We start from the raw sequence: 176,185 nt of genomic DNA, 5'->3' as shown, positions 1-176,185 counted from the left end.
TCGCAGGTTCGAGTCCTGCTGCCGGAGCCAATTAAAAAGGGGCCGAACGTAATGTTCGGTCCCTTTTGCTTTTAGCACGTCACAAGATGAGGCAAGGCACCATGAAAACCGTCAAGATCGAATTGCGTGAAGTTCAGCTCGCCACCCTTTCGGGATCGACCCGCGGCTGGTTAATTGCGGGCGAAAATGACGTCATTCACGGCATGGTGCATCCGATTGATGGTGATTTGTTCACGATTTCATCAACGACAGACCCACGCATTCAGGCCTTTGGCTGGTGCCCGATGTTTGACAGTCTGGCCCATGTACAAAATGATCTTGAAATTGCGCTGGCGATGACATCTGCCGCCGAAGTCGAAGAATGGATTGAAGAATCCGAACGCTTTGACGATGAAGGTCATCACGGTCATCTCCATTGACCCCCTCACCGCTGCATCTGCGGTCACAAGCATGAAACTGCGGCATATCTGAAAAACGCCATAAAAACTTCGTCGCCTCAGTGCTTTATTGATGCACAGCAAATCAATATACTAGCCACTGACTTAACATCGCATTTGCTTCGAGCATGGTGTGCGGGGATATTCACTAAGAGTAACGCAACGCCATTGCCTAAAACCAGCCCACAGCACAACGCGGGAATTCGGCGATGAGTACAATTAATCTGGACCATCTGTTCAAACCCAAATCGGTCGCCGTGATTGGCGCCTCCAACCGCCCTCATTCTGTTGGCCATGTGCTGATGAAAAACCTGCTGGCCGGTGGATTTGATGGACCGATCATGCCTGTCAATCCCCGCAGCCAGTCGATTGGCGGTGTCCTGGCTTATCCCGATGTCAACAGCCTGCCTGTCGTACCAGAGCTTGCCGTTATCTGCGTGCCGCCGCAGGCGGTTATTCCGGTAATGAAATGCCTTGCGGAAAAAGGTTGTCTGGCAGCGATTGTTCTGACTGCGGGACTTGGTTCCGAACCGTTTGATGAGAAACGAAGCATCAAACAGGCCATGCTTGATATTGCGTCTGAAAAGAAGATGCGTCTTCTTGGCCCGAACTGCCTTGGCCTTATGGTTCCCGGTATCGGTTTGAATGCCAGCTTTAGCCACCAGAATATCGGTAGTGGCAAAATCGCATTCGTTTCGCAATCAGGTGCGCTTTGTACTGCCGTTCTTGACTGGGCATCTGCGCGCGACATCGGGTTTTCACACTTCATATCTCTTGGCGAGTGCGACGATGTCGATTTTGGTGATGTGATCGACTATCTGGGTTCGGATCCTGATACCCGTGCGATCATGCTTTACATCGAATCCATTCATGAACGCCGAAGCTTCATCTCGGCTGCCCGTGCCGCATCACGCAACAAGCCCATTCTCTGCATCAAGTCGGGGCGTTTTGCCGAAGGTGCGGCCGCGGCTGCATCACATACAGGCGCACTTGCTGGCGCAGATGACGTCTTTGACGCTGCCATCAAGCGCGCCGGGGTACTGCGTGTTTACACGGTTAGCGAAATGTTCTCGGCTGCCGAAACGCTTTCTCGCATGCGCCCGTTCCGTGGCGACAAGCTTGGCATCGTGACCAATGGCGGCGGGATCGGGGTGCTTGCGGTTGACGCTTTGATCGAACGTCAGGGTCATCTTGCCCACCTTGATCCTGAGACCATCACGGCCCTAGACAAGGTTTTGCCTGCTACATGGTCGCATGCCAACCCGGTCGACATTATCGGAGATGCCCCCGGAGAACGTTATGCCAAGGCAATTGAAACGGTTCTGACTGACAGCAATATCAACAGTCTTCTGGTCATGCATGCCCCGACCGCTATCACTGACCCTGTCGAAGTCGCGCGTTGTGTCATTGACCAGATCAAACACAGTAAGAAAAATATCCTGACCAACTGGGTTGGCGAAGCTACCGTAGCCGAAGCCCGCAACATGTTCTATGCCGCAGGCATTCCGACATATCGCACACCGGAAAACGCCGTGGCAGCCTTCCAGCACATGGTCAATTATCGCAAATTGCAAGACCTGTTGATGGAAACACCACCATCGGTCCCACGCGATTATACGCCTCAGACCGATAAGGCGCGCAGCATCATCCACACCGCCATTCATGCCGGTCGTGACATGCTAACCGAGCCTGAGGCAAAAGCCGTTCTGGAATGCTATGGCATCAATACAGTCAAAACCATTGCAGCCAGTGACATCGAAGAAGCGGTACGCACCGCCGACGATATCGGTTATCCGGTCGCGCTTAAGATTCTGTCCGACGATATCAGCCACAAGTCCGACGTTGGCGGCGTCGTCCTAAATCTTGATAGTGGCGAGGAAGTCAGGGCGGCGGCCCTGAAAATGCAGCGCACCATCGAACAAAAATTCCCCAATGCCCGTCTGCGCGGTTTTACCATTCAGGAAATGATCACCCGTGCGGGCGCACGTGAACTGATTGTCGGCATGACCACCGACCCGATCTTTGGTCCGGTGATCCTGTTTGGTCATGGGGGCGTCGAGGTCGAAGTCGTACGCGACCGTGCCATGGCCCTGCCCCCGCTGAACATGAAGCTCGCCCGTGAACTGGTTGAAGGTACACGCATTTACAAGCTACTCAAGGGCTATCGGGACGTTCCCCCAGTAAATCTTGAAGACCTTTACATGACGCTGGTTCGCCTGTCGCAGCTGGTTGTGCATCTGGGCGAAGTGGTTGAGCTTGACATGAACCCGCTTCTTGCCGACCAGCATGGTGTGATTGCCCTTGATGCGCGTATCAAGGTAACCCCAAAGGTCGTCAGCGACGATAAGCGCCTTGCCATTCATCCCTATCCAAGACACCTGAAACAGGAACTGGTGATGGATGATGGAACGACTTATCTTCTGCGCCCGATCAAGCCCGAGGACGAACCCGCGCACTATGAGTTCATGTCAAAACTGACACCCGAAGATATTCATTTCCGGTTCTTCGGTTCTGTACGTGAACTTCCACATTCTGAAATGGCCCGCCAAACCCAACTGGATTATGATCGCGACATGGCATTCCTGGCTGTGGTACCCGATGGCCCGGAACAGGGCCAGATCCACGGCATTGTTCAGGTCGTCATCGATCCCAATAACGAACATGCAGAATATGCCATCATGGTCCGGTCGGACATCAAGGGGCGCGGTCTTGGTCGTGTTCTGATGGAACAGATGATTGCCTATTGCCGTCGCAAGGGTACCGAAACCTTTATCGGTCAGGTCTTGCCTAGTAACCGCCGCATGCTAACCCTTTGCGAGAAACTTGGTTTCAGCCGCAAATACATCCCCGACGAGGATGTTTTTGAGGTCACGTTACCGCTCCAACGCGACGCTCACTAATCAGGCAATTTCCAACAAGAAAAGCCCGGCAACTGCCGGGCTTTGTCTTTGGTACTTTCGGAACGGAGCTAGGCACCATCGGCCACAAGTTTGGCACGGATATCGGCAACTGCCTTTTCGGGATCGATACCCTTTTCACGCAGGCTGTCGACGGCTTCGTTTTCGATTTTACGCAGTTCTTCAAGCGTGGTCTGCACATCTTCAAGCTGCTGCTCAAGTTCGGAGATCCGGCGGCGACCGACAAGCATCAGATGAGCCAGTTGCTCAGTCCGCGTGCGGTCGGCATCGTAGAGATCGATATATTCCTTGATGTCTTCAAGCGAGAAACCAAGACGTTTGCCACGCAGAACAAGCATCAGGCGTGCCCGGTCACGATAGTTATAAACGCGCGTTGCCCCGGCCCGCTGCGGCGCCAGAAGATTTTTGGTTTCATAGAACCGGATTGCACGCGGCGTGATATCGAACTCTTCGGCCAACTCGGTGATACTGTATAGCTTGTCGTTCATGGTTTTTCTTGTTTGATGACTGCGATGGGTCAACATCGCAACTTTCCGACATTCCAGTCAACATATTTACGCAAACGTAAACATAAAACACCTGATCACCGGGGTTACGATGACGTCGCCTGCACTTCCGGAACGGGTAAGGATCGGACATAATCGAGATCAACCGGAACATAGTCCGGTCCCTGTATCAGACATCCATCGGTAATCGCGCCCGGCCAATGTTCGGGATTGCTGCACCAGACACTGCCGTCAGGCAGAGGTACCTCCAATGGGTTGACATAGGGAATTTGGTGGCTTTCTCGAAGCTCGAACTGGCCAGCAAGACTGTTTTCAAACAGTGGACCTGTTGCGGGTCTAGGGCAACTCAGCACACCGTCGTAGGGATCAAAAATATCCGGATATGCAGGATGATTTGCCAGATCCCCTGAAAACACGACCGGCAAAGGCGGCATGGCTGAAAGGTAAAGGTCAGCATATTCGCCAAAGAACGACTGATCGAGTGGCATCATTTCATCAGGCAAGGTAACCGGGTCTGCATGTTCAATTGCGTTGCGTGCATTCACCAGACCGCGTGTTGTTCCCTTTTTGATATATTTCTGCCGCAGATAGAAACTGTTGTGAAAACAGACAGAAACATAGTCTGGCTGAGGAACGTTTCCACCCTTTCCAAGTTTGAAAACAGCACCGCCGTTATACTCGTCGCCCTCTGGCCCCGGACGGCTATCAAACCAGCAAATATTGGCAAAGTAGTACCAAAATCCACCGCGCACGCCATCTTGTGAAAACAGTTTGTGACAGTTGTAAAATCGGTTGCGACCAATCCACCAGCCAAGGGCCACGAACTCTGGCTCAATCGGATTGTCACGGATATAGCTAAACCGGTTATCCATAATACGGATGTCGCGGTTAAATGTGCCAATCGGAGCGCCAACATTGAAGCTCGATACATCCATGCGGATACCGTTATAGCAATCACGAATATCGTTTCGAGAAATCTCTACATCACCGGCGATATCATCCGCCCCAAAGAACGCACCGTTCAGATAACGGAATGGAACCTTGATGACGTTTCCCTCGTCGTCCTTGCCATCGTGAATTTCATCCCAACGGATGGCGCGCCAGATTGATGAATCCTGAACCCATCGGCATTCGGTGATTTTGATGCCATGGCAACGTTCGCCACTGGCATAAAACGCATAGGTTCCGTCTGATATATCAAGCCCCCTGAAGCTCAGGTTTCGGCTGTTTTCAATGTAAACTGCACTTGGCCAACCGCGCGTAATATTGAGGTTCTCGATGCGGATATGCTCAACATCAATCAATTGAAAAACGGCGAAACGCGCCTGCCCCGGATTGCTTGCCGAGACGCTTGGATCGGGTTTTTGCGCAGCATCAAGAACGACACCGGTTTCGCCACGAACAACGATTGGGTTCCCTTGTTCGCCGCTGTGCGGAAACGGCATGGGCCGTTTGACACGATAGGTTCCGTCGATCAGACGGATAAGCTGTCCGGGTTTGCTGTTGACGATTGCCATTTCCAGCGTTGTTGTCGGACGCATTTTTGAATCAATCCAATGGTCCTTCCCGTCGTCTGAAACGTAAACAACTTCCACTGAACCGTCCCCTTCTATCTTTGCGTCAAGGAACGATACAGCAAAATATCACGACGCCAAGCATCTGTTTTAGCGTCCTTATTCAGAAATAATCGTGATCAGATGTCCGATATCACGGGTGACATCAGGGTGATCATCGGAATTGTCGGGATTGGTGTCCGGGTCTTGGCAAGACGCGCACGCCGATCAAAGCGCCTAGACCATTTCGCTACCATCAACCGGCCATCTTGTGTGATGACTATCAATGACGAAGCGATGCTTGTGCTTCACCGGTGGATGATAGTGTCGATGACGATGTTTTTGTTTATCGCAACCATGGTCGCGGGAATGAACACCATGAAGGTTCGGATTATTTTCCTGCATCACTTGCGCGTCACTACCATGAATATGGCCATGATGCGGGTCGTCATGATCATGGGGATGCTCATGCCAGAATCCCGGATGGCTATGATCAATTTCCAGCGGGTCCTGTTTGGGCCACAACATGATCGCCGCCATCGCACCAATCAGTGCCAGTCCACCTGATGCCATAAACGCAACCGAAAGATCAGCAAGGCTGCCAAGCCACCCCACAACCCCGTAGGCAATCAACCAGCCACCATGTGACAGCGCAAAATTTGCAGCGAAAAAAGCAGACCTGTCACCCGCTCCTGCTGATCGTTGAACCAATCGTCCGCCGGGTGTCTGTGCGAATGTGGTCCCTGCCCCTGCCAGCACCCACAATGCGGCAAATGCGATGGCAGTTTGTACCCCGTTCACAATCAACATCGCCCCGATCAGCATGACCAATGCTGCGGCAAATATCCCGAACATCATCAAGCGGCGTTCACCACATGCATCAATCATTTTCGGAATGATAAAAGCCGCAATCATTGACCCACCGCCGGCACAGGCCAGAAAGACCGTGGTCAAAATGTCGGTCCCGCCAAGCACAGAACGGGTCAGGACGACTGTGTTGACGATGATCATCGCACCAACACAGGAAACAGCAAAATGCACGGCCAGAAGACCACGTAGTCGCGGTGTTTTCAAATAAGCCATCACACCAAAACGGGTATTGGCATAAACACCGCCTTCACGATCAGTCGCAGCAGCACGAGGAATTGACGTTGAGACAATCAGAATGGCTGAAAGCGCAAATGTAAGACTGTTTGCCATGAACAGGCTGTCAAACGACCAGACAAACAACAAAGCAGCTGCCAGTGCCGGGCTTATCAGGTTCTCCAGATCATAAGCCAGCCGGGCATATGAAAGACCCTTGGTGTAGGTTCTCTCGTCTTCCAGGATTTCTGGAATGATCGCCTGAAACACCGGAGTGAAAGCTGCTGACGCTGCATTCACGACAAAGACCAGAACAAAAACCTGCCATATCTGATCAACAAATGGCAGGCACAGAACAATCGTAGCACGCAGAATATCAAGCCCGACAAGCCAAGCCCGACGGGGCAGCAAATGCGCCATACCACCGGCAACGGGTGCAATCACCAGATACGCCACCATCTTCAGAACCAGAATTGAGCCAAGCACCCGGCCGGCATCCGCGCCGGCAAGGTCATAGGCCAACAGCGACAAGGCAACCGTCGTCAGACCGGTCCCGATCAGGGATGTAACCTGAGCAGAGAAGAGATGCCGAAAGGCAGCAATGGAGAACGGTGACATGGTGGGCGTTGTCCTTGGCTACATTTCAGATGGCGGGTCAAATCCGATTACAGGGCTTTGAAAACATAGCTTATACTGACTCTGCCTGTTGCCGGGCACGTTCGGAAGCCGTGCATTTCTTGGCTGGAAGCTGTTTGGCTTCGGACATTTTTCCTGCCCGCAGCTCCAGGGTGCGGGTTGCCAGTTTCCTGCGAAAATGCGGATCATGAGACACAAGGATCATCGCTTGGGGCAGCTCAAGCAGGATTTCTTCAAGCCGTTGCAGGTTTTCTTCATCAAGCGCATTTGTCGGCTCATCAAGAAGAAGAACATCAGGTTTCATTGCAAGCACCGCAGCAACAGAAACCAGCCGTTTTTCACCACCTGAGAGTTCGTGCGTGATGCGTTCACGCAAATGTTTGAGATGAAGCTGATCCAGAACATCGTCGACGATCGCCAATGCTTCTTCCCTGCTTGCACCGAGATTAAGCGGGCCGAAGGCAATATCTTCGACAACCGTTGGGCAAAACAGTTGATCATCCGGGTCCTGAACGATGAAGCCAACCCGACAACGAAGATCATGAAAATCTGCATCAGAAACGCGTTTTTGTCCGAATGCACTGATTTCTCCACCAAGCGGCTTGATCAACCCGACAAGGATACGAAGCAAGGTACTTTTCCCGGCCCCATTGGGCCCGGTGATAAACAGACGTTCATTTGCTGAAAGTGACAGGCTGACACGATCAAGAACACTATGTCCTGCCCGGTATCCATAGGAAATATCGTTTAGTTCAATAAGCAAGGACATAAATACGATCCATCAGGATAAGGGCCGCGATCATAACGAAAAAGGTTGCACCAAGGATGGCATCACGCCTGCGAAACACCAGCTGATCAATCATCGGGAAATGTCCACTAAACCCCCGGCATTTCATGGCCTCAAGCACACGTTCTGCCCGCTCAAGCGACCGAACAAGTAACATACCGAACAGGTAACCGAATGATCGATAGGTATGGAACGTGTTTCGTGCCTTGAACCCGCGCAGCTTCATCGCCATCCGCAGACGGTGATACTCATCATGCAGTACCGAAATGTAACGCACCGTGAACATCATCAGATGCACCAGTGCCGCCGGGCACCTTAACCGGTACAAGGTATGCCCCAAGGTTACAGGCGTCAGCCCCGAAAGCAGGCTAAGCATCATCAGAACAACCGCGTTTGCCCGGATCCCGATCAGGACAGCATGTAAGAGGCCTTCCTTACTGGCGTCCGCGCCCAGCATCGAAAACATCGGTGTTCCAGGCGTGGTAAACGGCAACATGACCAACATGACAATAATGAAGCCGTCCATTGCCGCCATACGCTTCAAGGTCAGTCGAAGTGGCAGATCGGTCAGCAACATTGTGGCAATGGCGATGACAAAGGCACCAAGGGCAAATTCGATCTGTTGCAAGGACACCACCATCACAGCAAACAGACAAGCAGCCACAACACGCACGCGTGGATCAAACGATCCAACAAAGGATGGTGGTTTAACCCCGCCTCCTTGCGCGCTTAACGGCTGGTCATGCCCGAATAAATGACTCATGGCTTTGACGCTTCGGCTTTCAACCGTCTGGCAGCAATGTAATATGCGATCCCGAAGAACCCGAATATATAGCCAATACCCCCAAGAACCGATTGGAGATCATTCTTCTCCTTATAGGCGGTAATTTCGCGCCGAAGGGGCCGAAGTTCATCACGAACAATGGCGGCTATGGCTTCTTCCTGTTCTCGGCTTATCGCGACATTCCCGGAACGGCTTGAACCATCCGGGCCAGCTTGTTTTATGCCGGTTTTTTCATTTGCTCGCGATTGCGCTTCGCCCGTCAGCCCGGCCTGGTCGGACAAATCAGAAATGGCAAAGCCTGCCTCGGCGATGTGCCCGGCGCCCAGATCCGCCCGAAAGACCAGATCGACCTTCTCGCTTGGCGTATAGATAAAAAATCCGTCCCCATCGGTCATGACCTGATCGATCTTATTCCCCAGATTGTCAAAGACCTCAACCACCGTATCGGCAGCCATATCTCCGTTGGAGAACCCGATTTCCCCTTCGACATTCGAACCACTTGGAAAGACAGACGCGATCACCTTATGCGCCTGAGCCCCATGCGCGCCGAACATAACCCCGGCAATAATGATCCCTGTGGCCAGCTTAGCCATTGTTGGCCTCATTTGCCTGTTCAGCAAGGATGATCGAGCTTTGCACCGCATATTCATTGGCCTGATCACCGGTCATCAGCAAGGCCGGTTTGACTTTCATGATCAGATACACGGCAGCGGCAGAAACAAAGCCTTCAACAGCCATGATCGGAATATGGGCAAAGAACACGAGTTTGGCGGCCGGAATGAACGCATCCCCGCTCAGCGTCAGGGAAATCGCCACAAACAACGTGGTCAACGAGATAGAAAGTGCCCCGGCAATGCCGCCCCAAACAGCAGCAGCCGTCGGGTTGCTGCGCGCAACGACACCACGGAACATGAATCCGGCAATCACAGCCGGGAAGGCAATATTGACCGTATTGACCCCAAGAACCGTAAGACCGCCAAATCCGAAGAAAATCGCCTGTAACAACAGCCCGACAAAAAGTGCGGGAAATGCCGTCCAACCAAGAACAAGACCGGCAAGGCCGCTCATGATCAGATGAACACTTGAGGGCCCCACCGGGACGTGAATAAGCGAGGCCACAAAAAACGTTGCCGACAGCACACCGGTTGCCGGAATTTTATCGATCGGGAGCTTGCGCAACCCAAGACCAAGTCCGGCAACCGCAAGAACCCCGCCCCCAATCAGAACTTCAGGAGCCAGTGCCCCGTCCACAATATGCATCTGTTTTTGTCCCCACGCCTATTTCACATCATAGGCACGAACCCACAGGACTGCATCCTGAGAAAGCTCTTTACCGTTGAATTCTTTATCAGGGCCACTGCCAAGTGCCGCAAATCCCCAAAACCCGGCTTTGGGAATACCGAAGGTGAAATAGCCGTTTTCATCGGTAAGCGCCACAATAGCCCCACCGGGCATTGGTTTTGCAGTTGGCTCCTTCGGTCGGCCATTTGCCATATCCGGTTCGGCAGCCATGTATTCAACTTCCACCTCGACACCGGAAACCGGCTGCCCGTCACTCAGAACACGACCACTAAAAGTCGACCCGGCGACGATGTTGGTCGGTCTGTTTAGCGGCAAAATTTCCGTTTTCAGCCCTTGTGCTTCCATCCAGTCCGTCGGAATTTCATTCCGGTTCACATAGGATTTTGTAATCTGCTGGATATAGATATCTTCGCTTTGTTCGTAATATGGCGCAGGCACAACCACCATGACGTAATCGCCACTGCGTTTGAGTGTCAGCGTGCCATCAAATGCCGCCGCCGAGTTCTCAGACCCGGTAAACGTCGTCGGAGAAAGCGTTGATTCCAAATCGATCTTTTCACCACGATGAATAACGTAGAACTCAATCGGATTGGCCATATCCATGACATGTCCGTTTTCAAACGGATGCCAGAAGATCAGCTTGACCGGAACATCACCAGCAGCGGCCTGATTGACTTCCGGAGTATATACCAACTGGAAATGGGCCTGTGCGGCCAATGGCATCAATAATATAAAACAGACGCTTGCAACAGCGCACCTGCCAACGGTCTTAAACATATAATCGTCTCTTCCACGAACGATGCATACCGGGCAACTGCCCGACACGCAGTGTTAGGATAAAGAACGATAGGATGGCTGGAAGCAAGATACCGGTTAAACAAGACCGCATTTTCCCTGCAACCTGACGCTCACCCCGGCGTCCAACAGTTCAGCACCAGACAAGCCGTGTCTGGCAGTCAAAGGCAGGTCTCCTGGCTCACGGTTTTAAAAGCATTACGCCTTCCCGGTTCTCACCAGTGGCATGTGTAATGCTCGGACCGCTTACAGTTGCGGGGGCAGCCGTGGCATTGTCGTAACGCACCACGTTCCCTTTTAAGCCAATCCCGAAGGATCAGCACCCAAGACACAGGCATAATCCATGTCGGGATCATAACTGTCAACTCTTTGCCAAACCATTGGCCCACTATCTTTCGGATAGCATAACTTGACCGGTTGTTTGCCGCTGGCAAAAATTGCTTAACACACCGTATAACCATACGAAATGCATTCTGTTTAAGGGCTAAACGACATGAAACCTGAAACTGTTCTGGACTTCTGGTTCAAGGAACTTGATCAAAAACAGTGGTTTATCAAGGATACCTCACTTGACGCCCACATTTCCGAGCGGTTTTCGGACTTCCACACTGCGGCGCATGCAGGTGAACTCTATTCCTGGCGCGCGACTGCAAATGGCCGTCTGGCCGAGATCATTGTTCTTGACCAGTTTTCGCGAAACATGTTCCGCGACCAGCCGCAATCTTTTGCATCGGATACCGTGGCCCTGATACTGGCACAGGAAGCCGTGGCAAATGGAACGGACAAGAAACTGTCCAACGCGCAAGAGCGTGCATTTCTTTACATGCCCTATATGCATTCGGAATCTGAACTGATCCACGAAATCGCACTGGAACTGTTTGCCCAACCGGGGCTTGAGCATAACTACGAGTTCGAGATCAAACACAAAAGGATCATTGACCGTTTCGGCCGTTACCCGCATCGCAACGAGATTCTCGGGCGTGTATCCACCTCCGAAGAGCTGGCATTCCTCAAAGAACCTAATTCTTCGTTCTAAAATGCAAAAAAGGGACGGCAACCCGTCCCTTTTCTTTTGATCAGATGTGATGAGCTAGCAGTCAGCTATTAGCCGACATTGCGATCGCGTTTGTCCCACCATTCCTGAACCAACCTTTCGGCTTCGTCGATATAATCTGCCTTGCCTGCCAGGAATGCCGCCATTGCAGCACTCCCCTTGATCCGTGCTTCGGCACCAGAATCTTCGACATCTCCGCGCCAGACTGAAAGGAAGTGTTTCAGGGTTACCGGACTTTGCTCGTCGAGCTCTTTTTCCGTTTTGGACAGCATCGCAGGCCATCTGACGTCGCAAAGCTCACCGTTATCTAGCATGCGCAGGTCGACATGCTTGAAAGGCGTACGTTCTGCCTCACCGCCACCGCCCTTGATCACGCCGATCCGTGGAAGTTCAAGCAACTTTCCGGTTTCACGATGCACATCAAGAAAGGCCGGATGAAATACACCTAGGAAAGCCGCACGCGCCTGTAACGGATTAAGCAACCGCAGTAATGTATTGACCGGGCTTCGCAAACCCAGCAACGACCGCAAGCCGATCAGTTCCTGCAATTTCGGATGCATGTGCCGCAATGGCAGATATGCGAACCCTTGGGCAGCGATATCTGATCTTGCTTCTTCTGCGGACATCGCGATTGGCAGTTTCAAGGCCTTGATCGCAGCTTCGGTGCCAACACCATTGACCAGATGGGAATTATATCCATGCATCAGGACCGGCACACCATTCTGCGACAACAAATGTGCCGAAAGTACAAACCAGGGCAAGCCGCGTGTACGCCCCGCCGCATAAGACGGCCAATCGAGCATCGGTCGCCCTTCTGCACCAGCGTCCTGACCATCATCAGGGTCAAGTCGGGCGGCCTTGCGGACAGCTTCGATCATGCCCGCAAGTTCATCGGGCGTTTCTGCCCGATAGCGCAGCATCAATAAGAAAGCCCCCAGTTGAATGGGTTCAACCTCGTCGCGCAGGATCATGGAAAAAGCGTCAAAAGCTTCCTCACGGGTCAGACTGCGTGAACGGCCCGGCCCCCGAAAGAATGTTCTCAAATACCCGGAAAACGGATGTGCCTCGGGCAGATGATTGTCATCCTCGAGCTGTTCAAGATGCTCGTCGGTCATTAGTTATCACCGAAATAGTTTGTGTTATTGGTCATGAACGCGGGTAAAGACCCACTCCGTCTCACTCGACAGGTCATCCTGATAGCAATAGCCATCAAGCTTGAACTTCTTCAAACCCTGCGGATTTTCCAGTCGATTGTCGATCATGTATCGTGCCATCATGCCACGGGCGCGCTTTGCTGAGAAGCCAACAACCTTGGCTGCCCCGCCTTTGACTTCTTTGAATACCGGCGTAATTACCGGGCCTTCAAGCAGTTTGGTCTTTACTGACTTGAAATATTCGCTTGAGGCCAGATTGATCAGGCTGCGATCCTTATGGCCCTGTGTAAGCTTGTTGATTTCAGTGGCGATCTTGTCACCCCAAAAAGCATAAAGGTCTTTGCCACGCGGGTTCGACAGTCGTGTGCCCATCTCAAGACGATATGGCTGCATCAGATCGCGTGGTTTGAGCAACCCGTATAATCCCGACAACATGCGAAAATGACTTTCCGCCCAGTCTATGTCGTCTGCTTTCATGGTGTCGGCATCAAGTCCGACATAGGTATCGCCACGAAAAGCATAGATTGCCGGTTTGGCATTGGTGCGATCAAAAGGCCGTGAAAAATGCTGGAAGCGCTGGTAATTCAGATCAGCAAGGTTTTCACTGATCCCCATCAGCTTCATCAAATCGCTGCGGCTTTTTTTCCGCGCAACTTCAATCAGTTCTTCAGTGTCGTCCAGAAATGCGGGTTGTGAAACAGCCATTTCAGGCACGTCTGTTTCAAAATCCAGCTTCTTGGCCGGGGACACAACAGCAAGCATCAATCTGCCTCTTCTCTTTCATCTCGGATCAATTTGTCGTAACAAGCCACAAGGCATGGACAATGTCTAGGGCCCAAGCCCATGTACAGGAGTATACGACTGTACATGGATTTGGACCCTTGGCGTTTTCCATAAACTTCTAATCTTGCAGAAAATCCGCCAGGTGCAAGCCTTGGCGGAAGAAAGGACCAGTTATGAGTGAACAAGTTCGCGCGTCGCACATTCTCCTGATGTATGCCGGTTCGGCACGTTCGAGTGCAACCCGCACCAAAGAAGAAGCATTGAACGAAATCAATGCTCTTAAGGATCAGATCGCAAACGGTTCCGATTTTGCAGAACTGGCAAAAGCCAACTCTGATTGCCCGTCCGGCCAGCAGGGCGGCGATCTCGGTTTCTTCGGCCGCGGCATGATGGTTCCGGAATTCGATGCTGCTGCATTCAGCATGGAAGTCGGCGCGACCTCTGATGTGGTTGAGACCGATTTCGGTTACCACCTTCTGCAGCGCACCGCCTGATTGCAAAGTTCGTTGCTGCGATGATCAAAGGCTGGCACCTATGTGTCAGCCTTTTTGTTTGGCACTAGAATTCGACAACAGGCGCATCAAGCTCGTACTGTCCCTTGTGGTCTTCGATCTCCAGCACCCAGACATCCCGGTCGAATTCAACCTGTTTGCGACAATATGTATCACAGTTGAATTCTGTTTCGCGTCCGCCCTCTGCCCCCCCGGCCACCATCATCCAGCCAAGCTCACCGTCAAGGGTTGTGACGCGTGAATAGACAAAACAGCCCGCATCAAACCGGTTTAACTTCAACAAGACCGCCCCTGCTTCTTCATTGCCTTTATGAGCAACCATGGCTGTGATCAGATTTGCCTGACAAATTGCAATCTGTCCGCGCACCCAAAGGCCTGCCTTTAAGCGAGGCTGCATCAAACACCTTCCCGTGTGGCGACAACATTTTCCGACATTTGCAATATCAGATTCGGATCCGGGCAAATGCTTGCCCAGATATCCCACTCGGACGGCTTTGCTGCCCCGAAATAATCCCCTTCACGTCCGAGCATGTCAAAAATCACCTGAAAATGCAGATGAGGAATCCAGTCCCCATTGATGGGAAAATCTCCGAACCGGCACAAAATCTCACCCGCAGAAAACTCCTTGCCCTTGTAAAGACCATCAAGTGAGTCCCGGCTCAGATGCCCATAAAGCGTATAGAACATCACACCTTCTTCAGGTTGATGCTGCAAGATGATCGTCGGGCCATAATCAAGATGAAGATTATTATCAGCAAAGCTGTGTACGACACCATCAAGCGGCGCAAAAACCGGCGTGCTGGCAGGCGCAAACAGATCAATGCCCAGATGCTGGCTACGGGCCTCGCCATCATTTTTGAACTGATCGGATTGATAGCATATGCGATCTTCGCGGTAGCGACCGACACCGACAGGCGCGTTTGCCTTGGCAAGCTGCTGCCACATGATTTCAGTTTGTCGTGCAGGATCGCTGGTTCCGCCAATCACCACATCCCCAGTGGCCGAGAAATCATAAACGATCTTCGCGCACGTCTTAAGGTCCCATTCCAGTACCGGGCTAAACGTATCAGCGTTTTCAACCAACCATTGCCGCAACATTTCCGCATTGGGAACAGGTTCCTGTCCTGCAGCAAGGCGATCCTGATAGTTCTGAAAACGTTTGGCGGCACGAATTGGCATACAGGCGGTCACGGTGGCAGCTCCGAAACGAAAAAAGGCAGGGAACAAAGCCCTGCCTTTTGCCTACATGATAAATTGCCTGATCGGCAAGTCTTACCAGTTGGTGACTTCGTACTCGCAAGATACGTCATCATCGTCCGTATCCGTCAACGCGACCGTAAGACGGCGCATCTGCGGGTTGAAACGCTTGATAAAGTTCAGGAGAAGCAGCGTTTCTTCGGAAAGTTCGCCCGCGTCTTCGTCATCATCGTCAAGTTCGCACAGCTCGACCAGTTCAAGGAACAGCGCACCCAGTGCACGTTTGACGTCTTCACCGCCTTTTAGGCCTCCGGTAAGTTCGCCCAACGGCTCAAGGTCAATTTCCAGCTTGCGCAGGTTCTTGCTCATCTGGTCGATAGCGTCTTCATCAAGAACCATCTCGGCCGCGATCATATGCGTGCCGACTTCGTTGATGTTCATGAAGCCTACAAATTCGAACAGATCGTCTTTGGTACGACCGTCTTCCAGCAGCTTTTCGGTGTGCGCTTCGAATTCCTCGAAGTCGATATCTTCGCCAAGATCGTTCTCAAGATCGCTCATGTCGGTCTCCAATGAAAATTTGCGCTGCTGATACTCTGGATTGCGGTAAAACTCAACCCGCACTGGCAACATGATGATCAGCTATGCAGGTTCCACATTTCGACGATATAGGCGCTTGCAAAGAAGATTGCGAAGAATAACGCAATGTCAGTAGGATATAAAACAGTTCCAAACTGCTTTGTTATGTCGTCAGTTTACGTATGGACCAAATGATGCCGGCTTTTACCGTTATTGATATCGTTGCAATTTGTTGGGCAATGTCCTGGTGGGTCGGCTATACAATTTTTGCTGATGCAGGACCGCGACGTCGCAACTCTATCTCGGCTCATATGGCGCGCAATCGCCATCGCTGGATGGAACAGATGCTTAAACGCAATCTGAGAATGGTCGACACCTCTATTGCGGGCAACCTGATTACCGGCATCAGTTTCTTTTCCTCGACCACCATTCTGGTATTGATCGGCCTTGTTGCGCTTCTTGGTTATACCGATAAGGCCATTGAAACCGTCTCCGCCCTGCCCTTTGCGGTCGAAACGACGGCCGGGGTCTGGGAATGCAAGGTGGTTTTGCTGGTCATCATCTTCATCTATGCATTCTTTAAATTCACCTGGGCATTTCGCCTGTCGAACTATTGCTCGATCCTGATTGGTGCCGCACCTGACCCTGGTGAACCTGATGCGGCACGTGCTGCGGCGCGTGCCTCGCGGATGAGCATGATGTCAGCACATAACTTCAATCGCGGTATCAGGGCCTATTTCTTTGCGCTGTCAGCCCTTGCATGGTTTTACCATCCAATCGCGTTTATCGTTTGTGCCACCTGGGTGACGCTGGTTCTCTACAATCGGGAATTCAGATCGCACGCCCTTGATATCCTGAGCGGTCATCACTGACTTCCCAGCGACACATACAAAAAGGGCCGCATTATGCGGCCCTTGGTTTTATATTCTGCAGCCCCAATCCCCTAAGCCGTCTGGGCTTTCCGACGAATTGCGTACCCAGCCACAATCAACAGAACCAGACCAACGGGCAAAGCTGCACTGTAAAGCAGCGTCACCCAACCAGAGTCGGCGTAAATCGACCCGGCCGACAGGGATGCAATCGCCACGGTGCCAAATACGGCAAACTCGTTGATCGCCTGAACGCGCGCCTGTTCGGAAGAACGATAGTTTTCCGTCAGGAATGTTGTTGCACCAACAAACATAAAGTTCCAGGCAATCCCGAGAAGCACAAGCGATACCCAGAAATTCCCGATCAGGTCCTGCCCGGACAATCCGACTGCCAGACAGACAAAGTTCAACAACGCGCCAACCTGAATGATCTTCAGCGCCCCGAACCGCTTGATCAGATTACCGGTGAAGAAGCCCGGCGCATACATCCCGACAACGTGCCACTGAATGATAAAGGCCGCATCGCCGAATGCATAATCGCAATCAAGGATCGCAAGTGGTGTGGCTGTCATCACAAAACTCATGACAGCATAGCCAAGCGCCCCGGCAATGATGGCAACGATCACAGCAGGCTGGCCCAGAACGGTCTTAAGCGGACGCGCCGGTTCTGCATGCTTGTGACCACGCATATCGGGTAGACGCAACTGTCCGATCGCAATCACCAACAGCACCTGTAACCCGATCAGGGCAACGAATGTGCCAAGAAACGGCACCGTCTCAAACCAGTTACGTGCGAAACTTGCAAGATTTGGCCCGATAAAGGCCGAAGCCAATCCGCCCAGCATCGTGTAGGAAATAGCGCGCGCACGAAATTCCGGCGGGGCTGCTTCAGCTGCCGCAAAGCGGTACTGCATGGCAATGGCATTTCCCGCACCGATGCAGGCACAGGCTACACATAGCAGCCAGAAGTTACTGTAATAAACAGCCCCCATCCCTGAAAGCGCGCCCATCATGGCGATCCCCGAGCCCATCCAGAATCCGAACTTTCGCCCGAACTTTGCCATGACCATGGCCGAGGGCGCAGTCATCGCCATCATGGCAATCATCATGAAGGCAACCGGTAGGGTGGAAAGCGATTTATCGGTTGCCAATGAATAACCAATGACAGCAGCAACCGTGAAAATCAGCGACATCGCACTGGCAGACAGCGCGACACACAAACTCAGAAACATAATGTTCCGGCGAACTTCCGGACTGGACATTTTGGGGCTCCCTTACGAGGCGTTGGTGGCGCCTTTATTTTGATCTTCCAAGATAGAACAGGTTCACCTTCACGACTGCAAGTCAGATATTGGCTTTTGTCATGTGCTTGTGCCTTGCTCTGAATGTTTCACCTGTTATATTGGCTCATCACTTGACGGGATAGTATCAATGCACGGCTTTGCCGACAAAAACTTGATCACCAATGCAATCACTGCGCGCCTTGATGGCTGCACAGTGCTTTGTGCTGTCCCGAAAATCGCTTTTTTCAAAGAGCGAACTTGACCTCATCCTGAAATTCCTTTTCTTGTGCATTTACCCCGCGTAAACATGCGGGTTCTATATGTGCATTATTGAATTATGCCCGCAGATAAAGCAGAGTTGAGCCAACCATGATTGCCCTGACCCTTCCCGATGGCGCCGTACGCGAATTTGACGGCCCGGTATCGGGTTTTGATGTCGCAAAAAGCATCAGTTCTTCGCTGGCAAAGAAATCCTTTGCCATCATCGTCAACGGTGAAGTACGCGACCTTTCGCGCGAGATTGACACTGACGCGACTATCGAAATCGTGACCAAGGGCCATGCAGAGGTTCTGCCGCTGATCCGCCACGATTGCGCCCATGTGATGGCCGAAGCTGTTCAGGAACTTTATCCTGACACGCAGGTCACCATTGGCCCGTCCATTGAAAACGGTTTTTATTACGACTTTGCACGCAGCACGCCGTTCACGCCCGACGATCTGGTCAAGATCGAAAAGCAGATGCACAAGATCATCGAACGGAACGAGCCGATTGTTCGTGAAGTCTGGGATCGCAACGAAGCGATCAAATTCTTCCTTGATAAGGGCGAGAAATACAAAGCCGAGATCATCCGTGACCTGCCGGAAACCGAAACCATTACCTGCTATCGTCAGGGAGATTTCATTGATCTTTGCCGTGGCCCGCATGCACCGTCCACGGGCAAGATTGGCAAGGCCTTCAAACTGATGAAGGTTGCCGGTGCCTATTGGCGTGGCAATTCGGACAACGAGATGCTGCAGCGTATCTATGGCACCTGCTGGGAAAGCAAGGAAGACCTTGATGCGTACCTGCACATGCTTGAAGAGGCAGAAAAGCGCGACCACCGTCGTCTTGGCCGCGAAATGGACCTCTTCCACATGCAGGAAGAAGCACAAGGGTCTGTCTTCTGGCATGACAAGGGACTGAAGCTGTATCGCAAGGTCGAAAACTATATCCGTGATCGTCTTGATAACGCCGGATATCAGGAAGTTCGTACCCCGCAGCTTGTTGATCGTGTGCTTTGGGAAAAATCCGGTCACTGGGAAAAGTTCCGCGAGAACATGTTCACCACGACCCCGGATGAAGATGATCCCGAAAAGGTTCTGGCGCTTAAGCCGATGAACTGCCCGTGTCATGTGCAGATTTTCCGTCTGGGCAGCAAATCCTATCGTGATCTGCCGCTCCGCATGGCGGAATTTGGTTGCTGTCATCGTAATGAACCGTCCGGCGGTCTGCACGGCATCATGCGTGTCCGTCAGTTCATTCAGGATGATGCGCATATCTTCTGCACCGAAGACCAGATCGTCTCGGAAACCAAGATTTTCTGTGACCTTCTGAAATCGGTTTACAAGGATTTCGGTTTTACCGACATTCTCGTCAAATTCTCCGACCGCCCGGAAGTACGCGCCGGTTCGGACGAGATTTGGGACAAGGCAGAAGCGGCCCTTCGCGAAGCCGCCGAAGAAGCCGGTCTTGCACTGGAAATCAATCCGGGTGAAGGCGCGTTCTACGGGCCGAAACTTGAGTTCGTTCTGCGCGATGCAATTGGTCGTGACTGGCAGTGCGGCACGCTGCAGGCCGATTTTGTTCTGCCGGAACGTCTTGATGCGTCCTATATGGGCGAAGATGGCGAGAAACACCGTCCGGTCATGTTGCACCGTGCAATTCTCGGTTCGCTTGAACGCTTCATCGGTATTCTGATCGAAAACTATGCCGGTCGCCTGCCCTTGTGGCTGTCTCCGGTTCATGCGGTCATCTGCTCGATCACCAATGAGGCCGACGATTACGCCCATGAGGTCAAGGCAGCTCTTGAAGCCAAAGGCCTCAGCGTCGAGCTTGACCTTCGTAACGAAAAGATCAACTACAAGGTCCGGGAACACAGCCATGCCAAGGTTCCGATGATCCTTGCCCTTGGCAAACGCGAAGCCGAAGAAAAAACCGCATCGGTTCGTCGTATCGGTTTCCAGCATCAGAAAACCTTTGGCATCAATGAACTTGCCGAGGCAATGGCTGCTGAAATCCGTGATCGCGTGATCGAAGCGGAGTTCTGATCAACTGCTTAAAACAAAAAAGCCCGCAGGCAATTGCTTGCGGGCTTTTTTGTTTGTTCAAACTGTGATCAGCGCGGTGGTAACTTAGGATCCCCTTTGGGAAGTTGTACCTTATCCGTCGTACCGGAAAGCGTTATCTTTCCAAACTGACCGCGATCAGGCCCCGCATGTTGCGCCCTTGCTTGCCCGTATGCCGCTGCAGGATGGCGGACATTTCCAAAAACTTCTGCAATGAAACGCCAGATTTTTGGTACCAGCCAGATCAGCAGCAATATGAACAACGCAAACAAGACGAAGAAGATCACGGGGTGGAAAACGACCGTGTAAAGGGCACCAAAGACGGCGACATCTTCGGTGACAGAGGCGATGCTGTTGGTAACCGGTTCAGGCGATGTGTTAATCGCGGCCCTGCTACCGGCCTTGGTGAAGTGACTGCCAGCGGCAATGGTCCCGCCAACAAGCAAACTGATCGCGGTTTGCGCTTCGTCCCCCAGTCCGGCATCGATACCGCTCATGGCTCCTGCCGCCAGCAAAGCACCGGCTGGAATCCGGATGAAGGTATGGACCGCGTCCCAAACACTATCAACGACCGGAATTTTGTCCGCGACGAACTCGATCAGATACAGAAACATTGCAAGGGCAAGTACCCACCAGCTTGCAAGAATTTGTAAATCTGGCGGCAGATCGATGAACCCGAAATTGTTCATCATGCCCAGAACAACCACCGTTCCGTAAAGATTGACCCCGCTGGCCCATGCACCGCCCATGCTCAGCGCAAGTGTTTCAATGATTCCCAACGGCACGCCCTTTCTTTGACATATTCTTCACCAACAAGTGATTACGAGAAGCTTACAGTTGTGATAAATCAAAAATTCGAAGCGTCCCAACGCACATGTAGATGCCACAAGATGATCAATGAAAGGTATGACGATGAACCGCAAGGGTAAAACCCCTAAAATGATCTCGGCTTGTGCGATGTTTGTATTGCTGGCCGGTTCGATGACCTCCACCAGTGCACTTGCAATGGGCAACTCCAACACCTGGAGCTCGGACGGGACGGATTTGTCTGCTGTTACGGAGCTTGTCGACACCGGTATGTATGACATGGCCATCGACAAGATCGAAGCGATGCTCAAAGACGATCAGGACAATGCGGACCTGTTCAATTACCTTGCTTACAGCCAGCGTAAAACCGGCGATTTTGAAAGCGCTTCGCAGAATTACGAACGTGCCTTGATGATTGATCCTGAACATGTCGGGGCACTCGAATATCAGGGTGAATTGTTCCTGCAGACCGGAAAACCTGAAATGGCGCGCGAAAATCTTGCGCGTCTCGAACAGGTTTGCGGCACAGATTGCAAAGAGTACAAAGAACTTTCCGGGAAAATCGGGAGTTAGATAACGACTGCCAGGCCCATAATCTTCCACGCAATAAAAAATATCGGCCCTATTCGTTAGAATATCTTTTTATTTTGGCTCCAAAACGTCATATGTCGCAGGAAGACGGGCGTTTTGGAGAGTGGAAGAGATATGTCAGACGCGATAATGCGCAAAAGCTACACTGTTGTATGTATCCGGTCGACGGGTCAACAAATGGACCTTGAAACGGTCGCCGATTACAACGCAGCAATGAATTCAGCCAAAGAAGCACTGGCGAATAGAAACAATACCGAAGTTCGTATTGTCGAAAGCAAATATGATCAGGCTAGCCGCAAAGACAAAAAACAGGTCATCAAAATCCTGACCGCTGAAACAGGTGGCGGAAGTGCCGGTGCAAGTCGAAATGGCCGAAAAGGTAAAGCGAACGCCGGTATGAACAGGGAAACAGCAAACAAGGCTAGCAAAAGCGTAATCAATATCGTCATTGCAATTACCGTTTTGGTTTTGTTGGCCGGCATCATGATCCCGCTGATCACACGTTGATCAAAACGGGATTTTTACCACACTGCTTTTGCCTTGATAGCTTCACCAAACCTCATATCCATCTGATTTTTCAGCCTGCTTGACAGCAACGATGGCGCTTGTAACAGTTGCGGCAAGCCCTGCTGCTGGCTATAACTGACGCTGATAATATAATCATCAGGTGAAGCGTGAAAATCAGAGCTGCGACAACCAACAAGAATGCCCGTCTGAGACGGGGCTGGTTTACAGCCGCAGCACTTTTGCCACTACTAACTGCCTGCAGCACAGATGATCTTTCAGGCTTGTGGTTCGGTGCTGGCAGCAACGAACAATCACTTGGCGCACGGCAACCTGCGAACATGGATCAAAAAGCCAGCGTCGAATTCAACCGCGCTGCATGCGGTCTTTTCTTTGCTCCGGCGACCAAAACGGATCAGCTGCAATCAACGGCAGCTGAAATTCCGCTTGACCGAACGCCGCAAGAAAACCTGATACAGGCCATCTCATTTGACATGGATGGTGACTATGCAAACGCCAGAAAGCTTTACGTATGGCTGACGGCGTCCCCCCCGGAAAACAAAGTCAATCTGGATTGCGGTCAGGGTATCAAGCTTTCGGGGAATATCAGCTCCCTCGCCCAACGCCGATTGAAGACCCTTGATGAGAGCGCGCCGCAATTTGCGCGATCTCATGAAATCGACGCCGTTGTTGCGGCCGCAACGGTTGCACCGGGCCCGGAACTTCCTGATCCGCCAAAGGTCGAGCGCAACCGTCGATTTTATGAAACCGGTGGAGTGACTGTTGCGGCCCCGGAAGACAGCACCAAGCCGATTGAACGTATGAACATGGAAGTCAGCGCAAACACGGCCCAGCTGACAAAGGTCGAACCACGCATTTCGTCTGCATCTGCGCCAGCACCGCAAACCGTCGCTGTAGCTACGCCATCAAGCACCATGTTAGCTACCTCAACAGCAGCAACGCCGCAAATGGTGCCTGTCCCTGTTTCCAAACCGGCTGAAACCGATGCCGCATCAGAGATGGTATCTGTGCCGGTACCAATGGTCGATGCACCAACCATTGCAGGAACAGCAGAAAGTGTTGAACATGACGGCGCGGTCGTTGCAACCAACTCTCGACCGATTGAGCAAGGTCAGCTTGAAGTGGTTGACCGCGAGCCATCCAGCACCATGATCGAATTGCCGATGGCGTCACAGTCGGAAGCCAAACAGGTTGTTGCCAATCAGAATACAGCATCCTCCGCGCCAAGAATTGTACCAACAGCCAAAGCAGCGCCCGTTATAACAAACGGCCCCTACTATGCAGTGCAATTGGCAGCATATCGATCACGTGGGCGGGCTGAGGACGCCTGGTCGAAATTCCAGTCATCCTCTAGAGGTGTTCTGAGTAATGCCGAACATGAAGTCGTCACCATTGCAATTGAGGGTCAGGGACTTTTCTTCAGGCTCCTGACCGGAAAATATTCCACGCAGGCGGAGGCAATATCGGCCTGCGGGCAATTAAAGTCAGTTGGTCTTGATTGCTTGATACGTCGCGTAACGCCTTGATTTAAAATTATAGTTTATCAGGACTTAACGCTCTTTTGCCCGATATCTCTTGCGGTCGCTTTACGGTTCAGGCGGGCCAGAACATCCGGGCGGGTTTTGTACCCGTGACGACGTAAAAATCCGGGCATCCGGCCCAGAAGATATTCCACTTTTTCATTGTGCCGATAGTAACGCCAGCGCACATGCTGGATCAGACGTCGCATCCGTTTTGACCCGGCGGCCAACATCGGCAGCCCCACAGCAATAAAAACCATACCGAAAAATGGCGGCGGTAACGGCAAAAACACCAAGCCGATGATCAAACAGATGGCCCCTGCCAGCATCAGCCCCATTGATTTCAAATGCCGTATTCTGCGCACAACAATCCCTTGTAATCACGAGACCAATCAACTGCCGTCTCATTATCCGATGGCACCGGTGTGGCACCAAAAGAATGTTCAAAGACATTTTATCGTCAGGGGAATTGCTATTGTGGCGTGCTGGGTTACATTGCACAGAGAATATGAAATTTCATCAGGTAAAAGACATGCTTTCCGCTCTTAAAACCGACAAGGCACAGATGCCGACAGCCGACACCGCATTACCCGGACGTGACGATGCGATTGCCGTTGCGGATCGAAATGTTGTGACCGGTAATCCGATGGTTGGCCCCTTCCCCGATAATATGGAAGTTGCCGTGTTTGGCATGGGATGCTTCTGGGGGGCTGAACGCCTGTTCTGGAAAGCAAACGGCGTCTGGAGCACTGCGGTCGGCTATGCAGGTGGTTACACTCACAACCCGACATATCGCGAAGTTTGCAGTGGAATGACCGGCCACGCCGAAGTCGTTCTGGTTGTTTTTGATCCGGCTGTCATTTCCTATCAACAGCTGTTGAAACTGTTTTGGGAAAACCATGACCCAACCCAGGGCATGCGACAGGGTAACGATATCGGAACTCAATACCGTTCGGTTATCTATGTAGGCAACGCAGAACAGAAAGCCGCGGCAACAGAATCACGCGAAAACTATCATGCCGCGCTTACCACGGCTGGCCAAGGTGACATCACCACGGATATCGCAGATGTCCCGACCTTCTACTATGCAGAAGACTTCCATCAGCAATACCTTCATAAGAACCCGGACGGATATTGCGGGCTTGGTGGCACGGGTATTTCCTGTCCCGGTATGTAATGATGATATTTAGCGGTTGTTCGACAACGCTCGGTTTGAGATCTAACTGATACAAATCAGTTACTTGTCATATCTCGTTATAGGTATATTCTTTGTCCGGAATGACAAGCGCAGGTTATACCAACAGATATGCCGGGCCCGTTTTTGAATGACCGCTATTTCATAGCACTGCACATATCCTGGTGGCTGCTCGGGATATGGTTTTGCGGTGGCCTTGAGGTTGCCGTTTCTTTGATGGATGAAAGTATCCCGCTTCCTCAGCTTTCGACGTCAATAATCTTCTTCTTATCAATTGCTGCGGTCCTGGCAGTTCTACACCTGATGGTGCGCCGAAATGCCAGCGCACGCGAACGCTTCTTTGCCCGACTGCCCGGAGTGGTTTTTCGTATAGATGAAACCGGCAAGGTCGAGTTCGCATCTGAACATGGCCTTGACTGGGCGGGCGTATCGACTTCTGACAGTTTGCCAAAACAGGTCTTTGATCCTGAAACCTTGCAGAATCTCCGCCGCGAAGCCATTGAAGCCAAGGGCACGATTCAGACACTTGAAGACACTGTCAAAGCCAACCTGGGCGAACAACGATGGGTTCGCATCCAGATGCGGGCTCTGCCTCCGTTCACCGATGACTGCCAGATTGACTGCATACTGTGGGATATTACGGAGCTTGTGCAGGAGCGCAATCGACGTCGCGAAAGCGAGGAACGCTTGCAAATCCTTGAAACGCTAAGCAATGAAGCCCTGTTCTTGCACGATGGTGGCAAGTGCGTTGATACAAACAACGCTGCCGAACGCATGTTTGGCTATACACGCAATGAACTTCTTGATCTCAGCGCATCCGATATTATTTCCAGCGAAACCCTGCCACTTGTCATGGCCAATATCAGATCAGGTTATGACAAACCGTACGAAGCCGTCGCAAAATGCAAGGACGGCACGATGTTTCCATGTGAAATCAATGGTCGGAATGTGATGGTTCAGGACAAGACACTGCGCCTCACCAGCTTCACCAATATTTCGGATCGCAAGTTTGCTGAAGAACAAATTCGTTTTCAAGCCAGTCACGACGCATTGACCTCATTGCCGAATCGCTATCTGTTCATGGACCGTCTGGGCTTCGCGATAAAACTTTCCCAACGTCGGCGCGAATGTTTTGCATTGATGTTCATTGATATCGACGCGTTCAAGGAACTCAATGATACCGGTGGCCATTCAACAGGCGACAAGGTTCTTGGCGAAATTGCATCTCGCCTGACCGGCACGCTTCGAAATGTTGATACTGTGGCACGCATTGGCGGCGATGAATTCACGATTATTCTGCCCGGAAGCGAAACTCCGGAAGACGCAGAAAAGGTCGCCCGAAAACTGCAAAACGCACTTTCAGGCACCCCGATTGATCTTGGCAATGATCGCCCGCCTTACCACGTTTCCGCATCTATCGGGATTGCTCTTTATCCCGATCATGGTGAAACCGTTGACGAGCTTCTGGTTTCTGCTGATGACGCCATGTATGCCGCAAAAAGAAGCGGAAGGAACAACTTCCGCTTTGCGACAAACAACAGATCAAGAACACGCTGAGCAACCGTCAGTCCGACCGCGATGACGATTATACGGGCATACCGCCATATTCACGGCTGAGATCGGCACAAACACGGCGGACTTTCAGGCCCAGCAATTCGATATGATCGTTCGGAATGCGTGCCGCTGGCCCAGAAAGTGAAAGTGCGGCAATCGGGCTTCCCGTTTCGTCACGTACCACACCTGCAACGCAACGCAGGCCAACAGCATGCTCTTCGTCGTCAAGGGCATAGCCACGTTGACGTGACCGTTCCAGATCCTTTTCAAGGGCACTGACTGATACGAGTGTCCGCTCTGTGATCTTAGGCAAGCCATGCTTGGTAACCACGGATTTCAGTTCTGCTTCTGGCAAAAACGCCAAAAGAGCCTTGCCAACGCCGGAACAATGCATAAGCGCACGGCGACCGGGGGTTACGAGCGCACGCATCATTTTACGGCATTCGACCTGAGACAGGAAAATCACCTCGCCGCCATCTGCAACGGCAAGGTTCACCGTTTCACCGCTATCTTCCATCAACGCACGCATATAGGGGCGTGCAATCTGGCTAAGATTGCGGTTTTTGGTAAAGGCATTACCAACACTGAAGGCCTGCACACCGACAAACCAAAGGGTTCGTTCGCCATCGAACGAAACATATCGTTCGTGCTGCATCGTGGTCAGCAATCTGTGGGCCGTCGATGGGGGTAACTTAACCTGTTGGGCAATTTCGGTCAGAGTCATGCCATCATCGCTTTCTGCAAGCGCATTGAGGATGCTTAATGCCCTGACCAGTGATTGAACCTGCTGCATGCAGATACGTCTCCCTGAACTGGCCCGTTCAAACGGACCGCTAATTCACTATTGTTGGTGAATATTATGGGATCATTCTACTGTGCGCACGGACTTTTGCCTCATCCAAACGAAAGTGGAATAAGCGACAAGATAGACCGTCGCGACAGCAAATGACACCAGCGTTCCAAAATTCAGTCCAAGCACAGGGTAACTGAGCGATACAGCAAGCGTATATATCCACAATGCCCCCATCCCGCGCGGGAAGTTCCGAACCAGCGTATGGACTGGTGCCGCACCATAACTGAAATGCAAGATAATCATTGTCGGATACAGGGCAACCGGAAAGCCTGACAGCAATCCTGACCAGCGCGGACCGATCAAGGCCGCAAGACCACTGATAACCAGGACAATCAGCGATGCCAAACCGGCCCGAAAGACGATCACCCGTTTGGTAATGCGCACCCGGTTCAGAATTTTGACATTCTCGATCTTACGAAACAGAACGAGGGCTGCAAATATTGCAAATAACAAAATGATCGCAGCCTGTGTCAGGCTCATTGAGGTCAGCTGAAACAGCCATGACACAATAAAGTAAACCACAAATGCCGCCAGTGAACTCAGCAAAATCTGCAAGATAACCGGCAAAGACACCAATCGGCGCGACGCATGAAAATATCCGTAAAGGAATGCCAGGGTCGCGATCAGGCCGGGCATGGCATAGACAGCACTTTCACTGGCAAATGCGATGCCCTGTTCTACTGCAATGAAATACAGCAAAATTGCTGTTCCAAGTGGATAGCCCGACAGAATACCCGCCGCACGGGGACCTGCGCGTTCAGCCAAAAAAGACAGTCCAAGAACCATCCCAACTGAAACACCCAGCTTTGCCAAAATCAGTTCCACGTTCGGGCACCTCGCGCACAAGTCATTTAATGACATTTTATCAACAAATTGACTTTATCGCTATATGGTTTGACGCCAAGGGGCAAGCCCAAACCACTTTACAATGGTCCAGAATAAAAGAAGGCGACCATCTGAATGATGACCGCCTTGTCATGAATTCTATTGTCCGGCCTTAACTAGTCACCAGACATCCTGTCCCGGAGATCAGCCCGCCATCTTATGTTGTTGGACCAGATCTTCTGCGCGCCGGACACTTGCATATGCAGCAGAAGCTGATTTGGATGCCGGTTTCTGGACGATCACCCCTCGCCACCCCAAACCGGCATAGGTTTCGTAACCCGGCGTCAGGGCATGAGCCACAATCGTCTGGTCCTCGATCAGGTAAGCCCCCTTTTCTTCCTTACCGTGCCGAAGCGCCATATATTCTCCGAGACGCATTGTCGGGTCAGAGGACGCGATGATCTTGCAGTCGCGGTCGACAATCATGATTGTTGTCCTCTCGCGTTCCTCGTCGGGAAGATTGATCGAGTTAACAACAGATTCCGCCTGCTCTTCCCAATCAAAGAAGATCCCCATCGCGCCGACGATCTGTCCGTCTTCTTCACCGCCTGCACGTACGGCAGTTGCATAGGTGGCGACAGACTTTCCACCAAGCGCATCAATGTTTTCGATATCTGCAACGGCATACTCACCACCATTCTGTGTTGCCATTGCCTGACGGAACCAGGCCTTGTCACTGACATCGGTGCCAATAGCGTTGTATCGATCAGGGCGTCCGTTGGCGATAACGCGTCCGTTTTTATCGGCCACCCAAAGATCAAGATAAACCGTGTAGGAATCCAGAATGACACCAAGCCGCTTGCAGGCAAACTTGCGGGCTGCCTCATCGGCCGTATAGTCGCAGCCCTGAACAACCGCACTATCGGTTGCCCACCAGCGCACATCGCAACTGCGCTCATATAGGTTACGGTCAATCAATTCGATGACATATAGTGCAAGATCAGACAGCCGTGATCCCCGAACAATCTGTGCTGTCCTGCGAAGCTCTGCTGCTTCTTGGACAAACAGTTCCTGGAGTTCATTGGCGATGGAGGTAATTTTCTGGGATATAACATTGACTTCATTGGCAACGACGGCGAACCCGCGCCCGGCGTCACCTGCGCGAGAAGCTTCGATCAAGGCATTCATCGCGAGCATCTTGGCAGTCTTGGTCACATTCTGAATTTCGTTAACTTTGGCAGTCGTTAATTCCGACATGTTTGTTGCGGCGTTCAGAATTCTCTCTGGCATATGGCTTCCCCTTGTTTTTTTGGTTCGCCATAAGCCTGTCGCCGGGATCATGATCAATCATCAGTTTTATCTAAACTACATAAGATTTCACGTTATATAAAAACACTTTATTTTCATGATATTAGCCGAAAGTTCCGAAACTTTAAAAGTTTTGTGACAATCCGGAACAAATCGGCTACGTAAAACCCCTGAATACAAAAATATAGGTTCTATTAAACCAAAACCGTTCATTTTCAGATAAATGCATAAATGCCGGTACCTTGTTTCAAGGCAGCCTGGACATATATGCCCCGACAAGACGCCGCATAAAATTCGATTCGTGCTGCCTGCCAGAGTAGGTTTCGGGATTGAATTCTCAAAAGATGCGCTTCGCTTCGCAGGAAATTTCAAACCATGGTCTTACCCGCGCTGTCGTCATCCTGCGGTAAACAGTGAAACAGCATCCCAAAGCAGCTTTACCCCTGTCATAAACAGCAGAGTATAGCAGACGCGATAGAACAAGATGACATTGACCTTGTCATGCGCCCAGAGGCCCAGCCAAGTTCCAAAAATCGCAATCGGGACAAGAACGGCAGACGTCCCGAGATTGGCTCCGCTGAATTGACCGAGAAACCAGTAAGGGATCAGTTTGACGTAATTAACGACGATGAAAAACATCACAGTCGTCCCGACAAAAACTGATTTATCCATACGCTGCGGCAACAAGAATACCGAGACCGGCGGCCCCCCGGCATGGGCTACAAAGCTGGTAAAACCTGCCAGACTTCCAAGTATCGTTCCCTTTCCCCAGGTTGGCGATTTTGGTGTAGCTCCGGCTTTATTGCCGCGCAGCCAGTGATCAAGGGTAAAAATGATAGCAATCATCGCAATGATAAGCTTCACCGCCGCGACACTCAGGTAGCTGAATGTCAGTACCCCGACAAGAATCCCTACTAGTGCGGCAGGAACGAGAATGAGCATGTTTCGTCGGTCCCATCGGGTCCGATAGGCCCAAACATTTGCAACATCCATCAGGCACAGGATGGGAAGCATGATGGCCGCGGCCGCCTGAGGCGATACCGCAAGCGCCATCAAGGGAACAGCAATCACGCCAAGTCCGCCACCAAATCCGCTTTTGGAAACGCCGGCAATCAAGACTGCCGGGATTGCGACAGCGTAAAAGAACGGATCTGTGATGAAATCCATGATGCTTTCCTGCAATGAACCGGGAATTAGCTGATGCTGGTCAAAAACGGAACCAACCAGGTTCCGCCACTTCATGCTTCAGCGTTCAAGCAAGCGTGGCATAAGTTCCACGAAGTTACAGGGGCGATGGCGAATATCAAGCTGATAGGTCAGAATTTCATCCCAGGCATCTTTACATGCGCCCGTCGATCCGGGCAGCGCAAACAGATAAGTCCCCTTACAGACCCCAGCCGTTGCACGCGACTGAACAGTTGACGTCCCGATTTTGGGAAACGAAATCCACCGAAACAGCTCGCCAAATCCGGGGATTTCCTTTTCGTAAAGAGCCCGATGGGCTTCTACAGTAACATCACGTCCTGTCACCCCTGTTCCACCTGTTGAGATAATCACATCAATCTCGGGATTTTCGCACCAAGCCAGCAACTGGCGCTGCAGAATCGTCTGATCATCTCGCAGGATCAATCGTTCGTGGACGCGGTGGCCATTGGCTTCTATTCGGCTAACAAGTAAATCACCCGAGGTATCATTTACTGCTGTGCGCGTATCACTTACTGTCAAAACAGCGATATTGATTGATACAAACGCCTTGCTTTCATCAATCCCGGCCAAGATGAGCCTCCAGCTTTTTTTTTGCGATCAAAGCAAACTAGTGCGCTGCCTTGAACGTGCAAGCATTTTCATCTGAAGATACTCCGAAGGCACAGAGAGCGAATCACGATAAAATAAAAATGCACCCATTTTTGTCATTTTATTAGCAAAACCAGTCCATATCGATCCGGGTTGAAAAGATTTTTACAAGCACCTTAAATCTTATCTTTTTACTCTATAACAATATATTGACAGAGATTCTTGATGCGACTTCAGAAGTTTTCTCGCATAATTGGTATTACCAATTATAGACATCTGAGTTACTCCGCTTGCCGACCGACTTTTTTCCCCGTAGAAAACGGTATCAAGATACCAAATTAGACAACGCGCTAATTTGAAGACACAACATCGCAGGAAACAGAGGCCCATCATGAGCGACGTGCTTTGGCAACCGACGAAAGAACGTGTTGAAAACGCAAATGTCACCAGCTTTCGCCGCTGGGTGAATGACAAATACAGCCTTGATCTCCAGAATTTCACCGCTCTGTATGACTGGTCTGTCGCCAAGATCGAGGATTTCTGGCCTGCCCTTGTCGAATACACCGAACTCAAGGCCGAGACATGGGGTGAACGCGTTCTGATTGATGGCACCAAGATGCCCGGCGCACAGTTCTTCCCTGATGCTCGACTGAATTTCGCAGAAAACCTGCTGGCTCGTGATGACAATACAGACGCCATCGTTTTCTGGGGCGAAGACAAGGTCAAATCGCGCCTGTCCTGGGCTGAACTCAACATTGCTGTTTCCCGCTTTTCGCAGGCACTACGTGCTGAAGGTGTCAAAAAGGGTGATCGTGTTTGTGGCTATATGCCCAACATGTCAGAAACGGTCATTGCAATGCTTGCTACGGCCGCGATTGGCGCAACATGGTCATCCGCGTCGCCCGATTTCGGTGTGCAGGGCGTCGTTGACCGGTTCGGTCAGATCGAACCGACCGTGATGATAACTGTCGATGGCTATCATTATAATGGCAAGCAGCATGACATCCGTGAAAAGGTTCGCGATGTCGTTGACCGCATCGACAGCCTGAAAAGGGTCGTCATTGTCAAATATGCCTTTGATGGTGCTGACAGCACGGGAATCCGCAATGCTGTGACTTATGAGGCATTCATCGCCCCGTTCGAAGGTGACAAGATCGTATTCGAACAGGTCGAGTTCAATCACCCTCTTTATGTGATGTTCTCGTCAGGCACCACCGGCAAACCGAAATGCATCGTCCACGGGACCGGTGGTACGCTGCTAAAACAGGTTTCAGAACATGTTTTGCATTGTGATGTCGCCCCCGGAGACAGGGTGTTTTATTTCACCACATGCGGCTGGATGATGTGGAACTGGTTGATGGCCGGACTGGCAGCAGGTGCGACGTTGCTGCTTTACGACGGCTCACCATTCTATCCGAGCGGCAACATTCTGTTTGATTACGCAGATGCCGAAGGCATGACCCTGTTTGGCACCTCTGCCAAATATATCGATGCCCTTGCAAAGGCGGAACTCAAGCCGCGTGAAACGCATAACCTTTCGACCGTACGTGCCATGACATCGACCGGCTCGCCGCTCGCACCTGAAAGCTTTGATTACGTTTATCGTGACATCAAGGAAGACATTCATCTCGCATCGATCTCGGGCGGGACAGATATTCTAGGCTGTTTTGTTCTGGCCTCACCTGTGCTGCCGGTAAAACGCGGCGTGATCCAGACGCGCGCCCTTGGTGTTGCCGTCGACGTATTTGATGACGAAGGCAAATCTGTTCGCAACGAGAAAGGCGAACTGGTTTGTACCAAACCCTTCCCCTCCATGCCTGTCGGGTTCTGGAATGATCCGGACGGATCGCGTTACCACGCGGCCTATTTCGACCGGTTTGAGAATATCTGGTGCCACGGGGACTATGTAGAACTTGATGACGAAGGCGGCATGGTTATTTACGGCCGCTCTGATGCAACCCTGAATCCGGGTGGTGTTCGCATCGGTACAGCAGAAATCTATCGCCAAGTCGAAAAGCTTCCGGAAATTCAGGAATCGATTGTCATAGGACAGGATTGGGATAACGACGTCAGGGTCATCCTGTTTGTTGTGCTCCGCGATAATTATGAACTGGATACGGCACTGATTGACAAGATCAAGAAGCAGATTCGTACCAACTGCACACCGCGCCATGTCCCGGCCAAGGTCATTGCCGTCGCCGACATTCCACGCACCAAGTCCGGAAAAATAACCGAGCTGGCAGTCCGCGATGTTGTCCATGGCAGACCCGTCAAAAATCAGGAAGCTCTAGCAAATCCGACCGCTCTTGAGCTGTTCTCGAACCTGAATGATCTCAAGAAATAAAACCAGCCCCCTCGGATGACAGCGTCGGAGGGGGCTTTTTCATCTCGTCTGCACGCAGAATGGAATAATTCAAACCGGAGTCACGACATCTCCGATTCCGCACTGCAATGTGCACGCATTTTGGACAGCATAAAAAAATGATCTTTTTTTAGACACTGGCATATTTCCGTCGAAAAAAGTTCGTGCATTCTCGTCCTTTTGCGAAACACCCAAAACCAGAACCGATTAAGACACTGATATAAAAACCAATTACGCTATCCATCACCTTGATGCGTTTCCATTTACAACGTTCACCTGATGGAAAAAATCGGCGATTTTCCTCAAAAAACAGCACCGGCCCGACCAGTCGAAAATTTTTCAGACTTGACACATAGCGGCCTAAAATTTCTTAATTTGGCAATCCAATCAATTTGGATTGATGGATATGCTTAATTGCGTATCCAGGGTGGCACAAAAGCTAAAAACAATGCTTTGCTAATAAGGGAGCTTTTCTATGAAAATCAAAACGATCCTCGCCGCGGGTGCAATGACTGTTGCAGCCGTCGCCGCACAGAATGCACAGGCTGGTGCCGTGCTTGACGGCGTCAAGGCGAAAGGTTTCGTTCAGTGTGGTGTGAACACCGGTCTTCCGGGTTTCTCCGCAGCAAATGCTGAAGGCAAGTGGGAAGGTATCGACGTTGATGTTTGCCGTGCGATTGCTGCCGCAGTCCTTGGCGATGCAAACAGCGTTCAGTACACCCCGCTGACCGCAGCACAGCGTTTCACGGCGCTGCAGTCCGGTGAAATCGACATCCTGTCGCGTAACACCACTGCAACCACCACGCGTGACGCGAAGCTCGGCCTGACCTTCGTCGGCATCAACTACTATGACGGTCAGGGCTTCCTGATTCCCAAAGCTCTCGGCGTGAACAGCGCTACCGAGCTTGACGGAGCAACCGTCTGCGTAGAGCCGGGCACCACCACCGAGCTGAACCTCGCTGATTACTTCCGCGCCAAAGGCATGAGCTTCGAGCCGGTCGTTATCGAAAACATCAACGAAGCAACCGCTGCCTTCTTCTCGGGCCGTTGCGACGTTTACACCACGGATGCTTCGGGTCTTGCTTCGATCCGTACCACCATGGCAGAAAACCCGGATGACTACGTCATTCTTCCGGAAATCATTTCCAAAGAGCCGCTTGGTCCGGTTGTTGCTCAGGGTGACGAGCAGTGGGCCGACATTTCTCGCTGGGCTCTGACTGCAATGGTCGAAGCTGAAGAATTCGGCGTCACCATGGCGAATGTTGACGATATGAAAGCAAACAGCACCAACCCGGGCATCCAGCGTCTGCTGGGCGTATCGCCGGGCATGGGTGAGGCTCTTGGTCTCGACGAAGAGTGGGCATACCGTATCGTCAAGAATGTTGGTAACTATGGCGAAAGCTATGAAAAGAACGTTACCGCCAAGCTTGGCCTCGAGCGTGGTCTGAACGCTCTGTGGACCGATGGTGGCCTGCAGTACGCATGGCCGGTTCGCTAATTCGTTAGCAACCGTTCCACTAAACCTACGAAGCTCCGCCCCACTGCCTGAACGCATGGGCGGAGCTTTTCGTTAGGTGCCTACTGATTTTGGATACAATCTACACCTGAGGGTCCTATGAGTAAGCCTCAACATACCCCGGGAGATGTTCGTTCCAAGAGCCTTGTCGACTATCTGAATGACGAGAACGTTCGCGCGGTGCTTTATCAAATCATCGCCATCGGTCTTATCATTCTGGCTGGCTGGTACCTGGTGTCCAACACCCTGTACAACCTTGAGCAACAAAACATCTCGACCGGTTACGGGTTCCTCGATCTTGAAGCTTCCTTCGAGATCAGTGAAAGCATGATCGAATACAGTGCCCAGAGCGACTACGCGACGGCACTGATGGTCGGTCTCCTGAACACCGTGAAAGTATCGGTTCTTGGTATCGTCCTTTGCACGATTATCGGAACCATTTTTGGCGTTGCACGCCTTTCGTCCAACTGGATCGTTCGCAAGCTGGCGACGGTATATGTTGAAACATTCCGTAACATCCCGGTTCTGCTTCAGCTGTTCTTCTGGTACGCGCTGATCCCCGGGGCATTCCCCCACCCGCGCGATGCGCTAGAGCCGCTCCCGGGTGTCCTGCTGACTTCGCGCGGCATGTATATGCCTGTGCCGGTTGCGGACAACGCATATACCCTGATGGGTGTTGCGGCGATTATCGCTCTGGTCGCTATCTATTTCATCAGGAAATGGGCTGTCAAACGCCAGGACGCGACAGGACAGACCTTCCCGATGCTCCTTGTGGGTCTTGGTATCTTTGTCGGTCTTGTGTTTCTTGCCTACCTTGCAGGCGGAGCTCCGACCGAGATGAGCATGCCGGAACTCAAGGGCTTCAACATTCGTGGTGGTTATAATATTTCGCCAGAATTTATGGCCGTTCTGATCGGCTTGACGGTTTACACGTCAACCTATGTGGCAGAAGTCGTACGCTCTGGCATTCAGGCCGTTCCAAACGGCCAGTGGGAGGCAGCGGACAGTCTTGGAATCAAGCGCTCTGTTGCCCTTCGCAAGGTTATTCTGCCGCAATCCATGCGTGTCGCCATTCCGCCACTGACAAACCAGTATCTGAACCTGACCAAAAACAGCTCGCTTGCCGTAGCTGTCGGTTACCCGGATCTGGTCTCAGTTTCCAACACAACCATGAACCAGACTGGTCAGGCAATTGAAGCGATTTCGATCTTCATGTCGATCTATCTTGGTTTGTCTTTGTTGACCTCGCTCTTTATGAACTGGTTCAACAAGAAAATGGCACTGGTGGAGAGGTAACATGTCAGAAAACGCAAAATTGCCTCCTCTTCCAACCGGGACTTTCAGCGAGCGAGCTGTTGCCTGGTCAAAGAAGAACCTTTTTGACGGATGGTTTAACACCCTTCTGACGCTGGGTGCCCTCGCCTTCATTCTTTGGCTTGTTCCGCCGCTGTTTAACTGGGCGGTTGTCAATGCAACACTGACACCAACGATCGAGGGGTGTGCAGAGGTTACCGGCGCTTGCTGGGGCTTTGTAAATGCCAACCTGCGTCTGATCCTGTTTGGCACCTATCCGTACGAAGAACAATGGCGGCCGGTACTTGCCATGATTGTTCTGATTGCAATCATTTGCGGTAGCCTGGGGGCCGTAAAATATCCCGGCCTTCGCAAATGGATTATCCCGATGTGGGTTGTCGGTGTTCCTGTTATCGGCGTCCTGATGTGGGGTGGTGTTCTTGGTCTTACCTATGTCCAGAACAGTTACTGGGGTGGCTTGCCGCTAACCCTGATCCTGTCGTCTATCGGCGTGATCTTTGCATTTCCATTGGGTTTGCTACTTGCGCTTGGCCGTCAGTCCAACATGCCCGCCATCAAGACTGTATCCGTTGTCTACATCGAAGTTATTCGCGGCGTACCGCTGATTACGGTCCTGTTTATGGCATCCGTCATGTTTCCGCTGTTTCTGCCGACGGGGGTAACCATCGACAAGCTGCTGCGTGCGCAGATCGGTATTATCCTGTTTACGGCGGCCTACCTTGCCGAGGTATTTCGTGGTGGTCTTCAGGCTGTCCCGCGCGGACAGTTCGAAGCAGGCGACAGCCTTGCACTGTCCTACTGGCAGTCCATGCGTCTGATCATCCTTCCGCAGGCATTGCGTCTGGTCATTCCGCCAACGGTGAATAGCTTCATCTCAATGTTCAAGGACACCACGCTGGTCGTGATTATCGGCCTGTTTGATTTCCTTGGAACGGTAAAGCTTGCACTTCGCAGTGATCCTGCATGGACCAAATACTACGTGGAAGGCTATGCCTTCGCCGCGGCAATATTCTTCCTGATCTGTTTCTCGATGGCGAAATACTCCGCCTATCTTGAAAAAGAGCTTCGCAAAGGCGAGCGCAGGTAAGGAACGAGGAGAAAACAATGACTGTAGCAACTGAAACCACTACCGGCGCTGTGCCTCCTCCGTCCAAGGAGGATGTCATCACCGTCAGCAAGATGAACAAATGGTATGGTAACTTCCATGTTCTGAAGGACATTGACCTGACTGTTCGCAAAGGTGAACGTATTGTCATCTGCGGCCCTTCAGGCTCTGGCAAGTCCACCCTCATTCGCACGATGAACCGCCTCGAGACCTATCAAAGCGGTGAAGTCTATGTTGACGGGATTTTGCTTGGCGATGATGTCAAAAACATTGAAGCCGTACGCCGAGAAGTTTGCATGGTGTTTCAGCACTTCAACCTTTTCCCGCACATGACTGTGCTTGAAAACCTGACTTTGGCACCGATCTGGGTTCGCAAGATGCCCAAGAAAGAAGCCAATGATCTGGCCATGCACTATCTTGAGCGTGTCAGGATTGCCGAACAGGCCCACAAATATCCGGGTCAGCTCTCCGGCGGCCAGCAGCAGCGTGTGGCAATCGCCCGCTCGCTCTGCATGCAGCCGAAAATCATGCTGTTTGATGAACCGACCTCGGCCCTTGATCCGGAAATGGTCAAGGAAGTTCTCGACGTAATGGTCGAGCTTGCCAAAGAAGGTATGACCATGCTTTGCGTAACCCATGAAATGGGCTTCGCCAAAGAGGTTGCTGATCGGGTTATCTTCATGGATGCAGGTCAGATCGTCGAAATGGCTGGTCCGCAGGAATTCTTCGACAATCCCAAAAGCGATCGTACCAAGCTGTTTCTCAGCCAGATCCTTTCGCACTAAGCGGATTTCACGAATTCAGCATATCTTGCAAAACGGCCCCGCTTGGGGCCGTTTTCATTTTTGTGAATTTGGCACTTGCCCCCTGCTCGGCAATTGCCGAAACTCAGCGCGAACTCGACCAAAAACGGAATGTAAATGACCCAAACTGCATCTTCTCAAACGGACAAGACTGCCTTTGTCAGGGTAAATAAACTCACCAAACGCTTCGGGAGAATGACTGCAGTCGACAGCGTTGACCTGAGTGTTGCCAAGGGTGAAACCATGGCAATCATCGGCCCGTCCGCTGCTGGAAAAAGCGTTCTCATGAAATGTCTGGTCGGGATTTACAGCGCAGATGAGGGTTCCATCTTTCTTGATGGTGACGATGTGAGCCGTGCAGATTCCCCTGCGCGTCCGGAGTGGGCCGCAAAAATCGGCATGCTGTTTCAGCACAATGCCCTTTTTGACAGCCTTACTGTTTGGGAAAACATCTGTTTCCGGCAAATCGAACTTGGCACCCTGAGCCGAAAGGCCGCAAAGGAACGTGCGACCGAGCTTTTGGGGCTTGTCGGTCTGGCCGAGGAAAGTGCAGACCTCACCCCTAATGATCTGTCTGGTGGCATGCAAAAGCGTGTTGGTATCGCCCGGGCAATTTCAAGCGATCCGGAGCTGCTTTTGCTCGACAATCCGACAGCGGGTCTTGATCCGGTTCTGTCGAACCATATCGAACTGATGATCTCAAAAATTGCGCAGCAACGCGGCACTACTGTCATTTCCATCACCAATGACATGCAGATCGCACGCACGCGCTATCAGAACCTGACAATGATGCATGATGGCAAGGTTTACTGGTCTGGCAAGACCAGTGACATTGATGATGCCCATAATGAACATCTGACCCAGATGCTTGATGGATCGTCACAAGGACCGATCACAATGCGTACCGGCAAGCGCGAAGATGGTGTTTACGCCTGAACGTAAACACGCTTGGCTTTCTGACTGCGCTTTAATTCGCGGTATAAACCGAAACGTCGGCTTCCCGGATCACGTCTGCCCAATTCGGCCCCGGATGACGGTCCGTGAACAATGCATCGATTTCCGACAAATGGCCCAACCGCACCATTGCCCGTCGACCAAACTTTGATGCATCGGTACACAGGAATGTCTGGCGGGCGTTGGAGATAATTGCCCGTGCCACACGGACTTCGCGGTAATCGAAATCCATCAAACTGCCATCTTCATCAACCCCGGAAATCCCGATGATTGCGTAATCAACCTTGAACTGGTTGATGAAATCAATTGTCGCTTCCCCTATGACCCCGAAGTCACGCTGGCGAACAACACCACCTGCAATAATGACCTCAAACCCCTGATTTGCGGCACAAATTTCTGCAACATGCAGGTTATTGGTAATGATCTTCAGGCTCTTATGCCCGGACAAGGCATGGGCGACTTCTTCATTCGTTGTACCGATATTGATAAAGAGCGAAGCGCCTTCCGGAATATGCTCGGCAACCAGCTTGGCGATCTCGCGCTTGCTCCCGAGATTAAGTACCTGGCGATCCTGATAGGCGGTGTTTTCGGTCGTGGAAACGCTGGCCGCCCCACCGTGATAGCGCGCAATCAGCCCCTCTTCTGCCATTTCGTTGATGTCACGACGGATGGTCTGCGGGGTAACGGAAAAATGGTCAGCAAGGGAATCAATTGTCATAAAGCTGTTGGACGCAACGAGTTCAAGTATCTCGCGACGGCGCCGATCCAGTTTTCCCATGCCGTTTTCTCCTGATTTTTCTGATTTTCATATTGGCGGGTAAATTTTCGTTACTGATCAAAATGCGTTCTATTGAACTGTTTGGCAAGAGTTGTCAGACATTTCTGGCAATTAGAAAGCAATCGGGACCAAAATCACGGCGAACAAAATAATAGCAATAAGCGCAATCACATTCATCAATGCACCGGCACGTACCATGTCTCCGATTGTCAAATATCCGCTGGCAAACACAATCGCGTTTGGAGGTGTGGCAACAGGAGACATAAATGCACAGCTTGCTGAAAGCGCTACCGGAACAGATAGAAGAACCGGATCTATCCCCTCGGCCAATGCATAGGTAGCGACAAGGGGCAGGAACGTCGCAACCGTAGCCGTGTTTGACGTCAGGTGACTGATCATAATGACAATCAGGGAAATCATTCCTATCTGGATAATAACGGGTAAATGAGGCAGAGCACCCGCCCTATTGGCCACCCAACTTGCAAGGCCCGTATCGTTGATTAACGCGCCAAGTGCCAACCCGCCTCCGACCAGTATCAGAACGCCCCAAGGCAATGCACGGGCGGCTTTCCAGCTTAAAATATACTGATTCTCGCGCGCATTTACCGGAATCGCAAATAATGCGATGGCAGCTGTTACCGCAATAGACGCATCACTTAGCAACAATGTCGGGAAAATGTTTGTGATCAGCGGCCGGACCAACCATAGAAGGGCTGTAACACAAAAAACTGTCGCAACATATTTCTCGCCGCGAGACATGGGACCAAGCGCGTCCATATCGCGTTGCAGTTCCTCGCAAACAGGTTCTGGCAAGGAATCGTCCAGTCGATAGACATAGCGGGTAAGAACCAGCCAGCACACGACTAACAGAATGCCAGCAAATGGTACGCCGATTAACATCCATTGCCCAAACCCGATCGAAACACCAAAGTTGCTATCAAGATATGCTGCCAACAATGCATTGGGTGGTGTCCCGATCAGCGTTCCAATGCCACCAATGCTGGCGCCGAATGCAATCCCGAAAAGCATTGAAAGTGCGAAGTTTCGAACTGATCGCGGTAATTTGACAGGTTCATCGCCTGCTTCAACAGCTTGAGAAGATGAGGAATCCTGAGTTTTATCGTGTTCTCGAAGCAAATTCACAAGTGAAAGCGCGATTGGCAGCATCATGGTCGCTGTTGCGGTATTGCTGACCCACATTGAAAGCACCGCCGTCGCAGCGATGACACCTCCGACCAGCGAAGATGGCTTAAAACCAACCTGCTTTAAAATCACCAGTGCGACACGTCGGTGCAAATTCCATCGTTCCATCGCAATGGCAATGACAAATCCGCCCAAAAACAAAAACAACAATGGGTTCGAGTAATGCAAAGTCACATCGTCAATTGTTGCCACCGAAAAACTCGGGGCAACAGCAACCGGAACCAATGCGGTTGCTGCTATCGGGATCGCTTCGCTCAACCACCAGATTGCCATCAATGCAGCAATTGCAGCTGTATGCCACGCAGCTGGCGCCATATCGTCCGGTGGTCCACTCAACACCATTGAAACAGCTGTCAAGATTCCGGCCCAGAACCCAAGCTGACGGCGAAGTGCACCAGGCCGTCGGGGAGATTCCGGATGTGCCCCGGTCGCAGAAATAGGCAAACGATCAAGCCATCGAAAACGGATCATCAATCAAGCTCGTGGTTGAGTCTGTGGACAGACGAGACTAATCAAGTTTTTCGATCTTAAACAACTGCTATTATATTGATTTTATTTGAATTATTCCAAAAATCAACAAAGGTATCTTTTTCCGCATGCCGGAATGGATACAACGCTTGATTATATTTTCAGACAGTCAAATCAATGGTAGCGTCACACCAAGAAACAAGACTCACAAGAAAAACCTTGGCTGCCACTCAGAGAGGAACCTTCCGTGAAACACAACCGCTACCGGGGAAACCGGTTCCATATTGTCCTCATTCAGGAAATGACACATGGACCGGTTTGATTACATCATCATTGGCGCAGGATCGGCCGGCTGTACGCTGGCAAACCGCCTGTCCGAGATGGAAGACGCAAATATTCTTCTGCTTGAAGCTGGCGGAAAAGATCGCAATCCCTGGATTCATATTCCGGTTGGCTACCTTTATTGCATTGGCAATCCCAAGGTTGACTGGTGTTTTAATACCGTCCGCGAACCGGGTTTGAACGGCCGGTCCCTTGGGTATCCGCGCGGCAAGGTTCTTGGCGGATGTTCGTCCATCAACGGCATGATCTATATGCGCGGTCAGGCCAATGACTATGATCAATGGCGCCAGTCCGGATGTACCAATTGGGGCTGGGACGATGTGCTGCCCTTCTTCAAGAAATCGGAGGACTACTATCGCGGTGCCGATGACCTGCATGGTGAAGGTGGCGAATGGCGGGTTGAACAGGCACGCGTACGCTGGGAAATCCTTGAGGCCTTTCAGGATGCTGCCGAACAGGCAGGCATTCCGAAGGTGCCGGATTTCAATCGTGGAACCAATGAAGGGTCATCCTATTTCGATGTAAACCAGAAGCGCGGCATTCGCTGGAACACATCCAAAGCATTTCTCCGCCCTGCCCTTGATCGTAAAAACCTTGAAGTTCGCACCAATGCCCATGTCCGGCGTCTGATCATTTCCGAAGGCCGGATAACCGGCGTTGAATATGAGCGCGAAGGTAATATCGAAACTGTTTATGCCAATCGTGAAACGGTGCTTTCAGCCGGTTCTGTCGGCTCCCCGCAAATTCTGGAGCTTTCCGGGATCGGACGCGGCGATGTCTTGCAGCAATATGGCATCGAACAGGTGCTTGATAACCCCCAAGTCGGCGAAAACCTTCAAGATCATTTGCAGTTGCGCTGTGCGTTCAAGGTAAGCAACATTCGCACCCTGAATGAAAAGGCAACCAGTCTGTTGGGCAAAGCCAGCATTGCTCTGGAATACCTGTTTAATCAGTCAGGCCCGATGTCCATGGCACCAAGTCAGCTGGGGATTTTCACCCGGTCTGATGCATCGTTTGAAACGCCGAACCTTCAATATCACGTCCAACCACTGTCACTTGAGAAATTTGGCGAGCCCGTCCACCCCTTCCCGGCTTTCACGGCAAGTGTCTGTAACCTGCGCCCGCAAAGCCGCGGTAGCATTCACATTACCAGCCCGGATCACACGCAACAGCCTGCGATTTCCCCGAACTATCTGTCAGCAGATGCAGATAAAAAGGTGGCAGCAGATTCAATTCGTCTGACGCGCAAGATCGCAGGCCAACCGGCCCTTGCTGCCTATGCGCCGGAAGAATTCAAACCTGGCCCATCCTATGACAGCGAAGAAGATTTGATCCGTGCGGCTGGCGATATCGGAACCACGATCTTCCACCCGGTCGGCACCTGCAGAATGGGGGCAGATGCGGCATCTGTGGTTGATCCAGAATTGCGACTGCGCGGTCTGGATGGTTTGCGCATTGCCGACGCGTCCATCATGCCGACCATTGTGTCAGGCAACACAAACTCGCCAACGATCATGATTGCGGAAAAAGCGGCTTCCATGATCAAGGCTGCTGCTCGCTAGAAGAAAGAAAGGCCGGGAAATTTCCCAGCCTTTCTTTTAACCCGATATCAAAGGATCACCCCTTTACACCGGCAACGATGCGTTCGCGCACAGCGGGTTCGGAGCCTGTTGGCGCGACCTCGCCCTCACCGATAACGATTGCTTCGCGCAGAAGGGCCGTCGCTTCTTCCAGCTGGGCCTGATCACGGGTATGGGCAATGCAAAGCGGTGTTTCAGCCGAAACCGGTTGCCCGACCTTGATAAAATCGGTGAAGCCGACTGCAAAATCGATCTTCTGATCAGCGCGCGTACGCCCACCTTTAAGGGCAACCAGAGCCAAGCCGACCTTGCGCGCATCCATCGAAACAACCCGACCAGTTTTGGCAGCCGTCACCGCATTGATCATTGGTGCTGCTTCAAGATAATTCGTGTTGTTTTCGACAAAGTCGGCCGGTCCGCCAAGGCTTGCGACCATTTTTGCAAAGACTTCTGCAGCCTTGCCGCTTTCAAGCGCAAGCGTTGCCTGACGAAGCCCGTCAGCCACATCGATAGCAACACCACTAACTGCAAGCATTTCTGCGGCAAGTGCCATTGTCACATCATAAACACGCTGTTCCTGATGTTTTCCGGTCAGGAAATCGATCGCTTCACGCATCTCAAGGGCATTGCCGACTGTATCGCCCAACACCTGCTCCATATCTGTCAGCAGGGCTACTGTCGGAACACCATTGCGCGTTGCCACTTCCGTAATACTTTGCGCCAGTTCGCGCGCACGATCATATTCGTTCATGAAGGCGCCCGAACCGAACTTGACGTCCATGACAAGTGAATCAAGGCCAGCCGCCAGCTTCTTGGAAAGGATCGATGCGGTAATCAGCGGTATGCTTTCGACCGTCGCTGTTACGTCGCGAATGCCATAGAACCGTTTGTCTGCCGGCGCAAGATCAGAGGTTTGCCCGATAATCGCGCAGCCAACTTCGCGGGTAACCTTGGCAAATTCTTCAAGTGTCGGCGTCGTGCGATAACCCGGGATCGAATCAAATTTATCAAGCGTTCCGCCTGTGTGGCCTAGGCCCCGTCCGGAAATCATTGGAACGAATGCGCCACACGCACCGACAATCGGACCAAGCATCAGACTGACCTTGTCACCGACGCCACCCGTGGAATGTTTGTCAACAACCGGCCCGTCAAGGCCAAGTGCCTTCCAATCAAGAACTGTACCACTGTCGCGCATATTACGAGTCAGCGCAGCCCGTTCGTCCATGGTCATTCCGTTAAAGAAAACGGCCATCGCAAGGGCAGCAACCTGCCCCTCGCTGATACTGTCATCAGTGATGCCTTTGACGAAAAACGCTATTTCAGCGTCTGTCAGAACTTCGCCTTCACGTTTGCGGCGAATGATTTCCTGCGGCAGCATTTGCTGTCTCCTGCACGCTTGTCGTTATGGGGTACCAAAACCGAAATTGAAAATCGGCTTTATGCAGAACCCGAGAAATACTGCAACAGGATCTTGATAAGATTGGAAGCACCTTCCTTGGACATATCAAGGGTCTGTTCATGGCTAAGCGGTGTTGGGCTCATGCCAGCAGCAAGGTTCGTGACATTTGAAATTGCCGCCACCTTGAAACCAAGACGACGGGCAAGGATATTTTCGGGTACGGTCGACATACCAACAGCGTCCGCCCCCAGAACCTTGAGTGCGCGAATTTCCGCAGGCGTCTCGAAGCTTGGCCCCGTGCACCAGCAATAAGTGCCTTCAAACAATTTAATACCAAGCTTTGCTGCGGTATCGTGCAACCCCGAACCGATTTCCGGATCATAGGGCATATCCATGCCAACGAACCTGTCATTGCCATGATAACCAATCAGCGGATTTGGCCCGAACAGGCTGATATGATCGGTAATCAGCATCAGGCTTCCCGGAACGGCTTCGGGGATCAATGACCCTGCCGCATTGGTCAGGATAAGTTTCTCGGCCCCAAGTTCACGCAGCGTTTCAAGCGGCTCCGCCATCAGGTCAGAGCGGCCATGCTCATAGAAATGCGCCCGCCCCTGCATCACAGCAACCGAAACACCACCGATCCGTCCCAGCACAAGTGTCCCGCCATGTCCAACAACAGTCGGACGTGGAAAGCCCGGCAGCTCCGCGTAGGAAATGCTAATGGCGTCACTTACCGCATCAACAACCCCGCCCAGACCACTGCCAAGAACCAGGGCAACCTCGGCCTTGAAACCCGGTGCCTTCGACGCAATGACGTCCAACGCAGCTTTTACATTGCTCATTTCAAATTCTCCGGTCCAAAGGAATGGGGAATAAGCTCTTCGCGTGTAAGAGTCAGTAGTGTCTTGCCAGCATCATTGATAATGAAAATGGTCGCATCACTGCCGGTAAACTCCCGGATCTTTTGTCGGCAACCACCACACGGCGTGCACGCCACATCGCCAAGACCGACAACGACTATCTCGTCGAACTTGGTTTCCCCCGAAAGAACCATGGCCGAAATCGCCCCCGCTTCGGCACAGACGCCTTCGGGATAGGCTGCGTTTTCAACGTTACAGCCTGCAATCACATTGCCCTCTGCCGTGCGCAAGGCAGCACCGACATGAAACCTGGAATATGGCGCATAAGCCTTGTCGCGTGCAGCCAGTGCTGCATCAATCAAGTCGCGCGGTGCCTGTTTCAGATCACCCATCTTCGTAATCCTGTCTCATAGTTTATGCGTGCCCCGATCCGGACACGCTATTCATCTGACATGTGGTAATGAAACGGCCTTTTGCCGTCATTAATCGCAAGAAGAAATGTCCGGTCGCGCATTTTACCCTGCAACCGGACGTCACTAAACTTAGCGTTCTTTCACATATGGACGGCCAAGAGCCTTGGGCGGAATTGCACGCCCGATAAAGCCCGCCAGCAAAATAACCGTCAGAACATATGGCAATGCCTGTACCAGCTGGACCGGCACTTCACCGATACCTGGCAAGACAACCCCCTGCAAACGGGTGGCTGCAGCATCAAGGAAGCCAAACAGCAGACACGCCGCCAATGCCGGGAACGGACGCCACTTACCAAACACCATCGCGGCAAGCGCAATATAACCCTTGCCGGCCGTCATATCCTGCAAGAAGGACGCCCCTTGCGCCGTCGAGAGATAGGCACCGGACATACCAACAAGAACACCACTGCAAATGACGGCACGATAGCGCATGGCGACAACGCCGATACCAGCAGTATCGACTGCGCCCGGGTTCTCACCCACAGCACGCAGGCGCAAGCCAAATCGCGTGCGATACATCACCCACCAGGCAGCCGGAACAGCAAGAAACGCGATATAGACAAGGATATTGTGGCCACTCAGAAGTTCGAAATAGATCGGGCCGATGATTGGCACGTCCTTCACTGCTTCGGCACCGGGCAAGGTAATTGGCTGAAAACGAGCAGCCTTGTCGAGTGCCGGAGTTTTGCCCCCCTGTGCAAACAGGGCAATACCGACAAGTGCCGTCAGGCCCGACATCAGAATATTGATCGCCATACCCGAGACAACCTGATTGCCTTTATGCGTGATGCAGGCAAAGCCGTGAAGCAAAGACAAGGCAATCGTTGTTGCGATTGCCGCCAAAAGGCCAATCCACGGGTCATTCATATAAAAGGCAACTGCCGCCGCAGAAAACGCACCGCCCAGCATCATGCCTTCAAGGGCAAGGTTGATCGTACCCGACCGTTCTGAAAACATGCCTGCAAGGGCCGCAAGAATAAGAGGCGTCGAGGTTCGCAAGGTTGCATCAAGCAACAGAATGACGAGTTCAAAATTTTCCATCACGCTGCCTCCTGCGCGTCACGCCGCAAACGCCACGCGGTGTACATCTTGGTGACGCGCGGACGGAACATATGCTCCATGGCACCGGTAAACAGGATCACAAGACCTTGAATAACCACAACCATGTCATTGGAGATGGTCGGAATTTCAAAGGAAAGTTCCGCCCCACCCTGATAAAGCATCCCGAACAGCAAGGCCGCAAGGAAGATACCAAACGGATGGTTCCGCCCCATCAGGGCCACGGCGATCCCGACAAACCCGTAACCGGCTGTAAAATCAATCAGCAACCGGTGTTGAACGCCCATAACCTCGTTAAGTGCCATGAAGGAAGACAAAGCACCGGAAATCATCATTGCAATAATGATGAATTTTCCCGGCTCGATCCCGGCATAGGTCGCAGCAACTGCATTTGCCCCAACAGTTCTGATCGCATATCCCCAACGCGTATGCCAGATGAACAGCCACACCATGACACTGGCAACCAGCGCATAGACAAATGACAGGTTAAGCGGGCTCGAAGCCATTTCGATGCCGAATGCCGCCGCTATATCATGAATGAACGGCAAACGCAGATTTTCGGCGATCTGTTCGCTTTCCGGGGTCATAGACCCTTCCGGTCGCAGAACATTGACCAAAAGATAAACCATCAGCGACGATGCGATGAAGTTGAACATGATCGTCGTGATCACGATGTGTGATCCGCGGCGTGCCTGCAGATAGGCGGGAATATAGGCCCATGCAGCCCCAAAGATCATGGCTCCCAGCATCCCGACAACCAGCATCACCGGAAATGGCAGGAAATCAAGGTAAAGGGCAGCAAGTGTTACACCAAGCCCACCGACATAGGCCTGCCCTTCGGCACCGATATTGAAAAGTCCGCAATGGAAAGCAACGGCGAATGCCAAACCGGTAAAGATGAAGTTTGTGGTGTAATAAAGCGTATAACCCCACGCTTCCTCATAACCGAATGCACCATAAAGCAGAATTTCCACCACCTGGACGGGGTTTTCGCCAATCGCCAGAACCACGAGCCCCGAAATCAAAAGAGCCAGCAGCAGGTTCATTAATGGCAAGGCGCCAACGTCAATCCAACGCGGCAACTGGACGGTCGTGCTCATGACTGGCCCTCCACTGCCTTGGCTTCGTTCGGATCAACACCGGCCATCATCAGGCCAAGGACACGTTCATTCGCCTCAGAGGCAGCGACTTCGCCGATGATGGCACCATCGCACATCACCAGAATTCGGTCGGCAAGCGACATGATTTCGTCAAGCTCCACGGACACCAAGAGAACGGCTTTGCCCGCGTCCCGCATGGCGACAATACGTTTGTGAATGAATTCAATAGCACCGATATCAACACCACGGGTCGGCTGCCCGACCAGAAGCAGTTCCGGATTACGCATGATTTCACGCGCCAGAACCAGTTTTTGCTGGTTGCCACCCGAGAAATTGGCAGCCTTCAGGTCCGGATTGGCCGGACGGACATCAAATTCGGACATCATATTGGCTGTGGCATTCGAAATCGCTTGCCAGTCCAGGAAGACACCCTTTTGGTAGGCCGGGTCGTCCTCGTACCCCAGAATGGCTGCTTCCTTTGCAGAAAAGGCCGTTACCATCGCCATACGATGACGGTCTTCAGGGACATGGGCCACACCACGACGACGCAATTCGGCTGCGTCAACACCTTTACCCGGCGTCACGTCCTGACCATTCAACTCGACAACGCCTTCAGACACAGAACGGATACCGCCAAGCGCCTCTAGCAACTCGCTTTGACCGTTGCCGGACACACCGGCAATCCCGACAATCTCGCCTGCGCGAACGTTGAAGCTTGCATTTTTGACCTTGCGAACACCCTGCGCATTATCAACGCACAGGTTTTCGACCTTAAGAACGGTATCAGCCGGGTTCGCATCACCTTTTTCAAGGCGTAACAACACCTTGCGCCCAACCATTAATTCGGAAAGTTCTTCGGGACTGGTTTCCGCTGTTTTGCGATGCGCCACCATTGCGCCCTGACGCATGACGGAAACATTGTCCGTTGCAGCCATGATTTCGCGCAATTTATGGGTGATCAGAACCACCGTCTTGCCCTGCTCTTTGAGGGTTTCAAGAATACGGAAAAGATGGTCTGCCTCTTGCGGGGTCAGAACACCGGTCGGTTCATCCAGAATAAGAATTTCAGCACCACGGAACAGTGCCTTGAGAATTTCAACGCGCTGCTGAAGACCGACCGACAGATCACCAACAATGGCATCCGGATCAATGTCGAGCGAATATTCGCGCTCAAGTCGCTGAAGTTCTTCGCGTGCCCGGTCAACACCGTCGCGCAGAACTGCCCCGCCCTCAACACCGAGAATTACGTTCTCAAGAACCGGAAATGTCTCGACCAGCATGAAGTGCTGATGAACCATGCCGATCCCGACGGCAATGGCATCTTCGGAACCCCTGATATCACAAAGCTTGCCATCGACATGAATTGTTCCTGCATCGGCCTGATAAAAGCCATACAGAATACTCATCAGGGTCGACTTGCCTGCCCCATTCTCCCCCACGATACCGTGGATTGTTCCCTTATCGACCTTAAGGTCGATTTCCTTGTTTGCGTGTACCGCTCCGAACCGCTTGTCAATGCCACGCAGTTCAATAGCGGGTTGCACGGCACCGGTTTCCCCGGTGCCGTGCATTTGATGCATCGTATCCGACACTACAAATCCCCGGTTTGCTTCAAGGCTGCCTTACATCGGGCAAGCGCTGTCGCTCATGTAATCATGGACTTCAAGGCTACCTGACGTGATTGCTTCCTTCGCCTTGGCGACGGCTTCTTTCATTTCAGGGGTGATGAGTTTCTCGTTGTTCTCATCAAGAGCCCAGTCAACACCGCCTTCGGCAAGACCAAGAATGGTCAGGCCCGGCTTCCAGTTGTCACCTGCTGCCGAAGCAAATGCTTCGTAAACAGCAACATCAACACGCTTGAGCATCGAGGTCAGAACCGAACCCGGGTGCAATGCGTTCTGGTTGGAGTCAACGCCAATACCAAGCTTGCCTGCGTCTGCAGCGGCCTGAAGAACACCAACGCCGGTACCACCGGCTGCGTGGTAAACAACGTCTGCGCCACGGTCAAACTGCGACTTTGCAAGTTCGCCACCCTTCACCGGGTCGTTCCATGCAGCACCGGTGGTGCCGGTCATGTTCTGGAAGACTTCTGCATTCGGGTCAGCGTGTTTGACACCCTGAACATAACCGCAAGCAAATTTGCGGATCAGCGGAATGTCCATACCGCCAACAAAGCCAACTTTTTCGGTTTTCGAAGCCATGGCAGCAAGGACACCAACCAGGAACGAACCTTCGTGCTCTTTGAACACGACCGACTGAACATTCGGAAGGTCGACAACCATGTCCACGATGGTGAATTTGGTTTCCGGGAATTCTTTTGCGACTTTTTCAAGTGCAGATGCCTGCGAGAAACCGATTGCGACGATCGGGTTCATACCGCGACGCGCGAAGTTCCGCATTGCCTGTTCGCGCTGGGAATCGTTCTGGATTTCAAAGTCGCGATACTCGGTACCGGTGTCTGCCTTGTATTTTTCGGCGCCGTTGTATGCGCCCTGGTTAAACGAACGGTCAAAGCGGCCACCAAGGTCATAGACCACTGCCGGTTTGATTTCTGCAGCCGAAGCAACACCTGCATAGCAGGCAACAGCCGCGACCACCGAGGTCAGAAGCTTTTTCATTCCGATGCCCTTCATTGCTTGAATTCTGATTATTCTTCCCGCCGGTGCCCTTAACCGGGGGAACTCCCTCATCGAAAAAACGTATTTCCACCATATCGGTGTTGCTACGGTCCCTCAACCTTAGCATTCCGCTTGTTCATGGTGTGAATGCTTATGGTAACTACAAAATATAGTGCCCTGTAAATAGCCGACCACGCAAGGGAAAGACAAAACCTGTCCATCCGGTCAAAATCGTCCTGATCCGAATCAACCATCGGGTCCTTTTTCTGCGGGGTTTCCCTTAGATTCCCGAAGCGGGCCCAAAACTCGCAGACAGATTTCCAGAAGATATATTTTCTCGGCAGACTTAATAATTCGCCCAATAAAATTTTCAAGAAAATGCATCGATCAGCCACTTTGGAGATTAAATCGATTCTTCCCGACATTCTGTTTACCGCGATGACGATCACATATTGATCAAGTTTCATCCCGCCGTAATCAACCGGGCATACCCCTTGAATAATTTTGATGCTAGCATTCCGCGCAGGGGAAAACTTCACTCCCGGAAATTCTGATCTGTGATGGTATCTTTTCCCGTGAGGGACGGGAAAAGAGCCTCTTTGTTGGAGAGTAGTAATGAAACAAAAAATTGCAGGATTGCTGTCGGCTTGCACCATGTTGACCTTTGGTGCAGGAAGCGCATTGGCTGATTACGACTTGCGCATCCTCCACACCAATGACGTCCATGATCGCGTTGAATCGGTTACGAAATATAACAACACCTGCAAGGCCGAAGACGACGCAGAGGGCAAATGCTTTGGCGGATATGCCCGTCTTGCAACAGCCATCCGTGATGCAAAGGCGGAAGGCGGGAATGTTCTCGCTCTTGATGGTGGTGACCAGTTTCAGGGATCGCTTTACTATTCAACGTACAAGGGCAAACTGACCGCCGAGTTGATGGCTATGGCGGGCTATGACGCCATGACAATCGGGAACCACGAGTTTGATGATGGTCCCGAAGTCCTTGAAGCCTTTATCAAGGCAAGCACGGTTCCCGTTCTGTCCGCCAACGTGCATCCGAGCGCAGCATCGAGCCTCAAGGGCAAGATTATCCCCGATACCATTGTCGAACTTGGCGGCGAAAAGATTGGCCTGATCGGTATCACCACCGAAGAAACTCCCGATATTTCAAGCCCCGGTGACAAGGTTTCAATTACCGACTCAGAAATGGCACTACGCTATTCGGTCGCACGACTGCGCCTTAAGGGGGTAAACAAAATCATCGTCATGAGCCATTCCGGCTCCTACAAGGATTTCGAACTCGCGCGCACCGTCAGTGGCATTGACGTCATTGTCGGCGGTCACGACAACCAGCTGTTTTCGAATACCAATGAAAAGGCCAACTATCCCTACCCGGTTGTTGAAACCGCACCGGATGGCAAGCCGGTTCTGGTCGTTCAGGCTTATGCCTATAGCCGTTATCTTGGTGAGCTCAACGTCACCTTTGACGATAATGGTGTTGCCACCGCATGGTCGGGCGAACCGATCCCGCTTGATGCAAGTGTCAAACCTGCCGAGGACGTCCTTGCTGTAATTGCCGAAGCCAGCAAGAAAGTTGACGCCGTTCGCAATATCGAAGTCGGTACGTTTACTACGGCCGCTGACGGATCGCGCGAAAGCTGCCGTCATATGGAATGTTCGATGGGATCCCTGATCGCCGACGCCATGCTTTGGAAGGCTGGTGATGGTTATCAGATCGCCATCCAGAATGGTGGTGGCGTGCGCGCAAGCATCGACGAAGGTACTGTAACAATGGGTGAAGTCCTGACTGTACTGCCGTTCCAGAATGCATTGGCGACTTTCAAGCTCTCGGGCAAGGACGTTGTAGCATCGCTTGAACATGGTGTTTCCAAAGTCGACGAGGACAAGGGCCAGTTCCCGCAGATCGCAGGTCTTAAGTTCGACCTCGATCTGTCACAGCCGGTTGGATCCCGCGTATCCAATGTCATGGTTGCCGAGGGTGACGACTTTGTTCCTATCGATATGAACAAACTCTATGGTGTTGTTTCCAACGACTTCATGCGCAATGGCGGCGACGGCTATGCCCTGTTCCGTGACAATGCAAGTGATGTTTATGACTTCGGTCCGAACCTTGAACAGGCAGTCGCGGACTATATCGCCAACAACTCCCCGATGACGCCAATGGCAAAAGACCGGATCATGATGAAATAAGGATTTCATCCTGCACCAAATCCAGGGGGGCGGCTCATATGAGCCGCCCCTTTTTGTTTTTCTTGCCTTTGCGCAGGCTCACAGCTTATGACATTCGCTGGCTGATAATTGCCCGTCACTGACGAGCCCATCCACCAAGAAGAGCGACATAACGTGATCACCCACTCTGCCAATATCCTGTGCTTTGGCGCCGCGCATTTTGATCGTACATTGCAATGCACGGGACATTATATTCCGGCTGCATCCAATCCGGTTCGGACCCTTCATCGCAAACCGGGCGGGGTCGCACGGAACATTGCCGTACATTTGCGTCTGCTGGGAAACAATGTCGCAATGCTGGGCGCAGTCGGAGATGACGGCGACGGTGAACACGTGATTGCAGCCCTTGCGGAAATCGGGATCGACACCCGCCGGATGATGAAGTTCGAAGGCAAGCATACAGCGGGCTATACCGCAATTCTTGATGAAACAGGTGAACTTGCAATGGGTATGATGGATGCCGAGGTCTACGACCTTCTGACCATCGAACGGCTCTTACCGCAACTTGCCAACCTGCAAGCATGGCCCTGGTGGCTGATTGATGCCAACCTGCCGGCCAGCACCATCGCCTGGCTTGCTGACAACAAGGGCAGCACAAAGATGTGTGCAGCAACAGTGTCACCAAGCAAGGCCGTACGTTTCAAGGAAGTGCTTGGCAAACTTGATCTTCTCATTGCCAACCGCGCCGAAGCACAGGTTCTGACCGGCATCGAGATCAATGACAAGAGTCAGGCCAAAACTGCGATCGAGTTGCTGCGTGGCAAAGGCATACCTGATGTCATCATCACGCTTGGGGCGACCGGGATCGTGACTTCCTCTGAACACGCAGGAACCGCGTTCTGGGATCCGCTTCCGACCAGAGTGCGTGATGTAAATGGCGCAGGTGACGCGTTTTATTCCGGGTTCCTGTCCGCCTACACCAAACCAGATTGCACCTTTGACGGAGCCGTTGCATCCGGCCTTGCCATGGCAAGCCTCACGGCTGAAACGGATGGCACAACGGTCTGGAACCTGACACAGGATGCGGTTGAAAGCCGCGCCAAGCTGGCGGAAAAGTCGTCCCTTTGATTATATTCACATCACCCTGACCGGGTGAAATCATCTTGCTAGAAGATTGCAAGCAGCGTCCAAGCCGGGTAGCTTGTCTGCAATTCAAATTCAAATTGGAGCCGTTCCGATGCATCCGTTCTTCATTTTTGTAAAATGTGAACTTGGCAAAGCCTATGACGTGGCCGCCGATCTTATCGAAGAGGTCGAAGGTGTATCGGAAGTTTATTCAATTTCGGGTCCGTTCGAACTTCTGGTCAAGGTCTATGTTGAAGACGAACAGGATATCGGGCGCTATGTGAACGAACAGATTCACAAACGGCCCAATATCAAGGACACCCAGACCATCATTACCTTTAATGCCTTTACCTGATTAGCATTTTCCCAATCCGAAATGAAAAACGCGGCGATGTCATTCGCCGCGTTTTTTTATGATCAATCCCGTCATTTACGTTACTGGTTGCGGGCAACGCCGCGGATCACATCAAGAATGACGTCAGTTCCCTTCTCGATCAGGACAATGTCATCGCCAACGATCTGACGGATGGCGCCATCGGTGCGTCGCGGCAGTTTTGAACGCAAATCGGACGGCAGATCGCGCTTGGCAAGCCCCGGAGGCAAGGTACCCCCACGCTCAAGCTTCATGGCAATGCCGGGTGGAAGGTCTTTGTTACCCTTCCCTTTGTCGCCCTTACCGCCTTTAGAACCTTTTTCGCGCCCCTTGTCGTCATCGACATTGCCCGTCGCGATATCAAGGACGTCACTGATGATACGGCGCTCCTCGTCGGAAAAAATACCGCCACCCTGTGCAACTTCGACAAGATCATGGCTATGAGGTGTCTTGATGGTATGCGCCTGCACCACAGAAACAGACGCCACTGTTGCGCACAGGGCAACCGACATCGTCATGGCAAATCTGGAAAAATTGGTTTTTTCAGACATCTCGTCCTCAATCGTTGTGACAATGCATTCGTTCATAGATATGAACTTCGAACCGAAATGCGAGCTCCGGTTAACGATACAACGATTTCAATGTGGATTTTCTGCCATCAGGGCAAAGAAAAAAGCACCCTTTTGGGGTGCTTTAATCAATGGCGGGCAAAGAGGGATTCGAACCCTCGATAGGGCTTGTCACCCTATACTCCCTTAGCAGGGGAGCGCCTTCAGCCACTCGGCCATTTGCCCTTTATGTCTTTGGTGTTCCCTGCGGAACGACGCCTTTCTTAAACACCGTCTCGGCCCATGTCAATGCCCGAAACCAGCGTCAATGACGTTTTCTTTTTAACAGGCCCATCAAATAAAACCAGCAGCTTTTTGACCGCCCTTGTCATGAGGTTTTGCGGTTGAACGGCAAAACTGTCTTTAAACCATCATAAAGCTGTCATCGGTTAGAAAAAAACAGCTGTCATAAAGCCTTGGTCGATTGGTTTAACATTGTCACCCGACACAAAAGCTGGTTGGAGAAAGATGCGCACCATCTATCAAAGCACCGATGATCTCGGTCATACCCTCCGCGCCCTGAAAATGATCAAGGAAGGTCATAATGACCCGGTCTATATGGGACTGGTCATTCAGGATCGCGAAGTGTTGTTCCGGACCCGTGAAAACAGCTCACGCGAGTTTGTCCTGCAGAAGATCAAGGAATTTGTTGCGGGCAACGCCGCATCGTTTGAATCCCAACCGGCCTGATGGCCGGTTTTTTATTGCATGAATGACGTCGGCCTTGGCGTTCATTCCCGGTTTTACGATTGAGTATTTCAGTCGCGCCGGGGCGAAACTCCCCGTTTGCCCCGCAACTTCACCGCCGGTCGTCCTGACCGGCGGTTCCTTTTATCTTCAAGCCTGTGTTTGAAGGACTGCACGCCTTGCAACGGCCCCGCGCCACATCAGAATCATGGCAAATCCCAGAACCGGGATCACGCCGTAATTGACCGGATTCCATCCGGCACCTGCGATCAGGGCGCCACTTGCGAGCGATGCGACTGTCGCGGTGACACTATTGCCAAGTTCCATAAGGCTTTGCGCATGGCCACGCTCCGTTGCATCATGTCCCTCGCCCAGCATGCTTGTCCCGGCAAGCAACATCATGTTCCAACCGACCCCCAACAGGAACGAACTGATCAAAAACGCCGAGACAGATATCCCCGTAACCGCGAAGCCGACACTCACCCCCAGCATCAGCGCGCCAAGTGAGGCCACACGGCGCGGACCAAACCGGTCAATCATCGGGCCAGCCAAAAAGGCTGGCAGAAACATCCCGATCAGGTGCCAGCGAATCACATTTGACGAAACATCAATATCAAACCCGCAATATTTCATGGCAAGCGGCGTTGCTGTCATCACCAGGATCATGATCCCGTGTCCAGCGGCACTGACTGCGATGGCACCACGGATAATCGGGCGGCGCAGAAGTTCTGCCATAACCGCCCGGCTCGAACCGGTACGGGCGGGAACGCCTCCATCTGGCAATATCGCCATCAGGACTGCGCCGATCGCGGCCATTCCGGCCAGGGCAATATAGGCACCAGCAAACGGAACCGGAAGGAAGTCACGACTAGTCGACGCAATCTCCGGGGCGATAATGGCAGCCAGCACCCCGCCCCCGACCACAAGAGCCGCTGCGCGGCCTTTCAGACCTGCCTCAACCGTTTCCAGTGCCGCATAGCGGTAATACATCGCCGATGCCTGATAGGTCCCGATTAAAACCGGCGCAATTGCAACCACCCAGAATTCATCAATATAAATACCTGCGGCCAGAAGTAACCCGCCTGCAACACCACAGACCGCCCCCAGGCACAATCCGGCCCGCCGCCCGTAACGCTGCATCAGCATTGAAAGAGGATGCACTGAAAGCAGATTACCCAGCATCAAAAGCCCGAGCGGCAGTGTTGCAAGCTCGACAACCGGGGCCATGGAGGCCCCGACAAGGGATGTCAGGGTAATTCCGATCAGTGAACAGGACCAGTAAAGAGCCTGGGCGATAAACAGAAGACGCAATGATCCATTGGTCAGTAACAACATGTTGCCAACTCCGAAAAATCAGATTGTGATGATGTGTTTCGTCAGGTCGCGGTAAAAGCCGTCAAACTGCTGCGACAGCTGATTTTCTGGCAAACCGTTCGGCATATTCCTGTGGACTTACCGAAAGATGACGCTGGAAAGCCCGCCTTAGCGTTTCGGGATGACGGAACCCGCATAGATCCGCCACGCGCGAAATACTGATCGTTTCGTCCTGAAGCAATGCGCGAGCGGCCTCGACCCTGATGCGTTCAACATAGCGCGCCGGGCTCATTCCCAGATCCCGCGAAAAAACCCGCGAAAATGTCCGTGGCGTCATGCCCGCACGATCAGCAAGTACTTCAAGTGACAGATCCGCAGCAAGGTTAGCCGGCAACCATTCCAGCAACCCTGCCAAGCGCGTTGTTACCCCGCCTTCAGGGGTCAGGTAGGCGCTAAATTGCGCCTGCCCCCCCGGACGTTTAAGAAACATCACAAGACGTCGCGCAACAGACAATGCCAGTGACCGGCCATGATCGGCTTCGACAATTGCCAGGGCAAGATCTATGCCCGCCGTCACCCCTGCAGAGGTAAAAACATGCGGGTCACCATCAAGTCCGGTCGGATCATAGCTATGGAGGCGATCCCCCATCATATGGATAGAGGGATAATCCCGCATCATTTGGTCACAGCGCGACCAGTGGGTCGTGGCCATACGCCCGTCAAGAACGCCTGCCTCAGCAAGGATCAAAGCACCGGAGCAAACCGATCCAAGCCGCGGTATGGTTTGCTCTGCGTGCCTTAGCCAGTCAAGGAACTCCTGATCCTTGAAAAACCTCGCAACACCGTCTCCACCTGGCACAAACAACGTATCGACCTGTGTCAGATCAAGCGTTCGCCAAGCACAGTCAGCATATAGCTGCACACCGCATGAAGTCCTGACTGGTCCCGGCTGGTCAGCCGCCACCTGCACCGCGTAGGATGCGCTGCGTCCGGTTCTGACCAATTCGTCATTTGCTGAACCAAACACCTGAAGCGGTCCGACGACATCAAGGCTCATGACACGCTCATAAGCGTGACAAACGACCAGTCGCTGGCGGGTATCAGTTTCGGACATCGGGCATCTCCTTGGTACATAGCCAAGAATGCCGCAAAAGAAATTTGGCAACAATGACAAACACCCCACGAATTTTGCCAAATGGCTTTCGTGGGGTGTTTTTGAACTCAGAACGAAAATATCATCGAATGGTTGCTAGAAACCGCTTCGTTGCAACAAGGCATAAAAATCGCGGATCGTGCCTTCCTTGGCTGTCATATCACTGATGTCATCCACCAGCTTGTCGGTAAAGTTCGGCTGCTTGAGATATCCCACCACCCTTTTTCGGGCCATGGCTGCCGACTTGCCTTCGATCAGAACGCCGCTTGAACAGAACTGGACAAGCATGTAGGCGCGCTTGCGCAGATGCAGCGACGGATTATCAATACGCTCGATAACCTTTTCACGCACAAGATATTCGGCCAGCCCGTCATCAAGCTTTTCACCAATCTGCGATTTCTGGTCGTCCGGCAAATTGCTGGTGCTAAGCATGTCATTCATATGCTTGACCGTGGCCATCTTGTCGCGCGGTTTGGATTCAGGATCACAGAATGCACGCAACGCCCGCATATCCTTGACGGCGTCGAGCATCATGACCAACAGCTCATCTCCGAAATCTTCCACAATGCCGCTATTGGCAACGGCAATAAGCCATGTCAGTTTGCGATAGTTCGGAATGAGGCGTCCGTTGATTTCTTCAACACCCTCGATCAGAGCGCGCGGGCCGCCAACATTGCGCAACCGTGCGCCACGCTCGGCGATGGCTTCGACCATTGGCGTGCCATAAATCACGCCCTGTTCGGTAATCAGGCGATCAAGAATGCCAACCAGCGGATCCGGGTCACCTTCATGACGTGTCAGACTATTTGCGCTGCGCAGTTCGCGAACGATGTAGTCAAACATCGTTTCCTGACTGGTCGTGAGAAGTCCTGAACCAAAGAGAGGATTCAACAGTTCGAGAATATCGTCAGCTGCCCCGCGGTTACCCTTTGCCCGACCAAGAGCAAGATCAATGTGCAAGGTCACAGCCTCGCCAAAACTGCGCGAGCTGCCCAAAAGGTCTTTGAGCGCCACCGGTGATCCCAGAATATCTGCGATCACATCATCAAGCATCTTGCGAGCGGCTTCGTCCTTTTCATCGCCCTTGACCTTGAGCGCGAGATCCAGCTTGCCCACCCAGTTTCGTGTTGAGGACAACACACGCGTCAGGGCAACCATGGTCAGGAAATCGGTATCTTCGGCAAGATTAAGGCGGCGGATTTCGTCACGAACTTCCGATATCGTCGCGTCTTCGAATGCAGGAAGATCAACCTTTTCAACTTCACGGGCGCGCGCAGACAATTGCTCGATCGCACCATGAAGATTATTCATCGCCTCGATATGGTCGCCATCCGTCGCCTTGGCGTGCAGACCCGCAACCTTGTCGACGGCTGTTGGCATCAAGGTGTCATGAAACATCAACTTGCGGAGGTTCTGGTAATTATACATTACCTCGCAAGGAGTCAGAATTTCCTGTTCGAAATACTTGCGCAGCAACCGGTTGATGGTCGCGCGGCTTTCCTTCTGCAAAAGGTCGTTATCGGTCTCGCACAGGGGCGCCTCATCGATAGAAGAAACGCGAACGTCTTCTTCTTCGCTATCGCCAGCCCCTTCTTTTTCCAGAAGAACCTTTTCAATATGACGACCGTCGCCGCGTTCCCAGTTACGGACAACGCGTACGGCAGATACCTTGGTTTTCAGAACCTTTTCAGCTTCAGAAACCGCTTCTTTTTCGACATCGAATGTCGAATGGATGATCCAGCGATCCCCTCGCTGAACCAATACTTCAAATGTCGTATCCGACATGACGCGCTCTGGCTCCCTAACTTCCTGTTTGGGCGGCATATGCTTGCCGGTATGCAGTCAGGCGCGTGTCCCACTTTTTTATATTTATATCTTCTTTATAAGGCTATTGCGGATGTGAAAACAATAGGTTGATCAAGAACTTTTACAATATTCCCAGATTTCATTGCACATCAGGACCTTAACGCAACAGTATTACAGAGCGGCAAAAGGGAGTATCGCACTTCCAAAATAAATCCGCGACGTACAACACAACGTCACAGGGGAACTAAGGGATATGGGATGCAATTTCCGTCGTCATGTCAGACAAAAGCGTACTCATTGCAACCACTGTATTCTCAATTGTTGAATCCACAGGTTTGCTGATCTTGCTGTATTTTGCCGACTGAATAATTTCCCCGTTCTTGAAATCCACCAGTTTCCAGCGCGCAACCAGTATAACGTTTCCATCCGCCTGACGTTCGAAACGGTCGATATCAAGAACGATTTGCCGTTCCACGCCATCCCGCGACGTCCATGGGAAAATTTCAAGACGGGCCACCTTCCCTGTTCGGTCAAGATTATCCATCAGAACACGGGTAATGTTTTCATCAAGCGGTTCGGCCCAGCGATGACCTGCATTGACTTCAAGCCGATTGGCGCTGCTACGGGTCACGATGACCGACCGGTCAAGATGGCTGGGGATTGAAACCGGCCCCACCCCTATAACAGGCGCCTGCGCAGATGGCGACGCCATCTGCTGCCCCATCGGCGACAACAGATAATAGCGATCCGTACCGGACTGGGATGCACAGGCAACAAGGATCGGCGCAAGCAAAAGCAAGGCGCATTTACGAAACTGCATTCGGATTACCTGTCGCATCATTCATCCTCCTTCGGGCCACTTTTCCCAAGGATCAGGGCACTCGGGTTCTGTTCCAGGAATTCAGTCAGATCACGCAAGGACCGTGCAGTTGCACTCAGCTCCTTAAGCGCCTGTTCAAGATTATAGCGCAGCGGCGACGTCGGTGCGGTGATATCACGCACCCCGCCCAAGGCTTCGCGGGCCGTATCAAGTGCGGTCTGGGTCGCGGGCAGAACAGTGGTATCAAGATTATTGACCAGACTGCTAACACCCGCAGCGGCCTGTTTAAGGTTCGTCATTGCATCACTCAGCGCGGGCGATGTAACGATATTTTCCATACCCTCTACCGTACCCAGCAACCTGATCCCGATTTCCTCAATCGGGAAAGTCTCAACCTTTTCAAGTAGGCTGCTCAGCGAATTGGCAATTTCATCAAGCTTCTGTGGCAAGGTCGGCAATTCGCGATATTGCCCATTCCCGTCACCCAGATACCTTGCAGGCGTAACCGGGTTCATTGAAAGATCAACAAACAGTTGTCCGGTGATGAAGCTTCCGGTCTTAAGGCGCGCCCGAAGGCCATTCTCAACCAGTGTATCAATTGTCGCTTGGGGATCGTTCTCATCAAGATTACCGCCCACAAGACGGACCCGCTCTGGCTCGATTGTGACGACAACCGGAACACGGAAGATGTTCTGATTGATCACATATTCAAGATCAACACTTTCGACCGTGCCCACACGAATGCCGTTGAATTCCACAGGTGCCCCACGCGACAGCCCGCGCACCGATGTGTCGAAATACAGGATATATTTCAGACTGTGTCCCTGTGCCAGCAACTCGGCTTTTTCCAGGCTGCCATGCAGAAGGAATATCGTGTCGGCCTCGGCCCTTTCGTCATTTACGCTGTCATCTGGCGTATAAAAATTGATGCCGCCCGCAAGAACCGACCGTACCGACTGGGCACGGACCGACAGTCCGTCTGCATTCAGATCAAGGGCGATACCACTGGAATCCCAAAATCGTGTGTTACGCTTGACCAGCGCATCAAACGGTTCTCGAATAAAGACCGGGACCGATACCCCCGTCGCATCTTCATCAAGCTTGGTCTCAAGCACTTCACCGACTTCAACACCACGCAGCAGAACGGGCGTTCCGGTCGTCAGCGACCCAAGCTCATCCGCCTTCAGAACAAACCGGGTTCCGTCTTTGTTATTGGGAATGTATTGCGGTTCTTCTTCCCCTTCGAAGGCGCGGGCGCGTTCACCAGACGCGTCTGGAACCACTTCGATATAGGCCCCCGATACAATTGTTTCCAACCCGGTAATACCGCGCGCACTAACACGCGGACGCACAACCCAGAACCGTGTCTTGTCCGTAAGATATTCGGCAAAATCCGCGTTCATACGAATGGTCAGGCGCACGTGTTCAAGTTGGTCGTCAAGATTGATTGATGTCACCTGCCCCACATCGACATCGCGATAACGTACCGCGGTCTTGCCGGCTGCGATCCCCTCTGCGGTTTCAAAGGTCACCGTGATTTCCGGACCTTTTGAGACGACATCGCGCCACAATAACCATCCTCCAACGATCAAAGCTGCCAATGGCACCAACCAGACAATGGAAAAGCGTCCCCATCCTTTTTTGACCTCGGGCGATGCCGCTCGCGGGTCTGATGAAGATGAATTTTCGTCAATCATGACGGTGTCCCCTGTTTTTCAGCGCGGTCGGAGCCGAACGATATCACGGATGTTCGCATGCCTGCGCGATCCCAGATCAGGCGCGGATCAAAGGCCATCGCCGATACCATGGTCAGGATCACCACCCCGCAAAAGGCAACGGCACCAAATCCGGGGTGAACGGATGCGATGTTTCCAAGTTTGACCAATGCAGCCAAAATCGAAACCATGAAGACGTCAACCATCGACCATCGTCCAACAAGTTCGGTGATCCGGTAAATCATCGTGCGTTCCCTAAGCGGCCCGGAAAGCCCAAGATATGTTGCAAGATACACCCATCCCAGCAAAACGATCTTTACAATCGGCACCAGAATGCTGGCGGTAAAGACGACAATTGCGATGGGCCATTCCCCGGCTGCTGTCAGTGCTGCGACGCCTGATAGAATTGTGTCGGCCTCTGACTTGCCAAGGTAAGTCACTTTCATGATCGGAAACACATTGGCTGGCACATAAAGGATAATGGCCGTTAATAACAACGCCCAGGCCCGAGACAAACTACGTGCCTTGCGCTGATGAACCGCATCGCCGCAACGCGGGCATTTTGTATGGCCCGACGGGTCTTCAATAACCACCATCGCACAGGTATGGCAGCTGAGAAGTCCGTGATGCCGTGCTTCGACACCGCCTTCTTCATGGACGGGTTTAAGATCATCCTGATCAGGATAACGCAACGATTTGGGGGCAATCCGCCGCCATACTGCCCGACCATCAAGTGAAACATTCATCAATAGAACAGTCGGGATCAAACAGCAGATTGCGACAAAGGCAGGTCCAGCAATCACCTGTGCAAAATCGGTAAGTTTGGTCAATGCCACCAACAAACCGATCAGGAACACATCAAGCATCGACCAGGGCCGCACAACAGCAAGAACCCGCCAGACCTTTTGCATTCCCGGCCAGCTGGTATCAAGCCAGATCGGCACCAGGACGTAGATATGAGCAACGATCAGAAGCAACGGCGCAAGAATTGAGGTCACAGCCACCATGAACGCCAGAAACGGAAAACCTTCATCCCAGAAGGTCAAAACACCGCTTGCCAGCGTATTGGTTTCAACCCGCCCTTCCATCCCGAAGGTCAGCACAGGATAAATATTGGCGATGACAAAAAGCAGCAGCGCTGTCAGCGCAAAGGCAAGCGGTTTGTCGAACCGGGTCTGTTCTGAGGAATAAAGCGGCGATCCGCATCGTGCACAACAGGCAACGCTTCCTGCCGGGATATCTTCCTCGACATGGAGATAGTCGCAATGCTCACACGCAATCAATCGACGCGACATGGTTTTCCTGTTGAAACAAACCGTTATCAAAATTGGCTCGTCCATCAAAGTAAGCGACACTTTCGACTTCAAGTCAAATCGCATCGTGAAACCTGTGGCCGCAGCCGATGTGCCTCCGACGCCCAAAAGACATCAGACATGCCGTTGTTACAGCGCAATTTTGGGCAAAAAACGGCGCGCTTGCGACAGCACGATCTCATTTACCTGATCAAGCAGTTTACTTTGGATGGTTTTGTGATGCCAATAAAGCGGCCGATCAATTTCATGCGGACACGGCCGGATCAGTCGTCCGGCCCGAAGCGCATCTTCGGCCTGATGCTGTTCAACGACGGCATAGGCAATGCCCTGCTCGGCCACCGTGACGAAACCCTGTGAACTCGGCACCATGTGGGCCGGGAACTCCCCCGGATTAAGACCGAAATACTGTTTTAGAAACTGGTTTTGCAGCTCGTCATGTTCGGAAAAATTCACCGCAGGGCATGCCCGCAGGGCTTCGGCAGTGACCCCGTTTGGAAAATAACGCTGATTAAAGTCAGGCGAGACAACCATAACATATCGCATCAAGCCAAGCGGTCGGACGCGACACCCCTGAATGGGCGTTGAACGCATGCTGACCGCGCCTAACACCGTTCCGTCCTGCAGGGCTGTGTGATTAAGCGATTCATCCCCGACCGCCAGATGAACAAGCAGGCCAAGTTGTTCAAACAGATGTTTTGGCACATCGACAAACCAGGTCGCCAGGCTGTCTGCATTGACGGCCAGCGCAATTTGCCCATAGCCGCCATCACTTTGAATGTCAGGCAATTCATCAAGCAGTTCCTGCTCGAGCAGGCGAACACTTTGATAATGTTGAAGTAACCTTTGCCCCGCAGCCGTCGCCGCAATCGGTTTGGCGCGAATAATGACCGGTTGCCCCAAACGTTCTTCAAGCAGTTTTACACGCTGGGATATCGCAGATTGCGTCAATCCAAGCTCACGCGCCGCCTTTTCAAAGCTGCCGTGACGAATGACCTCTGCGCTTGCTTCAAGAAGTTTATAATCAAGCATATCTCTACCATTATTTTTTCTAATGGTACTTTATCATAATTCGATTTTCTTATTTCAATAAATTGCTATCACTGGCGCATCACTCATCAACGGATTGCCAGAATGCTTTTGACCTTTGTGACCGGATTTGGCCTTGGCGGTGGATTGATCATCGCGATTGGCGCGCAAAATGCCTTTGTCCTTGGACAGGGGTTGCGCCGCCACCATCCTGTTCTGGTGGCACTGGTCTGTGCGCTTTGCGACGCGATACTGATTGCGGCGGGCGTCGCAGGGCTTGGAACGCTGATTGCCGCCTACCCCATCCTGACCAAAATCGCTGCCTGGGGTGGTGGTGGATTCCTGATCTGGTACGGGTTTGGTGCGCTAAAGCGCCTGTTTGAAACAGAAACCCTGTCTGAGGATGCGCAGGCGAAAAAAGGCTGGAAAGCAGTTCTGTCTGCGACCCTCGCAGTGACGCTTTTAAACCCGCATGTCTACCTTGATACGGTTGTGATGCTTGGAGGCATTGGCGGCCAGTTTCCGGCAGATGAGCGCATTGGATTTGCCCTGGGTGCCATGAGTGCGAGCTTTGTCTGGTTTTTTGCCATTGCCCTGGGTGCCGCCTGGCTTGCCCCTTATGTCGCACGCCCGATCACCTGGAAGATCGTCGACGGGCTCACATGCACCGTGATGTGGCTTGTTGCCTATAGCCTGCTTGCACCGGAAATAGCGCCGCTATTGGCCAACTGAGTAATCCGTCAAACCAGTCGGAATTCAGCTTTCCATTGCATCCTTGAAATGGCGACGGCAGACCGGCACATAGCGGTCATTGCCACCGATTTCGACCTGCGCCCCTTCACGAACGGGATCACCGTTTTCATCAACACGCAGCACCATGCCGGCTTTGCGGCCACAATGACAAATGGTCTTGAGTTCATTGAGCTTGTCCGCCCAGGCCAGAAGCCATTTTGAACCTTCGAAAAGCTCGCCCTGGAAATCAGTTCGAATGCCATAACACAGCACCGGAACATTGTGCTTGTCGGCAATATCGGAAAGTTGCCAGACCTGTTTTTTGCTCAGGAATTGGGCTTCATCGATCAGAACACAGTCGACCTTGCCCTTTTCCATCTGAGCAAAGATCAATTCGCACATATCCGTGTCAGCATCAAACAGCAATGCCGGGGCTTCAAGGCCGATACGCGATGCAATTTTGCCTTCACCGAAACGGTTGTCAAATGCCACAGTCAGCAAAAGGGTTTCCATGCCGCGTTCACGGTAGTTGAAGCTTGCCTGAAGCAGTGTGGTCGACTTGCCCGCATTCATTGACGAATAGTAAAAAAACAGATTGGCCATGGATCCCCCCGAAAGTCGTCAATGGGACATAGCCGATCATGTGCGATTGATCAATATGGTGATAAGGATGTCATCTGGCATTCCGCGAAATATCAATATCTCGCAATTCCCGACGCATGAATTCCAACAATGACTGGACTTTGGCACTGCGGGTCACGCCTGTCGGATAAACCGCATAAACCTGTAAATCCGGAAGAGTGCAATCAGGCAAAACCCAGACCAGATCGCCCTTGGTTACTTCATCTTGAACATCGCAGAACGGCACAACAGCAAGCCCGTGCCCACCGCGCAGGAACTGCAATCGTGCCGTCGCATTGTCGACCCGGACATTCCCGTTCACCCGCACCTTCTGTTCTGATCCGTCACACATCATCGCAAGCGTTTCGGGCATCCGGCTATACATGACCCATTCATGGTTGGCCAGTTCTTCGATACTGCCCGGACACCCCGCCCGCGCAAGATATTCCGGGCTTGCAGCAACGATGCGACGCGTTTGATAAAGCTTGAAGCTTTTAAGTTCGGAACTTTTCAACGGCCCTGACCGAATACCGATATCAATGCCCATTCCAATCAGATCAACGACATCGTCACTCAGATGCACATCGATTGCCACGCCGGGATATTGCTGCCGGAAACGGTTCAGGATTGGAACGATACGTAACGTCCCGAGATGAACTGACGAGGTTATCGAGATTTTGCCAACCGGCTCGTCACGCAATTCTTCGACCCTTTTGCGTGCGGCTTCGGCTTCAAGCATAATGGTTCGACAACTGTCATAATAGCGCGCACCTGCATCGGTGATGCTGAAAGTTCGTGTACTTCGACGCAACAATGGCACGCCCAGCTTGGCTTCGAGCTGACGGATCTGATGCGATATTGCGGCCCGGCTAAGCCCCATCTTGCGCGCAGCTGCTGAAAACCCGCCCTCTTCCACCACTCGGGCAAAAATCATCATTGCTCTGACTTCATCAAGTGCCGACATATTATATGCTCAATAAATTTGACAATCTGTTCAATTATTCATTCTAACGCAAATTTTGTCAGCCAGTTACTATCAGGGCAAATGAATTCAACGCATGGAGGATTTGATGCGTATTCTGATGATCACGACATCCCACGACCAGATGGGCGACACCGGTCACAAGACCGGCATATGGCTTGAAGAACTGGCTGCCCCCTATTTTCGCTTCATCGACGCCGGAGCGACAATTACCCTGGCTTCCCCAAAGGGCGGGAAACCGCCACTTGACCCCAACAGCCTGGTTCCCGATGCCCTGACAGAGGCAACCGAACGCTTCGAAAAAGATGACGCGGCCAAACAGGCGTTTGAAAGCACCGTAACCCTTGATGGGCTGCGCGCAGATGACTTTGACGCACTGTTTTATCCAGGCGGGCACGGACCGCTTTGGGACCTTGCCACTGATGCGAAATCGATTGCCCTGATCGAGGCATTCGCTGCACAGAACAAGCCGGTTGCAGCCGTGTGCCATGGGCCTGCGGCACTGGTCAACGCCAAAACAGCGGACGGAAAGCCACTGGTTGCTGGCAAACGTGTCACAGGCTTTACCAATGACGAGGAAAAAGCTGTCGGTCTTGAAAAGGTCGTACCCCTGTCAATTGAAGATGAATTCAAAAAGCAGGGCGGCAGTTACGAACGCGGTGAAATGTGGGCACCCTTTGCCGTGGTCGATGGCAAACTTGTCACCGGCCAAAATCCGGCTTCCAGCGACGCAACAGCAGATGAGATTATCAAATTGCTGTCTGCATAAAACTGCTTGACCTTCCATCTACTGGAACCTCCATACTGGCGTCATAGGCACCAAACTTCTGGAGAAATCTGATGGTGAAACTGAAGGTCGAAAAAATGAGCTGCGGGCACTGTGCAAGTGCCGTGACCGCAGCAGCAACCAAAGTCAGTGGCGTTGACGGCGCGACCGTTGATCTGGAGGCAGGCGAAGTCGCCGTTTCCGGAAATCCTGACGTCAATGCACTGATTGCGGCAATCACCGATGCTGGCTATCCGGCATCGGAAACGCACTAAACGACATAGCAACGTTCGTGTCCCCCACCCGAACGTCGAAGCCGCCTGTATCGTATTGATGCAGGCGGCTTTTCTTTGCCATACCCATATTACGGCAATACTCTGGTCAGTAGTTTCTGGATAAAACTATTCGCTGTTCAGCAAGCTTCACTGCCTCGGACACCCCATCCACAAAAGGCACACCGAACCTGAAAGATAACTCGTCCCCATACCCGGCCAGCGCCCCGGATCCCAGAAGTATTGCCTGCGCGTGATCATCGTCAATCGCACTCTGTATGGCCTTATCGAGACATTCCGATGTCTGCCCGAAAGCTGCGGCATCTTCGATACTGATATCTGCAGCTCGGACGAGCGAAACTTTATCAACTTCGTATTTCTTAGTGAGCTCGACGATCCCTTGCACCGCGCTTTTGACCGTCGTAACGATAGAGAAAGTCGGCGCAATCCTGCTTGCCGCAAGCATACCTGCCTCACACATACCAATCGTCACACGACCTGTCGCAAAAGCTACTTCATCAACAGCAAAGTCGTCGAAGCACGCCAGGATATAAGCGTCAAACGGATCGCTCATGGTCTTGGCTGCGATATCGAGCACTTGCTCTTTTGCTGTCTCTCGGTCCTGCGCCGTCACAATCGAAAACGGCCCTTCAAGGGGATTTACGACCTCAATATGACTGTCAAACCGTGCACTGCCGTCTACTGCCAACCGAACGCGCGCTGTGACCTCTGGATTGGTATTTGGATTGATGACAAGAATGCGTCGTCGTGGCGAGATGGAACTAGTCTGCATGATCAGTTCGCCACCATATTTGGTAGCCACATGACAAACTCGGGGAAGACAACAAACATGATCGCCACGCCGATCATGATCGCGACAAACGGAAGCGTCCCAGAAATTACGTCGCTAAAACTACCATTGTCTACACGTACGCCCTCGACAACAAAAAGGTTCATGCCAACAGGCGGCGTAATAAGGGCAATCTCGCACATGACTACAATGAATATACCAAACCAAATCGGATCGACGCCGACCGCCGTTACCATTGGCAGTGCAATTGGCACAGTCAGGACCAGCATGGACATTGCGTCAAGAAATGCCCCGAGAACGATGTAAAAGCAGATAAGAATAAACAGTAAGGTAAGGCGCTCAAGCTCAAATGATACGATCCAATTGGTTACGGCCTGCGTCACACCAAGCATTGAAATGGTCACATTTAACAACAGAGCACAAGCCAGCACCAAGACAACCATCCCGGTCGTTTTTGCCGCGTGAAGCGAGCAATTAACAAATAACTCCCAGTCGAGCTTTCCGCTAAAATAAACAAATCCTAAGGCTATTACGACCCCAAGAGCAGCAGATTCAGTCGGAGTTGCAAGTCCCCCATAGATGCTACCCATCACAACCACAAAAATAACAACAGCCGGAATCAAATGGATCAGCGATTTGAGCTTTTCGCGCAATGGAACACGTTCATTCTGGGTAACGGGATTGGCGTTGCGATGAACAACAATCACATACAAGGAGAAAAGACTAGCCAAAAGAAGTCCCGGCAGTACACCAGCAGCGAACAACTGCCCGACTGAAGTATTGGCAAGAGATCCATAAACCAGAAGATTGATACTTGGCGGTATCAGAATGCCGAGTGTGCCACCTGCCGCCAATGTGCCAAGCGACGGTTTCACCGGGTATTTCCGTTCATGCAAAGCCGGAAGCGCGATCGACCCCACTGTCGCCGCAGTCGCAACGGATGATCCGGAAGTTGCCGAAAACAACGTACAGGTCGCAATATTTGTATGGAGAAGTCCGCCTGGCAACCTATCAAACCAAACCGCAAGCGTTTCAAACATCCTGTCAGCAATACCACTTCGTAGAAGCAGCTCTCCCAGCAGCATGAATAAAGGTATTGCCAGCATTGACGGCGAATTGAGGCTTGCCCACACGACGCCCCCCATGATTTCCACCATTGGCATACCAAACATCAGATATCCGCCCAATGCTCCAACGATAACAATGGCGATCGCTACCGGAATACTGAGAAACATCAAGGCCAACATTGCCGCAAACCCGACACCGACAAGCACAATACTCATACTTTTTCTCTCTGCATCCGTTGTTGAAGGTCATTGAGCTCTGAAACAAGTTCAGACTGAACTGTCTCTGGACCGAAATGACGAACCAACCCCTGCCAATCCCGTTTTAGCAGCAATCTTGCCGCCCCGATCGATAGAGCGATCGCAGCCAAGGCAAACATCGCCATCGAGAACACCCAGATAGATTGCGGATAGATCAGGGGCGTCGCCCATGGCGTTTGTGCGATTGAGTTATAGGTCGCGGTATCGATGACCGTGCGAATAGAAAAATAGACAAGATAAATCGCAAGAACGCTCATCATCACGGACGCTACCAAATTCACGATGGCCTGCCCGGCGACCGGCAATCTATTTTGCAGGATATTGATTCTGATATGGGCGTTGTGGATCAGGGCCACTGTAAAAGCCAAAGGTGCGCAAATCGCAACTGCATAACCGCTCAGCTCATCCACCCCACCAAGGGAGAAGGCTAAAAATTTCCGTAAAAGGGTTTCGGCAGTAATTGTGATCGACAGAAATATCATCACGATGCCAAATGCCGTTCCGGCAACCTTTCCATAAAAATTCATCGCACTTCCCCTTTGTGAGATATCGCGTTACAGGCCGAGATTCTTACCAATTGTTGCACGCCACTCCGCTTCGCAGTTCGGTGACATGGCATTACATTGTTCGGCCCAAACCGGTAGCGACTTTTCACCAACGGCCTTTGCGACCACGGCAATATCACTGTCTAGAACCGGGACTTCCTTAAGGCTGTATGGTTTGCCCTGCTCGCACGGCTCTACACCGGTATTGCAGCGCATTGAGTCATCGTACAGCTCTTCCGAGTAAGCCCATATTTCATCGACAAGCGCCGCTACAGCGCCTTCAAGTTTCGACTGATCGTCCGCGGTCATTTTTTTCCAGGTATCGAGATTTATGGCATAGCCGTTGATGGCAAGCTGAAGGGCCAACGGCAATACGGTTGTCGTTGCTTCTGGCCAGCCAGCTGCGTTGGCAGACGCTGGTCCGGTAATGGCGCAATCAACAACACCACGAGACAACGACTGCTGAACTTCACCAAACGGCATTGGCACACCAGTTGCCCCAAGCCCGGCGATAAAGTTGGCTGCACTCTGATCCCCGACGCGCACCTTCAGACCCTTCAGGTCATCAAGCCCGGTAATTTCCGGTTTACAGAAAATAACCTGCGGTCCAGCTGGCCAAACACCAAGCAGTTTGGCGTTGAATTGTTCCTGAATTCTGCCATCGACATAGTTTTTGAATGCGTCCGTATTCTTGCGGCCAGCCGCAAATGTCGTATTCAAACCGACCAGATCAAGACCAAGAACACTTGGTTCGTCGCGGCTGACCTGAGGACCACGAATTGAGACGATATCAAACAGGCCTGACTTCAGAACGCGCAATCCATCTGAGTCCGGAATGCCGGTTACGTCCACTGGGCTATAGGCAACCGCCACATCAATTCCTGTGTTAGCGGCAAGGTTTTCAAAGAACGGTTTTTCTTTGTTGTTGGCAATAAGACCTGAACCAGCAGGTTGCCCCATGACTTTAAGTGAAAGCGTCTCAGCGGAAGCAGGCACGACTGACGCGGCTACCAAGCCAATAACCATCAAGATGTGTTTCGACATACGCATATCCATTTCCTTCGCAATGTGCGGTCAGAACACCGTCTGCCCGCATGACAGAGCCAACAACTATGGGTGAACGAAGGAAATTCCCCCCTCCCGTTCACGACCTGCGCAAAAGCACAGGCACCACCAAGCTCGAACATGACGATACAAATTTCATGCCAGTTTTACATGAAACCATAGTTTCTTGTGTTTTCATGCAATATCCGCACTCTCCGGAAGGGTGCTGTATAAAAAAAACACCAATTGTATGATTATTTTTTGTGCGACGACAAACTTACTGTCTATTTATTGGGCGAATTAAAGTTCGCCAAGCTTTTCGTTCAACGTCTCTATAGAACGCAACCGGCTTCTGCCATCGGCCTTTGCCAGTTCAATAGTACGCATGCAGAGATAGTGACAAACCGCCATGACCGAAACATGACTGAACAAGGGCCCGGTAGCCTGTGTCTGACAACGAAAATGCCAGGTTGCGCTTTTGTTGAAGTCTTCCCCCTCATCAGTGAGGTAAAGAACCTTCGCCCCCGTCTGAACAGAATGATCAATAATCTGGCTCAACTGGGGTATCCGGCGCCTTAATCCGAAGACGATCACACAGTCCTCTGGCTTGACACTAACAAGGTGCTCTCCTAGCGTCTCCCCCCCCCGTGGGAGAGCAACGATGTTTTCGATGACCTGTATTAATTGCCACTGCAAATAACTGGCGAATGGATGACTGGCTCGGAAACCAAAAACCCAAGTTTTGCGTGCTGACAGCAACGATGAAGCGACATCATCTACTTCCACCTGAGAAATAGTAACAAACGTTCGATCAAGGTTTTCCTTGTTCTGAGCAATGCTTGACGCAAGAGATGCTTCTTCCGAATTCTCGCCGTGACCGCCAAGAAACAGTCTTGAGCCTGTTCGCCGCTCAATCCTTGCATGCAACCTGGCCGCTTCGTAATTCTCATAGCCAACACGCCGCACGAACCTAGAAACCGTCGCCTTCGAGACGTTTGCGAGCTGTGCCAATTCCTGAGCTGAGTAGCTCGCAAGCTCCCCTGGAAAGTCACAAACAAACTCACCCAGACGGCGCTCCGCCGGATGCAAGTCGGGCAAAGCCGCCCTTACCCGTGCAAGGAAAGAACGCTTTTCAGAAGAAGTCATTAACTCACCGTGAAATTGTGATTTCAGGTACTATGCACAAGAAACGAACGGTCAGCAATATTTCCCCTTTCTGTCTCGCATTCCAAACAAAAGAAGCCCCGCAAATTGCGGGGCTTCTTCATCTATTTGCTTTCGATCTTCAATCAGCCGAGGATTTTATCGCGAAGCATCTTGTTGACCATGCCCGGGTTGGCTTTACCACCCGTGGATTTCATGACCTGACCAACAAACCAGCCCAACATCTTGTCTTTGCCCGCACGGATTTCTTCTACCTTGTCCGGGTTCGCAGCAATGACTTCGTCAATTGCCGTTTCAATCGCACCGGTATCTGTGATCTGTTTCAGACCTTTTTCCTCGACGATCTTTTCAGGATCACCGCCGGTTTCGATCATGATTTCAAAGACATCCTTGGCGATACGGCCAGAAATGGTGTCATCGGAAATAAGATCGATCAGCTTGCCAAGGTTTTCAGCCGAAACCGGGCTGTCTGCAATGCCGACTTCTGCCTTGTTCAGTGCGCCAAACAGGTTGGTGATCACCCAGTTCGCCGCCAGTTTGCCATCACGGCCCTTGGCAACGACTTCGTAGTAATCAGCCTTTTCCTTTTCAGCAACGAGCACACCGGCATCATAAGCCGACAGGCCGTTTTCACGCATGAAGCGGGCTTTTTTCTCGTCCGGGAGTTCCGGCAGCTCTTTTTCGATTTCCGAGATGAATGCATCATCGAAAACAAGCGGCAGCAAATCCGGATCCGGGAAATAGCGGTAATCATGTGCCATTTCCTTGGAACGCATCGAACGGGTTTCACCCAGACGCTGATCATACAGGCGGGTTTCCTGAACGATTTCGCCGCCGCCCTCGATCACTTCGACCTGGCGTTTTGCTTCGATTTCAATCGCCTGCATCACAAAGCGGATGGAGTTGACGTTCTTGATCTCGCAACGGGTGCCGAACGGCTCGCCCGGACGACGGACCGAAACGTTGGCATCGCAACGCATCGAACCTTCGTTCATGTTACCGTCACAGGTACCAAGGTAACGTACAATCGCACGCAGTTTGGTGAGGTACGCGCCCGCCTCTTCCGGGGTGCGGATATCCGGCATGGAAACGATTTCCATCAGCGCGACACCCGACCGGTTCAGGTCGATATGCGAATATTTCGGGTCCTGATCATGCATCGACTTGCCGGCATCCTGTTCAAGATGCAGACGTTCGATGCCCACGGCCTTGGTCGAACCATCGGGCATATCAAGAATGATCGTGCCTTCGCCGACAATCGGCTTGTCAAACTGCGAAATCTGATAGCCCTGCGGCAGATCGGCATAGAAATAGTTTTTTCGGGCAAAAACGCTTTCCTTGTTGATCTTGGCCTTAAGGCCCAGACCGGTTTTAACCGCCTGACGGACGCATGCTGCGTTCACAACCGGCAGCATGCCCGGCATCGCTGCGTCAACGAGGCTGACATTGGTGTTCGGATCATTACCGAACTTGGTCGAGGCACCGGAAAACAGTTTGGATTCGGAAATCACCTGACAGTGAACTTCCAGACCCACAACGATTTCCCACGGGCCGGTCGAACCTTCAATCACATAGGTCATGGATTAACCCTCCAGCCCGGACGGTTTTGCGGTGAAGTTGGCGGCACTTTCGAGCACACCACCAACACGCAGAACGGTTTCTTCATCAAACGGCTTGCCAATCAGCTGCAGGCCAAGCGGAAGTCCTTCGGACGACAGGCCGGTCGGAAGCGACAGGCCCGGAAGACCCGCAAGGCTTGCCGGAACCGTAAAGACGTCATTCAGATACATCTTGACCGGATCGCCTTCGTTCTCGCCGATTGCAAAGGCAGCCGACGGGGCCGTCGGGGCCAGAATGGTATCAACGGAGCCAAAGGCATTGGCAAAGTCTTCATAGATACGACGACGGACTTTAAGCGCCTTGTTGTAATAGGCATCATAGTAGCCAGCCGACAGCACATAGGTACCAATCATGATACGGCGCTGGACTTCCTTGCCGAAGCCTGCTGCGCGCGACTTCATATACATGTCGTCAAGGCTGTCGCCTTCATCCATGACACGTTGGCCGTAACGCAGGCCGTCATACCGTGCAAGGTTCGACGATGCTTCTGCCGGGGCAACGATATAATAGGTGCCAAGCGCGTATTTGGTGTGCGGAAGCGATACATCGACCACTTCGGCACCTGCATAACGCAGCATGGCAACGCCGTCATCCCAAAGCTTGCTGATTTCTTCGGGCATGCCATCGACACGGTATTCTTTCGGGATACCGATCTTCATGCCGCGAATGTCGCCGGTAAGGGCTGCTTCGAAATCAGGAACCGCCATCGGAGCCGACGTGCTGTCCTTGGCATCATGGCCCGCCATCGAACCCAGCATGATTGCCGCGTCACGAACGGTCTTGGTCATCGGTCCAGCCTGATCAAGCGAGCTCGCAAAGGCAACAATGCCCCAGCGCGAGCAACGACCATAGGTCGGCTTCAGGCCAACAATGCCGCAATAGGATGCCGGCTGACGGATCGAACCACCGGTATCGGTACCGGTGGCTGCAAGCGCCATGTTGGCAGCCACAGCTGCCGCCGAACCACCAGATGATCCGCCCGGCACCAGATCCTTGCCGTCTTTGCCCTTCCAGGGGTTGATCACATTGCCGTAATAGGACGACGTGTTCGAAGACCCCATGGCAAACTCGTCAAGGTTGGCCTTGCCGAGCATGACCGCACCGTTGTCAAAAAGATTGCGCGTGACGGTAGATTCATATTCCGGTTTAAAACCTTCGAGGATGTGCGAAGCCGCCGTGGTCTGAACACCTTCGGTGCAGAACAGGTCCTTGATCGCAATCGGCAGGCCTTCCATTTTGCCAGCTTCGCCCTTGGCGCGCTTGGCATCGGATGCCTTGGCCATCTCGATGGCTTTTTCCGGGGTTTCCGTGATGTAAGCGTTCAGATTGCGATGCGCTTCCATCGATTTCAGGTGTGCTTCGGTCAGCTCGACCGAGGTATAATCACCTTTTGCAAGCCCGTCGCGGGCTTCTGCAAGCGTCAGATTTGTCAGATCAGTCATTATTCAACCACCTTGGGCACAACAAAACAGCCAGCATCGGTCATCGGTGCGTTCGACAGCACTTTTTGCTGGATGTTGCCATCGGTGACTTCGTCCTTGCGCAGCGGCAGGGTGAGATCGGCAACCGACGTCAGCGGGTCGCAACCCTCGACATCAACTTCTTGCAGTTCCTCGACAAAATCGAGGATACGGGTCAAATCTCCCGCCAGTTCGGAAAGACCTTCTTCGGACACGTTGATACGTGACAGATAGGCAATGCGGCGAACTGTTTCCTTATCCAAAGACGACATGGATGAAAGTCTCTCTTAAGGAATGACAAAAAACCCGGCAGACATTTCATCTGCCAGAACTTGAATTACAGCGCGGAAACTAGCACCCTGCCGCCCCTATCGCAAGGCCCGCAAACGCCCTAAAGGTGCGACATCTGCAATCACCGCTATCCAATGTCGCCATCAAGGTCAAAAATGCCCGCAACGATCCGCAAATGACGTTACAATCGGGCATGCCTGAATTGCGTCCTTCAACCGGCAATTCGGCTGGTGTTTTACAATCAACCCGCCTATAAGGTCGCCATGATTTGCAATGATACTCAGGAATTGCTGCGGTTTTTAGCACCAGCAGCGCGCGTTTTGGGCCTGGACCTTGGCACCAAAACCATTGGCGTGGCCCTTTCAGATGTCGGGCTGCAGATCGCTTCACCTTATGAGCTGATCTCGCGGAAGAAATTTACCCGCGATATCGCACAGCTATCGTCGATCATTACCAAGCAGAATGTTGGTGGCATCGTCATTGGCTTCCCGCGCGAACTGGATGGTTCGATCGGCAAGGCCTGCCATCGCGTTTACGCCTTTATCGACGAGATGGAAAAATACATCGACCTGCCGGTACTGATGTGGGACGAACGTCTTTCGACCAACGCGGTCGAGCGTATCCTGATCGAGGAAGTCGACATGACCCGCAAACGTCGTGCGGAAGTCGTCGATAAAACGGCAGCTGCCTATATCCTGCAGGGCGCACTTGATCACCTTAACCGTCATACCGATCCGGGTGAAAACGCGGAACCCGATGAAGACGAATTTGACGGCGACGAAGACTGATATCCTCGTCCTGATCATCTAATGATTTTAAAAAGCTGCCTGTTCATTCAGGCAGCTTTTTTTATCTGGATTTGATGACGACCATCAGTCCAAAGAACTTCGATGGCGGCAGGATCAGTTGCCCCTTCTTCTGAACCGCCCCAAGGGACAATGCAGCGTCTGCAATCTTGCTGATATCTTCGACGATCAGCTCAAATCCGGCAAATCCGTCTGTTGAGAATTCAGGATCATCAAAACCGTATTTTGCAATCAATTCATCGCTGTGAAGGGCTTCAACCAGATGATCGATCCTGATTGCTTCATAGAAATCACGTACTGCATCCGCCGCCCAATGGCTTAACATCACCTTGCCAATCGCCTTTGCACCATTGGCATGCGACTGATATTGCGGAAAATAGAAATTCTGTGGCGGGTGGCGATGCTGGCAAACAAATGTAACCGCATTGCGCAGCAACGGATGATTTGCAAAGGCCAAGGAGAATGCCACGCCCACCGTGTCACCATCTGGAGTCCGGGCGTCACGTTCAAAGTGAAATACCGGCGGAACCGCAGCACCGGCAGCAATGAAATCCTCGCGGTCCTTTTCTGCATCGCGTGATTGCAGTGCCAGCATCGACATGCCCTGACGATGGCGCAGATAATCACGGTTATAGACCGCAAAGGAAAACGGCGCCGACAAATCGGTTTCGGCAATCTTACCGGGATCCACCACGGCAAGCAGCTCAATATACATACCATCAAGCTGGATCAGCGCATTGCCAGTCCCGAACGGATGAATGGCACGGGGCGTCACGGTAAAACCGAGCAGGGAATAGGCAGCAATCGCCGCATCAAGATCATTCACACATAGAACCAAATGGTCGATTGCGCGCGACATAGCGTCCCCTTTTGTTTTAGCAGCCCTGGCACTTTACAACGAGGGCACCCTTATAGATGTGCTGACTATCACATTCTGATTGCTCAACAAAGAACAACCGGGTTGCAGGTGAATTAAAGTCATCTAGCCCAATCGCTTGCAGCGATTGCATTTTTATCGGAAAACATAAGCTAGCGCTGGGCCTTTCAAACCGAAATGCACCCGGCACACATCAAGCCAGCAGGTCTTTTAATGATCGCCATTCTGTCCGCCCTTTTGCCAACATTTGCCCTGATCGTTCTGGGCTATGTGCTTCGCCAACGGCGATTCCTGCCTGATACATTCTGGCCGGGCGCAGAGAAACTGACCTATTTTGTTACCTTTCCAGCCTTGCTGTTTTCCAATACCGCCAAGGCCGACCTTGGCAGCCTGCCACTTGTCGGGATCACCAGTGCAATGCTTGGAACCATTGCGATTTGCACCGTCCTGATCATGATACTGAAGCCGGTTCTAAAGGTCAGCCCGGCGGCATTTTCATCGCTGGTTCAGGGGGCTATACGCCCCAACACCTATATTGGTCTTGCGGTTGCAGCCGCCCTTCTTGGAACATCCGGACTGACGGTTACAGCGCTTTGTGTGGCACTGGTTGTTCCGACCGTGAATGTCATATCGGTTCTGGCCTGCGCCCATTGGGGGGACAATGACCGAACACCCGGCTTGCTATCGCTGTTGCGCGATGTTTGCAAAAACCCGTTACTGGTGGCATGCGTTTTGGGCAGCCTTTTCAATGTTTCAGGTCTCGGTTTACCCCCTGTGATCGGCCCGTTCCTTGAAGTTCTTGGGCGTGCCGCACTGCCAATCGGCCTGCTTGCGGTCGGCGCCGGGCTTGATCTTAAGGCCGCACGCAATGCCGGGGTTCCGGTTGGCATATCGACCTTCGGCAAGCTTGCGATCAGCCCGGCAATTGCCGCCGGACTTTGTTTTGCCCTGGGATTGCCCACAATCGAGAGCGCGGCAGTAGTGCTTTATGCCGCCCTTCCCTGTTCTGCCAGCGCCTATGTTCTTGCCCGCCTGATGGGCGGCGATGCCCAAATGATGGCCAGCATCATCACCGTTCACACACTTGTAGCCATCATCACCATGCCGATCATCGCCGTCCTGATGCATGTGGTTTAACCGGCCTCACAATTCTTGACCACGCCGAAAACCTGACCGATCAGTCAGGAAAACCTTCGCATCTTCGGGGCCAGGTTTGGAATATTTAACTTTTCGTGACAGGGGCAATTCGCTATGCTCCGCGCGAAAATTTTTCCAGACCATCCAAGGGAAATGTGCAACGCCATGAGCGTCATGGGACCAGCGGCGGATCACTATCCGCACCCACACCTCCTCGGCATCGAGGGTCTCACCCCCGGGGAAATCACCCTTATTCTTGATCGGGCACAGCATTACGCGGAAAAGAACCGTTCTGCTGACAAGACCAGCAATATTCTGGCAGGTGCCACGGTTGTTAATCTGTTTTACGAAAACTCCACCCGCACGCTGACATCGTTTGAGCTTGCCGCCAAACGTCTGGGCGCGGATGTCATCAACATGACGGTCGGGACCAGCTCGGTCAAAAAGGGTGAAACCCTGATTGATACCGCCATGACGCTGAATGCCATGAACCCGGATGCACTTGTCGTTCGTCACGGCGATAGTGGCGCTGTCAAACTGCTGAGTGAAAAGGTCAATTGTGCAGTTCTGAATGCCGGTGACGGTCGCCACGAGCACCCGACACAGGCCCTGCTTGATGCACTGACCATTCGTCGCCACAAGGGACGTCTGCACCGTCTGAACGTTGCGATCTGCGGTGATATTGCGCATTCGCGCGTTGCACGTTCGAACATTCTGTTGCTCAACACCATGGGATCGCGTGTGCGTCTGGTCGCTCCGCCAACCCTTATCCCGTCAAAGATTGACCGCATGGGTGTCGAGATTTTCCATGACATGGAAGAAGGACTGAAGGATTGCGATATCGTCATGATGTTGCGCCTTCAGCTTGAACGCATGGAAGGAAGCTTTATCCCGTCTGTGCGCGAGTATTTCCATTTCCATGGTCTTGACCGGGCAAAGCTTTCCAATGCCAAACCCGATGCACTTATCATGCATCCCGGCCCGATGAACCGCGGCGTTGAAATCGACAGTGAAGTCGCCGACGACGTCGAACGTTCCGTGATCCGCGAACAGGTCGAAATGGGAGTTGCCGTACGTATGGCCGCGCTGGAATTGCTTGTGCAGAACCACAGAAAGCTGGGAGGTCAGGCATGAACCCCGCTATTCGCGCCAAGGGCGCAGGCAAAAAGGCCCTTATCAATGCTCGCCTTCTTGATCCGGCCGCCCAGACCGATGGCCCGGGTGGCCTTCTGATCGAAGATGACACCATCATCAAATCCGGCTCCGGCATTACAAAGGATACTGTGCCCGAAGGGTTCGAGATCATCGATCTTGGCGGCGCTTGCCTGGCCCCCGGTCTGGTTGACATACGTGCCCAGCTCCGTGAACCGGGTTTCGAGCATCAGGAAACCATTGAGACAGCTGGTAAATCAGCCGCCATTGGTGGCGTTACCACCATCATCGCCCTGCCCAATACCGATCCGGTGATTGACGATGTTGCCGGTGTCGAGTTCATCGCACGCCGTGCGCGCAAGGTCGGGCTGGCAAAGGTCTTTGTCTATGGTGCCGTTTCCAAAGGTATCGAAGGCAAGGAAATTACCGAAATGGGCCTTCTGCATCAGGCAGGTGCAGTAGCATTCTGTGACGGCGTCAAAACCATCGCCAGTGCGCGTTTGCTGCGTCAGGCCCTGTCCTACTCCGCCTTTTTCGATGGCATGATTGTGCAGCACCCCGAAGAACCCGAACTTTCCACGGGGGCTTCGATGAATAGTGGCGAGCTTGCCACCCGCCTTGGTCTGTCAGGTGTTTCGCCGCTTGCAGAAGTCATGCAAATCGAACGCGACTTGCGCCTGGCCGAAATGACAGGCGGTCGACTTCATTTTGCACATATTTCGACAGGTGAATCGGTCGAAGTCATCCGCAAGGCCAAGAAACGCGGCCTTAAGGTGACTTGTGACACCGCGCCATTCTATTTCGCGCTGAATGAAAACTCGGTATCGGATTATCGCACCTTTGCCAAACTGTCCCCGCCACTTCGTTCAGAAGATGATCGTCAGGCGATTGTGGCCGGACTGGCCGATGGCACCATTGATGCCATCGCATCGGACCATAATCCGCAAGATGCCGATTCCAAACGCTTGCCCTTTGCACAGGCTGCTGCCGGTGCGGTGGGCTTTGAGACACTTCTGCCGATTTCACTGGAACTTTACCACAACGGCCACATGTCGCTTCTTGAGGTCATCACCAAGCTGACACGTATTCCGGCAGAACTAGTACGCATCAAGGGTGCCGGAACATTGGCCGAAGGCACGCCGGCCGATCTGGTGGTATTTGATCCGGATCGTCCGTGGAAAATCGATCCTTATCAGTTCCATTCGAAATCGAAAAACTCACCATTTGATGGTCGCCTTACACAGGGTCGTGTTCTGCGCACCCTGATTGATGGCCGCGAAATCTTCAAGGAAGGCGCCTGATATGGAACTCGACGAAGGCTACAAGGCCATGCTGATGTCGCTGCAGATCGCCACGGTTTGTGGTTATTTGCTGGGCTCCATCCCGTTCGGGCTGGTTCTGACACGTATGGCGGGTCTTGGGGACATTCGCAAAATCGGATCGGGCAATATTGGCGCAACCAACGTTCTGCGTACCGGTCGCAAGGGTCTGGCATTCATGACCCTGATTGGCGATGCAGGCAAAGGTGCCTTTGCAGCCCTTCTGTTCACCCATCTGGCAGGTGTTGAACAGGGAATATTTGCCGGTGGCGCCGCCGTCATCGGGCATATGTTCCCGATCTGGTTGCGTTTCAAAGGCGGCAAAGGTGTTGCCACCACGCTTGGCACCCTTGCAGCCGTCAACTGGATCATGGGGCTTTGTGCGGCCCTGACCTGGCTTGTTATGGCGCTGATTTTCCGCATCTCGTCGCTGTCGGCATTGATTGCGATGATTGCCGCACCGCTTGCTGCATTTTTCATTGCAAACGATCCCGGTGCCGGATGGCTTGGCGTATTTCTGGCAGTCATTGTCTGGGCAGCACACCATGCCAATATCGGGCGTCTTTTGCGCGGTGAAGAACCCAAGATCGGTCAGAAAAAGAAACAGTCAGAAGAAGATAGCGCGCCCCCGGAAAACTGAGCCGTCCTTTCGAATAGCTTGACGAAGCAACGCCCGGATGACCACAATCCGGGCGTTATGCATTTAAGTGATCAACAACCGGCACGATTAGCACAATCAGAACGCCTTGCCCGCATGCGGCTTGCGCGCAGTGGCAATATTGGCCCGGTTACCTTTCGCAAACTGCTTGAACGCTTTGGCTCTGCGCGTGAGGCCATCGAAGTTTTGCCTGAAATCATCCGGCAATCCGCCAATAGCCGAAAAATCACACTCGCCAGCCGTGAGGACACCATTGCCGAAATTGATCAGGCAAAGGCCTGTGGCGCAAAACCAGTCATTTTCGGTGACCCGGAATATCCTGCTTTGTTGGCGCGTATTGAAGATGCCCCGCCCTATTTCTATGCAATCGGGCGAACGGAACTTTTGTCAAAAACGTCAATAGGTATCGTCGGTGCACGTAATGCATCGGCAAACGGTTGCGGTTTCGCCCGCAAGATCAGCCATGAACTTGTCTCAGCCGGATATGTCGTCACATCCGGGATGGCACGCGGCATTGATGGCGCAGCCCATAGTGCGGCACTTGGCATCACCGGCGATCACGCCGGAGGAACAATCGCAGTGCTTGGGGGTGGTGTCGATGTCATCTATCCCCGTGAACATCAGGAACTTTATGAACAGCTTTGCCAAAGCGGACTGGTCATTTCCGAAATGCCGCCAGGCTTAAAACCACAGGCGCGCCATTTCCCAAGACGTAACCGGATCATATCGGGTCTATCTGCCGGAACTGTCGTTATCGAGGCCGGACGCAATTCAGGGTCGCTGATTACCGCCCGTTTTGCCGCGGATCAGGGGCGTGACGTCTTTGCCGTGCCCGGTTCACCAACCGACCCGCGTGCGGCCGGGCCAAACAGCCTGATCCGCGATGGCGCAATTTTATGCGACTCTGTTGACGTAATTCTTGATGCGTTGCGTCAGGTAGAAAAAAACATCCATCTTTTCGAAGGATTTCATCGTTTCAACACAGAGGGTCGCATTCCCGATACAGATGCGTCCCCGACTGACTATGGGGACATCATCGCGTCACTTGAACGTGACGCCCAAACCTTACCGGCCCCAAAATCCGGGCAAGATATTGAAAATGAACATAAAACATCAAAAACACATTCATCCGATCCGGCCTCTGATGATCAGGAGAAAATCTTTGATTTACTGTCCACGTCCCCCCTGCTGGTTGATGAGCTAATTCGCACATCAAATATGTCTGCAAACCATGTTTCTACGATTTTGATTGAGCTTGAACTTGCAGGAAGGGTTGAACGTCACCCCGGAAATAGGGTATCGCGTATCGCCAAATGAGAGTCGCGTCGAAATGTGGCGCGATAAATATTGTTGTGATTTGCTGCAATTTGCGCAATCTGATCTGAAATACACAGACACTATATATATGTGTCTCACGCATTCGGGTCATTTTAAGCACAACATAAATATCGCCTTCGGGCGCAAGAACCGGACACGAAAAACGTAATGAATCTTGTCATCGTCGAATCCCCGGCCAAAGCCAAGACGATCAACAAATATCTCGGCGACGATTATAAGGTGCTGGCCTCTTTCGGTCACATCCGCGATCTGCCGTCAAAAGACGGTTCGGTCGATACCGACAACGATTTTTCGATGGTCTGGGAAACAGACGGGCGTTCTGAAAAGCAGATCCGCGAGATCGCAGCTGCTGCACGTGACTCCGACACCATCTATCTCGCAACTGACCCGGATCGCGAAGGGGAAGCCATTTCCTGGCACATTCTTGAAGTTCTCGAGCAGAAGAAGCTGCTCCGCGGTCGTGATGTTCATCGCGTCGTATTCCACGAGATCACCAAGAAAGCCGTGACCGACGCAATCGCCAATCCACGTGAACTTAATCAGGAACTGGTCGACGCCTATCTGGCGCGCCGTGCACTTGATTATCTGGTAGGCTTTAACCTTTCGCCGGTTTTGTGGCGCAAATTGCCCGGCTCCCGGTCGGCAGGACGTGTGCAGTCTGTTGCACTGCGCCTGATCTGCGAACGCGAAATCGAAATCGAAGCCTTCAAACCCGACGAATACTGGTCACTGGAAGCAGGCTTTGCCGTTCCGGAAGGTAATTTTACGGCCCGCCTGACCCATCTGAATGGCGAGAAGCTTGATAAGCTGGCACTTGGCAATGAAGATGCGGCCAAAATCGCCAAGGAAAAAGTCGAAAGCCGCAACTACACGGTTTCAAAGGTCGAGCGCAAGGACGTCAAACGTCGTCCACAGCCACCTTTCACTACATCCACCTTGCAACAGGAAGCATCGCGCAAGCTTGGCTTTGGAGCGAAACGCACCATGCAGCTGGCCCAACGCCTGTATGAAGGCGTTGATATCGGCGGCGAGACCGTTGGTCTGATTACTTATATGCGTACCGACGCCGTGGTTCTTTCACAGGAAGCACTGGCAGCGGCCCGTCGCCTGATTGCCAAGGATTATGGCGAAGCTTACCTGCCGCCAAGCGCACGCAGCTTTGCCAACAAGGCCAAAAACGCGCAGGAAGCCCACGAAGCTGTCCGCCCGACCGACCTGTTCCGTCGCCCTGATCAGGTTTCTCGTCATCTCGACAAGGACCAGCTGGCTCTTTACACCCTGATCTGGAAACGTACGGTTGCCTGTCAGATGGAAGATGCCCGTTTTGATCAGGTTGCGGTTGATCTGTCATCAAATGACAACCATGTCGTTCTTCGCGCAAACGGTTCTGTCGTCAAATTTGACGGCTTCCTGAAACTGTATCAGGAAGGCAAGGATGACGAGGCCGAGGACGAAAATGATCGTCGCCTGCCGCCGCTTAAGGAAGGTCAGAAACCCGACCTTGGCAAAGTCAGCATCGATCAGCATTTCACCCAGCCCCCGCCCCGCTATACCGAGGCGAGTCTGGTCAAGAAGATGGAAGAACTGGGCATCGGTCGCCCGTCGACCTATGCCTCGATCATCTCGGTCCTTCAGGATCGCAACTATGTGTTGCTTGAACGTCGCCGCTTTGTCGCACAGGACCGGGGCCGTCTTGTAACGGCCTTCCTGTCGAAGTTCTTTGAACGTTACGTGCAGTATAATTTCACGGCTGATCTGGAAAACCAGCTTGATGAAATCTCGATGGGTAATCTGGCCTGGAAAGATGTTCTCAGGGATTTCTGGAAATCGTTCAAAGGCAACGTGGACGAGGCAAAGGAACTCAAGATCACTGACGTGCTTGATGCGCTTCAGGTGATGCTTGAAAACTATCTGTTCCCGACCCGTGAAGACGGTTCAGATCCGCATAAATGCCCGAAATGCAACGACGGTACGCTAAGCCTTAAGCTTGGCAAGTTCGGGGCGTTCCTTGGCTGTTCGAACTATCCTGAATGCAACTTTACGCGTCCGCTGGTTGCCAATGAAAATGGTAGCGATTCCGAACTTGATTCCGGCCCCAAGGTACTTGGGATCGACAAGGAAACCGGCAAGGAAATCACCCTGCGCAAGGGCCCGTATGGCGTTTACGTTCAGCTTGGCGAGGAAGAAGAAGTCGAAGGCAAGAACGGTAAACCCAAAAAGGTCAAACCGAAACGGACGTCCCTTCCCAAAGGGTTGGAACCGTCAGTTGTTGACCTGACCAAGGCCGAAGAACTTCTGACCCTGCCACGTGTTGTCGGGATTTACCCCGATACCGGCGAGGAAATGAAAGCCAACGTTGGCCGTTTTGGCCCTTACGTGCAGGCAGGCAGCATCTTTGCGTCCCTTAAGGCTGACGATGACGTTCTGACTATTGGTGAAAACCGTGCTATTGCCCTGATCGCGGATAAACGTGAAAAGTCGGGCACTGAAATCGGCAAGCACCCGGATGACAATGAGCCGATCTTTGTCGCAGTCGGTCGCTGGGGTCCGTTTGTGAAACACAAAAAGACCATAGCCAATATTCGCGATGTCGAACGTGACGATATCACCCTTGAAATGGCGATAAAGGCCATCAAGGAAAAGGAAGCCAAGTCCGGCAAGACAACCAAAGCCGCGACCAAGAAAACGGCAACCAAAACAACGGCGGCAAAGAAAGCCCCCGCGAAAAAGAAAACAGCTGCAAAGAAACCCGCAGCAAAGAAGACAACCACGAAAAAGGCGGCGGCGAATTAATCGCCGCCTTCCTTTTCAGGGGTTAATGATTGAAAGGACGCCGCACCGTTGGCGAACGATACAGAAGACAAGAAGCACTTCCCGACCCGGGAAGAAATTATCGAATTCATCGATATGAGCCCGACCCCGGTCGGCAAGCGCGAAATTGCGCGCGCCTTTAACATCAAGGGCGCAGCCAAGATTGAGCTTAAAAAGATCCTCAAAGACCTGAAAATTGAAGGCGATGTGGTCAAGGGCCGCAGACGGTTTGATAAACCTGACCGTCTGCCCCCGGTCGAGGTTTTGGAAATTACCGGCATTGACGATGATGGCGAGGTTCTTGCCAGGCCGAATGTCTGGAAGCACGATTACGACCCGCCCCAGATCGTCGTGAAATCGATCCGTCGTGGTGGCCCGAGTGCCCCGGGTATCGGCGACAAGATTCTGGCCAAGCTGCGCTATACCGGCAAGCAGACCTATGAAGCCAGCATCATGCGGGTCCTTGGAAGCGGCCCACAGCGCGTCCTGGGTCTTTATCGCCCCAATGAGCGCGAAGGTCGCGTTGTACCCACAGACCGCAAGGATAGCGGCGAGATAGCAGTCCCGCTTGACGATCATCCCGATCTTGAAACCGGCGCACTGGTTTTGACGGAAATTCTGCCGGGCAAACATTTCGGATTGCGCAAAGGCCGTATCACCGAGGTTCTTGGCAATATCAATGAACCAAAGTCCATCAGCCTTGTATCCATCCATGCGCGTGGTATTCCCTTTGAATTCCCGCCCGAAGTCGAACTTCAGGCGCGCGAATCAAAGGCCACACCGCTTGGCAAACGTACCGACCTTCGCGATATCCCGCTGGTCACCATTGATGGTGCCGATGCGCGCGATTTCGATGACGCTGTGTGGGCAGAACCCGACAGTGACCCGGAAAACGAGGGTGGCTGGCACATCATGGTCGCGATTGCCGATGTGTCCTGGTATGTCCGACCTGGCGATGCGCTTGACCGTGAGGCCGTCAAACGCGGCAACAGCTGTTACTTCCCGGATCGTGTCGTCCCGATGTTGCCGTTTGAGCTTTCAAATGGTTGGTGTTCGCTTGTCCCTCATGAAGATCGCGGCTGTATGGCCGTCGAAATGTGGCTGGACAAACATGGTCACAAGCTGCGTCATAAATTCTGCCGTGGCATGATGAAATCCGCCGCCCGCCTGACCTATGATCAGGTCCAGCGCGCGATGGATGGGCAGCCCGATGACACCACAGGTCCGCTCGTCGAGACCATCATCAAACCGCTTTATGGTGCTTTCCATGCATTTCTTGAGGCCCGCAAACATCGCGGGGTTCTGGAACTTGACGTGCCGGAACGCAAGATCGAGCTGAATGACAAAGGCCAGATCGTGGCCATCGCACCACGTGCGCGCTTTGACAGTCACAAGCTGATCGAAGAATTCATGATTGCGGCCAACGTTTGTGCTGCCGAGGAACTTGAACGCATCAAGCAACCCTGCATGTATCGTATCCATGATGCGCCCAGCGAGGAAAAGCTTGAAGCCCTGCGCGAGTTCCTTGAAGGTGCTGGTTATCAGTTAAACAAGGCATCGGTTTTGCGTCCGCGTGACTTCAACCGCATTCTTGAAATGGCCAAGGACACCCCCGAATCCGAACTGATCAACACGGTCGTCCTGCGTAGCCAGTCACAGGCCATGTATAGCCCGGACAATATCGGGCACTTTGGCCTTGCTCTTAAGAAATATGCGCATTTCACATCCCCGATCCGCCGTTATGCCGACCTTCTGGTCCATCGTGCCCTGATTGCAGGTTTGAAACTTGGCGAAGGCGGATTGCCGCCCGAAGATGGTGAACGGTTCGAACAGATTGGCGAAGACATTTCGGGCACCGAACGTCGGGCCGCCATGGCCGAACGCGACGCGGTTGATCGTTATGTTGCCGCCTATATGTCCGACAAGGTCGGTGCCGAGTTCCCCGGCAAGATTTCCGGTGTCACGCATTTTGGTCTGTTCATTTCACTGAACGAAACCGGTGCGGATGGTCTGGTACCGATTTCTACCCTGCCCGATGACTACTATGTCCATGACGCGGCAAGTCATGCACTTGTCGGACAGAACCGCGGCAAGAGGTTCCAGCTTGGCGACACGGTTGTTGTGCGCATTGCTGATGCGGACGCGGCAACAGGGTCACTGGCCCTGCGTTTGGCAGAACATGCTGATATCACTGCACGCGATCTGGTCGAACGCCCGCGTGGACGGCGCGGTCAGAACAAGCATCGTGGCGGAAGCCCCGGCGAGCGTAGTCATCGCCATGGAAGCAAGCCCGGATTCCGTTCGGGACCGCGCGGGGCGACCGGCCCCGACGGGACATCAGCGACGAAGTCCAAGGGCAAAGCAGGTGGCAAGAAAAAAACGACACCTAAAAAGCAACGCAAACTGGTGGCGTCCAGCCGGTTAGCCCGAAGTGCTGCAAAACGCGGTGACAAACCGCAATAACAGCACAGTCAGATACACCAGAGATATAACAAGGGCGGCCAACTGGCCGCCCTTTTGCATTTCACGCCCGGATCCTGTGGTGTGTGACTACATCATTGTTTCAATGAATTTCGCCAGATGTTCCGCCGTCTGTTTGCCACGATTATTAATGATTGCGACATTTCCCGGCAATCCTTCGAGATCAGGGTGCGAAGCATCAAAACTGGTCAGCAGGCCAAGCTTCTTGTCCGCAAGGGTTTTCATTGCAGCCAACGCACGGATCAGTTCGATGCCACTTAGCCCATCAAGCACGGCTGCTGTAATCACAGCGTCCGGATGCGATTGCACCACCGTCTGAAAGGCCTCGACTGCGGTGCGGGCGGTGATCGTCCTGAATCCCTTCTCGCGCAATTCACGTTGAAGAAAATGCGCCTGAACTGTGGTCGCTGTCACAAGCAAGACTTCCTTGTCCTGGGCAACTGCGACGGCCGATTTTACGTCGACATCGTCTGCTTTCGCACTCCGCGTCGGCAAGGATCGCAAAATACGTGTTTCTTCATCTGCGGGCGGATTGGTCCCGCTTTCAATAATTTCTCGAATCCAGCTGGTAAAATCGACCAGCGATGCAGCTTCGAGGTCATCAATTTCGGTGAGTTCGGCGATGTAGTCTTCCAGTCGATGGGCGATTGCGCCGACCAGTGGGAAACCGAATGATCCGGCAAGCCCCTTGACCGTGTGGGCTTCTCGACGCAGCTCGGCAATGCCTGCGGCGGCCTCATCCATGCCGCCGGCGACACGGTCAATCGTGGTTTCAATGCGATCAATACGCTCGATAGTGTCCTCAATGAAGTCCTGTTTCAGGCCGGCAACGATGGCGTCTGCATTTCCCATTGGGCACTCCTTTGGCAGGTATTCATTTATGGTCAAAAGCCACAAAGTCGCCCATAGGGTGAATTGAAAGGGACGATTTCACTTGCTTGCGCTCTTGAACATCATGATGATGGTATATCGTTTCAATGCCCTTTTTTGCCCTTCGGATCAAGTGCAGGCAGGAACGAAAAAGGAGTTTCACGCCCAATGACCGAGCCCCACAATACCCCGCCCCCCCTTGATCATCACGACACTGACGCCAACATGTCAGGACCAACCGACAGCGGAAAGCGTCTTTTGCTTGGTCTGCGTCGCGGATTTCGCCGTAAATGCCCCAATTGCGGACATGGATTGGCTTTTGGCGGATATCTGAAGCTGCGTACTGAATGCGATGTCTGCAGCCACCCGATAGGCGAATATCGCTGTGATGATGCCCCACCCTATTTCACTATTTTTCTGGTCGGCCATATCGTTGTGCCTGGCGTCTTGATGATGGAGCAATCCATCAAGCCGTCCGTTCTGATGCAATTGTCCATCTGGCTTCCTGCCACAGTATTGCTGTGCCTCGGCTTCCTGCCATTTATCAAGGGTGCTGTTCTCGGCACGCAATGGGCAATGCGCATCAAAGGATAGCCATTGGCTATTACGCACCTTTTCGCTTAGAATTAGGCGTGTTGGCTTTTATGAACTGATCGGATGTTTCGCTTGGTCATCTTTGGCCTGCCCCGGATCGATTATCTCCCCTTGAATAACGGCTTAAGCCAGTGGCGGCGTATCGGGGCTACGCTTGGCCTTTGTCTGTTACAAGCAGCTTGCGGCACCTCTCAGGTGGCAGGGATAACTGCCCCTGACGATCCGCAAACACGCGAACTCGTCACTCAGACCATCGAACTGGTTGCCACCCGCTACATTGATCCCATCAGTCGCGATCAAATTCTGGTCAATACGCTTGATGGTCTCTCGGAAATTGATGACAACATCCGTGTCGGCATCACCCCTGATGACCTCGTTTTGCAATATGATGGCAAAACGGTTCAGACCATTGCCCTGCCGCAGACCAACTATGACCAGACAAGTGCCGAAGGCACCCAGATCTGGTCCGAAATCACCCTGCGCGGGCTTGGTACCTATCGGGCCTATTCCCCAGTATTGCGTAACAGCCAGACATCTGACGTACAGGCTGCCCTTGTCAGCGGTGCCATCCGCAATCTGGACCGCTACAGCCGCTACGAAGGCCCCAAACAGGCCGAAACAGCCCGCAATCGCCGCGATGGCTATATCGGTATCGGAATTCGCCTGATCGGTGGTGACGGCTATCCGGTAGTGAAACTTGTTCATCCCGAAAGCCCGGCTGCAAAGGCAGGCCTTCATCCCGGGGACCAGATCGTTACGGTTAACGGCGAAGACATGTATGGCAAGACCAGCCAATATGCTGCCGAGCTGCTTCATGGCGAGGAAGGCAGCAGAGTGATCATTGACGTGAACACTGCAGGTGACCGGACTATTACTCCGCTGGAAATCGTCCGCGAACGTGTGATTGACCGGACGGTTTTTGCAGAAATCCGAGACAACATCCTGATTGCCCGTCTGACAAGCTTTAACAGTGCAACGGCAAGCACTTTGGGGGACAATATCCTCAAGGCGCAGCTTTATGACGGCGGGCTCAAGGGGGTCATCCTTGATCTGCGCGGAAATCGTGGCGGGTTGCTTCAACAGGGTGTTGCTGTTGCCGATCTGTTTCTGGAGAACGGACCGATTGGCAATACATTTTCACGCGTCACCGCAGCACGTCATACCTTCCGGGCGGAAACAGATGATTTGACCAAGGGGGCACCACTGATCGTTTTGATTGACGGACGAACCGCATCATCGGCCGAGCTGGTTGCCGCAGCCCTTCAGGACAGAAACCGTGCTGTTCTGGTTGGCTCAACAAGCTTTGGCAAGGGATCGGTTCAGGCCATCAATGATTTGCCCAATCACGGCACCCTTACTTTTACCTGGTCACGCATGACAGCCCCGTCGGGCTATACATTTGACAGAATCGGTCTTTTCCCGGCCATCTGCACGCAGTCGGGTGAAGATGACACACCAGGGCATCAGGTCTCGACCGCCCTTTCACAGCGTGATCAGACGGCCAGTACGATGGTGAAATGGCGGAGCCTTGATTACCGCGACGAAAAAAACCGCCGTGAACTTCGCAATGTTTGTCCGGCAAGCAATCGCAGTGAAGAATTTGACGTCAAAGTAGCATTGGAATTGTTGAAAAACAGCCCTGATTACAAGAATCTCGCCTTTGTCGGACAACAGGAAATCGCCGATACTTTTGATGCGAATTAAAAATGCATTCTTTTTTGCCAAAATGGCTTGACACTCTGGCGATAACCTTTATGTTCCGCCGCCTGAGATACACCTGAACACAGGATGCAGAGACATGGCGAAGCCCGCTTCGATCCTCGTAAAGTTGGTAAGCACCGCAGATACCGGTTACTTCTATGTTGTTAAGAAGAACCCGCGGAATACCACCGAGAAATTCCAGTTTCGCAAGTACGACCCGGTCGTGCGTAAGCACGTCGTGTTCAAAGAAGCGAAAATGAAGTAATCTGGTTCTTCGGAATCTGATTACCGGAAGATTTAAAAAAGACGTGTCCTTCGGGACACGTCTTTTTTTTATCTGTGCGCCATGGAAACGAGCTTTGAGCCCCCTCTTGCCTGTCTACCGACCGAAACGACGATAGCCCGCAGCGGTGAGCATCAGCCAGCCCGCAATGAATGACAGACCACCAATCGGTGCAACAACTCCAAATAGCGTCACTCCGCTAAAGGCGATGGCATAGAGCGACCCGCAGAAGAACAGGATGCCGACGAGCATGGCATAGGCAGCGAACCGCAAAAACTTCTCGTCCGGGACATGGTGAACCAATCCGGCAATAGCGGCCAGCGCAACAGCGTGAACAAGCTGATAGTGCGCACCCTTTTCAACAAGGCTTCTGGCATAGTCCATTTCGCTTCCTGCCATCCCATGGGCCGCAAATGCCCCGATGGCCACCCCCACGGCGCCGTTCAATCCAGCCATGATTATCGATAATCGCATTGCCCGGTCCTCTTTCTGCGATATGCATTTGAAATATCGGCACAGACTAATCCGCGATGCTTGCTATCGCCATGCGAAAACGCAAAAAAAATGGCCGTACTAAAAAGTACGGCCAGTAAACTCTCTTGGGGGAGATGTGCCGAGCCATCGAAATGCTCGTCACAAGATTATTAGTACCTTTGGATATTTCCCAATTCTGTGACAGCCGTCACAATTCCCCAAAAATATCATTCATTTGGCAACATTTCAGGTTCGGAAGAGTTTTATTGGCCGGTGTTTTGCCAATTCTAGTGAATGGATTCACTTAGAAACTCTTCAAGGCGACGAACATCAGGAACATGCAGCCCGTTATCTTCTTTGGTCACCAACCCCTTGCGCGCAAGACTTCCCATGACGCGCGCAACGGTCTCGCGCGAGGTGCTGACGCGGCCGGCGACTTCGGAATGAACCGGCACCGGGGCCAAGATTGCTGCTCCGTCACTATCGCAAACCTTTTGGGCGCGACGCAGAATTTCGGCAATGACGCGCTCGTTCGCACCAAGCGTGCTGACATCGACAATGCGTCGGGTCGAGGTGCGCACAATACGCGCCAGCTCGGTAATCACATTCCATGCTACAGACGGATGGCTTTTAACGACCTTCTCGAAATTGGACGGACTAAGAATACCGACATCGGTATTGCTGACTGCAAACACACAAGCTGATCGTGGTTCACCATCAATTGCTGACAATTGACCAACACATCCCCCGGCACCGATTTCCTCAAGCGTGATTTCACGACCGGAAAGCGAATAGTTCACAATACGCACCCTGCCCGACAGGATCAGATAAACGTCGGAGCTGTCCGCCTCGGGTTCAATAATCTGGGTACCCGCAGCATATGTCTTGCGATTGATATGACGTTCAACGTCCCCAAGAGCGTCTTCGTCAAGGTCGGCAAAAATGCCAACGACAGATAATTTAATCATGAACCCGTGCTTTTTGTTGCGCTGTTGTTTTTATGCAAACCGGCAACTTTTACGCTGCCCTGTTATGACTCTGCTGTCCCGCGCGCAATCATAAGCAAACAACCCCCGACTGACAATCTCTTGCAGCAAGCTCACCCAATGACACATCATGATAGACACAGCCATGCTGCATGTGCGAACATGATCTCAGAATTTTCCACCACGACTTTTCGAACGCTGGTCCTGTTTCCTTTAGGAGACCTATCATGAGTCCAGAACTGGAAATTTTCCGTCGCAGTCCGATGGGCAAACCAAAAAGCAAACATCCGCTTGTTTTTGTCCATGGAGCCTTTACCGGTGCCTGGTGCTGGAACGAGCATTTCCTGACCTGGTTTGCCGAAAAGGGATTTGAAACTGTCTCGTTTTCCCTGCGCGGACATGGCGGCAGTGGTGGCAGACAATTGCGCAGCCTGGCCTCGATCGATGATTATGTCGAAGATCTTGAAGAAGTGGTCGATACGCTTGGACAGACGCCAGTTCTGATCGGTCATTCCATGGGTGGTTATATCATCCAGAAATATCTTGAAAATCATAGTGCCGAGGCCGCCATTCTGATGGCGTCCGTTCCACCGGAAGGCCTTATTGCGAGCAATGCAATGATGGCAATGGCACAACCGGACCTTTATTTCCATATGGCATGGCTTCAAGCCATCGGCCCCCATACTTTCCTGCGTGAACGTCTCGGACGCGCGATGTTGTCGCCTGATATTGCCGAAGACGAAGGCATGATCTATTTCGGTCGCCTTGAAACTGAAAGTCAAAGAGCACTGCTCGATATGATGGGAGCCAATCCGATCTTTTTGTCACCGGAACAGGCACCGGCTATGCTCGTGATCGGCGCCCGCGATGACGAAATCATCCAAAGTGAACTGATCCATCACACAGCCAAACGATACCATGCGGACTACGCGCTTGTTGACGATATCCATCACGCAATGATGCTTGATAAGAACTGGGAGCAGGTTGCCGACACCATGCTTGAATGGCTTCAGGTCAAACTGGTCAGCCAGCAGCGCAGTAAAGGCAACAAGACTGCCGCCTGACGGGTAATTTCCCGTTTTCTGATTTACGCATTGCATCAAACGATGGCTTTCAATTGCGTGTTTTTTCTGGGAGCATGATCAACCTTAACAAGAACAAAGGTTGATGACATGCCCCACATGATCAGGAATTCCACTGCATTTTGGGCCGTCGCATTTGTCGGTCTGGTTTCGCTTGGTGCAGTATCGGCAAGTGCCCAGCAGGCAACAGATGCAATTGCACCAGAAAATAGCACAACAAAAACGGCCCTTCGCAGCTCCGTTCAATCAAAAAACTGGATGATTTCCGCAGCCAATCCCCTTGCGGTCCGGGCCGGTGCAGACATTTTGCGTCAGGGTGGAAACGCAATTGACGCCATGGTTGCCGTCCAAACAATGCTTGGACTTGTCGAGCCGCAATCCTCCGGCCTTGGAGGGGGGGCTTTTCTTGTGTATTACGATGCGACAAACGGCACGCTGACCACCCTTGATGGCCGCGAAACGGCACCAATGGATGCAACCCCCACCCTGTTTCAGGATGAGAACGGGGAACCTCTTAAATTCTATGACGCCGTCGTCGGCGGACGATCGGTCGGCACGCCGGGAACCCCGGCCCTTCTCAAGACCGCACATGAAAAATGGGGTCAACTGGAATGGCCCGCTTTGCTTTCCCCTGCGATCACCCGTGCAGATAACGGATTTGAAGTTTCGGAGCGTCTGGCATCCCTGATCGCTGCCGATCAGGAAAAGCTGTCTCGCGATCCTACGGCAAAAAGCTACTTCTTTGATGATGCTGGTGCGCCACTTGCGGCCGGGACTTTGCTTAGAAATCCGCACTATGCATCAACCTTGCGTGACCTTGCGCAGAACGGTACGAAAAATTTCTATTTCGGAACAATTGCCAGTGACATCGTTGACAAGGTCAAGAGTGCAACCTGGAACCCCGGTGTTCTGTCGCTGCGTGATTTTGCCACTTATCAGATCAGGGAACGCAAGCCGGTCTGTGCAGATTACCGTGGCTATGACGTCTGCGGAATGGGGCCACCATCGTCGGGTGCACTGACCGTCGGGCAAATCCTTGGCCTTGTTGAGCCGTTTGATATTGCATCACTTGGCCCCGACTCTGCTGAAAGCTGGCGCCTGATTGGTGATGCGTCGCGCCTCGCCTTTGCTGATCGCGGGCGGTACATGGCCGATATCGACTTTGTACCGATGCCGCTGACCGGTTTGCTTGATAAAACCTATCTGGCTGAGCGTGCAAAGCTGCTTGAAAGCACCACAGCACTGGAGAGTGTGGATGCGGGCATGCCATCCTTTAGTCATACAATGAACCTTGCTGATGACGAGGCTATCGAGTTCCCAAGTACCAGCCATTTTTCCATCGTCGATACATACGGCAACGTGGTTTCGATGACGACGACAATCGAGAATGGCTTCGGCTCTCGGCTGATGGTTAACGGCTTTATGCTCAATAACGAGCTCACCGACTTCTCGTTTCGCAGTCACAAGGAAGGCGTTCCTATTGCCAACCGGCTTGAACCGGGCAAACGTCCGCGTTCTTCGATGGCACCAACCGTTGTCATGAAAGACAACAAACCGGTCATCGTCACGGGATCACCTGGTGGATCGCGGATTATCGGCTATGTCGCACAGTCAATCATCGCGATGATCGACTGGAAAATGCATCCGCAAGCAGCGATCAGCATGCCGCACCTTGTCAATCGCTTTGGCACCTTTGACATCGAGGCCGGTACATCTGCCGAAACCCTGAAACCCGAGCTGGAAGCACTTGGTTACAAAACCAGTGTGCAGGACCTCAATTCCGGCATTCACGCCATTATGATCACCGGTGGCGGATTGATCGGCGGTGCCGATCCCCGACGCGAAGGGATCGTCATCGGCGAATAACGTGGTCTTTTGAACAAAAAATGCGGGTCATCTTACCAAGACAAGATGACCCGTTTTGGTTTTGAAAACCTGTCAGAACCTAGTGCCCGGCAATCCAGCTTTTAAGCAAATCATGAAGCTCCCGGTGATCATTGGCGATGAAATGTGCACCGGCATCACTCAGGTAACTGGCTGGTGTAATGTCGACAAGCCCGATTGTTGTCGCCCCGGATGCCACCCCCGCCCGAACACCATTCTGGCTATCATCGACAACGATGCATTCGGTGATCGGCAGACGCATCCTTTCCGCAGCAAGCAAATAGACATCCGGATGCGGTTTGGCATTTGCGACATCATGTGCCGAACAGATCCGGTCACCGAAACGATCCTTGATCCCGACCTTGCCCAGTGAAACATCCATCTTGTCATGCGGTCCGTTGCTGCCAACCGCCATCGGGATGTTGTGATGATCCAGAAGATCAAGGATTGGTGCCAGATCGGCAAACGGTTCAAGATCATTGCGAAAGGCAACAAATGTGCGCTGATAACATTCCGAAAGCCAGTCATCCGGCAAGGTAATATCAAAAAGTTCTTTCATCTTTGGCGGTACCATTGCAAGGGTTCCGCCAATGAACAGATCATGGGTCTTGGTCATGTCCATGTCGCAGCCATATTCGCACAGCTGTTCGGTCAGAACACGACAAGCAAGGGTTTCGGTATCGACCAGGACACCATCGCAATCAAAAATGACACCCCGAACAACCGGCTTTGTCATATCAGACATCCTCAAAGACCGGCCAGTTCAGCCCAGCGTTTTTCATCATAAGCCACCGTGCGGGTTGTACCGAAATCCACCACCGGACGTTTGATCACGGTCGGATTGGCAGCAAGAATGGCAGCGGCGGCTGCTCCACCCTGTTCAAGCGTTGCCTTGTCAGCATCCGTGAGATTGCGATAGCTCGGACCGCGCTTGTTAATCAGCACTGTGCCACCGACTTCGTCCAGCCAGCCTTCGATGGTTTTTGCATCAATGCCATCTGTGCGAAAATCATGGAGCTTGTTCTCAACACCCTTCGCATCGAACCATTTGAGAGCCTTGCGAACCGTGTCGCAGTTCTTGATGCCGTAAATCGTGACCATATCTATTCCTGTAAATTATTATCGCCGGGATGCAGCCATGCATCTCGCAATCGGTTTTGACCCTAAATCCCGGAACATATATAAAGACCGCGATTTGAATACGGCAACCTCATTCACCCAGTTTGATGACAAACGGCAAACACATGACTGTTAATCGACGTATTTCCGTCGCCCCGATGATGGACTGGACGGACCGGCATGATCGCTATTTCCTGCGGCAGATCAGTCGTCATACGTTGCTCTATACCGAAATGGTCACAACCGGCGCCATCATTCATGGCGGGGTCGAGCGGCATTTGCGGTATAACGACGCCGAACATCCGATTGCCCTTCAGCTTGGCGGCAGCGATCCCGATGATCTGGCACGCGCATGTGAAATCGCCAATGGCTATGCCTATGACGAAATCAACCTGAATTGCGGCTGCCCGTCTGATCGCGTCCAGAACGGTGCTTTTGGTGCCTGTCTTATGGGGACGCCCGACATTGTCGCAGATTGCGTCAAAGCGATGATCGGAGCCAGTGACGCGCCGGTAACGGTAAAGAACCGTATCGGCATTGATGATCAGGAGGATTATCCGTCGCTGAAGCGTTTTACCGAAACTGTCGCCAATGCGGGCTGCAAAACCTTTATCGTTCATGCCCGCAAGGCATGGCTCAACGGTCTTTCGCCCAAGGAAAACCGCGAAGTCCCGCCGCTGAAATACGAGCTGGTCTATCGACTGAAGCAGGATTTTCCCGAACTTGAAATCCTGATCAATGGTGGTATCAAGACGCTTGATGAAACAGAGCAACATCTTGAGCATGTCGATGGCGTGATGATCGGGCGAGAAGCCTATCAGAACCCTTATATTCTGGCTGATGTGGATCGACGTTTCTATGGTGATGACGTCAAACCGCTGACCCGCCATCAGGTGGTTGAAGCAATGATCCCCTATATCGAACAGCACCTGACCGAAGAAAACGCCACGATCGGTCATGTCACCCGCCACATGCTTGGCCTGTTCCAGCAAATGCGCGGTGCCAAACAATGGCGTCGGTACCTTAGCGAGAACGCCCATCGCAAAGGTGCGGGTACAGAGGTAGTGCGCGAAGCACTTGCACTGGTGCCCGAACTTGATGACGAGGCGCTGTCTGCATGACGGCCGATGATGATGCCATCGCACCTGATGACACCATTCCCGAAGCGGGCGAGATAACCTGGCGGGACGGAGATGTTCCGTTTTCACCACATTTTGGCGATGTCTATTACAATCCCAAAGACGGTCTTGCTGAAACGCAATATGTCTTTGTTGAGGGCAACAATCTTCCGTCAGCCTGGCAAGGCAAAGAAAACTTCAGCATTGGCGAAACGGGTTTCGGAACAGGCCTGAACTTTCTTGCTGCTTGGCAATGCTGGACTCAGGACGCAGATCGATCCGGTCGGCTTCACTTTGTCTCGGTTGAAAAGTACCCGTTGTCACGTGAAGACATGATCCGGGCCCATCACAATTGGCCGGAACTCCGTCAATTGTCAGCAGAGCTTTGTGAGATATGGCCACGCGAAACGATGCTTCCGGGGGTGCACCGTTTTATTCTTGGTCATGGAGCGGTCAGCCTGACCCTTTTGATTGGCGATGCGATTGAATGCTGGTCGGGGTATGAGGGCAATATTGATTGCTGGTTCCTTGACGGTTTTGCACCATCTCGCAACCCCGATATGTGGCACCCTTCCCTGTTTGCTGCCCTTGCCGGCGCGTCCAACCCGAATGGCGCGACACTTGCGACCTTTACTGCGGCGCGCATTGCCCGTGACGGGCTGGAAAGTGCGGGCTTTGTCATCAGTAAGCGCAAGGGATATGCCTATAAGCGCGACATGATCACTGCTTGTCTGACGTCGAACGATGACGCCGTAAATGAGGATACCGGCAAATACGAGATTGCCGACGATCCATGGTTCAATCTTCCCCGGAAAAGTACCACAAAGTCGGTTGCGATCATTGGTGGTGGCATGGCGGGTGCAGCTTGTGCCGAGGCACTACACCATCGCGGATGCGACGTGACACTGTTTGAAAAGCATGACCAGCTGGCCAATGCCGCGTCAGGCAACCCGATTGGTATGCTTGAACCATATTTGACCGTTGATCACGCGATCATGGGGCGGTTTTACGAGGCTGGTTATCGATACAGTCATCGAAAAATCAAACCGATGGCCGAGCGCGGCGAGGTAGAAGCGGATTTCTGCGGCGTTCTTGATCTGGCGACCAGTCCGCGCAAGCGCGAACGACTGGATGGTTTGGTCGCACGCCTGAAAGATAAACCTGATCTGGTTCGCCCGATGACCCGTGACGAAGCGCGCGATATTCTGGGCCTGCCGGTTCCGGTGGATGGTGTTTTTTACCCGTCTGCCGGTTGGGTCCATCCACCTTCCCTGGTTCGGGCCCTGACCAGCAATATCACCTGTCAGCTTGGAACGGCGATTAGCGCAATTGTCGATGGCCCGGACGGAAAAATGCTGCTGACAGCAGACGGGCGCGCGTTTGGCACGTTTGATGCCGTCGTTATCGCAGGTGCCCTTGAGACCAGCCAGCTGGAGCAAACCAGATGGCTTGGCGATCACTTAAATCCGGTACGCGGCCAGATCAGTTTTTGCCCCGAAGAGCTGGTATCAAAGAGCTATGAGAACGCCAATATCGGTTGTGTTGTCAGCTATAAGGGCTATCTCACGCCAGCACGAAACGGCCTGCATGTGATCGGGGCAACCTTTGGTCGCGACGATGATCAGACCGACCTGCGTGAAGCAGATCATGCACATAATATCAATCAGTTAGGAAAAATATTTCCTGTACTCGCTGAAAAACTTTCATCTGAAGTGCTTGATGGTCGCGCATCATTGCGGACAACAACGGCTGATCACTTGCCGCTGATCGGACCAGCACCGGATTTTGATCGTTATCTTGCGGCCTATCACGATATCGACAAAGGCAAAAAAGGTGCGCGATATATCGGTGCGCCCTACCACAAAGACGTGTATATCTGTACGGGATTTGGGGCACGCGGACTGATAGGTGCCCCGCTTGCCGCCGAAATTCTTGCCAGCGAGATTTGCGCCATGCCCCTGCCACTGGAAAAATCCCTGATGCACGCGGTGCATCCTGCGCGCTTTATTATCCGTGGCCTCAAACGTCGACAAATCTCTGCATGAACAGTTCGGTAACTTATCCGCAAAAAGACCCGGAACGCTTTAGAACCGCGACCACTCTTGCCCTGTTTTTCTCGGGCCTGTTTCTGGTACAGGGGGTTTTCCTGCCCTATTGGCCGGTTTGGCTCAAGGCGCAGGGATTGTCAGCCGGTGAGATTGGGATACTTTTGTCACTGCCCAACTGGATACGTGTTTTTGCCGATCCCTTGATCGCGCAGCGTGCGGATCGTACAGGCAACCGCAAAACCCCCATGATGTGGCTTGCGGGTATTTATGTCGTTTCCATTCTGGCCTTTCCGGTTTCAAGCAACTTCTGGTGGCTCGCAGCCCTTTCTGTGGTCATTGGTTTTACGTTCTCGCCACTTTTGCCGCTTGGAACCACGATTACAGTTCACGAATGCAAGGCCCGGCAACTCGACTATGGCCGGGTGCGGCTTTGGGGGTCATTGGCCTTTATTCTGGCATCCTACGGCGCGGGCTGGGTGCTTGACGGAACATCCGTTGAATGGATCGTCTGGATGTTGTTCATTGCCGGGATCATCAATTTCGCGATCACCACCCGCATGCCGGACCCGCAAACAGACCGTCCGCTTCGGTCCGGGTCTTCGCTGATCTATCTTTTGCGCAAGCCGGTATTCCTGATTTACCTTGGCTGCATCGGATTTGCCCAAGGTTCGCATGGCACCTATTACAGCTTTGCCTCTGTCCATTGGGAATCGGTTGGTTATTCCCATGAAATGATCGGTACATTCTGGTCCATTGGTGTTGCAGCCGAGATCGTTTTGTTTGCCATTGCCGGACGGTTTGTACGCGGACGTCATCCGGGCATTCTGTTTGCACTTGGCGCAATGGCCGGTGTCCTTCGCTGGATCGTTCTGGGTTCCAGCGACAATGTCTGGCTGATCTTCCTTGTTCAGCCACTCCATGCCATGACATTTGGCATCACCCATCTGGCCGCAGTAAGCTTCATCGCCCGCGCCATCCCCCAACAGCTTGCGACATCAGCCCAAAGCCTGATGGCGACACTATCAATGGGCGTGTTCCTTGGCAGCAGTATCTGGGCATCCGGTCCGCTATATGAAAGCTTTGGTGCGCACACCTATTACTTCATGGCCGCACTGTCGGGAATTGCACTGGCATTTTCATTCTGGCTCATGCGAAGCTGGCGCGGTGAAGATCAGACTTTTTGTGATTGATGCCTTAAAGCTCAAGAGTTTCATCTACATTCAAACCGACGAACCAAAGGGACTGAAAATATGACTGCCATGCCGTTCTCACGCAGAATGCGCCGTTGGAAACTTGGTTTGAAAACGCTTTTTGGCAAAGAACCGGCGGGCTATTTCATCCCCTATCGCTATGCCAGTGAAACACAAAAGGCAGTGGGTCACCCGACATATCCCGCCATCGAAACCATGATGGAACAGGCCGCGCCAACCATGAAGGCATGGTTGACCAAGGCCGCACAGTACCAGGATGCCTTCGCAAGTTTCGGCAACGCAACACCACCTGAACCGCGCTGGCAACAAAGCTGGTTTCCGCGCCTTGACGGTATGATGGCCTATGTCTTTACCCGTGAATTCCGCCCGAACCGTATCGTTGAAATCGGTTCAGGACATTCAACACGGTTTTATCATCGTGCCATCCGCGACGGCGAACTTGCCACCGACTTCCACGCCATTGATCCCGCCCCGCGTGCCGATATTGCAAAACTTCCAATCACGATTGAACGAGCCATAGTACAAAAGGCCGATCCGGCCGTATTCGCAACGCTTGCAGGATCAGACATTCTGTCGATTGATTCGAGCCATATCCTGATGCCTGGCACAGATGTCGACTTGTTGTTTTCAACTGTCATCCCGGTTCTGCCAAGCGGTACCATCATCCATATCCATGACATCACGCTTCCCGATGACTATCCGGAAATCTGGCAATGGCGCGGATATAACGAGCAACAAGGCGTTGCATCGCTTCTTGCCGGTAACGGGTTTGAAGTCTTGTGGTCGAGCGCCTATGCGACGACACGACTTGGCGGACTGATTGAAAAATCAATTGCCAACGGCATCCACCTTCCTGACGGCGCGCTTGAAACCAGCTTGTGGCTCCGTAAGAAATAAGGATGCGTTAAGGAGCCTGATGCCGAAAGACGAGGTCTTCGGGATCGGGACGTTGTGCATCATGATCGAGGACTGCGCCAAGCCGTCTGGCAAGCCCGATGGATCGATGATTATCGGGCGTAATATAGCTGACGAGTGTCGTCAATTTGCGGACACCAAAGGCCCATGCACGCATGGCAATAGCGGCTTCGGTCGCTATTCCGCGTCCTTCGGCATCTTGATAAAGCAGCCAACCCAGTTCGTGTTCGGGGAAAAGTGGTCCATGATTGATGCCGACCTGACCAACACAAAGCCCCGTTGATTTTTCCTCAATCATCAATGCTCCGACGCCAAACAGCGACCATTGCGCGGTATCCGCACAGAACATTCCCCAAGCACCGGCCAATGAGTACGGGCCGCCCATATGAATGGCGCGTTCGGACATCAACATAGACCGATATTCTGGCCAATCTGCGATCGAGATCTCACGCAATATCAGACGATCTGTTTCAAGTCTCGGGATGGCCGAAGTCATCGCAGAATCAGTTCTTATAGGGATCGGCCGCATCACGCAGCCCGTCACCGAGGAAATTGAACGCCAGCACCACGATCACAACCGGTACCACCGGCAACATCAGCCACGGATAAACCGCCACGGCGTTGATATTCTGGGCATCGTTCAAAAGAACTCCCCAACTGGTTACCGGCGCGCGCAATCCCAGTCCCAGAAAGCTTAGCGCCGTTTCACCAAGGATCATGTTTGGAATGGAAAGTGTTACAGACGCAATCAGATGGCTTGCAAAGTTCGGCAAAAGATGGCGGGCAATAATACGCTTTGGCTTTGCCCCCATAAGGCGTGCCGCCAATGCATAATCTTCTTCCCTAAGGGCAAGGAGCTTTGAACGCACAGCGCGGGCAAGCCCTGTCCAGTCAATAAGGCCGAGAATGATGGTGATCCCGAAATAGATCAGAACCGGGCTCCAGGTTACCGGCAAGGCTGCGGAAAGCGCCATCCAGAGCGGGATTTCCGGTAGTGACCGGATGACCTCGATGGTGCGCTGAGCTGTTGCGTCAACCCAGCCACCGTAATACCCAGCCGCCCCGCCGATCAGGACACCAAGAAGGAAGCTGACCGATATACCGACAAGTCCGATGGTCAGTGAAACGCGCGCGCCATATATAATGCGCGAAAACATGTCTCGCCCCAGTCGATCCGTACCAAAGATAAACAGCGTTCCATCATCTGCCGGACAGACGAAATGGAAATCCATATCGACCATCCCCCAGAACGCATATTCATCGCCTGAGCAGAAAAATCTGATGGGGTTTACGCGGTCCTTATTGACAACATAAGTCGGCTTGAGCGTTTCCATATCAACCGAGAAATCGGTGCCATAGGTAAACGGACCAACAAATTTCCCATCATGGAACAGATGAATACCTTGCGGCGGATGATGAATGAATTCTGAATTTCTGCTTTCTTGCGCATAGGGTGCGATGAACTCAACAATCAGCACAGACGCATACATGATGGCCAGAATGATCAGCGAAAAATACGCCAACCGATGGCGTTTAAGTCGCCACCACATCAATTGCCACTGTGATGCCAGATAGTATTTTTCCTGTTCCGGCGTCAGGGCTTCGCGATCCCATGGATCGAACGGTGTCGCATCGACGTAATGTTCGTTGCGCTTGTTGCTGTCCGTGCTCATTTCATCACACCTCCCTGCAAACGAATGCGGGGGTCAAGCCAGGCCAGCAAAACATCGGATATGAACATACCGACCACAGTCAGAAGTGCCAGAAACATCAGGAACGAGCCCGCCAGATACATGTCCTGGCTCTGCAGCGCAGCGAGCAGCATCGGACCTGTTGTCGGCAAGGACATCACAACAGACACCAGAACCGATCCTGATACCACCTGCGGCAGGATATTACCGATGTCCGCAATAAACGGGTTCAGCGCCATCCGTAGCGGATACTTGAATAGAACCTTGGTTGGCGACAGTCCCTTGGCATGTGCGGTAACAACATATTGCTTGCTCAGTTCATCAAGGAGGTTTGCGCGCAACCGACGGATCATCGAAGCCGTACCCGATGTCCCGATCACGACGACAGGTGCCCAAAGATGCTCCGCAACTGACATGATCTTGGCAAAGGACCACCCCTGATTGATGAATTCCGGGTCCATCAAGCCGCCGATCGATGTACCGAAAATGACATTCGCATAATAAAGCAGGATCAGCGCAAACAGGAAGTTTGGCATCGCAAGGCCAAGGAATCCTAACAGGGTAAAACCGTAATCGCCCCAGCTATACTGGCGGGTAGCCGAATAAATCCCGATCGGAAAACTGACGATATAGATGAAAATCACGGTGCTGAAATTCAGCACCATCGACAGCCAAAGGCGGTCACCGACCACATCGGTTACCGGCAGGTTATATTCAAACGAAAAGCCAAGATCACCATGCAGTAGCCCCCATGCCCATTCCACATACTGGACATAGATCGGCTGATCGAGGCCGTATTGCCGCTTCAGAAATTCGATCTTTGCGGGGTCGACTGCTTCGCCCTGGGCCTGAAGTTCGTTCAGATAGGTACTTAGGAAATCGCCCGGCGGGAGCTGAATGATCACGAATACCAGCACACTGATCATGATCAGTGTTGGCACCATTACAAAAAGCCGTCTTGCCAAGTAAGTCAGCATCGGCGAAATCGCTCCCCCTGTCGTTTTGCGCCCTTCCCTCGTTGGCAGCAAAACGCCCTGTTATTGGTTCAAAAGGCTTATCTGTCCCACCAGAATGTGTCCGGACGATAAATCCCGAAGAATGCACCTGGTTCCCAGCTATGAATGCCTTTTTCCGGGACATTGCGCAGGTCTTTGTCAACGACGACAGGCTGCGGCACATTGCCGATCAGTCCGATCGAGAACATGTTTTCAGAGTTGATATCAAGAATGCCCTGCCAGGCTTCCCTCCGGCCCTTTTCATTGCTGGTCTGCCATTTGCGATACAGATCCATCAGTTCCTTGGCAGCGGGCATGTCTGGCGTTTCGCCTGCCTCGCCGTCGGTCTGATAATACTGCCCCCATTTCGGCCATTGCAGACTGTCTTGCTGTACGGGAACGAATTCAGATGGAACAGAGTTGGCCGTCGCCAGACCGTTATCGACCCCGTTAAAGATCGACATGATGGTTTCGCCACTATAGGCGCGATTACGAAGAACCTCGCGCTGCAAGCCTTTGACAAACATCTTGATGCCGATCTGACGCCAGCTGTCACCAATCAGCTCGAGCATGTCGTCATGTTCAGGATTCTCGCCAGTAGTCTCGACGATGATTTCCATCGGGCGGCCGTCAGGCAGCAAACGGATGCCATCATCGTTGCGCTGATCAAGGCCCATGTCATCGAGCAATGCGTTGGCCGCCTTTACATCAAACTTGACGTAATTCTCGCGATATTCGGGTTTGAAAAGCGGGCTTTTTGGCAGAACCGTATTGTTGGTGGGTTGCGCTAGCCCAAAGAACAGAACCCGGTTGATTTCAGTACGGTTGATCCCAAGCGACAGGGCGCGGCGAAAACGTACATCGCGCATGACATCGCGCCAAACCGGATCCGAACATGTCAGATTGGGATAAAGGGCCGCATAGGAACCTGCACCGACATCCCAAAGGCGAACCTGATAATTCTGTTTGCCCTCGGACTGCTTGAGGAAAGTGTAATCCTTAAGAGACAGGATACGGCTTTGGAGATCGACCTCTCCTGCCCCAACTTTGGCCGGCACCAGTTTCGAGTTCGAGATATTGAAGATCATCTTGTCGATATAAGGCAGCTGATTTCCCTCGGGATCGACACGGTGATAATACGGGTTGCGCACAAACACGAACCGGTCAGACGGTTCCTCCGTTGTGATCAGCCAGGGTTCAAGCGACGGGCGGTTGATGTTCGAAAGCTTATAGGGGCGGTCCAGATCCGTGTGAAGAACAGCCCAACTGCGCAATCCACGTTCGTGAACCAGTTGCTCAAGCTCATCATGGTCACGATATTTTTCATGGAACTGTTTAAGGTAATGCGCCGGGCGATAAATAAACGGCGGACGGGTTGCTGCCAGCTCGGTCAGGAAAAACGGATTGGGCTGTGACCAGCTGTAGCGAACGGTGTATTCGTCCAGAACTTCGAAGGTTGCCGGTTCATCACCAACAAACAGGAAGCGCGGCGGACCAACCGGGAACAATTCGTCGTTATTGACGATGTCTTCCCAATAATATCTGAAATCCTCGGCAGTGAAGGGCTCACCATCGGACCATTTGTGCCCCTTGCGCAGATGAAGCGTAAACACGTTACCTTCTTCGTTCACGTCCAGTGCTTCTAGAATATCGGGCTGTAAATTCAGGTCCTGATCATAACCGACCAGACGCGCATAGCCATATACGACAGCCATACGGATATCCTTGGAACGCCCCATAATGGTGACGAATTCACCACCATATTTTCCGATGGTTTTATCCTCGGCACCAAAATCAATGACGTTTGGATGTTCCGGAAGCCGCTCGAGCATTGCCGGCAAGGTACCCTTGGCGACAGCGTCCTCAAAATACGGAACTTCTGCCTGTGCCATCACCGGCATCAAAGAAGCACCAACAAGCCCCATCCCGATGATCAGGCCACCGAACATGCGGTGCGCTGATACAGTCGAACTGGCACAATGCTTCATCATATTGCGACCTCCGTAAAATCGGCACGTTCAGCGCGTACAAAATGGTCTTCTGCAAATTGCATCATCTTGGGCGCACTGGTGTCATTGATCGTAAAGGGTGCTGGCCAGCGTGCCGGATCAGATGCCTTGCCATCAACAATTTTGTCGAAGTCGAGCAAATGATCCAGATCGGCAAACGGCACGGCATTCAGCAACGCCTGCGTATATGGATGCACCGGGTTCTTAAACAGCTGTTCGCGAGGGGCTGACTCAACAATGCGGCCTGCACACATCACAGCAATCCGGTCCGCGATGTAATCGACGACTGCCAGATTGTGAGAAATAAACAGATATGTCAGATTAAGATTACGCTGCAAGTCTTTCAACAAATTAAGTATTTGCGCCTGAACAGACACATCAAGCGCAGAGGTCGGTTCATCAAAGATCAGCAAATCCGGCTTCAGGCTAAGTGCGCGTGCAATGCCGATGCGCTGACGCTGCCCCCCTGAAAAACTGTGCGGATAGCGACTTAGAAAACGTGGATCAAGCCCGACAAGATCCATCAGCTCAAGCACCATCTGTTTGCGATATGCACTATCCCCGACCCCGTGAATGATCATTGGTTCTGCAATGATATCCTGAACTGTCATTCGTGGGTTAAGCGATCCAAACGGGTCCTGAAACACGAATTGTATCCGCTTCCGGTATGGATTGAGCTGATCTTCATCAAGACCGGTCAACTCGGTCATCTGACCACTTTCACCGCGAAACAGGATCGAACCGGTATCAGGCTCCATCGCCCGCATGATCAGTTTGGAAAGTGTTGTCTTGCCACATCCGCTTTCCCCGACCAGACCGACGCATTCGCCACGATTAACCGTGATGGACACATCATCAACAGCGGGAACCAGCCGTTCTTCTGATTTGATCCAGTTGCCCTTGCGCGTGCTAAAGCTTTTGCTGAGATGGCGCACCGCCAGGACAGGCTCGCTTGCCATGGCCGGATGCAACGCAAGTGACGGCGGAATTTCCGGCGCATCTCGCGTACCATCTGTCTGGTTGCTTTCGGAAAACAGACTTCCGGTTTTGGGTTTGATTTCCCGTAAAGGACGCAACCGCTCGTCCGGGCCCATATTGAAATGCGGTACGGCAGCCAAAAGTGACCGGGTATATGCATGACCGGGATTGATGAAAACATCATCGGTCTTCCCTGCCTCGACAACCCGGCCATCATATACGACGACCATCCGGTCTGCCATGTTGGCGACCACACCCAGATCGTGCGTGATCAGCAAAACCGACATCTGCAGTTCGCTTTGCACTTCCTTGATAAGGCGAAGAATTTGCGCCTGAATTGTTACATCAAGGGCGGTTGTCGGTTCATCCGCCACCAGCAAAGCCGGGCGACAGACCATTGCCATTGCGATCATCGCGCGCTGTCGCAGACCACCGGACAATTCAAACGGATATGTTTTAAGCGCCCTCTTTGGCTGCGGGAAACCGATCAGGGTCAACATTTCGATTGCAAGTTCGTTGGCCTCTGCCCGGCCTACCTTGCGATGAAGGCGGACGGCCTCACAAATCTGGTCACCAATGGTATGAAGCGGTGACAGGGAACTCATCGGTTCCTGGAAGATCATTGAAATGCGACCACCGCGGATCGCACGCATTTCGGCACCCGAACGATCAAGCATGGCAAGATCAACACGCGTTCCCGGTTTCTTCGGGTCCGCGAAGATTATTGATCCTTTGGTAATCTGTGCTGATTTCGGCAACAGTCCCATGATTGCTTGCGAGATTGTGCTTTTGCCTGATCCGGACTCCCCGACCAGAGCGACCGTTTCCTGCGCACCGATGCGAAAGCTTACGTTTTCGACAGCCTTGACCCGCATATGCGGCAAGACGAACTCAACTTTCAGATCCTTGATACGCAGAATGTCAGTCATGTTCGTTTGGCACCACCATTTGAGCGCTCTGCCGCAGCAGCCTGAACAAGTGTTTCAGCCTCATCCAGACGCATCAGGTTTGTTCTTGTAACGTCGTCAACAAGAATTTGGTTATCTTTCGCCCAATCCCGTGAAATTTCAAGCAGATCGTCAAATCCGTCCAGTGTTGATTCTGCGACAATTTTGGTTTCGCCAGCATGAAGCGTTAGTTCGAACCAGCCTTTATTTCCATCGCGTTTGGTACTGAAATAACGCAAACGGAACTTTGAAAGTTCCGGCCATGCAAAAGCCGTCCCCCCGCGCAGGCTTGAAAGTCGAATACCGTATTCAGAGACAAACAGCTTGGACTGCAGCCTGATCAGGGTTCGAGCAAAATAAAAGATGAACAGCAATGCCAGACCGGCCGCCGTCCATTGAATGATTTCAAGCATGTCGGGGATAAGCGCGATCACACCACAGATCAACAGGCCGACAGTTGATTTTGCCAGATCAGGCGCCATCAGTTTGGCCGGATAAGCCATCACCTGAACATCACTGTCCCCCACCCCGACAGGTTTAACAGGATCCGCATGGGTAGTTAGCCCTTCGGCGGATTCAGCTTGCAAATGATCTTTGGGACTTATTGCCATGGAAATACCCCGGGTATTCTAAGCCAGCTTAATGCAGCATGCTCCATAGAGAACAAATTATCGAGAAACTTGGTCGTTGGATCGTCATGAACAAGATGATGGGTCAGGATGCCGGTTGGCTCATCCCTGTCAACCTGCCCTGTTCTTCTGGCTTTCAGGTGATTGACCATCATAGCAAGAGCAACATCTTCACCAACAAAGCCGCGTGTTCCGCGCCAATCGATGACATCGACATGTGTGTTGACCTGAAGAAGTCCTTCGAAAGGTTCGGCTGTCTTGCGCGCATTAAAGGTACTTAGCCCCCGGAACCCAAGTGAGTGCAGGCTCGCCACAACATCGCTGGCAATGCGGTTCCAGGGCGGAACCACGACAGGCAGGAACCGGCTTCCAAAGCGCGTTTCAAGAACATGAAACCCCTGTCGCAAGTCAGCAACCACCGCCCCGATATCACGAACGTCGTCAAGTTCCTGTTTTTTGCAACCTTCCGGCATATGGTTTTGATGAGACCATCCATGCTGCAATACACGGGTGTCCACGGTTTCCACCAGACGCTCGACAAGGGCGTCCTCCAACAGAGCCGGGATCACTGCAAGCGCTAGCGGAACTTTGTAATCCTGCTCAAATGCAAGAATGGTTTCAAGTTCCGCGGTAACCGTCACGGCATCGTCGTCGCGCCACCAAGCCGTGGCAATGCCGCCTTCGGCTTGCCACAGATCAAGCTCCGTGCGCAACTGATCCCAACCGCTCATACCTGCCCCTTAATCATTCCTGCGACAATTGACGCAGTCTTTTGCGCGCCATCCAATGCAATTTTTACGTTTGCCGGTTGGCTGGCGCGATCAATCTGTTTTGCTAATGATTGCGCAGACAGGCCATCAAGATCAAGCAGGGAAATAACCCCTTCTTTTGAAAGAATTTCTGCACGCTCTGTTTGCTCGCTTTCGCCCCCCTCGGCAAAAGGAACCATAACAGCAGGTGTTCTGGTCGCAAGCACGTCCATCAGCGTGTTATAACCAGCCTGTGACACAGAAACTGCGGCCCCGGCCATACGTTCCCGGAAGTCAGGGAGAAAACGATGAAGAGTGATTCCTTCTGGTAAATTCCGCGCAACAGCATCAAAACGTGCGGCGGGAAAATGCGGTCCGGTGACAATATCCCAGCGCGATTGTCCAAATTTTGAGGAATGGCTGCGGGCATTAATAGCAAGTTCGATCAGCTCTGCGCCGACAGCACCACCACCCGCCGAAACCAGAACTCCTTCGCGCGATACCGTCGCGCCAGTTTTCATGGCCGGTGCGACATATCCCGTATGAACAATTAAATCAGGAATCTGGTCGGCTTGGGCAAAGCTGCGATCAAAGCCAAACAACTGTGGATCGCCATGAACCAGAACCGCATCAAGATATTTTCGCGCAATATCTGCCATCCATTGCGTCTTGGCCGGGTCCTTTTTGCGCACCAGGAGATCACGCACCGAACAGATGATTGGAATTCCAGCTTTTTTGGCGGCTTCCAATAACGGGATCAGCTCAAAACGAAAGGCCCGACGTCCAAAGGGGAACATCTCGATCAGGACCAGTTTCGGAGCTGAAGCCTTGAATGCAGCAAGAAGTTCTGTCTTGCGGCGCTCTTTCCACTCATCCCCAAGCAGATTGCCATTCGGGTCCTCAAGACCGGAGAAATTGCTGTCTGCTGTTTTACACGGTGAAAGCTGAACAACCCGGTCTGCGGCAAAATCAATCCCGTCATCCGGCACACCACCACTCGCCACGGTGATCGAAAGCCCGTTATCGCGCATTGCCTGATTGATCAACGCCATGCGTCTGACATGGCCGATCCCCAGCAAATGCTGAACATAAACAAAGACATCAGACATCATTTAGCCCCGATACAGCGATCAGTGGCACATTAAGTTCGGACACTGAAAACCCGTCCTTCTCGTTCCATTCAAAAACATGCAAACGTTGCCAATCGAGCGTGTCGGGTATTTTCCCCATCATATTCCAGGGTTTTGCTGCGGCATAAACTGCACGTATGACGCCCTTGTGGGTAATGGCACCAAATTCCGGCACAGGTGAGCGACGCAAGAATCCCTCGACCCGTTGCAACACATCGCGGGGACTTTCACCACCATCGGGACGAAAATCCCAACCCCGATCCTCGTTCTCGCGCATGGTATCCCCAAGTTCTGCACGCAATTCAGGAAGTCTTCTGCCTTCCCATTGCCCCCAGTTCATTTCAATCAGCTCAGGTTCAGGCGAAACCGGCGTAATGGACAAGGCATCCGCTGTCTCGCGGGTACGCGACAAGGGGGTACAATACCATGGAACAGAACGCCAAACGTCAGGCAGGCGAAGCTTCCGGTAGGAAGCAACGGTATCAGTACTCAGCGATACATCGGAATGTCCCTGAATACGTTTTTGAGCATTCCACTCAGTTACACCGTGGCGGAGCAATGCAAATCGGACGGCTTTCATTATCCGCCCCTTTGATGATCACAGGCAATCTTGCGAAGCGACGTGCCAAGGATGTTTGCCGCCGCAGCAACAGTGTGATGCTGCGATGCCTTAGATGCACCAGCTTGTCCAAATGGTCGAAGTACATCCAGATCCGTGGTCAGACAACTGGCAAGACGATCAGAAAATGCCTCCTCATCCCCCACCGGGACCAGCCAGCCGGTTGTGCCGTTTGATATGATACCGGACACGCCCCCGGAATCTCCCGCCAGAACAGGCAAGCCGGACGCCTGTGCTTCAAGCATCGCCATCCCGAATGCCTCGTTTATTGCTGGCCATACAAACAGGTCAGACTGCCCAAGGATATCCCGGGTTTCTTCGGGTACACACAATCCGGAAAAACTCACCTGGTCTGATGCGATACCCTGCTCGTCAAAGAGATACTCGACACGATGTCGGGCCGGGCCATCGCCAATAACGGTCAGATGCCAGTTGGTCACACCATTGCGCAGAAGTCGCCCCAACGCGCGCGCCAAGACAGCAAATGACTTCAGCTTGTCTCCGTCTCGCATCATCGCTGTTGTCACCAACCTGAGGCAATCCGGATCAATGCCCGCACGATCTTTAACGATCCAGCGGTCGACATGGGTAAAGGGTGCGATGAAATGCAGAACGTCGTCCCTGCAAACATCCTGCAAACAGGTCATATCCGATCGGTTTAATGAAAACACCGCTTCAGATTGACGCAAAGCGGTTTCAACCGCGGCATGGCTTTGGCGCCAGGGACCATCCGATCTTTTAGGTGCAAAAGATGCCTCGGCGACCACATAGGGAATATCAAGTGCATGAGCAACGATCGGTCCGATCCAGTCAGGTGCCTTGTAATAAAGATGATAGGTAAACCAGACATCCGGACGTGGACGAAAACCGGACTGATATTGCCGCAATAACCGTCCGGCGAGCTTGCCCCCGAGTTCTGAAAGCCGCGCCTGTTTAAGGCCATTGCCATCTGCAACCCGGCTTCTGAGGCGTGATGCAATGTCGACCTTCATGTCAGCAACCTCAAGCGCATCGCACAAAAGCTGCGCAATCAGCCGATCCCCCGATGGCACCGGATGGTCAACAGGTTTCAGCGGCGCATAAAAGGCGACCTGCAATCGCGTGTCTCCTAAACTGCTTCGGGTTGTCGGGTGATCGTTTTGTTATCTTTGGAGTCTGTGACACCAAACCGGTGCGCAAGCTCCTTCATACCACGATAGAACGAAAAATCCCGACGCACGATTTCGTTGCCTTTGCTGCCCATTTCATGGCGCAAGGCGGGGTCGGAAATCACCGTTTCCAATGCCTTGGCCAATGCATCAGGATCGCGTTCCGGTACCAGTTTACCATTCACACCATCGGCAATCAGTTCGGGGATCGCGGAAATAGAGGTCGACACAGCAGCCAGGCCACAAAGCTGTGCTTCCATCAAGACATTGGGCAGACCATCGCGGTCACCGTCCTGTTCGATCCGGCTGGCAAGTACAAAGAGATCGGATGACTGACAGGCTGTAATGACTTCCTTCTGATCACGTGCGCCACGCCAGTCACATTTCGCGGCGATCCCGAGATCGGACGCCAATTGTTTGTATTTGCCATCGCTGCCACCGCCAATATGGATAAATCGCCAATGCAAATCCGCAGGAAGCTTGGCAAATGCACGGAGCAAGTCATCATAGCCCTTCTTCCCCACCAGACGTCCGACCGAAAGGATCGTTACCGGATCATTGGCATCACGACCGTCCCGGCTTGGGCGTTGTGGAAGTTCTTCCGGAAAGCGCGAAAAATCCAGACCGTGATAAAGCAGGTTCACCTTTTCAGGATCTTCTGCAAGCTGGCGCAGATAATCCACATTGGCCTTCGTACATGTCACAAGCCAGTCCATATCGCGCAGCTTCTCGCGCATGTCCCAGTCTTCACTGGTGTAAATATCCTTGGCATGGGCCGAACATGACCATGGCAGTCCCCGTATGATCGCGCAGTAACGTGCAACAGATGCCGGGGTATGCAGGAAATGGGCATAGATGCGTGTGATATCGTCGGGAAGTTCGGCTGCCATCACCAGCGCCTGCGCAAAGCGGCGCGCACGGTTTGATGTACGATCCCGGCGATAGTCCTGCCACCAGATATTTAAAGCACGACGATAGCCCGGCAGCTTGCGTGCCTTTAGCCATCCACGCAGAACCCGCATTGGTTCCTGATAGACATATTCAGGCAGGTAGTCGACCGCACCGGTGATGCGATCATTGATCGGGTGGCGTTTTTTATCTGTCGGGTGACGCAAAGACACGATGCGATACGGGATACCCGCCTGCTGAATGCCCAGAATTTCCTGCGCAATAAAGGTTTCCGACAATCGCGGATACCCCTTCACCACGATTGCGAGATTGTCGCGTGTCATTAATTCTGTTCCCGGTGATACTTATTCAGCAGCCATTTGCGGCGGAAGCCAGCGGTCAACCAGATCGCCAACGCGATCAAGCCCGCCCATCAGGTTCGGCACCGTCACGTGCGACGGCTTTGGCTGGTTGATCAGTCCGTGAAGGGCATCTGCCATTTTGCGCGGATCACGACCACCCCTCTCGGTCAGCATCTTAACCAAACCAAGCTTTTCAGCTGCTGACGCACGAACGTACTGTTCAAGTCGCGGTACCGTTCGCGGCACGATTACGGCCGGCTTGTCAAAGGACAGGATTTCGCAGAACGTATTGTATCCACCCATTGCAATGACACCAGCCGATCTGTCCATCAGCATCTCAACATTGGCATCAAAGGTAATAACCGAGAGTTTATCGATCTTCTCGGCACGTTCCATGAAGGCTTTTTGTTCGGCAGGAGGCATGAACGGCCCCAAAACCACCAGAGACGGAACAGCAATGGTCGGATCTGTCTCATAGGCACTGATCACCCAATCGACCAGATTGATGCCATCCCCGCCACCGCCGGTGGTAACAAGGTAATAGGGCTCTTCTAGACCAAGGGCACCATGCTCGGGCGTTGGACGCCGGGTCGCGGTACGCGGCAGATAACCGGTATAGGCCATCTTGTCTTCCACACCTTCAGGCAAGTCGATACCTTCAAGCGGATTACAGATTTCCTGCAGACCATAAACCCAGATCTCGTCATAGAGATCGGCAAGAGCCGGAACACATTGCTTGCGATCCCATTCCTCACGCAGATTGACCGGATCATCCATCACATCGCGCAAGCCCATCACCAAGCGGGTGCGCCGATGGCGCAACATCTTGAGCGTGGATTCCACCTCGCCGCGCAGGCCAAGCGGTTCTTTATCCACGATAAAGATGTCGGGGTTAAACACATCGGCAGTATGCTGAATGATTGACTCGCGCATCGCTAAAATCTGATCGACATCGATATTCAGATTAAGCGACGTATATTCACCGTTAGAGAGTTTTATAACCCCCGGAATACGGACAAAATCGACTCGCGAACGGAACTCGAAACTGCCAATAATCGGCGACCCCGAAAGAATCAGAACTGAAACATCATCACGACGTGAAACAAGTGCGTGTGCAATTGTCCGGCAACGGCGCAAATGGCCGAGCCCGAACGTATCATGACTGTAAATTAGAACCCGATAGCCGGTGTTCCCCACGATAGACATATACCCGCCCGTATGCGTAGTGATCCTAAATATTCTGCCAACCTGACCTCAGGGTGACAGCATATCTCTTATTGGCAAGCCGATCCGTAATCGACCAATCCGGCTTGCAATTGGTTTCCCATGATAATTGCTCTCACACTGACCGGATATCGCGCAAGAGTTTTTCGAGCAGTTCACACCTTTCGCTTCCTGTTTTAAGTCCCTGTAGCTTCTCGGAAAGCGCCGTAATCGTGCCTGCATACATATTATGCCAATCATCACATGAAAGTTCTTTGCCCGAGAGTCTGGGCTTGTTCTGAACGATATGCAGCGTACCTTTTTGCAAGGTCACCGTTTCATCAAGCATTGGCATGGAAATCTTTTCAGCCGGGATCTCATTGGCAATCAGAACATGCTGGAACGCCGTACGCGCGCCCTCCTCACCATGCGTAAGGAAAATCCGCTTGGACACAGGTAGTCTGTCACGTGTCCAGCGCAAGAGCATGTTCTGATCTGCATGTCCGGAATAGACATCAAGCGTTCGAATACGCGCATGTACTTCTATTTCTTCACCGTGAATTCGGACATGCTTGGCCCCCTGTTGCAAGACACGCCCGAACGATCCGGCCGCCTGGAAACCGACCAGCAACACCGTGCAATTCGACCGCCACAAATTGTTCTTGAGGTGATAACGGATACGTCCGGCATCACACATGCCACTGGCCGACAAAATGATGGCGCCGCTTGTGATGCGGGCAAGCTGCTTGCTGGCCTCGACATCCGGAATCATGTGGAACTTGGGATGTTCCAATGCACGCGCATCATCTGCATTCAGATGCCGGGCAAAGACTTCGGTCGCGTGCTGGGCAAGCGGACTATCAATGAAGACATTTGCTTCGGGCAATTGGCCACGATTAAACAGATGTGCGAGATCAACCAGAAGCTCCTGGGTACGTGCGACCGCAAAGCTCGGGATGACAAGGTTTCCACCGGCTGATAATGCTTCGCGAACTTCTTTGCCCAGCATGGCACGACGTTCTTCGTCATTAAGATTGGGACGATTGCGATCGCCATAGGTTGTCTCGACAAACAGATAGTCAATATCCGACGGTGCCTCGGGGGCCTCGTTAAACACGGCCTCGCCCGTACCGACATCACCTGAAAACAGCAATCGTGTCGGCTTGGCATCCTTGTCCTTCGCTGCGCACTCAATCTCGATTGAGGCAGATCCAAGCAAATGACCTGCATCCCAGAAACGGGCGCGCACGCCTTCGATAACAACCTGCCATTCGTGATATTCGACAGGTTTTAGCTTCGAAAGCGTGTGCTCTGCATCCTTGCGAGTATAGATGGGGGTTACTTCCGGTCGTCCCCGCCGCGCATTGCGCCGGTTCAGGCGTTCGACCTCGCTTTCCTGAATATATCCGGAATCCGGAAGCATATAAGTCAGCAGATCACAGGTCGGTTCTGTCGCAAGAATGGAATTGTCAAATCCCGCCTTTACCAGTTTGGGTAGCAATCCCGAGTGATCGATATGTGCGTGGGTTAGAAGAACTGCCGATATTTCTTCGGCCTTGAACGGGAACGGACCATAGTTCAGTTCACGGACAGTTTTACTGCCCTGGAACATCCCGCAATCAACCAGGAACTTTCCATGATCGGTTTGCAGCAAATAGCATGACCCGGTGACACCACCAGCAGCACCACAAAACGTAACTGATACGGTCATTCCTGTTCTTCCTTCTGCACGTCAACAAGTCTGCAAGGTTTCAGGAATCACCCTGTCATTGCAATGATATGGATCACTTTTGGAATGGTTTATTGCAAACCGCACAGCGGCAAATACAACACCACATCCCCCTTCGACACCTTGCCGCAATCTTCGGGAATTTCAACAAGCCCTTCGGCCCACACCATGGATGACAGCATCCCCGAACTGGTCGAAGCAAATACCTCGGCTTCGAATTCACCATCATCATTCTGAATCAGCCGGGCACGCAACCACTCCCGACGGCCTGTACCCCGACTGAATTCAAAACCCGCACGAACCGGCATGCGCACCGGTACTGTTTGCGACTTGTCTGCCCCCATCACATGACGCAGCAACGGCATCACATAAAGAAGCCCCGAAACCAGAACCGAAACCGGGTTCCCCGGAAGCCCGATCACCAGACAATCACCGATTTTACCACGCATCAGCGGCTTGCCCGGCTTTATGGCAAGCTTCCAGGCCGTAATTTCGCCAAGTTGATCGACAACCGGCTTGAGCAAATCAGCCTTGCCTACAGAAACGCCGCCTGATGTCATCACGACATCATGACTATTCGCCGCATCCTGAAGCGCATTGCGCAAAACGTCAAAATCGTCTGCCAACAATCCCAGATCGGTTACCACACATCCGATCTCGCGCAGCATTCCAATCATCGCAAAGCGGTTGGAGTCATATATGCCACCAGGCGGCAAAGGATCACCGGGCTTTGCAAGTTCATCACCGGTCGAAAAAACAGCAACACGCAAGGGTCTGGATACCTTAAGGCTGCCATAGCCCTGACCGGCGGCGATCGCAACGTCCTGCGGGCGCAATATGGCGCCTGCTTTCAGAACGATGTCACCTTGCCTGATATCTTCACCAGCCCATCGAATATTTTGATGCAACACCGTTCGTGCGATGACATCGGAACTGATCTCGATACATGTTTCAGCCTCGTTCGCGCTCACATTCTCCTGAATGATGACGCAATCAGCCCCGTCGGGAATGGCCGCTCCGGTGGCTATCCGAATAGCGCAACGATCCGGAAGGTTTCCTTCATAGGGATGCCCGGCCAGCGAAGCTCCAACAACGTCAACCGGCCCGTTTATCGCCGCAAGATCGGCAAAACGCAGCGCATAGCCATCCATCGCCGAATTATCGACCGAGGGTACTGAAACCCGGGCCGTCACATCTTGGCGAAGGACAGCACCGTAACAGTCGGTCAAAAACCGATCTTCGACATCATGGTGCACCGGCACTTCGGAAAATGCGATGTCGATCGCCTCTGAAAGCAATGTCAGTCCGGGTTTGATATTCTGCATCTTGGTCTTCACCCGATTGGAACGCGCTAAGTGTTCAGGATTTACCGCCGTGGCCCGGACGTGATTTGGAAATCGCCCGGCTGAGCATAATGACTGGCACCACGCCGACAAGAACAATTGTCAAGGCACCAAGAGCCGCCTGTTCGATCATTTCGTCCTTGGCATACTGGTAAACGTGGGTCGCCAGGGTATCAAAATTAAATGGTCGCAGAATAAGGGTTGCTGGCAGCTCTTTCATCCCGTCGACAAACACCAGAACAGATGCCGCCAGAATGCCGCCGCGCACCATTGGGAAGTGAATGCGCTTGAGGGTTCCCCAAGGACTTTCGCCAAGGGTTCGTGCCGCATCATCCATGCTGGGTCGCACTTTGCCGAGTGCGGCCTCGATCGAGCCGTAAGACACTGCCATGAAACGTACGGCATAGGCGAACACAAGCGCAAATACTGTCCCGCTAAGCAAAAGCCCCGTCGATATCCCGAACGTATCACGCATGATCGCGTCCAGGGCATTGTCAAACCGTGCAAACGGAATAAGCACGCCGATTGCCAGAACCGCGCCGGGAACGGCATAGCCGACCGATGACAGGCGAACAAAGAACTTCAAAACCGGCTGCGGGAACAGACGCAATGCATAGGCCATAAACAACGCACACCCAACGGCAAGCGCTGTTGCCAGGCCCGAAACAAGAAGGCTGTTGCCTGCAAACTCGAAGAAATCCGCCGTCCAGCTCTGATCGAAATAGCCGACTGAATAGTAGATCAGTACCGTTGACGGGATCACAAAACCAAGAACGATCGGCAAAATACAGATTGCAAGCGCACCTGCCTTGGCCACCGGGCCGAGGTCATAACCCGGCAGTTCCTGATACCGGTTTGTCGTATCATGAAAGCGCTGACGACGACGGGAATAGCGTTCAATCACCAGAAGTGCAATCACCACTGCCAACATAGTCAGTGCGATCTGGGCAGCACCGCCCGCATTCCCCATGCCAAGCCAGACGTTAAAAACGCCAGCGGTAAGAGTGTGAACAGCAAAGAAATCGATGGTGCCGAAATCATTCAGCGTTTCCATCAGCGCGATCACGACACCAACAACGATTGCGGGACGTGCCAGGGGCAAGGCCACGGTCACAAACGAGCTCCAGGCGCTACGCCCCAAAACACGGGCCGCTTCGATAACGCAAATTGACTGTGCTAGAAAAGCCGCGCGGGCCAGCATATAGACATAGGGATAAAGTGTCAGGCTCAACACCATGATCGCCCCGCCCTTGGTCCGGATATCAGGGAACCAGTAATCGGCAGCCGACTGCCACCCATAAATGTCACGCAGAATACCCTGCACCGGCCCGGCATATTCCAGAAGGTCGGTATAGACATAGGCAACAATATAGGCCGGTACGGCCATCGGAAGCAGCATCGCCCATTCAAAAAACCGTTTTCCCGGCAGTTTGCACATGGTGACAACCCAAGCTGCCGATACACCGATCAGCGTCACCCCGATGCCAACGCCAAGCATCAAAACAGCGGTATTCTTGACATACCGTGGCAACATGGTCGATGCCAGATGCGGCCAGATATTCTCTGTCGGAAAGAATGCCAGATAAGCGACGGCAATGATCGGCGCTGCCACCATCATTGCAATGACAAAGGCACCAATCAGCCATAGAGCCGACTGCCCGCGCGGCAACCAGCGCATGGCAACATTGCCACTTGGCATGCGCATCGGATCAAGTGTTTCTGTGACTGCGGCTGGACGAATATCATCGTCCTTTGGCGTATGACATGCGTTGTTCAAGGCAGTTTCCGTCTCAGTCGTCGAAGGCAACTTCATCAAGAAGCTGTTAGGCCAGGTTCTGATAGCCTGCAATGATCGTCAAAGGCAAACGTTCAGACGAAATTCACCCAAAGAACTCGATATTCCCGGTCAACCAGTCATGATCAAGGGCCTTGCCCCTATTCGTTGAATCCCACTTCATCAATCAGACGGATCGCAGCGCCGCGATTGTCCGCAATCGTGTTCAAAGACAGTTCATCATGCGTAAAGGTTCCCCAAGAACGAACCATTTCGGACCAGGCTACCCCCGGTTTGACCGGATATTCGAAATTAACATCAGCATACATGTGCTGCGCTTCATCCCCGGACAGGAATTCGACCAGCTTGATCGCATTTCCCTTGTTCGGAGCGTTTTTCATCAAGGCAACACCGGAGATATTGACATGCGTGCCACGGTCGCCCTGATTGGGGAAGACGATCCTTACCTGCTTTGCGGCGGGCGCCTTGTTCGGGTCATCAAGCATCTTGCCGTAATAGTAGGAGTTACCGATAGCGACATCACAAACACCCTGTGAAACGGCCTCGATCTGATCAATGTCAGCCCCCTGCGGCTTGCGCGCGAGATTGTCCTTGAGCGCCATCAGCCAGGTTTTGGTGTCTTCCAGACCATGGTGGGCGATCATTGAGGCTATCAGGGCGATATTGTAAACATGCATGCCCGAACGCACACAAATGCGTCCCTTCCATTTCGGATCGGCAAGATCTTCATAAGTCGAAATCGCAGCCGGTGCCACGCGGTCGATAGAGGTGTAAAGCACGCGCGCACGGGTCGTCAGACCAATCCAGAGATCATTCTCGTCACGGAATTGCGCAGGGATGTTTGCTTCGAGAACATCACTTGAAATAGGCTGAGCGATATCGGCATCAACCGCATCCTGAATACGACCGATATCAACTGTCAGGAGCAGGTCCGCCGGACTGTTGCGACCTTCATGCTTGATGCGCTCCACCAGACCGCTTTGCGAAAACAGAGTATTGACACGAATACCGGTTTCCTCGGTAAAGCGTTTGAACATCGGCTCAATCAGGAACGGCTGTCGCAAGGAATAGACATTCACTTCTTCTGCTGCATGTGCGGCCTGAACCATCGAAAGCCCCATTGCAGCCGCGACCAGACCATAGACCGTTTTGCGCAGAAAGATCATGAGTGCCTCTTGATAGATACGCCGCAAGAATGCGCAGCAATTAGGAATGATTTGTATTCGCCTCTGGCGAAACTAAAGGTCAGATGGCATTCCTTGCAAGTCCCAAAACCACATATGAGCCATGTTAAAGGGCCGCCTCACCTGCAAATCCGGCGCTTCCCGGCACTGCGCATGAATGCAAAAAGGGATGGCAAGATGCCATCCCCTGAAGAAGTTCGACTGGAAGGTCTCAAAGGACCTACTCGTTATAGCCGATGGTATCGACCATTTTGATCGCATCGGGATTCAAGCGAGCAATATCGGCAAGCGGCAGTTTATCTGCTTTGAACGTGCCCCATGATTTGACATTCTCCGCCCAGTCGACACCCGGCTTGACCGGATATTCGTAGTTGACCTCGGCATAGATTTTCTGTGCAACGTCGCCCGTCAGAAATTCCATCAGCTTGACCGCATTGTCGCGGTTCGGAGCATCCTTGATCAGGCTCATGCCGGAAATATTCATCGACATGCCACGATCATTCTGGTTGGGGAATACGATATTTACCGACTCTGCCCACGGGCGCTGCTCTTCATTCTCAAGCATCTTGCCGTAATAATAGGTATTGCCGATGGCAATATCGCAGACGCCTTCCTTGATCGCCTTGACCTGACCACGGTCATTACCCTGTGGTTTGCGGGCAAGGTTGTTTTTCAGGCCTTCAAGCCATTCCTGCGCCTTTTCTTCGCCATGGACAGCAATCATCGACGCAAACAACGCGACGTTATAAACGTGCGTACCCGAGCGCGTGCAGACGCGCCCCTTCCATTTCGGATCAGCAAGGTCTTCATAGGAGGTGATTTCACCTTCACCCACACGATCCTTGGAGGCATAGATAGCACGTCCACGCTGGGTCAGGGCGAACCAGCGACCTTCCGGATCACGCAGATGCGCAGGAATATTCGCATTGATCACGTCATTGGACAAACTGTCGGTCACACCGGCGTCCACGGCCTGCTGAATACGACTGATATCAACCGTCATCAGGATATCTGCCGGGCTGTTGGCACCTTCCTGCTTGATGCGTTCAACCAGACCTTTTTCAGCAAAGATCACATTGACCTTAACGCCGGTCTCTTCGGTGAACTTTTCAAACAATGGTGCAACCAGAAATTCCTGACGCAAGGAGTAGACATTTACTTCCTGCGCACTGGCAAGGCTTGCGGCAACAACCGTCGCACCAAATGCAGCAGCACCGATAATCTTCCTGAATTCCATTTGAACGATCCCTGTTGAACGTGATTACGTCTCTATTCCACCTAATTGCAAATCACTTGCAACCGCACTTGCAATTAAGAGCAATCCGCACGCAGTTCAACAGCCATTGTCAAATGGACCATCGCAAGTGTGAACAATGTCACACATTAGAAACTGTTAATTCACGGTAATTTTCCGGATCAAAGAACGTTGAATGATCCGCCACTTGATACACGCCAGGCATCCAGAAACTCCTGATAGGCCGGAACGTCCCCTGCCCGTTCTTCAAGCCAGCCAACAGTCAAATTAATGGCGTGATTATAGCCATCATGATCGGTCAGTCCGGTATGAAGCGCATGTCGCAGATACAACAGATAGGTATTGAGGACATCGGTCTCGCAATAGCGTCGAATAGCGTCAATCTCGCCATTGTCATACATGTCCGAGACCTTGCTGCCATCAACCCCGGTCTTGCCCGGCAGATCAAGGGCCGCACAGACTTCGTTCATTTTGGTACGCGCTGATGCCCCGTAATCAGACAGGACTTCCGCCAGATCACAATGCCAGTTTGGCGCATAGCGTGAGGTGTAATTTTCCCACTTGTTTGTTGCCTGATGCAACCAGCGCGCCGTGACACCATGTTTCATCGCCCGGTATTTCAGGACCGGCAAGTCGAAACCACGGCCATTGAAGCTCACAAGCCTCGGGTAAAGCTTGCCGCAATAGGCAAAGAACCCGTTCACCAGGTCCTTTTCCTCGGATGACAATTCTCCGCCTGATCGCAACTCTTCGATCTCGTACATCTCAAGATCACCGTCACGCTGGATGGTTGCCCGAAGGAAACTGATCGCAACAACCTTGTGAAACGGTTGGCGCGGGAACCCATTGCGCCCACTGGTGATTTCCAGGTGGTACTCTTCAAGCATCTTGCGACCGGTTTCGGGGTCTGGTGCGGTTTCCCCGGTCAGTTGCGGCAGCACATCGATATCGGGCACGGTTTCGATATCAAAAACGAAAAGACTGGAATGCATCATGGCTGGCCCCAAAGGTTTGTTTTGCCCAACATAACGACAAGCGTTTCGAAATTCACAGGAATATTGGCGCGAACTGACAGCAGTTTACCTGACATCTCCTGACATAACTGTCAGGAGCGGTATGCAATGATCCCGACAACCAAACGTCATCACGTAACGGTTATCTGACATGCCGGGGGTTGCAAGATTTTTGAACCCACGGTTAAACTTGCACCACCTGTATCAGGGGCACGGTCTGGCTCATTATAAAACCAAAACCAAATTGAGCACGCGCATATACCGCAAAGACGGTGCATTTGATGCGATTCCGGACCGCAACCACGAAGGGACAGAAGGATGAAAACCCTGCCTACCGGAGCCGCAATGCTTATGGCCGCAGGCCTTGCATTTTCCACATTCAGTTCAAGCGCGCAGGCACAGGAAACGTCCTGCGAAATAGATCGTCCGGTGATGTTTGCCGGATTGAACTATGACAGCGCACTGTTTCACAATGCCGTTGCACGTTTCATTATTGAAAAGGGATATGGCTGTAAAACCGACGCACTGCCCGGCGACGTCATTCCACTTTTGACCGGGGCTGGCAGAGGCGATGTTGATGTCGTCATGGAAATCTGGCGCGACAATGTTGCTGATGCATGGAAAAAGGCAGAAGCCGCAGGAACCGTAAGCCAGATCGGCGTAAATTTTGACGATGCAATCGAAGGCTGGTTCGTGCCACGCTATGTGGTCGAAGGCAACGCCGAACGCGGGATCGAACCGATGGCACCGGGTCTTAAGTCGGTTTCCGACTTGCCCAAATATATCGATCTTTTTGATGACCCCGAAGAACCCGGCAAAGGACGTTTCTATAACTGCCCGTCGGGCTGGGTTTGTGAAAAGGTCAATTCGGCAAAATTACACGCCTATAATCTTGATGAAAGTTACACAAACTTCCGTCCTGGCACAGGTGCGGCACTTTCTGCGGCCATTGCATCAGCCCACAAACGCGGGAAACCGGCCCTTTATTATTATTGGGGACCAACGTGGGTCATGGGGCTTTATGACAGTTACCGGCTTGAAGAACCCGCCTATGATGCGGCGATTTTTGACAAGCTCAAAACCGATCCCGCCCCGGCCAAGGCAACAGCCTATCCGCAAAGCACGGTGACAGTTGGCGTCAATACCGATTTCATGAAATCTGCACCCAAACTGGTCACATTCCTGACCCATTACGAAACAAGTAATTCACTGGTTTCAGAAATGCTGGCCTATATGCAGGAAAACAACGAAAAACCCGAAGGGGCCGCCCTTTATTTCCTGCAACAGAAACCTGAAATCTGGAAGCCATGGGTGCCAGATGCCATCGCGGAACGGGTCGAAAGCGCGCTTTAAGATTTGGCGGCCCGAGAAACGATCTGAACAAATCAAACAAGGCGCAGCGAGATATCTGCGCCTTGTTTTGTGCAGATATGTCTATGCGTCTTCATTGAATAGATTTCCATATTGTTGATCGGTCGGTTCGTCATCTGCAGAAATAATGTTACGACCCGTTGGCGGACGCGGATCCACATCATCAGGCGCCATCAGATGGGCGACCTGTTGCAGTGACGCCAGAATTTTCTCACGTTCCTTCTGTCCCAGCATTTCATAGGATTGCATGAAATGCCCGTCCATCAGTGGCGGTGTATTGATCAGAACATCGCGCCCCTTCTCCGTCAGGCTGCTATTTACCACGCGCTTGTCACAAGCATTGCGCGCGCGCGTAATGAAACCGCGCGCCTCAAGACGGTTCAGGATCGTCGTTACGGTTGCCTGACTAAGCGAGACATGGCGTGAAATCTCGCGGACAGTCACTGCCCCCAACTCCTCAATCGCCAGCAAAACAACCAGCTGCGGAACAGTAAGACCACAAACCTTCATCACATGTTTTGAATGAAGGTCTGTTGCCCGGATGATTTGTCTCAAAGCGACAAGAACATCTAGAAATTCCTTACGCTTTGGCTGTTCCGATCTCATATTGACGTCGCTCCCACACTTGCTGATTTGGCCTAACTTAACGTCACTATCATTTGACATCAAATGTTTTGAACTGTAACTATCTGTTTGGCGAATATAACGAGACTTGGGGGAACCTGCGCCCGAATGACGGCAATACCGCCAGCGTTTTGCGGGTCTCACAATGAAAAACCGATGAGCAATCCGGCTACGTCAAAGCTTTTCCTTTGGCGATGTCAGGCATGTTCATTGCCAAAAATCGACAAGGACTCATGACCGAAAAAATCGTTGTAAAAGACCTTTATAAAGTCTTTGGCGAACGTCCTGATCAGGCCATGCAAATGATCAATGACGGTATCGACAAAGACGAAATTTTTGACAGAACCGGACAGACCGTGGGTGTATGCGGCGCCAATTTCACCGTCCATGAGGGTGAAATTTTTGTTGTGATGGGTCTTTCAGGTTCTGGCAAATCCACGCTGGTTCGTTTGCTCAACCGCTTGATCGAACCGACATCCGGTCAGGTTCTGTATGATGGCGTCGATATTGCAGCAATGTCGGACGAAGAACTCCGCGCCTTGCGTCGTCGCGACATGGCCATGGTGTTTCAGTCCTTTGCCCTGATGCCTCACCTTTCGGTTATCGACAATGCGTCCTTCGGCCTTGAACTCGCTGGAATCGACGAGGCAGAGCGGCACAAGCGCGCCCTTACAGCCCTTGATCAGGTCGGGCTTAAGGCACATGCAAATTCTTATCCGGATGAATTGTCGGGCGGCATGCAGCAGCGCGTAGGCCTTGCGCGCGCACTGGCCAACGACCCCGCCGTCATGCTTATGGATGAAGCTTTCTCTGCCCTTGATCCGCTAATCCGGACCGAGATGCAGGACGAGCTGCTTACACTTCAGCGCGAACATAAACGCACAATCATCTTCATTTCGCATGACCTTGATGAAGCCATGCGGATCGGTGATCGCATCGCGATCATGGAAGGCGGGATCGTCGTTCAGGTTGGAAGCCCCGAAGAAATCCTCAACAGTCCGGCCAATGACTACGTCAAGTCATTCTTCCGCGGCGTTGATGTATCAACCATCCTGAGCGCCAAGGACATCGCATCCAAGCGCCAGGTAACAGTGATCGAACGCGAAGGTGTCGGCCTTAAAACCGCGCTTAACCGTCTGCGCAACGAAGACCGCGAGTATGGCTATATTGTTGGCGACAAGCTTGATTTCCACGGCATCATTTCCGTCGACACCCTTGATGAAGCCATCAAGTCCGGAGCAGACAAGCTCTCGGCCGCCTTCCTTCCGAATGTCGAACCTGTGTCGCACGACACCCAGCTTTCCGAACTGATCGGCACTGTGGCCCACGCGCCATGCGGCGTTCCGGTTGTCGGAGAAGACGGGAAATATATGGGCGTAATCAAGAAAGCCAACCTTTTGGCGACCCTTGACCGGGAAGGAGACGGCACCAATGGCTGATAGTAGCAATCCCTGGGGCCAGACCACTGACACCGGCTCCGCAGAAACATCTGGAACCACAGCAGGCAGCAATCCTTGGGGAAGCGCGGCCCCGGCAACCCCGGATTCAGCCGCAAGCGGTCCGGGCGGCAGTGCGGGTGGTGATGCGGCCGGGTCAACAGACTGGCTGTCCAACGCGGCCCCCGCCCCGGAAAAACATTTCGATATCCTTCACCCATTTCAGGATGCGGTGATCCCGCTTGATGGCTGGGTCAATGACGGTCTTGAATGGATTGTTACGCATTTCCGCGGTGTATTCCAGGCCATTCGCTGGCCGATTGATGCAGTTCTGACCGGCGTTGAGTCCGGCCTCCAGGCAACACCGGCGATCATTGTCATTCTCATCATGGCCCTGATTGCGTGGCAGCTTTCCGGCCGTCGACTGGCTATCGGAACCCTGATTTCAATGATTGTGGTTGGTTTGATCGGGGCCTGGTCCGAAGCCATGGTCACCCTTTCACTTGTCATCACATCTGTATTTTTCTGCGTTGTCATCGGACTTCCGACCGGCATCTGGCTTGCGCGCAACGAACGGGCATCCAATGCGGTGCGTCCGATCCTTGATGCAATGCAGACGACCCCGGCCTTTGTCTATCTGGTGCCGATTGTCATGCTGTTTGGCATTGGCAATGTGCCGGGCGTGGTCGTGACCATTATCTTTGCCCTGCCCCCGCTGATCAGACTGACCATTCTTGGCATCCGTCAGGTCCCCGGCGATCTGGTCGAGGCTGCCCGTTCGTTTGGTGCCAGCCCCAAACAGCTTCTGTTTCGTGTTCAGCTTCCGCTGGCCATGCCAACCATCATGGCTGGTGTGAACCAGACACTGATGCTGGCTCTTTCGATGGTGGTGATTGCCTCCATGATCGCGGTTGGCGGTCTGGGCCAGATGGTTCTGCGTGGCATTGGCCGACTGGACATGGGGCTGGCGACCATTGGCGGCATTGGCATCGTCCTGCTTGCCATCGTCCTTGACCGGATGACCCAGGCACTGGGTCGCGATCAGCGGTCCAAGGGTACGCGCCACTGGTACGAAAGCGGCCCTGCGGCCGTCGTCCGGTCCGTATTTGGCAAAAAGTAACATCCATTCCCGAAATAGCCGATGGAACCATTCCCGGTTCCATCGGTTTGGAGAACAGGGACAGACAAACTGTCCCAGGCTCATAAAACCAGGAGAAGCTCATGACGATCCTTAAGAAACTGACAACTGGCGCTGTGATCGCTGTTACCGGCTCGATGCTGATGACCGGCACGGCCTTTGCCGACCATCACATGCCGGGCAAAGGTGTTGAAGTACAGCCGCTTAAAAGCTCGATCGCCGAAGAAACCTTCCAGACCCTGCTGGTCATGAAGGCACTTGAAGAACTTGGCTACGACGTCAAGCCAATCCAGGAAATCGAATATGCCGCCGGTCACGTTGCAATTGGCAATGGTGACGCGACCTTCCTTGCTGACCACTGGAACCCGCTACATGCCGATTTCTTCACGGCTGCTGGTGGAGATGACAAAATCTATCGCAAAGGTGTGTATTCACCGGGCGCGCTTCAGGGTTACCTGATCGACAAGAAAACGGCTGATGAACACAACATCACCAATGTCAGCCAGCTTGCTGATCCGGAAATAGCCAAACTGTTTGACAATAACGGCGACGGCAAAGCCGACCTTTCGGGTTGCAACCCGGGCTGGGGCTGCGAAGCTGTGATCGAGCATCACCTTGATGCCTATGATCTGCGCGACACCGTCACCCATAATCAGGGTTCCTATTCGGCCATTATCGCCGATACCATCACCCGTTACAAAGCCGGTGAGTCGATCCTCTATTACACCTGGACCCCGTATTGGGTTTCCGGCGTTCTCGTACCGGGCAAAGACGTAACCTGGTTGCAGGTTCCGTTCTCGTCACTTCCGGGCGAGCGTAAAGACGCTGATACTTCCCTGCCGGATGGTTCGGACTTCGGCTTCCAGGTGAACAATCAGCAGATCATCGCCAACAAGGCATGGGCAGAAGCCAACCCGGCGGCTGCAAAACTGTTTGAAGTCATGGAAGTTTCCGCAAATGACATCTCGGCCCAGAACCTGCGCATGCGCGATGGTGAAAAATCCGCCGAGGATATCGGCCGTCATGCGGATGCATGGATCAAGGGCCATCGCGAAATCTTCGACAAATGGCTCGAAGAAGCACGTGCTGCTGCGAAGTAATTCCGGTATGCACATCTGACCAGTTTCAGATTGGCAAATACCACACCCCGCAGAAGAAATTCTGCGGGGTGTTTTCGTGCCAGGACCAACCAAAATCTGTCAGGAGATGTCAGGCACCCTTCGATTTACGGTCGCATGAGAAGAACGATCTTGTTAGGCTTTGAGGCTCATTGATTTTTTGAGCAAAACGGGCACCTCACCGCCATGTTTCCAGAACAGTTGAATGTGCCTTTGGGCAAGTGGGTCAATCAGTTCGTTGATTGGCTGGTCATCAATTATGGTGCCGCGTTCGAGGCCTTTGCAGACAGCCTGTTAACTGTTCTGGTCGCACTGGAACAGGTATTGCGCGGTGCGCCCTGGTGGCTGGTGCTGATTGCCATTGCTGCCATCACCTGGCATGCAAGCCGGAACTGGAAGCTTGTCCTTGGCTTGGTGGTTGCAATGTTTGTCATTGGGACACTGGGCCTTTGGGACAAGGCAATGCAAACACTCGCGCTGATGATTGTGGCCACATCCCTTTCTGTCATTATCGGGGTTCCGGTCGGGATTGCCATGGCGATGTCAAATCGTCTGCGCGCGATCATGTTACCGATCCTTGATACCATGCAAACGATGCCAAGTTTTGTGTATCTGATCCCTGCCTTGATGCTGTTTGGACTGGGCAAGGTTCCGGCCATTCTGGCAACCGTTATTTATGCAGCACCACCCGTCATTCGCCTTACCGATCTGGGCATTCGCCTTGTCGATCCGGAAGTTCTTGAAGCATCCCGGTCATTTGGTGCAAGCCGCAAACAGATCCTGTTTGGCGTCCAGCTTCCCCTTGCGCTTCCCAATATCATGGCCGGAATTAACCAGACGACGATGATGTCGATCTCGATGGTTGTAATTGCCTCAATGATTGGCGCACGCGGTCTGGGTGAACAGGTCCTGATGGGCATTCAGCGCCTTGATGTTGGCGCCGGCATGGAAGCCGGTATTGCCATCGTCCTTCTGGCGGTTGTCTTTGACCGGATCGGTCAGGCCTATGGCAAGAGATCCCAGCGCACCTCCAGTGGGGAGGATGCGTGATGAGCTACATTGAAATACGCAATATTTTCAAAATTTTCGGACCAAACCCACAAGCTGCACTTGAACTGGCAAAATCGGGATCAGACAAGGAGGAAATCCTTGCCAAAACCGGACACACAGTTGGTCTTGATGACGTATCCCTGTCAATCGAACAGGGGGAAACCTTTGTCATCATGGGCCTTTCGGGATCGGGAAAATCGACCCTTATCCGGCACCTGAACCGCCTGATTGACCCGACTGCTGGCGAAATTTCCTTTGGCGGAGAAAATATTCTGGCAATGGATATCCCGACCCTGAATGCCTTTAGACGCAAGCGTCTTGGCATGGTATTCCAGCGGTTCGGCCTTCTGCCCCATCGTAACGTGATGGATAATGTGGCTTATGGTCTGGAAATTCAGGGCACAGATCGCAAGACCCGCGAAGACATTGCACGCAAATGGATCGAACGGGTCGGGCTTGCGGGCTACGAAAACAAGTTTCCCGATCAGCTTTCCGGCGGCATGCAGCAACGCGTCGGCCTTGCCCGTGCCCTTGCCACCGACCCGGAAGTTCTTCTGATGGACGAGGCATTTTCGGCCCTTGATCCGCTGATCCGCTCAGACATGCAGGAAGAGTTGATGAAGCTTCAGGCGGAGCTTCACAAAACCATCGTCTTTATCACCCATGATCTCGACGAGGCACTGAGGATCGGGGATCGGATCGCGATCCTCAAGGACGGCAAGCTTGTTCAGGTTGGGCGCCCCGAAGAAATCATCCTTAACCCTGCTGATGATTACGTTCAGGCCTTCACGCGCGATGTAAACCGCGGAAAAGTTCTTCGTGCCAAAAGCATCATGGAACCCACAACCGGCACGATTTCAGGAGATCAGGCGGATACAAGCCAAGTGGTGCGTCCTGATACGGTCCTTGACGACATACTGCCAATGGCACTGGCGAGTGATCAGGCGATCAGGGTTCTGGATCGCAATGACAAGCTGATCGGCACGATCAAAAGACAACAGGTCATCACCGCCCTGTCTCATTCACCGGCCAATTAAGACGATCCGTTAAGCCGTTGCCGATTGGATGACCTGACAACGGCGAAAATAGCGGATGGTTTCACCACCATTAATCTGTGCAGGTGACTGGTGTTGCGCGCGGTACATTCCAAATTGCAAGACACCGCTTTGATCGGTAGCGATGATCAGCCAAAGAAAACCATGCACATCAGCGCGAGCGCGATCTGTGGTCGATGGCAGAACATTGCCGTTGGGATGGGAATGGAAACAGCCGACAACAGCCTCGTCACGGCCCCGCACGGCGCGATAGGTATCAATCAGGGTCTGGGGATCAATTTCAAAGGTTTTGCGTGGCTCTGTAGCAATATTGCGCGCCGGAACAATACGACGGATATGAGTGGGGCTTTGATTTGAAGCGATCAAAAGACCACAACATTCCTCAGGCCAGCACCGGGCGGCAAGATCGCAGATTTCGTCATGCAGGGCGGACGAAATGAATACAGTTGCGATATCATCAGAATTTCCCTGATCTTCCATTACTCGCCCTGCCCTGTTTGGCGACCTTCACACCGCTTATTGAGCGTCCGGCTCCAGCAGGATGCGCCCGATTACTTTTTTGTCTGTCAGCGAAACGACAACAAGACGAGCCCCCATTCCATTCGGGTCTTCGATCTGCAAAATCGCCTGCGTGCCCTGCACGCTATAGCCGACCAGAAGCTCACCCGGTTCAATCTTTATCTTGATATCACCAAATGCGGGGATCGACGTCACAGACAGCGTTTGAATGCCTTCTGCTGCATTCTCGCCCGCGATCGGGACGACCGGGGCTGGCATGACATTCGACACGTTTTCGTCCTTGGCGTTTTTATCAAGCGACAATCCATAGGCAACAAGCCCGATGCCGATCACGATCAGCACGCCCATAAACAACACCAAGGCCTTAACTACACGCATCGTCTTTCAACCGCCCAACCTGTTGGAAAATAGTATGATCGGATAATGGACCCAATCACGCAAAACACTTTTCAAGGCCATAGCGACAAGTAAGGATAAATGCAAGGTAACAACATCACTTGCGCACGCCGGTCCTGTTTGGGCACAACAGGTATTTATTGTCGTTTGTCTGTCTGATCCGATTTCTTGCATTTCGTTGCAATCGCGCACAAAACGGCTACAAGCTGCGCTGAAGACGGCTTAACCAGTTTCAAAGCATATCCCCCATACAATAACATTCAGACACATGACCGATTGTGACCAGATGCCAGAAGAACTCAGCTATATCGCGACCGCCGATGACGAAGGAGCCCGCCTTGACAAGGTGCTGGCAACCGCATGGCCCGAACAGTCGCGTTCGCGCATCAAGTCATTGATCGAGGACGGCCACCTTAGTCTGAACGGGACTGTCGCACGCAAAATGTCGGCAAAGGTCAAACAGGGTGATGTTTTCAGCCTTGTTATTCCGCCCGCCGAGGCTGCAGAGCCGGTTGCCGAGGATATCAAACTCGACATTCTATATGAGGATGATGACCTTTTGGTGATCAACAAGCCGGCTGGCATGGTTGTACATCCGGCTGCGGGTAATGAAAGCGGAACACTTGTGAACGCGTTGCTGGCCCATTGTGGTGACAGTCTGTCGGGGATTGGGGGCGTGAAGCGGCCGGGTATCGTTCATCGCCTGGACAAGGACACCAGCGGCGCAATGGTCGTTGCCAAAAATGATATGGCCCACAGAGCCCTCTCGACCCTGTTTTCCGAAGACAAGGAGAATATTGATCGAGCATATCTTGCCGTAGTGTGGGGCGTTCCAAAACCACTGGAAGGCGATATAGAAGGCAATATCGGGCGCAGCCCGCGCAACCGTAAGAAGATGGCCGTTCTTAAAAATGCGGGAAAATACGCACTAACTCATTACAAAACCCTCGAGATTCGTGACGACTCGTTAGCATCTCTGGTTGAGTGCCGCCTCGCAACCGGTCGGACGCACCAAATCAGGGTTCATATGACCCATATCGGTCACTCACTTGTTTGTGATCCGGTCTATGGCAGGAATAAAAATTCACAGAAGTGCAACTTCAAGACGCAAGAATTACTGAACGCATTCAACAAACAGGCTCTACACGCCAGAACACTTGGCTTTGTCCACCCCCGTACCGGTAAATATATTTCTACAACCGCCCCCTTGCCAGACGACCTGAAAGACCTCATTGAAAGCCTAAACCTATCCCATGGGGTAGGTTGACCTAACCTTTATGGTCGAAAAGTCATTGACGACATCTAATACCCCCGTATAAGCTTCAGATGGTGCTAGGGGATAACAGCACCATTACGAAGCATAACGGGAGGCTTCAATGAAACAGGGAAATGCTCTTCCAGTAATCTCTCAGGATGGTCTGACAGTATATCTACAGCGTATCCGCCGTTACCCGATGCTTACCCCGGAACAGGAAACGACGTACGCCTGTAATTTCCGTGACAAGGAATGCGACAAGTCGGCGGAAAAACTGATCACCAGCCACCTTCGGCTGGTTGCCAAGATCGCCATGAGCTATCGCGGCTATGGCTTGCCTTTGAATGAACTGATTTCCGAAGGCAATGTCGGCCTGCTGCAATCCGTCAAACGTTTCGACCCTGACAAGGGTTTCCGTCTTGCAACCTACGCCATGTGGTGGATCCGCGCAGCAATTCAGGAATATATCCTTCATTCCTGGTCACTTGTGAAAATGGGCACCACAGCAGCACAGAAGAAGCTGTTCTTTAACCTTCGCAAACTCAAAAGCCAGATGCAGGCCATTGATGAAGGGGATCTGTTGCCTGAACAGGTCGAGCTCATCGCGACCAAGCTGAATGTTTCCGAAGACGACGTGATCATGATGAACCGCCGTCTTGCCGGTCCGGATCATTCACTTAATGCGCCTGTCCGGATTGACGGTGATGGCGAATGGATGGACTGGATCGAAAGCGAAGATGAAGACCAGGAAACGCTTTTTGGCAAACGCGAAGAATTCCTTCAGCGCATGAATATGCTCAAGAGCGCGATGTCACATCTCAATGACCGCGAACGCGACATCCTGACACAGCGTCGCCTGCTTGAAAGCCCGGTAACACTGGAAAATCTTAGCGTTGCTTACGGTATTTCACGCGAACGCATCCGGCAAATCGAAGTTCGGGCCTTTGAAAAAGTCCGTAAATCGATCCATAGCGATCTGCCACACTAATCAAATTGCAGGAATAGTCTGCTTATATTTCCCCCCTTGCAACAAACTACGGCGGACATAAAGTCCGCCGTTCTTTTGTTCTGTTCAGGAATTTTTGAGACAGAAAGTAGTGGGATCAGTTGCCGGATCGATCCACTTCCTTAATCAAACTGTCCCCCCATGTCTTGATCAGAGTGCGCTGTTTTTTACGCAGCTCCCCTACCCGACGCTGGGCTGAGAGGTTCAGTACATTCGCAACAATTGGCGGCATTGCCAAATACAGCAGCCAGCCGAGCCCGGCGGCGCCATACATAATTGACAGGGCCAATGGCTGAAAGATTTGCTGGGTTGCACCACCAACGGTTTGGGCAGGGACAAGCCAGAGCTCAAGGATATAGGGTGCAACACCCGAAAAATTCAGACCAAAGACACAGCGTGCCATTGTCCGTCCCGGGCTGCGATCAAAAATGAAAGCAACCATCGATGGCAACAACCCGACAACCAGGGTGATAAAGGTCGGGAGTGCGACGATAAATAACAGCACTGCCGAGGCAACAACCGACAATCCGGAAAATGCGCTGCGCCCCTTTTTAGGGCTTCTACCTCTTGCCATGTCGGCCCCCTAAAAGATATGGATCAGAAACAGCGCTGATACCGTCAGCAACGCAATCATGGTCGAAGCAAAGGCTGCTGCCTGTTGCCCGACTTTTTCGGCGAGCTCCAGGCGTGCCGGGCCAGACGATTCGAGATCAAAGACCTCGCTTTCCGCCTCGGAATATTCGGCAACGGCCTCGACAAACTCGGACTGATCCTTGCGGCGCTCCTGCTCGTCATTGATCAGATTGTAAAGTTCAACGAGATTACCGCGCTTTGCCAGTTTCGGGATTTCGGTTTCAACCCGTTCACGGCGCGCCTTGCTATGGAAGACCTTGATGGCCGGTTCCATCAAACGTGCAACCCAGTGCGACAGGTTTTGCAGGTTGTCTGGTCCGTGACGCCACTGAACAATCGCCAGCATGCTGATAATTGCCCGGCTATACTCCACCTCGTCAGACGGGTTTTGCATTGCCATCAACTGACCTTCAATATCATCTTCAAGGCGCGTTGCGATAAAAGCAGCAATGTGACGATCAACCGGCCAGGTATCCTCGGACGCATTTTCTGCGGCCTTTTCCAAAGCAGGTAGAAGTTGCGAAATCTCGACAACATAATCCTGTTCGATCAACGGGCTCAGACAATGCTGATTGCGTACCAGCGTGTAAAGGCAACGCTCATACCCGTAACCGGCACTTTGTTGCTGAATGTAGTAGCGCAGGTTCTTATAGAGCTGCTGGAGCTTCTGAACTTCCGAGCTATAGCCTTCCTGTCGACCGAACCAGTAGGACGGAATATCGCGAACAATCACATCAGCAAAACGTTGTGGTCCGCGACCATGCTGAACATCATAGGACAGCATGTAGCCGACCCCGTCAATCATGGCCGAAAATCCCTTGAACCGGACCGGCCCTTCATGATCCATGATCAAAATGGCACGTGCGACGAGAACATCCTCGGCAGAACGTTTGTCGGCACCGGCCCATTGCAACTGGCGCATCGCATCGGCCAGTGCCTTTGCACGGTCATTGTCTCCAAGACCACGCCTTAGCCAGATTTCAATTGTACCTTCACGCAATGGTGCCAGCGCACTGACCCAGTTTTTTGCCATGCCTTGTGCAAGGGCACGAACGGTATAGTAATCCCGGCCTGAAAGGTTTTGTGAACGCGCCGCACGCTTTTCGGTATTGGACTGAACCGGCTTGGTACGTCGCCCGTCAAGCCATGCATTAAGCTCGTTGAAGCCCCAACGCTCTTCTGCGTCATCACACAGCAACCCACGCACCGGCTCAATCAGGATAAGAGGCAACCTTTCCTGAGAGGCAATCGCTTGGAACGATCCCTTTGAAAGCTTGAGATCCATAATTTCCTGATCGCTCAGCTTGCTCAGCGGTCTGTGGCCAATGCCAAGCTCCGCCAGTGTCACACCAAGCGCATAAAGATCATCAGCCGGGGTGCCAGCACCACGCCCGGCAATATCGGCACTCATGCGTGCCGTGGTTTCATATACCAAAGGCTGCGAATAACCTGGAGGAGCCGCACAACAGTCCCCCAGAACAACCTTTTGGCGTAACGGATCACCAAAAAACAGGTTACCCGCCCGGATATTACGATGGGCAAGTCCCTTATCTGCAAATGCCTGCAAGACACCGATGATCGGTTCGACGACAACTGTTGAAATATCGTGTTCGTCAATGATTGGCTTTTTGCCTTCGCCAAGAACAACACGACCACCAGATGGTTTTTCGTAGAACAAAACCATTGTGTTGCGCCCGAACGGCGGCCAGTAGGCGATTTCATGGTCAATCAGATCAATCTGACCTGCCATGTGCATACCGGTCAGAAACTGGATGTGATCATGACGTGTTGGCAAAACCGGATCGGTGACAACCGCAAAGGCACTGCCTTCATCCCGACGCAGGTTATCTGCGGAATAGGCCTTGCAATGTCCCATATCGAATTCAGGCATGCGAAGATCAAGGAATATCCTGAAGTTTCCGATCTCGACACTTTTTCCGCCAGTGGAGATCTCCAGAATGTCTTCCGTGACGTCATCCTGATCAGCGGGCGCAGATGTCCCGCCGCCCGGTGCATCCATCACCGGAGCTTGTGAAGTACCGTCCGAAACTTCCTGTTCCTGGTCTTCTGCTTGCTCTACCATGATCCCGATATTTCTTTACGAGTTATCATTTATAGGGGCGCGTATATCCTGAATTACGGTCTTCCTGACGCGTCCTTCAGTACGCTACCTTTAAAAGGTTGATAAAACGATACTTCTGATATCGCATAGGGGCAAGTTGTTATGCACCTGCCACGCAGGCCTGTTCACAGCCAAGGCATTCAGACAAAACGAAAAAAGCCACCAGTCGGAACTGGTGGCTTTGCAGTGCAGAGCACAAATTGGCAATCAGGCGCTGAACGGGTCGTGAACCAGAATGGTGTCGTCACGCTCAGGACTGGTTGAAAGCAGCGCAACCGGCGCTTCGATCAGTTCTTCGACCCGGCGCACATATTTGATCGCTGCGGCCGGAAGATCGGCCCAGCTGCGCGCACCCATGGTCGTTTCAGACCAGCCTTCAATGGTTTCATAAACCGGCTTTGCTTTTGCCTGCAGACGCTGGTTTGCCGGAAGATGATCATAGATTTTGCCATCAATGTCATATCCGGTACAGATCTTGATTTCATCAAAGCCATCAAGAACGTCAAGCTTGGTCAGTGCAATACCGGTGATACCGTTAACCTTGACCGACTGGCGGACAAGAGCAGCATCGAACCAGCCGCAACGACGCTTGCGACCGGTAACAACACCGAATTCATGACCACGCTCACCAAGGCGGTCGCCATCTGCGTCAAACAGTTCGGACGGGAACGGACCTTCGCCAACGCGGGTGGTATAGGCCTTGGTGATACCAAGAACATAACCGACCCCCGACGGGCCCATGCCAGAACCGGCAGCAGCCTGCCCCGATACAGTGTTCGACGAGGTCACGAACGGATACGTGCCGTGGTCGATATCAAGCATCGTGCCCTGCGCACCTTCGAACAGGATGCGCTTGCCAGCTTCTTTGAACTGGTTCAGCGATTTCCAGACGGTGTCAGAGAATGGCAGGATTTTCGGTGCAATTTCCTTGAGCTGCGCGAGCAGTTCTGCGCCATCGACTTCCGGCTGACCAAGACCACGCAGAAGCGCATTATGGTGGGTCAGCAGGTTTTCAACCTTTGCCTCCAGCAGGTCAGCATCAGCAAGATCACCAACACGGATTGCACGACGACCAACACGGTCTTCATATGCCGGACCGATACCACGGCCGGTGGTGCCGATCTTGTTGTCACCCGATGCAGCAGCTTCACGTGCGCGATCAAGGTTGCCATGCAGCGGCAGGATCAGGCAGGCATTTTCCGCCAGACGCAGGTTGTCCGGGGTAATGTCGACGCCCTGCTCTTTCAGGCGCGCAATTTCCGCAAGCAGTGCCCAGGGATCAACAACAACACCGTTGCCGATTACCGACAGCTTGTTCTGGCGAACAATACCCGACGGCAACAGGCTCAGCTTGTAGGTAACACCGTCGATCACCAAAGTATGACCGGCGTTATGACCACCCTGAAAACGCACAACGACGTCTGCCCGTTCGGACAGCCAGTCGACGATCTTGCCTTTACCTTCGTCCCCCCACTGGGAACCGATCACGGCAACATTGGTCATCGCAAAACTCCTTGCGCGATAAAAATTTCGTTCGATTAGGCGTTGAGCGGCACGACCTGGCCGCCAAGGTAAATAAAGTCACAGCCCATACGGCGCGCTTCGATCCGCGCGGCATCTTCTGTTTTTGCTTCGGCGGCCCCTTCAAGGGCGGCAACGGTGTAATGACCTTCTGCGCGCAACTGACGCGCTTCACGCTGTGGCGTACCAAGCGGCAGATAAACACGCGAAAGCGGTTCTGCATCAGGAAGACCGCGCAGAATACTGTCCATATAAAGCGACATCCCGGTTGCGGCCTCGCCAGATGCGCCGCCTGCACGATAACGGCCACCGCGACCGATCTCGCCGCGCACATTGCGGGCAAACAGCGTGAAGCTGACACCTGTCTGATATCGGAAACCGGCCATTTCGACAGGATCAATGGTAAGAGCAGCATCAAGGTCAGATGCCAGCACGCGCTCTGCCACATCTATCAGGCGATACAGCTCTTCGGATGCACCCAGCGGCAATTCAAGTTTTTTAAGCTTTGGCAGTGCCGTAGTTGCCGGACCGGCTGCTTCGAGCAAGGCGACAAGAACGTCGGTCACCTTGCCATCAAGCGCACGAAGAGCAGCAACATCCCGGCGCTCAAGTGCTTCGGTCAGGGCTTCGCGATCATCACGCGACACACCGAATGCATCAAACAGACGAACAGGAAGTGTCGGAAGATTAAGATCGACCGAAACATCTGCAAGACCGATGCTTTCAAGCGCTTCCAGTGCAAGAAGAACAATCTCGGTATCTGCAGCCGCACTTGAAACACCGATCAGTTCCGCACCAACCTGGGCGAACTGACGTTCCGGGCGCAGATGAGATCCTTTGATCCGCAAGACATCGCCCGAATAGGACAGACGCAGCGGACGTGGTGCATCGCCAAGACGGGTTGCTGCAATTCGACCGACCTGCGGGGTCATGTCGGAACGCACACCCATCATACGACTAGATTCAGGATCCATAAGACGGAAAGTCTGGGTAGCAAGTTCAGGCGCCGCACCTTCAAGCAGGCTTTCCTCAAACTCGACCAGCGGGGTCTTGACCCGGTCATAGCCTGCATGTGCCAGACTGGCCATCAGCTTTTCGCGGATTTCGGCTTCCCGTGCGGCGGTTCCTGGCAGGACATCCTGGAGGCCGGCGGGCAAAAGTGCTTTCCTGGCGAGTTCGGTCATATTGTGTGCTTTCCCGGACGAGGCGCGCAAATTCAATTAGGCTCGATAACGTCCCGAGTTTTACTCAGGGCTCACTATCCGGTAGCGGTTACTACCGCGTTGTGCCGGACAGAGCAACGGGGAAAACCCCAAAAACGCAAATAATACGTACGAAATATCCGTTAGCCAGCGTTAAATTCGGCTTTTACCACCGAATACGCCCAGTCAAGCCAAGGCAAAAGTGCCTTGATATCACTTGGTTCGACCGTCGCGCCGCCCCAAATCCTCAGTCCAGCCGGCGCGTCGCGATAGCCATTGATATCAAGTGCAACATTTTCCGCTTCAAGAAGCTGCGATATCTTTTTCGGCAATGCAGCCTGCTGATCCGCCGAAAGCGAAAGCGCCCAAGGATCAACAATCTTGATGCACATCGACGTGTTCGACGCCGTTGCCGGATCTTCTGCAAGATCAGCGGCCCAGTCACTTGTCGCCAGCCAGGCATCAAGATGCGCACGATTTTCCCGGGTTCGAGCCAAAAGGCCTTCTAGGCCGCCGATGTCTTCGGCCCATTTCAGGGCGTCAATCGCATCTTCGACCACCAGCATCGAGGGTGTATTGATGGTTTCGCCACGGAAAATACCATCAATCAACTTGCCGCCCTTGGTCATGCGGAAGATTTTGGGCATCGGCCATGCAGGCTCATGGCTTTCCAGACGCGCAACCGCACGCGGGCTCAGAATGATCACACCGTGACCGCCCTCGCCGCCCAGGACTTTCTGCCAGCTATAGGTTACAACGTCGAGCTTGTCCCATGGCAGTTCCATCGCAAAGATCGCCGAGGTCGCATCGCAGATCGTCAGACCTTTGCGATCATTAGCAATCCAGTCGCCATTGGGCACACGCACGCCTGCCGTCGTACCGTTCCAGGTAAAGACAACGTCTCGGTCAAAATCGACAGCACCAAGATCGGGCAACTTGCCGTAATCCGCTTCAAGGGTGCGAACATCTTCGAGTTTCAGCTGTTTGATAACGTCACTGACCCAGGTCGCACCAAAGCTTTCCCAAGCCAGCATATCAACACCACGCGCACCAAGCATCGACCAAAGCGTCATTTCAACAGCACCGGTATCAGACGCCGGAACCACACCCAAAAGATAATCATCCGGCAGATTCAGGATCGCGCGCGAACGGTCGATAACCTCTTCAAGGCGCTGTTTGCCCAGTTTGGAACGATGGGAACGACCAAGAATTTCCGTTTCGAGTGCAGATGCAGACCAGCCCGGGCGCTTTTTGCACGGACCCGACGAAAAATGCGGGCTTGCTGGACGAAGTGCGGGCTTTGCGAAAGCAGTATTCTCGGCATTCTGGGCCATCGGCATATTCCTGAGCAGCTGGAACAATCCGCGCGGATCATTCCTGATCAAATTAGGGGGCTGATCCTATTGAGACAAAGGCAAAAGTCAAACGCCTTCGACACAAACAAGCCAGCCAATTTTGCATGGCTGGCCCGTGTATGAGGGTCGCTAATGGTTTGGCGCAATGCGGCCCCTAGAACGGGATATCGTAATACCAGGGCGCAAACAGGCTAAAAACAATCCAAAGCACAATGATCAGCGGCGTTCCAGCCTTCAGGAAGTCAACGAACCGATAGTGCCCCGGCCCCATGACAAGCAGGTTGGTCTGGTAGCCAACCGGCGATGCAAACGAACAGTTTGCCGCCATCACCACCGCAATCGCAAAGATATGCGGAGGTACGCCAAGCTGCTGCGCCATTCCGATTCCGATCGGCGTGAACAACACAGCGCAGGCATTGTTTGACAAAACGTTGGTAAAGGCCGCCACGATCAGGAAGAACATCGACAGGATCACAGGTGCTGGCGCCCCGCGCGTCGCAGTCAAAAGCTGATCGGCAACGAATTCCGCACCACCGGTCAGTTGCAGGGCATTGCCAAGTGCCAGTGCAGCAGCAACCAGAAGCACAATTTTTCGATCAATTGCACGCGATGCCTGACGCAAGTTAAGCGCGCCCGATGCGATCATCAAACCCGCACCGATGAAGCTCGAAACCACAATCGGTACTACACCGGTTGCCGCCAACGCAATGACGCCAAGGAAAATGGTCGCCGCACGACGGGCATGGAACGGACGGGGCAATGTACGCGTTGACCATTCCAGCAGCACCACATCGCGAATGGTCCGAAGTGCTTCAACATCTTCGGAACGCCCCTGCACCAAAAGCACGTCACCAGCCTCAAGCCGGATTTCGGTCATTTGTGTTCGGATCATGCGCGAACGACGTTGAATGCCCAGAACAAGGCATTTGTACTGATACCGGAAACCGATCTGTTCAAGGTTAAAACCGATCAGACGCGAGCCCGGCGGCAACATAACCTCTGCAAGAAGCTGTGTTGCCTTTTGCGGGGTTTCTTCGCCGTCACTGTTAACCGCCGCAGCATCGGCATGCAAAAGACCGGGGTCTTTTTGAAGTGCCTCGGTCAATGCCTTGCGCGTGGCCGCAACTACCAGAACGTCACCGGCCTGAATTTCCATGTCGCTTTCAAATGGCGGTAATTCAGCATGTTCACGACGAACGATCATCTGAATGGTGATGTTTGGAAGATTCTTGAAAAAACCGGCAACAGGACGGGTTCCGATCATCTGTGATGCCGGTCCCACCGTGATCTGGGCGATGAACTGTTTGCCACTGCTATCGGGATTGGTGAGCTTGCTGCGCATGGATGCAAGGGCAGGCAAAAGTCTTGGAGCGACAAACAGGACATAGATAAAGCCGCTGATCGCAAGCACACTGCCAATCGCCGTGAATTCGAAGAACTCAAGCCCCGGCATCCCCAGTTCAATCAGCGAACTCGACACCAGAAGGTTGGTAGAAGAACCAATCAAGGTTGTCATCCCGCCAAGGATCGCCGCATAGGATAGCGGGATCATCAACGCGCTCGGCGAACGCTCAATACGCTCTGCAAGAGCTTGAATAATCGGGATAAAGATAACAACAACCGGGGTATTGTTGAGAAATGCCGACATCAGCATCACAACAAACAGGCCGATGAAAATTGCAACGGACGCGTTTTTCCCGCCATGTTCAGTAATCAAACCGGCGATATAGCTAACACCACCGGTCAGAACCATGCCCTGCCCGACAACAAGTAACGACAGAACAGTCAGCAAAGCCGGATTGGCAAAGCCCGACATGATGGTATCGGCCCCCATCATGTTGTGACCGTCTGCATCCAGAAGCGGAAAGAATTCAAAGAACAGCAACAGGGTTGCAATCAGCGCCATGCTGGTCAGTTCGAGCGAAATGCGCTCAAGCCCATACAGAACCAGCGACCCCGCAACGAGTGCAAGGACCACCCACATCTGCATCGACGTCGCAGAACTGGCGACAACACTTTCGATCACGATAAATCTACCCCTGTAAAACCAGCATCCTTGCGGTTTAAGGCATAGCTTCAACGCCGTGTGCCCGGTCCGCATTCATCGTATTTTGCCTTTACTTAGACGAAAGCCCCATAGGCCGGTCAATAAAAAAACGGCATCGGACAGGCGCAATGCGGATTAATCGGTAGACGCATTTCATTGAAAAACAGCAATTTCAGGGGCCTGTTACACAAGAAAAAAACGGGCAACGATCAAGCTGCCCGTTTGTCACGATGAAGATAAAAAGTGCCCTTCCCTCAGGCCGGGATGACGATTTCACCCTTGAGATACAGAACCGCTTCGCCCTTAAGATGGACACGCTCACCATCAATCTTGCAGACAACCACGCCACCGCGTGCCGATGCCTGATAACCAACCACTTCCGCCTGACCAAGCCTGTCTGCCCAATATGGTGCAACCACACAATGCATATAACCGGTGACCGGATCTTCGTTAATCCCTATCGCCGGAACGAAGAAGCGCGACACCATATCAAGTCCGGTTTTATCCCCGGGGGCTGTGACAATCACACCACGGCCTGCAAGCCTGCCCAGCACCGACATGTCGGGTTTCATGCCACGCACAGCTGCGGCATCGTCATATACTGCAACAATATCTGTATCCCTGCTTAAAACCACATATGCCTCGACCGGCTTTACGCCGCCCAGTGCAGTCAGAACCTCGTCCGAAATTGCCTGTGCAGTGATTGGCTGCCTGGGGAAGTTCAGAACAATTGCGTCCCCGTCCCGTCCCGCGGTCAAAATACCGCTTTGGCTTTGCAACTTCACCAAATCTCTCTGGAAACCCAGATGATTGAAGATGACAAATGCACTGGCAAGGGTCGCATGCCCACATAGCGGCACTTCCACGGTTGGCGTGAACCAGCGAATGTGAAAATCGGCTTCTTCCGAATTGTCGCATGGAACAAAGAACGCCGTTTCAGACAAATTGTTTTCCATGGCAATTTTTTGCAGCACGTCATCAGGCAACCATTGGGTCAATGGCACAACTGCTGCCGGATTTCCTGCAAACAAAAGATCAGTAAAGGCATCAATCTGATATATCGGCAAAGTCTGGGTCGTCATGTCGGTATCCTGAATAGGAATTCTTTGATTCTTGAAGGCTGGATCGCACCCCGTTGAAAAGCGTTTTACAGAGCCATCTCAATCGCGTCCTTGATAATCACCAGATCATGGTCCTGCGTACGCCAGTTGGAAAATGCCGCGCGGAATCCAAAATGCCCGCCATACACCGTTGGCGTGAGGAACACCTTCCCCGTCGCGTTAATGCGATCCAGCAAGGCACGATTATCGTCGTCAGCACCAAGGGCTCTGAACATCGTAACGTTAAGCTTTGGCTCGCGCAGCAGTTCCAGCTTTTCGTGGGTGCGCACCCACGCAGCCAGATCTGCTGCCTGATCACAGTTGGCACGTACAATGCCCGCCATGCCATCGCGGCCATAGGCTTTGATCGCCATCCACAGCGGCAAGGCCCGAAAACGACGTGAATTTTCCACCCCGCGATTGATATAGCTATTGCCATCCGCCTTGGTGTCAAGATATGGCGCGAACGCCCGACAACACGTTTCCAGAACAGAGACATGCCGGGTCAGGAAAATCCCGCAATCGTATGGCACATTTAACCATTTGTGACCGTCCGAGGTGACTGAGTCCGCCCGTTCAATCCCGGCCAGAAAATGCGCCCTGCGATCATCAAGAGCAGCAAAAAGGCCAAATGCTGCATCAACATGCAACCAAGCGCCATAAGCCGCACACAAATCAGCAATGGCGTTGAGATTATCGAAATCGGTCGCATTCACCGTCCCTGACGATGCAATCACAATCTTGCCACGCGCATCGCTGGCATCAAGCTTTGCCTTCAGATCGACGATATCAGTTTCTTCCGAGTCCGGAAGTGTAGCGACCTTGACAAAGCTGTTGCGACCAATCCCGGTGATTGACAGATCCTTGATCATGCTGGCATGGGGACTTGCTGCAAAGATCGCCAGGTCAGGCAAGACAGATGCGCCATCAGCATCAATATTGACGCCGATCCGTTCACCACACCATTGACGTGCAGTAACCAGCCCAAGCAGATTTGAAACAGTTGCGCCGGTCGTCAAAACACCATCAAAGCGGTCATGCGGCAATCCGCCCATGTCGCAAAGCCAGTTAATGACTTGCTCTTCGACAGCGGCATTGACCGATCCTTCGGGACCGGTTGCATTCTGATCAATCGCCGAAGCCAGCCAGTCACCGGCAAGGGCAGCCGGCGTCGTGCCCCCCGTCACAAAGCCAAGATACCGGGGTCCGATTGATGCGGCGAGCAGCGGCAGAATTTCTTCCTTGGCTGCCCGCAACGCATCAAGCGTGCCGCTTCCCTGCCCTGATAAGGGGCGCGAGGGGTCAAAAGCAGAGAAATCGCGGCAGGTTACATCCATGTCATCCGCCCCCTGAATGAAGCCATGGGCGACATCCCCTGTTTCCACAAGGATGCGGCCAAGCTTTTCAAGGTCATCAAACATGAGATGACGTGCATCCGCAGTGGGGCTGACAGCTGCACGATTTGAAATGCGGTTCATCTTTTCTCTCCTGAAAGGATGCGGGCGAAATCAGCCCGATCGATATTTGCCCCGGTCAATATAAGGGCAACCTTTTTGCCGATATTGCGGTCGCGGTCTGCAATTGCAGCAGCAAGCGGTAGCGCACCGGCACCTTCGGCAAGGGTATGGCAACAACTGAAATACAGCCGCATGGCATCAGCGATCTGATTGTCATCGACTGCGACAATGTCGGAAGCCCCATTTTTAATGATTTCGATCACTTTCGGATCCGGACTGCGACAGGCAACACCATCGGCAAAGGTTTTTGCTTCTGACGTCTGAATAACCTTCCCGGCCATAAAGGACTGGCGCACTGCATCCGCGCCGGTCGCGACCACACCGACAATCTCGGTATCAATCCCGAGCGCATCGCGCGCGGCAATCAATGAACAGATGCCCGACCCCATACCGACCGGCACATAAACCCGATCAATGCCCTTTACATCTTCAAACAACTCAAGACCGTAGGATGCAACACCACGCACAAGTTCTGCATGGAATGGCGGCACCATCACGACGCCTTCTCGGGTGGCATAGGACTGCGCATATTCAGCCGCGGCCTGAAAATCATCTCCATGTTCTATGACTTCCGCACCCCATGCCCGCATGGCAGCATTCTTCTCAACCGAGTTTCCGTGCGGGACGACAATCGTTGCTGCCATACCAAACCGGCTGGCGGCATGGGCAAGACTTTGTCCGTGATTACCCCGGGTTGCCGACACGATACCGCGATTGCTATGGGCCTGACTGCCGAGATAACGGCAAAAGGTCAGACCGCCCCGAATCTTGAATGCCCCAAGTCGGGTATGGTTTTCATGTTTGACATACAGGGACAATCCCGTACCACGATCCAGCAACGGCCAGTGAATTGTAGGTGTCGGTGCCACATATTGATGCACGAAATCGGCAGCCGCACGCAATTCGGTCAAGGAGAACATTCTGATTGTATCCCTGAAATTAACAAATCAAGACAATTAATCAAAACCGGTACAATGTACCGGACGGAGGCACGATGGGAGCACGCACCTCCGTCACACGCAGCAGTGACTAACTGCGTGGTGGTAATCTGGTCCAGAACGGTTTTGACAGTTCTTCATCTATGTCGGCACGCGAAAGACCGACATCCTTTAACATATGATCATCAAGCAACTGGATTGCATGACGGTCGCGGGACCGGGCCTGCAGACGCGCAAGATATTCCACCGCAGAGATGACAACATCCATCATCGCCGCGCGCCAGGTCGCAGGCTTTTCACCCTGCTTGCCGTTCATCAATGCGCGATCACTGACATGAATGTCGGGAAGCTGGATTGTATCGTTACAATTTACCATTTCCATCTCCTATCGGTTAATTGTCTCGATATTGTTTTGTCATTGACATTGTCATTGTGTCAATTTAAACATTGTCACCATGACAATATGGCTTCCAAACCTTTCTGACGCCGGCGGTCCTGTTTATCGACAGATCGCGCAGGCCATTCGCGCAGCGGTTAAGGACGGCTCTTTGAAGCCCGGGGACCGACTGCCAACCCACCGTGACCTCGCCTATCATCTGGGCGTGACAGTCGGTACGATTACACGATCGTATCGCGAGGCAGAACGATTGGGACTTGTCGCAGGTGAAGTCGGACGGGGGACCTATGTTCTTGATAACATCCAGTCCGAACTGGATATGGCCGCAACCGCGCCGATCCCGCTTGCCTTTACCAACAATCTGGCCCAGTTGGGTCGCAAGCCGCCTTTTGCGCATGGCGCTGAAGACGACAACGAAGATACCGGCCCGATCAATTTCCGCATGAATTGCCCCCTTCCCCCGCAGGAAGGCCATATTCGTCAGACATTGCTTGAAATTGCGGGATCAATGCCGATTGACGACATGGTGTCATATAAATCCGAATATGGTGTCCCCCATCAACGCCAAGCTCTGGCACATGCTGCCGGTCTTGTCGGACTGGATGACAATCCGGAGCGCGTCCTTCCAACGGCCGGTGTTCAGCACGGGATGACTGTATCCCTTCTTGCAACAGTACGACCGGGTGATTTGGTCCTGTGTGAAGAACTGACCTATCCCAATTTGCGAAGCCTTGCCAACTTGCTGCAATTCCGCCTGCGCGGCGTTGCCATGGATGATCAGGGCATCATCCCCGAGGCATTGGAGAATGCCTGCCGCACCCAAAGCCCGCGCGCGATCTATCTGATGCCGACGCTGCACAATCCGCTATGCAGCACCATGGATCAGCAACGTCGCATCGAGATTGCCGAAATCCTGCGCAAATATGACCTGACACTGATTGAAGATGGCATCTATCACTTCCTTGATCCCGATGCCCCACCGCCACTTTCCTGCTTCGCCCCGGAACGCAGCATCTATCTTGATGGCGTTTCCAAAAGCATCGGCGGCGGTTTGCGTGTCGGCTATATCCATGCCCCTGGCGAAATGATCGGCAAACTTGCCAGTGCGATCCGGTCGACCTGCTGGATGGTATCGACCATCAATCTGGAACTGGTCACACGGATGATCATGGATGGCAGCCTTGGCCAGTACGAAGCATGGCACCGTGATGAAGCTGCACAACGCCTTGCTGTCATTTTGGGAACACTCAAAGGATATGACGTCCGCTTCCATCCGACCAACTACCATATCTGGCTTGAACTGCCCGACCATATCGATCCGGGCGAGCTTGTTATGAATGCGGCAAATAGCGGCGTTCTTTTGACGGCAGCTCAACAGTTTTCTGTCGGTCACGTCCCGCGCGGATTGCGACTCTGTTTTGGTGCGGAACGTTCCACCGAACGTCTGCGGCGCGGGGTCCAAATCGTTGATCGATTGCTAAAAAGCAGTGATTTCGGCAATGCCGTTGTCATGTAAGGACTGCTGATTGGTCAGGGATCGCGGCGCAACACGCGCCAACATCCCTGCCAAACATTCTGGCCCAAAGCACCCCCGCCCTGATTTCCTGTCGGCATTTCAATTATTTCCGCAAGCAACGCTTGACCACGTGATTGCGTTGCTTCCAAGATATGTTGCGGGGCGCAAAAGCCCCCGATGATTTGTTATCTTGGGCAGCAGAAAGTCAGCAGATGCCAGTTTCCCGCCTTGACGCAGAAGATTGCGGTTTCCCGCATTTCCGTATTCGCAGCCCTCATAAAGACCAACAGCCGAAAATCTTTGATTTCTCATCGCATTATCGTGCCGCAGAAGCCCTTAAATTCGGCTTATCCATGTCAGAACCAGGCTTTAACATCTTTGTTCTGGGTCTGGATCGTGCCGGTCGCATGACCGCGACCCTTGACTATCTGAACAAGGCAATGGAAGAACGTTCAGCCCCGGATGACTGGGTCTATCTGAACAATTTTTCGCGCACCAACCGTCCGCGCCCCTATGCCCTTCCCGCAGGTGAAGGTCGCAAACTTCTATCGGCGATGGAAACCCTGATTTCCCATTTACGCGAAGCCTTCGTTTCGGCCTTTAACGCACCGGCCCATCTGACCGAAACCCAGACACAGACCGAAGAAGCCCGCACGCAGTTGCGCGAAAAGTTCGACGCCCTTCGCGAATATGCCCGCGAACGCGGTCTGGATGTTCAGGAAAACGAAAAAGGCGTGATGATTGTCGCGCTGAACGAAGAAGGCGAGCCGGTTTCACTTGACGAAATCCCCAAGGAACGTCGCAACGAGGCCGAAGATGCCTTTGAAGAAGTCGCCGAAGAAGCCCGCAAAACCCTGCTTTCCACCCGTGACCTTGAAGAACAGATTGCAGATACACTCGACAGTTTGCGCCGGGGTGCGGCAAAGGTCGTTCTGAAGCCGCGCATCAAGAAACTGCGCGACAAATTTACAAGCCCCGGCCTGAAGGCATGGTTCGAAGCGCTTGAAAAGGACATCCTTGATAATATCGATGCGTTCGAAGAAGCCAGTGACCAGCCCGCCATCGAAAGCGGTGATGGCAAGATTCCGGAAACCGTCGATGATCGTTATGCGGTCAATCTTCTGATCGACCATTCCCGTGACAAATGTCCTGATGTTGTTCTTGAACCAAGTCCGAGTTACGACAATCTTTTCGGGCAAATTCAGTACCGCCCGATGGGCGGCGGGATGCATCCGCATTTCAGCCTGATCAAGCCGGGCGCATTACACCGTGCCAATGGCGGGGTTCTGGTTCTGCGTGCTGAATCACTGCTTGAACATGAAGAATGCTGGGGGTTCCTCAAAGCGGCCCTGCGCGACCGGGAAATCCGCATCGAAGAAACGCACAAGGGCGGTCCACCCACCGCTGGCGCCCCTGAACCGCGCCCGATTCCGCTTGATCTCAAGGTCGTAATCGTTGGTGCACCAAAATTCTACTATACCTTCTTTTCGCTTGATGTGGATTTCCGCAACCATTTCCGCGTGAAAGCCGACATTGATGCCGACATGCCCGCAGCCGGGCGCAATATTTCAATCTATACCGGGCTTCTGCGGGAGTCCGCACTCGCTCGATCGGGTATTCCGGTCGACAACGGTGCCATCCGCCAGCTTTTGGGACAGGCCGCTCGTTGGGCCGGTGAACGCGACAAACTGACCGCCCAGATAGAGCGGGTTGAAGATGTCGGGATTGAGGCCGGTGCCCTTGCCAAATCCGATGGCCGTGAAAGCATCCGGGCTGCCGATGTCAGACGTGCCATCGAAGAACGACGTCACCGCAATTCCCGCCTGGAAGACAGATCACACGAACGCGTTCAACGCCGTGAAATCCTGATCGACAGCTATGGCGCTGTTGTTGGTCAGGTCAACGCCCTGACCGTGCTTGACTACGGTGACCATGCCTTTGGCCTTCCGGCCCGTGTTTCGGCGCGGTCATATGTCGGGAGTCTGGGTGTTTTGAATATCGAACGCATGGTCGACATGTCCGGCCCGCTGCAACAAAAATCTGTCATGACGATTGAAGGTTTCCTGAAATCGCGCTTTGCTCAGGAATTCCCGCTATCGTTTGCCTGTAACGTCACCTTCGAACAGAACTATGGCGGGATCGAAGGGGATTCTGCTTCGATGGCAGAGCTTTGTGCGATCATATCGGCAATCTCAAACGTTCCAATGCGCCAGAATATCGGCATCACCGGTTCGATGAACCAGTTTGGCGAAGCGCAACCGGTTGGCGGAATTTCGCACAAGATCGAAGGTTTCTATCGTATCTGCGCCGATCAGGGTTTCACCGGTGATCAGGGCGTGATCATTCCACAAGCCAATGCCGAAAACGTCGTCCTGCGTGAAGAAGTCGTTCAGGCGATCCGTCAGGGCAAGTTCAACATCTGGACCATTGAACATATCAATGACGCAATTGAACTTTTGGCAGGCATGCCGTCGGGTGACCGCACAGACGGCCAATATCCGACGGACAGTGTCTATGGCAAGGCCATGGAACGGCTGCGCAAGAATGATCTCATATTGCGCGACCGCTATGCCTATCCACCGCGCGCGGAGATGTAACAATGGCAAGACCACCCTGTGATCGCAATCAACATGCAGCACCTGCGTTGCATGGAGTTTGTGCATCCTGGAACCGGGGTGGTCTTTTGCTTTTGGTCGGCTTTCTGGCTTTCGGGGCGATTTCTACTGCTTCAACGCCTTTGGCAATCGCACAGACACCGGAAAACCCGACCATGCCGACCGGTGTCGACATGATCCCGACTGATTTGCCCGCACATGCTTCTGAACCGGTGAACCGAAACCGGCCCTTAAGTTTGCTGCCCGGCACCATTCCCGTTGATAACAGTATTGAAGACGACGCAGAAATACCGTCATTGGCAAACCAGTATTACCAGACCCTGACCGGAACCGCATCGGCGCGTCAAAATCGTACAGCACCAGATGCAACCGTCACCAGGACCAAGGTGATTTCGACCAAAACAACCGAAACCGGCACATCCGCACCGGCCCCGACCGGCGCAACGGAAAAGCAAACCCCGATGGTTGCAATCAGGACTGAAACGGCGTCCCGTTCACCAAATATTGTTGGGAACGACACAAGCGGGATTTACCTGATCCAGCTTGGTGCATTTCGCGATACCATTTCAGCCGAAAGCTATTGGGCGAGCTTCCTCGTAAGGTATCCCGACCTTTCCAGAGCACATACCAAACAGATTGTGACGGCCGATCTTGGCACCAAGGGCATTTATCATCGCCTTCAACTTACCGGCTTTGCCAGTTATGAAGGTGCAAAACAACAATGCCGCCAGCTTAAATCTGACGGCACTGATTGTTTTGCTACACATCGCTAGGACGCGGTCGCGTGATCAGTTTCCCGGCGACAGCAACACGATCTTTTCGACGATCAGAGTCGTTGCTTCGGTACAGGTCGTCATAAGGGCATTATGCCCGGTCACACGAACCTTATCCCCCGGACGGAATCGGCTTGCCTTGTTGGCCAGCGCATAAAGCGTTCCATCTTCGGCACGGAAGGTTACACATTCCCTGCCCTGATCGGTAATTTCACCAGCAACGGTGAAGTTTTCTTTCTCCAGAACGGAACAGGCAGACAGCGCAACAGCAACGCCAAACACTGCGACTTTCCTTGCAAACCCAACCATCAACCGGTTTTTCATCGGTCGTTCTCCTGTGCGTGAACGATTCTCTTTGAACACAAACTCTTTCGTGTCGCGTTAAGGTTCTTGTAACGCCATCAACGATACAACGATAGCTACCTTTTAAGGGTTCCACCTTTCATTGTCATTGATTACAAGACAGCCCATGGAAAAGTCGCAGATAGAATTGCTCATGGAACTTGCCGCTGATTTTCAGCAGCAAACGGCAATCAATAATCGCGCCTCGGAACAAACCGAGCAGAGCAACGCCCTGTCAACACTGGTCGATCTTGCCCGTGACATGCAAAACCGCCTTGATCAGCAACAAAATCGCATTCGTCAGCTAGAACTGATGGTCGAGAGTGACGAGCTTACAGGCCTTTATAACCGTCGCGGTTTCATGCGGCGCACGCGCGAGGCACTGGCACGCGCGGCACGCACAGGCGAACGCGGCCTGATGGTTATTGCCGATCTGGACGGTTTCAAGGAAATCAACGACGAACACGGTCATGCTGCGGGTGATGCGGTGCTGCGGCATTTCGGTCAGAACCTGCGCACCCACACCAGATCTGATGACTATGTTGCACGCTTTGGCGGTGACGAATTTGCCATTCTGATGACTGGTAGCAGCCCGGATGCCGCACAAAAACGCATCACCCAGCTTCAACAGGCAACCGCACGTTTTCCGCTGATATGGCAGGGCAAAGCATTACCGATCAAGGCAAGTTTTGGCCATACGGTCTATGACGCAAAAAGCGATATCTCGGAACTGATCCGCATTGCAGATGATGCAATGTATGAACAGAAACACGCTTCGCGCAAAAGCCACAACATCCGCAAAAAAGACACCGACGCGGCATAATCGATTGGATGTTTTTGCCCGCATCACGACAACCCAGCGGACAGACACATTGCCAGAAAGGTCGATTCATCAGGAATTTCTGAATTTGCGCAGAAACAGCTACGTTTTTTGGCTTATCAAGTGCAAATCATTCATATCCTTTGTAAGATCGTCATCTAACAACCGTAGTGAACACTACGATATATAAAGATCAGGCGGCTTTGGATGACGGTTCTCAAATGACAGAAAGCACTGGCTACTCTGCGGAAACAAATGACCAAGACCTTTTGGCCGCCATGGCATTCTGCTGGGCAGACATGTTGCTGGAGGTCGATGAAAACGGCTATATCCTGTTTGTGGCCGGTGCAACCGAGAGCCTTTTGGGCTGCACGCCAGATCGCTTGATCGGCGAAGCTCTTGAAAAGATTGTCGTTAAATCGGAACGCCCGTTGCTAAGGGCCTATCTGCATACCAGTAATGGTTTGAAACGGCTTGAAGAACTCGATCTCGATTTTCAGCTTTGCGAGTCAGATGATCAGCCTGTCAAGGAAGCGGTCCCCTTGTCGCTTAGCGGCTATGTGATTGCCGATCCATCACTGCGTTATTACATCGCAGCACGTCACCGGGCCATTCGCCCGCGCGCGCGATCCGGCATTGACAGGATCATCTTGCAAAACGCGGTCATTCGTCAGAACCAGAATGCCGAAACACGGCAAACCCAGTTGCTCAACACCAAGGAAGCTACCTGCTACCATAGCGAAGCACTGGTTGTACTTGAAAACCTTGCGGCATCCCGTTCGCAGGCAGAAACAGCTGCAACCAGCGAGCTGGCACGCCTGATCGGCATCGGCGCAAAGCGACTCTCGTCGTTAAGCGCGTCAGAAATCATGTCATCGGGACGATCAGCACAGATTCATCCGGTCGATGAACCAATGATCGAGCTCGAACGCCGCATCGTTGCCTATGCCAGCGCACTGCGCGCCGATCTCGAAACACCGATAGCAGATGAAATTCGATCCGAGTCCTTATCCCCCGGCAATGACGGCCTCGCATCACTGACCAACAGTTCCGGAACGATTGACAAGAAATCAGCGCAAACAGATATCCGCGATCCATTTGGTCGTGATTATGACAGTGCCCGTAACATCCATCATTTTGATATAAACAAAGATAAAAATGACCGCGACACCAATCTGACGCGTGCTGTCGCCTATGCTCTGAACAGGATGCAGCGCAAAGCCCAGAATGAGGTTACAGCAGCACGCCTGTCGGCAAGCCTGCCACATCTGATCAACGAGACCCTGAAATCGGTCCGTGCATTCCGCGAAATTGTCGAAAACGGCTCCTTTGCCGTTGCCTTGCAGCCGATTGTCCATTTGCGCAGCCAGGAAATGCACCATTTCGAGGCGCTGGCGCGCTTTACAATTGGCAACAGCCCGCTTGCTGTGGATCAAATCATCCATTTTGCCGAAGGTACAGGCCTGATCACCGAGTTTGATCTGGCAATGTGCGGCAAGGTTCTTGATCACCTGCGCGACAACGCAAACAAGATTCCCCATCCGGTCGCCGTCAACCTTTCCGGACACTCTCTTGAACAGGCAGGTTTTCTTCCTGCAATTGCAGATTTGCTTGATCAGTATGACATTGCGCCGGATCGCATTTTGTTTGAAATCACCGAAACATCACGTATTCGCGCCTTGGCCGAAGTGAATAACGGATTGCAGGTTCTGCGCGAACGTGGTCATGAGATTTGCCTAGATGATTTCGGGGCCGGTGCTGCGAACTTCGAATATCTGAGCGCGCTTGATGTCGATATCATCAAGTTTGACGGCGGTGCGATGCGTACCGCCCTTGCCAATCCCAAAGGCCGAGCATTCCTTAAGGCGACAGCCCTTCTTTGCAATGATCTGGGTATTCATACCATTGCAGAAATGATCCACGATCAGGCCAGCTATGAAATGGTGCGCGATCTCGGAATTGATTACGGGCAAGGATATCATCTCGGCCCGCCTGTTACCCTTGGCAATGATGATTCCTTCGAGAAATTGACCAATGATATTGTACATGTTGACGCGACAGAGGACAGCTTAACGGCCTCAAGCGCAACAGGAGGAAACCTATGACGCCCCACCATCCTGTTGGTTCCAGGGAAGATGATCTGGGTACGCCAGACGACCTGACCAGCTATGATGCAGACGTTTTTACTCTTGACCCCAAAGTCATGGCGCAGGCCGAAGCACCGGTTATCGTGATGGATTCCCATGGCGTGCCCCTATTCGCCAACAAGAATGCTGTTGGCTTTGCCAAGGGTATTCGCGATGGCCTTTTCCCCGAGATTTATCAGCTGATCCGACGCACCCTGACCACACCGGGCGGGGTTGTCGAAATGATGACTTTCGAAGTCCAGCGCGGCACGGCCACGCTTGAGCTCACGGCCCTTCCGACCACCAACAATCAGGTCATGATCCTGCCGCGCGATGTCAGTATGGATCGTAACCTGCGTGAAGCGCTGATTGATTCCCGTCAGCGTTACCGCGACATCGTCGAGGTTTCTTCTGCCTTTGCCTGGGAAACCGATGAAAGCGGCAAGTTCATCTTTGTTTCGCCACGTGGTGCGCTTGGCTACCGGGCAGATGACATTGTCGGGCGGTTCCCGAAGAACTTCCTGCTCGATACCGCCGATCAGGATAGCGAACATGTGTTTCGCAGTCAGAAAGCCGTTCGTGATGTTCCGGTCTGGTTCCGGCGATCAAATGGCAAGGATGCCTGTCTTTCTGTCTCATCAACACCGGTATATTCCCGCGATGGGCGATGGACCGGCACACGCGGTCTTGCCCATGACATCACCGAACAAAGACGCCGCGAAAGTGAAGTTGCTACTGCGCGAAATCGTGACCGTCTGATGACCTATATTGTGCGAACAATGCGAGACGAGATTGATCCGCTTCTTGTTCTCAAAGGCGCATCCGAGGCAAGTACACGTGCGCTTGCCTGCTCAAACTGCATCATCTTCAAGCGCAACGACGAAACCGATGAACTGGAAGTTGCCGCAGGCGGCGATAGCAAGGACGTCAATGATATCGCCCAGCAGGCTCTGAACCAGTTGCTGGGTGATGGCGAAACCTTTGATGCCCATGTTGGTGATTTTCGTATCTATGCTTTGCGCTGTCATTACCATCAGCGCAACAATGGTGCCGTCATCTTCATGTTCTCGGCCGATCATCCCGAACCGACCGATGGTGAACGCGCCATCATGACCGAGGTTTCAGATCAGGTCGGCATTGCCATCGAACAGGCAATCCAGCATGAACGTATTCTGACCCTGTCACGAACCGATGGCATGACCGGATTGCTTAACCGCCGCGCCTTCTTTGAAGAACTCAAACGCCGTCACAGCCGTCTACAGCGTGAAAGTGCCCCGGCGGCCCTGATGTATGTCGATATGGACAACTTCAAACTGGTCAATGATATTCACGGCCATCAGGCCGGGGACGAAGCTATTCTTGCCCTTACCCGTGTTCTTCAGGAAAATGTCCGACCAGCTGACTTGATTGCCAGACTGGGCGGTGACGAGTTCGTTTTGTGGCTTGAAGGCGCAGATATTGCCGCCGCATCCGAACGTGCACGGCTTCTGATGAACGAAAGTGCGGTCTTGCGCCAGTATTCCGGTGACAAGGAACATCCGCTGGGCATATCAGTTGGCATCGCTGTCCATGAACCCGATTCAAAAGAAAGTCTTCAACAACTTGTGCAACGTGCAGATCAAACCATGTATCAGGTCAAGAAACGTGGAAAAGGTCGTTTTGGCATCGCTGCCGCACCCGGATCAGATGACCCGGCAAAGATCGAAGATTAGGAGGAATGCCCGATGAAGGGATTTTTGCAGCGGGTATTCACCAAACGCCGGGAAACCCCGATCACATATGACGAAGCCAAGGAAATGGCAGCAAGCCCGGACGCAAATATCCGTGGCAAACTGGCACAGCGTCATGATACCCGACCGGAAATCCTTTATTTCCTGGCGACCGATAATGATTCATCGGTTCGTCGTCATATTGCTGCCAACGAAGCCACACCTGTCCAGGCCGACGTTCTTCTGACCGATGACGTTGATGACGGTGTGCGCGGAAGCCTTGCCGAAAAGATCGCGCATCTGTCTGCCGGACTGACGCCGAACGAGACCGATAAACTGCGCCGGATGACATATGAGGCGCTCGACAAGCTGGCGCGCGATCAGGCGGTTCACGTCCGTCAGGTGATTTCGGAAACGCTTAAGGATATAGCCGAGGCCCCCCAACCGATTATTCAGCAACTGGCACGCGACACCGAAAGTGTCGTTTGTGGACCGGTTCTGCAATATTCACCTGTCCTTACCGAAGAAGACCTTCTTGAAATCATCCAAGGAAGTTCAGGCCGTGGCACGCTGAGCTTTGTGTCGCGTCGTCGGAATGTTGGCGAAAAGCTTGCCGATGCCATTGCCGCAAGCAGCGACAAGGATGCAATTTCCCATCTTCTTGGCAACAAGTCGGCGCAAATTCGCGAAGAAACTCTTGACCAGCTTATTGACCGGGCGCCGGATTATCCGGAATGGCACCAGCCACTGGTTGATCGTCCGAAATTGCCACCGACAGCCGCTGGCAAACTTGCGCGCTTTGTTGCCGAGAACCTGATCAGTGTTCTTGAACGTCGCAGGGATCTGAAAAAGGACCAGCTCGACGCGGTCCGTGAAGTTGTTCAGCGTCGCATTGCATCTGGAGAATTTGAAAAGCGGGACGAAGCTGCGGAAAACGCCCCTCAGGTCAAAAAGCAAAAAGCGGACAAGGCAACACCTGCTCAACCAAAGGCCGGCGCGGCAGAAGTCGGAAAGCAGGAAGAAGAGGAAGGTGAATCTGCCTTTGAGACCGCCCTTGCCCTGCATGCCAAGAAAAAGCTGACCGACAAGGAAGTGGCCAAGGCACTGGCGTCAAATGATGTGAAATTTGCCCGTGCGGCCCTTGCTGTTCTTGCCGGCATTCCCCCGGAGGCTGTCACCAAGGTTCTGAATACCCATTCGGCAAAGGGTGTTGTGTCACTTGCCTGGAAAGCAGGACTTCCCGCTGATCTGGCGGTGAAAATTCAGGTCAAACTTGGCCACGTCCCGCCCAGCCAGACCCTCAATCCGCGCGCAGGCAACCAGTACCCGCTTGGCGAGGATGATATGAACTGGCAGCTGGAATTCTTTACCGGGATGGCAACCACGGGCCTGCGTTAAACATACCGGTTTCACGTTGCTCATAATTGATCATGCAGTGACGCCCGGTTTTATGCCGGGCGTTCCATGCAGATATGAGGAATGCCATCTTCAATGTATTCATCACCAAACTGAATAAAACCAAGGCTTTGGTAAAACTCCCTGAGGTAAAGCTGCGCATTAAGATAGATCGGCTTTGACACAAATTGCTGATCACAAAGCGAAATGGCACGTTCCATCAATTCACGACCGACACCTTGCCCGCGCAAACGTTCACTGGTGACCACGCGTCCGATTGCAGGACGGTCTCCCTGCTCTGTGTGATCCGGGTCGATGCCCGGCGCGACAATCCGGGCCGCAGCCAGAATATCCTTGCCGTTGCTCTTGGCGTCCAAGGCCAAAAGATGGGTGCAAACCGGGTCAAGCCCGTCAATTTCAGGGAAGATACATTCCTGTTCGATGATGAATATTTGTTGGCGCAGCCGCAGAAGACTGTGGACCTGATGAGCCGTCATGGCGTCGAACTGGCAGACGACCCACGCCAGATCGCTAGATGTATCAGACATTGAGATGCACTTTCCGAACAAATCCGTTGATCGCGCCAATAGTTGCGATCAGGAGGCGATCTTTTCTATGAAATAAATAAAGACGTCATCTTCCTGGTGCGAGGCAATCAGGCGGTTTCCGGTCATTTCACAAAATGACTTCATATCGGCGACCGATCCTGGATCCGTCGCCAGAACTTTCAGAATGCCGCCGTTCTGAACATCACGCAGGGATTTCTTCGCACGCAAGACCGGCATGGGACAGATCAACCCTCTGGCATCGAGGACGATATCAAATTTATCACTTGAAGATGACGTCATGAAAGACCTTATAAAAAAATCGGAATTCGGCCTGATATAGCGGTAATTGGCGATTGTTGCATTTACACAATATGTTAGACTGAATAATAACAATCAATCAAACGCTGTTAGCCTGCCCACGATGCAAATCTATCTCCCTATTGCCGAAATATCGGTAAATATTTTTCTGATTTTGGGACTGGGCGGCGGTGTAGGCTTTTTGTCTGGCCTGTTTGGTGTTGGCGGCGGCTTTCTGATTACGCCGCTTTTGATTTTTTATGGCATCCCCCCGGCAGTATCCGTTGCAACCGCTGCAAACCAGATTGTCGCATCATCGGTTTCCGGTGTGTTTGCGCACTGGCGTCGCGGCAATGTCGATCTGAAAATGGGGCTGGTCCTGCTGGCCGGGGGTATTGTCGGCTCGACTGTAGGCGTTTGGGTATTTGCCTGGTTGCGGTCCCTGGGGCAAATTGATCTCGTCATTTCACTTTGCTATGTCATTTTCCTTGGCATCATTGGCGGGATGATGCTGCTTGAAGCAACACGTGCCATCTTCCGAACCCGTCGCAAAGGTGCGATCCGCCGTTCAAAGAAGCATCAGCACAGTTTTATCCATGGTCTGCCGCTTAAGATGCGGTTCTACCGCTCTGGTCTTTATATCAGCGCCCTGTTGCCGCTGGCTGTCGGCTTTTTTGTTGGTATGCTGACCGCCCTGATGGGGGTTGGGGGCGGTTTTGTCATGGTGCCTGCCATGATTTATCTGCTGGGCATGCCGACCGGCGTTGTGATTGGAACGTCTCTTTTCCAGATCATCTTTGTCACGGCGAACGTGACTTTCCTTCAGTCGGTTCAAACCCAAACGGTCGATGTTGCCCTTGCCATCCTGCTTCTGATTGGTGGCGTTATCGGAGCGCAGTTTGGAGCCCAGTTCGGCGCGCGGCTTAAGGCAGAACATCTTCGTGCCCTTTTGGGACTACTGGTGCTCTCGGTGTGTCTCAAGCTTCTGTTTGATCTGGTGATCGAACCAAGCGAGCTTTATTCGATCATGCCGGGGGACCTGTGATGACGTCTCCGGTCCGGATTTTCATGTCGTTCTGCATGACCGTATTGACCTTTATCGCAGTAGAAAGCCCGATCAAGCGTGCATCTGCCGACCCACTGGTTGTTGATCTGTCCAACCATCTGGTGGCAATCACGACCGGCTTTACGGGAACCGACGTGTTACTGTTCGGCGCAGTTCAGCATGAAGGCGATGTCATTGTCACGGTGCGGGGTCCGGATCAGGACATGGTGGTTCGCCGCAAGGAACGCAAAGTCGGGATCTGGGTGAATGCCGAAAGCGCACGATACAAGAATGTCCCGGCCTACTATGCCAGTGCATCCAATCGTCCGATGGATATCATTGCCCCGCAAAGCATTCTGCAGGATTACCGTATCGGGCTGGAAAATCAGCGTTTTATTGCCACAAGCGACAATCCGGATACCGACCAGGAGGTCTATCGTGCGGCATTGGTCCGCAACATGCAAAATGCCGGTCTGTTCAACCGACGCCCGGCCAAGATCAGCTTCCTGTCCAATCAGCTGTTCCGGACCGACATTCACTTCCCGGCCAACACACCGACCGGGACTTATACGATCAATGTCTATCTGATCCGTGATGGTCGTATCGCAAGTGTGAAAACCACGCCGCTTGTGGTTTCAAAAACCGGTATAAGTGCCGAAGTTTACGAATTTGCCCATCGCTATTCAGCCCTTTACGGGATCATTGCCGTTATCATCGCGGTGGTTGCAGGCTGGATCGCAAGTGTAGCCTTCCGCAAACGTTAAGCTGTTTGGGGTCAGTTTTGATCCACGCCATCTAGCTTTAGAACTGTCCCCATGCAAGCAGTTGCTACGCAAGTGCAGCATATATTTACTCGCACCTGCGAAGCATGAAACTTTCGCTGTGACAGTAAAAACCGCTTGGAAACACAGCCTGATTTACGGCAAACTTCACTGATCCGAGCGATGCCTTGCCCCGTCAACAAAGGCATTCGGTCGGCAGAATGAACAATTCAGAGAGCCCATATGACGTCCTTTGATGCCGATCAGGAACTCCGCGCCTCGACCAACCGAACATTTCTTGTTGTTGTTGATAACAGTGATGAAATGACAAAGGCCCTGCGCTATGCGTGTCGCCGTGCGCAACATACCGGAGGTCGCGTTGCCCTGCTCAGTGTCATTGAGCCTGCAGAGTTTCAGCACTGGATGGCTGTTGGCGACCTGATGAAGGAAGAAGCCCGCGAAGAAGCAGAATCGCGGGTCAATGAACTGGCTGCCTATGTCCATGAACAGACTGGATCAATGCCGCTTCTGTTCATTCGCGAAGGTCGTCTTAAGGATGAATTGCTGAACCTTCTTGATGAAGAAGAACAGATTTCCATTCTGGTTCTTGCAGCGGGCACCACGTCAGAAGGCCCCGGCCCGCTGATTACAGCCCTGACCAAAAGTGACACCGTCGGCCAGCTTAGACTGCCACTGACGATTGTTCCTGCCGCTCTGTCTGAAGCCGACATTGACGCCTTGAGCTGATCTTATCCTGCAACCATTCCGTCAGCCACGCCAATATAGAGACTGACAGACTAACCTTCACGCTCACGCTTAGCGGCGTCTTACATCACATTTTCGACGGGAACCGCCATACATTCCTCAAGGAATTGCATATAGGCGTCAAAGGACGATTTCTGCCCGAACAGGATATGCGACCGGCTTTTTATGGCGTGCGATACCACCGAACGACGGCGTTTATCGGTCGCCAGGGTCAATGCCGTATCGACATAGTCTGCCGAGTGATATGCCACACAATCAAAGACCGAAATCTGGCGATAACAGGTATGGCTGCGTCGGGATCGCGCCGCACTTCCGGGCAAGGTCACCAGTGGAACACCAAGCCCCAGACAGTCAAAGGCCAACATTGCGTCATTCCATGCCGGGCTTTCAAGCACGACATCAACCGCACAAAGAAGCGACAGCAAGTCTGCCCGGCTACGCACATTGACAAAGCGCATACGTCCCGCGACATCGGCATAATTTACGGCAAACCGGCGCCCCCATGCGGCGTCCCAGCTGTCACGTTCCGGTGCGATCAATAACAATTCGGCGGTTTCGTCCAGACGTAAAATCTCGGCGATCAGCGGATCAAAATCGGCGGTCAGAACATCAAGCGGCTGCGGACACAAATAGGTATTTCGGTCCTGTGCCAGACGCCAGAGACGCTGCAATTCTGTTGTCGTCATATCCACGCTTTCAGGCGGCGTGGCATTGACGAACAATCCGGGCAAACGAACAAGCTTTTCACTGAAACGCTTTTCGCCTCCTGCTGTTTCCCAGTCCTCTGCAATCAAATGATAGTCGATGTTTGAAAGGCCGCTGGTCGCAGCAATACCGCCTCCGGAAATCTGAAGCGGAGCCAAACGCCAGCTTGCCAGCAACATCGTATAGGCATCTGCCTGCGGATCGGCATAATGCAGGACATCCAGATCAAGGCCGGAAATCACCCGTGCCGAGTGCAATGGATCAAGCGGCAAAGGCACAACCAGATCGGCATGTTCATCGATCCGCATCGTGATATCATCTTCACCGGTCGGCGGGCGAATGACGGTTACATCGAACCGGTCCCGATCAATGGCATCGACAAGACCAAGCACCCAACGCCCGATACCGTTATCACACATATTGGCTGACACAACACCAAGGCGGATCTTGCCACCCTTTCGATCCCGCGAAAGATTGACTTCGGGCACATCATAGCCCGAAACAAGCCGTTCCCAGTAATGACCAACCGCGCGCAACTGCTTGTCACCTTCCGGACGCAATGCCGCACGCCAGACCGGAGGAAAGCGCGTGAGGATCATCGGGTCAATGCGATCAGATCCCACGAACGAAAGGTCTGGTTCAAGCGCATCTTCATCAAGCGTGTCATCAAGAAGATCGCGAATAACTTCGTCATTCTGTGCGGCAAGATTGGTTGGAACCGGCGCAAACAGTAACCGGCGCGCAGTACGAAACAGCGCAGTGTTTTCACCAGCGGCAATTTTGCGATCAATACCGTTCTGCAACACCGATTGCGCCGAGCCGGTATCACCTTCCTCGGCAAGTTCCACAGCCAGACGAAACACGGCATCGTCACCGCCGCCCGCCCCGATTGCAGCGCCGAACCGTTCAACGGCTTCGCTATGACGGCCAACAAGGCTAAGGGCCTCGCCCATCATCAAAAGCAATTGCGGGTCGTGGGGATTGGCCGCAAGTAACGGCTCCAATGCGCCAATGGCCTCCATCCCCTGCCCGACACGCAGATTAAGCAATGCCAGTGTTCGACGTGCCTTGGCGTCATCGGGATCTAGCGCCAGAACCTGTCGCAGGCAATGCTGGGCACCTGCAAACTGTCCAAGACGGAAAAGCGCATCACCATAAGCGGTCAATGCACGTTGATGTCCCGGTTCCAGTGTAAGTGCCCGGCGCAAAGGTTCGCTTGCCGACACTGTACGCCCCTGATCAAGGCGGATTTGCCCGATCAGAACCAGCGCATTGACGATATCGTCACGCATCCTAAGTGCAGTCATGCACGATGTTTCGGCACCGTTGATATCGCCCATCGCATAAAGGCATGTCGCATAATTGGCATGAATTTCCGCAATATCGGGGGCGAGTTCAAGCGCGTGTTCATAGTTCTCGCGCGCGTCTTTCAACTCATCAAGCTGGCGATAGGTATTGGCGATATTGCAGTAAAGGGCTGGCGCATCCGGACAAAGCCGAATGGCACGCTTGAACGCACCAACCGCATCGCGCAACTTGCCGATCGCCTTGAGCGCCTGGGCGTGGTCGTGCTGGATTTCGGCACTATTGGCATCGGCAATCGCAGCGCGCCCCATTCGTTCCGCAGCCAGAACCTGATTTCCTTGTTTTGCCGCAACCAGGCCCGCCAGATGCATGGCGTCTGCGGCTTGCGGATATGCACGGATCAGCATGCGACAGGCTTCTTCGGCCTCCGCAAACCGGCCTGCTTCATACAGGCCCAGTGCAGATCGGTATGTGGCATCGAAATCAGACAAGGAATACCTGTTTTCATAATGAGTTTGATTAACGGCCACCATAAGGGCCAAGCGTTAACAAACAACGTCTTTGCCACAAATAATCGGCTCTGACCATGCCTTGCCTGCCAAAAGACTGACATGCTTTGGGATACTTCAAAATTTGCTGACATTCGAATGAAGCGAACGCTGATAACAGGCTGATAGCAAAAGAAATCCCCCTGAAGCACTTCAGGGGGATTTCGAGACTTTCCTGCCGGCAATTATCAGATTTTAGACTGCAAGCTGACGATTGGCGTAATAGCGACCAAAACGGTTGGCCAAAAGATCATCCAGTCCGACTTCTTCCTGACGCACATAACCGGTTCCCGGTAGCTTGCCGGTAAGCACCATATCCATCACCGCACACAATCCGGCCGATGTCGTGATCTGGATGGCGGACCAGTTCTTGCCACCAATTTCCGTACCATGGACCTTGCGGATGAAGTTTTCTTCGCAAAGTTCGCCGTTACGGGTCCCGACGGCATCAGCAAAGATCACAATCACATCCTGCTGCGTGACTGGCAGGGCATTTTCAAAGATTTCCTTCATCATATCCGGGCGTTCGCCCAGACGAAGGTCTTCAATCAGGATTTTCAGAATTTCCTGATGGCCCGGATAACGGACAGTTTTGTAATCAAGATTGTCGACCTTGCCTTCAAGCATGTCACAAAGCGCACCAACCCCGCCCGACGTATTGAAGGCTTCGTATTCGGTACCATCAATTGTGAAACGCTCATATCCTTCAAGCGGAAGGACCTCGACACGCTTGCCGTTCAGGATCGCCTCACAGGGATTGAGATATTCGTTGATCAAACCGTCCGTCGACCAGGTCAGGTTATATTTCAAACGGTTGGTCGGGTTTTGTGGCAGGGCACCAACCCGGAGACGAAGCTTTTTGACCGTATCAAACCGCTTGAACAGATCGTGCGCAGCGATCGAAATAAAGCCCGGCGCGAGACCACATTGCGGCACGAATGCCCCCGCTGCGCCCTTGGAAATTTCGCGAATGGCACGGGTGGTTTCGACATCTTCCGTCACATCGAAATAGGATGCGCCAACCGCACGGGCAACACGCGCAATCGCAACATTAAGGTAAAACGGACAGGTCGACAGAATGGCATCATGACCGGTGGCGACCTCGGTCAGGGCCGCCTCATCGGTGACATCAACCTTGATAAGGGTTGCGGCATCATCCCGGGCACAGAATTCCAGCATATCGCCATTGGCATCTGCCAGAGTCACCGCATAGTCGCCACTTTCCTTAAGCATTACAGCGGCCATACGTCCGATTTTACCGGCACCAAGGATCAAAATCTTTTTCATTGTCTCTAACTCCCGACGGAACAGACACCATCGCGATGGATGCCGTAACTGCCCTGATAACGTTTTGTTGTTTACCCCTTTATGCTCCGCCGCTGGACTAACGCTTGCAACCCGGCAATACTGTCAAAACAATTGAATAACCCGTCATTTTAATGGGCATGACCGATGAAACGCCGACTTGATGAAACCGACCGTCGCCTGATCGCAAGATTGCAGGAAAATGCCCGCATACCGACTGCGGCACTGGCGCGCGATGTCGGACTATCACGCAGTGCTGTACAGGAACGGCTCGAACGCCTTGAAAAATCACAAACCATTACCGGATACACCGTGCAGCTCGGAGACAGCGCGCGACCGGTTCTTCTGGCCGAAGTCATGATCCAGCTAGAACAAAAGCAATCCGCAGGAGTGGTCGGCGCATTGCAGAAAATCCCGCATTGCATTCGCTGTCTGGCAATTTCGGGGGAATATGACCTGATTGCCGAAGTTGCCGCTGATACGCCCGAAGAGCTTGACGGGGTACTGGACCGGATTGGCGAGCTTGCCGGGATAAAACGAACATCAAGTTCAATCATCCTTTCAACCAAGTTCGATCGCCGCTAAGATGCCGCCTGAGGTTGGGGAACCTCCGTTTCAGGAAAAAACCGAGTGATATCCAAACGCAGATATTCTGTCCTTTCTGTCCTTCTTGCCAGTTTCGTTACCACCAGCGTTTTTGGTGTTGGCCTTGCCCTGTATGTCGGTCTTGGTACCGCATATGAAAACACCCGCAATCTCTGGGTCATGCTGGCTGATGTGGATCTGACAGCTGTCCAGCGCACCATGCATGAACGTATGAGCGAAGTTGATGAACGTTCCGACTGGGTCGCAAAGCAGGTCGCCGACGGCACACTTGATCCCAGCTTCCAATATGGCTGGACCAATGCGATGCGTGCCCTTGCTGCCGCAGACATGGATGTCATGGCCTATGGTCTGATAACAGGGGACCGGCAATTCATCGGTTTCAATCCCGAAGATATGACAGAAATCCGACGCACCCTGCCCCAAGACGATATGCTGTTTTCCGAATTGGCACACATTCGTGGCCCGATTTCCAACCGCACCGGATTTCCGCGTTGGGATCCGTTTTTCAATCGCACGGTCCTGACCAGTTGGGTTCCGCTTTTTTATGACGGGCATTATCTGGGGACCTTTATTCAGTACCTGTCGCTGTCAAACTTGTCGGACAGCCTGATTCGCGGACGCGAAGACCTTCCCGGTACTCCGTTCATCCTGATTGGAGGCAATCGGGTGATGGCCCATCCTGATTTGCGAGACTGGGGGGAAGACACCGCCAACAAACTGATCAACGGGGCTGATATCGCGCGAAGCCCGCTTCCACTGCCAACCATTCACGATATCGGTGACCCGGTTCTTGCCAATATCGGCAAATCGGAACGGATCAAAACGGATGAAAAAGATGAGCGGCAAAATACCGGCTTGCGCCTTGCCGGACTTGAAGTCGATGGTAAATATCATCTCATTGTCACCCGTCAGGTGATGAATGCCCCCATTTCACCTGTCATCATCGGCATACATTTTACCGAAGAGCTGTTTAATGATGAATGGAATCGCCTTGTTCTGGCGTCCGTTCTGGGTGGTGCCGTGCTGGTCATTGCGGTGATTGTCGCGATTATACTGTCCAAACAGTTCACCAAACCAATCCGGCGCTTTGCCGCCGCTGCCCGCGCCTTTGAGGATGAGGACATTGCCTCTGCCGATGTTCCGCAGCTTTCCGGAAGCCGTATCCGTGAATATGATGACGCAGCGCGCTCCTTTAACCACATGATGATGGCAGTCCATGACCGCGAACGGATCACCAATCTGTTTGGTAAGTTTGTCCCGCAATCCATTGCCAAAAAGCTTCTGGCATCTGGCAATGATTCAGGTGTGTTGCCGCCACAACAATCAGAAGCAACCGTCCTGTTTATCGATATCGCACATTTCACATCAATGTGTGAAAGCCTGCATCCAAATCAGATCATCGCGATGCTCAATGACTATTTCGATTGTGCAACCCAGATCATCGAATCCCATGGTGGCATCGTGACCCAGTTTCAGGGGGATGCGATTCTTGCTGTCTATAACGTGTTTGACGATCTGGAAAACCACGCGGATGCGGCACTTGATAGCGCCATTGCCCTGCAAAACGAGGTTTCCAGCCGCACATTCGAAGGCCTGACATTACAGATCCGCTGCGGGGTCAACACGGGACCGATGGTTGCCGGGAATGTTGGTGCAAAGGCGCGCTTGTCCTTTACCGTTCATGGCGATGCGGTCAATACCGCCTCGCGACTGGAACAGGAAAACAAGGTGCTTGGCACCAATGTTCTGATTTCCGAAACCACCCGGGTATTGCTTTCGGACCCCAAACGCGTTGTCAAAGCCGGTGACGTTCTGTTGCGTGGCCGCCACAGCACGACCGAGCTTTACACGGTGCCGGGCTTCAAGGCCAGTTAACGCGATCGGAACGGGCGGCGGCGGCGAGATGTCGCTCCGCCCTTTCCATGGTCTTCAAAAGCCCATAAGCTATTCAATTCATGAGCTCAGTTGAACTCAGACGACAGGCTGCGCTTCACCGAATCGCTTTAAGTCATTGGAGAGCATATTGGCAAAACGTCACGGGCGACTTTCCATTTTCGCGGTCCTGCTCAGCGGCTTGCTGCTCAGCAGTGTGACCGGCGTTGGGTTGTCGCTTTATTTTGGTCTCCAGACAGCTCTTCAGAATACCCGCGACCTCTGGATCACGATGACCAGTGCGGACATTGCCGATGCAGAACGGATCATCCACGACAGGCTGGCACAGACAGCGCGCCGCAATGTCTGGATCGCCACCAAGGTTGCCGAAGGCGCAATCGATCCTCTTTCACCAGCCTTCTGGTCAAGCCAGGCAGCATCATTGATCGCGACCGAAAAAGCCATTGCCGCCATCGGAATTACAACGCCCGACGGTTCCTTTATCGGTTACGATCAACACAATCAGAAGGTTGTGAAAGAAAAAGCTGATCTCTATGACATGATGATCACCTCTCAGCTTCTGAAAATGGGCCCTGCCCAAAGTCAGACTCTTTTCCCCTATTGGCAGAGCCTGATTGGTGAAGCTGTCCTTGGTGAAGCGATCCCGCTGTTTCAGGATGGTCAGTATCTTGGTGCACTGATCCAGTATCTCACCCTGCCCGGTTTGTCGCGTGACCTTCCGATGCAGCAAAAAGATGATGGTCGCACAGCCTTTATCACAGTTGCAGACCACATTATCGCCCATCCAGGTCTGTCAAACTGGCAAAAGGTCAATATGCGCACCGAGAAATCGGGGTTCATTCCAAAATCGATTGAAGAAGCGACAAGTGTCCTGCCCCGTATGGATCAGATTGGCGATCCGATCTTGTCCCAACGTGCCAGATGGGAGCCGGTTGAGCTCGGCGATAGCCTGAGTTATGCACTTGATCAGCGAATTGACGCATCCCAGGTCGTGATTAACGGTGAATATCAGATCATCGTGACCCGAAACGATTCTGATGGCTCAACGAATCCGATCACATTCGGAATACATTTTGCGCCCTCTGTTTTCGAGGCAGAGGGACAAAGAATAAATCGACTGTTTCTTATCGGAGCCGTTGTTCTGTTGGGTTCCGTGATTATAGCGTGGGTGATCGCACACCTCTTTTCCCGACCACTCAAACGGTTCTCGATGGCAACGCGCCAGTTTGAAGACGGTGACCTCAAGGCATTGCCACAACTACCAGACAGCATCATCAGCGAATTCAACGATGCAGCGACATCCTTCAACCATATGGTCCATACGTTACATGATCGCGCACGTATTGAACGGATCTTTGGCAAATTTGTGCCCCCAGCTATTGCCCAGACACTTTTGACATCTCAAAGCGATACCGGCACCGTTCCGTCACGCAAATGCGTGGCCACAACGCTATTTGTAGATCTTCAGGGCTTTACGACAATGAGTGAAAAGGCCGATCCGCAGGATGTGGTTGATATCCTCAATGCCTATTTCGCTGATGCCACCGCTATTATCGAGGCGCGCCACGGGATTATCACCCAGTTTCAGGGGGACGCGATTCTCGCGGTCTATAATGCGGTTGGAGAACAGCCAGATCACGCCGATGCAGCGCTGGAAACAGCGATAGAGCTCCAAAAGCTGGTTCACAGCAAACAGTTCAAAGGTACGACATTGCGGTGCCGTTGCGGCGTCAATACCGGTGAGCTTGTGGCAGGCAGCATTGGCGCACCGGATCGGCTTTCCTTCACGGTCAATGGCGATTCTGTGAATAGTGCGGCGCGACTGGAAGCCATGAACAAGGAACTGGGCACCAGGATTTTGCTTGGAGAAACCACGCGCAATCAGCTTTCTGATCCGTCACGCGTTACCCTTGCCAAGGAAGTTCTGCTCCGCGGCAGAAGCGAAACCACCGCAGTTTACACCATTGCCATTGACGGTATCGACGCCTAGGCACCAGACGCCATCACACATCAGGCAGATAAAACAAAACGCCGCACTGGATAAACCGGTGCGGCGTTTTGTAAAACCTTTGAGAACAAGGTACCGGGAATTAACCCTGGCGCGCCTTGAAACGCGGGTTCTTTTTATTGATCACGTATACGCGGCCACGGCGGCGCACGATACGGCAGCCTTTTTCCCGCAGCTTCGCGGATTTCAATGAGTTCCGGATCTTCATAATCTTAAACCTTAGAAACTTGGCCCCTTCGAGGAAGCCGGAAAATAGAAGTACGACATGCCCCTGTCAATACCTAAAACAGGTTGCGGCGACAGAAATCAGATCAAATCCCGTCAAAGTCGCCAGCAGCAGTCTGAAACCTGAGCGATCAATTGATCGTTGCGTAGAACCGATAAAAGGCCAGCGAGCCATTTTCAAGCATTTTTACGCGATTCATCCACATTTCCATCTCTGGAACGATATAATCCATCACATCCGGGTCCAATCCGGACTTTTGAATGTCTGAAAGCATGGTCATCCATGCTTTTTTGATGTGAACGAGATGGGTTTCCGACTCATCCTTGGCGATGCGGATATCAAATTTCAGTTGTCCGAGCCGGGATTTATATTCCTGTGCGGTCCAGGGATACAGCTCGTCACCTTCAAGCTTGGCCCATTGTGCCAGTGCATTATCGTCAAGATCGCGAGTCAGGACATAGTCGGTAAACAGAATCTGCCCCTGTTCACGCAGGGTTTCTGCAACTTCGCCCAGAAATGCCTCCTTGCCGGGCACCTTGAACAGCTCGCCAAACGAATACACAACGTTGAAATAGCCTTTGCGCAATTCCGGTTCAGCCGGATCAAAAGTCTGAACCGGGACTCTTTTTTGCACACCGGCATGAACAGAACGATCCATCCCCAACAGGGCCAACTCGCCATCCTGCTCGAAGGCTGTTACCCAGACCCCGAGGCGATCGGCAAGCAAGCGCGCAACACCACCAAGTCTGGCTCCGATTTCAAGACAGCTGAGCGTTTCGTCAAGGGCCAGTGGCTTTGCGAGTTCCAGCGCATATTCGTGCCCACCCGGAATCATGATCCCGTGATCGAACAATTTGTCATACAGCTTGATTCGCTCTGGCGGCCAGCGCCCGATTTCCTCATCAAGATCAAGCTCGGCGAGCTCCGGCTCGACCGGGCGTGACAGCCAGACACGCATTTTGCGCAGCCATTCGGCATAGACATCTATTTCAAGCTGAAGCAGGTAATATTCGACCGGGTCGTCATACCCTTCCCATTTGGCGCGCAAACGGGTGCCAAAACCCAGATGATGGCCCGGCGGCATTTCGAACTCGGATACGGCAGCGTCATCCGACAGTTCGTCATCTTCGTCGACTTTGCGTTGCCAAAATTTGAGTTTCAAGCCGACTACCTGTTTATTCGAAATCTATGCACAAGTGATTCTTGCAAAATATGACAAATAGGCAAAAGTGACAACGTGTTAAGATTTCCATCATATGATTACGCCACCAGAGGCAAGCAGCAAAAGCTGCCTCGGTCAATCGCATGCGCCGGAAAGTGTGTCAGGACAGGAATCCGCTTTAGATATGAACAACGATCGTCTTGGCATCTATTACAGTATGCTGAACATTGCGCCCGGCGCGAGCGCAAAGGAAATCAAACTCGCCTATCGCAAACTGGCGTTTGAGTATCATCCTGATCGCAACACCGATCCGGACTCCGAAGAAAAATTCAAAGACATCACCGAAGCCTATGAAATCCTGACAGGTGAACGCAAAGCCCCTGCACAGGCCGGCGCGAACCGCACAAAAGATACCGCCAAAGGCAAATCTGGCCCGTCCGATAAATCAACGGCGTCGAGTTATGGTCCGAACGCCACAGGTGCGCAGAACGCCAACCGCACCAAACAGGGTTTTGCCGGTTCAGGACGCAAACAGGAAAAGGCCAAACCGGGCCCTGATGAAAAAGTCGCGCGCGCCAACCAGGCCTATCGCGAACAGCAGGCCAAGGCTGGCGCACGCAAAAGCAACATTCACCCCGGCGCCCGCAGGCATAATCGCAAGAAAACTGACAGCAATGCCCAGGGTTTCATTTCATGTGCGGTAACCGGGGTTGTTTCAGCCCAGCCCAGACAGGTCGAATTCAAGATCGTTCGCGGTTTTCTGCATTCCTGCAAGGTTGAAATCCTTACCGCCAATCTTGCCCCCAAAGGGGCGAGGCGTATGGCTCTTAAGGCAAGTTTGATTACCTGGCTGCGCGGTTTTTGGGGATGGCGAAGCTTCATCCCTGCCTGGAAGGCCATCCTGGGTAATATGCGTGGCGGCAGTTTCCCGCCCGAGGGTAACGCCAAAATGCTGTTTACCCATGCAACCGCCTTTGAGCGCGCCGGAAACAAACAACTGGCGCGGGCGGTTCTGATGCAGGCACTTGATTTCATTGGCACCAACAGGTCGGTTCTTGCCGAACAGGTACGTGCAAGCCTGCGCCGCCTCGAAGATGGCCAGCCGACACGACGCGTGCGTGACGAATGGAAACGTGCTGGCATGGGCGATGCCCTTTTGCATCTTAGTCCGCTATTTGTGCTGATTTTTGTGGCTTTGATCGCGTTTGGTCCGGGTCAGGGATTTGTCACGCGCGAGATTCCCGAACTTGTCGCCGAAAAAGGCAGCCAGATCACCAGACAGGTCAAACAACTGATCGGCGAAGACCGCGATCCCTATTACGTTGACCGCGAACTTTTGAATATGCGTGACGGTCCCAGCGTCAATAACAAGATCATTCGCCGTCTGACCCGCTTTGAAACCGTCTATATTTCAGGTGACAGTCAGGGTTTCTGGATCGAGGTCGAAACCACTATCGGCGAAAACGGTTTTGTCAATCTTGACGCACTTGTGCCGGGCAATGGATCGACCGCCCGCGACAAATGGTGCTCCACAAACAAATGCGACTGACCGAAGCAATCCGGTCAGTCGCACCAACAGACTTCTAATCTGTGGGTTAAAGCCCCTTTTCAGGAAGGCCCTTACCCTTTGGTCGGGATCGCTTTAAGCGCCGCCAGAAGATAATCCCAGAAACGGGCAACACTTGGTACATGGACGCATTCGTCCGGGCTGTGGGCACGCTTGATGGTCGGGCCAAAGGAAACCATATCCCAGTGCGGATATTTCGCTCCCAGAACACCACATTCAAGACCGGCATGAATCACACGGATTTCCGGGTCCTTGCCAAACATGTCGCGGTGAACCGACTTCATCATGTCGACGACTTCACTGTTTGCGTTCGGCTTCCAGCCCGGATAGGCATCCCCCCACACAACAGTCGCACCGATCAGCTCAAAAACGGCGGTTGCCGCTTCGCGAATGGCATCACGCGCCGAATTGATCGAGCTGCGCGCTGACAGGGTCGCTTTGGCCGTACCATCTGCAAGCTTGATGATCGCAAGGTTGATCGAGGTTTCAACAACACCTTCGACCGAGGTGCTCATGGCCTGAACGCCGTTTGGTGCACTTACACATGCGTTATTGAAGTTTTTGGAATCGGTTGCGCTCATTGCTGTT

158 protein-coding genes, 1 tRNA gene and 1 riboswitch (1 of these 160 only partly in view) are annotated in these 176,185 nt (G+C 52.7%); of the genes, 64 read left to right on the top strand and 95 right to left on the bottom strand.

Annotated features, from left to right (window positions below; all coding sequences use genetic code 11):
- The first annotated feature begins 101 nt into the window (after positions 1–101).
- Together TH30_RS09190 and TH30_RS09185 are read left to right on the top strand one after the other, a co-directional pair.
- Entirely contained in the window at positions 102–419 is a 318-nt protein-coding gene (locus tag TH30_RS09190; protein WP_114097757.1) for a hypothetical protein, read from the top strand.
- Between the two features lie 227 nt (positions 420–646).
- The gene (locus tag TH30_RS09185; protein WP_114097756.1) at positions 647–3,337 is read left to right on the top strand and encodes a bifunctional acetate--CoA ligase family protein/GNAT family N-acetyltransferase; all 2,691 of its coding nucleotides are present in this window, start codon (positions 647–649) and stop codon (positions 3,335–3,337) included.
- Positions 3,338–3,405: 68 nt separating this feature from the next.
- Here TH30_RS09185 and TH30_RS09180 read toward each other — a convergent pair whose 3' ends face one another.
- From TH30_RS09180 to TH30_RS09145, 8 genes are all read right to left on the bottom strand, one after another.
- Entirely contained in the window at positions 3,406–3,843 is a 438-nt protein-coding gene (locus tag TH30_RS09180; protein ID WP_114097805.1) for a MerR family transcriptional regulator, read from the bottom strand.
- Positions 3,844–3,947: 104 nt separating this feature from the next.
- On the bottom strand, positions 3,948–5,402 hold the full coding sequence (locus tag TH30_RS09175; RefSeq protein ID WP_258548669.1) for a right-handed parallel beta-helix repeat-containing protein: 1,455 nt from the start codon (positions 5,400–5,402) through the stop codon (positions 3,948–3,950).
- A 249-nt stretch (positions 5,403–5,651) separates the two neighbouring features.
- The gene (locus TH30_RS09170) at positions 5,652–7,115 is read right to left on the bottom strand and encodes an MFS transporter (protein ID WP_114097754.1); all 1,464 of its coding nucleotides are present in this window, start codon (positions 7,113–7,115) and stop codon (positions 5,652–5,654) included.
- A 70-nt stretch (positions 7,116–7,185) separates the two neighbouring features.
- Positions 7,186–7,902 carry an energy-coupling factor ABC transporter ATP-binding protein gene (locus TH30_RS09165; protein WP_114097753.1) on the bottom strand — a complete coding sequence of 239 codons (717 nt, stop codon included), beginning with the start codon at positions 7,900–7,902 and terminating at the stop codon, positions 7,186–7,188.
- Positions 7,886–8,683 (bottom strand): cobalt ECF transporter T component CbiQ, encoded by a 798-nt coding sequence (gene cbiQ / locus TH30_RS09160; RefSeq protein ID WP_114097752.1) that lies wholly within the window; start codon positions 8,681–8,683, stop codon positions 7,886–7,888. The genes TH30_RS09165 and cbiQ overlap by 17 nt, the downstream gene beginning before the upstream one ends.
- The gene (locus TH30_RS09155; RefSeq protein WP_114097751.1) at positions 8,680–9,297 is read right to left on the bottom strand and encodes a cobalt ABC transporter permease; all 618 of its coding nucleotides are present in this window, start codon (positions 9,295–9,297) and stop codon (positions 8,680–8,682) included. Before TH30_RS09155 ends, cbiQ begins: the two co-directional genes overlap by 4 nt.
- Positions 9,290–9,964 carry a cobalt transporter CbiM gene (cbiM, locus tag TH30_RS09150; RefSeq protein WP_114097750.1) on the bottom strand — a complete coding sequence of 225 codons (675 nt, stop codon included), beginning with the start codon at positions 9,962–9,964 and terminating at the stop codon, positions 9,290–9,292. Before cbiM ends, TH30_RS09155 begins: the two co-directional genes overlap by 8 nt.
- Before the next feature lie 18 nt (positions 9,965–9,982).
- On the bottom strand, positions 9,983–10,783 hold the full coding sequence (locus tag TH30_RS09145; protein ID WP_114097749.1) for a DUF4198 domain-containing protein: 801 nt from the start codon (positions 10,781–10,783) through the stop codon (positions 9,983–9,985).
- Between the two features lie 167 nt (positions 10,784–10,950).
- Positions 10,951–11,143, bottom strand: a riboswitch (cobalamin riboswitch).
- Positions 11,144–11,294: 151 nt separating this feature from the next.
- Here TH30_RS09145 and TH30_RS09140 point away from each other — a divergent pair.
- Complete coding sequence (locus tag TH30_RS09140; RefSeq protein WP_114097748.1) at positions 11,295–11,837, top strand: DUF924 family protein; 543 nt, start codon at positions 11,295–11,297, stop codon at positions 11,835–11,837.
- A gap of 68 nt (positions 11,838–11,905) precedes the next feature.
- Here TH30_RS09140 and TH30_RS09135 read toward each other — a convergent pair whose 3' ends face one another.
- On the bottom strand, positions 11,906–12,970 hold the full coding sequence (locus tag TH30_RS09135; protein WP_114097747.1) for a glycosyl transferase family protein: 1,065 nt from the start codon (positions 12,968–12,970) through the stop codon (positions 11,906–11,908).
- Positions 12,971–12,994: 24 nt separating this feature from the next.
- Positions 12,995–13,771 carry a peroxide stress protein YaaA gene (gene yaaA / locus TH30_RS09130; protein WP_114097746.1) on the bottom strand — a complete coding sequence of 259 codons (777 nt, stop codon included), beginning with the start codon at positions 13,769–13,771 and terminating at the stop codon, positions 12,995–12,997.
- Positions 13,772–13,965: 194 nt separating this feature from the next.
- Here yaaA and TH30_RS09125 point away from each other — a divergent pair, with 194 nt between their 5' ends.
- The gene (locus tag TH30_RS09125; protein WP_114097745.1) at positions 13,966–14,286 is read left to right on the top strand and encodes a peptidylprolyl isomerase; all 321 of its coding nucleotides are present in this window, start codon (positions 13,966–13,968) and stop codon (positions 14,284–14,286) included.
- A 64-nt stretch (positions 14,287–14,350) separates the two neighbouring features.
- Here TH30_RS09125 and TH30_RS09120 read toward each other — a convergent pair whose 3' ends face one another.
- From TH30_RS09120 to TH30_RS09110, 3 genes are all read right to left on the bottom strand, one after another.
- The gene (locus TH30_RS09120) at positions 14,351–14,701 is read right to left on the bottom strand and encodes a DUF1491 family protein (RefSeq protein WP_114097744.1); all 351 of its coding nucleotides are present in this window, start codon (positions 14,699–14,701) and stop codon (positions 14,351–14,353) included.
- Positions 14,701–15,495 (bottom strand): peptidoglycan DD-metalloendopeptidase family protein, encoded by a 795-nt coding sequence (locus tag TH30_RS09115; RefSeq protein ID WP_258548668.1) that lies wholly within the window; start codon positions 15,493–15,495, stop codon positions 14,701–14,703. The genes TH30_RS09120 and TH30_RS09115 overlap by 1 nt, the downstream gene beginning before the upstream one ends.
- 81 nt (positions 15,496–15,576) lie before the next feature.
- On the bottom strand, positions 15,577–16,062 hold the full coding sequence (locus TH30_RS09110; protein WP_114097804.1) for a hypothetical protein: 486 nt from the start codon (positions 16,060–16,062) through the stop codon (positions 15,577–15,579).
- Between the two features lie 212 nt (positions 16,063–16,274).
- Here TH30_RS09110 and TH30_RS09105 point away from each other — a divergent pair, with 212 nt between their 5' ends.
- Complete coding sequence (locus tag TH30_RS09105; RefSeq protein ID WP_114097803.1) at positions 16,275–16,952, top strand: DUF599 domain-containing protein; 678 nt, start codon at positions 16,275–16,277, stop codon at positions 16,950–16,952.
- 71 nt (positions 16,953–17,023) lie between these two features.
- On the opposite strand, the gene TH30_RS09100 is transcribed toward TH30_RS09105, so the two are convergent.
- A complete protein-coding gene (locus tag TH30_RS09100; protein ID WP_114097742.1) occupies positions 17,024–18,211 on the bottom strand; it encodes an MFS transporter in 1,188 nt (395 codons plus the stop codon).
- 390 nt (positions 18,212–18,601) lie between these two features.
- On the opposite strand from TH30_RS09100, the gene thrS reads away from it, so the two are divergent.
- Positions 18,602–20,539: a threonine--tRNA ligase gene (thrS, locus tag TH30_RS09095; protein ID WP_114097741.1), complete on the top strand. Its 1,938-nt coding sequence runs from the start codon at positions 18,602–18,604 to the stop codon at positions 20,537–20,539.
- Between the two features lie 68 nt (positions 20,540–20,607).
- On the opposite strand, the gene TH30_RS09090 is transcribed toward thrS, so the two are convergent.
- On the bottom strand, positions 20,608–21,342 hold the full coding sequence (locus TH30_RS09090) for a DUF4126 domain-containing protein (protein WP_258548666.1): 735 nt from the start codon (positions 21,340–21,342) through the stop codon (positions 20,608–20,610).
- A gap of 112 nt (positions 21,343–21,454) precedes the next feature.
- Here TH30_RS09090 and TH30_RS09085 point away from each other — a divergent pair, with 112 nt between their 5' ends.
- The 3 genes from TH30_RS09085 to TH30_RS09075 all read left to right on the top strand — a co-directional run bounded on the left by TH30_RS09085 (position 21,455) and on the right by TH30_RS09075 (position 24,006).
- Positions 21,455–21,937, top strand: a complete 483-nt coding sequence (locus tag TH30_RS09085; RefSeq protein WP_258548665.1) for a tetratricopeptide repeat protein — start codon at positions 21,455–21,457, stop codon at positions 21,935–21,937.
- Positions 21,938–22,132: 195 nt separating this feature from the next.
- On the top strand, positions 22,133–22,462 hold the full coding sequence (locus TH30_RS09080) for a hypothetical protein (RefSeq protein ID WP_258548664.1): 330 nt from the start codon (positions 22,133–22,135) through the stop codon (positions 22,460–22,462).
- A gap of 167 nt (positions 22,463–22,629) precedes the next feature.
- Positions 22,630–24,006, top strand: coding sequence for an SPOR domain-containing protein (locus TH30_RS09075; RefSeq protein ID WP_147251956.1), 1,377 nt, complete (start codon positions 22,630–22,632; stop codon positions 24,004–24,006).
- A gap of 17 nt (positions 24,007–24,023) precedes the next feature.
- Here TH30_RS09075 and TH30_RS22085 read toward each other — a convergent pair whose 3' ends face one another.
- Positions 24,024–24,209, bottom strand: coding sequence for a hypothetical protein (locus TH30_RS22085; protein WP_181850191.1), 186 nt, complete (start codon positions 24,207–24,209; stop codon positions 24,024–24,026).
- A gap of 323 nt (positions 24,210–24,532) precedes the next feature.
- On the opposite strand from TH30_RS22085, the gene msrA reads away from it, so the two are divergent.
- Positions 24,533–25,177: a peptide-methionine (S)-S-oxide reductase MsrA gene (gene msrA / locus TH30_RS09065; RefSeq protein WP_114097800.1), complete on the top strand. Its 645-nt coding sequence runs from the start codon at positions 24,533–24,535 to the stop codon at positions 25,175–25,177.
- 321 nt (positions 25,178–25,498) lie between these two features.
- Positions 25,499–26,752, top strand: a complete 1,254-nt coding sequence (locus TH30_RS09060) for a sensor domain-containing protein (RefSeq protein ID WP_181850190.1) — start codon at positions 25,499–25,501, stop codon at positions 26,750–26,752.
- Between the two features lie 28 nt (positions 26,753–26,780).
- Here TH30_RS09060 and TH30_RS09055 read toward each other — a convergent pair whose 3' ends face one another.
- The 5 genes from TH30_RS09055 to moaB form a co-directional block, all read right to left on the bottom strand.
- Positions 26,781–27,542, bottom strand: a complete 762-nt coding sequence (locus TH30_RS09055) for an IclR family transcriptional regulator (RefSeq protein WP_114097736.1) — start codon at positions 27,540–27,542, stop codon at positions 26,781–26,783.
- Between the two features lie 72 nt (positions 27,543–27,614).
- Entirely contained in the window at positions 27,615–28,367 is a 753-nt protein-coding gene (locus tag TH30_RS09050; protein WP_258548663.1) for a hypothetical protein, read from the bottom strand.
- A 264-nt stretch (positions 28,368–28,631) separates the two neighbouring features.
- The gene (locus TH30_RS09045) at positions 28,632–29,717 is read right to left on the bottom strand and encodes a methyl-accepting chemotaxis protein (protein ID WP_114097799.1); all 1,086 of its coding nucleotides are present in this window, start codon (positions 29,715–29,717) and stop codon (positions 28,632–28,634) included.
- Positions 29,718–30,131: 414 nt separating this feature from the next.
- Complete coding sequence (locus TH30_RS09040) at positions 30,132–30,917, bottom strand: sulfite exporter TauE/SafE family protein (protein WP_258548662.1); 786 nt, start codon at positions 30,915–30,917, stop codon at positions 30,132–30,134.
- Positions 30,918–30,980: 63 nt separating this feature from the next.
- Positions 30,981–31,511, bottom strand: coding sequence for a molybdenum cofactor biosynthesis protein B (gene moaB / locus TH30_RS09035; RefSeq protein WP_114097734.1), 531 nt, complete (start codon positions 31,509–31,511; stop codon positions 30,981–30,983).
- A gap of 409 nt (positions 31,512–31,920) precedes the next feature.
- Between moaB and TH30_RS09030 the strand changes: the two genes are divergently transcribed.
- The 6 genes from TH30_RS09030 to TH30_RS09005 all read left to right on the top strand — a co-directional run bounded on the left by TH30_RS09030 (position 31,921) and on the right by TH30_RS09005 (position 39,565).
- Entirely contained in the window at positions 31,921–33,873 is a 1,953-nt protein-coding gene (locus TH30_RS09030) for an acetoacetate--CoA ligase (RefSeq protein ID WP_114097733.1), read from the top strand.
- Positions 33,874–34,366: 493 nt separating this feature from the next.
- Complete coding sequence (locus TH30_RS09025) at positions 34,367–35,389, top strand: amino acid ABC transporter substrate-binding protein (protein ID WP_114097732.1); 1,023 nt, start codon at positions 34,367–34,369, stop codon at positions 35,387–35,389.
- 117 nt (positions 35,390–35,506) lie between these two features.
- Complete coding sequence (locus TH30_RS09020; protein ID WP_114097731.1) at positions 35,507–36,703, top strand: amino acid ABC transporter permease; 1,197 nt, start codon at positions 35,507–35,509, stop codon at positions 36,701–36,703.
- A gap of 1 nt (position 36,704) precedes the next feature.
- On the top strand, positions 36,705–37,808 hold the full coding sequence (locus TH30_RS09015) for an amino acid ABC transporter permease (protein WP_114097730.1): 1,104 nt from the start codon (positions 36,705–36,707) through the stop codon (positions 37,806–37,808).
- Between the two features lie 92 nt (positions 37,809–37,900).
- The gene (locus TH30_RS09010; protein ID WP_220150297.1) at positions 37,901–38,611 is read left to right on the top strand and encodes an amino acid ABC transporter ATP-binding protein; all 711 of its coding nucleotides are present in this window, start codon (positions 37,901–37,903) and stop codon (positions 38,609–38,611) included.
- 213 nt (positions 38,612–38,824) lie between these two features.
- A complete protein-coding gene (locus TH30_RS09005; RefSeq protein ID WP_258548661.1) occupies positions 38,825–39,565 on the top strand; it encodes an ABC transporter ATP-binding protein in 741 nt (246 codons plus the stop codon).
- 31 nt (positions 39,566–39,596) lie between these two features.
- Here TH30_RS09005 and TH30_RS09000 read toward each other — a convergent pair whose 3' ends face one another.
- Entirely contained in the window at positions 39,597–40,361 is a 765-nt protein-coding gene (locus TH30_RS09000) for a DeoR/GlpR family DNA-binding transcription regulator (protein ID WP_114097727.1), read from the bottom strand.
- A gap of 111 nt (positions 40,362–40,472) precedes the next feature.
- A complete protein-coding gene (locus TH30_RS08995) occupies positions 40,473–42,035 on the bottom strand; it encodes an SLC13 family permease (protein WP_114097726.1) in 1,563 nt (520 codons plus the stop codon).
- A 305-nt stretch (positions 42,036–42,340) separates the two neighbouring features.
- Here TH30_RS08995 and TH30_RS08990 point away from each other — a divergent pair, with 305 nt between their 5' ends.
- Complete coding sequence (locus TH30_RS08990; RefSeq protein WP_114097725.1) at positions 42,341–43,936, top strand: GMC family oxidoreductase; 1,596 nt, start codon at positions 42,341–42,343, stop codon at positions 43,934–43,936.
- 55 nt (positions 43,937–43,991) lie between these two features.
- On the opposite strand, the gene deoA is transcribed toward TH30_RS08990, so the two are convergent.
- From deoA to TH30_RS08950, 8 genes are all read right to left on the bottom strand, one after another.
- Positions 43,992–45,332, bottom strand: a complete 1,341-nt coding sequence (gene deoA, locus TH30_RS08985; protein WP_114097724.1) for a thymidine phosphorylase — start codon at positions 45,330–45,332, stop codon at positions 43,992–43,994.
- 59 nt (positions 45,333–45,391) lie between these two features.
- Entirely contained in the window at positions 45,392–46,198 is an 807-nt protein-coding gene (locus TH30_RS08980; RefSeq protein ID WP_114097723.1) for a purine-nucleoside phosphorylase, read from the bottom strand.
- Complete coding sequence (locus TH30_RS08975; protein WP_114097722.1) at positions 46,195–46,608, bottom strand: cytidine deaminase; 414 nt, start codon at positions 46,606–46,608, stop codon at positions 46,195–46,197. The genes TH30_RS08980 and TH30_RS08975 overlap by 4 nt, the downstream gene beginning before the upstream one ends.
- 150 nt (positions 46,609–46,758) lie before the next feature.
- The gene (locus TH30_RS08970; protein WP_114097721.1) at positions 46,759–47,730 is read right to left on the bottom strand and encodes an ABC transporter permease; all 972 of its coding nucleotides are present in this window, start codon (positions 47,728–47,730) and stop codon (positions 46,759–46,761) included.
- Positions 47,730–48,848: an ABC transporter permease gene (locus TH30_RS08965; protein WP_114097720.1), complete on the bottom strand. Its 1,119-nt coding sequence runs from the start codon at positions 48,846–48,848 to the stop codon at positions 47,730–47,732. The genes TH30_RS08970 and TH30_RS08965 overlap by 1 nt, the downstream gene beginning before the upstream one ends.
- On the bottom strand, positions 48,845–50,428 hold the full coding sequence (locus TH30_RS08960; RefSeq protein WP_114097719.1) for an ABC transporter ATP-binding protein: 1,584 nt from the start codon (positions 50,426–50,428) through the stop codon (positions 48,845–48,847). The genes TH30_RS08965 and TH30_RS08960 overlap by 4 nt, the downstream gene beginning before the upstream one ends.
- Before the next feature lie 42 nt (positions 50,429–50,470).
- Complete coding sequence (locus TH30_RS08955; protein WP_114097797.1) at positions 50,471–51,466, bottom strand: BMP family lipoprotein; 996 nt, start codon at positions 51,464–51,466, stop codon at positions 50,471–50,473.
- 104 nt (positions 51,467–51,570) lie between these two features.
- Entirely contained in the window at positions 51,571–52,005 is a 435-nt protein-coding gene (locus TH30_RS08950; RefSeq protein WP_147251952.1) for a hypothetical protein, read from the bottom strand.
- A 76-nt stretch (positions 52,006–52,081) separates the two neighbouring features.
- Here TH30_RS08950 and TH30_RS08945 point away from each other — a divergent pair, with 76 nt between their 5' ends.
- The 3 genes from TH30_RS08945 to TH30_RS08935 all read left to right on the top strand — a co-directional run bounded on the left by TH30_RS08945 (position 52,082) and on the right by TH30_RS08935 (position 55,136).
- Complete coding sequence (locus TH30_RS08945; protein ID WP_114097717.1) at positions 52,082–53,677, top strand: bifunctional metallophosphatase/5'-nucleotidase; 1,596 nt, start codon at positions 52,082–52,084, stop codon at positions 53,675–53,677.
- 153 nt (positions 53,678–53,830) lie between these two features.
- Complete coding sequence (locus tag TH30_RS08940) at positions 53,831–54,784, top strand: carbohydrate kinase family protein (RefSeq protein ID WP_258548660.1); 954 nt, start codon at positions 53,831–53,833, stop codon at positions 54,782–54,784.
- Positions 54,785–54,893: 109 nt separating this feature from the next.
- Positions 54,894–55,136, top strand: coding sequence for an Lrp/AsnC family transcriptional regulator (locus TH30_RS08935; RefSeq protein WP_114097716.1), 243 nt, complete (start codon positions 54,894–54,896; stop codon positions 55,134–55,136).
- An 80-nt stretch (positions 55,137–55,216) separates the two neighbouring features.
- Here the strand turns inward: TH30_RS08935 and TH30_RS08930 are convergent, their stop codons facing one another.
- Positions 55,217–55,741 carry a hypothetical protein gene (locus tag TH30_RS08930; RefSeq protein WP_258548659.1) on the bottom strand — a complete coding sequence of 175 codons (525 nt, stop codon included), beginning with the start codon at positions 55,739–55,741 and terminating at the stop codon, positions 55,217–55,219.
- 114 nt (positions 55,742–55,855) lie between these two features.
- A tRNA-Ser gene (locus TH30_RS08925) sits at positions 55,856–55,948 on the bottom strand.
- Positions 55,949–56,230: 282 nt separating this feature from the next.
- On the opposite strand from TH30_RS08925, the gene TH30_RS08920 reads away from it, so the two are divergent.
- Positions 56,231–56,452 carry a hypothetical protein gene (locus TH30_RS08920; protein WP_114097715.1) on the top strand — a complete coding sequence of 74 codons (222 nt, stop codon included), beginning with the start codon at positions 56,231–56,233 and terminating at the stop codon, positions 56,450–56,452.
- 147 nt (positions 56,453–56,599) lie between these two features.
- On the opposite strand, the gene TH30_RS08915 is transcribed toward TH30_RS08920, so the two are convergent.
- The 7 genes from TH30_RS08915 to TH30_RS08885 form a co-directional block, all read right to left on the bottom strand.
- Positions 56,600–57,784 (bottom strand): MFS transporter, encoded by a 1,185-nt coding sequence (locus TH30_RS08915; protein ID WP_114097714.1) that lies wholly within the window; start codon positions 57,782–57,784, stop codon positions 56,600–56,602.
- A gap of 61 nt (positions 57,785–57,845) precedes the next feature.
- A complete protein-coding gene (locus TH30_RS08910; protein ID WP_114097713.1) occupies positions 57,846–58,877 on the bottom strand; it encodes a GlxA family transcriptional regulator in 1,032 nt (343 codons plus the stop codon).
- Between the two features lie 135 nt (positions 58,878–59,012).
- Entirely contained in the window at positions 59,013–60,701 is a 1,689-nt protein-coding gene (locus TH30_RS08905) for a hypothetical protein (protein WP_114097712.1), read from the bottom strand.
- Positions 60,702–60,966: 265 nt separating this feature from the next.
- The gene (locus TH30_RS08900) at positions 60,967–61,563 is read right to left on the bottom strand and encodes a PqiC family protein (RefSeq protein ID WP_114097711.1); all 597 of its coding nucleotides are present in this window, start codon (positions 61,561–61,563) and stop codon (positions 60,967–60,969) included.
- The gene (locus TH30_RS08895; protein WP_114097710.1) at positions 61,560–63,239 is read right to left on the bottom strand and encodes a PqiB family protein; all 1,680 of its coding nucleotides are present in this window, start codon (positions 63,237–63,239) and stop codon (positions 61,560–61,562) included. Before TH30_RS08895 ends, TH30_RS08900 begins: the two co-directional genes overlap by 4 nt.
- A complete protein-coding gene (locus TH30_RS08890; protein ID WP_114097709.1) occupies positions 63,236–64,552 on the bottom strand; it encodes a paraquat-inducible protein A in 1,317 nt (438 codons plus the stop codon). Before TH30_RS08890 ends, TH30_RS08895 begins: the two co-directional genes overlap by 4 nt.
- 147 nt (positions 64,553–64,699) lie before the next feature.
- Positions 64,700–65,599, bottom strand: coding sequence for a LysR family transcriptional regulator ArgP (locus tag TH30_RS08885; RefSeq protein WP_114097708.1), 900 nt, complete (start codon positions 65,597–65,599; stop codon positions 64,700–64,702).
- 102 nt (positions 65,600–65,701) lie between these two features.
- Between TH30_RS08885 and TH30_RS08880 the strand changes: the two genes are divergently transcribed.
- Entirely contained in the window at positions 65,702–66,328 is a 627-nt protein-coding gene (locus tag TH30_RS08880) for a LysE/ArgO family amino acid transporter (protein WP_114097707.1), read from the top strand.
- A 24-nt stretch (positions 66,329–66,352) separates the two neighbouring features.
- Here the strand turns inward: TH30_RS08880 and TH30_RS08875 are convergent, their stop codons facing one another.
- Both TH30_RS08875 and TH30_RS08870 read right to left on the bottom strand, forming a co-directional pair.
- Entirely contained in the window at positions 66,353–66,931 is a 579-nt protein-coding gene (locus tag TH30_RS08875; RefSeq protein ID WP_114097706.1) for a thymidine kinase, read from the bottom strand.
- A gap of 70 nt (positions 66,932–67,001) precedes the next feature.
- Complete coding sequence (locus TH30_RS08870) at positions 67,002–67,913, bottom strand: LysR family transcriptional regulator (RefSeq protein ID WP_114097705.1); 912 nt, start codon at positions 67,911–67,913, stop codon at positions 67,002–67,004.
- 106 nt (positions 67,914–68,019) lie between these two features.
- Here TH30_RS08870 and TH30_RS08865 point away from each other — a divergent pair, with 106 nt between their 5' ends.
- Both TH30_RS08865 and TH30_RS08860 read left to right on the top strand, forming a co-directional pair.
- Positions 68,020–68,700 (top strand): type 1 glutamine amidotransferase domain-containing protein, encoded by a 681-nt coding sequence (locus TH30_RS08865; RefSeq protein WP_114097794.1) that lies wholly within the window; start codon positions 68,020–68,022, stop codon positions 68,698–68,700.
- A 71-nt stretch (positions 68,701–68,771) separates the two neighbouring features.
- Positions 68,772–68,972: a heavy-metal-associated domain-containing protein gene (locus tag TH30_RS08860; RefSeq protein WP_114097704.1), complete on the top strand. Its 201-nt coding sequence runs from the start codon at positions 68,772–68,774 to the stop codon at positions 68,970–68,972.
- A 106-nt stretch (positions 68,973–69,078) separates the two neighbouring features.
- Here TH30_RS08860 and TH30_RS08855 read toward each other — a convergent pair whose 3' ends face one another.
- The 8 genes from TH30_RS08855 to gatC all read right to left on the bottom strand — a co-directional run bounded on the left by TH30_RS08855 (position 69,079) and on the right by gatC (position 77,210).
- Positions 69,079–69,792, bottom strand: a complete 714-nt coding sequence (locus TH30_RS08855) for an aspartate/glutamate racemase family protein (RefSeq protein WP_147251950.1) — start codon at positions 69,790–69,792, stop codon at positions 69,079–69,081.
- The gene (locus TH30_RS08850; protein WP_114097702.1) at positions 69,765–71,063 is read right to left on the bottom strand and encodes a TRAP transporter large permease; all 1,299 of its coding nucleotides are present in this window, start codon (positions 71,061–71,063) and stop codon (positions 69,765–69,767) included. The genes TH30_RS08855 and TH30_RS08850 overlap by 28 nt, the downstream gene beginning before the upstream one ends.
- Positions 71,060–71,632 carry a TRAP transporter small permease subunit gene (locus TH30_RS08845; protein WP_114097701.1) on the bottom strand — a complete coding sequence of 191 codons (573 nt, stop codon included), beginning with the start codon at positions 71,630–71,632 and terminating at the stop codon, positions 71,060–71,062. Before TH30_RS08845 ends, TH30_RS08850 begins: the two co-directional genes overlap by 4 nt.
- A 27-nt stretch (positions 71,633–71,659) precedes the next feature.
- Positions 71,660–72,694, bottom strand: coding sequence for a TRAP transporter substrate-binding protein (locus tag TH30_RS08840; RefSeq protein ID WP_114097793.1), 1,035 nt, complete (start codon positions 72,692–72,694; stop codon positions 71,660–71,662).
- 300 nt (positions 72,695–72,994) lie between these two features.
- Complete coding sequence (locus TH30_RS08835; RefSeq protein ID WP_114097700.1) at positions 72,995–73,840, bottom strand: MurR/RpiR family transcriptional regulator; 846 nt, start codon at positions 73,838–73,840, stop codon at positions 72,995–72,997.
- A 143-nt stretch (positions 73,841–73,983) separates the two neighbouring features.
- Positions 73,984–75,438 carry an Asp-tRNA(Asn)/Glu-tRNA(Gln) amidotransferase subunit GatB gene (gene gatB / locus TH30_RS08830; protein ID WP_114097699.1) on the bottom strand — a complete coding sequence of 485 codons (1,455 nt, stop codon included), beginning with the start codon at positions 75,436–75,438 and terminating at the stop codon, positions 73,984–73,986.
- 3 nt (positions 75,439–75,441) lie between these two features.
- Positions 75,442–76,920: an Asp-tRNA(Asn)/Glu-tRNA(Gln) amidotransferase subunit GatA gene (gene gatA, locus TH30_RS08825; protein ID WP_114097698.1), complete on the bottom strand. Its 1,479-nt coding sequence runs from the start codon at positions 76,918–76,920 to the stop codon at positions 75,442–75,444.
- Entirely contained in the window at positions 76,920–77,210 is a 291-nt protein-coding gene (gene gatC, locus TH30_RS08820) for an Asp-tRNA(Asn)/Glu-tRNA(Gln) amidotransferase subunit GatC (protein ID WP_114097697.1), read from the bottom strand. Before gatC ends, gatA begins: the two co-directional genes overlap by 1 nt.
- 282 nt (positions 77,211–77,492) lie before the next feature.
- Here gatC and ruvX point away from each other — a divergent pair, with 282 nt between their 5' ends.
- On the top strand, positions 77,493–78,017 hold the full coding sequence (ruvX, locus tag TH30_RS08815) for a Holliday junction resolvase RuvX (RefSeq protein WP_114097792.1): 525 nt from the start codon (positions 77,493–77,495) through the stop codon (positions 78,015–78,017).
- 61 nt (positions 78,018–78,078) lie between these two features.
- Here the strand turns inward: ruvX and TH30_RS08810 are convergent, their stop codons facing one another.
- On the bottom strand, positions 78,079–78,894 hold the full coding sequence (locus TH30_RS08810) for a VOC family protein (RefSeq protein ID WP_114097696.1): 816 nt from the start codon (positions 78,892–78,894) through the stop codon (positions 78,079–78,081).
- A gap of 231 nt (positions 78,895–79,125) precedes the next feature.
- Here TH30_RS08810 and TH30_RS08805 point away from each other — a divergent pair, with 231 nt between their 5' ends.
- The 7 genes from TH30_RS08805 to rnr all read left to right on the top strand — a co-directional run bounded on the left by TH30_RS08805 (position 79,126) and on the right by rnr (position 89,790).
- Entirely contained in the window at positions 79,126–80,049 is a 924-nt protein-coding gene (locus TH30_RS08805) for an AEC family transporter (protein WP_114097791.1), read from the top strand.
- Positions 80,050–80,223: 174 nt separating this feature from the next.
- Positions 80,224–81,183, top strand: coding sequence for an aspartate carbamoyltransferase catalytic subunit (locus tag TH30_RS08800; RefSeq protein ID WP_114097790.1), 960 nt, complete (start codon positions 80,224–80,226; stop codon positions 81,181–81,183).
- Positions 81,180–82,502, top strand: a complete 1,323-nt coding sequence (locus TH30_RS08795; protein WP_114097695.1) for a dihydroorotase — start codon at positions 81,180–81,182, stop codon at positions 82,500–82,502. Before TH30_RS08800 ends, TH30_RS08795 begins: the two co-directional genes overlap by 4 nt.
- A gap of 1 nt (position 82,503) precedes the next feature.
- The gene (gene plsY, locus TH30_RS08790) at positions 82,504–83,160 is read left to right on the top strand and encodes a glycerol-3-phosphate 1-O-acyltransferase PlsY (protein ID WP_114097694.1); all 657 of its coding nucleotides are present in this window, start codon (positions 82,504–82,506) and stop codon (positions 83,158–83,160) included.
- A 57-nt stretch (positions 83,161–83,217) separates the two neighbouring features.
- Positions 83,218–84,495 carry a DNA-processing protein DprA gene (dprA, locus tag TH30_RS08785; RefSeq protein WP_404969462.1) on the top strand — a complete coding sequence of 426 codons (1,278 nt, stop codon included), beginning with the start codon at positions 83,218–83,220 and terminating at the stop codon, positions 84,493–84,495.
- A 168-nt stretch (positions 84,496–84,663) separates the two neighbouring features.
- Positions 84,664–87,309 carry a type I DNA topoisomerase gene (gene topA, locus TH30_RS08780; protein WP_114097692.1) on the top strand — a complete coding sequence of 882 codons (2,646 nt, stop codon included), beginning with the start codon at positions 84,664–84,666 and terminating at the stop codon, positions 87,307–87,309.
- Between the two features lie 48 nt (positions 87,310–87,357).
- On the top strand, positions 87,358–89,790 hold the full coding sequence (gene rnr / locus TH30_RS08775) for a ribonuclease R (RefSeq protein ID WP_114097691.1): 2,433 nt from the start codon (positions 87,358–87,360) through the stop codon (positions 89,788–89,790).
- Positions 89,791–89,877: 87 nt separating this feature from the next.
- On the opposite strand, the gene TH30_RS08770 is transcribed toward rnr, so the two are convergent.
- A complete protein-coding gene (locus TH30_RS08770) occupies positions 89,878–90,660 on the bottom strand; it encodes an Hpt domain-containing protein (protein WP_114097690.1) in 783 nt (260 codons plus the stop codon).
- Positions 90,661–90,846: 186 nt separating this feature from the next.
- On the opposite strand from TH30_RS08770, the gene TH30_RS08765 reads away from it, so the two are divergent.
- The 3 genes from TH30_RS08765 to rpmG all read left to right on the top strand — a co-directional run bounded on the left by TH30_RS08765 (position 90,847) and on the right by rpmG (position 93,238).
- The gene (locus TH30_RS08765; protein WP_181850189.1) at positions 90,847–91,272 is read left to right on the top strand and encodes a DUF983 domain-containing protein; all 426 of its coding nucleotides are present in this window, start codon (positions 90,847–90,849) and stop codon (positions 91,270–91,272) included.
- A gap of 63 nt (positions 91,273–91,335) precedes the next feature.
- Entirely contained in the window at positions 91,336–92,976 is a 1,641-nt protein-coding gene (locus tag TH30_RS08760) for a S41 family peptidase (protein ID WP_114097689.1), read from the top strand.
- A 94-nt stretch (positions 92,977–93,070) separates the two neighbouring features.
- Positions 93,071–93,238, top strand: coding sequence for a 50S ribosomal protein L33 (gene rpmG, locus TH30_RS08755; RefSeq protein ID WP_008890790.1), 168 nt, complete (start codon positions 93,071–93,073; stop codon positions 93,236–93,238).
- 114 nt (positions 93,239–93,352) lie between these two features.
- On the opposite strand, the gene TH30_RS08750 is transcribed toward rpmG, so the two are convergent.
- Complete coding sequence (locus TH30_RS08750; RefSeq protein WP_114097688.1) at positions 93,353–93,730, bottom strand: DUF423 domain-containing protein; 378 nt, start codon at positions 93,728–93,730, stop codon at positions 93,353–93,355.
- 287 nt (positions 93,731–94,017) lie between these two features.
- Positions 94,018–94,698 (bottom strand): Crp/Fnr family transcriptional regulator, encoded by a 681-nt coding sequence (locus TH30_RS08745; RefSeq protein ID WP_114097687.1) that lies wholly within the window; start codon positions 94,696–94,698, stop codon positions 94,018–94,020.
- A gap of 245 nt (positions 94,699–94,943) precedes the next feature.
- Here TH30_RS08745 and TH30_RS08740 point away from each other — a divergent pair, with 245 nt between their 5' ends.
- Both TH30_RS08740 and ggt read left to right on the top strand, forming a co-directional pair.
- Positions 94,944–95,780, top strand: a complete 837-nt coding sequence (locus tag TH30_RS08740; protein ID WP_114097686.1) for an alpha/beta hydrolase — start codon at positions 94,944–94,946, stop codon at positions 95,778–95,780.
- A gap of 117 nt (positions 95,781–95,897) precedes the next feature.
- On the top strand, positions 95,898–97,664 hold the full coding sequence (ggt, locus tag TH30_RS08735) for a gamma-glutamyltransferase (RefSeq protein WP_114097685.1): 1,767 nt from the start codon (positions 95,898–95,900) through the stop codon (positions 97,662–97,664).
- Positions 97,665–97,743: 79 nt separating this feature from the next.
- Here ggt and TH30_RS08730 read toward each other — a convergent pair whose 3' ends face one another.
- On the bottom strand, positions 97,744–98,418 hold the full coding sequence (locus tag TH30_RS08730; RefSeq protein WP_114097788.1) for an HAD family hydrolase: 675 nt from the start codon (positions 98,416–98,418) through the stop codon (positions 97,744–97,746).
- 11 nt (positions 98,419–98,429) lie between these two features.
- Positions 98,430–98,783 carry an ArsC/Spx/MgsR family protein gene (locus tag TH30_RS08725; protein ID WP_114097684.1) on the bottom strand — a complete coding sequence of 118 codons (354 nt, stop codon included), beginning with the start codon at positions 98,781–98,783 and terminating at the stop codon, positions 98,430–98,432.
- A gap of 143 nt (positions 98,784–98,926) precedes the next feature.
- Between TH30_RS08725 and dusA the strand changes: the two genes are divergently transcribed.
- Genes dusA through TH30_RS08705 form a run of 4 tightly spaced genes read left to right on the top strand, consistent with a single transcriptional unit; the run spans position 98,927 to position 104,075 of the window.
- Positions 98,927–99,922 carry a tRNA dihydrouridine(20/20a) synthase DusA gene (gene dusA, locus TH30_RS08720; RefSeq protein ID WP_114097787.1) on the top strand — a complete coding sequence of 332 codons (996 nt, stop codon included), beginning with the start codon at positions 98,927–98,929 and terminating at the stop codon, positions 99,920–99,922.
- The gene (gene mnmC, locus TH30_RS08715; protein ID WP_114097683.1) at positions 99,919–101,964 is read left to right on the top strand and encodes a bifunctional tRNA (5-methylaminomethyl-2-thiouridine)(34)-methyltransferase MnmC2/FAD-dependent 5-carboxymethylaminomethyl-2-thiouridine(34) oxidoreductase MnmC1; all 2,046 of its coding nucleotides are present in this window, start codon (positions 99,919–99,921) and stop codon (positions 101,962–101,964) included. The genes dusA and mnmC overlap by 4 nt, the downstream gene beginning before the upstream one ends.
- On the top strand, positions 101,961–103,157 hold the full coding sequence (locus tag TH30_RS08710; RefSeq protein WP_114097682.1) for an MFS transporter: 1,197 nt from the start codon (positions 101,961–101,963) through the stop codon (positions 103,155–103,157). The genes mnmC and TH30_RS08710 overlap by 4 nt, the downstream gene beginning before the upstream one ends.
- 60 nt (positions 103,158–103,217) lie before the next feature.
- Positions 103,218–104,075 (top strand): class I SAM-dependent methyltransferase, encoded by an 858-nt coding sequence (locus tag TH30_RS08705; RefSeq protein WP_114097681.1) that lies wholly within the window; start codon positions 103,218–103,220, stop codon positions 104,073–104,075.
- Between the two features lie 7 nt (positions 104,076–104,082).
- Here TH30_RS08705 and TH30_RS08700 read toward each other — a convergent pair whose 3' ends face one another.
- From TH30_RS08700 to TH30_RS08615, 18 genes are all read right to left on the bottom strand, one after another.
- The gene (locus TH30_RS08700) at positions 104,083–104,589 is read right to left on the bottom strand and encodes a GNAT family N-acetyltransferase (RefSeq protein ID WP_114097680.1); all 507 of its coding nucleotides are present in this window, start codon (positions 104,587–104,589) and stop codon (positions 104,083–104,085) included.
- Between the two features lie 7 nt (positions 104,590–104,596).
- Positions 104,597–105,766, bottom strand: a complete 1,170-nt coding sequence (locus TH30_RS08695; protein ID WP_114097679.1) for an ABC transporter permease — start codon at positions 105,764–105,766, stop codon at positions 104,597–104,599.
- Positions 105,763–106,761, bottom strand: a complete 999-nt coding sequence (locus TH30_RS08690; RefSeq protein WP_114097678.1) for an ABC transporter permease — start codon at positions 106,759–106,761, stop codon at positions 105,763–105,765. Before TH30_RS08690 ends, TH30_RS08695 begins: the two co-directional genes overlap by 4 nt.
- 77 nt (positions 106,762–106,838) lie before the next feature.
- The gene (locus tag TH30_RS08685) at positions 106,839–108,770 is read right to left on the bottom strand and encodes an ABC transporter substrate-binding protein (RefSeq protein WP_114097677.1); all 1,932 of its coding nucleotides are present in this window, start codon (positions 108,768–108,770) and stop codon (positions 106,839–106,841) included.
- Complete coding sequence (locus TH30_RS08680; protein ID WP_114097676.1) at positions 108,767–110,695, bottom strand: ABC transporter ATP-binding protein; 1,929 nt, start codon at positions 110,693–110,695, stop codon at positions 108,767–108,769. The genes TH30_RS08685 and TH30_RS08680 overlap by 4 nt, the downstream gene beginning before the upstream one ends.
- On the bottom strand, positions 110,692–111,324 hold the full coding sequence (locus TH30_RS08675) for a hypothetical protein (RefSeq protein ID WP_114097675.1): 633 nt from the start codon (positions 111,322–111,324) through the stop codon (positions 110,692–110,694). The genes TH30_RS08680 and TH30_RS08675 overlap by 4 nt, the downstream gene beginning before the upstream one ends.
- Positions 111,315–112,073: a polysaccharide deacetylase family protein gene (locus tag TH30_RS08670; RefSeq protein WP_114097674.1), complete on the bottom strand. Its 759-nt coding sequence runs from the start codon at positions 112,071–112,073 to the stop codon at positions 111,315–111,317. Before TH30_RS08670 ends, TH30_RS08675 begins: the two co-directional genes overlap by 10 nt.
- A complete protein-coding gene (locus TH30_RS08665; protein ID WP_114097786.1) occupies positions 112,070–113,200 on the bottom strand; it encodes a glycosyltransferase family protein in 1,131 nt (376 codons plus the stop codon). Before TH30_RS08665 ends, TH30_RS08670 begins: the two co-directional genes overlap by 4 nt.
- Complete coding sequence (locus TH30_RS08660) at positions 113,193–113,801, bottom strand: histidine phosphatase family protein (protein WP_114097673.1); 609 nt, start codon at positions 113,799–113,801, stop codon at positions 113,193–113,195. Before TH30_RS08660 ends, TH30_RS08665 begins: the two co-directional genes overlap by 8 nt.
- Positions 113,801–114,937: a glycosyltransferase family 4 protein gene (locus TH30_RS08655; RefSeq protein WP_114097672.1), complete on the bottom strand. Its 1,137-nt coding sequence runs from the start codon at positions 114,935–114,937 to the stop codon at positions 113,801–113,803. The genes TH30_RS08660 and TH30_RS08655 overlap by 1 nt, the downstream gene beginning before the upstream one ends.
- 11 nt (positions 114,938–114,948) lie before the next feature.
- Positions 114,949–116,220 (bottom strand): glycosyltransferase family 4 protein, encoded by a 1,272-nt coding sequence (locus TH30_RS08650; RefSeq protein ID WP_114097671.1) that lies wholly within the window; start codon positions 116,218–116,220, stop codon positions 114,949–114,951.
- Positions 116,221–116,241: 21 nt separating this feature from the next.
- Positions 116,242–117,444, bottom strand: a complete 1,203-nt coding sequence (locus TH30_RS08645) for a glycosyltransferase family protein (protein ID WP_114097670.1) — start codon at positions 117,442–117,444, stop codon at positions 116,242–116,244.
- 133 nt (positions 117,445–117,577) lie between these two features.
- Entirely contained in the window at positions 117,578–119,152 is a 1,575-nt protein-coding gene (locus tag TH30_RS08640; protein WP_114097669.1) for an MBL fold metallo-hydrolase, read from the bottom strand.
- Positions 119,153–119,241: 89 nt separating this feature from the next.
- Complete coding sequence (locus tag TH30_RS08635; protein ID WP_114097668.1) at positions 119,242–120,495, bottom strand: molybdopterin molybdotransferase MoeA; 1,254 nt, start codon at positions 120,493–120,495, stop codon at positions 119,242–119,244.
- 34 nt (positions 120,496–120,529) lie between these two features.
- Entirely contained in the window at positions 120,530–122,290 is a 1,761-nt protein-coding gene (locus TH30_RS08630) for an ABC transporter permease (RefSeq protein ID WP_114097785.1), read from the bottom strand.
- A 158-nt stretch (positions 122,291–122,448) separates the two neighbouring features.
- Positions 122,449–123,474: a Fe(3+) ABC transporter substrate-binding protein gene (locus tag TH30_RS08625; RefSeq protein ID WP_114097667.1), complete on the bottom strand. Its 1,026-nt coding sequence runs from the start codon at positions 123,472–123,474 to the stop codon at positions 122,449–122,451.
- Between the two features lie 238 nt (positions 123,475–123,712).
- Positions 123,713–124,729, bottom strand: a complete 1,017-nt coding sequence (locus TH30_RS08620; RefSeq protein WP_114097666.1) for a Fe(3+) ABC transporter substrate-binding protein — start codon at positions 124,727–124,729, stop codon at positions 123,713–123,715.
- A gap of 179 nt (positions 124,730–124,908) precedes the next feature.
- Positions 124,909–125,742 (bottom strand): 3'-5' exonuclease, encoded by an 834-nt coding sequence (locus TH30_RS08615; RefSeq protein ID WP_181850188.1) that lies wholly within the window; start codon positions 125,740–125,742, stop codon positions 124,909–124,911.
- 336 nt (positions 125,743–126,078) lie between these two features.
- Here TH30_RS08615 and TH30_RS08610 point away from each other — a divergent pair, with 336 nt between their 5' ends.
- The gene (locus TH30_RS08610; RefSeq protein WP_114097665.1) at positions 126,079–127,113 is read left to right on the top strand and encodes an ABC transporter substrate-binding protein; all 1,035 of its coding nucleotides are present in this window, start codon (positions 126,079–126,081) and stop codon (positions 127,111–127,113) included.
- Positions 127,114–127,194: 81 nt separating this feature from the next.
- Here the strand turns inward: TH30_RS08610 and TH30_RS08605 are convergent, their stop codons facing one another.
- Positions 127,195–127,737: a MarR family winged helix-turn-helix transcriptional regulator gene (locus TH30_RS08605; protein ID WP_114097664.1), complete on the bottom strand. Its 543-nt coding sequence runs from the start codon at positions 127,735–127,737 to the stop codon at positions 127,195–127,197.
- A gap of 251 nt (positions 127,738–127,988) precedes the next feature.
- Between TH30_RS08605 and proV the strand changes: the two genes are divergently transcribed.
- The 5 genes from proV to TH30_RS08580 all read left to right on the top strand — a co-directional run bounded on the left by proV (position 127,989) and on the right by TH30_RS08580 (position 133,534).
- Positions 127,989–129,194 (top strand): glycine betaine/L-proline ABC transporter ATP-binding protein ProV, encoded by a 1,206-nt coding sequence (proV, locus tag TH30_RS08600; RefSeq protein ID WP_114097783.1) that lies wholly within the window; start codon positions 127,989–127,991, stop codon positions 129,192–129,194.
- A complete protein-coding gene (proW, locus tag TH30_RS08595) occupies positions 129,187–130,311 on the top strand; it encodes a glycine betaine/L-proline ABC transporter permease ProW (protein ID WP_114097663.1) in 1,125 nt (374 codons plus the stop codon). Before proV ends, proW begins: the two co-directional genes overlap by 8 nt.
- A gap of 101 nt (positions 130,312–130,412) precedes the next feature.
- Positions 130,413–131,429, top strand: a complete 1,017-nt coding sequence (proX, locus tag TH30_RS08590; RefSeq protein WP_114097662.1) for a glycine betaine/L-proline ABC transporter substrate-binding protein ProX — start codon at positions 130,413–130,415, stop codon at positions 131,427–131,429.
- 204 nt (positions 131,430–131,633) lie between these two features.
- Positions 131,634–132,497, top strand: coding sequence for an ABC transporter permease (locus tag TH30_RS08585; protein WP_114097661.1), 864 nt, complete (start codon positions 131,634–131,636; stop codon positions 132,495–132,497).
- The gene (locus TH30_RS08580; RefSeq protein WP_114097660.1) at positions 132,497–133,534 is read left to right on the top strand and encodes a quaternary amine ABC transporter ATP-binding protein; all 1,038 of its coding nucleotides are present in this window, start codon (positions 132,497–132,499) and stop codon (positions 133,532–133,534) included. The genes TH30_RS08585 and TH30_RS08580 overlap by 1 nt, the downstream gene beginning before the upstream one ends.
- Before the next feature lie 9 nt (positions 133,535–133,543).
- Here TH30_RS08580 and TH30_RS08575 read toward each other — a convergent pair whose 3' ends face one another.
- Together TH30_RS08575 and TH30_RS08570 are read right to left on the bottom strand one after the other, a co-directional pair.
- A complete protein-coding gene (locus TH30_RS08575; protein WP_114097659.1) occupies positions 133,544–134,032 on the bottom strand; it encodes a M67 family metallopeptidase in 489 nt (162 codons plus the stop codon).
- Between the two features lie 36 nt (positions 134,033–134,068).
- Positions 134,069–134,449 (bottom strand): hypothetical protein, encoded by a 381-nt coding sequence (locus tag TH30_RS08570; RefSeq protein ID WP_114097658.1) that lies wholly within the window; start codon positions 134,447–134,449, stop codon positions 134,069–134,071.
- Between the two features lie 286 nt (positions 134,450–134,735).
- On the opposite strand from TH30_RS08570, the gene TH30_RS08565 reads away from it, so the two are divergent.
- Together TH30_RS08565 and rpoH are read left to right on the top strand one after the other, a co-directional pair.
- Positions 134,736–135,734 carry an RluA family pseudouridine synthase gene (locus TH30_RS08565; RefSeq protein ID WP_258548658.1) on the top strand — a complete coding sequence of 333 codons (999 nt, stop codon included), beginning with the start codon at positions 134,736–134,738 and terminating at the stop codon, positions 135,732–135,734.
- A 109-nt stretch (positions 135,735–135,843) separates the two neighbouring features.
- Positions 135,844–136,710, top strand: a complete 867-nt coding sequence (rpoH, locus tag TH30_RS08560) for an RNA polymerase sigma factor RpoH (RefSeq protein WP_114097657.1) — start codon at positions 135,844–135,846, stop codon at positions 136,708–136,710.
- Positions 136,711–136,825: 115 nt separating this feature from the next.
- Here rpoH and TH30_RS08555 read toward each other — a convergent pair whose 3' ends face one another.
- From TH30_RS08555 to TH30_RS08510, 10 genes are all read right to left on the bottom strand, one after another.
- On the bottom strand, positions 136,826–137,302 hold the full coding sequence (locus TH30_RS08555) for a hypothetical protein (RefSeq protein WP_114097656.1): 477 nt from the start codon (positions 137,300–137,302) through the stop codon (positions 136,826–136,828).
- Between the two features lie 9 nt (positions 137,303–137,311).
- On the bottom strand, positions 137,312–139,444 hold the full coding sequence (locus tag TH30_RS08550; protein WP_114097655.1) for a serine/threonine-protein kinase: 2,133 nt from the start codon (positions 139,442–139,444) through the stop codon (positions 137,312–137,314).
- 246 nt (positions 139,445–139,690) lie between these two features.
- Positions 139,691–140,986, bottom strand: coding sequence for an adenylosuccinate synthase (locus TH30_RS08545; RefSeq protein ID WP_114097654.1), 1,296 nt, complete (start codon positions 140,984–140,986; stop codon positions 139,691–139,693).
- Positions 140,987–141,021: 35 nt separating this feature from the next.
- The gene (locus TH30_RS08540; RefSeq protein WP_114097653.1) at positions 141,022–142,188 is read right to left on the bottom strand and encodes an ATP phosphoribosyltransferase regulatory subunit; all 1,167 of its coding nucleotides are present in this window, start codon (positions 142,186–142,188) and stop codon (positions 141,022–141,024) included.
- Between the two features lie 161 nt (positions 142,189–142,349).
- Positions 142,350–143,540, bottom strand: coding sequence for a phosphoserine transaminase (locus TH30_RS08535; protein ID WP_114097781.1), 1,191 nt, complete (start codon positions 143,538–143,540; stop codon positions 142,350–142,352).
- Positions 143,541–143,715: 175 nt separating this feature from the next.
- Positions 143,716–145,587, bottom strand: coding sequence for an SLC13 family permease (locus TH30_RS08530; protein ID WP_114097652.1), 1,872 nt, complete (start codon positions 145,585–145,587; stop codon positions 143,716–143,718).
- Positions 145,588–145,862: 275 nt separating this feature from the next.
- Complete coding sequence (locus TH30_RS08525) at positions 145,863–146,690, bottom strand: PhzF family phenazine biosynthesis protein (RefSeq protein ID WP_114097651.1); 828 nt, start codon at positions 146,688–146,690, stop codon at positions 145,863–145,865.
- A gap of 65 nt (positions 146,691–146,755) precedes the next feature.
- Positions 146,756–148,186, bottom strand: a complete 1,431-nt coding sequence (locus TH30_RS08520) for a pyridoxal phosphate-dependent decarboxylase family protein (protein WP_114097650.1) — start codon at positions 148,184–148,186, stop codon at positions 146,756–146,758.
- Positions 148,183–149,145, bottom strand: coding sequence for a threonine dehydratase (locus TH30_RS08515; protein WP_114097649.1), 963 nt, complete (start codon positions 149,143–149,145; stop codon positions 148,183–148,185). The genes TH30_RS08520 and TH30_RS08515 overlap by 4 nt, the downstream gene beginning before the upstream one ends.
- Positions 149,146–149,254: 109 nt before the next feature.
- A complete protein-coding gene (locus TH30_RS08510; protein WP_114097780.1) occupies positions 149,255–149,539 on the bottom strand; it encodes a DUF1127 domain-containing protein in 285 nt (94 codons plus the stop codon).
- A 79-nt stretch (positions 149,540–149,618) separates the two neighbouring features.
- On the opposite strand from TH30_RS08510, the gene TH30_RS08505 reads away from it, so the two are divergent.
- The 3 genes from TH30_RS08505 (at position 149,619) to TH30_RS08495 (ending at position 154,464) form a co-directional block, all read left to right on the top strand.
- On the top strand, positions 149,619–151,076 hold the full coding sequence (locus TH30_RS08505) for an aminotransferase-like domain-containing protein (protein WP_114097648.1): 1,458 nt from the start codon (positions 149,619–149,621) through the stop codon (positions 151,074–151,076).
- Between the two features lie 212 nt (positions 151,077–151,288).
- Positions 151,289–153,673 (top strand): Lon protease family protein, encoded by a 2,385-nt coding sequence (locus TH30_RS08500; RefSeq protein WP_114097779.1) that lies wholly within the window; start codon positions 151,289–151,291, stop codon positions 153,671–153,673.
- Between the two features lie 2 nt (positions 153,674–153,675).
- The gene (locus TH30_RS08495) at positions 153,676–154,464 is read left to right on the top strand and encodes an SPOR domain-containing protein (protein WP_114097647.1); all 789 of its coding nucleotides are present in this window, start codon (positions 153,676–153,678) and stop codon (positions 154,462–154,464) included.
- A 15-nt stretch (positions 154,465–154,479) separates the two neighbouring features.
- On the opposite strand, the gene TH30_RS08490 is transcribed toward TH30_RS08495, so the two are convergent.
- On the bottom strand, positions 154,480–154,788 hold the full coding sequence (locus TH30_RS08490) for a DUF5818 domain-containing protein (protein WP_114097646.1): 309 nt from the start codon (positions 154,786–154,788) through the stop codon (positions 154,480–154,482).
- A gap of 145 nt (positions 154,789–154,933) precedes the next feature.
- Here TH30_RS08490 and TH30_RS08485 point away from each other — a divergent pair, with 145 nt between their 5' ends.
- The 4 genes from TH30_RS08485 to TH30_RS08470 all read left to right on the top strand — a co-directional run bounded on the left by TH30_RS08485 (position 154,934) and on the right by TH30_RS08470 (position 160,859).
- Positions 154,934–155,629, top strand: a complete 696-nt coding sequence (locus tag TH30_RS08485; RefSeq protein ID WP_114097645.1) for a GGDEF domain-containing protein — start codon at positions 154,934–154,936, stop codon at positions 155,627–155,629.
- Positions 155,630–155,847: 218 nt separating this feature from the next.
- A complete protein-coding gene (locus tag TH30_RS08480; protein WP_114097644.1) occupies positions 155,848–157,731 on the top strand; it encodes an EAL domain-containing protein in 1,884 nt (627 codons plus the stop codon).
- Positions 157,728–159,464, top strand: a complete 1,737-nt coding sequence (locus TH30_RS08475; RefSeq protein WP_114097643.1) for a sensor domain-containing diguanylate cyclase — start codon at positions 157,728–157,730, stop codon at positions 159,462–159,464. The genes TH30_RS08480 and TH30_RS08475 overlap by 4 nt, the downstream gene beginning before the upstream one ends.
- Before the next feature lie 12 nt (positions 159,465–159,476).
- Positions 159,477–160,859, top strand: coding sequence for a DUF2336 domain-containing protein (locus TH30_RS08470; RefSeq protein WP_114097642.1), 1,383 nt, complete (start codon positions 159,477–159,479; stop codon positions 160,857–160,859).
- 50 nt (positions 160,860–160,909) lie between these two features.
- Here the strand turns inward: TH30_RS08470 and TH30_RS08465 are convergent, their stop codons facing one another.
- Together TH30_RS08465 and TH30_RS08460 are read right to left on the bottom strand one after the other, a co-directional pair.
- Positions 160,910–161,404 carry a GNAT family N-acetyltransferase gene (locus TH30_RS08465; RefSeq protein ID WP_114097641.1) on the bottom strand — a complete coding sequence of 165 codons (495 nt, stop codon included), beginning with the start codon at positions 161,402–161,404 and terminating at the stop codon, positions 160,910–160,912.
- A 48-nt stretch (positions 161,405–161,452) separates the two neighbouring features.
- Positions 161,453–161,704: a sulfurtransferase TusA family protein gene (locus TH30_RS08460; RefSeq protein WP_114097640.1), complete on the bottom strand. Its 252-nt coding sequence runs from the start codon at positions 161,702–161,704 to the stop codon at positions 161,453–161,455.
- A 121-nt stretch (positions 161,705–161,825) separates the two neighbouring features.
- On the opposite strand from TH30_RS08460, the gene TH30_RS08455 reads away from it, so the two are divergent.
- From TH30_RS08455 to TH30_RS08445, 3 genes are all read left to right on the top strand, one after another.
- Entirely contained in the window at positions 161,826–162,746 is a 921-nt protein-coding gene (locus TH30_RS08455) for a sulfite exporter TauE/SafE family protein (RefSeq protein WP_114097639.1), read from the top strand.
- Positions 162,746–163,510, top strand: a complete 765-nt coding sequence (locus TH30_RS08450; RefSeq protein WP_258548657.1) for a TIGR02186 family protein — start codon at positions 162,746–162,748, stop codon at positions 163,508–163,510. Before TH30_RS08455 ends, TH30_RS08450 begins: the two co-directional genes overlap by 1 nt.
- A gap of 240 nt (positions 163,511–163,750) precedes the next feature.
- Positions 163,751–164,254, top strand: coding sequence for a universal stress protein (locus TH30_RS08445; protein WP_114097638.1), 504 nt, complete (start codon positions 163,751–163,753; stop codon positions 164,252–164,254).
- An 80-nt stretch (positions 164,255–164,334) separates the two neighbouring features.
- Here the strand turns inward: TH30_RS08445 and TH30_RS08440 are convergent, their stop codons facing one another.
- Positions 164,335–166,773, bottom strand: a complete 2,439-nt coding sequence (locus tag TH30_RS08440) for a tetratricopeptide repeat protein (protein WP_181850187.1) — start codon at positions 166,771–166,773, stop codon at positions 164,335–164,337.
- 252 nt (positions 166,774–167,025) lie between these two features.
- A complete protein-coding gene (locus TH30_RS08435; protein WP_114097636.1) occupies positions 167,026–168,117 on the bottom strand; it encodes a saccharopine dehydrogenase family protein in 1,092 nt (363 codons plus the stop codon).
- A gap of 165 nt (positions 168,118–168,282) precedes the next feature.
- Between TH30_RS08435 and TH30_RS08430 the strand changes: the two genes are divergently transcribed.
- The 3 genes from TH30_RS08430 (at position 168,283) to TH30_RS08420 (ending at position 172,624) form a co-directional block, all read left to right on the top strand.
- On the top strand, positions 168,283–168,720 hold the full coding sequence (locus tag TH30_RS08430) for an Lrp/AsnC family transcriptional regulator (protein WP_114097635.1): 438 nt from the start codon (positions 168,283–168,285) through the stop codon (positions 168,718–168,720).
- Positions 168,721–168,765: 45 nt separating this feature from the next.
- Entirely contained in the window at positions 168,766–170,616 is a 1,851-nt protein-coding gene (locus TH30_RS08425) for an adenylate/guanylate cyclase domain-containing protein (RefSeq protein ID WP_114097634.1), read from the top strand.
- Between the two features lie 148 nt (positions 170,617–170,764).
- Positions 170,765–172,624, top strand: a complete 1,860-nt coding sequence (locus tag TH30_RS08420; RefSeq protein WP_114097633.1) for an adenylate/guanylate cyclase domain-containing protein — start codon at positions 170,765–170,767, stop codon at positions 172,622–172,624.
- Positions 172,625–172,724: 100 nt separating this feature from the next.
- On the opposite strand, the gene ykgO is transcribed toward TH30_RS08420, so the two are convergent.
- The gene (gene ykgO, locus TH30_RS08415; protein WP_007090004.1) at positions 172,725–172,850 is read right to left on the bottom strand and encodes a type B 50S ribosomal protein L36; all 126 of its coding nucleotides are present in this window, start codon (positions 172,848–172,850) and stop codon (positions 172,725–172,727) included.
- A 148-nt stretch (positions 172,851–172,998) separates the two neighbouring features.
- Positions 172,999–174,030 carry a class I SAM-dependent methyltransferase gene (locus tag TH30_RS08410; protein WP_114097632.1) on the bottom strand — a complete coding sequence of 344 codons (1,032 nt, stop codon included), beginning with the start codon at positions 174,028–174,030 and terminating at the stop codon, positions 172,999–173,001.
- Between the two features lie 184 nt (positions 174,031–174,214).
- On the opposite strand from TH30_RS08410, the gene TH30_RS08405 reads away from it, so the two are divergent.
- A complete protein-coding gene (locus TH30_RS08405) occupies positions 174,215–175,579 on the top strand; it encodes a DnaJ domain-containing protein (protein WP_114097631.1) in 1,365 nt (454 codons plus the stop codon).
- A 71-nt stretch (positions 175,580–175,650) separates the two neighbouring features.
- On the opposite strand, the gene TH30_RS08400 is transcribed toward TH30_RS08405, so the two are convergent.
- Positions 175,651–176,185, bottom strand: partial view of an aminoacyl-histidine dipeptidase gene (locus tag TH30_RS08400; RefSeq protein ID WP_114097630.1) — the 3' portion only. 926 nt of this gene lie beyond the right edge of the window; only the last 535 of its 1,461 coding nucleotides appear in the window; its start codon lies beyond the right edge, outside the window; the stop codon is at positions 175,651–175,653.

The organism is Thalassospira profundimaris, from assembly GCF_003326795.1.
Lineage (GTDB): Bacteria > Pseudomonadota > Alphaproteobacteria > Rhodospirillales > Thalassospiraceae > Thalassospira > Thalassospira profundimaris_C.
The sequence above is the reverse complement of the archived record's forward strand: the minus strand, read 5'-3'. Positions and strand labels throughout refer to the sequence as shown.

Bases quoted from the DNA above. Each gene is read 5' to 3' on its own strand.
- topA (WP_114097692.1), top strand. From the start codon at position 84,664: ATGAATCTTGTCATCGTCGAATCCCCGGCCAAAGCCAAGACGATCAAC.
- msrA (WP_114097800.1), top strand. From the start codon at position 24,533: ATGCTTTCCGCTCTTAAAACCGACAAGGCACAGATGCCGACAGCCGAC.
- TH30_RS08465 (WP_114097641.1), bottom strand. From the start codon at position 161,404: ATGTCTGATACATCTAGCGATCTGGCGTGGGTCGTCTGCCAGTTCGAC.
- TH30_RS08480 (WP_114097644.1), top strand. From the start codon at position 155,848: ATGACAGAAAGCACTGGCTACTCTGCGGAAACAAATGACCAAGACCTT.
- TH30_RS08680 (WP_114097676.1), bottom strand. From the start codon at position 110,695: ATGACTGACATTCTGCGTATCAAGGATCTGAAAGTTGAGTTCGTCTTG.
- TH30_RS08485 (WP_114097645.1), top strand. From the start codon at position 154,934: ATGGAAAAGTCGCAGATAGAATTGCTCATGGAACTTGCCGCTGATTTT.
- TH30_RS08505 (WP_114097648.1), top strand. From the start codon at position 149,619: ATGACAATATGGCTTCCAAACCTTTCTGACGCCGGCGGTCCTGTTTAT.
- TH30_RS08840 (WP_114097793.1), bottom strand. From the start codon at position 72,694: ATGTCGAAACACATCTTGATGGTTATTGGCTTGGTAGCCGCGTCAGTC.
- TH30_RS08730 (WP_114097788.1), bottom strand. From the start codon at position 98,418: ATGACAAAGCCGGTTGTTCGGGGTGTCATTTTTGATTGCGATGGTGTC.
- TH30_RS08700 (WP_114097680.1), bottom strand. From the start codon at position 104,589: ATGACTTCGGCCATCCCGAGACTTGAAACAGATCGTCTGATATTGCGT.
- TH30_RS08915 (WP_114097714.1), bottom strand. From the start codon at position 57,784: ATGTTGTTACTGACCAATGGATCATTGCGTCTTCTGTTTATCGCCCAG.
- TH30_RS08865 (WP_114097794.1), top strand. From the start codon at position 68,020: ATGCGTATTCTGATGATCACGACATCCCACGACCAGATGGGCGACACC.
- TH30_RS08745 (WP_114097687.1), bottom strand. From the start codon at position 94,698: ATGATTAAATTATCTGTCGTTGGCATTTTTGCCGACCTTGACGAAGAC.
- TH30_RS08615 (WP_181850188.1), bottom strand. From the start codon at position 125,742: ATGATGCATTCCAGTCTTTTCGTTTTTGATATCGAAACCGTGCCCGAT.
- TH30_RS08810 (WP_114097696.1), bottom strand. From the start codon at position 78,894: ATGTCGCGCGCAATCGACCATTTGGTTCTATGTGTGAATGATCTTGAT.
- TH30_RS08470 (WP_114097642.1), top strand. From the start codon at position 159,477: ATGAAGGGATTTTTGCAGCGGGTATTCACCAAACGCCGGGAAACCCCG.
- TH30_RS08895 (WP_114097710.1), bottom strand. From the start codon at position 63,239: ATGATTGACGAAAATTCATCTTCATCAGACCCGCGAGCGGCATCGCCC.
- TH30_RS08990 (WP_114097725.1), top strand. From the start codon at position 42,341: ATGGACCGGTTTGATTACATCATCATTGGCGCAGGATCGGCCGGCTGT.
- TH30_RS08740 (WP_114097686.1), top strand. From the start codon at position 94,944: ATGAGTCCAGAACTGGAAATTTTCCGTCGCAGTCCGATGGGCAAACCA.
- TH30_RS08750 (WP_114097688.1), bottom strand. From the start codon at position 93,730: ATGCGATTATCGATAATCATGGCTGGATTGAACGGCGCCGTGGGGGTG.
- TH30_RS08885 (WP_114097708.1), bottom strand. From the start codon at position 65,599: ATGCTTGATTATAAACTTCTTGAAGCAAGCGCAGAGGTCATTCGTCAC.
- TH30_RS08910 (WP_114097713.1), bottom strand. From the start codon at position 58,877: ATGTCCGAAACTGATACCCGCCAGCGACTGGTCGTTTGTCACGCTTAT.
- TH30_RS08555 (WP_114097656.1), bottom strand. From the start codon at position 137,302: ATGGCAAGAGGTAGAAGCCCTAAAAAGGGGCGCAGCGCATTTTCCGGA.
- TH30_RS09005 (WP_258548661.1), top strand. From the start codon at position 38,825: ATGACTGCAGTCGACAGCGTTGACCTGAGTGTTGCCAAGGGTGAAACC.
- TH30_RS09055 (WP_114097736.1), bottom strand. From the start codon at position 27,542: ATGCAGCAGGTTCAATCACTGGTCAGGGCATTAAGCATCCTCAATGCG.
- ggt (WP_114097685.1), top strand. From the start codon at position 95,898: ATGATCAGGAATTCCACTGCATTTTGGGCCGTCGCATTTGTCGGTCTG.
- TH30_RS08535 (WP_114097781.1), bottom strand. From the start codon at position 143,540: ATGGCCCAGAATGCCGAGAATACTGCTTTCGCAAAGCCCGCACTTCGT.
- TH30_RS08510 (WP_114097780.1), bottom strand. From the start codon at position 149,539: ATGGTAAATTGTAACGATACAATCCAGCTTCCCGACATTCATGTCAGT.
- TH30_RS09000 (WP_114097727.1), bottom strand. From the start codon at position 40,361: ATGGGAAAACTGGATCGGCGCCGTCGCGAGATACTTGAACTCGTTGCG.
- TH30_RS08520 (WP_114097650.1), bottom strand. From the start codon at position 148,186: ATGAACCGCATTTCAAATCGTGCAGCTGTCAGCCCCACTGCGGATGCA.
- TH30_RS08960 (WP_114097719.1), bottom strand. From the start codon at position 50,428: ATGCATCAAATGCACGGCACCGGGGAAACCGGTGCCGTGCAACCCGCT.
- TH30_RS08430 (WP_114097635.1), top strand. From the start codon at position 168,283: ATGAAACGCCGACTTGATGAAACCGACCGTCGCCTGATCGCAAGATTG.
- rpoH (WP_114097657.1), top strand. From the start codon at position 135,844: ATGAAACAGGGAAATGCTCTTCCAGTAATCTCTCAGGATGGTCTGACA.
- deoA (WP_114097724.1), bottom strand. From the start codon at position 45,332: ATGCTGCCGCAGGAAATCATTCGCCGCAAACGTGAAGGCGAAGTTCTG.
- proW (WP_114097663.1), top strand. From the start codon at position 129,187: ATGGCTGATAGTAGCAATCCCTGGGGCCAGACCACTGACACCGGCTCC.
- TH30_RS08670 (WP_114097674.1), bottom strand. From the start codon at position 112,073: ATGAGCGGTTGGGATCAGTTGCGCACGGAGCTTGATCTGTGGCAAGCC.
- dprA (WP_404969462.1), top strand. From the start codon at position 83,218: ATGCATTTAAGTGATCAACAACCGGCACGATTAGCACAATCAGAACGC.
- TH30_RS22085 (WP_181850191.1), bottom strand. From the start codon at position 24,209: ATGCGACGTCTGATCCAGCATGTGCGCTGGCGTTACTATCGGCACAAT.
- rpmG (WP_008890790.1), top strand. From the start codon at position 93,071: ATGGCGAAGCCCGCTTCGATCCTCGTAAAGTTGGTAAGCACCGCAGAT.
- TH30_RS08850 (WP_114097702.1), bottom strand. From the start codon at position 71,063: ATGAGTATTGTGCTTGTCGGTGTCGGGTTTGCGGCAATGTTGGCCTTG.
- TH30_RS08585 (WP_114097661.1), top strand. From the start codon at position 131,634: ATGTTTCCAGAACAGTTGAATGTGCCTTTGGGCAAGTGGGTCAATCAG.
- TH30_RS09085 (WP_258548665.1), top strand. From the start codon at position 21,455: ATGAAAGGTATGACGATGAACCGCAAGGGTAAAACCCCTAAAATGATC.
- TH30_RS08550 (WP_114097655.1), bottom strand. From the start codon at position 139,444: ATGGTAGAGCAAGCAGAAGACCAGGAACAGGAAGTTTCGGACGGTACT.
- TH30_RS08860 (WP_114097704.1), top strand. From the start codon at position 68,772: ATGGTGAAACTGAAGGTCGAAAAAATGAGCTGCGGGCACTGTGCAAGT.
- TH30_RS08880 (WP_114097707.1), top strand. From the start codon at position 65,702: ATGCTTTTGACCTTTGTGACCGGATTTGGCCTTGGCGGTGGATTGATC.
- TH30_RS09165 (WP_114097753.1), bottom strand. From the start codon at position 7,902: ATGTCCTTGCTTATTGAACTAAACGATATTTCCTATGGATACCGGGCA.
- proX (WP_114097662.1), top strand. From the start codon at position 130,413: ATGACGATCCTTAAGAAACTGACAACTGGCGCTGTGATCGCTGTTACC.
- yaaA (WP_114097746.1), bottom strand. From the start codon at position 13,771: ATGCTTGCTGTTGTGTCCCCGGCCAAGAAGCTGGATTTTGAAACAGAC.
- TH30_RS08970 (WP_114097721.1), bottom strand. From the start codon at position 47,730: ATGGAAAATTTTGAACTCGTCATTCTGTTGCTTGATGCAACCTTGCGA.
- TH30_RS08870 (WP_114097705.1), bottom strand. From the start codon at position 67,913: ATGTCGGCACTTGATGAAGTCAGAGCAATGATGATTTTTGCCCGAGTG.
- TH30_RS08835 (WP_114097700.1), bottom strand. From the start codon at position 73,840: ATGACTTCTTCTGAAAAGCGTTCTTTCCTTGCACGGGTAAGGGCGGCT.
- TH30_RS09135 (WP_114097747.1), bottom strand. From the start codon at position 12,970: ATGACCGACGAGCATCTTGAACAGCTCGAGGATGACAATCATCTGCCC.
- TH30_RS09100 (WP_114097742.1), bottom strand. From the start codon at position 18,211: ATGTCCAGTCCGGAAGTTCGCCGGAACATTATGTTTCTGAGTTTGTGT.
- TH30_RS09045 (WP_114097799.1), bottom strand. From the start codon at position 29,717: ATGCCAGAGAGAATTCTGAACGCCGCAACAAACATGTCGGAATTAACG.
- TH30_RS08495 (WP_114097647.1), top strand. From the start codon at position 153,676: ATGGCAAGACCACCCTGTGATCGCAATCAACATGCAGCACCTGCGTTG.
- TH30_RS08685 (WP_114097677.1), bottom strand. From the start codon at position 108,770: ATGATGAAGCATTGTGCCAGTTCGACTGTATCAGCGCACCGCATGTTC.
- cbiQ (WP_114097752.1), bottom strand. From the start codon at position 8,683: ATGAGTCATTTATTCGGGCATGACCAGCCGTTAAGCGCGCAAGGAGGC.
- TH30_RS08725 (WP_114097684.1), bottom strand. From the start codon at position 98,783: ATGGTCACGATTTACGGCATCAAGAACTGCGACACGGTTCGCAAGGCT.
- TH30_RS09120 (WP_114097744.1), bottom strand. From the start codon at position 14,701: ATGCAGCCTCGCTTAAAGGCAGGCCTTTGGGTGCGCGGACAGATTGCA.
- TH30_RS08690 (WP_114097678.1), bottom strand. From the start codon at position 106,761: ATGCTGACTTACTTGGCAAGACGGCTTTTTGTAATGGTGCCAACACTG.
- TH30_RS08525 (WP_114097651.1), bottom strand. From the start codon at position 146,690: ATGACGACCCAGACTTTGCCGATATATCAGATTGATGCCTTTACTGAT.
- TH30_RS08640 (WP_114097669.1), bottom strand. From the start codon at position 119,152: ATGACCGTATCAGTTACGTTTTGTGGTGCTGCTGGTGGTGTCACCGGG.
- plsY (WP_114097694.1), top strand. From the start codon at position 82,504: ATGGAACTCGACGAAGGCTACAAGGCCATGCTGATGTCGCTGCAGATC.
- TH30_RS09170 (WP_114097754.1), bottom strand. From the start codon at position 7,115: ATGTCACCGTTCTCCATTGCTGCCTTTCGGCATCTCTTCTCTGCTCAG.
- proV (WP_114097783.1), top strand. From the start codon at position 127,989: ATGACCGAAAAAATCGTTGTAAAAGACCTTTATAAAGTCTTTGGCGAA.
- TH30_RS08625 (WP_114097667.1), bottom strand. From the start codon at position 123,474: ATGATCTTTCTGCGCAAAACGGTCTATGGTCTGGTCGCGGCTGCAATG.
- TH30_RS08980 (WP_114097723.1), bottom strand. From the start codon at position 46,198: ATGAGCAATGTAAAAGCTGCGTTGGACGTCATTGCGTCGAAGGCACCG.
- TH30_RS08620 (WP_114097666.1), bottom strand. From the start codon at position 124,729: ATGGAATTCAGGAAGATTATCGGTGCTGCTGCATTTGGTGCGACGGTT.
- TH30_RS09180 (WP_114097805.1), bottom strand. From the start codon at position 3,843: ATGAACGACAAGCTATACAGTATCACCGAGTTGGCCGAAGAGTTCGAT.
- TH30_RS09185 (WP_114097756.1), top strand. From the start codon at position 647: ATGAGTACAATTAATCTGGACCATCTGTTCAAACCCAAATCGGTCGCC.
- TH30_RS08515 (WP_114097649.1), bottom strand. From the start codon at position 149,145: ATGTTCTCCTTGACCGAATTGCGTGCGGCTGCCGATTTCGTGCATCAA.
- mnmC (WP_114097683.1), top strand. From the start codon at position 99,919: ATGACGGCCGATGATGATGCCATCGCACCTGATGACACCATTCCCGAA.
- TH30_RS09140 (WP_114097748.1), top strand. From the start codon at position 11,295: ATGAAACCTGAAACTGTTCTGGACTTCTGGTTCAAGGAACTTGATCAA.
- TH30_RS08795 (WP_114097695.1), top strand. From the start codon at position 81,180: ATGAACCCCGCTATTCGCGCCAAGGGCGCAGGCAAAAAGGCCCTTATC.
- TH30_RS08900 (WP_114097711.1), bottom strand. From the start codon at position 61,563: ATGATGCGACAGGTAATCCGAATGCAGTTTCGTAAATGCGCCTTGCTT.
- TH30_RS08695 (WP_114097679.1), bottom strand. From the start codon at position 105,766: ATGAGCACGGACAGCAACAAGCGCAACGAACATTACGTCGATGCGACA.
- TH30_RS08610 (WP_114097665.1), top strand. From the start codon at position 126,079: ATGAAAACCCTGCCTACCGGAGCCGCAATGCTTATGGCCGCAGGCCTT.
- TH30_RS08945 (WP_114097717.1), top strand. From the start codon at position 52,082: ATGAAACAAAAAATTGCAGGATTGCTGTCGGCTTGCACCATGTTGACC.
- TH30_RS08905 (WP_114097712.1), bottom strand. From the start codon at position 60,701: ATGTCGGATACGACATTTGAAGTATTGGTTCAGCGAGGGGATCGCTGG.
- TH30_RS08570 (WP_114097658.1), bottom strand. From the start codon at position 134,449: ATGCGTGTAGTTAAGGCCTTGGTGTTGTTTATGGGCGTGCTGATCGTG.
- TH30_RS09105 (WP_114097803.1), top strand. From the start codon at position 16,275: ATGCCGGCTTTTACCGTTATTGATATCGTTGCAATTTGTTGGGCAATG.
- TH30_RS08545 (WP_114097654.1), bottom strand. From the start codon at position 140,986: ATGACCAATGTTGCCGTGATCGGTTCCCAGTGGGGGGACGAAGGTAAA.
- TH30_RS09030 (WP_114097733.1), top strand. From the start codon at position 31,921: ATGAGCGACGTGCTTTGGCAACCGACGAAAGAACGTGTTGAAAACGCA.
- TH30_RS08565 (WP_258548658.1), top strand. From the start codon at position 134,736: ATGACCGATTGTGACCAGATGCCAGAAGAACTCAGCTATATCGCGACC.
- TH30_RS08635 (WP_114097668.1), bottom strand. From the start codon at position 120,495: ATGCAGAATATCAAACCCGGACTGACATTGCTTTCAGAGGCGATCGAC.
- TH30_RS08710 (WP_114097682.1), top strand. From the start codon at position 101,961: ATGAACAGTTCGGTAACTTATCCGCAAAAAGACCCGGAACGCTTTAGA.
- TH30_RS08475 (WP_114097643.1), top strand. From the start codon at position 157,728: ATGACGCCCCACCATCCTGTTGGTTCCAGGGAAGATGATCTGGGTACG.
- TH30_RS08575 (WP_114097659.1), bottom strand. From the start codon at position 134,032: ATGGAAGATCAGGGAAATTCTGATGATATCGCAACTGTATTCATTTCG.
- TH30_RS09125 (WP_114097745.1), top strand. From the start codon at position 13,966: ATGAGTGAACAAGTTCGCGCGTCGCACATTCTCCTGATGTATGCCGGT.
- TH30_RS08665 (WP_114097786.1), bottom strand. From the start codon at position 113,200: ATGTCTGATGTCTTTGTTTATGTTCAGCATTTGCTGGGGATCGGCCAT.
- TH30_RS09080 (WP_258548664.1), top strand. From the start codon at position 22,133: ATGGACCTTGAAACGGTCGCCGATTACAACGCAGCAATGAATTCAGCC.
- TH30_RS09155 (WP_114097751.1), bottom strand. From the start codon at position 9,297: ATGGCTAAGCTGGCCACAGGGATCATTATTGCCGGGGTTATGTTCGGC.
- dusA (WP_114097787.1), top strand. From the start codon at position 98,927: ATGACTGTTAATCGACGTATTTCCGTCGCCCCGATGATGGACTGGACG.
- TH30_RS09060 (WP_181850190.1), top strand. From the start codon at position 25,499: ATGGTGCGCCGAAATGCCAGCGCACGCGAACGCTTCTTTGCCCGACTG.
- TH30_RS08650 (WP_114097671.1), bottom strand. From the start codon at position 116,220: ATGACACGCGACAATCTCGCAATCGTGGTGAAGGGGTATCCGCGATTG.
- TH30_RS08660 (WP_114097673.1), bottom strand. From the start codon at position 113,801: ATGAAAGCCGTCCGATTTGCATTGCTCCGCCACGGTGTAACTGAGTGG.
- TH30_RS08455 (WP_114097639.1), top strand. From the start codon at position 161,826: ATGCAAATCTATCTCCCTATTGCCGAAATATCGGTAAATATTTTTCTG.
- TH30_RS08935 (WP_114097716.1), top strand. From the start codon at position 54,894: ATGCATCCGTTCTTCATTTTTGTAAAATGTGAACTTGGCAAAGCCTAT.
- TH30_RS08445 (WP_114097638.1), top strand. From the start codon at position 163,751: ATGACGTCCTTTGATGCCGATCAGGAACTCCGCGCCTCGACCAACCGA.
- gatC (WP_114097697.1), bottom strand. From the start codon at position 77,210: ATGTCGTCTTTGGATAAGGAAACAGTTCGCCGCATTGCCTATCTGTCA.
- TH30_RS08930 (WP_258548659.1), bottom strand. From the start codon at position 55,741: ATGAACGAATGCATTGTCACAACGATTGAGGACGAGATGTCTGAAAAA.
- TH30_RS08765 (WP_181850189.1), top strand. From the start codon at position 90,847: ATGACCGAGCCCCACAATACCCCGCCCCCCCTTGATCATCACGACACT.
- TH30_RS08875 (WP_114097706.1), bottom strand. From the start codon at position 66,931: ATGGCCAATCTGTTTTTTTACTATTCGTCAATGAATGCGGGCAAGTCG.
- TH30_RS08975 (WP_114097722.1), bottom strand. From the start codon at position 46,608: ATGGGTGATCTGAAACAGGCACCGCGCGACTTGATTGATGCAGCACTG.
- TH30_RS08435 (WP_114097636.1), bottom strand. From the start codon at position 168,117: ATGAAAAAGATTTTGATCCTTGGTGCCGGTAAAATCGGACGTATGGCC.
- ruvX (WP_114097792.1), top strand. From the start codon at position 77,493: ATGATTTGCAATGATACTCAGGAATTGCTGCGGTTTTTAGCACCAGCA.
- TH30_RS08405 (WP_114097631.1), top strand. From the start codon at position 174,215: ATGAACAACGATCGTCTTGGCATCTATTACAGTATGCTGAACATTGCG.
- TH30_RS09015 (WP_114097730.1), top strand. From the start codon at position 36,705: ATGTCAGAAAACGCAAAATTGCCTCCTCTTCCAACCGGGACTTTCAGC.
- TH30_RS09010 (WP_220150297.1), top strand. From the start codon at position 37,901: ATGAACAAATGGTATGGTAACTTCCATGTTCTGAAGGACATTGACCTG.
- TH30_RS08540 (WP_114097653.1), bottom strand. From the start codon at position 142,188: ATGACCGAACTCGCCAGGAAAGCACTTTTGCCCGCCGGCCTCCAGGAT.
- TH30_RS09025 (WP_114097732.1), top strand. From the start codon at position 34,367: ATGAAAATCAAAACGATCCTCGCCGCGGGTGCAATGACTGTTGCAGCC.
- TH30_RS08800 (WP_114097790.1), top strand. From the start codon at position 80,224: ATGGGACCAGCGGCGGATCACTATCCGCACCCACACCTCCTCGGCATC.
- TH30_RS08450 (WP_258548657.1), top strand. From the start codon at position 162,746: ATGACGTCTCCGGTCCGGATTTTCATGTCGTTCTGCATGACCGTATTG.
- TH30_RS09020 (WP_114097731.1), top strand. From the start codon at position 35,507: ATGAGTAAGCCTCAACATACCCCGGGAGATGTTCGTTCCAAGAGCCTT.
- TH30_RS09175 (WP_258548669.1), bottom strand. From the start codon at position 5,402: ATGCGTCCGACAACAACGCTGGAAATGGCAATCGTCAACAGCAAACCC.
- TH30_RS08995 (WP_114097726.1), bottom strand. From the start codon at position 42,035: ATGATCCGTTTTCGATGGCTTGATCGTTTGCCTATTTCTGCGACCGGG.
- TH30_RS08955 (WP_114097797.1), bottom strand. From the start codon at position 51,466: ATGAAAAAGCTTCTGACCTCGGTGGTCGCGGCTGTTGCCTGCTATGCA.
- TH30_RS08675 (WP_114097675.1), bottom strand. From the start codon at position 111,324: ATGGCAATAAGTCCCAAAGATCATTTGCAAGCTGAATCCGCCGAAGGG.
- TH30_RS08805 (WP_114097791.1), top strand. From the start codon at position 79,126: ATGATCGCCATTCTGTCCGCCCTTTTGCCAACATTTGCCCTGATCGTT.
- TH30_RS08605 (WP_114097664.1), bottom strand. From the start codon at position 127,737: ATGAGATCGGAACAGCCAAAGCGTAAGGAATTTCTAGATGTTCTTGTC.
- TH30_RS08500 (WP_114097779.1), top strand. From the start codon at position 151,289: ATGCCAGTTTCCCGCCTTGACGCAGAAGATTGCGGTTTCCCGCATTTC.
- TH30_RS09145 (WP_114097749.1), bottom strand. From the start codon at position 10,783: ATGTTTAAGACCGTTGGCAGGTGCGCTGTTGCAAGCGTCTGTTTTATA.
- TH30_RS09190 (WP_114097757.1), top strand. From the start codon at position 102: ATGAAAACCGTCAAGATCGAATTGCGTGAAGTTCAGCTCGCCACCCTT.
- cbiM (WP_114097750.1), bottom strand. From the start codon at position 9,964: ATGCATATTGTGGACGGGGCACTGGCTCCTGAAGTTCTGATTGGGGGC.
- TH30_RS09110 (WP_114097804.1), bottom strand. From the start codon at position 16,062: ATGAGCGATCTTGAGAACGATCTTGGCGAAGATATCGACTTCGAGGAA.
- thrS (WP_114097741.1), top strand. From the start codon at position 18,602: ATGATTGCCCTGACCCTTCCCGATGGCGCCGTACGCGAATTTGACGGC.
- TH30_RS08770 (WP_114097690.1), bottom strand. From the start codon at position 90,660: ATGGGAAATGCAGACGCCATCGTTGCCGGCCTGAAACAGGACTTCATT.
- TH30_RS08580 (WP_114097660.1), top strand. From the start codon at position 132,497: ATGAGCTACATTGAAATACGCAATATTTTCAAAATTTTCGGACCAAAC.
- TH30_RS08920 (WP_114097715.1), top strand. From the start codon at position 56,231: ATGCGCACCATCTATCAAAGCACCGATGATCTCGGTCATACCCTCCGC.
- TH30_RS08645 (WP_114097670.1), bottom strand. From the start codon at position 117,444: ATGTCTATCGTGGGGAACACCGGCTATCGGGTTCTAATTTACAGTCAT.
- TH30_RS08890 (WP_114097709.1), bottom strand. From the start codon at position 64,552: ATGTCGCGTCGATTGATTGCGTGTGAGCATTGCGACTATCTCCATGTC.
- TH30_RS08845 (WP_114097701.1), bottom strand. From the start codon at position 71,632: ATGAATTTTTATGGAAAGGTTGCCGGAACGGCATTTGGCATCGTGATG.
- TH30_RS08460 (WP_114097640.1), bottom strand. From the start codon at position 161,704: ATGACGTCATCTTCAAGTGATAAATTTGATATCGTCCTCGATGCCAGA.
- TH30_RS08705 (WP_114097681.1), top strand. From the start codon at position 103,218: ATGACTGCCATGCCGTTCTCACGCAGAATGCGCCGTTGGAAACTTGGT.
- ykgO (WP_007090004.1), bottom strand. From the start codon at position 172,850: ATGAAGATCCGGAACTCATTGAAATCCGCGAAGCTGCGGGAAAAAGGC.
- TH30_RS08490 (WP_114097646.1), bottom strand. From the start codon at position 154,788: ATGAAAAACCGGTTGATGGTTGGGTTTGCAAGGAAAGTCGCAGTGTTT.
- gatB (WP_114097699.1), bottom strand. From the start codon at position 75,438: ATGACCTATGTGATTGAAGGTTCGACCGGCCCGTGGGAAATCGTTGTG.
- TH30_RS08965 (WP_114097720.1), bottom strand. From the start codon at position 48,848: ATGAGCACGACCGTCCAGTTGCCGCGTTGGATTGACGTTGGCGCCTTG.
- TH30_RS08760 (WP_114097689.1), top strand. From the start codon at position 91,336: ATGTTTCGCTTGGTCATCTTTGGCCTGCCCCGGATCGATTATCTCCCC.
- gatA (WP_114097698.1), bottom strand. From the start codon at position 76,920: ATGACTGATCTGACAAATCTGACGCTTGCAGAAGCCCGCGACGGGCTT.